Raw genomic sequence first — 228362 nt, forward strand, 5'->3', positions numbered from 1 at the left:
AGCCTCCGAAAGGCACTGGCATGAATGATCCTGTCGCGGTCACGCTGAAAGCATGAACGAAAGCTGCTCTCTTCTTCCGGCACCAATCGCCCCCGCGCGCGGCCCGGATCCGAGGCAAAACCCGCTCTGTCCAATGGTGTTGTCCTTGTCGCCTGTCTTCAGGTTTCATATATTGTACGATGCTAAGGAAATAAACCTTTGGAGACCGGCATGAATCTGCCCCCAATAGTTACAGAACGCGCCTTTGATCGCTTGGCCGAGATTGGCGCCGCAGATCAGGGCCAGGCCCTGCGCGTCGCAGTAGAGGGCGGTGGATGTTCAGGATTTCAATACGAAATTGCGCTGGATAAGCCTAAGGAAGACGATTTGATTTTAGAGGGCAAAGGCCAGAAGGTTATCGTCGACTCGATCTCTCTGCCATTTCTGGAAAATGCGGTGATCGATTTCACACAGGAACTGATCGGTGCGCGCTTTGTTATCGAGAACCCCAATGCCACGTCTTCCTGCGGCTGCGGTACATCTTTCTCAATGTAGCCAAAGTAGGGGCTTTGCCCCCACACCCCCAAGGTATTTCTAGCCAGATGAAGAGGGATCCGCTCTCTGACTGTCAAGGTCGGAGAGCTTCACCTGGCACGGTCATCGGCGCCTCCGCCTGTACCGCATAATCATTTTTTACAAGTTTGGTTAGGAATCCGTTTCTTCATCTGGCCCAAAATACCTCGGAGCGCGAGGCAGAGCCTCGCTAGACCGTTCTGTTCCTTGCCGTCAGGTGCAATCTGCGCGATAGGTTGCGGATGGCACCGGAGGATCGCGCATGAAAATCGCCACGTTCAACATCAACGGGATAAAAGCTCGGGCCGAGGCGCTACCGCGCTGGTTGGATGAGGCGCAGCCGGATGTCGTTTTGCTGCAGGAAATCAAATCGATTGATGAGAATTTCCCAAGCGAGTTATTCGAAGAACGCGGATATAACGTAGAAACCCATGGGCAAAAAAGCTTCAACGGCGTCGCAATCCTTTCGAAACTACCGTTGGAGGATGTCTCCCGAGGCCTTCCCGGTGATGACGACGATGAACAGGCCCGTTGGATCGAAGCGACTGTCATCGGGAAAAAAGCTCTTCGCATCTGTGGGCTGTATCTGCCTAACGGCAATCCGGTGCCGGGGCCGAAATATGACTACAAACTTGCGTGGATGGAGCGCCTTTATGAGCGCGCGCGCGATTTTCTGGCCACCGAAGAGCCCGCGCTGATGGCCGGGGACTACAACATCATTCCGCAAGCCGAGGATGCAAAACGACCCGACGCCTGGCGCGAGGACGCTCTTTTTCGGCCCGAAAGCCGCGCTGCATTTCGAAAAATCTTGAACTTGGGCTTTACCGAAGCCTTCCGCGCTCGCACGCATGGTCCGGGTCATTATTCGTTCTGGGACTATCAGGCCGGTGCGTGGAACAGAAACGACGGGATTCGGATAGATCACTTCCTTCTGACTCCGCAGGCAGCAGATCTGATGCGCGATTGTCGGATCGACTTCGAGATTCGTGGGCACGAAAAACCTTCGGACCATGTGCCGGTTTGGGTCGATCTCGATATCTGATGGCTTACGCCGTCGCGTCGTAGCTGTAGATCCATTCATAGCGCCGCGCCAAGCGTGGGCCGATTGCCATCAACGCGGCTTGTGCAGCCAGTCGCATTGGTCCACGCAGGTGGAAATTGCGCGCATTTGCACCGGCGGCGGCGACTACTTGCTTTGCCCGAGGTCGGCGGCGTGCCTCGTACGCGGTTAGCGCTTGCCGTATGCCAGACTGCTCATCGAAAGATCGGGCCAACATCCAAGCGTCTTCAAGCGCGAGGCAGGCGCCTTGCGCCATAAACGGCAGAGTCGGATGGGCTGCATCCCCCAACAACGCAACACGTCCGTTTTGCCAGCGGCTCGCGACAGGCCGCAGGAACAAGGCCCAGATATTTGGGTCTTGAACTTGCCCGAGAATGTCACCAACCAATCCGCCAAAATCACTAAATCGCGCCCTCAAATCCGCAGGATCGCCGCGCAACCGCCAGCCTTCTTCCTGCCAATCAGAGCGCTCTTCAATCGCGACAACGTTCATCAAGGTATGGTCACGAAGGGGATAGGTCACGACATGCCGCCCCGGACCCATGGTCAAAACAGCACAAGGCTTTTGATCGCGACGCGCCCAAGGGATTGTCGCCCGCCAGGCCACCTGATGTGTGAAGGCTGGCACCTCGGGACCATTCAACCCAGCACGGATTTCGCTTCGCCCACCATCTGCAGCAATTGCGCAATCAACGCAGAATCTGGTGCCGTCTTCCAATGCAAGCTCGGCTTCAGATGGATGTTTACGCACCTGTGAAACTCGCGCGCCCAATCGAAACTCGACCCCTTTGCGAATCGCTGCTTTGTACAACAATCCCAGCAGATCAGCGCGATGATAATAATAGGTCGGTCCTGCAGCGGGAGCAGGTACCTCGCTGACAGAGCTGCCCGCCCGATAGTCGCGCAGCACCGTTCCGTAGGACCGCAAACCCGCCTGCGGCGTTTCGTCAATGACGTTTAGGGCGCGCAGGACAACCATACCGTTTTCACTGATCTGCAGACCAGCGCCGACTTCGGTAAGTTCTTTTGCCTGCTCAAAAACAGTTACTTCGGCTCCGCGCTGCCGCAATGCCATCGCTGACGCGATTCCGCCTATGCCGCCGCCGATGACGCCAAATTTCAGACCGTTGATCCTCATAGCCCTGCCTTAACGCAAAAACGCCGGGGCGACATGCCCCGGCGTTGATGTTTTATCTTGATTATCCAGCGATCAATCGTCGCGGTGGACCTTTTCACGGCGTTCGTGGCGCTCTTGCGCTTCCAAGGTCATCGTCGCGATTGGACGTGCGTCCAGACGCTTCAACGAGATCGGATCGCCGGTTTTCTCGCAATACCCGTATTCACCCTCGTCAATACGGCGCAGGGCCGAGTCGATTTTGGCCACCAGCTTGCGCTGACGATCCCGGGTGCGCAGTTCCAACGCGCGGTCGGTCTCTTCGCTTGCGCGATCGGCGACATCAGGAATGTTACGGGTGTTGTCCTGCAACCCTTCGATCGTATCGCGGCTGCCTGCGAGTAGTTCTGTCTTCCAATCCATCAGCTTGCGGCGAAAATACTCAAGCTGTCGATCATTCATGAAAGGCTCATCTTCAGCCGGTCGATAATCGTCCGGCAGAAAAACTTCCTGCTTCATATTTGCTCCCTCGGTATGGCCTGAAACGTCTGTTGCTGTTGTATTAGCTGACATTCGGCACCCCCTTCTGCGGAGCGTGTATCCGACGGCGCTGAGATTGTCACTACACAAACGTGTCGCTCGTCGCCGCGTCACTCCGCCTGCTCTAATAATGAGACTTGTAACAACAAAACCTTGTTTTTCTGTGGTTATCACATGGCGTTTTTCGGGCACTCTCAGCCACCAGGCTAATTTGATGCAGGCGAATCGCCCGAGAGGGATTGAACTCACGGTAGAATTCATCTCAGCGCGACGCAGCGACCCGGCTTGTAAAAACACCTGCTCCTCTGTAACCCCTGCAAAGCAAACACCGCCCTAACACCATATGAGGGGTCCAATGACCGCACGTTTCAAAGGCACCGCAGAATATGTTGCCACCGACGATTTGACCATTGCTGTGAATGCTGCCGTCACCCTGGAACGCCCTCTGCTGGTCAAGGGTGAGCCCGGAACCGGCAAGACTGAGCTGGCGAAACAGGTTGCGGGTGCTTTGGGGCTGGCGATGATCGAGTGGAACGTGAAATCCACTACCCGCGCGCAACAGGGCCTGTATGAATACGACGCCGTCAGCCGTCTTCGTGACAGCCAGCTTGGCGATGAACGGGTGCATGAGGTGTCGAACTACATCCGCAAGGGCAAGCTGTGGCAGGCTTTTGACGCCGATGAAAAGGTGGTTCTGCTGATCGATGAGATCGACAAGGCCGACATCGAATTTCCCAACGATCTGCTTCAGGAACTCGATAAGATGGAGTTCCACGTCTACGAGACCGGCGAGACGATCAGGGCCAAGAACCGCCCAATCGTGATCATCACCTCAAATAACGAAAAGGAACTGCCCGATGCGTTCCTACGCCGCTGTTTCTTCCACTACATTCGCTTCCCGGATGAGGCCACGATGCGCCGGATCGTCGAGGTGCATCACCCCGGCATCAAAGACGCTCTGCTGACCACTGCACTAACCCAGTTCTACGAAATCCGCGAGACACAGGGGTTGAAGAAAAAACCCTCGACTTCGGAGGTGCTGGACTGGCTGAAGTTGCTCTTAGCTGAGGATTTAAGTGCCGAGGATCTGAAGCGCGACGGCGTTAACGCGCTGCCAAAACTGCATGGTGCGCTTCTAAAAAATGAGCAGGACGTACATCTGTTTGAACGGCTGGCCTTTATGGCGCGCAGCAAGCGGTGATCACGGCTTGTCATCGGTACGCTCGGATGTCAGCATTGCGTTAACGAAAAACCCCGCGACAATCGGGCCTCCAGAGCAGGAAACATGACAATGTCGACCACCCCCACAATCCGCCCTTTGCGACCAGAGGATCGGGATCAATGGGCGGAGATGTGGCGTGACTACCTTGCATTTTACGAAACCGAGGTGCCGGATACGACTTACAAAAGCACCTTTGCAAGGCTCTTAGGTGATGATCCGAATGACTTTTCCTGTTTTGTCGCCGATCTGGATGGGCAGCTGCTCGGGCTGACTCACTACCTTTTTCATCGCCACGCCTGGAAAGAGGAAAGTGTCTGCTATCTGCAGGATCTCTATGCCCGCCCCGAAGCGCGTGGAACCGGTGTTGGACGCGCCTTGATTCAAGCCGTCTACGACGAAGCGGACAGGCAGAAAGCCCCCTCAGTCTATTGGCTGACACAGGAAAACAACCATACCGCGCGCAAACTCTATGACCGCATCGGCAAGTTGTCGCCGTTCCTAAAGTATCAGCGACCATGAGGCTTTTGGGCGCAACCCTCCTTCTGGCGGCGCTTTCCGCCTGCACCACGGTCGACCGGATTGAGACGCCGACCCGTACCCAGGTGATCGAAGCATCGCTGCCGCCGTCTAAATCCTTCGGTGCGGCCCGTCCCAGCCCGCCTGCCCGTTCAAACAAGAATATCGCCGCCGATTTCCTCTCGCTGCATTTCGCGCTTGAAAGCGGCGCGGAACTTCCGGTCTTTACTCGGTTCGACGAGCCGATCACAGTGCGCCTGACTGGGACACCCCCTCCAACGATGCAAACCGACCTGAGCCGGCTACTGACACGGCTGCAACGGGAAGCGAAGATCGACATCCGACAGATTCCAGAGGGTCAGGCGAATATCACCATCGAGGCTGTAGGCCAGAAACAGATCCGCCGCATCCTACCGCAGGCTGCGTGTTTCGTCGTTCCAAACTCTTCAAGCCTGGAAGAATACCGCCGCGACCGGCGGAAGAAGAAAAGCAACTGGACCGAACTTCGCAGCCGCGAGAGGATCGGAATTTTCATCCCCTATGATGCCAGCCCTCAGGAAATTCGCGATTGCCTGCATGAAGAGTTGGCTCAGGCCCTTGGGCCGCTGAACGATCTCTACCGCCTGCCGGATTCTGTGTTCAACGACGATAACTTTCACACGGTTCTGACCGGGTTCGACATGTTGATCCTGCGAACGGCCTACTCGCCCGAGTTGCAGAACGGTATGACAAGCGAACAGGTCGCGGCGGTTTTGCCCGGTGTCCTAAGCCGCCTGAACCCGCGCGGGGATCGCGTTGCACCGCAACCGGCAACCGAGACACCCCGCGCCTGGATAAACGCAGTACAGCGCGCATTGGGGGCTGGTGCGGGCACCGCCAAGCGGGTCAATGCCGCGAAAGAAGCGGCACAGATCGGGCAACAACAAGGCTGGACGGACCACCGCCGCGCCTACCCGCATTACCTGCTGGGGCGCATGGGGCAGTTCGACGACCCCGAAGCCGCGCAGAGGCAATATGACATCGCGAAGAAGTACCTGCGTTCCACACCCGGGACAGAGGTCCAGCGCGCCCATATCACAGCCCAGACTGCGGCATTTGCCTTGGCGCAGGGTCAAGGAGCGCAGGCGCTGCCCGAATTGAACAATGCGATTGATGTCATGACGCGATCCGAAAACGCCGCGCTGCTGGCGACTTTGTTGCTGCTGAAATCCGAAGCTTTGCGCCAGTCTGGGCAAATTGATCAGGCACGCAGCGTTCGGCTGGACAGTATCGGGTGGGCGCGCTACGGCTTCGGCTCGGAATTGGTGGCACGCTCGGTATCGCAAGACATTGCGCAAGCGGCCGCCGCAGGTACGGGTGGATAACGGCATATGGTTGTGGTTTTGGGCATGGCACTTTTGGGGGCTTTGCTGGGCATTCGAACTGCGCGGAAACGCAATGGCAGCGGTGCAGATATGGCCCAGTATGCTGCCGGATACGGGATCGCTTTTGCGCTAATCGGACTGGTGATCTCGCTGGTTCTGGTGCGATTGGTTTAAAGATATGTTCCTGCCCTTTTTCGAGAATCTCCGAAACGCCGGTATTCCCGTTTCCTTACGCGAATACCTGACTTTTCTGGAGGGAATGAAAAAGGGCCTCGCCACCTACGATGTCGAAGCCTTCTACTACCTCGCCCGCGTATCGATGGTGAAGGACGAACGCAATATCGACAAGTTCGACCGTGCCTTTGCCGCAAGTTTCGAAGGCCTGGACGCAATCAGTTTTGAGCAGGTGCTCGAGGCCGTCGATATTCCCGCCGAATGGCTGGAGAAGATGGCTGAAAAACATCTGAGCGAAGAGGAAAAGGCCGAGATCGAGGCGCTGGGTGGTTTTGACAAGCTGATGGAGAAACTGCGCGAACGCCTGAAAGATCAGCAAGGCCGACATCAAGGCGGCAACAAATGGATCGGGACAGCAGGCACCTCGCCATTCGGGGCCTATGGCTACAATCCCGAAGGCGTGCGCATCGGCCAGAAAGAAAGCCGCCATCAACGCGCGGTTAAAGTCTGGGACAAGCGTGAATTCAAGAACATGGATGACACGGTTGAACTCGGCACCCGCAACATCAAGGTCGCCCTGAAACGCCTGCGCCGCTGGGCGCGTGAGGGTGCTGCGGAAGAGCTGGATCTGGATGGCACAATCCGTGCCACCGCCGAGCATGGCTATCTGGATGTCAAAACACGTCCTGAACGGCACAACGCCGTCAAAGTGCTTTTGTTTCTCGATGTGGGTGGTTCAATGGACCCGCATATCAAGGTGGTCGAAGAGCTGTTCTCGGCCGCGCGGACCGAGTTCAAGCATCTGGAATACTACTACTTCCACAATTGCCTCTATGAAGGTGTCTGGCGTGACAACCGCCGCCGCTGGGATCAGCAGACGCCAACGCACGAAGTGCTGCGCACATACGGGCCGGACTACAAATGCATCTTCGTTGGCGACGCTTCGATGAGCCCCTATGAGATCGCCTACCCCGGCGGCGCAAATGAACATTGGAACCAGGAGGCCGGTCAGGTCTGGCTGCAGCGCGCGCGCGAACAGTGGACATCGAACCTATGGATCAACCCGGTGCCCGAGAAGTATTGGGAATACACCCATTCGATCAGCATGATCCGCGAGATTTTTGAAGATCGCATGGTGCCGATGACTTTGGCGGGTCTGGAACAGGGTATGCGGGAGCTGACACGTTAGGGCCGTTGGAATTCTGATTGGTCGAAAACGGGAAACAATCAGGCTGAAATCTAATGATTCACGCTCCAAAATGAGTACTCCGGAAACAATCTAAGCTAAGTTCCCCACCTCTCTCAAATCCATGATATACCGAGCAGGGTTTGAGGCTGGGGGGCTGAGATGACCAATTCCAAATTCCGCAATATTCTGACGTCTGTTTTGACGGTTATTTCGCTGGTTCTTACATCGGGAGCTGTCGCTACCATTATGCTGGGTCCCGATGCGGCTTATGCCAAGAACGACAAGAGCAATGGTAACGGGAGGGGACCAGGCCGCAGTGGCGGTAAAGGAAAATCCGGCAAAGGCAATGACGGCACCAAGGGCGGTAAAGGAAAATCCGGTAAAGGCCATGGGGCCAAAAGCACAGATAAAGATGCAGGTGGTGCCAAGTTCAATACTCGACGCTCAGGCAAAGCTTTTAGATTCAATAAAAATCAGAATGCAAAATCCCAACGGTCGGCCAAGAACAAGAATAAGGGACAGAACAGCAAGGTACGGGAAACTACACTGGCGGGCTTTGGACGAGAGTTCAAACGCGATGTTGAGCAGCTTTTCGGAAAACGCACGCGATCGAAATCCAATACAAGTGCCAACCGGGTAAAGAAAAGTTACCGTCAAGCTTCCGTAGCTCCGCTCGAGCATTCCCCGCGTCCTGTTGCCCGTACAGATTATTATTCCAAGCGCCATGTCGACAAAAAACCCAGCACGCGTCGTTACCGCGACCCGCTTGTCGCGGCGATCACCGATCCCTATGGCTCGGACAAGCTGCGTAATCTGAATGCATCCAAGGCGGCGGCGCCGGCGTTCCGCAATGCCTCAGCCAACAGCAATGTGGGCAAGATCGCGACCTATCAGGCTGCCGCGGAAACCTACTATGACCTGCGCGATGACCTCTATGAGGAGCGCCGTGAACTGCGTGATCTGAACGAAAGCTATGATGGCCGCAGCAGCGAAGACATCGCTGATGACATCGCCGCGCTCGATCCTGCAGACCCGAATTACGAAGACGATCTCAGTTCGCTTGAGGATGAACTGCGTGATGCAGAAACCTATGAAGAGGCGCGCGACGATCTGCGCGCCGATGTGAGGGATCTGAGATACGAAACCCGCGACGCATTGCAAGATGCGGAGGCTGCCTTTTATGACGCTTCGAAAGGGCGGACATTGACCAAGGCGACGCTGGGCGAGTTCCATGGTTATCTCGACCTGCCACAGCCAGGTTACCGGCACAAGGACTGGGCAACGATCCAGCCGGTGCCTTACGATCCTGATGACTACAGCTATTCGGATGATAAGACGTTCTATGATGAAACCGACTATCGACTGCGCTACGACAAGCCATATTCCGATCGCAAGAAGGATCGCTACCGCTATTACCGCGACCCGCTTGTCGCGGCGATCACCGATCCCTATGGCTCGGACAAGCTGCGTAACCTGAATGCGTCCAAGGCGGCAGCGCCGGCGTTCCGCAACGCCTCAGCAAACAGCAATGTGGGCAAGATCGCGACCTATCAGGCTGCGGCGGAAACCTATTACGACCTGCGCGATGACCTCTATGAGGCGCGCCGCGAACTGCGTGACCTGAACGAAAGCTATGATGGCCGCAGCAGCGAAGACATCGCTGATGACATCGCCGCGCTCGATCCTGCAGACCCGAATTACGAAGACGATCTCAGTTCGCTTGAGGATGAACTGCGTGATGCAGAAACCTATGAAGAGGCGCGCGACGATCTGCGCGCCGATGTGAGGGATCTGAGAATTGACACCTTGGTCGCAGAGAAAGAGGCCGAACATGCGTTTTTCGAAGCTTCAAAGGGCGCGGTTTTGACTAAGCAGTCGCTCTCCGAGTTCCACTCGAACCTTCAGTTGCCAACGCCAAGTCAGTAGCAATCGTCTACGCAACACCCTCCAATCGGGCCTGTATCTGGAATAGCGACTTGCCTCTACAGGGCGGGCCGCCCATATCTAACACATGCTCCGATTAACACCCATCTTGCTGGCCATCGCCTATGCCGTCGTCATGTATCGGATTTCCGTTTGGCGCACGCATCGCGAGCTGGATGCAAAATCGACTGAGTTGGCTGATCCCGCTCTCAAACGTATGACCGACCGATTGGCGGCAGCTTTGGAAATCGATCGTGTGCCAGTCTACATCTACGAAATCGATCCGGTGAACGGTCTGGCAGCCCCTGATGGACGCATTTTCATTACACGTGGATTCTATCGAAAGTTTCACAATGGCGAGGTTTCGGCAGAAGAAATGGCGAGCGTCATCGCGCACGAGCTTGGACATGTAGCACTGGGACACGCCCGGCGGCGCATGATCGATTTTTCCGGCCAAAATGCGCTGCGGGCGGCGTTGATGATGCTGTTGAACCGTTTTATTCCGTTCATCGGTGCGTGGATCGCGAATATGCTGACACATCTGTTGGCCTCGCGATTGTCGCGTGGCGACGAGTATGAGGCAGATGAGTATGCCGCGGCGCTTTTGACAAAAGCCGGAATTGGGATTGGGCCGCAGAAGTCATTGTTCCACAAGCTTGAAGATCTGACACAACAGCGTGCAGGCGTAGCACCAGCCTGGCTGATGAGCCACCCGAAAACGGATGAGCGGATTGCAGCGTTGGAGGTGTTGGAACAAAAGTGGGGCGTTGGTGGTTAGTTTGGAAGCGAGGGGCCAGCCCCTCGCACACCCCGGAGTATTTTTGGCCAGATGAAGAAAATCCTGCGTCAGTCGGCGAGCGCTTTGCCTAGTCTTGGCAGCCGTACTTTCTTCATCAGTGCGCGTAATGTCCAGTTATCGCCCGATAGGCGGTTGGCGACTGACAGAACGCTGGTAGCGATTTGCGACATGCCTTCTGGATCCGAAAGCCAGAAACCGTGCAGCAACCCATCGGGGTCGCGCCGATCAAGCCCTTCTTCGGCAAGGATGTTTTTTGGAAAGTCTTTGGCGTTGACGGTGACTATGGCATCCGACGAGCTTGTGACTGCTGTTGCCAGAACATGGATATCTGCCGCATCCGGCAGCCATAGACGTTGCTCTGCTCCGGGTGCGGCAGGATGCTCGGCATCTGGCCAATTTGCCTGAACCAATGCGATTTCGGCACGTGCCTGTACCTCGCCCTCCGGGCCGAGTTTGCGCGCCGCGCGGGCCCATTCTTCCAAGATGCGCGCGGACCAGACAGGTGTAAAATGGCCAAGCTTGGCGGCGCCCAGCAACATTTCTCGCATCACCGTTGGATAGATGACGCAGGTATCCAGAACCGCTTTCACAGCCGGTAAAACACAGCTTTGAGGTAACCGCTTTCGGCTAGTTGCGGCAGTTGCGGGTGGTCAGGGCCCGCAAATCCGGTATGGATCAGTTGGGCTCGTCTCCCTGCGCGTCCGATCCCGCGCGAAGACGCATCACGGAAGCGTCCCAAATCGGCGGCATGAGAACAGGAGCAGAGGCCAAGGTAACCGCCGGGCTTGACCAGCGGTGCTGCCAGACGTGCGATGCGCTCATACGCGCGCAAGCCTGCGTCCAGCGCCTGTTTCGAGGGTGCAAAGGCTGGAGGATCGCAGATTACAACGTCGAATTCTGCACCCTCTTCCCCCAGCTTGGCCAGCACATCGAAGGCATCCCCTTGACGGGTCTGAAAACGGTCGGCAAACCCTGATACCTCAGCGCCCTTTGCCGCCAATTCCAAAGCCGCCGCCGATCCATCAACCGACACGGCGTGTGCCGCGCCGCCCGCCAGCATGGCCAAGCCGAATCCACCGACATGACTAAAAACATCCAGTACACGCGCACCGGGGTGAACCAACTTGGCGGCAAACGCATGATTGGGGCGCTGGTCATAAAACAGGCCGGTTTTCTGCCCGCCCGTCAGGTCGGCCATATATGTTGCACCGTTCATGGGCACCGGCAGCGGTGCCTCGGGCGCAGTGCCGCGGAGGGCCAGGCTGAGATCGTCCAGCCCTTCCAAACCGCGCGTGCGGCCCGAGGCATTTTTCAACACCGTAGATACCCCGGTGACTTTGACCAGCGCGTCGGTCAGCGCATCGAGATGCGCCTCGGCCCATGCGGCGTTTGGCTGGATCACGCAGGCATCTCCGAAGCGGTCGATGATGACACCCGGAAACCCATCCGCCTCAGCATGGATCAGACGGTAGCATGGGGCATCAAACAAGTTTTCGCGCATCTCAAGCGCATGGCGAAGTCGCGTTTCGAACCAATCCGCGGTCAGCTGTGTCCCGATATCGCGATCCAGCACCCGGCACATGATCTTCGAGGCCGGGTTTACTGTGACCAGAGCGATGGGTGCGCGTTTATCATCTTCGAGCACAGCCAATGCTCCGGCTTCGATTTTTCGAGTCCGGCGGTCGGTCACGATGTCATTGGCATAGACCCATGGAAACCCATGGCGAAGGCCACGCGCGTTGGCCTTGGGTTTCAAACGGATACGGGGGCGTTCGGATGAATTTGTCATGGCGCCCTCATAGTCGCGAATACGCAGGGGTAAAAGCCCTGTTAGCGGTTGCGATTGCGCCAGCCGCCACGCCGCTTGGGCGCTTGGGCAGTTTGCAGCCCTTCGGCCAGTACCTGCGTCATTGGGTGGTCTTCTGCCTGAGCCGAGTAAATCGAATGCAGAGAGCTCACGGCCTGTTTCTGATCGCGGTCTACAGGCAGGCTCAGCGCCCAGTCCAGAAAAATGCTGCGGCATTCAGGCAAGGTGATGCCTTCAATCCGATAAGCTTCGCGGATCAGACCTTTATGGTCGTTCGGATCATCATTGCGTGCCATCTTCAATCTCCCCAACCACGCCGCTGATCAACTGGGCGGCCCTACTGTAACTGTCCTTCAAGGCAGATTGCAGCTGCTCGACCTGATCGAACCCGGTGGCCCGGCACAGGAAGGCTGTGCCTCCCTCGCCAATCTTATCGGCCTCAATCACTTTTCCCGACAGCAGCCGCGCTGCGCATTGCACCGACCAGCATAAGTCGTAACAGTCCCTGAGGGTTTGTGCCTGCGCGACATCCAGCAACGCGGCTGCGACAGCGCCGTCAAGACCCGAAGCCACGTCGCGCTGAGAAAGCCCCGCCATCAAAGCTCCAGTTTCAGCCAACAATTCGATATCCATCATGCGGCCCGGTCCGTTCTTGGCGTCCCACACTCCGGCGGGTGCTTTGGCGGCAGCAAGCCGGGCTCGCATTTCGGCAACCTCTTTCAGAACCATGTCCCTATCGCGTGGTTGCGACAGGAATTCAGCGCGAAAGGTCTCGATATCCTCCGCCAGCTCAGCATCGCCCGCAACAACATGGGCTCGGGTCAGCGCCAGGTGTTCCCACACCCAGGCTTCATTCTGCTGGTAGTTGGTGAAGCTGCCCCAACTGGTGGCTACTGGCCCCTGATTGCCCGAAGGTCGAAGGCGCATGTCGACCTCATAAAGACGCCCCTGCGACATCGGCGCGCTGAGCGCTGTTATCAGGGCTTGGGTAAACCGAGCGTAATATGTCCGCGTGGCCAGCGGGCGGGGGCCATCAGACATGTCCTGATCCTGTGGGTCGTAGATGACAATCATGTCCAGATCGGATTGCGAGTTGATGCGCCCTGCCCCAAGCGATCCCATGCCCAGAACCGCGGCGCCACGCCCCGGCGCAGGGCCGTGCTTTTTGGCAAACTGCTCGACAACGCAAGGCAGCACCGCCGCGATAACGGCCTGCGCAAGTTCAGCATATTGCCGCCCGGCCTGCGCCCCGTTGATCAATCCGCGCAGATGATGCACGCCGATGCGAAAGTGCCATTCCTTGCACCAGCGACGCGCAAAATCCAGCTGCGTTTCATAGTCGTCTTCTTCTGTCAGGGCCCGTGAAAGATCGGCCCGCAACGTAGTCAGCCCCGGCCAGTCGCTGAAGAAACTTCCGCCTATCACCGCGTCAAAAACAGAGGCATTGCGCGAAAGATGGGTGGCAAGAGCGTGAGATGTACCGACGATATCGACCAGCAGATCGATCAGTTGCGGATTCGCCTCAAACAGTGAAAACAGCTGCACCCCGGCTGGCAATCCAGACAGAAACCCGTCCAACGCAAGCAACGCTTCTTCGGGTTTCGCGGTCTTTGCCAGTCGCGATAAAAGCTCGGGCCTTAGCCGCTCGAATATCCGAGCCCCCCGCTGAGACCGAAGCGCCGGGTAGGTGGGCCAGCGGGCCAGAACACCCTTGTCGAATTCGAACTCTTGTAGCTGCGCAGGCTGCGCGCCCGGTCCGGGGGCAAAGAACCCTTCAGTCAATTCGTGCACTTCGGTCAGGCGGCGGGTCAGATCGGCAGTCAGTTCGTCGCTACTGATGCCCATCAGGCAGGCAACCCGTTCGATCCCGTCTTCTGAGTTTGGAACTTTATGGGTTTGAGCATCATGTACCATTTGGATGCGATGCTCGACCTCGCGATGGGCGCGGTAATGATCCGTTAGTTTTACGGTGACATCCTCGGGCACCCAGCCTTTCGACGCCAGCGCCGCCAAACCAGGCACGGTTCCCCGCACCCGCAGGTCAGGGTCGCGGCCTCCTGCGATCAGTTGGCGGGTCTGAGTAAAGAACTCAATCTCGCGTATACCGCCCTGCCCCAGCTTCATATCATGACCTGGAATCGAGAGGCTGCCACCAGTTCCCTTATTCTCGCGAATGCGCAGACGCATGTCATGAGCGTCTTGAATCGCGGCAAAATCCAAGTGCCGGCGCCAGACGAACGGGCGCAACGCATCCAAAAACCTCTGCCCCGCCGCGATATCCCCGGCACAAGGTCGCGCCTTGATATAGGCCGCGCGCTCCCACGTGCGTCCAAGGCTTTCGTAGTACCGCTCAGCCGCTTCCATCGCCAGACACACAGGCGTGACTGCCGGGTCAGGGCGCAGGCGCAGATCAGTGCGGAATACATATCCATCCGCCGTTTTGTCGCTGAGCGTCGCACAAAAGTTACGCGTGGCGCGAACCATTCCCTGCCGGGCCTCGTAAAAATCATCAGGGTCGAAACGTGTTTCATCGAACATCACGATCAGGTCGATATCCGAGCTATAGTTCAGCTCGTGCGCACCCATCTTGCCCATCGCCAGAATGACCATACCGGCAGCGGTTTCGACATCGTCTTCAGTCATGCCCGGCAGCTTTCCACGCCGAATTAGAGCTGCGATCTCGGCCTTCGCTGCCACATCGGTGGCCAGCGCTCCGAAATCGGTCAGCGCAGCAGTCACTTTTTCCAACGGCCACGCACCCGCCAGATCTGCGAGGGCCGTCAGCAATGCCATGCGCCGTTTTGCTTGCCGTAATCCGGGTTTCAACTTATCCGATGGCAGCTTCCGAGTCGCCTCCATCACATCCGCGAATGACTGGTCTGGTCGCTGCAGCGCTTGCGGCAGCCAATCCCGTTCTTGGTCGATCAATCCCTTAAGATAGGGGCTGGAGCCAGCAGTTCCTGCGATCAACTCACCCTGTTCGGTCGTCAGATCGGGCAGTGCAGCACGTGTTTCCTGCCCTAGTTCGGCATGAAATGCACGCGGTAGACGGTTTATGGCGAGAGCGTCACTCATGCTTTATCCAAAGGGGTGTCCTGGCTGAAGCTGTTGACCCAAACGTCATGCCGCCGCTCCCAAAGTGATGAGATCAGCATCGCTTCCCATTCTTCTCTGTCGGGTCGCCGATAATCTGCGCGGTACGAGAGCAAAACTATGTCCGCCGACAAAACACGCAGTCTGGTGTCGCTGAGTTCATACTGTGCCATCGTCGGCGCATCGGCAAATTGCCCGACATGATCATCGCGATTTGCAAAACCGCTCGGATAAACGCCCAGAAAATCCGCGCACAATAGCGCGCGGTCAGCTTGAGCGTTGCCATCGACCAACGCCTCCCACACCTGCTTTTCCAACAATAGAATTTCATCAAGGGTTGGAGGGTTGGTGTTCTCGTCGTTTTCCATATGCCTATGTCTTGTGACCGATGAATATCAGATACAGCCAAGGCAAACACTTGGATCGATTAAGCTTTGGCCAATTCGTTATAGCCACAGATCAGGCGGCGGCAAATCGAAATTGTACGGGTTATCAGGCCCCTGCCCGATCTGGTCCCACGCGTCATAATGTCCATCTTCGCGCATCTTCACGAACACCGCCTCAAGCTGATCGTTCAATTGCGCCAACCCATCCCAGGCCTCACCCATGCTGTATTGAAACATGGCTAATTGATCAGCAAGCTGATCTGAAAAGGGAGGAAATTCCAAGCTTTCAAGATCGCGAAACACGATAGGCACATAATCGTAAAACTGAAACTCCCGCGTCTGGGCATTCAAATAGTTTATCTGCCCCTCAAACGCGACTTCGGCAAGCAGCTCGTACTGACCATAAGTATTCATTTGAAATTCGATCGAATACTGGAGACTGAATGAAAAATCGGCGATTCCGTTTTTGAAACGCCTCTCCTGCAATCGCAAGAACTTCATGATAGCCATAAGACGTTAGGACCGGATCTTCACTTCCAAAGAGCATTTGGGTCTGAAAGCTCTCTTCACGCTCTGCTTCGATGAACAAATGGTAAAACTGAACCGACTGATCCGTATACTGCCCCTCAAATCCAAAGCTTGAATAGGTTTGATAACCTGCCGGCACAAACTGACCATTCTGATGTGCGAACTCAAGTTCGACAATTTGTTCATGATACAGCTCAGATATTTGCGTCGTGCTGTTATCGGACGCCATTTGGTATCCCGTCAGCAAAAGATCGAATTCCGCCCCATCAATTCCGGCCCCGTGATAGACACCAACCTCCGAGGATACATGCCCACCGTGTAGCTCATGAAGTGTGATGTTGGGCAGATCGTCTTTACCAGTCAGATCATAAGGGTCGAGGTTTCGAAACGGGACCTTATTCTGACCCACTGAGCTTGCGCTGACATCCAGCGAAGTATCTTGCGCAATACAACCCGGATCGGTGGCGATTTCATATTGGAAGAGTTCATCGTGACCCAGGGGCCGATCACCCGCACCATAAGTGTCTGTAACCAACTGAGGTTCGATCGGTAGGATGAACTCATCACCCAGCAAAGGCTGCCAACGCGATGTATTCCCAGCAATCATTTTATAGCCTCCCTGCAAATCCAAGCTCAGCGTTATGTATGCACATAAACCTGGATCACTAGCGAAGAGGTTGAATATTAAGCGATCTTAATCGGGCGTTAATTCGCATTGCACGCACATACTCGGCTGAAGTACGGGAACAGAAGCGATCGCCACCCCTATTATTTACAAAGGCCTTTTTTAACGAAACGAACCCGTTTCTGAGCTAATGTAAATCTTTTTCACATACACCCCTTGCATTGCCGATCGACCCCTCCCATCTAGGAAATGTGAAGAGAATTTACATCCTAACTGGAGAGAGCAAAATGACCGCATTGTCCGACCACGCCGTTCCCCAAAACCCGGGGTGGCTGCACCGAAGCGAAGCTTGGCTTGACAGCAAGGGCAAAGGCGCCTGGATCGCCGCAATGGTCCTTGGCTTTATCTTCTTCTGGCCGATCGGCCTTGCCTTCCTTGCCTATATGATCTGGAGCAAACGCATGTTCAGCAAATCCTGCAGCCGTCGTTCATCGTGGAACAGTCACATGAGCGCAATGAAACCTTCGGGCAACAGCGCATTTGACGCGTATAAGGCTGACACGCTGGCGCGACTCGAGCGTGAACAGAAGGACTTTGAGGCCTTCCTGCACCGCCTGCGAGAAGCCAAGGATAAGGCCGAATTCGACGAGTTCATGGACGAACGCGCCCGCGACAATCGCGACGACGCAGACGATGGCAATAAACCCGTCTGATCTGAACTTGCCCTGTCCCGCCTGTCGGGACAGGGTGTTTCTGACAAACTTCCGGACCGCACTCTATGACTCACCTGCCTGATCCCGACAGCCAGCCCGAATTTTATCAATCCGTGGCGACCAAACGCTTCTTTGCTTGGCTGTTCGACATCGCCTTCATCTCGCTGCTGTGTACAGTTGCAATTCTGCTGACCTTTGGCATGGGTTTTTTCATCCTGGCCCTGATCTATGCCGTGGTTAGCTTCGTCTACCGCGTTGTCACTATCGCGAATGGCTCGGCCACGTTGGGGATGCGCTTCATGGGGATCGAGTTGCGTGATGCGTTTGGTGCCCGGATGGATACAGGCAAAGCCATAGCACACACGGCAGGCTATTTCGTTAGCATGGCGTTTCCGGTACTGCAGATCATCTCGGTTATCATGATGATGACCAGCGCCCGGTGTCAGGGCCTTACCGATGCCTTCCTTGGCACCGTGATGATCAATCAACGCGCCTGACTAAACACCTGAGTGAGACACTTGGCGACACCAAAAACCGTTGCTATCATCGGTCCCGAGGAAATGCGGGACCTTCATGCGACACACGCTGCCAATCGCGCCACAATTCTATGTGACGGCACCCCAACCCTGCCCTTATCTTGAGGGCAGAATGGAGCGCAAACTGTTCACCGCCCTTCAGGGAGAAGGCGCGGACCAGCTGAATAATTGCTTGTCGCAACAAGGATTTCGCCGTTCGCAGAATGTGCTTTATCGTCCGTCCTGCACCGATTGCGCCGCCTGCCTGTCAGCGCGCATCGATGTTTCAAGCTTTCGCCCCAGCAAAAGCCAGAAACGGACCTATCGGCGCAATTCCTACCTGAATCGGCGTGCCACATCGCCGTGGGCCACGGATGAGCAATTCGACCTATTCCGGCGCTATCTCGATGCTCGCCATGCTGATGGCGGTATGGCCGATATGGATGTGTTTGAATTTGCCGCGATGATCGAGGAAACCCCGATCCGCAGCCGCGTAGTGGAATATGCCGATCCCGATACAGACGAATTGATCGCAGTCAGTCTGACCGATGTGCTGGATGACGGGTTGAGCATGGTCTACTCATTCTACGATCCACAGTTTCAGCAACACTCTCTGGGTACGTATATGATCCTCGACCATATTGAGATCGCGCGCGAGGCCGGATTGCCTTACATCTATCTGGGATATTGGGTCCCCGGCAGTCCCAAGATGGACTATAAAGCCAAATTTTCGGGGCTTCAGGCCTATATTCGAGGCGAATGGAAGCAGATTGAAGACCCGGAACAATACGCCCAGACAGCGCACCACCCTCTGTCATCGGCCCCCATTGCCGAGCAAGTGGCCAATATCCAACTGCCTGACAGACATCCGACGAAAGGCTAACCTGCAATGAGGCAGAGCCTTCACGCGGTCACTCTTGTAGTGCCGGATTACGATGATGCGATTGCGTTCTACACCAATGTGCTGAGCTTCTCGCTGCTCCAGGATATAGATCTGGGTGGTGGCAAACGTTGGGTGCGCGTCGCGCCTCCGGGATCATCCGGGGGTACGCTGTTGCTTGCCAGGGCTGCGAATGGCGTCCAGCGCTCGTGCATCGGGAACCAGACAGGGGGCCGTGTCGGCTTCTTCCTTGAAACAGATGATTTCAATCGGGACTACGAAAACATGCGCGTCAACGGCGTTCATTTTGAAGAACCGCCTCGCTACGATCCCTACGGTACCGTAGCGGTCTGGCGTGACCCCTTCGGCAATCGCTGGGACCTGATCCAGTTCACCTGATCCCCTTCACAGTTGCATAAAGCAAAGGGGGCATCGAAGCCCCCTTTCCCTTGGACATAAATCGCCTCAATCAGCTTGGTATCAGATCGGGCACAATGGTGACGATCGAGGGGAAGAACCACAAGATCGCGATACCCACCACCTGAATGATCACAAACGGTATGATGCCACGATAGATGTGGCCGGTTGTGACCTCTTTGGGCGCAACCCCGCGTAGATAGAACAGCGCAAACCCGAAAGGTGGCGTCAGGAACGAGGTCTGAAGGTTCACCGCAACCATGATCGTCACCCATTTCGGATCGAATGACCCGCCATAGATCACCGGTCCCACGATTGGGATCACGATGTAAATGATCTCAAGGAAATCCAGAACGAAGCCCAGGAAAAACAACACCAGCATCACAATCAGGAAGACTGTGAATTCATTGTCGAAGCTCTTGAGGAATTGCTGGATATAGTGCTCGCCTCCGAACGAGATCACCACCAGGTTCAGCAGTTGCGATCCGATCAGGATGGTAAAGACCATCGAGGTCACCTTAGCCGTCTCGCGCACTACAGGTGTCAGCACCCCGCTCGAGAACAGCACCCAACATGCGAACAACAGCCCGAACAGCGCGTAAAGATAAGCGGAATAGGCAATGATGAAGGCAATCCAGCTTTCGACCGTGACACCGCCCTGATTGATACGCAGATCAAAGTTCACGCCCATCAGCAGCGCAATGATCACTGCAAAGGTCGACCATATGATCACCTTGCCCGACCTACCCTGATCCTGCAGCTTGCGATAGGCCGCCAGCATGATAGCCCCACCCGCCCCCAGTGCCGCTGCGGGCGTGGGGTTGGTGACACCGCCAAGGATCGATCCCAGCACCGCGATGATCAGGACCAGCGGCGGGAACACCACCCTGATCAGATCATTAGTGGCGCATCGTGCGGCCGCCTCTTTGCAGCCATACATGGCAAACGCGAAGGGTATCGCCAGCAACAAGAACGTCGCCCCGGACGACGTTGTCGGCGCAATCAGCAGCACATCGACCAGCAGCATCAGCAACAAGCCGATAGCCCCGACGATCAGAGGCTGCGGCGACCGCGATGGAGCAATCCCGCGTCCCAGTACCAACGTGAGCCCCAGCAGAACCACAATAACGGCAACACCGTTTCCTATCGGTGCAGCGGCAGCGATCTTGGCCTTTTGTGCAGCCGCAAGTTCCTCTTCGCTCAGACGTTGGGATTCAGCCGCACCTCCTGCCTCATCGATCGCTTCCTGCTCGGCCACCGCCTGATCCCAGGCGGATTGACCATGCAGTTCGATCATCGAAGCCTGACACTCTTCCGAGACGTTTGTGCGCAGTGATGCGCCCTGCCCGATATCCGAGAATGCCGAGACTGAGACATTCTGGCTTCCGATCACGCCCGCACTGCCCAGCAGCACAGCGCCAACGATCAGAGCAACCGGAGCACCCAGCAGCCAAGTCAGACCTTCCGAGCGCGTGATGGTTTCACCCGAACCGCCCGACAGCTCAACCGCAGGGGCCTTTTCCGGGTTCAACAGTGCATAACCAAAGGCATAGAGCGCATATAGCAGCGCCAGCATGATACCTGGCAGCAGCGCCGCCTGGAACAATGTGCCCACCGAAACGACCGCAGGCTCGCCCAGATAGGTCAGCGCGTCGGTACACCCGGCCTCGACCGCTCGCGTTTCCTGCGCGGTCGAATAGAGGTCACCGGCCAACGTTCCAAGAAGAACGATCACGATGGACGGTGGAATGATCTGCCCCAACGTACCCGAGGCCGCGATCACACCCGTCGCCAGTTCCGGCGAATAGTTGTTCCGCAACATGGTGGGCAGGGCCAACAAGCCCATGGTCACCACAGTCGCGCCCACGATACCGGTCGAAGCCGCAAGGAATGCACCCACGACCACAATCGAGACCGCAAGGCCACCGGGCAAGGGCCCGAAGACGCGTGCCATTGTGGTCAGCAGGTCATTCGCGATCTTCGACCGCTCCAGCGTGATGCCCATCAGGACGAACATCAGCACCGCTAGCAGGGTTTCAATCGATTGCCCGGCCAGAACACGTTCGTTCATACGGTTCACGATGAAAGAGACGTTCCGGTCCAGCGCGGTTTCCCAGCCTTGTACAAAGACCGGCTCGGCGATCCTTGGCAAATCCGGGTATCGGAACACGGATATCACGTCAGGTTTGACACCCGAATTCACCACGTCGCGGTAGGCTTGCGAACCGGTGTCGATCGCTTGGTGGATCAACAGCCCGGCGCTGTCTAATGCGGCGATTATCCCGAAGGAAATCACCCCGGCCCCACCGATAGCAAAAGCCACCGGAAAGCCGCTAAGAATTCCACCAAACAGGCAGAAGAATACGATAATGAGGCCTATTTCGACGCCATCAAGTCCGAATAGCATTGTCTGGTTCTCCGTCCCTAATGCGCGCCTTCATAGGCTTCTTCACCCTCGCCAAGGCTGTCCTTGTCGAGGTATTTTCCTTCACTTTCCGGCCCTTCCACGTATTCCAGATACGAGCGATACAGGAACGCAATCGCGTGCAGGAACACCATGGCGGCAAAGGCCACCAGTAGGATTTTGAACAGGAAATAGGCGTTGAACCCATTGGGGCTGAACCCGATGGTTTCAACGTTCCAGCGCAGCGCGCGGGACTTGGCCAGCAACCGGTCCAGTGTATCACTGGCCGAGGGTTTCGGCACGATCAGGTGCCGCCACATGAAGTACCAGCCATACATCCAGGTCAGCACGGCCATGGGCATCATGAACAGAACCGCCCCGCACATATCAACGACGCGTTTGGCCTTGTGGCTGATACCCGCATAAATCAGGTCAACGCGGACGTGACCGCCTTGCACGAATGTGTAGGTGCAGCACAGGCAGACGACCATCGCGTTATAAAGTTTAAGTTCTTCGGCAAACCAACTGATATCCATCTGAAAAGGGATACCCAAACCAAAGGACATATCTGGCCGCGTGAACACCCGCTGCATGAATACGATCACGATCTGCTGGATCACCATCAGCAGTCCTGCCCAGGCAAAGAAACGGCCCGTGGTGTTTGCGAAACCTTCAAGCCCGCGCACCATCCCCCACATAAAGTTCCGGTAGTAGAGCCCTATGGCCGTCAGCACCAGAAACAGCGCGAAGATCACGAAGAAGAACTCGACAGACCCGCCGTAATAGACAAAGCGCATGATCGCTTCTTTGTCCGACCAGTTCAGCCAGAGCTGCGGATGCGTGATGGCGTATCCGAAATTATAGAAGGCTTCGGCAATGTTCTGAATGAACCATATCAGTCCATTCCACAGGGCGCCGAAGAACGAGATACCGTTTTCGTCCTGCATGTTGTCCTCAGGTCGTATCGGTTGCACGTTTGATTATTGCGGCATGTCCGAACCGCTTATGTGCAACGGGAAAGGCTCCCCCGCCTTTACGGGGGAACCGATTGCATTGAGCGGTTTACTTAGCCGCGAACGCGGTCGCGTTGTGCGGTGTAAACACCCGACGACAGGTTGTTCCATGCCGAGGACTCAGCCATCGACGCCATGGCGCTGTCGTGGATGCGCTTGAACAGCTCGTCACCCATGTTCTCGTCCAGAACTTCCTGGCTGGCTGCACCAAATGCGTCCCAAACACTGTCAGGGAATTCCATGACCTTGACGCCACCGGCTTGCAGGCGCGCCAGCGCGGCACCGTTGTTGGCCAGGAATTGTGCCAGGTTCCACTGGTGGCATTCGGCTGCTGCGATCTCGATGATCTTCTGCTGCGCAGCGGACAGGCTGTCATAAACCTCGCGGTTAGTGGCCAACGACAGACCCGCACCCGGCTCATGGAAGCCTGCGGTGTAGTAGGTCTTGGTGATTTCCTGGAAGCCCGCTTTTTCGTCAGCCCAAGGACCGATCCACTCGGTTCCGTCAATCGCACCGGACGACAGCGCCTGATACACTTCCGAACCCGGAATGTTCTGAACCGAGGCACCCAGCTTGCCCAGCGCCTTACCGCCCAGACCCGGCATACGGAACTTCAAGCCGTTAAAGTCTTCGGGACTGTTGATCTCTTTCGAGTACCAGCCACCTGCCTGCGCGCCAGTATTACCGGCCAGGAAGGATTTCAGGCCGAAGATTTCGCCCAGCTCATCATGCAGCTCCATGCCGCCGGCATGGTAATACCAGTTCACCAGTTCCTGCGCGGTCATGCCGAACGGAACAGCGGTGAAGAAGGCATAGCCCGGGTGCTGACCCACAAAGTAGTAGTCTGCCGCGTGGTACATATCAGCCTGACCGGACGATACCGCGTCAAATACTTCGAAAGCACCAACCAATTCACCGGCTGCTTTGATTTCAACGTTCAGGTCGCCATCCGACATCGTGGTGATGCTGTCGGCGCAGCGCTGCGCGCTGTCAAACACACCCGCAAGGCCACGGCCCCACGAGGTAACCATGGTCAGCGTGCGCTTGCCCTGCGCATAGGCGGGCGCTGCCAGCGTGGTGGCTGCAGCGGCCGAGCCGCCCAGTGCTGATGTTTTTAGAAACTTACGACGATCCATATGAGTGATCCTCCCCTTCATATTCATTCCCCGGGTGATGCCGGGTCGATCGTTTCCAGTGCGCGTTAGCCTAGTTCCGCACACATGAATGTGAATACCTACTACTACGTAGCCAGTCAGATTTTTTTGGATTTGAGGGCGCAATTCGGGCTGATTTCGCGTGCCCAGCGCTAAATCGCGTTGCCTGAGGTCACTGATCAACCAATCTTTTTGCAATTTCGCTGCGGCTTGCGTATCGATTCGATCATGAGAGGTTTCCGGAATCTCATCTCGCTGACTTACGCGCAGAAATTGTCGCTTGTCGCTGCAATCCCACTGATTGCGGCGGTGGCGGCGATCGCCTTGGTCGTCGCATATGAATCCCGCGCAACCGCTGAAAGCGAGATACAAGCGCTTGAACGCCGCCTGATCGAAGCCAAGAAGGACGAACTGCGCAACTACGTCACACAAGCGCGCAACGGGTTTGCCTATATCTACGGTCGCGCCTCGCCCGATGACGAGGTGGCAAAGAACCTGGTCACGCAAATCCTGTCGGCGATGATCTACGGCAAAGACGGGTTCTTCTTCGTGTACGATTATGACGGCAACAATCTGGTCAGCCCGCGCCAGACCGAGTTTATCAACCGCAACTGGGTTGGCCTAACGGATAGTGATGGCACGCCCATTGTGGATGAGTTCATAAGCCTCGCCCGCCAAGGCGCAGGATGGCACAGCTTTATGTGGCAAAAACCTTCAACCGGGGAAGAGGCGCAGATGATCGCCTATGTCGTCGGCCTTCAGGATTGGCGCTGGGTGGTGGGCACAGGCGTTTTCATCGACGATATCGTCGCCACCGTGGCCAACGCCCGCGCCGAGGTCGAGGCGCGCGTGCAGCGCACATTCCTTTATATCGGGGGTATCGTTCTTGCAGCCGTACTGATCGTCTTTGCATCCGGAATGTTGCTGAATTTCCGCGAACGCAGATTGGCCGACGCCAAACTCAAGGAACTAACCCAGCGCGTGCTTGATACCCAAGAGGAAGAGCGCGGGCGCGTTGCCCGTGAATTGCACGATGGCATCAGCCAAATACTGGTCGGCGTCCGTTATGCGCTGGACAATGCCCGTCGACGGTTGGGCCGCGGAGACGACGCAGCCGCGCAAGCTCCGCTGCAAACAGGTATCGATAATCTGGCCACCGCCATCACCGAAGTCCGCCGTATTAGCCGCGATCTGCGCCCCGGCGTTCTGGACGATCTGGGTCTTGGGCCTGCCCTAAAAGCACTAACAGACGACTTCAGCGAACGCACCGGGATCGAGACCGAGTTTTCGACAGTCGTGTTCCGTAACCGGCTGGATCAGGACAGCAAGATCGCCCTTTATAGGATTGCACAGGAAGCCCTGACCAATATCGAGCGCCACTCAGGCGCGACACGTGTTACCATAGATCTGCGGGGTCATAAGAAAGGCGCCACGATGCGGATCACCGACAATGGCCGCGGATTGCGTAGCGAACCCGGTCAAGTCAGCGCCGGGATCGGATTGCGCAACATGCAAGAGCGGATTGAGCAGCTTGACGGCAGCCTGCGTATCCTCTCCTCTCGCGGCGGACAAAGCGGCACTGTGATTGAAGTCAGCCTGCCACTCAGCCATATGCTGCCGCCGCAGGAAGATCCAACGCCAAAACGAAAGGCCGGTCTCTGATGTCCGACACGACCACCCGTGTACTTATAGTCGACGATCATCCCATGGTCGCCGAAGGCATTCAGTCACTACTGGAAAGCTTTGATGAAATAGACGTGGTTGGCACGCTCTCGAACGGGCAAGAGGCGGTTGATCAGGCGACCCAGCTCGAACCAGACGTGATCCTGATGGATCTCAACATGCCTGGTCTCAGCGGGCTCAACGCCACTGAGATTATCTTGGAACGCCTGCCTGAAACCCGCATTCTGATCCTATCAATGCACGACAGTCCCGAATATATCTCGACGGCGCTCAGTCACGGAGCCAAGGGCTATATCCTCAAGGACGTTCCAACCGAAGAAATCAAGCAAGCTATCGACGCGGTGATGCGTGGCGAGCGCTATCTCTGCACCGGTGCCAGAGGTTCTTTGGAACCGAAAGAGGGTGACACGCGTGAAGCGCTAACCGGGCGCGAACAGACCATCTTGCTGGAGCTCGCGCAGGGCAAATCCAACAAAGAAGTCGCGCAGTCTCTGGATATTTCTGTCCGCACGGTCGAAACTCACCGTAAGAATATCAAACGTAAACTGGGGATCTCTTCGACTGCCGGTCTGACCCGCTATGCGCTGGAACACGGCGTTCTGCAGGGCACCAGCCCGGGGCTCTGACCGCAGCGCGATACGCGCTGCCCGACCCAACCGGAAAAGGCGCGCTGAATGGCGCGTTGATAACGGGCGGGAGCTTTGCCCGGTTACCTGGGGCGAATGTCCTGACCAAAGAAGATCAGCGTTCCATCTTAGTCGATCACATGAAATTCGCGCTGTTGATAGGGCTGATCGAAAGGCGGGCGCACGCGGCCTTCTGGCAAATCGGCCAGCCGCCCTTTCATCTCTTCATAAAGCTCATCAATTCCGTCGACATCAATATAGAAGGATTGGTTATCACCCAATGGTTTACCATCCGATCGCGGCGGGCATTCCAATAAACGAATGGCAACTTGATCCAACCTTAGAAACGCATAGTTCTCCTGCCTGAAATTGCACGTAAATCGCAGCTTCTTGCAATAAAACTCAATCTGCGCTTCCAAAGACGAACAAAGAACAAATGGTGTGAGTTGCAGTATTTGCGACATTAATGGTTTCTCCGCAGATAATATAGTGGCCAGTCTAGCCTCTCGCTTAACTCAATCCAGCAATTCGTCATCCCGAAGCCCAGCACGCGCGTAATGATGGGGCAAAACCCGACCATAAAGTTGCCGTGTACGCTCAACCCCGCCGCACATCCCTTCGGTTTCTACAAATGAAAAAATTCCGACATAGCGTTTGCGATCACCTTCGACCGGAGCAACCCGGTGCAAGGCATAACGTCCTTTGAAAATCTGCAGGTCTCCTGGTTGCAGTTCCAGTTGGTGCACACCCCTACTGCTGCCATCTAAAATCGCAGCGACGCCTTTGAAATTTTCGTCTTCACTGGTTCGTAGGTTGGGAGCGTATTCGAACGCGCCACCTGCTTCGCCATTCTGAATTGCCAGCGTCACAGTGTAATTATTGGTGTCAAAATGCCACGGAAAGCCGCCTCCCTTCTCGACTACATTGATGATCACGTCCGCCAACGGATCGTCATATCTAAAGAACCGATCCTCTGGCTCATTCAGCGCCTCGCGGATGAAGGGCATGAAACCTTCATACTCATAAATACGTCGCAAAGGGCTTGTGGCTATAAAATTATCCGCTGGCACAAAGGCATTGGACCGGTCAAAAAACCGCCGGATCGGATGCCCGATACCAAAGCTCGGGTCGTCCTGAGTGAAATAGGCGTTCGTGCGATTGAATGACCGATGCGCCTTGGGAGCGACCTCGTCGGCCTCGGCAATCAGTCTTTCCAATCCCTCTTCATGCACAAAGGACGGCAGGACTGCACATCCATCAGCATCCAGATCCCGCCGCAGGTCCGCGATCAACTGCCTATATCCATAGGAGTCAGGCCGATCGATCGGATATCGCCCTAAATCTACAAGATCGTGCAACATGTCTGACCTCCCGATGTAGTGCTGTTTTCATCAGCCTGCCTCAGCATCGGGGGTTGCTCTGGTCTGTTTCAGACATGGACCTGACGCAATCAGACCAGCCGCACGTATGGTCATGCACTCAAAATTTCACCCAAATTTCACCCAAATTTCACGGATGTTTCTCGAGCTGCGTCATTTTGCGCAATAAAGTAACAAAAAATATGAACACTGACTTACAATATTTTTGTATTTGCCTGTTGACGCCCCTTCCCCTCAAACATAATGTCCCTGCACGCAAAGAAGGAGCCTCTGGCGATGAAAGCGCTAGTCGTAATCGTAGGAAACACGCGCATGGGCCGGTAACGGTAAACCATAATCGAACCCATGCGCCTCCGAAAATCTCGGGGGCTTTTTTTTGGCAACACGCAAGACACATGTCGCGAACGGAGCAAAGCAGATGACACGTGAGATGACCGGCGCAAAGATGGTAGTTCAGGCCCTCAAGGATCAGGGCGTGGACACAGTTTTCGGATACCCCGGTGGCGCCGTCCTACCGATCTATGATGAGATTTTTCTGCAAAACGACATTCGCCACATTCTGGTACGGCATGAGCAGGGTGCGGTACATGCCGCTGAAGGCTATGCCCGCTCAACCGGCAAGCCGGGCGTTGCCTTGGTCACATCCGGTCCCGGTGCGACAAATGCGGTGACCGGCCTGACCGATGCGTTGCTGGATTCGATTCCGATCGTTGTTCTGACCGGTCAGGTTCCGACCTTCATGATTGGCTCTGATGCCTTTCAGGAAGCGGACACCGTAGGCATCACCCGCCCCTGCACCAAGCACAACTGGCTGGTGAAGGATACGGACTCGCTGGCGGCAACAATGCATGAAGCCTTCCACGTGGCAACCGCGGGTCGTCCCGGCCCCGTGCTGGTCGACATTCCGAAGGACGTTCAGTTTGCCTCGGGTGAATACACGACGCCAAAACCGTCAACCTCCCACTATCAGCCAGTATTGAAGGGCGATCTGGAAGAAATCACCGAACTGGTTGCGGCAATCGAGACCGCGAAGAAACCGGTCTTCTACACTGGCGGCGGTGTCATCAATTCGGGCCCTGCAGCCAGCCAGCTGTTGCGCGAGCTTGTAGACGCAACCGGCTTCCCGATCACCTCGACCCTGATGGGGCTTGGGGCTTATCCGGCCTCGGGTGAAAACTGGATCGGTATGCTGGGGATGCATGGGCTCTACGAGGCCAACATGGCGATGCATGATTGCGATCTGATGATCAATATCGGCGCGCGCTTTGACGACCGTATCACCGGCCGTATCGATGCGTTCTCGCCGAACTCGATCAAGGCCCATGTGGATATCGACCCATCCTCAATCAACAAGGTGATCCGGGTGGACATCCCTATCGTTGGCGATGTTGCCCATGTGCTTGAGGATATTCTGAAAGTCTGGAAGGCACGCGGTCGCAAAACAGATGCTGCCAATATCAAACAGTGGCAGGACCAGATCAACGAGTGGCGCAAAGTTAACTGCCTTGCCTTCACCAACAGCGAGAAAACCATCAAGCCGCAATACGCGCTGCAACGGCTTGAAGAGCTGACAAAGAACCACGATCGATACGTCACGACTGAGGTTGGACAACATCAGATGTGGGCGGCTCAGTATCTCGGCTTTGAAGATCCAAACCGCTGGATGACATCGGGTGGTCTGGGCACAATGGGCTATGGTTTCCCCGCCTCGATCGGTGTGCAGATGGCGCATCCCGATGCGCTGGTCATCAACGTGGCAGGTGAAGCGTCGTGGTTGATGAACATGCAGGAAATGGGCACCGCAGCACAGTACCGCTTGCCGGTGAAGCAGTTTATCCTGAACAATGAACGCCTTGGCATGGTGCGCCAATGGCAGGAGCTGCTGCATGGCGAACGCTATTCGCACAGCTGGTCCGAAGCACTGCCTGATTTCGTCAAACTCGCCGAGGCCTTTGGTGCCAAGGGTATCCTGTGTTCCGACCCAGCAGATCTGGACGACGCGATCATGGAGATGATCAACTATGACGGCCCTGTGATCTTTGACTGCGTTGTCGAAAAGCACGAAAACTGCTTCCCGATGATCCCATCAGGCAAAGCCCATAACGAAATGCTGCTGGGCGAGGCCGAAACGCAGGGCGTGATCGATAGCAAAGGCTCGGTACTGGTTTAACAAAATTCGACGAATTTTGTCGGGCGCTTCGGTGCCCGGCCATCGAAAGATGATGAAAGGGACGTAAATGTCTGCCCTACAAATCAAAAAAGGCGCAACTCGCCATTCTGCTTACAACCTACGCCCAACTTTCTCGGACGTTCAGGAACAGCATACAATTGCGGTTCTGGTTGAAAACGAACCGGGCGTTCTGGCGCGGGTGATCGGACTGTTCTCGGGCCGCGGCTATAACATCGAAAGCCTCACGGTCGCCGAGGTGGATCATACAGGCCACCTGAGCCGCATCACTATTGTTACCACCGGCACCCCGCAGGTCATCGAACAGATCAAGGCACAGCTCGGGCGCATCGTCTCGGTTCGCGATGTCCATGATCTGACCGTGGAAGGCGCCTCGGTCGAGCGCGAGCTGGCGATCATCAAGGTTGTCGGCGAAGGAGACAAACGGGTCGAGGCGTTGCGTCTGGCCGACATATTCCGCGCCAATGTGGTCGATAGCACGCTGAATTCATTCATTTTTGAAATCACCGGCGCGCCGGACAAGATCGATGCGTTTGCTGACCTGATGCGCCCTCTGGGGCTAATCGAAATCGCCCGGACCGGTGTTGCTGCCCTGCTGCGTGGTGACTGACATTTTGGCACCATCCTCGGCTGTGCTTGCCCAGCCGAGGACCCGGCAACGCGATAAGATTAAACAATAGTCCGAAATTAGTCCGCATTCCACACAATTCACGAACAATAACATGTAAAAGATCATGCAAATAAACTGAATCGCTATTGATTTTGCATGACGTAACGTTAGCCTGACCCGCGTAGCGGGGCCTCATCCGACGCCCCCATTTGTCATTTTTACGATTTCTGACTGACGTGCAGCCACTGTGTTGACGTCTTCTTGTTATTTCGAATCTCAAGCAGAACCGTGGAATTGACGTGACCGACACCAATCGCAGCCCTGCTAAATTACGTAGAATGTTTGGCGCGAACCTTCGGCAGCTTGCACAAAGATACCCATCGGTGTCTGAGCTATGCCGCCAGCTGGGAATCAATCGAACGCAGTTCAACCGATATCTGGCCGGTGAGAGCTTTCCGCGCCCGGATATCTTGGATAGGATTTGTCAGTTTTTCGATGTCGATGCGCGTATCCTTCTAAAACCACTGGATGAAATCGAGCCCCACGCCACGCATCCGGCGGTAAATGTCATCGATCGTTACCTCTCGGCTAACGTCGATACGACGTTTGCGACCGGCTTTTACCAAGCCATTGAGCGTGACCAGACAGCCGCGAGCCAGCCCCATCACCGGCTGTACCATGTGCGTGAGATCTTCAATTGCACCCTGCTACGTGGTTATGATCCCTGTTCCTCACTATCCGAGAGACCCGCAACGCGTGAGGTTCGGGGTATCGTGTCTTATGCAGATGGAAAGATCTGTGCGTTGATTTCACGAAAAGGCGCGCAAGATCGTCGAATGATGGTGCTGTCTGAAACAAGCGAAGAGAACGGCACCCGATTGTTGGGCTATGTCTATCGGCTTGCAGAAGGATCCGAGCTAGGCCAGAGCACCCAACGGGTTGAGCTACGGCACTTGGGACATGACCTGTCTGCTGCATTGAAATTGGCGCGCAAAGCAAAGCGCTCAGCACACCCAAGCAGGGGCGCTTCGACCTGAGATTACGCGTTCAGGCACTCTCAGGTTCAGCAGTTTCTGATGTTCCACCATCTGAGATCAAACGATAGAGATGCCAGCTTGCGTGTCCAAGCAACGGCAGAACCAGAAACAGACCCAAGAACCAGGGCACCATCGCGAGAAATGTGACAATCGCGATGAATCCACCCCACCCCAGCATCACTTTCATGTTCGCCTTGACGTAACCAAAGCTTGAGATCATCGCTGTCACGAAATCTAATTCGCGATCCAGCAACATTGGTATCGATAGTACCGTGATCATGTACAAAATGATCGCAAACACGGCACCGACCAATGTGCCCAAAGCTAACATGCCCAAACCATTAGGGGTCAGAAAGACTTCAAACGAAGTCGAGATGTTGGTCATCGTCGACAGCCCCATGAACAGGGCAAAGATCATGTGACCCAGAAAGAACCAGAACAGAAATATCACCACTATGATCGCGCAAATCGACGGCAGTTGCCTGCGGCTTTGCTGAACGACGACGCCGAATATCGCAGCAGGGTTCAACGGTTCGCCCTGTTCCAATCGGTGCGACACCTCGTACAGTCCTACGGCGGCGAACGGCCCGATCAAAGGAAACCCGATTGCGGCCAGAACCAGCCAGAATGATGTACCGGTCTTTAGTGTAACCCAGGCCATGAGCCACCCGGCCAAGACGTAAAAACCAGCAAAAAGAAGCCCGTATAGCGGCGCGCTGCGAAAATCTTGCCAGGCGCGACGCAGCGCTTGTTTCAGCATCGAAGTATCGACCGGTTTCAACGTCGGCACACCAAAGGGTTTATTCATTCCTGTTTGCTCCTCCCAGGCGTTTCTTTCTACATGGCGGGGCGTTTCTGTGGCCAGTGCGTTTCTGCATGATAAGCCGCGCCCATCGACAAGATTTTCGCATCCGATCCACGCGGGCCAAATAGTTGCAGCCCCATCGGCAACCCATTGGCCCCAAACCCGGCTGGAGCTCCCAAACAGGGTAGACCCAGCAGGCTGACTGGCGTCACAACCTGCATCCAGCGATGGTAGGTATCCATCCCCTGCCCTTCGATTTTGGTTGGGTATGGTGTTTCGATCTCGAATGGCCAGACCTGCGCAGCTGGCAATACCAGAGCGTCATAATCAGCAAATATCTCTGCCGCGCGTCTGTGCCAGTCTGATCGAATAACACTGGCGCGGTGCACATCCATTGCGCTGAAAGACAGCCCACGCTCCAACTCCCATTGCGCTGTATCTTTGAGTACGGCTTTGTCCCGAGCCAGAGGCTCAAGCCCAGTTGCCACGCTCCATGAGCGCAAAGTGATCCAGCTGTCCCAGATCAGGTCCGCATCAAAGGGTGGTTCAAGCGTCTCAACCCGCGCGCCGTTTCCTTCAAAAACCCGCAACGCATCTCTGCAAAGCTCAAGTATGCCCGGCTCATATGGAAACGCCCCGCCCCAGTCACCCAGCCAGCCGATACGCATTCCAGTCAGATCGGCGGTCTGAATGGGGGACACTGCCGCAACCTCGGCGCTCAGGGGCATTCTTGGGTCTGGGCCAGACATCACGTCGAGCAAAAGCCCGATATCTTCCGGGCTGCGCGCCATCGGCCCCAATGTTGAAAGCTGGTGCAGATAGCTGTCGCCAGCTGGTTCGGAAGGAACCCGCCCCCAAATAGGCCTGAACCCATAGACGTTGTTCCATGCCGCAGGGTTGCGCAAGCTGCCCATCATGTCGGACCCGTCGGCCAGCGACAGCATGCCCGTCGCCAACGCCACAGCCGCGCCACCCGACGAGCCGCCACAAGATTTTGCCGTATCGTAAGGGTTGCGGGTTGCGCCATAGACGGGGTTGAACGTGTGCGAACCAAGTCCGAATTCTGGCGTATTGGTCTTACCGATCAGGATCGCTCCGGCTGCGCGCAACCGGGCGGCCAACAGATCGTCAGTTTGTGGGACATGATCCTTGAACAATGGCGAACCCTGGGTCGAGGCGATCCCCGCCACATTCACCAGGTCTTTCACCGCAATCGGTAGCCCGTGCAGAGACCCACGCGTGAGGGCCGCATCCGCCGCCCGCGCCTCTTCCATCAAAGCGTCTTCCTCTCGGAGCGCGACAATCGCGTTCACCGGGCCATTCACCTCAGTGATACGGTCCAGTGTCGCGCGCATCAACTCAACTGCTGAAAGCTGACGGTTGGACAAGCTATCGAGAATGTCCTTTGCAGAGGCTCTGTTCAGATCCATGTGGGTTGGCCCTTTGCCTGTTCCCGATCAGCCTAACGACGTGGTCGGACCATTTAAAGCCACTGTTTAGATGTATCTTTTTTGGATGTGAGCAAAGGTTATGCTCACTTGATCCTGACGTCGATCCGAACATTGCTATCGCGGCCAAGCATGTTCCTCAGGCCAAAGATGATCATGACTAGACTGATGGTCAGCCACAGCCCACCCCACATCATTGTCGTTCCACCGAACTCGTCGGCCAGCATGTACGCGTCTGAACGCAAGCCAGGGCGCCGGATGGTGTCATCGAAGATATCAAAGGGCACGTAGATCATGCTGGTCAATCCAATGACTCGCAAAATCAGATCGCACAGATTGCGGCTCAGGTACCAGGCGATCGCCACCATTGCCACGCCGCTACCCGCACAGAACGCCATGGCAAACGGGTCACGGATATACAGCAGAGTGACCACCAGCATGACGCCACCAAAGAGACCAAGCGCCATCCGATCGGCATTCGTGCGTAAAGCGATCATCAGCAGCCCCATCCCAAGCATCAATGAGCCCAGATATCCGGCTGAAAGGCTGATAAACCGGTTGCCGCCTCGGCCGACCACCAGACCACCCTGTTGCGGTGAGACCGAAAAGCTATCGACCGATCCTCCGGTCAGAACGATAGCAAGGGCGTGCGAAAGCTCATGCAGAAAAACAACCAGGATTTTCAATGGAAGCACCAGCATCGTGTTCCAGAACACAAACACCAACGCGACAATGATGATCAGTTGCCAGTGGCCTCTGATCAGGTTTGCAACAGAGGTCAGGTGCTTTCGCAACTAGCCTTCGCCTTGCGCCTCGGACCGGCTTTTACCCGAGACATTCAGCGCTAGCGTCGCTGCCATGAACTCATCAAGGTCGCCGTCCAGTACGCCCTTGGTATCCGAGGTTTCATGGTTGGTTCGCAGATCTTTAACCATCTGATAGGGCTGCAGCACGTAGGACCGGATTTGGTTGCCCCAACCCGCATCGCCCTTGGCCTCATGCGCAGCGTTAATGTCAGCATTCCGGCGATCCAGCTCCTGCTGATACAGCCGCGATTTCAGTGCCTTCATGGCGATATCGCGGTTCTGATGCTGCGATTTCTCGGAACTCGTCACAACAATCCCGGTCGGGATGTGTGTGATGCGTACCGCCGAGTCCGTGGTGTTCACGTGCTGACCGCCTGCGCCCGAGGACCGGTATGTATCGATGCGGATGTCCGAAGGATTGACCTCGATCTCGATATTGTCGTCCACCACCGGATAAACCCAGACCGAACTGAACGAGGTATGCCGTTTGGCTGCCGAGTCGAAAGGCGAAATGCGCACCAGCCGGTGCACGCCGCTTTCCGATTTCAACCAGCCATAGGCGTTGTGACCGGTGATCTTGTAAGCGGCAGATTTGATGCCCGCTTCTTCCCCCGCCGTCTCGGATTGTAGTTCAACCGTATAGCCCTTTTTCTCGGCCCAACGCACGTACATCCGCGCCAGCATCGAAGCCCAGTCACAGCTTTCTGTACCTCCGGCGCCCGAGTTGATCTCAAGAAATGTATCATTACCGTCGGCTTCTCCGTCCAATAGCGCCTCAAGTTCCTTCTTGGCGGCTTTGGACTGCAGGCTTTTGATGGCGTTTTCGGCGTCGGTGACAACCTCTTCGTCCTCTTCCATCTCGCCCAATTCGATCAGTTCGATATTGTCGCTAAGATCGGTTTTGATGGATTCGTAGGTCTCGATTGCGTCGACCAGCATCTGCCGTTCGCGCATCAGTTTTTGCGCGTTTTCAGGATTGTCCCACAGGTTTGGATCTTCAACACGTGCGTTGAATTCCTCTAGCCGGTGCGGAGCGGTTTCATAGTCCATACGCTGCGCCAGCAGCTCCAGCGACTTTTCGATTTCCGCCACGATATTCTGGGTTTCGGCGCGCATGGTCAGGTCCCAACTTGCTCAATCAGGGTTGCGTGATAGCAAGAGGTGCAGGTCACCACAAGACGACTAAGCGGTGAAAATTGGGCGGTCAGTAAAGCCCACCGCCCTGCAGTTCACCTTGGCTAGCATTGGGGCCGACCGTGATCGTATCACCCGTCGAGGTGGTTACCTGACGGCCCGAGCTGGCCTCTTCAAACAACGGCAAATCCGAGCCCATAGCAAAACCACCATCATAGATGCGGTCGATGAAGCCGTCGACGCCATCACGGAAATACTCGGCCACCACGTATTCTCCACTGGCATCTTCAGGTAGGCGCGCGCCGCTGAACCGGTCGATCTTGATGAAATGGCCGCCCGGAGGCACTTCAAAGGGGCCTCCGCCGTATTTCTCGACGGCCTTTTCCATGAAGCTCTGGAACACAGGGCCACACAGCGTGCCGCCATAGGCCCCCCGGCCCATCGGGCGCGGGCGGTCATAACCGATGTAGCAACCTGCCACGATGTTTGAGGTGAAACCGATAAACCACGCATCCTTGGATTCGTTCGTAGTGCCGGTCTTGCCCGCCGTGGGCACGGGCAGGTTCACGACACGCGACGCGGTGCCGCGATCCACCACGCCTTTCATCATCGACGTCAGCTGATAGGCTGTGATGGCATCCATGACCTGACTGCGATCGGTAAGGATCGTGGGCGATTCATCGGGCTCAAGCCAGCTGGAGTTACAATCCACACACTGGCGATCGTCATGGCGATAGATGGTCTTGCCGAACCGGTCCTGAATACGGTCAACCAGAGTCGGCTCAACCCTCTCACCGCCATTGGCGAACATCGCATAGGCAGCAACCATTTTATAAAGCGTGGTTTCTTCGGACCCCAGCGAGTTCGCAAGGAATGCGCCCATACGGTCATAAACGCCGAACCGTTCGGCATACCCCGCAACAACGGGCATGGTGACCTCTTGCGCCAAGCGGATGGTCATCAAGTTCCGCGACATCTCGATCCCGGTGCGCAACGGCGTCGGACCATAGAACTTGTTGGTCGAGTTCTTGGGACGCCAAAGGCCCTGCGGTGTATTCACCTCGATCGGCGCATCCACAACGATTGTGGCTGGGCTATATCCGCTGTCTAGCGCCGCTGCATAAACGAAGGGTTTGAAGCTGGACCCAGGCTGCCGCTGCGCTTGCGTGGCGCGGTTGAACACCGTGTCCTGATAAGAAAACCCACCCTGCATCGCGAGAACACGGCCCGAATTCACGTCCATCGCGACAAAGCCGCCCTGCACTTCTGGCACCTGACGGGCAGACCACTGCCCCTCTTCGCCGGCCATTACCAGAATGACATCGCCGCGTTTGAAATTGGCTGCGAAATCACCCTGCATCCACTTGATATCTTCGCGGGGGACGGTGCCATCTGCTGGGCCATCTTCGATCCCGACGGTCAGGGATTGGTCGGCCACGTTCAGAACAACGGCCGGATACCATTGCGTCGGCAGCACTACGTCGCGGGGGATTTCCATGATCGCCAGCGCCTCGCGCCACTGAGCTTCATCTGCCAGCTTCTCTTCAGGGATCACCTCACCCGTACCACGCCATTTCCCGCGCGAGCGGTCGTATTTCTGCAGCGCCGTGCGCAGGGCTTTCGCCGCTTCGACCTGCATTTCTTCATCAACCGACGCCCGGACGGTAAAGCCGCCAGTGAAGAACTCACCTTCACCAAAATCCTCACTCAGCTGGCGGCGGATTTCGTCAGTGAAGTAATCACGAGGTGGCAATGCAGTACGGAAGCTTTCAAAGTCACCGTTTTGGACCGAGCGCAGGGGCATCTCGACCTCGGTCTCATAGGTCGCCTGATCAATATACCCGTTCTGCTGCATTTCGCGCAGCACATAGTTACGACGGTTGAGCAGACGTTCCTTCTGACGAACCGGATGGTAGTCGGACGGCGCTTTGGGCATAGCGGCCAGCATCGCCGCTTCGTGTGGTGCCAGCTCTTGCAGGGTCTTGTTGAAGTATGTCTGCGCCGCGGCGGTCACGCCATAGGAGTTCTGGCCCAGAAATATCTCGTTCATATAGAGTTCGAGGATCTGCTCCTTGTCCAGCGTATCCTCAAGCCGAGTGGCGAGGATGATTTCCTTGATCTTGCGCTCGGCCCGGCGATCGCCGGACAGCAGGAAGTTCTTCATCACCTGCTGCGTGATCGTTGACGCACCACGTACGGTTTCGCCCTTGGTGCGCACGGCCTCGACCCCGGCAGCAATGATACCGCGCGGGTCATAGCCCTGATGGGTATAGAAATTCTTGTCTTCCGCAGAGATAAACGCCTGTTTCACCAGATCGGGGATTTCCTCGGACGGCGTGAACAGACGGCGTTCCTGTGCAAATTCGTCGATCAGCTGTCCTTCGCCCGAGTAAATCCGGCTGATGGTCGGCGGCTTGTATTGCGCCAGTGATTCATGACTGGGCAGGTCGCGCCCATACATCCAGAACACCGCGCCAACGACCAGCGCGGCCATAAAAATACCCAAGGTCACGAGGCTGAAAATCGCCCCGAAAAACGAAAGAATGAACCGGATCACGTTACTGCCTTTTACTCGCGGTGACGCCTATATAGTGTCGCCCCCCCGCAGGGTCAAAACACGAAAGGCTACAATGGCCGTTTTGCGCCGCTACGTTATTGACCAATCAGCGATCGTTTCACCAAATCGTCCTGACGCCAGTTCTCAAGCCCCTGCACTAGCCCGCGCGCCATCGAGGCCCGCCAGTCCGGATCAGAGATGTTCTTGAAATCACGCGGGCTGGACAAGAACCCCAACTCGACCAACACAGATGGGATGTCTGCGGCCTTCAATACCGAGAATGACGCAGAACGCAGGGGTCTGCGATTCATCGGCCCACCCTGCTGTGCCATACCATCGACCAACGAGCGGGCCAGCGCTTTGCTGCGCGGTTTGGTCTCTTGCCGGGCCAAATCCAGCAGCACATCAGCGACCTGATCGTCCGCTCCGCTCAGATCGATACCCGCAATCAGATCGCCTCGGTCGTGACGTTCAGCCAGCTTCTGGCTGGCAACATCCGAGGCCTCTTCTGACAGTGTGTAGACGACAGCCCCATGCGCCAACCCTTCGGAAAGCGAATCCGCATGCAGCGAGATGAACACGTCCGCCCCGGCCCTGTGCGCCAAAGCAATGCGCCGCTCTAGCGAGACAAACTGATCGTCGACGCGTGTCATCACCACTTCGTATCCGCCTGTACGCAGCAGCGCCTCGCGCAGTTCGCGTGCGAAGGTCAGCATCAGCGTTTTCTCATTGGTATCAGCGACTTCGGCACCCGGATCGATGCCCCCATGGCCGGGGTCCAACATGACAAGCAACACATGTTGATCAACGCGCCCGGGCATCGCCGGTGTCACCGCGGGTTCCGGAAGGTCCCACCCTGGCTGGCGCGGAGCACCCGCGCTGGCCGCGAAACTGTCAAAGTCAGTCCCTTTCAGATGCAACGACAAATGTGCAGCGCCCGTCGCTTGATCAATCCGCAGATCGGCGGTTTCTACAGCCAAAGGAGCACCAAGCTCCAGCACTAGGCGCGACCAGCCGGGCACATAGGCTCCGTACTGAACACCACTGATACGGTCAGTTTGAAGGAAGGTCCCGCGGTCCAAACCAGACCAATCGACCTCCTGGAAATCCAGCACCATCCGGTAGGGATCACGCAATGTGAACACGCGGTATGGCACACCCTGGCTGAGGCCAAGGTCCAGCCGCACCCCGATATTGCCCTCATCGACGATGCGGCTCTGCTCCGGAAGGGCGCGTGCAAGTGCGCTGAAGTCCTGCGCGATAGCAGCACCAGTCAGCGCCCAGATCAGGGCGAGTGCGAAGAAAATCCTGCTCATGGCCTCAAGTTTTCCCGAGATCGTTTGAGGCAGAGCCTATAGCAATCCCCTGCCTTTGTGAACGCTTTAGGCCGTTTGCGGGATCGCGCCTCGCTCGGCCATAAAACGCTGCAGCCGATCCAGCCCATCCTGAATGTCTTCGCTCGACCGCGCATAAGAAAAACGCAACGTCGTGTGCCCGCGCACCGGATCGAAATCCAGCCCCGGTGTCACGGCAACCCCGGCCTTGTCCAGAATCTCGGCCGCAAAGGCACGGCTATCCTGCGTCAAATCCGAGACATCTGCGTAGACATAAAACGCCCCATCCGGCGGTGCGATATTGGCAAACCCGGCCTTGGGCAACCCATCCAGCATCAACAGACGATTACGGCGGTAAACATCCAGATTGGCCTGCAGCTCATCTTCGCAATCCATCGCAGCCAATGCCGCCACCTGGCTCGCATGGGGAGCACAAATGAACATGTTCTGCGCAATTCGCTCGACCACGCGCACCTGATCTTCGGGCACAACCATCCAGCCAACACGCCAGCCCGTCATCGAGAAATACTTGGAGAACGAGTTGATCACATAGCACTCATCCGTCAGCTCCAACGCAGTGACGGCTTTGGCTTCGTATTCCAGCCCGTGATAAATCTCGTCACTGATGAACGACGCGCCCTTCCCCTGCGCGGCTTCGATCAGTGCCTGCATCGCGGCATGGTCCAACATCGTTCCTGTGGGGTTCGCAGGTGAAGCAACCATCAATCCCTGCAGATCGAGCCCCGCGAAATCGGCGGGCACTGGTTGCAGCCGGTTTTCAGGCGCAGTCGGCAGATCAACCGGAACCAACCCCAGCGCCTTGAGGATTTGCCGATAAGACGGATACCCCGGTGCCCCGATCCCTACCCGATCACCGCTGTCGAAAAGCGCCGTGAAGGTCAGCAGGAACCCGCCGGACGACCCCGGTGTGATCACCACCCGTTCGGGGTTAAGATCAACATTATACCACTCGCCATACAACCGCGCGATCCGCTGCCTGAGCGCGGGCAAACCCAAAGCCACCGTATACCCCAGCGGCCCCTGTTCCATGGCCCTCGCCAGCGCTTCGGTCGCCCCTTTAGGTGCCCCGGTTCCCGGTTGGCCTACCTCCATATGAATGACATGCCGCCCGGCCTCTTCTGCCTTGCGTGCGGCCTCCATCACATCCATCACGATGAAGGGATCGACCCCGGAACGGGTTGAGTTTCTCATGGCCATCTCCCATGTTGCAGCCATGGCTTTTGAACGCTTATCCCGGCTGGCGTCAATCCCGGCTGTGTTGCTGATCGCAGTGACGTGGTTGGTCAGTGTCGTTCAGACCAACGCGCAAAGCCTGATCCGCGATCCCGATATAGAACACGGCCTACGAGAACTGGCCTTTCCGATCTTGCGCGCGGCTGGCCTGAACACCAACCGGGTTAGGGTACTGGTGGTAAATGACAGCGTATTCAATGCTTTTGTTATAGACTACAACACCATCTACCTGAATTACGGTCTGATCCTGACCGTCGAAACCCCCGAGATGTTGCAGGCGGTGATCGCGCATGAGGCCGCCCATATCGCCAACGGTCACCTTGCACGCCGTTCGGAAAACCTGCGGGCGGCGCAGCGCAACGCGCAGCTTGGCACGCTGCTGGCGCTTGCGGCCGCAGCAGCGGGCGGCGGAGAGGCTGCGGCAGGCATTGCTGTGGGCACTCAGGCTTCGGCATTGCGCAGTTTCTTGGGGCATACACGCGCCGAAGAGGCCTCGGCCGATCGCAGTGCTGCCAGCTATCTGCGTTGGGCTGGGATCTCACCACGCGGGATGGTTGATTTGCACCGCAAGTTTGCCGGGCAGGAACTACTGAGCGAAATCAGGCAGGACCCGTATATGCGCTCGCACCCAACCAGCCGAGAGCGCCTTCGCGCGGCTGAGACGTTTCTGGATCAATATGGCGACAAAGCTAAAGAGAACCCAAACGCAGATTACTGGTTTGCCCGCGTAAAAGGAAAACTGTCAGCCTTCTTGCGATCCCCGACCTGGACACTACGCCGTGCAGCCGAGGAAACCGATCGCGACATCCGTCTGATGCGTGAAGCATCGGCCTACCACCAGAACCGAGACTTGTCCCGCGCCCGCGCCGCGATTGACGGAGCGTTGGCAATCCGCCCCGATGATCCGTTTTTCTATGAACTGAAAGGCCAGATTCTGCTGGAGAACAGACGCCTGAGCGAGGCTGTTGCAGCCTATGGTGCTGCAGTCGATATGGCACCGAACAATTCTCTGGTTTTGGCGGGGTATGGGCGCGCTCTACTGGCGGATGGCCAAACCAAGAAAGCCCTGCAAGTTCTTGAAAAAGCAAGGGCAAGAGATTACCGAAACGCCCGATTAATGCGTGATCTTGGCTTAGCCTATTCGCAGGTGGGCAACAATGGAATGGCGTCTGCTGTGACCGCAGAGCGATATGCGCTGCAGGGTCGTCTTGCTGATGCAGGCATCCATGCTAAACGCGCGGTTGCGCAACTCCCCGAAGGGTCTCCGGGTTGGCAAAGGGCGCAGGATGTGCTGATTGCCTCGGAGCGCCTGAAAAAGAACAAAAGAAGGAAACGGAAATGATCCTGAGACATGCTGCACCGGCCCTATTGGGTCTTTCCCTGATCACCAGCCCCGCGCAGGCGCTTGACCTGAACGCCATGAGCGACGCAGAGAGAGCCGAGTTTGGCGCGCAGGTGCGCGAATATCTGCTGGCAAATCCGGAAGTGATCATCGAGGCGATCAACATCCTTGAAGAGCGCAACGCCGCAGCCGAGGCGAATGCCGACAAAGAACTCGTCGCTGCCAATGCGGAAGACCTGTTCAACGATGGGTATAGCTGGGTGGGCGGCAACCCAGACGGCGACATAACTCTGGTTGAGTTCATGGACTATCGCTGCGGCTATTGCCGGCGCGCCATGCCCGAAGTGGCGACCCTGCTGGCCCAGGACGGCAATATCCGTCTGGTTATTAAGGAATTGCCAATTTTGGGCGATGCCTCGGTCGTGTCATCCCGCTTTGCCATCGCGACCAAACGGGTGGCGGGAGATGATGCATACAAACAGGTTCATGATGCCCTGCTGACCTTTAGCGGTGAGCCGTCCGAAGTCACCCTGCGCCGCATCTCTGACGGGCTGGGACTGGACAGCGACGCGATCATCGCGGCGATGGACAGTGAAGAAGTCACCGAGGAGATCGCCAAAACCCGCGCGCTGGCACAAAAACTACGAATCTCTGGAACGCCTTCATTTGTTCTGGGCACTGAAATGCTGCGCGGTTACCTACCCGCAGATCAGATGCTGCAGATTGCGAACGGAGTTCGTGCAGAACAAGGTTAAGAGCAGGGGTTGGAATGCTCGCCCGACGTTCACTTTACCGATGGGTTCAACTCACCTTTGGCTCAACAGTCATCTTCATTGGATATTGAGCCTTTTGTGAACCTTCTTTTCAAACCTATCAATTGAATTGAAGCGATTGAGTGGGCTTTCCTGAGCATACATTAGACCACCTCGGAACTAGGGAACCGGCAATATTTTGCCGGGACCTTTTTGGGCTCTTTTCACAAGCTGCATGATCGCCTTAAAACTCTGTAACCACTCAAACCGACATCAAAGATTCTTGCAAATCCACAACCGCAAAACAAATACGATTTGGCCGCGCCTGCCAGTCACCGCTCGCGCTGTGATTGCGATGGGCCTTATCGGTTTTGTCTCGGCCTGCGCTCAGAATCCAAACGATAGTGATCTTGATCCGGAGCGTCAGGCAATGGCGCTGCAAGAGGTTTCGAAAAAGCATGCCCGCGGGCAAAGAGTGTGGTGCGTACCCTACGCCCGAAACCTCAGCGGCATCCAGATCCGCGGTAATGCCAAGGACTGGTGGGGCAAGGCTGGCAATATCTTTGACCGGGGCAATGAGCCAGAGGTTGGTGCTGTGATGTCGTTTCGTGCAACCCGCGGAATGCCTCTGGGTCATGTCGCCGTCGTCTCCGATATCGTCACCAACCGAGAAGTCATCATCAACCATGCAAACTGGCACCGCAACAAAGTGTCGTTGAAAATGGGCGTCATGGACGTATCCAAAAACAATGATTGGACGCTGGTGCGGGTGGAAACCAATCCGGGTCGGTACGGCAGTTCATACCCGGTGAACGGTTTCATATATCCGAAGTTTGCAGAGTAACCCTCTTCGCTATTCCCTTCAGAGACGGATGGATAGATTAATATGCACTTCCCAGTGGAAAGGCGTTTCGATTAGCGTTCAATCAAAGCATGATTTACTAAACTGGTTTCGCTCAAGTCTGTTGTGATGAAAAAAGGCGTTATTCTTTATTATTTGACGGGAGGTTGGGCGCTGTTGACAGTTGCAATTGGCGCGCACTTTCTGATGTCCAGCATGGAACCAACGGCTGACGTAAAATCCAGCTATCAGGCAAGACTGCACACAATTCCGATAGTAAGCTGGGCGCCCGGTGAAATAAAACGCCTGGTCATCCGTGAAAAGCCCGTGGTCATTTAGCGCCGTAGCCCTACGGAAATGGCTACTGCGATGTCGCAGGCCAACGCGTCCATCCCTTTGAAGGATTGGGCTGAGGTGCTGAACGACGGATCACTTGCGAATGCGCTGGGTCCCGAGGAATTTGCCCGCGTAGAATGGTTCATCGTCAGCCCCATAAGCCCTACAGGCTTTGGATGTATCGTCCAGGCCCAGGCTGGTGACTATAACGGGTTCTTCGATCCGTGCTACGGAGTGCATTTTGATATGTGGGGCCGCCCACAAAAAGGCCCGAGTCACGAGAGGCTGATTACGCAACAGGCATACTTGACCGAAGATCAGCAGGCCCTGGTCCTTGATGCCTCTCAATTTCCACTGCCAAAGTAAACACTAAAAGAATCTACTCCGCCGCCTCGGCTGCAGCGTCCAACTCTGCCGCCTTCTTTTCGACCTGTTCCACAATGTGATCGATCATCTGATCGTTTGACATCTTGTGGCTGGCTTTTCCCGCCAAATAGACCATGCCAGACCCTGCCCCGCCGCCGGTAAAGCCGACATCGGTCATTAGGGCTTCTCCCGGCCCGTTCACCACACAGCCAATGATCGACAGGCTCATCGGAGTCTTGATGTGTTCCAGTCGATGTTCTAACGCCTCAACCGTTTTGATCACATCAAAGCCCTGACGCGCGCAGGAAGGGCATGAGATGATGTTCACGCCGCGATGGCGCAGGCCCAGAGATTTCAGGATCTCAAAGCCCACCTTCACCTCCTCCACCGGATCGGCAGACAGGCTGACCCGGATCGTGTCGCCAATGCCCATCCACAGCAGATTGCCCAGGCCGATGGCAGACTTTATCGTGCCCGATACCAGCCCGCCAGCCTCGGTGATGCCCAGGTGAATCGGTGCGTCCGTGGCTTCGGCGATGCCTTGATAGGCGGCTGCCGATAGAAAGACGTCACTGGCCTTCACGCTGATCTTGAAATTGTGAAAGTCGTTGTCTTCGAGGATACGGATGTGTTCCAGTCCGCTTTCAACCATCGCCTCGGGGCATGGTTCGGCATATTTCTCAAGCAGGTGTTTTTCCAGACTACCCGCATTCACCCCGATCCGTATCGAGCAATTGTGGTCGCGCGCGGCCTTGATGACCTCCTTCACCCGCTTTTCATCGCCAATGTTCCCGGGATTGATCCGCAGACAAGCGGCACCCGCCTCGGCGGCTTCGATACCACGTTTGTAGTGAAAGTGAATGTCAGCCACGATTGGAACCGGGCTTTCGCGCACGATTTCTTTCAGCGCTTTGGCCGAGGCCTCGTCCGGGACCGACACCCGAACAATATCCGCGCCAGCCTCTGCTGCCGCCTGAACCTGCGCGACTGTTGCTGCCACATCTGTCGTCAGCGTGTTGGTCATGGTTTGCACCGCAATCGGCGCATCTCCACCAACAGGCACATTGCCCACCATGATCTGGCGAGATTTGCGGCGATAGATGTCGCGCCAGGGACGCACGTGATTAAGGGACATGAGGGAGGGTCCAGATCAGCCTGAGTTGCCCCTTAGATAGTTCGCCAACCCAAGGGGAGCAATGGCTAGATCACTCAGCAGGTGCTTCTGCTGGCTTAGTCTGCAATTCCGCGACCAGTTGCTTGAGCGCGCTGTTCTGTTCGGCCTCAAGATCTGCAACTGCGAATTTTTCGGAAACTGCATCTTTCGAGAGCACAACGCCCTTGGTCACCGTGCCGGGTGCGCCAACCGGACCAAAATGTTCACCATTCATCGAGAAATATACGGATCCTGATGCGCCAGCTCGCAATAGCGGAGCCTCTTCGGTCAGGGGCACTTCGAACGTGCTGCCTTGTTCGACGGTACCAAGTGTACCTTCGAAAATGACGCTGCCATCAGCGGCCGTTACGCGCATCCACGATGGGTTAACGGCTACGATTTTAAGCGTCGTATCCAGTTGCTCAACCACCTGCGGTAACGCCGGACGCTCGACCGTATGAACTTCAGTCACCTGAATCTGCGGTGGCTCAGGAGCGCGGAAAGTGCCGACTGTACGCGGATCAAGCGTTGAAATCGGGGCATCGCGGGCAACCAGCACCGGTACATCCAGCGCTTGCGGGCGATACAAACGATCCAGCGCTTCTGTGCTTGGTGCATCGACGTTGGCCAATTCGGCCTCATCCGACCGCGCCTGCGCAGCGTCCAGCGGATCAAGATCGGTCAGGACAACCGGCGCTTGCTCGACCGGGCTGACCTGTACTTGCTGAATTCGGTTCAGAACCGACCAGCCGCCATAGCCAATTCCGCCAATTACGGCCAACAGCACAAGTGTCGAGCCGATGGCCCGCGGTTCGATCTGGCTGACCACGGATTCGCGACCGGGAATATAGGGCGTGTTCGGCGAGACGAAGGGATCATGCCCCATCGACCCGCGAGCGGGCAAACCACCTTGGGCTTTCTTGACTACCGATGCCTCGGCCGACATGCCGTGTGCAACTTCGAATCCGCTCTCCTGACAGAAGCTTGCGAAAGTCTCATCGGGGTTCATCCCCAGATAGCGGGCATAAGAACGCACATACCCAGCGATGAAGCCGGGTGTGTCAAAAGCATCGGGATCAGCATTTTCGATGGCGGCTATGTAGTTGGCTTTGATGCGAAGTTCGCGCTGCACATCCAAAAGAGATTTGCCCATCGTCGCGCGTTCGCCGCGCATAACATCGCCGAGTCGTACCTCATAATCGTCAAAGCCCTTTGGCCTGACGTCCAAGTCTTCTTCGGAATCGCGCTGTGATCTGCGCCCAATCATTCCTGCTGCCCCATCTTTGCCTGTCGCGTGTTGCACGCTAGCGGCGAATCGCCCCTACAACGATTCGTCTAATTCTTTTGTTAGCGTAAGCGTAACACGCAGCAAACTCGTTGCACACTTTAGTGTGACATTACCCGGCAAGTTCGGCGCGATTTAGCGCACAATGTGACCAAAGTTCGTCCATCGCCTGCACCAGACGGTTCATTTCGTCAGGCCCATGCACCGGAGAGGGGGTAAAGCGCAGGCGTTCGGTGCCGCGCGGGACGGTTGGGAAATTGATTGGCTGAACGTAGATTCCATAGTCATCCAGCAACCGGTCGCTGAGGATCTTCGTATGCACGGGATTACCGACGATCACCGGCACGATATGACTGCCATGATCTATCAGCGGCAAGCCCAGCCCTTTGAGCCGCAGCTTAAGAATACTGGCCTGGGTTTGGTGCTGCTCACGCAATTCCGGTGCGCGCTTGAGATAGGCAACTGAAGCCGCCGCCCCTGCAGCGACCGCAGGTGGCAGGGACGTGGTAAAAATAAAACCGGGCGCGTAAGAGCGGATGGCATCACACATCTTCTCGCTTGCGGCAATGTAGCCCCCCATGACGCCATAGGCCTTGGCAAGCGTTCCATTGATGATGTCGATGCGATGAGCAAGGCGATCCCGCTCAGTCACGCCACCACCACGGGCGCCGTACATACCGACTGCGTGAACTTCATCGATATAGGTCAAAGCTCCGAATTCATCAGCCAGATCGCAAATCTGTTCAATCGGACCAAAATCGCCATCCATCGAGTAGACTGATTCAAAGGCGATCAGCTTGGGGGCTGCCGGGTCATCGGCCTCGAGCAATTCGCGCAGATGTGCGACATCATTGTGACGGAATATACGCTTGGCCCCACCATTACGGCGCACGCCTTCGATCATTGAGGCGTGGTTCAGCTCGTCTGAATAGATGATCAAGCCAGGAAATAGCTTGGGCAACGTGCTCAGGGTCGCATCATTTGCAATGTAAGCGCTGGTGAACAATAGCGCGGCTTCCTTGCCATGCAGATCGGCCAACTCAGCTTCGAGACGTTTATGATAGACAGTCGTCCCTGATATATTGCGTGTTCCGCCTGAACCCGCACCGGTCGCATCTACCGCCTCATGCATCGCGTCCAGCACCACGGGGTTTTGCCCCATGCCCAGATAATCGTTGCCGCACCACACGGTGATGTTCTGCTGTGATCCGTCCGGGCAAGTCCGCACGGCGTGCGGGAATTGACCCTTACGGCGTTCGATATCAATAAAGGTCCGATAACGTCCTTCGTCATGCAGCCTGGCAATCGCAGTATCGAGCTGAGCAGTATAGTCCAACGGACCCTCCTTGGATGCCCGGGTTTATCATAACCCCGGGCGATATTTTTTGCCACATCACAGACGGGCCGAATATATGGCTTCGCGTTCCCCTGTCCGACCTGCCTACAGCCGAACCGTTGAACCCAACTTTGATTTGCATCAAATACCTACTAAGCGGCTATCCGACAAGTAAAGTTACGGCAACCAGACGCGAGGAAACGACGCAGGCAGATTCACCGATTCTTAAGGCAAAACGGGCTGGACGGCCCCGTTTGCGCTGCTAGGCTCTGCGCCAAATCCAGACCTTTCAGGAGAGCCCCATGTCGCTTGACGCTGTACTGAGCCGGATCGATACCGATCTGACAACCTCTATCGATCGCCTGATGGAGTTCCTGCGAATCCCCTCTATTTCCACTGATCCAGCGTTCAAGGAGAACGTCGACAAAGCCGCAGACTGGTTGGTCGATGATTTGAAAAGCATCGGCATCAACGCTGAAAAGCGAGAAACCCCGGGCCATCCTATGGTTGTTGGTCATGTCGGCGAAGGCAACGAAGGCCCTCATGTTCTGTTCTATGGCCATTATGACGTACAACCGGTTGACCCGCTGGAACTGTGGAACCGCGACCCCTTCGATCCAGCATTGGAAGACACCGCACATGGTCAAGTGATCCGCGGTCGTGGGTCTTCCGATGACAAGGGTCAGTTGATGACCTTTGTAGAAGCTTGCCGCGCCTGGAAAGCGGTTCACGGCTCCCTGCCCTGCCGCATTACCTTTTTCTTTGAGGGCGAGGAAGAATCCGGATCGCCATCTCTGGTGCCGTTTCTCGAAGCAAATAAAGCCGAGCTTCAGGCTGATCTGGCTCTGGTCTGTGACACCTCGATGGTCTCGCGAGGTGTCCCGTCAATCGCGTCGCAACTGCGCGGCATGCTTAAGGATGAATTCACCATCATCGGCCCCCGCATCGACCTGCATTCAGGCCATTATGGCGGACCCGGCCTGAACCCGCTGCGAGAGCTATCGCACATCGTTGCCTCATTCTACGACGAAGACACCGGTCGCGTGGCGGTCGACGGCTTCTACGAAGGCGTGCACGAAGTCCCAGCGGAGCAACTGCGCCAATGGCAGAATTGTGGTTTCGACGAAGCGGAATACCTGAACTCTGTTGGGTACTCCGAACCACACGGCGAAAAGGGGTATTCGACGCTCGAACAACAATGGGCGCGGCCGACGCTGGAAGTGAACGGCTTGTGGGGAGGCTACAACGGCGCTGGCTCCAAAACCGTGATCCCGTCCGAGGCGCATTGCAAGATTACCTGCCGTCTGGTTGGCGATATGGATCCAGATGCGTTGCGCAATCGAATCCGCAAACATGTCGAAGATCGCTTGTCATCGGATGCCAAAGTAGTATGGGATAACGACCTTGAGGGCTCGCCCGCCTCGGTCATGAACCTCAATCGCCCCGAATTCGAAGCCGCGCGCGGCGCGCTTTCGGATGAATGGGACCGCGAGGCCGTCTTTACTGGCATGGGCGGCTCGATCCCTGTCGTTGGTTATTTCAATTCGGTGTTGGGCTTGGATTCCATGCTGGTCGGCTATGCTAATGACGACGACGCCATTCACTCACCGAATGAGAAATACGACGTCAAGAGTTTCCACAAGGGCATCCGCTCGTGGGCGCGCATTCTGGACGCTTTGACCAGGAAATAAGCATGGTGTTTTGCGAGGCTCTGCCTCGCGCTCCGGGATATTTCCAGCCAGATGAAGTGCGGATACCCTGCTTCATCTGGCGATAAATATCCCGGGAGAGTCGCGGCGTACCGCGACGGGGTCAGAGCCCCCTTCCTTACATGTGGATCACGCGCCCATAGGCATCCAGCACGCTTTCATGCATCATTTCTGACAGCGTCGGGTGCGGGAAGACAGTGTTCATCAGATCTTCCTCGGTGGTCTCCAACTGGCGGCCCACCACATAGCCCTGGATCAGCTCGGTCACTTCAGCACCAATCATGTGCGCGCCCAGCAGTTCACCGGTTTTGGCATCAAACACGGTTTTGATCAGCCCTTCAGGCTCACCCAGTGCGATGGCCTTGCCGTTGCCAATGAACGGGAACCGGCCGACCTTGATGTCGTACCCCAACTCTTTGGCCTTGGCTTCGCTGTATCCGACCGAGGCGACTTGAGGCTGACAATAGGTACAGCCAGCGATGCTTTCGGGTTTGACCGGATGTGCGTGCTTACCAGCAATAAGCTCAGCGACCATAACGCCTTCGTGGCTCGCCTTGTGCGCAAGCCACGGCGCGCCCGCGATATCGCCAATCGCATAAAGTCCTTCAACCTCGGTACGGCAGAATTCATCCGTCACAACATGGGTGCGATCAATCTTTACGCCCAGAGCCTCAAGCCCGAGGTTCTCAACATTGCCGACAATACCAACCGCCGAAATCACGGTGTCAAAGTCGTGCTTCTCGACCTTACCTTTCACCTCGATATGCGCGGTTACTTTGCCCTTGGCGCGGTCCAGTTGCTTGACCATTGCTTTTTCCATAATGGTCATGCCTTGCTTGGTGAAGGCCTTTTTTGCAAACGCGCTGATCTCAGCATCTTCGACCGGCAGAACGCGATCCATGACTTCGACAACAGTCGTGTCTGCTCCCAGCGTGTTGTAGAAACTGGCGAATTCGATTCCGATCGCGCCCGAACCGATAACGAGCAATTTCTTGGGCATCCGCGGCGGCTGCAGCGCGTGTTTGTAGGTCCAGACCAGATCGCCATCAGCCTCGAGCCCCGGCAGTTCACGCGCACGGGCGCCAGTGGCCAGAACGATGTTCTTCGCTGTCAGCTCCTCGGTGCCTTTGTCAGTTTTCACGCTGACCTTGCCTTTGGCCGGAATGGTCGCTTCTCCCATCACAACGGCCACTTTGTTTTTCTTCAACAGGTGACCGATGCCGCCGGAAAGCTGCGCCGCAACCCCGCGCGAGCGTTTGACCACGGCGTCCAGATCGTAACCGACCTTGTCAGCTTTCAGGCCAAAATCCTTGGCACGCTCCATCAGATGGAACACTTCCGATGACCGCAACAGCGCCTTTGTGGGGATACAGCCCCAGTTCAGGCAGATGCCGCCCAAATGCTCGCGTTCAACGACAGCGGTCTTAAGGCCCAATTGTGCCGCGCGAATAGCGGCCACATAGCCACCGGGGCCAGCCCCGATTACGATCAGATCATAGGATTTTGCAGCCATGTTTCCCTCTCGGCACAGATCGGTTCAAAAACTAGTTTACCGTTAAACTATTTTTTCCAACGCATCAACATAACTTCCCGCGACATATGTGACGCAGGGTAATTTCGCCATTATCAAGCTGAATTCAGCCTATACCCGTGCCGCCGCAAAGGCTAGAACGGAGACTTCGGAACCATTTGTTTTGATATCCACCATATTTCGAAAGGCGAAACATGGCCAAAACCCTCAAGGACTTATTACTGGCTTTTTTGAACGCGACATTGATATTGCTGGCCTTATGCCTCTTCCTGGGGTGGAAACTTTTGCAATCCGCAGACCAAATTCGGACCGGATTTGCTGAGAACTTGCAAACAGTGGCGCCATTGCGCGAACAGGCGCAAGGCATAAGAGTAGAGATTACAGAGCTGCGCAGCGATCTTGCCTCATTTGGCCAGAGAGCACAGCTTGATGAAACCATGCGCCAACAGCTCAGCGCCACACTGCAACGCTTGAACAGTTTGGAGGGGAAGCTTGAAAACACCCAATCTCGCTTGGCGAACCTTGTCGAACGTCCGGAAGACCTGATCAACTATGCGATCACGACTTCTGCAGACAACATCACCAACCGGATATTGATCATCAAGGGTTGCGAGCCCGCGACCTAGGTCGCGGCCTGCAATTCACGCACTGTAGAGCCGTAGCCACCATTGCTCACATATGCGGCTTCGTGATCAGTAGTCGCCCTTTCCAGTGCATCGTTGCGATAAGGGAAACGGCCGAATTTTCGGATCACCTCGCGATGCGCGCGCGCATGCAGCAGATTACTGTCGCCACTTTCGGGCATCCGCTCAAGCATCATGCGTACACAACGCTCCTGATCGCACAAATTTTCCGAGTGCATCATTGGCAGATAGAAGAACTGCCGCGCGGGTTCATCGATCTTTAGATCCCAGCCCTTGTCGACCGCGCATTTTGCTGCCGCCAGTGCCGCCCTATCGGATGCAAAGGCTTGCTTGCTGCCCCGGAACATATTGCGAGGCAACTGATCCAAAAGGATAATGTAAGCCAGCGTCCCGCTGGGATAGGTCAGCCAGAGCGAAAACTTGCCTTCACACGCTGCTTTCCAGGTTGAAAGAAATTTGTCTCGGATCCGCGCATCCAGCGCTTCATCCTGTAGGTACCACCCCTCGGGGCCGACCTCATCTAACCAAAAACTCAATACTTCTTCAGGACCTGCCATTGCCCTAGACTCCGTAATTGTCCTCCCCAGGACGTAACGTCATTAAAATCACTTTTACAGATTTGTGACAGTAACATATTGCAACACTAAAGTCACAATTCCGGCGCACGGGCGGGTTCTTGCGCATCTTGCTCATCTTGCGCTGCTTCAATAGCAACCTCTTGGGCGACTTCCAGCGCAACAGGTGACGAAGTTGGGTAGATCGGAGCAATCGCGCCCGTCTCATCCACCGGTGTGTAGACTCGCTGGGTCATCCGATAGGCGGCGTAGGCGGCCATGGCAAACATCAGCGTAGCGATAAACAGAAAGAAACCCTTTGGCCCGACAACGCCTGTGCCCATCAGCCAGCCGGTAATAATTGGCCCGGCGATAGCTCCAAGGCCATTGATGAATACCAACCCGCCCGAGGCCGCCGACATATCATCATACTCCAGATAATCGTTGGTATAAGCTATCAGCAGGGAATAGAGCGGGCTTGTCATGCCGCCAATAAAGAAGGCCGCAACAAGAAGCATCGTGAATGTTACACCCAGCACCATGCCAATAACGGCACCGACCCCGCCAACTGCCGAGACCAGTATAATCAATACGCGACGATCCATCCGGTCGGACATCCAGCCCAGTGGAAACTGAAGCAATACCGCTCCAATATAGAACACCGCCACGAAGATCGAAATTTCAACCAGACTCAGACCTACTTGCGCACCATAAACGGCGCTCATCCCGAATTGAGCCGAGAAAATCCCGCCCAATAAGAACATGCCAACGCAGCCCAGCGGTGATGTTTCCATCAACTGGCGCAGGGTCATCGGCTTGGTGGTGTCAAACGCAGGTGTAGGAGAGATCGACAACAAAATGGGTGCAAACGAGATCGAAACCAGAATCGACGCGATAACAAAGGTTTCATACCCGGCGGGGTCACCAACCAGCAGCAGGGCCTGAGCGCTGACCACACCCGCCATCTGCACGATCATATAAAGCGAAAGGGCCTGTCCTCGGTTCTCGTTGTTTGCGGCGTTGTTCAGCCAGCTCTCAGCGGTCACATACACACCCGAGAAACAGAATCCGATCACGACCCGGCCCAGCGACCAGGCAATGGGATCGGCAAGCATCGGATACATTATCATGACGGCCGAAATAAACGAAGCCAGTGCTGCGAATACGCGCACATGACCGACGCGACGGATCATTTCGGGCGCCAAACGCGAACCGCCGAGAAATCCAACAAAATAGGCGGACATTACAAATGACATTTCGAGGGTAGAAAACCCCTCAATCTCGCCACGCACGCCCAGCAGAGTGCCCTGCAGGCCGTTGCCGACCATCAGCAATCCCATACCCAGAAGAAGCGCCCAAGCGCTGGAAAGAACCTGAAGCATTCTGCCAACCCAAATTGCTGATTTGTTTTGTTCGCTTTGCGATCAAATACTATCCGCGTCGCGCCTGTCTACGACATTGTTGCGGCGCGGATGAAACAGATGCGACTAGGGGATCAAAAGAGATGCGTCGCCGTAGGAGAAAAAGCGATATTCATCCGCGATCGCGTGATCATAAATTGACTTGACTCGATCCTGTCCCATCAACGCGGAAACCAACATTAACAGTGTGGATTTCGGCAGATGAAAGTTAGTCATCAACGCATCAGTGACGTGAAACTGAAATCCGGGGTAAATGAATATGTCGGTCTCACCTTCCCACGGTTCGATCTGCCCTGAACGTGCAGCACTTTCGATCAGACGTAAGGCCGTCGTGCCCACAGGAATGATCCGCCCACCCGCTGCTTTGGTCGCGGCGATATCGGCTGCGGCCTGCGCGCTGACACGGCCCCATTCAGCATGCATTTTGTGGGTCGCCACGTCCTCGACCTTAACTGGCAGAAAGGTGCCCGCACCCACATGCAAAGTGACATGGGTAAACTCGACACCACGTGCTGAAAGCGCCTGCAGCAACGCATCGTCGAAATGCAGCGACGCTGTCGGGGCTGCGACAGCACCAGAGTTCCGCGCCCATACAGTTTGATAATCGGTCTTATCCTGTTCGTCCGCAGCACGTTTCGCCGCAATATAAGGCGGCAATGGCATCGCGCCAGCCTGCTCCAAGGCTTGGTCGAAATCCTCTCCGGTCAGGTTGAAACGCAGAAAGGCCTGGCCATCAGCAACGCGATCCAGGGTCGCACTTAGATCATCTGAAAACACAATTTCTTCGCCGAGTTTGACCTTCTTTAACGGTTTGATCAGTGCAGCCCAGCAGCCGTCGGATTGCGGGTCCAGCAGCGTCGCTTCGATCGCTGCGGACACAGGCCCCTGTGCGCTGCTGCGATGGCGGCGGCCGTTCAGGCGTGCCGGGATGACACGCGTGTCGTTCAAAACCAGCCGGTCCCCAGGGAGCAATATGTCCGGTAGTTCGTGGACACGCTGATCCCGAATGGTATCCTGCTGCGCAAGTAGCAGGCGTGCCGATGAGCGCGGGCTGGCAGGCCGCGTCGCAATCAGGTGTTCGGGCAGATGGAAATCAAAATCGCTGAGTTTCATGGCCGCGCCATACATCGGCCCAACAGATTCGGCCACCGCTCAGATCAACGGTCCTCGCCGCGTGATTGCACAGCCGGATGGGGTCGGTCCGATCGGTCAGGCGTTGCATTTGGGCCATCCGAGACAGTTGGCGCTGGCTCACGCAATAAGTTTCGCAGGAACAACGGGGCCAGCCCGGACAGCGGATTGACAGAAACCTTTGGATCGCTCAGTGGGCCGGTCAGGGTATAATTGAAGGCGAAAATCCCCTCGCCCTTCTTCGACAGAACACTGCCGATCGCATTAACCAGATAAATTGGCGAGATCGCGCCGCGCAGGTTCAGTATTTGAGTCACCGTATCAATGGTGCCCTCGAATGAAAGTCCCATAGATGGCCCCACGGCGCTGCCACTTAAAACTTTCACTTCGGTCGGGGTGATGCGCATTTTGCTATCGATGGCTGCAAAGAAAATGCCCTGCCCTGCCATCTCGTCCAACAGCCCCACCAGGCTGATCGCGTTCAACAAGGCCGCCATCGCTGGAGCGTCGGTGATCCGCGTATTCTTGATCTTAAGGTCAACATCGTAGTTTCCTGGCTCTGCAATCGGTTCGAGTTGCAATTGCATGGACCCGCCACGCGCCTGCGTCAGAACACCAGCCGAACGCAGAACCGCACCCGCATCTTCGGAAGTCAGCCCAACCGCTGTACGATTATCGCGCGGCGTCACCTGGCCTTTGATCCGCGCGCCGCCGTTGACTTGAGCTGCGAATCCACCCGTCAACCCGCCTGTGGTTTGAAACAAGCCGGTTAGCCCGGTCAATGCCACCGTCTCGGTAACCTGTAACCGGTCCAATGTGACGTCGAGTTTCGGCCCAGGTCCAGCTGCCCTACCTCCGCTGCTAGCCCCTTCACCCAAGGTCGATTTACCCAGATTAAGCACGCCGCCCAACACACGGATATCCGGTAAAGCCGCCCCTCGCCCGATCAATTCCGCAGGAACAGCCAACCAGTTGCCCAATTCAAATGAGCTGAAGCGCACGCGGTCAAACCCACCATCTCTGAAAGAGATCGTGGCCGATGTTCGCAGCCCCGCCGCCTCGATACGCAGCTCATCGACGTTGAGTTGCGCGCCTAGCGTCGCTTCAGCCGTCAGGGTGCCGTTGCTGCTTGCCCCTTTCCTCCACCCCAACTCAGGGATGGCCAAAGCCACCCCCACCAGGTCTGAGTTTGCGTTCAGAAGTGGCGGTTCACCTGCGCCGATACCCAATGTAAAGTCAGCCAACCCCTGTCCAGTTAGCATCCCTTTGGGTAAGCCGGCATTTATCTGTTCCATCAGGCGTGGAGAGACTTCAATCTGCCCCGTCAGCTCACTACGTTGCGCGGTGTCGCCGCCGATGGGCTGTCGCCAGGTGGCTTTAACTGGTACGACGCCAAACAGGCCCTCGCCCGAAATGGCGACCTCCGTTTGATCCCCTTTCAGATCGAGCTGGTCGGCACTGACTTCAAACCCTGGCACCAGCCTGTCACTGTCCAAATCGGACAGTTCGCCCAAAAAATGGAATCGTGTGTCTTCAAGCTTCAAGCCCTTGATCATGGGCAACGACAACGTGCCCGAAAGACTGACTTGACCTTCTGCCAGCTCAACAGGAAGATTGGCCTTGGTCAATAATTGCAGCGGTGGTCGATCCAATAAAGACAGGGCAGCCGTCACGCTACCTTTGGCCTGCACGCGGGCGATCCCGGGCGTGGATTTCTTTATACGGGTGTCTGGAATGATAAACGAGGTGCCCGAAGCATCAACCGCCCCGCCCTCGTCCGCGATTACGATCCCCTTCTGCGCCGAGACCGTAAACCGTCCGTTCAGCAGACTGGCCTGCCCTTGTGCATCCTGAATGGGCGGAAGCGTCTTGGCGAACCGGACCTTGGTTTCTTCGAACTCAAAATCGGCATAGATGTCGGGTTTTTCCCCGGGCCGCAAACGCAGAGCGAAATCCAGATCCGACATTTCGCCCTGATACAGGTTTTCAGTGACCCAGAGACGCGGTTTCGGCGCAAGACGTTCTGGCCAGTATTTCAACAATTGATCAGAGCTCATCTGGTCAATCTGCGCGTCAATCTCGGCAACCCAACCTTCGGTCAGACCGGCCAATGATCCGCTCAGGCGCGCGCGTCGGGCACCATCTTCGATTGTCATCTGACCCAACTGCATCCGAAACGGAGCCAGTTTCATCTGAAAGTCCACATCGGCCCGTGACAGATTCAATGGTTCAGGGAACAAATTGACCGGATTGATCTCAATCCCGCTCAGGCGGAACTGCCCTGACATGCTCTCCAAGCCGCCGGCTTCGACCCCCTTCAGGAAGGTCATTCCATCCGCCTGAACTGTTCCCCAAGCGGAATTGATCGAGACCTCATTAAAGTCCAGCGCCTGCAGCTTTGGATCGTATGTAAAATAGGTCCTCGCCGATTCAAACTTGATCGGTGTAGTTTCAGGTGTTGGCTGCACCGCACCCGCACCGAGGTTCAGTGTGGCAAAGACCGGGCCCAGTGCGCCTTCGGGGTCCACGCTACCACGCAAAGCACCAGAGATGGGCGTGCGCAACACCTGCATCCATGCAAGAGCTGGGCTGTGTCCGCCAATATCTTCGGAAGGCAGATCGGTGATCGAAATGCCAAACTGTGCGGCAGGGCTGCCAAGCGAACTGGTATAATTGGCCTCGATCGTGCTTACGTAGTCCCGCCCGGCAAGTACCGAAAAGCTGGTGGCCAGTCGAACCTCACGCGCGCTGCGGGTCGCCTGAATGCGCCCACCATCCAGCACCCAGGACCGGCCCAGCTGCAGATCCTGATAGTCCAGCGTAATTGCATCCAGTTCAACTGAGGTCAGGGCTGACAAGACAGGGGCCTGGAACACCTCGTCCGAGGCCTCGATCAGCTGCGCCAGATTCGGAGCTTGCCCGACCGGCGCACTGCCCGCACCCACCGTCAGAGAAAGGGCTCCGTCCACACCCCTTGTCAAAGCGATCTGCGCGCCTTGCAGGATGATCCGCTTGGGCCGCACATGACCGCGCAGCAGCGGGCGCATAGAAAGGCTGGCCCGCAGGTCGGACACTTCGGCGATCTGACGACCGTCAGCGTCATTGATGCGGACATCGGTCAAACGCAATCGAGGACGCCAGCCTTCATGAATGATAAAGCTGACATCGCCGAACCGCACTTTGACGCCGCCCAGCGCCTGATCTAACCGAGTTTCAACCCGATCACGTAGCCAATCCGGCGCGTGCATGCGCTGCCCCACCACCATGAAGCCTGTGACCAGTGCCAGAAGAACAAGAATGAAGACACCGCGCAGTGTCCACAAGCCAGCAGTCCGTCGACGCGACCGACGTCGGGGCTTTTTAACCGAACCGGCGTCATCCTGCTGTTCTTGCTGGACCAATTTACGTCCCACGCCTTTCAACCTGCAAACGGAGCCCTATGATATGCGGCAACCGTTAATTTCTCAGCCGGAGTTTGAATATGCCCGAAGTCTCAGACATCGCACCCGACTTTACTCTGCCCCGCGATGGCGGCGGCGAGGTGACCCTGTCGGAACAACGTGGCCGTGCCGTCGTTCTTTTTTTCTATCCCCGTGATGATACGCCGGGCTGCACTAAGGAATCCATCGGTTTCTCGGAACAACTGCAAGCCTTTGCGGATGCGGGCGCTAACGTTTTCGGCATCTCGCGCGATACCGTGGCAAAGCACGACAAATTCGTCGCGAAGCACGGCCTGACCACGCCACTTTTGTCCGACGAGGGTCAGACCGTGTGCGAGGATTATGGCGTTTGGGTCGAAAAGAACATGTATGGGCGGAAATCGATGGGCATTGAACGTTCAACCTTTCTGATCGATGCCGAGGGCAAAATAGCCCGTATCTGGCGCAAGGTGAAAGTGCCGGGCCATGTAGACGAAGTGCTTGAGGCTGCGCGCGCACTCTGACCCTCTCGACCCGCGCGGGCATCAAGGGTATGACCCGCGCGGACTGCAGCGAAAGGGGGCAAGCGTGTCAAAAACACTGACCGAAATGGCGACTGAGGTTTTGACCACATCGGTCGGACGCGAGAAAACCGCCCTGTCCAAACAATACGCCGCTGCCTGGTTTACATCCCGGCAGGGCGACGCGCCCAAGATCGAAGTAGGCACCGCTAAGCCACCGCTTTACCCCGCGCGGCCTGAAAAGCCCGAACTGTTGTCCCCTCGGGATGTACCGCGCCGCAGGCCCGGGTCCGAGGCGGGCCGTATCGCGCTGTTACACGCCGTCGCGCACATAGAGTTGAACGCCGTGGACCTGCATTGGGACATCATTGCCCGATTTGGCCATAAGCCGATGCCCATCGGCTTCTATGACGATTGGGTGAAATGTGCCGAAGAAGAATCGCGCCATTTCGAGATGGTCTGCGACTGCCTCGAACAGATGGGCAGCCAATATGGCGCCCTGCCCGCCCATGCAGGCATGTGGCGCGCAGCCGAGGACACCGCCGAGGACCTGATGGGCCGCCTTGCCGTGGTCCCGATGGTTCTTGAAGCGCGCGGGCTGGATGTGACCCCTGGCATGATAGACATCTTCCGCAAGGCCAAGGCTGATGACGCCGTTGCCGCGCTTGAGGTGATCTATGCCGAAGAGGTCGGCCATGTCGCCTATGGCTCGAAATGGTTTCACTTTCTGTGCGGGCGCGAGAATGCGGATCCCAAGGATGTGTTTCACGCCCTTGTGCGCCGCTATTTCCACGGAGCGCTAAAACCACCCTTCAACGAAGAGAAGCGCGCCGAAGCCGGGCTGCCCCCTGATTTCTATTGGCCCCTGACCGAAGACCTACCACCACCCGGAGTTGTATCAGACTGACAGCAAACGCCTGCTATCGGCAAATTCCCGCCGATCACGTGCGGTAAAACTCCGTTCATTGCGCTCGATTGGTTAACAAACTTGCCCGAATGCCCCGACCCCTTTATGCAATCGCGTCAAGGAGCGGCTACTCACTCACGACCGGCTCCGAGATATGGGGACAATTGAGGTAGGACGCGTGCGGACACGTCTGGCAATTAAACTACACTCACTGCTTGAGCGGCACTTTCCAGAGCGCCGGGTTTTTCTGAAATCTGACAATGATACACGGTTTATCCGGCTAAGTTCGGAGACCCAGATCGCCGCCGTCGCTGGTGTCGGGGTAATGGTCGCCTGGACCGCCATTGCCACGTCGATCCTGCTGATGGACAGTATTGGGTCTGGCAATTTCCGGGAACAAGCCAAGCGCGATCAAGCAACCTATCAAGAGCGCCTGAATATCCTGTCGGATGAACGCGATACGCGCGCTGCCGAGGCTTTGGCCGCCCATGACAGGTTCAACGCGGCGCTGGAACAGATTTCGGTCATGCAGTCGGAGTTACTGGAATCCGAGAACCGCCGCCGCGAGCTGGAGACTGGCATCGAGGTTATCCAGACCACACTGCGCGCCACGATGAAACAGCGTGAAGACGCCCGAATTGAATTGGCCGAACTGCAACAAAGAGCCGGTGGGGATTCTGCGTATATGGCGGCGTCGGCAAATCCCGCGCAAATGGCATTCATGACAGACGCTCTGGCTAGGACCGCTGCACAGCGCGACCAGATTGCGGCTGACGCACAAGGCGCGCTGCATCAGCGCGATGAGCTGGAACTTGAAATTCGTCTGATGCAGGAACGCAGCGACGAGATTTTCCGCCAGTTGGAAGAGGCCATGGTGATCTCGGTCGAACCCCTCGACAAGATGTTCCGCAACGCGGGCATGCCCACAGATCGTATCCTCGACGAGGTTCGTCGCGGATATAGCGGTATGGGCGGTCCGCTGACCCCTTTATCCCTTAGTACGCGCGGTGAGGAACTGACCCCCGACCAGATCCGCGCAAATATCCTGCTGGAACAGATGGACCAGCTGAACCTCTATCGCATCGCTGCCGAAAAGGCCCCCTTCGCCAGCCCGGTGCGTGCAGCGGTTCGTTTCACCAGCGGCTACGGTACGCGGCGCGATCCCAAGACCGGCGGTCGCCGCATGCATAATGGCGCTGATTTTGCCGGCCCCTCGGGCACCGATATATTCGCGACCGCCGATGGTGTTGTCACTCATGCAGGCTGGCAATCGGGTTTCGGACGGCTGGTTAAGATCAAGCACGCCTTTGGGATTGAGACACTTTACGCTCATAACACCAAGGTACGCGTAAAGGTTGGTCAAAGGGTCTCGCGCGGGGATCATATTGCTGATATGGGTAGCACCGGACGGTCGACCGGCACACACTTGCACTACGAGGTCCGTGTGAACGGAAAACCTGTTAACCCAATGACTTACATCAAGGCTGCGAGAAATGTTTTCTAAGAGCAAAATCAACGAACCCGGATCGAAAGAGACTGAGGCAGCAAAACCAGCCGCACCGGCCACTCCGGCGGCTCCTGCACCGGCTGAAACCAAGGCGAGCACCCCGCCCAAGCCAAAGCCGCCCGCATCGGTCCTGTCCTCGGATCTTCACATCACCGGAAACCTGAAAACCTCGGGCGATATCCAGGTTGAAGGCACCGTAGAAGGTGACATCCGTGCCCATCTGCTGACCATCGGCGAGACTGCCACCATCAAGGGTGAAGTTACTGCCGATGACGTCGTCGTCAACGGCCGCATCGTGGGCCGCGTACGTGGCCTGAAGGTCCGCCTGACCTCGACCGCACGAGTCGAAGGCGACATCATCCACAAGACCATCGCGATCGAAAGCGGCGCCCATTTTGAGGGTTCCGTACAGCGTCAGGACGACCCGCTGAACCCCGGTCGCGGCGGCAAATCGGGTGCCAACCCTGCGGCAGAAGTCAAACAATAACGACAGGTCATTCTGTCCTGCTGAAACGCCGCGATCCTGATCGCGGCGTTTTTTTTTGTTTCTCGGTTACAGAATAAGTCTTACACCGGTTGGGAAAATTGCACTCAACGGCCTGGAGGCTCAATGGAACTGGCAGATATTGTTGACCTCACCACATACCCGATCGAGGATGCGGAATTTTGCGCGAAACTCAGACAGAGCTATCAACGCGACGGTGTGCTGGAGATGCCGGGTTTTGTCAAAGAGGGTGCGATATCCTCGATTCGTGCCGAGGGTCTAGCCAACCGGGAAAAGGTTTATGCGAAGACCGAAAAACATACGGTCTATCTCAGCCCGAAGGACCCTGCCTACAAACCTTATCACCCGCGCAACAGGCTGGTTACATCCTCAAAAGGCTGCCTGACAGATGATCAAATTGCCGAATCCTCCGCCCTGCGGGCGTTATATGATTCAAATGTATTCCGCGCCTTTCTGTGCGACGTGCTGGAAGAAGACGCGCTGTATGAATATGCCGACCCGTTGTCGTCCATTAACCTGCATTTTGCCGAGCAAGGCCAAGAGTTGGGTTGGCACTTCGACAACTCTTCATTCGCGATCACTTTGATGGTGCAACCTCCGGAACAGGGCGGGTCATTTGAGTACGTTCGTGATGTGCGTGATGCAGATGCCGGTGAGATGAGCTTTGACGCGGTTGGTGACATCCTTGATGGCCGTACCCCAGTTAATCGGCTTGACGCCAGCGCTGGAACACTGGTGTTCTTCCGCGGCCGGAATTCGATCCACCGGGTTGCACCAAACGAGGGTGAACAGACCCGTATTCTTGCCGTGCTCGCCTACAATACTGAACACGGCATCTCATTATCGGAAAGCGCGCGCCAGACGTTCTACGGACGCACTGGATAGTTTCCACTCGCTGTGAAAGAGTCTAAGAAATTCCCCGCAGACGTGAGTTTCACAAAACGCACTTTATGAATTAGTCTTAAAACCATTGTTTTCTGGAGGACTTTTCATGTCATCGAAACTTATGGCTGAATTCTTTGGCACTTTTTGGCTGGTACTTGGAGGCTGCGGCAGCGCGGTTCTGGCTGCGGGCGTCGCCGATGTGGGTATCGGCTGGCTGGGCGTTTCCTTTGCCTTTGGCCTCACAGTGCTGACCATGGCCTACGCGGTCGGGCATATCTCGGGCGGGCATTTCAACCCAGCAGTCAGCCTTGGCCTAATGATAGGCGGGCGGTTCGACGCCAAAGATCTGATCCCTTATTGGATCGCTCAGGTGATCGGAGCCATCGCGGCAGCAGCCGTGCTCTATTTAATCGTCAGCGGAGCGCCGGGTTTTGAAGGTGTGGGAGGGTTTGCCTCGAACGGGTATGGCGAGGCCTCACCCGAAGGGTATTCGATGATGTCCGCGTTGGTAATCGAAATCGTCATGACGGCCTTCTTCATCGTGATCATTTTGGGGGCAACGTCCAGCGGTGCTCCGGCAGGATTCGCGCCGATTGCCATTGGGTTGGGGCTGACGCTGATCCATCTGATTTCGATTCCAGTGACGAACACCTCGGTAAACCCTGCCCGGTCAACTGGCGTGGCGCTGTTTGCCGACGGTCCGGCACTAGCTCAGCTTTGGTTGTTCTGGGTGGCGCCCCTGATTGGCGGCGCAATTGGCGCGCTGATCTGGCGGGCGATGTCGTCCGACGACTGATCGGTCCGTTTCTGAAAGCCCCGGTCCGCTGTCGCGAGCCGGGGCTTTTTTCGTTCATTCGGTCACGGTGACCTTTTTCATCGCATCGGGCTGACCGATAACAGCACCGTTAGGGCCGTCGCCGCGCTTGATCGCATCGACTACATCCATCCCGTCGGTAACTTGGCCAACGACGGTGTATTGGCCGTTCAGGAACGGACCGGGCTCGAACATGATGAAGAACTGCGAGTTTGCGCTGTTGGGATCCTGTGCCCGTGCCATGCCGACAACGCCCCGGTCAAAATTGTAGTCCGAGAATTCAGCAGGCAGGTCTGGGCGATCTGACCCACCTGTTCCGGCGCGACGCATGTCCGCGCCAACGCGGCCATGTTGCACATCACCGGTCTGAGCCATGAAGCCATCAATCACTCGGTGAAACACAACGCCATCATACTGACCGTCAGCGGCCAGAGCGGTAATCTGCTCGACATGCTTTGGTGCAAGGTCTTCGAAGAGGTCGACCGTAACGGTGCCATTCGCCCCCTCGCCTTCGATTTCGATCTCAAGGCCTGTCGCCAGCGCAGGGCTGGCCAACACGACGAATGCAGCAGCCAGCTTATGCATCGGCGGCCACCTTCACGCTGATCATCCGGTCAGGGCTCGCAGGCGGCTCGCCACGAACGATGGCATCCACATGCTCCATTCCTTCGATGACACGGCCATAAACGGTGTACTGACCGTTCAGGAAATGGTTGTCCTTGAAGTTGATGAAGAACTGCGAGTTGGCCGAATCCGGGTTGGCCGAGCGTGCCGCGCCCAAAGTGCCGCGATCATGGGGCAGCTTCGAGAACTCGGCAGGTACGTTCGGCAGCGACGATCCGCCAGTGCCTGCCATGCGAATGTTGAAACCGTCTTCCATGTCGCCATGCTGTACGTCACCGGTTTGCGCCATGAACCCGTCGATCACACGGTGGAAGGCAACGTTGTCATATTCGCCACCACGCGCCAGCTCTTTCATGCGGGCCGAGTGCTGAGGGGCCACGTCGGGTAACAGCTCGATAACGACATTGCCGTCTTTCAACTCGATGATGATCGTGTTTTCGGGGTCTTTGATCTCGGCCATCTGGCCCTCCTGTCTTTGAAACTTGCGCAAATACCTATGACGCAGACGCGCGAATGCCAAGTGACGCATTGACCTGAAGGCAAAATGCAGGAAAAGAACCGCCTGAAACTGGATGTAATGGGCAAGGATAGACGCGATGGGCTGGAAAACTCTGGACGATATGGAACTGAACGGCAAACGGGTTCTGGTACGTGTGGATATCAACGTGCCCGTCGCGGATGGTGTGGTTACGGATGACACCCGCATTCAGCGCATCGTGCCAACCGTGCGCGATATCCTCGCCGCAAACGGCAAGCCGATCCTGCTGGCCCATTTCGGTCGGCCGAAAGGCGAACGCGTCGCCGAGATGTCTCTCAGGCAATTGGTCCCGGCGCTCGAGACCGCCTTTGGCACACCGGTTCGGTTCGCCGATGATTGCGTCGGTCCTGAGGCCGAAGCTGCCGCAGCATCGCTGGGTGCAGGCGAGATACTGCTATTGGAAAACACCCGTTTCCATGCCGAAGAAACCAAGAACAGCTTGCCCCTTGCTGAAGGCATGGCAAAACTGGGCGATGTCTATTGCAACGACGCCTTCTCGGCCGCCCACCGCGCGCACAGCTCGACCGAAGCACTTGCCCGCCTGCTACCGGCCTGCGCCGGTCGTCTGATGCAACAGGAACTCAGCGCGCTTGAGGCTGCCTTGGGTGCACCCAATCGCCCCGTCACTGCCGTTGTCGGTGGCGCGAAAGTGTCAACCAAACTAGACCTGTTAGGCAACCTGATCGAGAAGGTCGATTACCTCGTAATCGGCGGAGGTATGGCCAATACCTTCCTGGTGGCCAAAGGGATCGACGTCGGAAAATCTCTGGCCGAACACGCCATGACCGACACCGCTGCAGAAATCCTGAACAAAGCCGAATCTACAGGCTGCACGATCGTCCTGCCGCGCGACATCGTCGTGGCCGAGGCATTCGAGGCAAACGCACCGCATCAGGTTCTGCCCGCAGATCAATGCCCCGCCGACGCCATGATACTGGACGCTGGCCCCGAAAGCGTCGAAGCCGTGGCCGAGGTGCTGGAGAAAAGCCAGACTCTGATCTGGAACGGCCCGCTAGGCGCGTTCGAGCTGACCCCGTTCGACGCCGCCACCAATGCCGCCGCGCTGCAAGCCGCGGCTTTGACCCGAGATGGCAAACTAACCTCTGTCGCGGGTGGAGGTGACACGGTGGCCGCGCTGAACGCATCGGGTGCAGCGGCTGAATTTTCTTATATCTCCACCGCAGGTGGTGCGTTCCTGGAATGGATGGAAGGTAAAACCCTACCAGGCGTCGCCGCTCTGGTTCGGTAAGCGCCCAACCCTCAGATTTGACCTTTTTATTCACAGGGGATTCACAAGCCGAATCACCTGTGACATAGTACCGGCAGACGCCCGCTAAGGGCACGTTTTGAGGCAGTTCGTTCTACGGTGGTTTACACGGTGACCCGTTCCTATCGACCCGGTCTTGGGGCATTCGCATTCTACTCGGTCGCCTTTATGTTAGGCGTCTATTTCACCTTTGCCGCCGTGCAGGGGGATTATGGCTTGTTCCGACGTGTGGAAATTGCAGCGGAACGTGACGCGCTGTCCCGCGACCTTACCCTGCTTCAGGATGAGATCGCGCGAATGGAAAATATGACCCGTCGTCTGTCTGATACTTATCTGGACCTTGACCTGCTGGATCAGCAGGCACGATCTATCCTCGGCATGATCCGCGCCGATGAAATTGTCATTCGCTGATCACGCCCAGGCACAGGGTTTTTTTACAGAAAAATCACTCACCCTAATTCATCTTCTAAGATTTTCTGCCACCGAAACGAAGGCACCCTGCCCCCGCGTCACATTTGTACTCGCCAGAACGCGCGAAATGCTTTATGAGATAGTTTAACGCTAAACTATCTGTCCGAGAGGGGGAGATCGCCACAATGGCTGCGCGAAAAACCACAAAGAAACCAAATGTTTCTGCGGAAGAACTTAAAACCTACTACCGCGAGATGCTTCTGATCCGCCGATTCGAAGAGAAGGCAGGTCAACTCTATGGAATGGGTCTGATCGGTGGGTTCTGCCACCTTTATATCGGGCAGGAAGCCGTCGTTGTGGGCCTCGAGGCTGCTGCCAAAGAAGGCGACAAGCGGATTACCTCCTACCGCGATCACGGACATATGCTGGCATGTGGCATGGATCCGGGCGGTGTAATGGCTGAATTGACCGGTCGCGAAGGTGGCCTTTCAAAAGGCAAAGGCGGCTCGATGCACATGTTCTCGAAAGAGAAGCATTTCTATGGCGGCCATGGCATCGTTGGCGCACAGGTTCCGCTGGGCGCGGGTTTGGCCTTTGCTGACAAGTATAAAGAGAACGGCGGTGTCACCTTCACATATTTCGGTGATGGCGCGGCCAACCAGGGCCAGGTCTATGAGACTTTCAACATGGCGGCGATTTGGAATCTGCCGGTTGTCTTCGTGATTGAGAACAACCAATACGCCATGGGCACGTCGCAGACGCGTTCGACCTCAACCAAAGATATCTATCATCGGGGCGAGGCGTTCGGCATCCCCGGCGAGATCGTCAATGGCATGGACGTTCTGGCGGTCAAAGCTGCTGGTGAGAAGGCCGTCGCCCACTGCCGCGCTGGCAAAGGTCCCTACATCCTCGAGGTCAAAACCTACCGCTATCGCGGCCATTCGATGTCCGACCCAGCCAAGTACCGCACGCGCGAAGAAGTTCAGAAGGTCCGCGAACAAAGCGACCCGATCGAACACGTGCGCGAGCTGCTGCTAACCGGCAAACATGCGACCGAGGATGATCTGAAGGCGATCGACAAAGAGATCAAGGAGATCGTCAACCAGGCCGCAGAATTCTCAAAAGAAAGCCCCGAGCCGTCGTTGGATGAGCTCTGGACAGATATCTACGCCTGAGAGGACGACTAAGACATGGCAACCGAAATTCTCATGCCCGCCCTTTCGCCCACGATGGAAGAGGGCACACTGGCCAAATGGCTTGTTAAGGAAGGCGACACCGTATCTTCCGGCGACATCATGGCCGAGATCGAAACCGACAAGGCGACGATGGAGTTTGAGGCCGTCGATGAAGGCATCGTCGGCAAAATCCTGATCGCTGAAGGCACAGAGGGGGTCAAAGTGAACACCCCTATCGCCGTGCTTGTGGAAGAAGGCGAAGACGCCTCGGCCCTGCCCGCGGCTGCACCCGCAGCCGCTGCGGTGACCGAGGCCGCCCCAGCGGCGGTTGAGGCCCCCACTTCTGCCACTGCCCCTGCTGCGCCGGTGGTCAACCTGTCGCCCGACTGGCCCGCAGATGCAGAGATGAAGTCCGAAACCGTCCGCGAAGCACTCCGCGATGCGATGGCCGAAGAAATGCGCGGTGATGAAGATGTCTATCTGATGGGCGAGGAAGTCGCCGAATATCAGGGCGCGTATAAAATCTCCCAAGGTCTGCTCGATGAGTTCGGCGCCAAACGTGTCATCGACACTCCGATCACTGAGCACGGCTTTGCCGGTATCGCGGTCGGCTCAGCGTTCGGCGGTCTGAAACCAATTGTCGAGTTCATGACCTTCAACTTCGCCATGCAGGCGATTGACCAGATCATCAACTCTGCCGCCAAGACGCTTTATATGTCTGGCGGTCAGATGGGTTGTCCCATCGTGTTCCGTGGCCCCAACGGTGCCGCCGCCCGCGTGGCTGCTCAGCACAGCCAGGACTACGCCGCGTGGTACATGCAGGTGCCTGGCCTCAAGGTGGTGATGCCCTATTCCGCAGCCGACGCCAAAGGCCTGCTGAAATCGGCCATCCGTGATCCGAACCCGGTTGTGTTCCTTGAAAACGAAATCCTCTACGGCCGCTCCTTCGACGTGCCGCAAGTGGATGACCTTACCATCCCGCTGGGCAAGGCCCGCATCTGGCGCGAAGGCTCGGACGTGACCATCGTCAGCTTCGGCATCGGCATGCAATATGCGCTGGAAGCCGCCGACAAGCTGGCCGATGACGGCATCAGCGCCGAGGTGATCGACCTGCGCACTATCCGCCCGATGGACACCGGCGCGATCATCAACTCGGTGATGAAAACCAACCGTCTTGTGACCGTCGAAGAAGGCTGGCCGCAAGGTTCCGTTGGTAGCTACATCAGCTCGGTCGTGATGCAGGAAGCGTTCGATTATCTCGACGCACCGGTCATCACCCTCACCGGCAAAGATGTTCCGATGCCATATGCAGCGAACCTCGAAAAGCTGGCGCTGATCACCACAGACGAGGTGATCGCAGCGGTGAAACAGGTGACCTACCGGTAATGGAGATCAGGGGCCGCGATCCAGCAACCGAATGCTACCGTGTCGAGATCGATCTCGACGACCGGACCGTGCGGGCGCTTGTGCCCGAACGGCTTGCGGCGGATATGCGGTTGATCGGCGCGCGCCCCTCGCACCAGACCGCCTATGTCTGGATGGCGGAGAACAAAGATAAAATCGAGGCTGCGATTGCGACGCTCGCACGCGGCACCGGGCGCCCCAAAGCGCCCTTTGACCAAATTACTCTGATTGAGGAGCGCTGAAATGCCCACCGAAATCCTGATGCCTGCCCTGTCCCCGACGATGGAGGAAGGCACACTTGCAAAATGGCTCGTCAAGGAAGGCGACACCGTCTCCTCAGGCGATCTTTTAGCCGAGATCGAAACCGACAAGGCAACAATGGAGTTTGAAGCTGTTGACGAAGGCACCGTCGGCAAAATCCTTATTCCTGAGGGAACTGAAGGCGTTAAAGTCAACACCGCCATCGCAGTCCTGCTGGAAGATGGGGAAAGCGTTGATGATATCGGTGCAACGCCAGCCGCCGCTCCGGCGGCTGCACCCGCAGCCGCAGCGGGCAACGAGACTGCCGCACCAGCGGCATCCGAGGCGCCCGCCCCTGCCCCGGCAGCGCCGGCTAAAGCGGATGGCGGTCGTATCTTCGCCTCCCCCCTTGCTCGTCGGATTGCCGCACAAAAAGGCCTGGATCTGGCACAAATCTCAGGTTCTGGTCCTCATGGTCGTATCGTCAAAGCCGATGTGGAAAGCGCCACAGCCGCACCTGCAGCGGCACCAGCGCCCGCTGCTGCGGCCGCCCCAGCCGCCGCTGCGCCTGCAGGCCCATCGGCAGACGCCGTGGCCAAGATGTATGAAGGTCGCGAATACGAAGAGATCAAACTCGACGGCATGCGCAAAACCATCGCCGCGCGTCTGTCTGAGGCCAAACAGACCATCCCGCATTTCTATCTGCGCCGCGACATCAAGCTCGATGCGTTACTCAAGTTCCGCAGCCAGTTGAACAAGCAGTTGGAAGGTCGGGGTGTGAAGCTCAGCGTCAACGACTTCATTATCAAGGCCGTCGCCAACGCGCTGCAACAGGTTCCCGAATGCAATGCTGTCTGGGCGGGCGACCGGGTTCTGCAACTGAAACCCTCGGACGTGGCCGTCGCGGTCGCGATCGAAGGCGGTCTGTTCACGCCGGTTCTGCAGGATGCCGACACCAAATCGCTGTCAGCGTTGTCGACCGAGATGAAGGATCTTGCAGGCCGCGCCCGCGAACGCAAGCTGGCACCGCATGAATATCAAGGCGGCACCTTCGCGGTCTCGAATCTTGGCATGTTCGGCATCGACAATTTCGACGCCATCGTGAACCCGCCGCATGCCGGTATTCTCGCAGTTGGTACCGGCCTTAAGAAACCTATCGTGGGCGAGGACGGAGAACTGACAGTCGCAACCGTCATGTCAGTCACCATGTCGGTCGATCACCGTGTCATCGATGGCGCGCTTGGCGCTCAGCTGCTGCAAGCCATCGTCGACAATCTGGAAAACCCGATGGTCATGTTGGCCTAAGCCAACCGGAATACGCACAAAAAAGGCCACCTCGAACCCCGAGGCGGCCTTTTTCGTCTATTCATTCAGATTTACTGGTCTTTCCCCAGCATATGATCCATCGAGATCGACGGCTGATCGCACCCGGCCTCGCCCACGATCTTGGCGGGAATACCCGCAACCGTCGTACAAGGCGGCACCTCCTGCAGCACCACGGATCCGGCGGCGATACGGCTGCAATGGCCAACCTCGATATTGCCCAGTACTTTCGCCCCGGCGCCGATCAGAACGCCATCACCAATCGTGGGATGGCGCTGCTCTTCTTCCTTGCCGGTCCCGCCCAGTGTTACCGAATGCAGCATCGAGACATTGTCACCCACAACGGCAGTCTCACCGATCACGATGGAATGCGCATGGTCAATCATGATGCCCTTACCAATCCGCGCGGCGGGATGGATATCGATCCCGAAAATCTCGGATGAGCGCATCTGGAAGAAATAGGCCAGATCATGCCGCCCCTTCTTCCACAGCCAATGCGCCACACGGTAGGCCTGCATCGCCTGATAGCCTTTAAAATAAAGAATCGGCTGCAGCAGACGGTGGCAGGCCGGATCGCGCTCATAGACTGCCATCAGGTCTGCGCGCGCGGCTTCGAGCAGCGCTTTGTCGTCGGCATAGGCCTCGTCCACTATCTCGCGCAACACCATCATCGACATCTCGTTCGAGCACAGCTTGGCCGAGATGCGATAGGAAAGCGCCCTTTCCAGGCTGCGGTGATGCAGTATACAGGCATGCACCAATCCGCCCATCAGTGGCTCTTTTTCAACGGCCGCGTGGGCTTCAGAGGTTATGCGGTCCCAAACGGGATCCACTGGCGTCACTTGGCTGCGCGTTTCGAACATGGCTTTTCATCCTTTGCTGCGCTTAGAATAGCCATCTAGTGGCAAAAACGCCAAACGCAAACCCTTGATGCACAGTGCAACAAAAAATGAACTCAGCTGAACTGGAGCAATTCCGGCAACTCATCCACCAGCGCCTTAGCGATCTGGCGACGCAATCCGCAGCCGGCCAAGAAGCTCAATCGATTGTGGAACTGGATCAACAGGCAGTTGGTCGACTTAGCCGAATGGATGCCCTTCAAAATCAGGCGATGGCGAAAGCCCAACAGGTTCGGCGGAACACCGAAGTTCATCGTCTTCAGGCTGCGTTTGTCCGGATGGAAGAGGACGAGTTCGGCTATTGCGAAGATTGCGGCGAGGAAATTGCCCACGGTCGGCTAAAATTGGACCTTGCCGCATCCAAATGTGTTAGCTGCGCGACTGCTTAATCTGAAACCGGATCAGTTTTAGCAGAACCATCTCGAAACACTGGCAATATTGCAGATCATCGAAACTTGGTTCATCTGCCAGCGGTCGACTGCGTGCAGCCGCCATTAGTGAGCCATTTCCGTAAACCGGATGCAGCCGACCCGTTCTGGCGACGTGCTGATCTGCCAGTTCGGCCGCAGAGATCAAAAGGGTGCTCAACTGATCGCGGTCAGCGAGCGGCGCAGCCAGCAAAGCCCGCGCCGCTGCGCTGATATCTCCGTGCAGGACCGGTCTCACAGTGTCTTAGCCTACCGAAAGATGTGCAAACGCACCGGGCCCATAAGTGGCTGAGACTTGCGCGATCGCGATGTCGTAAGCTCCGCTCAGCCCATCGTCGAACTTCATCGCGGCGGAATACTGCCAGACCGGAGCACTAGTAACCGTCTCGCGCAGCAAAGCGCCTTCGGCGAACACGCGAACTAGATATACCTCACTTTCTTCGCCCAAGGGCACTTCGAGCCCGCCCCAGTCATCGCCATCGATCCGTGTCCGGCGCACCCAAGAGATGTCGTCGCCCGAGCCCGTCACAGAGACTCGCAAATGCACCGGCGAATAAGGCCTCAGCCCATTGCCGTCGAACGCTTCGACCAGATGGCCGCGTAGGTTGTCTCAGCAGCACGAGAGAGTTGTTCACACCCGATTCAAAGCAAGAAGCATTGGTTCAAAGCTTAACAGAGACTGGGTACCTCAGTCGTCACGGGCAGCAAGTTCAATGGACGGATTACGCTTCTAAACAAATGGAGGCCAACGGTCATTGGGAAGGAGGCGTTTCATATTACGACGTGCGTACGACCGCTGATGACGCACGCTTTAGTAAGATCTACTCTGAATTGCCTGAGAGCTTGATAGAAGTGCTCGCCGAAGCAGCACAAACTCATGGGAATTGGAAGGTTATCGAACTTCTCCCTCAATATTACTGGAACGGCAAGTGGCTCGCTGAGCCAATGTCAAAACAAGAAGCCGGTAAATTTGGGCAGCTTGGGCTTGTTGTGATGGGACGATTAGTCAATAGGCTAAAGTCGGAGCACGGTTTCTGAATGCTCAATGCGGACTGAAACTGCATACTACCAAGAATCAGCAACGTTCACATTGGATGTCAGACGCGCGACTTGGCCTGACTAACTCGGTCGAGAGTACCTTTCACAAACTCCGCACCCTAGGCCGCCGATACACCCCCGCAGGCCCCACAACCAACTCTTGCAGCGCCCATACCAGCGCATCGACCCGGTCGGGCGGGCCCAGCCCCTAAATCCGGCATAGCCACTTGTAAGATTTAGTGGCGCATTGGAAACATAACCCAATTCCTTTGCAATCTTCGCCAAGTTCTTGTGATTTCGTGCCATGGCAATTGTCTGCGTTTCACATGCCCCCACGTGTGCTTCGAATTGAAGAGGCCACCCGATGAATGAAAACGAACCTGCACCTTCCGGACACTCCGATACGAACTATAGTTGGACCAAGGAACCTACTGCCGCTGACAAGCACGTCTATGAGGTGTTTGCCTCCAACGTAGTCGTTCTTGTGCAGCTGCTTGATGACTACAAAACAATGATGTCGCCGGATGTCCACGCAAGGCTGTTTTCTTCGCTGCTGACGCTGTCCCGGCTGCTCGGCGAATACGAGGATAATTGGAGTCAAGAGTACCCAATGTCGAGAACCTGATTGCGCCAGTAATCTATCAACCCTCAAAGCGCTCACAAACTCCGCACCCTCGGCCGCCGATACGCCCCTGCAGACCACACCACCGGCTCACGCAGCGCCCAGATCAGCGCGCCGAGGCAGTAGGGTGAGTCCTGCCACTTAAACCCGCGCGCGCTAATCTGACATATCTTAGCTTCTAGCGCGTCCAGCCAGATCATGGGTCAACTGATCACCTCTCTGTCCAATTTTTTGAAAGGATTTATCGCGTAAAGCGTTAAAGCCTTGGGAGAGGGGTTAGAGAGCACCAAAAATGCCCAAAGTTGATCTCGACTGGGCGCTTCGCGAGCAAATCGCAATCGATCGAGAAGAAACCAAACCCATTGCGCAAGTTTATCAACACAAAGATTCAAGAACTTTTGCTGGTGAGACACTCTGGCCTTACCAAACTAGAACCTTTGCTTCGTTGTTGGATAACATCGGCTTCGCCGCTTTAACCTTCTTGAGATCCGCGATAAGATCCGGAAAAAGAGCCTTAATTTCCGCTAAGTCCTTGTGACCAAGCTGATCGCCAATAAATAAGCTCTCTGCGACAATCCCATTTGCAAGAACCATTTGATGTTCTTGCAGCAATATGTGGTGGTAAGTGACTTCGTTGTCGGAACAATCCACAGTGATTCCGGGCAATCCGATCAACGCCTTGGCCGGAACCAAGACTTCTTGTTCACCAAAAAACAGTTCTGCCTGATGACCTTTTATCAACAACCGATGTTGCTGAGATACCTGCAAAGCCCTCTCGTTTTCTAAAGCACCATTCTCTATGATTATTGGCCTAAGCGATGGATTTCGATGGAACATATATCGCGTGACTACTCGACTTCCTTTCCAGAGAATTGGCATTTTGTTGCCGGAAGCGGTTACAACACTGTTCCCCGGTAACAAAGACTCAACCGGCACTTCGCCCTTAGGTGTTTGGATTAGGGTGCCACTTACGAAACAAGGCGGATTACTGGGATCAAGGTCGTTTTCCGTTATTTTCCAGTTACCTGTTCGCATCGGGCTTGTCGGGTTTGCCGTATCGTAAGCATACACCTGCCCCCCAACCTGAATAAACTCGCCAGATTCACCTGTGCCACGGTAGTTCCCCTGGCCAAGATATGTGTATGGTTGGAATGTTTGACCACCGTCGAAAGAAATGGTCGACCCATCAATAATGGCAGGTACTGTGGTGTCCTGTACGATCAGGTCTCCCTGACCGGTTTCATTCACAGTGTGCGCCAATATATCGAACGGCACCAAATTCTCCTTTCGACGTCGATCGCAGAACGGGCGGTGCCATTGTATTCATTAATCTGAATTTCTAAAGATGTAACTCCTGATTCACTTTCAACTTTAAGTCATTGAGCGCGGATTGCCGGAAGCAAGAATACTGATGCGATTACAATGCCCTCACCCTAGGCCGTCGATACACCCCCGCGGGCCCCACAACCAGCTCGTGCAACGCCCAGACCAGTGCGTCGACCCGGTCAGGCGAGCCCTGCCCCTCGAACCCCCGCGCGGTCATCTGGCACATCTGCTCCTCCAGCGCGTCCAGCCCGGCCACATGGCGCACCCGCCCCTGCTCGTACAGCGCCGCCACAGGCTCGGCCCGTGCGACCTTGCCGCGAGACGCCCGCACCGCACGATATGGCACTAGAGGGTCCACCTGCCGCACGACCTCTTCCACCAGTTGCCCGCCCTGATTGACCTCGGCCACCAGCCGTTCGGCCCCAAACTCATCCATCGCGTCAATCGCCGCCTGCGCCCAACCCGCCGGACCAACGCCCTGAACCGTCCGGTCGGCCAGCACAAGGGCGCGCCACTCCTCGGGCGGCCCCTGAACCCGCGCGCCGACGACCACGATCCCGCAGGCATCCGCATTAGACCCCGCCGTCACCGCCGGGTCCAGCGCCACCACAATCCGGTCCAGCTCAGGCACCTGCGCACAGCGCGCCGCCTCCAGCATCGAACCCGTCCACAACGCGCCTTCGGCATCCGACAGCAACACCCCGTCTAATTCCTGCCGCCCCAGCCGCGTGCCTGCATAGCGCGCGCGTACCTCTTCCAAAAAGGAACCCGCCAGATTGGCTCGGTTCGCCTCGGTCGGTGCGTGGGTTTGCACCGTCGAAGGCGATGCCAGAAACTCCTTCAAAACCGTCACATTGCGCGGCGTGGTGGTCACACAGACCCGCGGCCGCTCGCCTAACCGCAAAGCAAATTGCAACATATCCCAGGTCTCCCCCGCCTTTTTCCATTTGGCCAGCTCGTCTACCCAGGCCGCATCGAACTGAGGGCCGCGCAGCCCCTCAGGATCATGTGCCGAAAAGGCCTGCGCCTCGGCTCCGTTTGGCCAGACCAGCTTGCGTTCAGACGCCTTCCAAACAGGCCGCCGATCCGGCGGAGAGCATTGCAAAATCCCGCTATCGCCAAAGATCATCACATCGCGCACCTGATCGAATGTCTCACCGACCAAAGCAACACGACACGCCTCCCCCCGATCCAGCGGCAAAGACCCCTCGACCATCGACCGCACCCACTCGGCCCCGGCCCGCGTCTTACCCGCTCCGCGTCCGCCCATTATCACCCATGACCGCCAGTCGCCCTCGGGCGGCAACTGATGCGGCAGCGCCCAGAACTCGAAAAGGAAAGGGAGGGCACACAGCCCCCCCTCCCCGATCTCACTCAGAAATCTGTCCTGCACCGCAGCAGGCGCGGAGGCGAGCCAGCCTGTACCCGATCTCAGATCGTGCCCGATCAAGGTCGAGCGCATAGCCTCCTTGGGCAATTCCGGCTTGTCTGTGATGTTGTTCGACAAAGCTTGTCTCCACTTTCTGGCAACTTCGGATCAGCCCCTCAAGCTGACCCAGTTGCTTGCCTGTAGCGGCAAGGTTTGCATCCTCCCCGGCACTGATCTGTTTTCGCAGTTCTTCCGCTGCTTGGCGCAGATCGCGAATGGACCTCTCAAGCGACTGCAACAATTCAGCCGTCTGGGAAATCCGCTCTTCCGGGGTAATCAAAGTCATGTTTGCGTCTTGACCTCATGCGTGAGTTTTTCCGCACGAGAGAAATGAAAAACGGCCACCGGGTCACCCCGGGGCCGTTGCCCACTTCTTCTAGCATGACACAACCTATACGAGAAACCGCACGCAAAGTCAAGGCTTCATGCAACAGCCGCAACACCCAACGTACTATAATTATTAATTTTTCTTAACCTCTAGCCAAGAACCGATCCGCCATTCCAGCTTCATCTCAGGCCGATCACGCTATGACACTTGGTAATATCGGCATCAATTCGTAACCTATACGCATCGCGTATCATCTATGGGGCATCGAAACGATGACAGTCGTATTAGATCAAAAGCGTTTCGCTGCCATTTTGGTCATGGATGTCGTTGGGTATTCGCAACTAATTGAGGCGGATGAACTGGGAACCGTGCGAGCGGTGCGGAGTCTACGAAATCGGATTATCCTCCCTGCATTAGAGGCATCGGGAGGGAGATTGGTCAAGACAATGGGCGACGGGTTCCTGGCTGAATTTGGTACAGCAGATGCAGCTATGACTTCGGCGCTCGAGATTCAAAATGCCTGCGTTGAACAAGCACGCGCGGCGCCAGCAGATCGGCGACTATTGCTGCGCATGGGCGCCCATATCGGCAACGTCATTATCGAAGGTGAAGACATCCTCGGCGATGGTGTCAATATCGCTGCCCGCCTCGAAGGGCTAGCACACCCAAGTGGCATCGCGGCTTCTTCCGAATTCGCGCATGCCCTACAGAAAGGTCTTGTTGCTCATCTGGATCAGGATGGGCAACACACCGTTAAGAATATCTCACGCTCACTGACGGTGTGGCGTTGGGCAGCGGATCGTGAATTGCAGCGTACCGAGCCCAATCAATCTTTTTCCCCGCCAACGGTTGCTGTCCTTGCGTTTCTGGATCACGCTCCTGATCCCGACCAGTCATTCTTTGCCGAAGGTCTCGCCGAAGACATCATCTCTGCTCTGCAACATATGGGCCGCCTCCCTGTTATCGCCAGCGCGTCGAGCCTCATTATCGATCCCGCTCTTTCGCCGCAGGATGCGGCGCGCGTTCTAGGTGCCCGATATTTGGTCAAAGGAACGGTTCGGCGCGCTGGCAAGCGCATTCGAGTTACAGTTGAGCTGATCGAGGGTGACACCGGACATTCACTTTGGTCCGAAAAGTATGACCGTGATTTCAAGGATCTTTTCGGAATCCAAGACGATATCACTTTGCGCGTTGTCACCGCGCTCGATGTGGAACTGGTCGAGGGTGAGATTGACCGCCTGCGCCAGCAGAGACCACGCCACTTGGGTGCTTGGGAACTCTATCTGCGTGGCATGGCAAATCTGCGCAACGCGGCGCTGCAGGACCTCAAAGAAGCGCAAAGGGACTTTTGTGCCGCCATCGATATTGAGCCGGACTATGGCGAGGCCTGGGCGGCTCTAGGTTGGGCCTACCTAAAAGAGTATGGCTTTGGCTTGTCAAAGAACCGTGATACCGCCCTCGAAAATGGGTTCGATGCTGCGCGAAAGGCTCTGTCTCTTTCTAAAAAATCGCCATTCGCCCATTACGTTATGTCCACAGCCTATGTCTGGCGCGGAGAAAAAGAACTCAGCCTCAATGAGCTTGAGCATGCAATTCGGCTGAATCCCTATTTCACCCGCGCAAAAGTCGCATATCACAACCGAAAGGAATTGGCCGATCCTTCACAGGGATTGGAAGCCGCCGAAGAGATTCGAAAGGCACTAGCTCTTTCACCGCGCGAACCTGACCGCGCATTTTATTTCTGGTCCATCGCACGCATCAACCTAGTGGCAGGTGAAGCGTTTGATGCACTTGACTGGGCCGATCGCGCTGTCAGTACACGCCCGACCGACGCCAATATGGTGTTTCGTCGTGCGATCTGCCTTGCAGCGCTTGACCGGGTGGACGACGCATCAAAAGCTTTGGTCACGTGCGAGCAGCTTTCACCTGGAAGTGTCGCGCGCCTTAGTAAATGGTGTCCGTATGAGGACGAACGGGACGACATCCTTTTTTCTGGCCTGGTGCGCCACGGGTTAATCGATCGCAGTTAAACCAGTGTTTTACTGTCTCATCTCCGTAATGTTTGCTTGACAATCGTTCTTCCAACCCGCATGTGCCCCTCAAACAGCGCTACCGCGTGAGCATGTGGGCGACACCGCCCCCCAACAGCGCCCGATTCACCCATAGTTCCCCATCACGCAGGGTTCTTGACGCGACAACCAGATGCTGCAGGAAACGCCTGCGCGTCCTGAGGTTTCGCACAACCCCTGCCGGTCGCGGATGCGGCCCATCACGACTTGCCCGTGAGCCATTGCCTCGGGCTGTAAAGGATAGTTATTTGTTCGACTTCGACATGCTGGGCCTCGCGCCCGCTCTGAATGATGCGCTCAAACGCGCCAACTTCACTCAACCGACCCCAATCCAGAACCAGGCGATCCCGCTGGCGCTGAACGGTCACGATATCCTCGGCCTTGCGCAGACCGGTACAGGTAAAACACTGGCCTTCGGTCTGCCGCTGATTGACCACCTGCTGGCTCAGCCCGGTAAACCTGCGCCAAAGACCGCCAAGGCGTTGATCCTTGCGCCCACACGCGAGCTGGTTAATCAGATCGCCGACAGCCTGCGCAACCTGACCAAAAAGACCAAATTGCGCGTTGCCACCGTGGTCGGAGGCCAATCGATCAACAAGCAAATCATGTTCCTCTCTCGCGGCACCGATATTCTTGTCGCCACTCCCGGTCGCCTGATTGACCTGATGGATCGCGGCGCAGTCGATCTGGGTTCGGTCCGTCATCTGGTGCTGGACGAGGCGGATCAGATGCTCGACATGGGCTTCATTCACGCTCTGCGCCGCATCGCGCCGGAACTAGGCACGCCGTGCCAGACCATGCTGTTCTCGGCCACGATGCCGAAGCAGATGGAAGAGCTCAGCCAGGCCTATCTGACCAACCCGCAACGGGTGCAGGTCTCACCTCCCGGCAAAGCAGCCGACAAAATCACGCAGTCGATACACTTTGTTGAAAAGCCTGCAAAACCCGCCAAACTGCGCGAGATCCTCTCGACAGATATGGACGCCCTAACGCTGGTCTTCTCTCGCACCAAGCACGGGGCCGAGAAACTGATGAAAGGCCTCGTTGCCGATGGTTTCAACGCGGCCTCGATCCACGGCAACAAAAGTCAGGGCCAGCGTGATCGCGCGATCAAGGCCTTCCGCGCGGGCGAGATTAACGTTCTCGTCGCAACAGACGTCGCTGCGCGCGGCATCGACATTCCGGGCGTGGCTTACGTGATCAACTACGACCTGCCCGAGGTGCCCGACAACTATGTCCACCGCATCGGCCGCACCGCCCGTGCAGGCCGCGAGGGTGAGGCCATCGCCTTCTGCTCGGCGGAAGAGGTCGACCTGCTGCGTCAAATCCAGAAGCTGATGAAGATCGAGATCCCGGTCGCCAGCGGTGAGATGCCCGAAGCAATCGCGCCCAAGAAATCCCCACGCCGTCCGAACAATCGTCGTCGTGGCCCGAAACCTCAGCACTCCGGTGCACCGAAGCCGGGCGGTCAGAAACGCCGCCGTCCACGTCGCGCCAAGGCGGCCTGAACAAGAAACGGCCCGGTCGAATGACCGGGCCGTTTCTTTATTGGGGCTATGAATTCAAGTTGTACAAGTCGGACAACATGCCGTTTCAAACCTGTACAAGCCGGACGATCAGATCAGTTCCCTGAATTTCGCTCTGCCTCGATCTCGCGCCACTTGGCAACGTTGCGATTGTGCTCTTGCAGGGTCTCGGCAAAGGCATGACCACCGGTCCCGTCTGCAACGAAGAAGATGAAATCCGTGTTGTCAGGTGCCACCGCAGCCTCAAGGCTCGCAAGACCCGGATTGGCGATCGGGGTGGGCGGCAACCCCTCGATGACATAGGTGTTCCAAGGCGTCGCGCGGCGCAGTTCGCTTTGCCGCAATCCGCGACCCAGGGTGCCCTGCCCCTTGGTCACGCCATAGATTACGGTCGGGTCAGTCTGCAGCCTCATACCTTGGTTCAGACGATTAACGAAAACGCTGGCCACTTGGCCGCGCTCTTCCGGTTGACCCGTTTCTTTTTCGATGATCGAAGCCAGAACCAGCATCTCTTCAGGGCTGTTCAAAGGCAAACCGTCCTGACGCCCCTCCCACGCCGCATTTATTCTAAGCTGCTGTTTTTCCTTCATTTCAGCAAGAATTGCATTCCGATCTTCACCGGGTCTGACCTCGTAGCTATCAGGGGCCAACATCCCTTCGGCGGGCAATTCGGCCACCTCGCCGGTCAGTAAATCCATCGCTTTCAGCGACTCGACAATCTGCCAACTGGTGACGCCTTCGGCCAGAGAAATGCGATAGCGCGTATCCGCCTCGCCGCGTTTTTCTGCATAGGCTTCAGGCGCTTCCTCTTCACCGACTACGAAGGATGCGACTTCGTCGAAGTCCAGTGTCGCCGGGTTCAGTTCGCGCACGCGGGTCTGCATGCGGGTCACACCGATGCGGTATTCAATCTCGGTCCCGCAGGTGCTGGCGCCGCTACGGGTAATGTCGTTGACGATTTGCTCCATCGACGTGCCTTCACGCACCAGGAAGCTGCCCGCTTTCAATTGCTGAGATTTGTCTGCGTAATCAGCAGCTAAGCGGAAAATCAACCCGCTGCTGATTGCCCCCTGATCCTCTAGATCACGGCTGACTCTTGTCATGTTAGAGCCCGGCTTTACCTGCAGGCAGATCGCAGTTTCTAGGGGACCTTCGGACTTGTATTGCGACTGCCCCCACAGGATGACGCCACCCATCAGGAACAGGCCAACGATCAGAATAGTCAACGCGTTCGAAGCGAGCGCTCGCCACATTTAGCTGACCTTTCCGAAGATCACACTTGCGTTGGTGCCGCCAAATCCAAACGAGTTTGACAAGGCCACATTGATCTCACGCTCGCGCTTGGCATTCGGGGCCAGATCGATCGGAGTTTCAACCGCCGGGTTGTCCAGATTGATGGTCGGCGGGGCGACCTGATCGCGGATCGCAAGGATCGAGAAGATTGCCTCAATCGCGCCAGCAGCGCCCAGCAGATGACCGGTGGCCGATTTGGTCGAGGTCATGGTCGCGTTGCTGGCGTGATCCCCCAGCAGGCGCTCGACCGCGCCCAATTCAATCGTATCCGCCATGGTCGAAGTGCCATGCGCGTTGATGTAGTCTAGGTCCTTCGGCTCAAGCCCCGCGCTGCGCAGCGCTGCTTTCATCGAGCGTTCGGCCCCGTCGCCATCCTCAGACGGAGCAGTGATGTGATAGGCGTCGCCGGACATACCGTAACCCAGCACCTCCGCGTAAATTTTCGCACCACGAGCTTTAGCGTGTTCGTAATCCTCAAGAACCACGATACCCGCGCCCTCACCCATGACGAAACCGTCGCGGTCAATATCATAGGGGCGGCTCGCCTTCTTCGGGTCATCGGCATATTTGGTCGACAAGGCTTTGCAGGCGTTGAAGCCTGCGATACCGATTTCGCAGATGCAGCCCTCGCCACCGCCCGCGATCATCACGTCTGCATCTCCGGCGCGGATGATGCGGCTGGCGTCGCCGATCGCATGGGCACCGGTCGAGCACGCGGTCACGACCGAGTGGTTCGGCCCCTTAAATCCATGCCGGATCGATACCTGACCCGAGGCCAGATTGATCAGAGCGCCCGGAATAAAGAACGGTGACACTCGACGCGGACCCTTGTCACGGATCAGATTTGCTGTGTTGGCAATCGACCCAAGCCCGCCAATACCCGATCCGATCAGAACGCCCGTGCGCAGGCGGTCTTCTTCGTCCTCAGGCAGCCAATTGGCATCCTTGCAGGCCATCTCGGCAGCCGCGATCGAATAGAGGATGAAATCCTCAATCTTGCGCTGCTCTTTCGGTGGCATCCAATCATCGGGATTGAACGTCCCGTCGGTGCCATCTCCGCGCGGCACTTCGCAGGCATAGGTCGTGGTGACCCCGCTTGCCTCAGCGTCGAAATGTGTGATCGGGCCTGCACCGGACTCGCCGTCCAGCAGCCGCGACCATGTTTCCTCAACCCCACTGGCCAAAGGAGTGACCAATCCAAGACCGGTTACGACGACTCTGCGCATGAAGTGCCTCTTGCCTGCTTCCTGTTATGAGAACCGCTCATACCCCGGCCCGGGGTGCGGGGGCAAGAGCAACGGCAGAATCTGGCTCGGTATCCCCAAACCGGAAATCGTTCAAAACTCTGCCATGTAATCTAAAATGCGTGAAAAAGTGAAAACCCGACCGACATCAAGCATATAACGGCCGGGTTTTCTGTTGCGCTATGTTTACTGGAATTCAGCGACCGGCTCATGCGCCGATTTTGCAACTTCCAACGCTTCGGACAAATCAACTGTTTTGCGGAACAGTGCGCGACCAACGAGTGCACCTGAAATATTCGATATATAGGCAAGGCGCGAAATGTCATCTGCAGTACGGACGACGCCGCTTGCAATGATCGGTGTGCGTGATTTCTCGGCGAGACCCGAGATCAGCCCCAGCTGCGCCTCGACATCTTCCATGTCGCTATCGATGTCAGTGACCAAAATGGCCGCAAATGGTGTATCTGCAAATGCTTCAATGAACGCTTCCGGTGTAAAGGCGCTCTGGCTTCGCCAACCTTCGGTCATCACCTGGCCTTGCCAGACATCAACTGCCAATACGATCTGATCAGGATACAGCTTAGCCAGTTCTTTTACCAATTGAGGGTCCCAGGCCGCCAATGTCCCGATTACGATTCGTCCAGCGCCTTTGTTGATCCAATATTCAACCTGCTCGCGCGTCCGCATGCCACCGGCCAACTGCACGGACATCTCGGACGAACGAATGATCTCTTCAACCAGCTCTGCATTGGTGTCACGTCCTTCGATGGCATCGAAGTCCGTCAGTTGCATCCATGCTGCGCCTGCAGCCGACCAGCTTCGCGCGGTCTCTACCGGATTCACATGCCAGATCATCGCGTCATCCAGACGCCCCTTGTCCAGCGTCACACAGCGACCGTTCTGTAGTTCCATCGTGGGATAAATTCTCATGAGCCTTTTCCTCCGCTCACTCAAATGGCAATACCACGATACCATATCTCCGCCGCCCCTCCCATCTTTTCCCGGGATCGGCAAAGTAAATGCCGTTTGCGGCATCGCTCAAGCATAAGCGTTTCAGACCCGCGCCGGAGGCCCATCTCGGCGAAACAAATGAACCGCCGTGTCAAGATACTCTGCCTCACGCAGCAGCTTGTAGCCCAACTTCTCAGCCAGTCGCTGAGACGTTGCGTGGTCGGCATCAATCAGCGCGACAAGCGGGCCGGGTATGACGCGATCGAACCAGTCATGCGCAGCTTGTGCGGCTTCGCGCCCGTACCCCTGCCCTTGCAATTCTGGGTCCAGAACCCACCCTGCTTCGGGGAAGCCATCAAAATCTTCTCCAAGCTCGCGGTTGCCGAAAAAGAACCCGGCCTGCCCGATCAAAGTGCGATTCGATTGCAGCATCACACCCCATTGACCGAAACCGGTCATCTGCCAGTGGCCAGCGTTGCGCAAGAAGGAATCCCAGGCCTCGCCACGCGTCTTCGGGGTGCCACCGATATGGCGCACAACTTTCGGATCACGCCAGATCTCGGCGAAACGGTTGAAATCCTCGGGGCGCATCGCACACAAGGTCAGACGCGCCGTATTGATCATCGGGATGGATCTTATCATGCCCTTACCCGCTCATTTTTTGCCTCAAGCGCCAGATTGCGAATTCTCAACAGATCAAGGCAAGTGCGAATTACGTCAGGCAAAAAAAAACGGCGCTTCCGTTGCCCGGAAGCGCCGCTTTTGTCTTAGAACGATAAGCTTAGGAAGCTTCGCTGATGAATTTGACCGCGTCGCCAAAGGTCTGGATGGTCTCGGCAGCGTCGTCTGGAATCTCGATGCCGAACTCTTCTTCGAACGCCATTACCAACTCAACGGTGTCCAGGCTGTCTGCGCCCAGATCGTCGATGAACGAGGCGTTTTCAGCAACCTTGTCCTCTTCAACACCCAGGTGCTCAACAACGATCTTCTTTACGCGATCTGCGACGTCGCTCATGTCTATTCCTCATTTCATTTCAGGGCTGTCCGCCCGGTTCTGCCCTTGCCCGTTCGGGATGGACTGGTTTTGCCCTTTCCGGGCGGTTTGGGTCCCGGGTCCCCGGGAAATCAGAGAACCGGCCCTTGGACCGGTTCCTGCGCATATGCGCCGCCTATAGCACAGACAACGCACAAGGCAAACGCTTTCGCATCCGCCCCGAATTGCGATTACAACATGGCCATACCGCCATTCACATGCAAGGTGCTTCCGGTAACATACCCGGCTTCGGGGCTTGCGAGGTACAGAACGGCGGCTGCGATTTCTTGCGGATCGCCCATGCGGCCAGCCGGAACCTTGAGCAGCAGACCTTTCTTTTGCTCATCTGTCAGCTTCTCGGTCATGGCCGTGGTAATAAAGCCCGGAGCGACCGCGTTCACAGTAATGCCGCGGGTTGCCACCTCATGCGCCAACGCCTTGGAAAACCCGATCATCCCGGCCTTAGATGCAGCATAGTTCGCTTGTCCCGGGTTCCCGATCGCGGCAACAACGGACGAGACATTCACGATCCGACCCCAGCGCGCTTTCATCATGCCCCGGATCACGCCTTTGCACAGCTTCATCGTGGCGGTCATGTTCACGTCAATCACGCTCTGCCATTCTTCGTCCGACATGCGCATGAACAGGTTGTCGCGCGTGATTCCAGCATTGTTGACTAGAATATCAACCGAGCCCATCGCCTCGGTAGCCTGTTTCGGCAGTGCCTCGACGGCCTCGGGGTCGCTCAGGTTACAAGGTAAGACATGCGCGCGCTCACCAAGGTTTTCAGCCAACGCTTGCAGAGGTTCCACGCGGGTTCCGGAAAGGCCAACAGTGGCACCAGCGTCATACAGGGCGCGAGCGATATCGCCGCCAATTCCACCCGAAGCACCAGTGACCAGCGCGTTCTTACCTGTCAAATCAAACATCTATGTTCCCTCTCTGGCCGCTGTAACCGGCGGCTGTCCTTTGTTCATGCGCCGGGGTTAACGGCTTTTTGTACGTCTTCAGGCGATCCAACCGCCGTGCAGGACAGCGCACGATCAATCTTGCGGATCATGCCAGACAAAGCTTTACCCGCGCCGATCTCCCACACCTCGGTCACACCCTGTGCGACCATGTACTGCACGCTCTCGCGCCACCGAACCGAACCGGTGACCTGTTCCACCAGCAGCTGTCGGATCACATCCGGATCGGTCACAGCATCGGCCCGAACATTCGCGACCAACGGCACGGCGGGTGCCTTGATTTCCACGGCAGCCAGAGCGTCTGCCATTACATCTGCAGCAGGTTGCATCAGCGCACAGTGAAATGGAGCACTTACAGGCAACATAATCGCGCGTTTGGCACCTTTTTCCTTGGCAATCTCGGCAGCGCGTTCAACAGCGGCCTTTGCACCCGAGACGACGACCTGAGTCGGATCGTTGTCATTGGCAGCCTGACAAACTTCTCCCTGCGCGGCCTCTTCGGCCACTAGACGCACTGCTTCTAGGTCCAGACCCAGGACTGCGGCCATTGCGCCTTCACCTACTGGTACAGCGCTTTGCATCGCTTGTCCGCGCGTCCGCAACAGCCGTGCGGTATCAGCAACCGACAAAGCACCGGCAGCGGCCAAAGCCGAGTATTCACCCAGCGAGTGTCCCGCCACATAGGACGCCATCGAGATTGACGCCCCTTCAGCCTCCAGTGCACGTATCGCTGCCATCGATGTCGCCATCAACGCAGGCTGGGCATTTTGCGTCAGCGTCAATTCAGCAATATCGCCTTCCCAGATCAGATCGCTCAGCTTTTCGCCCAAGGCCTCATCGACCTCATCGAAAATGGCGCGCGCGGCGGGATAGGCGTCGGCCAGTGCTTTGCCCATTCCGATGGTCTGGGCGCCCTGCCCCGGGAAAACGAATGCGCGTGTCATTGCAACCTCATGGATGACGTTAGATTGCGGCGGGGTGTAAACTGACTGACGACGCTGCACAAGCGTTGCATGCGTTCTGCATCAGGACACCTTGTCTGTGCATTTCTCCGCCTTGTGTCCGCACAGCATCCCTTTAACTTACCCGCAACCCAGAAATGCGGAGAGCTAAACAATGCCCCTGACAAATACCCAGTCCAGCTATGGTGGTGTAACCAAAGCATTTCATTGGTTGACTGCTCTGCTGATCCTGACGGCTTTGCCACTGGGTTGGTTCGCGAACGAGCTGGCCTATGCGATATATGATCCAAACATCCAAACGACCGAGGATGATATCGCCCGCGCGGCCCGGCTATTTTCGTTGCATAAGACCGTCGGGGTCACCGTGTTCTTCGTGGCTCTGGCACGAATCCTCTGGGCTCTAACCCAAACAAAACCCGGTCTGCTCAACGCCGATAACAAGCCCGAGGCCTTTGCCGCTGAAACCGTGCACTGGTTACTTTACGGTTCGCTGATATTGGTTCCACTCAGTGGCTGGATCCACCACGCCGCCGCCGAAGGCTTTGCCCCAATTCTCTGGCCGTTCGGTCAGAACCTGCCGTTTGTTCCAAAATCGGCATTTCTCGCCGAGCTAACCGCCGCCTTTCATTGGTTATTCATCTTGGTACTGGCCGGATCGCTCTTGCTACATATCGCCGGCGCGTTGAAACACCATGTCGTAGACAAAGACGGCACTTTGCGCCGCATGCTGCCGGGTCGATCCGAGGCGCCACAGCCACCAGCACAGCACCATTCGACCGTACCCGCGTTTGCCGCTTTGGCAATATGGGCTGCAGTGCTCGTGGGCGGCTGGGCCACTGGCGAGTTTGACGACCACGGCAAAGCCTCGGTGGACACTGCAGAGCTTGAAGATGTCCAATCAGAGTGGGAGGTTGAGGAAGGCACCCTGTCGATCACGATTTCCCAGTTGGGGAGCCCGGTGACCGGTGAATTCGCCGACTGGACTGCGGCGATTGCGTTCGAGGACCCCACCGAACCGGGACTGGCGGGATCGGTCGATGTGACCATTGCAATCGGATCACTTAGCCTTGGTACGGTCACCGATCAGGCGATGGGTGCGGATTTCTTCGACAGCAAGACATTTCCCACCGCTCAATTCAAAGCTGACCTTTTCAAAACAGAAACAGGTTACGAAGCACGTGGGCCTCTGACGATCCGGGATAAATCGGTTGATGTTGTTCTGCCGTTCTCCCTGGAGATTGTGGACGACGAAGCGACCATGTCCGGCAGTCTGGAGATCAACCGCATGGATTTCAACGTCGGCACATCGCAACCCACTGAAGATTCGTTAGGCTTCACTGTCACTGTCACAGTTGAATTGACGGCAGAGCGCGACCAGGAATGAAAAAACCGCCGAAGGGTTGCCTCCGGCGGTAATAGAGTTCGTCAAGATCGGATTAGTCGGCTTTCTGGGCCTCTACTGAAATGCGAACCTCGACTTCGTCGCTGACGAAGGGTGCAAACTGGCCAAGATCGAACTCGCTGCGCACCAGTGTTGTGGTGGCGTCAAAACCGGCCCAGGGTTTGCCCGCCATCGGGTGTTCGCCCACTTGGTTCAGCTTGGCGTCCAGTACGACCGATTTCGTAACACCGTTCATGGTCAGATCGCCCGTGATTTTGGCAGTGTTTTCTCCGGTAACTTCAATACCAGTAGAGGTAAACGTGATCAGATCACCCTCAGTCACGCCGAAGAAATCTTCGGTCATGAAGTGGTCTTCACGCGGCTTCCAGCCCGTGAACATCTCAACAACTGGCATCGACACATTCACGCTTGAGGCAGCGGGGTTCTCCTGATCAAACATGATCTCGCCTTCAAAGCCCGAGAACATACCGTAGGTGGTCGAAAAACCCAGATGGTTGTAGTTGAAGATGACCTGGCTATGGCTTGGATCCAGAGTATATTTTTCGGCGCTGGCAAATGCAGTCGTGGCCGAAACAGCCAGAGCAGCGGCAAGAAGGGTGGATTTCATAACAATCTCCGCAATGGTGTTGTCGCAAACCGGGTGGGTTGCTCACCAACAAAAATGTGCTGCCCAAGGGCAGCACACAAGTTTTTTTGATTCACAGAATCTGTTCCTTTTTGAACAGAATAAAATTCAGGCGAAAATTGTTACGTTTTGGCTGAGTTGACCTTTCAGCGCTGAGCTGACATCGGCCGATTGCAGCGGCAGCTTCATCAGCAGGCTGCCATCCACATCAAACAATTCAACCTGATCATCCGCAAATCGTGCACCGCCCAGCGAGTCGTAGCTGCGGCGCAGAACCGTTTGCGGCCGACCGTTTTCATTCTTCTGCAAAATGCGAACTTCGCGGCGGATCGGATCAAAATAGGCATCTGGGCGTGAATCCATGACCTCGATGGTCAGCAGGCTGACGCCAACAATTAGGAACATCATCGATGCGGCCAGTTTGATCGGCCAAACTTCGGCCCCCATGACAGAGCCAGGCATAAGCCACATTGAAAATGCCGAGAGGATCAGAAAAGCACCTACGACACGCATAAGAACGATCCGTGCGCGCCAGTTCGGCGCGAAGGTAATCAGAACGGGAACTGATTTCTCAAATGCTGCGCGAGACGCAGATTGTTCAAAAGTGTTTGTGTTCATGACGGCCATTGTTTTGCCCTGTCTAATTTTTCCAAACTGCCGGGTACTCCGGTCTTCATGAACAACCTCGGGGCGAAAAGCGTCAGGAATTGGGCACACCAAAGGAAATTGGGCGACTTCACCAAGGCATCCATGGCAGGGCTTGCCCCGACCGCGCAAACGTGTATACGGGGCCATCCTTCGCAAAGGTTATGAATCGCGCAGCCTCTCGTGGCAGGGTCGCGAAGGACCAATGACCCCGCCTTTGAAATGCGCCTTGATATAAACAGGAGTGCACATGCCACTGTATGAGCATGTAATGATCGCGCGTCAGGATCTGTCCAACGCGCAGGCAGAAAGCCTTGTCGAACATTTCGGCACCGTTTTGGCTGACAACGGCGGCAACGTCGTCGACAGCGAGTACTGGGGCGTTAAGACGATGGCTTATAAGATCAACAAGAACCGCAAAGGCCACTATGCCTTTCTGAAAACCGATGCCCCTTCGGGCGCGGTTCAGGAAATGGAACGCCTGATGCGCTTGCATGACGACGTTATGCGCGTTTTGACCATCAAGGTCGACGAGCACAACGAGGGCCCCTCGGTCCAGATGCAAAAGCGCGATGAGCGCGAAGGCCGCCGCGAGCGCCGCTGATCAACGTCTGACGAAAGGACATAACCCATGGCCGCAAAACCATTTTTCCGCCGCCGCAAGGTCTGCCCGTTCTCGGGTGAGAACGCGCCAAAAATCGACTACAAAGACACCCGTCTGCTGCAGCGCTACATCTCAGAGCGCGGCAAGATCGTACCTTCGCGCATCACCGCCGTTTCGGCGAAAAAGCAGCGTGAACTGGCCCGTGCTATCAAGCGCGCCCGCTTCCTCGCCCTGCTGCCCTACGCTGTGAAGTAAGGAGAGACTGACATGCAAGTTATCCTTCTGGAACGCGTTGCGAAACTGGGTCAGATGGGCGACGTCGTTGACGTCAAGCCCGGCTACGCCCGCAACTTCCTGCTGCCTCAGGGCAAAGCATTGAGCGCATCCGAATCGAACATCGCATCGTTCGAGGCCCAGAAAGCGCAGCTTGAAGCACGCAACCTGGAAACCAAGAAAGAAGCTGAAGCGCTGGCTGAAAAGCTGGACGGTCAGCAGTTCATCGTGATTCGCTCGGCGTCAGATGCCGGCGCTCTTTACGGTTCGGTCACCCCGCGTGACGCCGCAGACGCTGCGACCGACGCAGGCTTCACCGTCGACAAGAAACAGATTGTTCTGATCGCCCCGATCAAAGAACTGGGTCTTCACTCGCTGGCAGTCAAACTGCACCCTGAGGTTGAAGTCGAGATCAAGATGAACGTTGCCCGTTCGGAAGAAGAAGCCGAACTGCAAGCATCGGGTAAATCGATTCAGGAACTGGCTGCTGAAGAAGAAGCCGCCGCTGAATTCGAAATCGCTGAACTCTTTGACGACATCGGCTCGGCCGCGTCGGATGACGATGAGTTGGTCGCCGAAGAAGCTCCGGCTGAAGAAGACGAAGCCAAAGCCTGATCCGGCTGTTTCTACGAATCCAAAGGGCCGCACTTATGTGCGGCCTTTTTTTTGTTTTCTTATCGCCACCAGCAAGATTTAGCCCGATTGATCGCCGAGACTTGCGGACTGGCGAAGGTTTCATATCATCGCCCTTCGATATCAGGAGCATATATATGACCCCTCTCCTTCGCCGCAGCGTTTTGACCTTGTTGCTCATTGCGCCACTTGCCGCCTGTGGTGGCCCCAACGCTTCAGGTGGCACCGATACCTTCGACCCGCCCCTCTATCCCAATGAGACGCCGGAACTGCGTGCCTCGATCAACAAATGGGCCGATCACTATGAGCTTCCACGAGAGTTGGTGCACAAACTTGCCATCCGCGAAAGCACACATCGCTCCTGGGCGGTGAACCGCCCCTACTATGGGCTGCTGCAAATCCTGCCTGCGACCGCGCGATCTATGGGCTATGCTGGTAATGCCCAGGGATTGCTGGACGCAGACACAAATCTGGAATTTGCAGGTAAATACCTACGCGGCGCCTGGCTGTTGTCGGACGGCGATCAACAGCGCGCTATTTTTCTCTATGCGAAAGGGTATTACCCCGAAGCTAAGAAGAGGGGTATGCTAGTTGAAACCGGCCTAGTTTCCGCCACAAAATAGACGTTATTACTGCGCATTCACCTCGTAAAGTATGCGCATAACCACTCAAACACCCGATAAACTTCGGAATGGGCACCACAAATCTGACATTGACCTAAGCAAAGGACGCCATAAAGATGTGCACCAATGGCACATTTCCCTTTAAAAGGCAGACATTTCCCCTAGCTTCTTGTCATGATGTGGGAAATGTGGTGTCCTTGTTGACGTCAGGGAAGACAGTATCTTTTTTCCTGGAAAAAGGGATCCGCCCGCTCACTCGGGTCTAGCTGGTCGTTGCCGTATGGATATTGTTGATCTCAGCACCCTTCCAGAACAGGATACTCGGTATGACGAGTTCCTGCGCCAAGTCTGTGACAAATACGAAATGGACCATGCCGCTTATGCTGGCATGAACCCTGCCGCAGGAACCATCCACGGCCATGTGACCTATAGCGATGACTGGAAAGCTCATTATCAAGAACAAGGTCTGCATCTGATCGATCCGACGTTGCACATGAGTCAACGTAGCATCGCGCCCGTAGATTGGAGTCGTCTTGAACGGGGCAAAGATTTCCAGCGCGTTTTTCGTGATGCACATGATTTTGGCATTCCAGATCAGGGCATTACGATTCCTGTGCGCGGGCCGTACGGAGATATCGGCCTGCTCAGCGCCGTGCGTGAATGCAGCCGGGAAGAGTGGAAGAAACTGGTGCCCAACGTGATAAGTGACCTGCAATCTTTGGCCGTACACATTCATGACAACGTCATGACGTCGGATACAATCAGCCGAATGCTGTACCACCCGACCCTCTCCAGCCGCGAGTTGGAGATTTTGCAATGGGCCGCAGCAGGCAAATCACAGCAGGATATCGGCGATATTCTGTCGATTTCGCACCGTACGGTTGAGGTGCACTTGCGCTCTTCTCGCGAAAAGCTTAATGCACTGACGACTCCGCAGGCCGTCGGTCGCGCCATCGGAATCGGCTTAATCTACCCAGGGTAAAGCCAAATCTTGCCAAAATTGGGCTAAAAAAAGCCAATATTACGGGAAACCCCCAATAGATTCGCTGTGGAAACCGAGTAACGTCTTATCCACAGACAGATCACTCGAAGGGGGTTAACATGATTTTGGTAGTTGATGGGCTGAATAGACATCTGTTCACCGAAGTTCTTGACGATATGTTCGAACTGCGCGCTCGGGTTTTTGGCGGGCGACTTGGTTGGGACGTTAACATCCAAGATGGGAAAGAAATCGATCAATTCGATCATCTGGATCCTGCATATGTAATCGGTCTCGACGATGAGGGGAACGTCGTGGCCGCAGTACGTGCACTCCAGACCACTGGCCCACACATGCTTTCGGATGTGTTCTCGGATATCTTATGCGGCGAAGCACCAATGCGCAGTGCGACCATGTGGGAATCGACCCGCTTCTGTGTCGATACGCAGCGTTTGACTCGAGGAAAAGAGAAAAACTCGGTCTCATATGCGACTTGTGAGTTGATGATTGGATCACTGGAATATTGCCGCAGCGCGGGTATTCAAGACATCATCACCGTCATCGACCCGGTCATGAACCGCGTCCTCAAACGCTCGAACTGTGCGCCCTACGATTATGTTGGCGAAACAGTACCGATGGGCAAAGTGCCGGCGATGGCGGCCCTGCTGGATTGCTCGGATGAAAGGATTTCGGGCCTTCGAGAATTTGCTGACATTCACCACGATGTCTTTATCGAAGAAGAAAAGGCATTGGAGTTCTTCGAGGCAAAAAAGGCAGCGACTGCCAACCCGGCAAACCGCGACCACAAACCGCTCACCGATCTTGAGAAGTATTTTGTCGAACAGATGAGTGCGGCCAAGACGGAAGTGGAAAGACAGGCAGTGCTGAAACTGATCGAAGCGCTGACCGATACATTCACCCCAGAGCAAAAGACCGCTCTGTTACAGACCCCCCGTGCTTTTGCTCATGAGGCCTGACCCCCTCACCTCATAGTACAAAGCCACCCATGCGGAGCCGTCCAATTTCCAGACGGCTCCGCTTTTTTGTGGCCCCAGGCTGGGAGAAGGAAGAGGATTATTCCTCTTCCAGTGCCTCAACGGCTTTTTGCAGGTCGTCTTTGCTGACTTCTTTGTCTGCGACCTGAGCCAGCTCGACGATGTAGTCGACAACCTTGTCTTCAAAGATCGGCGCCCGCAATTGCTGCTGCATCTGAGCGTTCTGCTGCACGAACTCAAAGAACTGACGTTCCTGACCTGGGTACTGACGTGCCTGGTTCATGATCGCCTGAGTCATCTCGGCATCGGTCACTTCGACTTCGGCCTTCTGGCCCAGCTCTGCCAGCAACAGGCCCAGACGCACGCGGCGCTCGGCCAGTTTGTTGTGCTCGTCGGTGGGCTCGATCGGATCATGATCGTGGCCTTCAACTTCAGGGTTCTCTTCGTGCCACAGCTGATGTGCAATCTGCTTGGCTTCGGCTTCCACCAACGAGGGCGGCAGGTCGAACGAAACTTTCTCGTCCAGCACGTCCAATAGTGCGCGCTTCATAACCGCACGCGACGCACCGGCATATTCCGCTTCCAGGCGCTCACCAATCTGCTCTTTCAAAGCAGCCAGATCATCGGCACCAAATTTCTTTGCCAGTTCGTCGTCAACCTCGGCTGCAACCGGTTCTTTCACTTCTTTGATGGTGCAGGTGAATACGGCGTCTTTACCGGCCAGATGCTCGGCACCGTATTCTTCCGGGAAGGTGACGTTCACGTCTTTTTCTTCCTCGGCTTTTACGCCAACCAACTGCTCTTCAAAGCCAGGGATGAAGCTGTTCGAGCCCAAAACCAGCGGGTAATCTTCAGCCGAACCGCCTTCGAACTCTTCGCCATCAACCTTGCCAACAAAGTCGAACACGATCTGATCGCCATCTTTCGCTTTCGAACCCTTGCGACGCGCTTTGAAGTTCTGGGCGGTTTCGGCCAGGTTGTTAAGCGCTTCTTCCACGGCTGCATCATCAGCTTTGACAACCAGCTTCTCCAGCTCGACCGATTTCAGGTCAACCTCTGGAATTTCGGGCAGCGCTTCGTAGGACATAGCAACTTCTACGTCATCGCCTTCTTTCCAGTCCTCGTTGGTCATCTTGACCTCGGGCTGCAGTGCAGGACGCTCGCCGCTGTCCTCAAAGTGCTTATTCATCGCACCGTCGATGGTTTCCTGCATCGCTTCGCCAAGCAGGCGCTGGCCAAACTGCTTCTTCAGCAGCGCCATCGGCACCTTACCTTTACGGAAACCCTTCATCTCGACTTCGGGCTGCGCTTCGGTCAGCTTTTCGTTGACCTTGTTGTCCAGCTCGGCTGCGGTCACAACGATGTTGTACCCGCGTTTCAGACCTTCATTCAGCGTCTCGGTAACCTGCATTATGGTAGTCCCCATAGGATTCGGGGCGCGCAAAACGGGCGCGCCGGGCAAATTTGACGCCTTCTATTTGCCCTGCCGCCTGCGTGCAAGAGGCAAAGGCCTTTTCAGCCCCGTTTTGCCCATATCACAGACGAAAAAACGCCCCGGCGCAGGCCGGGGCGTTTGATCATTACTGAGTTAAGAGCTCAGAACTTCCAGCGGGCGCCCAACACCCAGGCTTCGTTGTTGTCGAACGAAGCGCCATCTTCAAAGTCGTGATTGCGGTATTTCAGGTAGGCATCTGTATTGATGCTGTCGATACGCTGAACGACAGCGATGCCCCAAGCGTCTGTGCTGGACCCGTCATTCACGAAGTCCGAACCCGAATAGTAGTCGATCCCGATACCGGTTTTGCCCCAGGAGACCCACTGATCTTCATACGCGATCTTCCCATAGAAGTAGTTCGGATCAGACGCACCGTCCGCATCATTGTCGCGCGTGCCCGCAGCGACGGTGAAACTCAACCCACTCTGCAGCAGAACGGACGCGGAACCGATCGTATCCTTGCGATCCCCTGATCCATCGTCAGCCGAACGAACCGAGTAAGCAATGGCTGCCGCGAACTCGACCCCGCCACCGAAGGTGTTGTTGTATCTGAGGCCAACATCATAATAGTCATCGTCATCACCGCTGGACAGGATGTTCTGACCATATGCCAGCCCAGCGGTGAATCCACTGAACTCGGGTGTATCATAACGAACACGGCCACGACGCGCGCCGTCAAAGTTGCTGCTGGAATCGCCTACGGTAATATCGCTGAGGAAACCGTCAGTACCGCGATAGAAAAAACCGCCGTTCTCGTCATTCGTGAAAGAATACAGCGCGGTTCCGACATAGGACAGGTCCACTTCGGCGGCACCGTCCGCCACCATGCTGCCCTGACCAGCAGAGAATTTACCCCAATCACCCGCCAGAGCGAAATCTACATGCCGGATGTCTTCGCGAGTCCAACCGCTGAAATCAGTGCCCAACTGGTTCCACTCGCTTGAATTCGGAAGTCCCAATCCGGTTTCCAGCCGGAATGTGAAATCGTTGTTGCCAAAAGGCTGTAACAGCTCAAGTCCGACCCGGCTATTCGAAAGGTCGTTGTCCAGCACGCGGGTCTCGGTGTCTTCTCCATCATCGACCGAGATCAACGCAGGGTGCAGCTGCCCGTATAGCAACACATAACCACCTGTGTTGTTTTCATATTTAAGTTCGGCGGCGGCAGGTATTGCGTTTGCTGCAGCAAAAGCTGCTGCTAAGGAAGTCAGTTTATAATTCACTGTCATGTCATTCACCGTAGATGGTTCTTTAAGTTTGATACTGCTCAAATGCTCATCGGTTACTGCATTTCCAATGATACCCGGCTCAAGTTCAGCATTCATTGCTTTATCGCCACAGGTATCTGCGTCGAAGGCAAGAATTCTGAATTAATTTCAATACATTGATCGAGCCCCAGAAGCGACTCTAATAACCATGCAAGAAAATTGTGACGCCGATCGTTGCATACTGCAAACTGCCGCTATGCGACTGGCGGGACGCAGCGGCATAAATTCGCCGCTTTGGGCTGTGATCGGCCATTAACCGCCGATCCATTTATACTTCAATCTGTTGCAATACGGCGGGCAACTGCTCGGCCAAATCTTCGGCGATCAAGCCTGGCCCAAAGTTCCGGGCGCACTCAACATGCAGCCAGGCCGCCGTTTCTGCCGCTTGCATAGGCTCGAACCCACGGGCAAGCAATCCGGTGATGAAGCCGGCCAACGTATCGCCCGATCCGGCCGTTGCGAGCCAGGGGGCCGCCCGGTTGTAATGTGCAGAATTGACCGAGCACCGCCCGTCCAGCGTGGCAATGACCGTGTCAGGCCCCTTCACCAGTACACAACATCCAGCTCGCGCCGCCGCCTCACGAGCCGCATCAACCTTAGAGAATGCCGGGCCCTTGGCGGGCACTTCATTCAGCTTTTCTGCGATATCCGGGAACAAACGCGCGAACTCTCCTGTATGCGGCGTCAGCACGCATCTTTCATGCAGCAGTTCTAATAGCGCCGCCGGTTCTTCGGCAAAGGCTGACAAGGCATCCGCATCCAACACAGTCGGCCGGGCTGTGCTTAGTGCAACCGGCACCAATTCCCGAGATCGCGTTTCCCCCAGGCCCGGTCCAAGGCACAATGCGTTAAACCGCTCATCCTGCAGAGTTTCAAGTAAGTCCCCTGCCCCATCAACCCGCTTCAGCATCAGAGCGGTGATCTGGCTCGCGATCTCCATTTGCGCGGCAGGTGGCGCACCCAGTGTCACCAACCCCGCTCCTATCCGCAGCGCCGCTCGGGCTGCCAAACGTGCGGCCCCGGTTTTGCCGACGCCGCCCGACAGGACAAGCGCATGACCGTGCGAGTACTTATGGCTGTGCTCACTTTTGTTGAGATGAGTGCCAGATGGCGCTTCGACAGAAGTTGCTGCCTCAATCTCTCCCTCATCCCGATTCAATCCGATATCTTTCACGACCAACCGACCGCAATAAGATGAACCCTCGCTCAGAACATGCCCAAGCTTTCGCGCGTGGAATGAAACGGTCAGGGCGGACCGTGCGCAACGGCGACCATGCTGTGCAAAGGCGCCCCCAATAACTTTGCCTGAATCCGAGCAGAGACCTGAAGGCAGATCAATTGCGACTGTTCGTGGTGGTACGATATCGGTTCCACGACCTTGCCTGCGCATTTCCCATGCGTCTTCCGCATCATCATGCGCCCATAGGTATTCCCACAAAACCGGATCTTCGATTGGTCGCGTCAATCCGGTGCCAAACAATGCATCAATGGAAAGGTCAGGATGCTGAATTTCAGCCTTACCAAAATCAGCCACGCCAAGCGTCCTTCCTTCCCACCGTTCATAGTTCACGCGCGCATCCGGTGGCAATTTGGCAGGGTCACCATAGAGCAACACTTCGACTTGCCACCCCTGCCCTTGCAGCAACCGCGCGACCACAAAGCCGTCTCCGCCATTGTTGCCCGGGCCACTTAATATCACCGCGCGACCTCCGGAATTCGCTAAGTCTGGCCATTCCTCAAAAATCGCGGCCACAACGCCTTGTCCTGCGCGCTCCATCAACTCAAGACCCGTCGCCTGCCCAAGACCAATCGCGGTGGTCTCGATGAGGCGCATTTGCGCAGCGGTCAGCAGTTTTGTCATCTCCGGCCCCTCAGGCGATTCAAATTTGATTACTTTTTATGCACAGCGATCAAAATTTGATCCAATGACCGCTTTCACTGTTTCTGGCAGCCTGCAACACAGCAATCGGATTGCCGCCCAATCTTAGACGTGATCAGTGCCTTCAAGACAACCATGCAAGGTGAGCCGGAATGAAAAAGATCGAAGCGATCATCAAGCCGTTCAAGCTGGACGAAGTGAAAGAAGCGCTGCAGGACGTGGGCGTACAAGGTCTGAGCGTGATCGAGGTCAAGGGCTTTGGCCGTCAGAAAGGCCACACCGAGCTCTATCGCGGCGCTGAATACGTGGTCGACTTTCTGCCCAAGGTAAAGGTCGAGGTGGTGCTGGACGACGATCAGGTTGACGCCGCCATCGAAGCCATCGTTGGCGCAGCCAAGACAGACAAGATCGGCGACGGCAAAATCTTTGTCTCGCCCGTTGAACAAGCTATCCGCATCCGCACTGGTGAAACCGGCTCGGACGCGCTGTAACCGACTAATCTCAAATCAGAGGAATAGAGAGTATGAGCAAGGACGCAGTTCTTCAGCTGATCCGGGATGAGGACGCCGAATATGTCGACATCCGCTTTACCGACCCGCGCGGCAAACTTCAGCACGTAACCATCATGTCCGATCAGGTCGACGAAGACTTTCTGGAAGAAGGCTTCATGTTCGACGGATCATCCATCGCAGGCTGGAAGTCGATCGAAGCATCCGACATGAAGCTGATGCCCGATACTGACAGCGCATATGTCGATCCGTTCTATGCGGAAAAGACCATCTGCCTGCACTGCTCGGTTGTCGAGCCCGACACCGGCGAAGCCTATGAGCGTGACCCGCGCGGCACCGCGCAAAAAGCCGAAGCCTACCTGAAGGCATCCGGTATCGGTGATGTGGCCTATATGGGCCCTGAGGCCGAATTCTTCCTGTTCGACGATGTTCGTTTCTCTAACAGTATCAACAAGGTATCTTATGAAGTTGATGCAACTGATGCATCGTGGAACACTGACACAGAATACGAGATGGGCAACATGGGCCATCGTCCCGGCGTCAAAGGCGGTTACTTCCCCGTGAACCCGGTGGACGAAAGCCAAGATCTGCGTTCCGAGATGCTCAGCACCATGAAGCGTCTGGGTATGAAGGTCGACAAACACCACCACGAAGTCGCCTCGTGCCAGCACGAGCTTGGTCTGATCTTTGACAGCCTGACCAAACAGGCCGACGAGCTGCAGAAGTACAAATACGTGATCCACAACGTCGCCCACGCCTACGGCAAATCGGCCACCTTCATGCCGAAGCCCATCGCAGGTGATAACGGCACCGGCATGCACGTGAACATGTCGATCTGGAAAGACGGCAAGCCGCTCTTTGCAGGCGACAAATATGCTGATCTGTCGGATGAGGCGCTGTGGTTCATCGGTGGCGTTCTGAAGCACGCCAAAACGCTGAACGCCTTCACCAACCCGGCGACCAACAGCTACAAGCGCCTGATCCCGGGCTTTGAGGCCCCTGTTCTGCGCGCCTACTCGGCCCGCAACCGCTCGGGCTGTGTGCGTATTCCGTGGACCGAAAGCCCGAAAGCCAAGCGCGTCGAGGCTCGGTTCCCCGATCCCGCCGCAAACCCCTACCTGGCGTTTGCTGCGCTGCTGATGGCCGGTCTGGACGGCATCAAGAACAAGATCGATCCGGGCGAAGCCATGGACAAGAACCTGTACGATCTGCCCGCCGAAGAACTGGCCGACATCCCGACCGTTTGCGGATCGCTGCGTGAGGCTCTGGAAGCTCTGGCATCCGATCACGATTTCCTGCTGCAGGGCGACGTGTTCACAAAAGATCAAATCGACGGCTACATCGAATTGAAGATGGAAGAGGTCGAAACCTACGAGCACACGCCGCACCCGGTTGAGTACGGCATGTACTACAGCTGCTGATCCAATAGCATATCGGACTGTTTTAAGGGCGCCCTTCGGGGCGCCCTTGTTTCGTTTGGCGCGATCTTCCAAACTCGTTGAACCAGCACCAAAGGAGGAACGCGCATGCCCGTCGATGCTTCACCTTTTTCAGAGTTCGCAAATCTCGTGACCTCAGAAGCCGAACTCGAACAGATTTGCGGGCACCCCCTGCCTCAGATCATCGACAAAGAACTTCCGGCGCTGGATCAGATGTGCCGTGACTTTATCGCAACTTCACCTTTCTGCCTCATCGCGTCGGCGAACCCGTCCGGCTATCTAGATATTTCTCCACGCGGGGACCCGGCAGGGTTTACATTCATCATTTCTGACACGCTGATCGCCCTGCCCGACCGCCCCGGAAACAAGCGCGTAGATACCTTTCACAACGTTCTGAAGGACCCGCGCGTTAGTTTGATCTTCTTCGTCCCCGGAAAAATGGAAACGCTGCGACTTCGCGGCACCGCAAGGATTTGTGCGGATCCTGAACTGCTTTCTACCATGGCTGTAGGAGGTCACATGCCCAAATTGGCCTTGTTGATCCATGTCGAAACCATCTTTGCGCACTGCCCCAAATGCATCATCCGTTCAAACCTGTGGCAGCCAGAGGAATGGCCGGATTCTTCGCATCTGCCCAATATGAACGCGATGATGGTCAAGCATGCCAAGATCGATAAAACTCCGGACGAGTGGTTCGAAACTCTGAAAACCACAGGTGAACTTGATCTGTATTAAACCGCTTTGCCAGACAGCGATCAAAGCTTAGGCTGAAGTAGTTATTCTGCAATCGGATTTCCTTCATGCTTAGAATTTGCACCTGCGTTGCTATCGCTATTCTCATGCCCTCGATGGCGTTCACGGCCCCATGCGGTAATACCGGTAGCGGATTTGAGGCTTGGAAAGCCGACTTCGCCAAAACGGCCAAGCGTGCTGGGGTGAAAAAGAAAGGCCTGCAGGCATTGGCGCAGACCCAATACGCGACCCGCACCATTGCAGCTGATCGCAATCAAAAAAGCTTCAAATACTCGCTGGACAAGTTCATGAAAATTCGCGGAGCGGATACCATCGTCGCGCAGGGACGTAAGCGTAAGGCGCGCAACCCGCAATTCTATGCTGCTCTGGAGCGCCAATACGGGGTGCCCGCGGGTGTTCTGATTGCCATCCACGGCATGGAAACCGGCTTTGGTAACTTCATGGGCGACAGCCAGGTTGTTTCCGCAATCACAACATTGGCCTATGATTGTCGCCGATCCGAGTTCTTTATCCCGCATGCCATTGGTGCGCTAAAATTGGTCGATCAAGGAAGCGTCACGATGGCGACAAAAGGGGCAAAACATGGCGAGCTGGGTCATACGCAATTTTTGCCTGGCAATGCTTTGACCTATGGCGTGGACGCAACGGGTGATGGTCGGGTCGATTTCTACAACATGACCGACGCCCTTGCCTCAACTGCAAATTTCTTACGTAAGAAAGGGTGGAAGCCAGGACGTGGCTACCAATCCGGCGAGCCGAATTTTGCGGTTATCCAACAGTGGAATGCCGCCACTGTTTATCAGCAATCCATCGCTATTATGGCCGCTCGAATCGACGGTTGAGTCGACCAACTTATCTGGCCCGGCAGATCCGATTTCAGCCACATTCTCGCCACATATATTAAAGAAAACCGCGTTTTTCTTGGTTTCCAAAGTGTAATCAATGATGGAAATCTCTGACTTTCTTGCATTTTCGTCAAAATTTGCACCATTTCGGTTGCTACATTGTTGTGAAGATTATTACGGCAAAGGAACATGCTGTGACTTCGAAGCATATGTACCACGGCGGTCTCCAGTTCGACGGCTCTGCAGATGGCGCACTTGAACGCGTTTGCGATGTCGTATCCACCACACTCGCGGATTATGGCCATCTGGTCGAGCGCAAGACGCTTCTCAGTGCATCCGAGGCAAGCATCGTCTGCAGCCAGTATCTTGTGCGTCTGACCCTTGATTCAGAATCCAAGGCAGTTGAACTCAGCCACCATGAACGGATGGACAAATCTGCGGGTCTCAGAACCAAAGCTCGTCGTGTCGTAGCCCCCCCAGACAACCGGTTGACGATTACAATTTGTCCAGTTTCAAAGCTGCTTGATGATAGCGAAATTTCAGAGCTGATGCTGGTTGTGATGCTTTACCGCATGGTCGATATCTGCACGACACGTCGGGTTGAATGGTTATCGCCCAAAACAGTGCTGACGATTGAACAATTCATGAGCGCGTTCGACTCGATCAGCCCCCGCAATTCCCGAAATCGGAAACAGATTTTCGAAGCGATCAGCGGTCCATTTGCCGGGCTCGACTTGCCCGATTCCAATCCAGAGCAACTGGAAACCAAAACCCGGAGCAAGCCGCGCCCAATAAAGCTGAGCGATGACCAACTCCTCAGTATTGCGTTTCGCACTGAAACCGATCCGTCGCCGTCGGCAAACCTTTCTCAGGACAGCGCTGAGGAAACCGATCGCCCAAGCGATATCCTTAGGCTGACTAGTTGGGGCATGACAGGCGCGATTGCCAGCATATCTGCCCCGGTTGCCGTTTCCTTGGCGGCTGTCAATCTGATCCGCGGTGAGGACTTTCGCCTCAACACTCAGGTGTTGGCATTTACAACCGCGATTTTCGGCCTGAACCTTACAAATGCTTTTGGCGAGGTCGCAAACGCCCTAGGCATGTAACCAAACGACCCAAGACCCTCCTTGGAAGCCCCGCCATCAGGCGGGGTTTTCCAGTTCTAAGATCTGCTCTGCCATCATCACGTATGTGTGGATGGCAAATACCACCGCGCCTGTTTGTGGTAGACGCAAGAGAGTTTGTCGTTCGCTGCGCAGATACCGGGCGGTGTTTTCGTTCTGTGGCGCACGTCTTTGCGCCATACTGCGTGGCTGGAACAGTTCAGCGTCATGATACCAAAGCGCATTAAACCGCCACAGCGGGCGGTTCGGTTGAATCCCATCAAATAAACGCTGAACCCTACGTGCTATGTTTGCGTCGTAGACATCCACGGGTTCATGAATTCCGGTCAGTGGGCGCATGAATTTTTCGGATAACATCCAGCTTGCAGGAAAGCACAGGATCGCGCCTGTCAGTACATGCTCATCACCGTGCTTCTGCAATATGCAGAAATCTTCCTGTACCAATTGGCAAAGCGTTTCCAACGGGTGGTCCCTATCAATTTCGATCTTGATCCCATCTGGCCTAACAACTTGATCGGAAGCATCCGGGTAGGCTTGCCTGAGAACCAATTCAAGCAACTCCTGCGCGGGCTTCGATGCTTCGGGGCTCTGGGCCAGAACATCTAACGTCCGCTCTTCTAACAAATCTGTCCGCCGTTGCATTTGAGCCGCAAAGGCATCGTCCTGGTGCAACCAGTTGTTAGGATCAGCCGGCTTGATCCCAGGTAGCGGGTTTGGGGCAAGCGGATTGTGGGGGATGGACTGCTGCAATATCTCCGTCATGACTGAGGCATAGCATCCCAAACTGGCTTTGCCGGTCAAAAAGCGACTTCTAGACAGTCGCAAACTTTCGAGACGTATCGTCTTTGGCTTTGCAGGCTGGGTTGGCAAGCAGAAAGGCCCGCCCGTGAACACACCCTATCGCGACACCCGTAAGATTGATCCCACCAGGGGCACCACTCTCGGCGATGGAACCCCAAATGACAATGATCGGATCGAAATCGGACCGACACAGCTGGCCTTTGATGAATGGACGGCCGCAGGGCTGAGCCTGCCCAATCTCGAACGGATGCGGGAATACCGCTGGTCGCGATTAACCCAAGCCATTGTGAAACGTGGCTGGGGTGGTGTCTTGTTGTTTGACCCCCTCAACATTCGCTACGCGACCGACAGCACCAATATGCAGCTTTGGAACACTCACAATCCGTTCCGGGCGGTGTTGGTTTGCGCAGATGGCTATATGGTCATCTGGGACTACAAAAACTCTCCTTTCCTGTCGAAGTTCAACCCGCTGGTGCGCGAGCAACGCTCGGGTGCGGATCTGTTCTACTTCGACCGGGGCGACAAAATCGATATCGCGGCGGATGTGTTCTCGAACGAAGTGCGCGTGTTGATCGAGGAACATGGCGGCGGAAACAAGCGACTTGGTGTAGACAAGATCATGTTGCACGGCCTACGCGCGCTCGAGGCGCAAGGGTTTCAAGTTATGGAAGGGGAAGAGCTCACCGAGAAAACCCGCGCTGTTAAAGGCGCCGACGAAATCCTCGCCATGCGCTGTGCCAGCCACGCCTGTGAAACCGCCGTCGCTGAAATGGAGCGGTTCGCACGTGCCAATGTCGGGGATGGTAAGACGTCGGAGGATGACATCTGGGCCGTTTTACATGCTGAAAATATTCGACGCGGAGGCGAGTGGATCGAAACTCGGCTTCTGGCTTCAGGCCAGCGTACCAATCCATGGTTTCAGGAATGTGGCCCACGTATCACGAGACAGAACGAGATCATCGCATTCGATACCGACCTGATCGGATCATACGGCATTTGCATCGACATTTCGCGCACATGGTGGATCGGCGATCAAAAGCCACGGCCTGACATGATTTATGCAATGCAGCACGCGCACGAGCATATCATGACCAATATGGAAATGCTGAAACCGGGCGTCATGATCCCAGAACTGACCGCAAATGCACACCGGCTGGACGACAAATTCCAGGCACAGAAGTATGGTTGCCTGATGCATGGCGTGGGATTGTGCGACGAATGGCCTTTGGTGGCTTATCCAGACAAGGCGGTGGAAGGGGCCTATGACTACCCGCTTGAACCAGGAATGGTGCTATGCGTCGAAGCGGCGGTCGGTGAGGTAGGTGGCGACTTCTCAATCAAGCTGGAAGATCAGGTGCTGATTACAGAAGACGGCTACGAAAACCTGACCAAGTATCTGTTCGACGCACAGTTGATGGGCGCAAACTAAGCGCTATTTCGACCAGTGAGATCGTTTGACGTTACCGTGCCAATCCTCGGGCGCGGTGATGATCTGTGTTTCCTGGGGCAAGGTTCTCAGTGGCCAGTTTTGCCCAAGCGCGAAACCGATTACGCCCGTCAGCAGGATCGCAATCAGTACTCCGGGACGAATTGCCGGACTCAGAGGTACAGGTGTCGAATGTGCCATTTTGGCCTCCACAGAGAGTCATTGGAATGACTATTAGTTGGGAGGCGACAGCAAATAAGTAAAATGAATATTTTTACGGCAATCCATCACCAATCTTGATTTATCAGGCTCTTTGACGAAAATTGTACAAAGAACTTGGTGCCCAGATAAGATCACTTCCCGATCTCTCACCTTCCCGTGACGCGCCTGACACAAGGGTTGAGCCGCCCGCCCTCAGCGCACAGTATTGTCGAAACCTGACAACCTAGGAATAATCATGCCTACCGAACGCATTACCTTTGCCGGTCACGACGGCAGCCAACTGGCCGCGCGCTTGGATTTGCCAGACGGGCCGGTTCTGGCGACGGCGTTATTTGCACATTGCTTTACCTGCTCGAAAGACATTCCGGCAGCACGGCGAATTTCGGCGCGCCTGGCGGCGATGGGCATCGCGGTCCTGCGGTTCGACTTTACCGGCCTTGGTCACTCGGACGGCGAATTCGCCAATACGACATTCACCTCGAATGTCGAGGACCTGATCAAAGCCGCAGAATACCTTGCGGGCCGTAATATGGCACCGTCGCTTCTGATCGGCCATTCGCTTGGTGGCGCTGCCGTGTTGCGAGCACGTGCAGGAATTCCGTCAATCAAAGCCGTGGTAACGCTCGGCGCACCCGCCGACCCCGGCCATGTGTCCCACCATTTCGAGACCGCCTTGCCCGAAATCGAATCTCAAGGCAGCGCCGAAGTGTCGTTGGGAGGGCGTCCGTTCCGCATTGGCAAGGCGTTTGTTGAAGATATTTCGGCAACCGCGCTCACTCCGGCCATTGCTGATCTGAAAGCTGCCTTGCTGATCCTGCACGCACCACGCGACAGCACGGTCAGTATTGACAATGCCAGCACCATCTTCATGGCGGCAAAACATCCCAAAAGCTTTGTTACACTCGATGATGCCGACCACCTGATCACGCGTGCACAGGATGCGGATTATGCGGCTGATGTCATCACCGCCTGGGTTTCCCGCTATGTCAAGCTGTGCCCTCCGGCCCCGCCACCTGGGGCACCGGAAGGTGTCGTCCGCGTGACCGAGGCAGACCCGTCGGGTTTTCTGCAGGACATTCAGTCAGGCCCGCGTCATCACGCGGTCGCGGACGAGCCCTCATCTTATGGTGGTTCGGATCGGGGCATGTCACCTTACGGGTTCGTGTCGTCCGGGTTGGGGGCATGTACCTCGATGACCATTCGCATGTATGCCCGCCGCAAGCGCTGGCCGCTGACTGGTATCACGGTCGATGTCTGTCATGATAAAGTTCACGCGCAGGATGCCGGGCTTGCCAGCGAAGGCAAGGTCGATCAGTTTCGCCGTAAAATTCGGCTGGAGGGCCCGCTGGACACGGATCAGAAGGCCAAGCTGCTGGAGATTGCCGACAAATGTCCTGTTCACCGAACTCTTGAAGGCTCGGCCCATATCACGACTGAACTTCTGCAGTAAAATGCGGTTGGATCAGGGCGCTTTCCAATCTGTCGAGTGCGTCTCTCGGCGTCTGGTAGCGCCAATACCGCTCTTGACCCCACCAACAACCGAGATCGAATAGACACATCCCCTCTGATCAAACGAAATCTCCATAAAAGCATCGCGGATATCTTGTCCAAACGGTCCGCGAGAATGTCCGGCAAAACCAAAGTCGCCCATATTATCTTCTATCTCGTCGATAATATCTTAGGGAGTGGCTCTGGCATTTAGATCAATGCGAAACGGGTTCGGCAGACCGATATTAGGCACAATCAGGATCCCGCAGAACGCAGCTGCGATGGCTCTTAGCTGTTCTTCAGTCAGCATCATCGACTCCTTTTGGCAAAGGTCGAGCGGGCTGTGACGTTCGATGCAGTTGTTATTACGGAACTTCTAAATCAAGCCCGCCAATTTGCACTCTGTCACAGATTTGCAATTCGCATAATCTGTGGGGCCTAACGTACCAATCCCCGATCGGGTCGGGGCAGACCAATCTGCCCCGAATCCTTCAGCGACGTCTTGGAGACGGCCGATGGATCGGCGGCCGCGCCGCCGGGGGGCGCGCCACTGGGGGATGCGGGCGCGTAGGTGGTTTGGCGACTGGAGGTTTGGGCCGCTGCGGCGGATTCGGGCGCTCCGGGCGGTCAGGCCTGTCGGGTCGATTGATATCCACGTCTATATCGTGATCGTGGTAATAGTCATTCCACAGCATTGAGTCGTAGAATGGGTCATAGCCGACGCCATACCCTACCCCGACCGTTACGCCATCGCAGGCTGACAATGTGAAGGTTGCAGCCCCCAGTCCCAGCGCCAAAACTGAGCGTTTCATCACTTTGCGTGTCATCCGGGCCTCCTTACTGCAAAGACCGGAACGACGCGAAAACGGCGTTCAAGGCATCAACATAAGACGGGTCGGCCCCGTCCCGCAGGATCGCAACCCCAATGGCCACACGGTCGCGCGGCAGGTCGATCACGGTGGCGGTAAAGTTCACTCCGCGCCCATCTCGATTGCCGGTGCCTCGAATAACCTGGGCAGGCCGCCCACCAATCCTTGTATCGCTCGTACTGGTCACGGTCGGGTCTTTGACGAGGAATTTGTCGATATCCTCAAGATAGCGCAGCCCGCCCTGAATGCTTGAAACCCGCGATGGGGAGACGAACCCCATCCAGACATTATCGTCAGTCACCGGTCTGATCCCCATGACGCGCGAAATCGCACGGGCATCGCCCAGACTGGTATCCTCGATCTCACGCGGGCCACCGGTGCGCAATGTCCAGAAGTCGGGAACCTCAAAGCGGAATAGGGCGCGCCCTTCATCGGTGTAAGTCACCGGTGTGTCGGCTTGCACAGGCGTTACAGCCAACGAAGTCACGGCACTTGCAGCAAGCGCCAAGCTTAACAAAATACGCATATCTCAATAACCTGATCAGTTTGCTGGTCTCAAGTTGCCCACGCAGATTGACTTTGTCCAGTATCCTATTCTGCAGACAATAAAAAACCCGCGTTCGGAAAGCTCCGAACGCGGGTGTGTCTTGCGCATGAGCGCGCTATCAGGTGCGTGCGTCGCCCAGCAGTTTCCACAGACCGGGGATCAGCAGAGCGGCCAGCGCCAGCTTGATCGCATCACCCAGCAGGAACGGTGTCAGCCCCCATTCCAGGATCGGCTTGTCCCAGCCATACAGCTGACCCAACCACAGCAGTCCCGGCACGTAGATCAGCACGTTGGCCAGTACCAGCGCTAGCGCCAGCTTGCCGACCGAGCGGTCCCAGCCGCGCGCGGCGAGTGCGCCCAGCAGAATGGTCGCCATCAGGTAACCGACCAGATAGCCACCGGTGCCACCCATCATGTAGGTCAGGCCGAATTTTTCGGCCGAGGAACCCGCAAACACGTCAAAGCCCAGAGCGCCAACCAGCAGGTAACCCAGCATCGTGATCAGGCCAAGGCGCGCGCCATAAGCGGTGCCGATGGTCAGAACGGCGAATGTGCCCATGGTGATCGGAACCGGCCACATCGGCACTTTGATTTTGGCAGCAACAGCCAGAGCAACGATACCCAGGGCAACCAGAGCCACCTGCTTGACGCGCAGCGCCGTCCCCTCACGCGGGCCAAAAGCATTGGCCAATACGTTTGCGTTCATCTCATTTCTCCACATTCGGACTTATTTGCAACTGCAGCAATGCCCGTTCCGAAGCGTTGCTGCAAGATGATTACGCTATCGCAGCGCGTATTTGGTCTCCATTTCATAGGATTTTCGCGGTCCGGTCACTTTCCAACGGACAGTCCAGCGCGGCCATCCCGAGAAATCATATACTGCATCATAGCTGTCTGGCGGGCAATCGTGGTGGTCCTCGGCGCGGGGCTGTCCTAGCTTGAGCGCGTGAAAAAACCGGTCATCGTCAAAGTGAATGGCAATCTGATCCCCAGCATCACGCCAAAGGTATCGACGCGTTCCCGTCATTGCAGGCTGCCCCGGGATGCGCAGCGTGACCGTCTCGTCATACACCAACCCCAGCGCATCTTGCTGCAACTCTGCTTGACCATCCGCATGAATGATCTGGCCCGCACGCTCATCCCGGATGAGGCGTGTCAGGCTCCAAACCCCTTGGAAATCCGCGATATTCCTGGGTAGGTTCACTTCACAAAGGTTCCGTCAGTCGTATTGCCTGCGTCATCTACAAACCGGATCGTATCTCCGCTTTCCTCGACATCGTAGCAAGCCCAGATATCAGATGGCGGCCAGACCGAACAATATCGATCCTCACGCACAGCCCAGCGCCCCGCGCTAGGGCGACCGGAAAAGTACTGCGTGTGCATGCTGTCATCGAAGGTCTGGCTGATACCTTCACCGTAGTCGAGTTTCTTGCCCACAAGCGCCATCAGGATTTCATCCCCTGTCAGCCGCCGAAACTCCTCAGCGGATAAAATTCCCGGCCAAAGCAACAAAATCAGGGCAAACCGTCTCATCCCAGCACTCGCGCCTTGTTCCTTGGTCAATGCGCGGCTAAACCCCGCGCCAACGCCTCATCCCAATCACAAAAAGGTGCTGCCGCCAATGATTCCCCGCTATTCCCGCCCCGAGATGGTCGCCATCTGGTCGCCCGAGAGCAAGTTCCGCATCTGGTACGAGATCGAGGCCCATGCCTGCGACGCAATGGCCGATCTGGGCGTGATCCCGCGTGAAAACGCCGAGGCGGTGTGGAAAGCCAAGGACGTCGAATTCGACGTTGCCCGCATCGACGAGATCGAAGCCGTTACCAAGCACGACGTCATCGCCTTCCTGACCCACCTGGCCGAACATGTAGGCAGCGAAGAGGCCCGTTTCGTGCATCAGGGCATGACTTCCTCCGACGTGTTGGACACCTGCCTTAACGTGCAGCTCACCCGTGCCGCTGACATCCTGATCGCTGATCTCGAAGGTCTGCTGGCCGCCCTCAAGCGCCGCGCTATCGAGCACAAGAACACGATCCGCATCGGTCGCAGCCACGGTATTCACGCAGAGCCCACTACCATGGGTCTGACTTTCGCGCGTTTCTATGCCGAGATGGACCGCAACCTGTCCCGTATGCGCGACGCCCGCGCGGAAATCGCCACCGGCGCGATCAGCGGCGCGGTTGGGACCTTCGCCAACATCGACCCCGAGGTCGAAGAGCATGTCTGCGACAAGCTTGGTCTGGTGCCCGAGCCGATCAGCACGCAGGTCATTCCGCGCGACCGTCACGCGGCCTTCTTTGCCACGCTGGGCGTGATCGCCAGCAGCATCGAAAACATCGCCATCGAAATCCGCCACATGCAGCGGACCGAAGTGCTGGAGGGGGCCGAGTTTTTCTCGATGGGCCAAAAGGGCTCGTCGGCCATGCCGCACAAGAAGAACCCGGTGCTGACCGAAAATCTGACCGGTCTGGCCCGTATGGTGCGTGCCGCCGTGGTCCCGGCGATGGAGAACGTGGCGCTGTGGCATGAGCGCGATATTTCGCACTCCTCGGTCGAACGCATGATCGGGCCGGACGCCACCATCACTCTGGATTTTGCCCTTGCCCGCCTGACAGGGGTGATCGACAAGATGCTGATCTTCCCCGAGAACATGCTTGAAAACATGAACAAGTTCCCTGGTCTTGTGATGAGCCAGCGGGTTCTTCTGGCGCTGACACAGGCAGGGGTCAGCCGCGAGGATGCCTATGCCATGGTTCAGCGCAACGCGATGAAGGTCTGGGAGCATCGTACCGATTTCAAAGAGGAACTGCTGGCCGACGCTGATGTAACCGCCGCGCTGAGCCCGGAAGAGATCGAAGAGAAATTCGACCTCGGCTACCACACCAAACACGTTGATACGATTTTCGCGCGCGTGTTCGGCGAATAAACCCGGACCGGAATTAGGCAAGGCCCGGCCTGTTTGTTCAGGCCGGGCCTTGTTTCTTTGCCAGATTGGCAAAACTCGGGTAATCTGCTGGCATCTTTTCCGCGAAAGGTAAACACGATGCTAAGAACTGCTCTATGTGCAATTGCTTTGATTTGCGCAGGCACCGCCGGGCTTGCTTGCAGCGGTCATGCAAAGCAAACCCAGTCCTGTGCGGAAGGCACGACATGGGACAGCGAAAGCCAAAGCTGCATGAAAATCGTCAATAGCTGACATTTTTATTTCCTGCTTGTGAATAAAAGCGATCAGTCAATCGTTAGCTTTTTTGTAGATCACGCTATGATTGTAACAAGTCACTTTGACAACGGAGTAGGAACATGCGTCTCGTACTAGCCTCGGCCATCGCTCTTCAGGCCTTTACCTTCGCACCCATGGCAATTGCTGCGGGTGGTGGTGATAGCAGCCCACCCAAGCCGACAAATACCACCAAGAAGTGCCTGTTTGGTCGGGTTTACGACGAGTCTGCAGGGCGCTGTGTTAAACCAGATAAATCCAAGTTTTCCGACGATCAGTTGTATGACGCCGTGCGTGAGTTGGCCTATGACGGGCAATATGAGAACGCGCAGGGCATTCTGCGTATCATGAACCAAGATGACGATCGGGTGCAGACCTATTGGGGCTTCACCTATCGCAAAATGGGTGAGTTGGAACTGGCCAACACCTTCTATCAGAAAGCCATCGAAACAAACCCTGATAACATCCTCGCCCGTAGCTATATGGGTCAGGGCTTTGTCGCCGAAGGAAAGACCGAACTGGCCATAGCGCAATGGCGCGAGATCAAGGCGCGCGGCGGTGAAGGAACTTGGGCCGAAGCATCGCTGCGCGAGGCTATTCGCACCGGGCTGACCTATAGCTACTGAGTTTCAGGGTTTCTTTACCTGAGTCTACCTAATCTACCTGTAACGCAATATTGGCAATGCAGGCAGATGCAGGATACGAACCTAATGGTACAGATGTCGCCGGGTGCTCAGGCCCCGGCGGCAGACCAAGAGAACGACGCTCCACGCGTCGTGCCTCGCAATCTCAGCAATCGGGAAAAGGCTGCGGTTGTTGTCCGGCTTCTTCTGAACGAAGGCGCGGATATACCTCTTGAGGAACTGCCTGACCTGCTGCAGGAGCAGTTGACCCATCAACTGGGTCAAATGGGACTGGTTGACCGAGTGACGCTCGCCGCTGTCGCACAAGAATTTGCCGATGCGCTAGATGGTGTCGGTCTTTCATTCCCACATGGGCTGGCCAGCGCTCTGGATGCCGTGAATGGCAAAATTGCCCCGGCCACCGCTGCCCGGTTACGCAAGGTGGCGGGGGTACGCCAGATCGGTGACCCGTGGCAACGATTGCGCGAGGTAGCTGCAGAAGATCTGGCCGAAATGGCCAAGGCTGAAAGCACCGAAGTCGCAGCCGTCATGCTGTCAAAATTAGAAACCGCCAAGGCTGCACAATTGCTGGGCCACCTGCCCGGCCCCACGGCGCGGCGGATAACCTATGCGGTATCGAAAACGACCAACGTGACGCCTGAGGCGGTTGAGCGGATTGGTTGGTCCTTGGCTGCTCAATTGGATCAACGCCCCGAGCCCGCCTTTCGGGACGGCCCGGGTAAGCGTGTGGGCGCAATTCTTAACCAGTCCGCTGCGGCGACGCGTGATGGTTTGCTGATCGCACTGGATGAGGAGGACGCCGATTTTGCCAATACCGTCCGGCAATCGATCTTCATCTTTTCGCACGTGCCCTCCCGAATCCAATCCCGTGATATTCCTGCGATTCTGCGCGGCGTGGACCAACCTGTTCTTGTCACCGCACTTGCCGGGGCCAGCACCGACGAAGACCTTGCAACGGTCGAGTTCTTTTTGGCGAACATGTCCTCTCGCATGGCAGATAATCTGCGTGAAGAAATGGCCGAACGTGGCAAGGTCAAACAATCCGATACCGAGGATGCGATGTCTCAGATCGTCGCCGCCATTCGCGCCCTTCTGGACGAAGGCGCGATTACACTTATCGAAACGGAAGAGGCTGAAGAATAATCTGGCCCGGCGCGGCTACTTGTGATCGCACGATGAGGACTGTATGTCTGAGCGCGCAGTTCACAACACTCAGGTGTCCTTCCCCATGCCCGTCGAAAAGTCGGAACTGAGCCGCTTTGAGCTTGGAAAATACTACATCGCCAACTTGTTTCTGACCGGTGTGATCGGCTGTATGCGCCTGCTGCCATACGAGCGCCGTATCGGCGCGATGGGAGCAATTGTTCGCTGGCTTGCGCCTTTGGTTGGTTTCCGGACCCGTGTGCGCCGCAATCTGAAACTCACCTGCCCCGACTTACCCGAGGCCGAGGTCAAGCGAATCTGCCGCGCCGTGCCTGACAATGCTGGACGCGCGATCATGGAGCACTTTTCGGCCGATGGTTTCATTGATCGGCAAAGCAAGGCCAAAGTTTCTGGATCGGGTGTCCAGGCGTTCGATACCGCCGTCGCCGAGGGACGTCCGGTGATGATGATCACAGCGCATTTTGGTCATTATCTGGCAGCGCGCGTCGCTTTGCAGGCCCGCAGCGGTCGACCCATCGGCTGCCTTTATCGCCGCATGGCTAACCCGTACTTCAACGACATGTATGTCGAAGCATTCCATCAGACTGGTTCCCCCATGTTCGAACAGGGGCGCCGGGGCATGGTGGAGATGGTCAGGTCGCTCAAAAGCGGAGGTATTATCGCCATCGTATCCGATCTGCATGCGCATGGCGGCGAAGAGTTGACCTTTTTCGGCAAACCCGCCGTGACTTCGGTGCTGAACGCGGAACTTGCGATCAAGTACAAGGCCGTGCTGATCCCCTGCTATGCGGTGCGCCAACCCAATGGGATCGATTTTGACATCGTCCTGCACGACCCGGTCCCTCATACCGATGCCAAAAGCATGACCCAGTTCACCAATGACGATCTGGAGGCGATGGTGCGTCAACATATGGGGCAATGGTTCTGGATTCACCGCCGCTGGAAGGCCTGGCGTGGACTAGGCGTTCAACCCAAAGATATGCCTTGATTATTCGACTCTTGCCGCAGCGACGATCGGACCATGCTCTGTACGTTGGATCAGAACTACCGCCGGTAAATCCGAAGACAGCGACGCAGTGAAGCTCTGCGGTGTTTGGCCATCCCAGTGACCGGCCACCTGCCAATTCTCAACCACATTCGCATAATCCAGTTCGTGCCCAGCCAGTTCCCCACGCCGGATTGAGGCGTGACGCATCGGCGAATATTGCACGATCCGCACATCATAGGTTTCACCTTCCGCCAACTCGACCGGGACAACATTCACAGTCACGTCGTTAGCCATACGCGTGGCGCTTACCTCAGCTTCGGGCGCTGCGGTCTGGTGCGCGTCGATCAGCCGTTCCAACTCAAACGACTTTGCACCCACCACGTCCTGCTGACCGTTCACAACCATCTGAGGTGTATAAATCATCGTCCGCCCACCTTCGCGCGCATAGGCTCTCTGACGCTCCGTATGGTCGGGATCGGCATATTCGTCTTTCCACCCAATATAGTCCCAATAGTCCACATGCAGCGCCAGCCCGATCACATCATCCCGCTTGGCCAGTTCATGCATGATCCGGTCCGCGGGTGGGCAGGACGAACACCCTTGCGATGTAAACAGCTCGACAACAACCGGATCATCCTGAGCGTCTGCTGAAACGGCAAGAAAAAGCGAAACAAACGCGGTCACGGCGGCTGATCTATACATTATCTCTCTCAGTTTTCGCGGAGTGCTCAACTGGTTTAGATCGAAACTGAAAAAACTGCCAATCAAGGTTTCTTGAGACCGAAACCTTCAATCTTCGGCAAAATGTGTGCAATGGTATACAATTTTATATGTATGCGACCCGTTGCACCTTGAAACAACGCGTGCCGTGATGCAGATAAGCCATAGCGAATTCCAGTATCCAAATCATTCGAGAGGGAGGCCAAAGATGCCCATCAAGGTCGGACAGGACACAGCCCAAACACGCCGCAGTCTGAACGTGAATGGTAAATCCATTTCCTATTACTCGATTCCAGCTGCTCAAGAAGCAGGCCTGGGTGATTTCTCGAACCTGCCTGCCGCGCTGAAAGTGGTGTTGGAAAACATGCTGCGGTTCGAGGATGACGGGTTCTCGGTGTCCGTAGATGACATCAAGGCCTTCGCCGAATGGGGCGCAAATGGCGGCAAGAATCCGCGAGAGATCGCCTACCGCCCTGCCCGCGTGCTGATGCAGGACTTCACCGGCGTTCCGGCGGTGGTTGATCTGGCCGCAATGCGTGATGGCATCAAGGCGCTGGGTGGTGACGCCCAGAAAATTAACCCGCTGAACCCGGTTGATCTGGTCATCGACCACTCGGTCATGATCGACGAGTTCGGTAACCCGCGCGCATTTCAGATGAATGTGGACCGCGAATATGAGCGCAATATGGAGCGTTACCAGTTCCTCAAATGGGGTCAGGGTGCGTTCAACAACTTCCGCGTTGTGCCCCCCGGCACTGGCATTTGCCATCAGGTGAACCTTGAATATCTGGCGCAAACCGTCTGGACCGACACAGATCAAAGTGGCGAAGAGGTCGCCTATCCCGACACACTGGTTGGCACCGACAGCCATACCACCATGGTGAACGGCATGGCCGTTTTGGGATGGGGCGTTGGCGGGATCGAGGCCGAGGCCGCGATGTTGGGCCAGCCGATCTCGATGCTGATCCCCGAGGTGGTGGGCTTTGAACTGACGGGCTCGATGGTCGAAGGCACAACCGGTACTGACCTTGTTCTGAAGGTCGTTGAGATGCTGCGCGAGAAAGGTGTGGTCGGCAAATTCGTCGAGTTCTACGGCGAAGGACTGGACCGGCTGCCACTGGCTGACCGTGCCACCATCGCCAACATGGCCCCCGAATACGGCGCGACCTGTGGGTTCTTCCCCCTCGACGGCGAAACCCTGCGCTACATGCACAATACCGGGCGCGATGAGGATCGTCTGGCATTGGTCGAAGCCTATGCCAAGGAAAACGGGTTCTGGCGGGATGAGAATTACAGCCCGATCTACACCGACACCCTGTCACTGGACATGGGCACGATCGTTCCCGCTATCTCGGGCCCGAAACGTCCGCAGGATTATGTTGCCCTGACCGATGCCAAAGCCGCATTCACCAAGGAAATGGCTGAGACCTTCAAGCGCCCGATGGGAAAGCAGGTCGAAGTCAAAGGTGAAGAATATGGAATGGAGTCCGGCAAGGTTGTAATCGCCTCGATCACCTCCTGCACCAATACGTCGAACCCCTATGTCATGATTGGCGCTGGTCTGGTGGCGAAGAAAGCGCATGAGCTGGGCCTGAATCGTCAGCCTTGGGTCAAAACCTCTCTGGCCCCTGGGTCGCAAGTGGTGTCCGAGTATCTTGAAGCTGCTGGTCTACAGGAACATCTGGACGCGATCGGGTTTAACCTTGTTGGCTATGGCTGCACCACCTGTATCGGTAACTCGGGTCCAATCCAGAAAGAAATCAGCGAAGCGATTGCCGAGGGCGATCTGGTCGCGACCTCGGTTCTGTCCGGAAACCGGAACTTTGAAGGCCGAATCTCGCCTGATGTCCGCGCGAACTATCTGGCCTCACCGCCGCTGGTTGTCGTTTACGCACTGGCGGGCACCATGGATATCGACCTGACATCCGAGCCAATCGGCAAGGACAAGGACGGTAACGATGTATTCATGAAAGACCTCTGGCCGAGCCAAAAGGAAATCTCTGATCTGGTGCAGGAAACCGTGACGCGCGAGGCATTCCAATCGAAATATGCCGACGTTTTCAAAGGCGACGAGAAATGGCAGTCGGTTGAGACCACCGATGCAGAAACCTACGACTGGCCACCTGCTTCAACCTACATCCAGAACCCGCCCTATTTCCAGGGCATGGGACATGAACCCGGCACAATCTCGAATATCGACGGGGCGAAGGTTCTGGCCGTTCTGGGGGATATGGTCACCACCGACCACATCTCACCCGCTGGGTCCTTTGCGACAACAACTCCGGCTGGTAAGTACCTGATTGAACGTCAGGTTCAGCCGCGCGAGTTCAATTCTTACGGGTCGCGCCGTGGCAACCACGAGGTCATGATGCGCGGCACGTTCGCCAATATCCGCATCAAGAACGAGATGCTGGACGGCGTTGAAGGTGGCTATACAAAAGGACCTGATGGCGAGCAGACGTCGATCTATGACGCCTCGATGGCCTATCAGGCAAACGGCACACCGCTGGTCGTTTTCGGGGGCGAGCAATACGGCGCGGGGTCTTCGCGCGACTGGGCGGCCAAAGGGACTGCTTTGTTGGGTGTCAAAGCCGTGATCGCAGAGAGCTTTGAGCGTATCCACCGCTCAAACCTCGTCGGAATGGGTGTGATCCCGTTCGAATTCACAGGCGGCGACAACCGCAAGTCGCTGGGTCTGAAAGGGGATGAAACCGTCTCGATCGACGGGTTGGATACCATTGAACCGCTGCAAGAAGTTCCCTGCACCATCGTCTACGGCGATAGCACAGAGAAGACCATCAACCTGAAGTGCCGCATCGATACCGCACCCGAAATCGAGTACATTGAAAACGGCGGCGTGCTGCAATATGTATTGCGCAACCTCGCAAAATCTCCGTAACGCAATAGCTTACAACCCAATCTTGACCCCCGGCCCAGCGCCGGGGGTTTTGTTTTCTGGCCATTCATTCAAAAATCTGAAACTGTTGGGCGAAAGCACATCTGGAACCCAATCACTATGAAAAAACCTAACGCCTTGCTGGTTTGCTCGCTCATCGTCATCTCGGTGATCGGGATATGGGGCGTGATCGATATCCAAAGCCTGGTGACTTGGGCCAACGGCATCGTGCAGCAAACCTTCCACAGCCGTGGCTGGTTCGTGATGCTTGCGGCCTCGGGCATGTTGATCGGGTGTTTGGTTCTGGCATTTTCGCCCTATGGCAACATTCGTTTGGGCCGGGATAATGAAGAGCCCGAGTTCTCGACCGCCACTTGGATCTCAATGCTGTTCTCGGCCGGAATGGGCGTAGGATTGCTGTTCTGGGCAGTCGCCGAACCTCTGACCCATTTCAACTTCATCTCAGGCATGGCCCCTGACTATGTCGCCGCGCAGCAGGCGATGCTGGCGACGAACTTCCACTGGGGGCTGCACGCCTGGGCGATTTACGGCTCCACCGCTCTGACCATCGCTTATTTCAGCTTTCGGCGCGGGACGGGCATGATGGTCAGCGCCCCGATCAAAAGCCTGTTCCCCGGAGAACGTTGGGCCGAGCGTGTCGGGTGGCTGTCGGATTTCATGGCCATCGTCGCAATCGCCATCGGAGTCGGCGGCTCCATGGCCATGGGCGTGTTTCAGGTTGCGGACGGGATCGCGGTTCTAGCTGGTCGGGAATCGGTTGGCGCCCTTCTGATCGGCGTTGTTTTTCTGGCGATGGTCGCAGCCTACATCCCTGCGCTGTTGATCGACCTAGGCCAAGGCATGGCACGCTTGTCGAATGCAGCAATGCTGATCGCGATCTGTCTGGTGGCCTACACAGTGGTCCTCGGCCCCACAGAGTATCTGTTGAACACTGTGGTTCAGGGGTTCGGCGATTACATCACCAATGTCATCCCTCGGGGCTTTCAGACCTTCACGTTCTTTGGCGATGACGTCACCAAATGGTTCAGCGACTGGACCCTGACCTACATGGTCTGGTGGATCGCCTGGGGGCCATTTGTCGGCGTGTTCGTCGCGCGCATCTCTCGCGGTCGCACGATCCGAGAATTCGTGATCGGAGTGCTCTTCGCACCCACACTGTTCTCGATCCTCTGGTTCGGCGCCTTTGGCGGCATCGGTCTATTTGAGGCGCTCAACGGTGCCGGAGAATTGCTGGCCTATACGCAAACAAACATCGAGCGTGTGACCTTCGCCCTGCTCGACCGTTTGCCCTTGTCGTTGATCACAACACTCGCAACCGTAGCCGCGGCGTTTCTGTTCATCGTAACCAGCGTCGTCAGCGCGGCCTTTGTGCTGGGCACATTCTCGACCGAGGGGGATGAGAACCCACCCCCGCGCGTGCGCCTGATCTGGGGCGCATTACTGGGCCTGTTGAGCGTCGCGATGATCCTGTCGGGCTCGGTGGACTCGGTCAAAGTCCTGATCTCACTTGGAGCGCTGCCCTTTGTGTTCATCTCGGTTCTGCTGATGGTCTGCCTATTCCGAGGGTTACGAGAGGAGGGGCAAATCCATGCTGATCGGTGATCTGACAGACACCCTGATGAACCTGACCACATTTGCCTTCATCGGCGCAATGATCTGGATTTTGGTTCGCAAGTAACTGCTTGAATCCCTGCCGCTTTACCGATTTTCTGCGACTATGGAAAAAGTCGCATTGATAACCGGCGGCGCGCGCGGCATTGGGCGCGCAATCGTCGAAGACCTGGGCCGCGATCACCGCATTGCATTTACGTGGCTGTCGAGCGAACCGATGCCAGATCTTTTGGGCGGGGATAAACTGGCCATACGTTCCGACCTGTCCGCGCCAGATCAGCCTGCCAACGTGATCGAACAGGTAGTGCAGCACTTTGGGCGGCTTGATGTGATCGTCAATAACGCCGGTCTGGTGAAATCTACGCCGAAAGAAGAATTTCAGGCCGAGAACCATCGCGCCATTCTGGACCTTAACCTACTGGCTCCAGCCGCGTTGTTAACCGCCGCGCTGCCGCATCTGAAACGCGATGCCTCAATCGTCAGCATCTCATCAATGAACGCGGTCCTGCCCCCCCGAGACGCTGTGACCTATGGCGCCAGTAAAGCGGCCTTGAACCTATGGACCCGCGCCATGGCCAAAGAGCTTGGGCCCGAGGGGATACGTGTCAACGCAGTGGCGCCAGGCGCAATCAACATCCCCGAAGCACCTCGGTCAGAGGAACTGACTGCTCTGTTTGTCAACGACACCGCCTTAGGACGCGCTGGAAGGCCCGAGGATATCGCCAAGGCCGTTAGATTCTTGGCCTCAGATGCCGCGTCGTTTATCACCGGCGAGGTGTTAACCGTGACGGGTGGCTATCGCTTATGAGCCCCCCGCGGCTTTCTCAAGCGCCGGGCGGATCGTGCTTTCGATCACCCGCTGCGTAATCGGCCCGGCCCAGCGCAGAATAATCGTGCCCTCACCATCGACCACATAGGTCTCGGGCACGCCGTAGACGCCCCAATCCAGCCCCATACGGCCCTGTTCATCCCGTCCGATCCCGGCATAGGGATCACCCAGCTCGGTCAAAAAAGCCTCGGCATTGTCCAGTTGGTCTTTGTAGTTGATGCCGTAAACCGGGATACCCTCGTCGGACAAAGCCTGCAGGTTGGGGTGTTCGACCCGGCACGGGGCGCACCAACTGGCCCAGTAGTTGACCAGCTTAACCTCGCCATCACGTAGGGTGGCATCGTCGAAACCGGGTTTACCTGCGAATTCTGTCAGAACGACGGGCGGAGCAGGCTGCCCTTCGCGCGCCGAAGGCAAGGCATTGGGATCGTCGCGGAACATGCCGATTCCAGCAAGCACAGCGAAGGCTCCGAAAATCAGAGGAGGCGCGATCATCAGGGGCGAAATCTTAGCCATTGCGCGACATCCTCTGTTCGACTTTCTCCATCTCAGCCCGCACCTTGCGGCCTCGGATCACGCTGAATCCCACCAGCGCAATCAGAAGCCCGATGGATACAACATAGGACCACAAAACAGTATCGGCATATTTTCCAAGATCAGGGATCATCCGTTCACCCTTTCCCGCGCCATCAGCGCCTTGGTTCGACGGGCTCGGATTTCGGTGCCCGTGCGATAGAAGACCAGCGCGATAAACAGAAGCACAAAGCCGATGATACACAGGAGCAGCGGATAGAAGTAGATGTTGCTAACCTTCTCCTCGGTATCCGTACCTGTGATCGCCCCTGCACGCATCACGGAAGCCCCCTGATGCAGCCCCTGATTCCAGAAATTCACCGCATACCGGCTGAGGAATGCAAAGACCGAGCCCACAAGGCAAAGGACCGAGGTCAGATCAGCCGCGGTGTCCGGATCTTCGATCGCCTCCCATAGCGCGACATAACCCAAATAAAACAGGAACAGAATCAGGAACGAGGTCAGGCGCGGATCCCAGGCCCACCATGTACCCCACATGGGCTGGCCCCAGATGGCTCCGGTGGCCAATGCGATCAGCGTCATCACGATGCCGATGGGCGCAGCGGCACGGGCGGCCAGCGCACTGACATGGTGGCGACGCACCAGCCAGACGAGCGAGGTTGCCAGCATCATCAGCCAGCAATTGATTGCCATCAGAGCGGCCGGGACATGTAGATATATGATCTTTACGGTCGAGCCTTGCTTGTAGTCATCGGGGGTAAAGAAAAAGCCCCAGATCAATCCTACGACCAGACAAAGACCTGCACCGATCCAGAAGAACGGAAGAACCCGCTCGCTGGTGGCGAGGAACTTGCGCGGATTGGCGTATTCCCAAAGGGCGTTGGCTTTGGCTGCGATTGTCATGGGCCCTATCTAGTCCGAGTCGGCATGGTTCTCAATTGACCTCAGTCAAGCTTTGTTCCCATCACCTAAGATTGATGCGTAGCACGGCGGCGCTGGCAAATGGTAAAAGTGCGACCGTAGCGGCGGTAATCCCTGCCAGCATAAGCAGGGGCGTTTGCGTCTCCATGCCTGTCGCACCGCGTCGGGCAACCTCGGCCCCGAAGATCAATGTCGGCACGTAAAGCGGTAAAACCAGAAGCGACAGGAGCAGACCGCCCCGCTTCAGGCCCACGGTGAGGGCGGCGCCGAAGGTGCCGATAACGCTCATCGCCGGGGTGCCAAGCAGCAGTGAGATCACCAGCCACGAAAACCCAGGTACAGGCAGGTTTAGTAAAACGCCCAGAAACGGCGCGGCCAATACCAGCGGCAATCCTGTGGTCAGCCAATGGGCCAGCGCTTTGATGGTGACGACCGACTCCAGTGGCAGCGGTGCAGTGGCGAGCAGATCAAGCGAGCCGTCTTCCCAATCCAGAGCCAGCAGGCGATCAAGTGATAGCAGACACGCCAGCAAAGCGCCCAGCCAAAGAACGCCCGGAGCGATGGTCGAAAGCAACGAGGATTGCGGGCCTACCGAAAATGGCACCAGAACGGTAACGATCAGGAAGAAAGCAAGACCGAGGCCAAAGCCACCCCCTGCGCGGAAGGCCAATTTCAGATCACGCAGCAATAAAGCGATCACAGGAAGCCTCCGTCGAAATCGTCGAAGGGTTTGGGTTTGGCCTTGTTGGGGCCAACGTCCAAAACCTCTCCGTCCAATCCAAGATCGATATGGGTCGCGATGAGGGCCGAACCACCCTGCCCCAGATGCGCGCGTACCGCATCCGCGAACATCTGCACGGCGTGACGATCCAGCGAGACCGTCGGCTCATCCAGCATCCAGATCGGGCGACCAGTAACCAGCATTCGCGCCAATCCAAGACGCCGTTTCTGCCCCGCCGAGAGATTGCCCGCATGACGGTCAGCCAACTCATTCAGCTCAAATGCATCCAGAGCATGCTGGATATCACGGACGCCAAACACCGACGCCCAGAAGTTGAGATTTTCGACCACGGTGAGGGTCGGCTTTAACCCGTCAGAATGGGACGCGTAAGCGATTTGGTCTTCTGCCCCGTTGATCTGCCCCGCCAGCGGCGGCTGCAGGCCCGCAAGCGTACGCAGTAATGTTGTCTTTCCGATCCCATTCGGCCCCCGCAGGATCAGCGCCCTTCCGGCCTCAAGCGAGAAGCTCAGCCCTTCGAGCACGGGAACACCGCCGCGTGCGATAGCCAGATCGGTTACCTTCAAAGTCATGAAGCCCGCTTAGCGGATTGTGCGTGTGGGCAAAAGGTCGGAATTGCCGCAGAGCGGCTGGTTGGATCGCAGTGAGGGGCCGGCCCCTCACACGCCCTGGGAAATTTTTAGCCAGATGAAGAACAGATCCTCAGACCGGAATTAGCGCAAGCGCAACGCGGCGGCCTTCGGAAAGTAGCACGTTGTAGGTGCGGCAGGCAGCCGGAGAGTTCATGATTTCGACACCCAGCCCCGCCTCTTCTAGCCTAGTGCGTAGGTCGGTGGGGATGTGGGTCAGGTCTTTGCCCGTACCGATGAACAGAACGTCGACATGTTCGGACAAGGCCAAAAGCGGATCCGCCTCCGAGAATCCTGCCCAAATCGAAGTTCCGGTGGGGCCGGTCAAGACTGCCCCTTTATGAACCTGCCCACCGATCCGAAAGAACCCAGGGCCATAGCCATCGACGGGTTGAGCGTTTGTATATGTGATCTCATTTAAGCGCATGCGGAGGGTTCTAGCCCCAAAGCGGCAGGCCGGACAAGGCCGCTGTTGCGATCACCAGATAGGCTGCGGCGCGGTACAGCCTTTCATGTTCGGGTCGGAACATCCAGCCCCCCAGCCAGTTACCGGCGATGTTGGGGATCGCCAGCGCGAGGCCCAATCCAATGCTTGCCAGCGAAAGACGCTCCATCCCGCCGAGGTATCCAAGGATCAGCAAATCGAAAACAAACAGGAACAGTAGGATCGTCGCGCGGATTATCTCAACCGGCAATGGGCGCGACATGTAGAACAGGATGACAGCTGGTCCCGGTATCCCGGCCACTCCACCGAGCAGCCCCGCTGCCCCGCCAATTGCCACAACCATGCGGCGCCGCACCGTCCCGCGATAGCGCAGACCAAATATCAGTACGACAAGCATCGACAACGAGATCACACTGACCAAATAGCGAAATACTTCGGGTTGCGTACGCGTCAGCAGCCATAAGCCGACCGGCAGAACTAATGCGCATCCGAGTAGAAGGCGCGCCAAATCTCCTTTGTCGACGACAGACCATGCGCGGCGTAGGTTTGGGATGGGACCGAATATGTCCATAACTGTCAGCGCGATGATCGCGCCGAAAGGTCCAAGATAGGGGCTGGCGATGGGCAAGAATATCAGGGCTGTGCCAAAGCCGGAAAAGCCGCGCACGATGCCCCCAATAAAAGCAGCGAAAATGAGTACGGCCAGACCGGTTGGGGTCTGGCCGAAATACTCAGGCATCGATGTTGGCAAATTGGTTGCCCGCCGTATTCGACGGTTTCGACCAGTCGCGTTTGACCCCCAGCCACAGCAGGATGGTCGAGGCCACGAAGACCGACGAATAGGTCCCGACAATCACGCCCCAGATCATCGCGAAGACGAAGCCGCGGATCACATCCCCGCCCAAGACATAGAGTGAAATCAACGCCAGCAGCGTGGTCACCGAGGTCATCACCGTCCGGCTGAGCGTTTCATTGATCGAGATATTCAAAACCTCTTTGAGGTCTTTCTTCTTGTATTTGCGAAGGTTTTCGCGAACGCGGTCAAAGACAACCACGGTGTCATTCAGCGAATAGCCGACAATGGTCAGGAGCGCCGCGATGATGGCCAGGTCAAAGCGAATTTGCAGTTCCGAGAAGATACCAATGGTCAGGATCACGTCATGCACCAGCGCGGCGACCGCACCCAGAGCAAACTGCCATTCGAACCGGAGCCAGATATAGACAAGCACCGCGCCGATGGCCAAGGCGACAGCAATCACTGCGGTCTGGATCAACTCGCCCGAGACCTTGGGGCCCACGGATTCGACCGAAACGAACTGAATGTCCGGCGCTGCAACAGTCAACGCTTCTTCAACGGCGGTCACGATTGCTGCAGACACAGCTTCGGCTCCATCCTGTGCCTGAATACGGATCATCGCGACGTTTTCATCCTCGCCAAATGTCGGATCGAAAATCTCCGTGATGGTCACGTCGCCAAGTTCCAGCGGCGCGATGGCGTCGCGATAGGCGCCCACGTCGATCTCTTGCGCGGATTGCGTGCGGATCGTGGTGCCCCCGCGGAAGTCGATGCCGAAGTTCAGCCCCTGCAGAAGGAACGAGGTAAACGCAATTACCATCATCAGGCCCGAAATACCCAGCCAGATCTTCCAGCGGCTGAAGAAATCGAACGAGGTGTTTTGCGGTACGAGTTTCAGTCTCATGTCAAACCTCGATCGTTTTCGGACGGCGGCGTTCGAACCAGATTACGATCATCAGGCGCGTTACAAAGATCGCGGTGAAGACCGAGGTCAGAATACCCAGACCAAGTGTAATGGAGAACCCGCGTACCGGCCCGCTACCCATGGCAAACAGAATGGTTGCGGTGATGAATGTGGTTACGTTCGCGTCCAGAATGGCCGAAAGCGCCTTTTCATAGCCCAGTTCGATTGCGCGCGCAGGGCCTTTGGCAGATTTCAGTTCTTCGCGAATGCGTTCAAAGATCAGCACATTGGCGTCCACAGCCATACCGACCGTCAGTACGATGCCAGCGATCCCTGGAAGGGTCAGCGTCGCACCGATCAACGAGAGCAGTCCGAAGAGCAATCCCACATTCAGGATCAGCGCAATATTGGCGAAGATGCCAAACAGGCCATAGCTGAGCGCCATGAACACCAATACCGCGACAAACGCCACGATTGTCGCGACTTTACCCGCATCGATGCTGTCTTGCCCCAGCTCCGGGCCGATGGTGCGCTCTTCAAGAAATTCCAGGCCCGCAGGCAAGGCCCCCGCACGCAGCAGGACCGCCAGATTGGTGCTTTCCTCCACCGTGAAGTTACCGGTGATGATGCCGGAACCGCCAGGAATATGGCTTTGGATTACAGGGGCCGAGATCACCTCATCATCCAAAACAATGGCGAACGGCGCGCCGATATTTTCTAGCGTGTAGTCACCAAACTTGCGGGCACCAGAAGTATTGAAACGGAAGCTGACCGCAGGGCGTCCGTTCTGATCGAATGACGGTTGTGCGTCGACCAGCTCTTCCCCGGTTACCACCGGCGCTGATTCCAAGGTGTAATAAACCCCGTCCTCATCGATCGAAGGAACAACTTCTTCACCCACACCCGCGATGGCGTCAGGATCAGTACCGCGCCCCACCACGGGGTTGAACGTCAGCTGAGCCGTGGTGCCGATAATGTCTTTCAACTCACCTGCGCTACCGATGCCCGGCACCTGTATCAGTATCCGGTCAGCACCTTGGCGTTGGATTGTCGGTTCTCGCGTGCCGACTTCGTCGATGCGGCGACGAATAATCTCAAGCGCCTGACGCACCGTACGGTCATCCGAGGCAAGCTTTTCAGCCTCGGACAATTGTACGACAATGGTATCTCCTTCAGCGCGGGCTTCGATGTCAGTGGCCCCAACCCCGGTCAGTGTTTGCACCTGACGCGCCAGACCGCGTACGACTTCCAGCGCACGCGACATACCTTCGGGCTGACTAATGCGCACGCGAATCTCATCAGGGGCCGAGTCTTGTCGGCGAATGGTGCCTACCGTGGCGCGCTCATCGCGCAACGCATCGCGGATTTCGGGCCACATCGCCTCCATCCGAGATTCGTAGACGTCATCAACCTTAACTTCAGCCAGCAGATGCGCGCCGCCGCGCAAATCGAGACCCAGATTGACGAGCGATGAAGGCAGCCAGTTCGGCCATTGCGCCGCCTCTGCCTGCATCTCAGGTGTATCGATGCCAAGCTCAATTGCGGCTTTGGCATCATTCGATTGCTCAACGCGTGTATAGAACGCATTCGGCAGGGCCAACAGTAGGCCGATCACGCAGACCGACCATATTAGGACCCGTTTCCAGGAATCAATTTGCAGCATTACCCTGCCTTTTCAAGGATTTGACGCGCGAAGTTATTTCGCCGGTTCGGTCTTGTTCAGAACCTGAGCGATGGTTGATTTGACCACGCGAACCTTCACGCCTTCGGCAATCTCGACCTCAATCTCGTTATCGCCTTCCTTGACCTTGGATACCTTGCCGATCAGCCCACCTTGCGTGACAACCTGATCACCCCTGCGCACGGCTTCGACCATGGCCTGATGTTCCTTCATCTTCTTCTGCTGCGGGCGGATCAGCAGAAAATACATGATCCCGAAAATCAGGATCAGCGGGAGAAACTGGGCGATTGCGCCACCTTCCATGACATATTCCTTTGTTCTGGTAATGCAGAGGGCTCTCTGCAAAGTTGGCGCGAACCTATGCTTTGGTTCAGACGTTTGCAAGCAAACGCATCTGCAATTCACCTATCAAGTGCACAGGATTGATGCGGGACGTTGCAGATATGTTCTAGGCAGCCCCGGCAAGTCGGATATAGTTGTGGCCAGGGGGCCCCAATGATTCAATTAATCCAGACCTTTGGCAAGTATATTCGCCTAATCCTCTTGACGGTTTCTCTTTGTCTGTTGGCACCACCACTTTGGTCACAGAACGTAATCGGAGAAGAACAAAACACAGAGGATTCTGAAGCACAGACCTTTCAGGCTCCGGTTATCATTGATGGCGATACCCTGTTTCATGTGCGCGGCTCCAGCGCTTTGCCCGCAAACGAGCGGGCGGAGGGTGTTCAGAACAAGATCATAGAAGTAGCCGAATCCTCGGATGCAAAGAAAGTTTCGATAACCTTCGAGGACTCTGAATTCGGGATCCGGATATTTGCCGATGGCATCCAAGTTTCGATCGTGACCGATGCGGATTCCGAACTTGAACAAATGGATCTGAATGTTCTCGGATTATTGCACGGCCAAGCTATTGAACAGGCGATCGAAAACTACCGCGCCAATCGCACGGAGCAAGCACGCGTTTCGGGTGCTATCGAGGCCCTGGCCTGGACGCTCGGCTTCGCGTTATTCGTTGTCATCATTCTCTGGTTACACCGACGCATCAGGCGGCGGACGCTAAAACTGGTTAAACGCTATCTCAAAGACGTCGAAACCGCGACCGCCAAGAGCGTCCAGGCCGAGGCCATAGCGGCATTGATCCGGTATGCCCTGAATTTCGTACTGCTGGTGATCTTTTTCCTTGGCTTCTACTACTATCTCTCCTTCGTTCTGCTGGCCTTTGCCGAAACGCGATACTTTGCGCAATTGCTGCTGACCTACCTGACCGAGCCGGTCCTGCTGATCTTCAAGGGTATCCTCAGCTATTTCCCGAACCTGATCATGCTGGTGCTTATCACTTGGATAACGATGTATATCATCCGGGGAATGCGCGTGTTTTTTGACGCAGTCGAAGCGGGATCGTTCGATCTTGGCGATTTCGAGAAACACTGGATTGGCCCCACGTTTAACATCGCCCGGGTTGTTGTGATACTGATCGCACTGGTGTTCGCTGTCCCTTACATTCCCGGATCGGACTCTGCGGCCTTTCAGGGACTGACTATCCTTGTCGGCGCGATGCTGTCGCTGGGCGCGAACTCGGTGGTCTCGAATATGCTGGCGGGGCTTTTCGTGATTTATCGCCGCTCGACTTCGCTCGGGGACCGTATCCAGATCGGAGACCACATCGGAGATGTAGTGCAGATCAAGCTGATGGAGACACATCTGAAGTCGATCAAGAATGAGCTGATCTCGATCCCGAACGCGCAATTGATGAATTCGGACGTGGTTAATTTCTCGAAAAAAACCGATGGCAATGGGTTGCTGCTGCATACAACGGTTGGGATCGGATATGAAGAACCGCCCGAGAAGGTCGAAGCGATGCTGATCGAGGCCGCACATCGTACCAAGAGCATCAAAGCCAAACCCGAACCCTTTGTTTTGTGGACTGCTTTGGCGGATTACGCGATCAATTATCAGATCAACGGATATAGCACACGGGGCAGTATCATCCCGAAGATCCGCTCAGATTTGCATCGCAACATCGTTGCCGTGTTCAACGAAAACAACGTGCAAATCATGACACCTTCGTACATGGCTGATCCGCCCGAGCCGAAGATCCCAGCGGAAGAGTGGGATGGCCATCTGGCACATGAAACGCACGACGAAGCGGATAAGTCGTAACCGGCGCTACACCCTTCCTTTCAGATGGTGCATAAGCGGTTTCAGTGATTCACGCATTTAAGGATCTGAACCATGCACGACATCCGCGCCATTCGCGAAAACCCAGCCGCCTTCGACGCCGCCCTTGCGCGCCGTGGGGACGCGCCGGTGTCGTCAGACCTGCTGAGGCTAGACGAAAGCCGCCGCGCGAAAATCCTCGCGGCCGAGACGGCGCAGGCGGAGCAAAACAAGGCCTCGAAAGAGGTTGGTGCCGCCAAAGGACGCGGCGATGAGGCCGAATTCGAACGTCTGCGCGCGCTGGTGGCCGAGAAAAAGGCCGAAGTGGCCCGGATGCAGACTGAAGCCAAGGATCTGGATGCTCTGCTGACCGACCAGCTGATCCGTATCGCCAACCTGCCGGCAGAGGATGTGCCCGAGGGCGCGGATGAGAATGACAATGTCGAGATCAGCCGCTGGGGCACGCCGCGTGAACTGGATTTTGCCCCGAAAGAGCATTTTGAAATCGAAGCCGTTCAGAACGGTATGGATTTTGAGACGGCTGCCAAGCTCTCTGGCTCGCGCTTTGTGCTGCTCTCGGGCGGCGTCGCGCGCATCCATCGCGCTCTGGCGCAATTCATGCTGGACACGCATATCAATGAGAACGAGCTGACCGAGGTTAACGGCCCGGTTCTGGTTCTCTCGGAAATGATGCAAGGCACTGGCCAGCTACCGAAATTCGGCGAGGACAGCTATCAGACCCGCGAGGGCTGGTGGTTGATCCCAACCTCCGAAGTGTCGCTGACCAACATCGTCAACGACACGATGATCGAGGAAAGCTATCTGCCCCGCCGTTATACCGCGCATTCCCTGTGCTTCCGGTCCGAAGCGGGCTCGGCAGGCAGGGACACGCGCGGGATGCTGCGCCAGCACCAGTTCGAAAAGGTCGAGATGGTCTCGGTCACGCATCCGGACAAATCGGACGACGAGCAAAAACGCATGCTGCGCTGCGCCGAAGGCATTCTGGAAAAACTGGGCATCCCCTATCGCACCGTCATTCTGTGCACGGGCGATATGGGCTTTGGCGCACGTCGCACCTATGACATCGAGGCTTGGCTACCCGGTCAGGACACCTATCGCGAGATCAGTTCGGTTTCGACCTGCGGTGATTTCCAGGCCCGCCGAATGAACGCACGCTTCCGGCCAGAAGCTGGCGGTAAGCCGGAATATGTTCACACCTTGAACGGGTCTGGTCTGGCTGTCGGGCGCTGCCTGATCGCCGTGCTTGAGAATGGCCAAAACGCAGATGGCACGGTGACCCTGCCTGAAGCCATGGGCCCCTATCTGGGCGGCAAGCTTACGCTACAGATCGACGGTAAACTGGCATAACAAAACCGGCATCGATGATGCCGGTTCCCGATTGACAAGGCGAAGAAGAGTTACTTCTTCGCCTTTTTCTTATTGCTCTTCTTACCAGATTTTTTTTCAGACGTTTTGCCGGACTTTTTGTCAGACTTCTTCTTAGCGTCCTTCTTCTTGTTGTCCTTTTTGGGCTTTTTGTCTTTCTTGCCCTTCTTGGACTTTTCCTTGACCTTTTCCTTGGCTTTGGAAAATGCTGCTTCCATTTCGGATTTCTTCTTCGCAGCCTTCTCAGCCTTGGCTTTGGCCTTTGCCTTTTTCTTCGCCTTGGCCTCGGCAGCGAGTCTCTCCGCCGCAAGGCGTTCTTCTGTGGCTTTTCGCTCGGCCTCGGCCTTGTTCGCGGCGGCATTGCTTTTTGCAGTTGCCCGACGTACCGCAGATTGCTTTGCTGCTGGCTTTTGCGTGGTTGGGCCGCGTGCTGGTGCACGAGCCGCGGCCTTGGGTTTGGCACCTGCAACAGCCTTCGCCGCTGCGATCAACTTGGTTGCGCGGGCAATACCGACGCGCGGAATACCAAGCATGTCTTCAGGTTTGGCCTTTGCTAAGGCTTCTGCTGTTTTGAAGCCCTTTGAATTCAGCGCCCGCTCCAGCGTTGGCCCTACCCCACTCACGTCGATAACTGCGGTCATGTCGGTTCCTTTCGTTGTCTCCCCTTGGCAACGCAAATGTTTTGGCATTGACGAAAAAGTAGAGAGAGTGACAGCATTTGTAACGTTAACCGCTTTCGGCCAGCCGGTGCTGTTCGGTTCTGTTGGGGAATGGGACAAGGCGTTTGGCTTCCTCATCCCAAAGCTTCAGGTTCAGTGCCGCCACTGCTTCGGGAAATTTGATCCGACGCGGCGTGTATTCCGGGGGTAAGTTATAGTGGCACGCGCGCAGACGATAGGACGGAATGCGCGCATTGAAGTGGTGAATGTCGTGCAAGGTGATGCAAGCTACGGCATTGTCAAACCACCAACCGAAATCCAATGCCGATGATCCTTCCAGTGCTGCTAGCTTGGGGTCCAACTCAGGACGTCGGTTCCAATAGGTGTCTTCGAAATTATGCTGCAGATACACTAGAAACACACCAAGCATGCCCCCGAGCAGAGAAAAGACCAACCAGACTAAAATACCGGTGGCGCCTGCAATCAGGTAAAGCAGCCCAAGAAAAACGATAATTGAGAGGTTATGCAGCAGCACACCCATCACCCCAAACCGAACAGTATTCTTGGGCCAGCGATAGCGAATGAAGTAGGTGAACAAAGCACCAACTGGCACAAGAATGAACGGGTTCCGGTAAAGCCTATAAAACAGACGCGTTTTCCAATCGGCTTCGTTCCATTCGCGCAGCGTCATTGTGTGAATTTCACCTGTCTCGCGATGTTCGAGGTTTCCGATCCCAGCATGGTGCAGATTATGGTTCTGCTTCATCACTTCGAACGGGGCGAAGGTAAATGGCGACAATCCGTGGCCAGCCCATTCGTTTTGCAGACGGGTTTCAAACAGCGAATGGTGACCGCAATCATGCTGCAGCACGTATAGACGGACTGCAGAAAAGGCAAAAACGATCCCTGCCGGAATCATGACATACCACTGGTCCACATACGTAATCGCCAAAGCCAGCGATGCGAAATACACCGCAAATGTTCCAAAATAGCTAAGGGCGGCAAGCGTATTGTCCTGTACCGCGTATTGTCTTGTATATTCTCTCAGATCCATCACGCCCGCTCCCCAGGGTGGTCCGACCAATCTCAAACTCAAATTACGTGCGGCAGACCCGCAATCAAGCAGCACGTGCAAATACAAATGCACGCACTTGAATGCTAGCGCGCGGAAACGGGGCTGTCACGCCCCCTCACTGAAAATGCTGAAAATTAGCGCGGTTACGCGCGTCCCTTGAGATGCTTGGCCAAGGCGCCTGCGTTCTTCTTGCGACGGCCCTTGTAGGGGTTCTTGTCGCCCTGCCCACGCAAAGTCAGGCGTATCGGGGTGCCCGGCATGTCAAAATCCTCGCGCAACCCATTGACCAGATAGCGGTTGTAGCTTGCGGGCATCTTGTCGGGATGCGAGCACATCACGACGAACCCCGGTGGGCGCGTCTTGGCCTGAGTCATATAACGCAGCTTAATCCGACGACCCTGCGGCGCTGGAGGCGGGTGCTGTTCCAGCATGGCGGTCAGCCAACGGTTCAGCGCTGCGGTCGGCACGCGGCGGTTCCAAACGTCATGAGCACGCAGGATCGCGGCGCGTAAACGCTCCAGCCCCCTACCTGTTTTGGCCGATACCGTGATCAGAGGCGCACCACGCAGTTGTGGCAACAAACGGTCAAACGACTCTTTCAGGTCGCGAAGTTTTTCTTGCTTGTTGTCCTCGATGTCCCACTTGTTCACGGCGACGACCACGGCGCGGCCTTCGCGTTCAGCCAGATCGGCGATCCGCAGATCCTGCTGTTCGAACGGGATGGCCGCGTCCAACAGAACCACGACGACTTCGGCAAACTTGACCGCCCTCAGACCATCCGAGACCGAGAGCTTCTCCAACTTCTCCTGCACCTTGGCCTTCTTGCGCATCCCTGCTGTGTCGAAGATCCGCATCGGTGTGCTGTCGCCATCAGGGTCAGCCCAATCGATCCGCAAGCTGATAGCGTCACGGGTAATCCCGGCCTCGGGGCCGGTCAGCAGACGGTCTTCCCCCAAGATCTTATTGATCAGAGTGGATTTACCCGCATTTGGTCGCCCAACCACAGCCACCTGCAGAGGTTTATCAGCCGTGATCAAAGGGGCTTCACCCTCGCCATCCTCGTCCAGTTCGATATCAATCTCGGGGCTGTCGTCCTGTGCCTTTTCCACTGCCGCATCCGCCAGTGGCATAAGTTGGGCATAGAGATCGGTCATCCCCTCGCCATGCTCACCGGACAGGCGCACCGGCTCGCCAAGACCAAGGTTGTAAGCCTCAAGCACACCCGCATCGGCCGCGTTGCCTTCGGCCTTATTGGCGGCAAGGATCACATGCTTGGATTTTTTGCGCAGGATATCAGCAAACATTTCATCGGTCGGCGTAAGCCCTACCCGCGCGTCGATCATGAACAAGCAGACATCAGCCATGTCCACAGCACGCTCGGTCAGTCGCCGCATCCGGCCCTGCAGGCTGTCATCGGTCGCGTCCTCAAGACCCGCCGTATCGATCACGGTAAAGCGCAGATCTCCCAAACGGCCCTCGCCTTCGCGCAAATCACGCGTCACGCCGGGCTGGTCGTCAACCAAAGCCAGACGTTTGCCCACGAGGCGATTGAACAGGGTGGATTTGCCCACATTCGGGCGCCCCACAATGGCGAGGGTCAGCGACATGTTCTCATCTTTCAAGACTCAAGAAGCGCCCTTTAGCGCATCTTGTCGTCAACGGAAAGCGTGCAATTCGCCCTTGGTCGAAACGACATAGAGCGTCTGACCCGCCACAACCGGCGCAGTGGTCGCGCCGCCCGGCACTTCGATCTGATGGACCAACGCGCCGTCAACTGGATTGAAGAAGCGTAGATATCCATCGTTCGAAGCTACAACCAGCCGCCCTCCGGCCATGATCGGGCCGTAGTGAGCAAAGATCGGACCCCGACGGCCCGGCTTGTTCTTGACGAATCCGGGCAGATCGATTGCCCAAACAATCGAGCCATCCGCTGCGTCCAGACGCACCAGCTGGCTGCGATCGCTGATCAGGAAAACACTGTTTCCTGCAGGCCAGACCGTATCAACCGCACCTTCCAGAGCGGTCCAGTTCCGCTCGCCCGAACCGGTATCAAAGGAAACCGTACGACCTGAGTGGTTGCCGATCAGGATCGAATTGCCAGACACCATAGGCCCGGCTGTCACATCTACGATCTGAGCCGCCGCGCGACCCCGGCGGCCACCCGCTACAGATGCGTTCCATCGCAAGATGCCTCCCCGGCGAAAAGTCGCAGCAATGTCACCCGACCCAAACGCAAAAACTGACAGATCCGAAGCGATGACCGGCGCTGGTGCACCCAAAACGTTACCGACGCTCGGAGTGCCGTCAATTTGCCAGATGATCCGGCCGTCCTTTGTGTTCACCGCCCAGCCGGTCTCGTCCCCGGCTACCAGATATAGAATCCCGCCACTGACCAAAGGCGCGCCGCTGCCGGTTGCATTCAAACGCTTTTGCCACTTTTGAGCGCCTGTTTTAGCATCTAACGCGGTCAATCGACCAAAACCCGATGAGACGTACAGCACACTATCGGCGTAAGCGAGCCCGCCCCCCGTGGCATCGACGTCTTTTTCATTCGGTGGAATCAGATTGGTGCTCCAGGCAACTTGCCCCTGTGGCGTCACGGCCGAAACAGTCGCACCGGAATCGAGCGTATAAATCAAACCACCAGCGACAACCGGGTCTGCGGTAATCCGCTGTTTCCGGCTGTCACCGGAACCAATGTTGGCTGACCAGATACGCTGTGGCGTGGGGTTCAATGCGGCATTTGTAGTGCGGAATTCAGGGGTGCCCGGGCTTTGCGACCAGTTCGCGTTCCGGCTTTGGGTCGGAATGTTAATTGGCTTGGCGCCACGTGTTTCCACGGTTTCGTTGTCATCGGCGGCGCGAATATCCTCACGCTCACCGGGCAGAATAATCTCGGGTTCCTGACATGCGCTCAGCGCAGTCAAGGAAACTGCCGCGGCGACCAATCCAAAGCGTGAGAAATAACGTGTTACCATATTCGACAAACTCGCCTGTGATGTTCCGTTTCGCTGCCGGGTCAACCCTGCTGGGTTGCGACAGGCTCGGGCACACCCCCAAGCGCAATGATCAGTTGGGCTGCGCGTTGCTGTAGATCGGCGCTGGCTTCGGCGTCCTGGCGCAAAGCCTGCAAGCGATCCAACGCAGCCTGTGTACTTCCCTCGGTCACATCAATCAGGGCCAGTTGCTCCTCGGCAAGCAAGCGCAAAGGCGCACCGGGTATCGCAAGCGCCTCGAATTGTTGACGGCGATCTGCGACGGGCATCGTGTCGGCTTGCAGCAGCAAAGCCTTGAAACTTGCAATCGCCCGGTAGATTTCTGGCAAATCCCCTTGTGTAGCGATCGCGTTCAGGCTGTTCACAGCATCCTGTTGCGATCCTGCATCGGCCTGCGATGCAGCCAATAACATATTCAGAACCGCGTCACCTCCGGCAGACGAGGCATCGACCGCTCGCAGGCTGGCTGCGCGTTCATCGGATGCGTTCTGAGACAAAGCAGACAGAATCGCATCACCCAGAGCTTCGGCCTGATTTGTATCGCGCGCCTTACGGTATTCGTTGAATGCCGCGCCACCTACAATGGCAACGACAGCGACAACACCCACCCAACCCCATCGGCGCAATAGCAGGTACATGCGATCGCGGCGCACCTCTTCGGTGACCTCATCAATAAAACTGTCGACGTCGCTCATCCCTGCCCCCAGGCTTAAGTGTCCGGTTTTCTAGCGCCATGTCATACCGCGCCGTTCAGGCCAAGCCAAGTGCTCGAATCCACACATTTGCCCGCATCCGCGTAGCCCTTGCGAAAAAAACTAAACCGAACTATTCAGTTCAGTATGGAAAAGCCGTGTCTATTACCCCATTTCAAAGGATAGAGGCGAAAGCCAGCCGCGCGAACAGATCTGGAGATTGTACCGCATGCGATTGATTTCATTCGTTAACGCTGTTTTGGTTATTATTGCGTTGTATTTTCTTGTATTTGAACGCGACGCGCTTTTTGCGTTCGCTGGTCGCGGGGATGAGCCTGCTGAAGCTACAACTGAGGTTTCGGAATCAGTGCCTGCTCCGGATGCGATAGGTGTTGTCGTGGTGCGTTCGACTGCGCGCGAAATCGGCAGTGCGGTCCAGTTGCGCGGTCAAACCAAGGCAAATCGCCAGGTCGAGGTACTGGCTGAGACGATCTCGACCGTCGTGTCCGAGCCTAAACGCAAAGGCGCATTTGTCGAAGCGGGTGATCTACTGTGTGAGCTGGATCCCGGCACCCGCCCCGCAAGTCTGGCTGAAGCGATGGCTGCAAAGCTTGAAGCCGAAAGCCGTGTACCCGAAGCCGAAGCACGTATCGAAGAGGCTCATGCTCGTCTAGCCGAGGCTGAAATCAATCTTAAAGCAGCACGCAAGCTGTCTGAAACCGGGTTCGGTTCGGAAACGCGCCGCATCTCGAGCGAGGCCGAAATGAGTACCGCCGAGGCTGGCATCAAATCCGCTGAGGCTGGTCTGGAATCAACGCAAGCGGGCATTGAAGCCGCCACTGCAGCGGTCGCAGCCGCCCAACGCGAGATAGATCGCCTCACTATCGAGGCACCGTTCAAGGGGCTGCTGGAAAGCGATACTGCGGAATTGGGCAGCCTGATGCAACCCGGTTCGCTGTGTGCAACCGTTATCCAGCTCGACCCAATCAAGTTGGTGGCTTTTGTGCCTGAAACCGAAGTGAACCGGATTATCGTCGGTTCGATGGCGTCTGCACAATTGGTCACAGGCTTGCAGGTTGAAGGGCGCGTCACCTTCCTGAGCCGCTCGGCCGATGAAACCACCCGCACGTTCGAGGTGGAGATCACCGTTCCCAACCCGGAACTTCTGATCCGTGATGGCCAGACCGCCAACATCCAAATCGCTGCCGAGGGCGTCAAAGCACATCTGCTGCCGCAATCCGCATTGACCCTGAACAATGAAGGCGAACTTGGTGTACGCACCGTTGTCGCTGACAACGTTGTCGATTTCGTGCCAATCCGCCTGCTGCGCGACACTGCCGAGGGTGTTTGGGTTGGCGGCCTGCCAGAAACCGCAGATATTATCGTGATCGGTCAGGAATTCGTGACACGCGGCGTAACCGTTGCGCCGACCTACAGGGAAGCATCGCAATGACGGGTATCGTCAGTTGGGCCGCAAGCCGAGCCAGAATGGTTCTGGCTTTCATCGCGATCTCGCTGGTTATCGGCGGATATGCCTATGTAGGGCTGCCGAAAGAGGGTGAGCCGGATATCGATATCCCGATGCTATTTGTATCGGTCCAGTTTCCGGGCATCTCGGCGGAAGATAGCGAGAGCCTACTGATCAAGCCGATGGAAACCGAGATGGCCGATCTCGACGGGCTAGATTCGATGACCGCCACTGCTGCTGAAAGCTACGCGGGCGTTCTGCTGGAATTCGAGTTCGGTTGGGACAAATCCGCCACCATCGCTGATGTGCGCGATGCCATGAATAGCGCACAAGCTGATTTCCCTGATGGGGCCGAGCAGTATACGATTACCGAGGTCAACTTCTCAGAGTTTCCTATCGTCATTGTCAACCTGACTGGTCCAGTCCCCGAGCGCACTATGGCGCGCGTTGCCAAAGACCTGCAGGACGAGCTTGAGGCGTTGGATGCGGTGCTTGAGGCCGGTATCGCTGGAAACCGCGACGAAATGCTTGAGGTCGTGATCGACCCGCTCCGGCTTGAGGCGTACAACGTTACGGCCGCTGAACTGATCAACGTTGTGCAGAACAACAACCAACTGATCGCGGCGGGTGAGGTTGAAACCGAGCAGGGCACGTTCTCGGTCAAGATCCCGTCGTCATTCAAGACCGCGCAGGACGTGTATGGCCTGCCCGTCAAGGTCAATGGTGACCGCGTCGTCACCCTGGGTGAACTGGCCGAGATTAACTATACTTTTGAGGACCGCGCTGGCACGGCCCGGTTCAACGGAGAATCCACCGTCGCACTGCAGGTCGTCAAGCGCAAGGGCTTCAATCTGATCGACACCGTTGCGCTGATCAAATCCACCGTCGCAGCGGCTCAGACCAATTGGCCAACCGAGTTGCAGGCCGCAGTTGATGTAGGCACCTCGAACGACCAAAGCCGCATCGTCGATTCGATGGTGCGTCAGCTTGAGGGGTCGGTTCTGACCGCGGTTGCACTTGTGATGATCGTGGTTCTGGCTTCGTTGGGAACACGCGCCGCATTGCTGGTGGGTTTTGCAATCCCGACCTCGTTCCTGTTGTGCTTCGCCTTTCTGGCGATGATCGGGGTCACAATCTCGAATATGGTAATGTTCGGCCTGATCCTTGCAGTGGGTATGCTTGTTGATGGTGCCATCGTTGTGGTGGAATATGCCGACAAGCGCATCAAAGAAGGCGTCGGCCCGATGCACGCCTATGTCGAGGCGGCGCAGCGGATGTTCTGGCCGATTGTCTCATCAACCGCCACGACCTTGTGCGCCTTCCTGCCGATGCTGTTCTGGCCCGGTATTCCCGGCGAATTCATGAAGATGCTGCCGATCACGCTGATCTTCGTTCTGTCTGCTTCGCTGATCGTGGCACTGATCTACCTGCCGGTTGTGGGTGGTGTCTCGGGCCGTATGAGCCGCAGCTTCGAGCGCAGTTCGAACTGGCTGCGGGCACGCGCACCATGGTGGGTGCGGGCGCTACTGGTGCCGCCTTCACTATATATGATCTTCCTCGGCGCAATGCAGGTCTTGAACCCCAACTATCTGCTGCCCGGCGGTTCACTCGCTGGTGTGCTGTTGTTCCTGTTCGGCGCATTCGCCGGGTCGGTCACGCTGAGCGCAGCCAAGATCGAACGGGCCCCGGATGAACATGTGCATACCACAAAAGAGCACACGCCCTTTGGTTACGTGACTAAGTTCCTGGTCGGCAATCCGGTCATGCCGGTGGTATCAATCGCCGTAGTCTTTGCGGCGGTATTCTGGGTCGCGTTCATCCTGTTCCCGCAGAACTCGCGCGGTGTAGAATTCTTCGTCGAGAGCGAACCGGAACAGGCTACAGCCTATGTTCGGGCGCGCGGCAACCTGTCTCTGGCTGAAAAAGACGAGATGGTTCTTCAGGCCGAACGCGTCATCAGTGAACATCCGGCAGTGATCAACGTATTTGCCTTTGCGGGCGAAGGCGGCCTGAATCAGAACAATGGCGGAGCAGAAGCCCCAGCCGACACCATTGGCCGTGTGCAGTTCGAGCTCATTCCTTGGGAAGATCGCCCAATCAGCTCTGAGCAGATTACCGGTTGGTTCTGGGGACCGATTGCTGGTCCGCTCGGCTTTGCAAAGGAGGAAGTTGCAGCCGAATATGACGGCAATTTTGTTCTGGAAGAACTCACCGCAGAGTTAGCAACTCTTCCCGGCTTCATCGTTGATATTCAGGCGCTGGAGCAAGGTCCCGCCTCGGCCAAGCCCGTTCATCTGCGGATCAAGGGCGATAGCTGGGAAGAATTGACCGCGGCCACGCTCACAGCGCGCGAGGCGTTTGATACCACCCCCGGCCTGATCAAGATCGAGGACACCCTGCCCCTACCCGGCATCGACTGGCAGATCGACGTGGACGTGGCCAAGGCGGGCCGGTTCGGCGCTGACGTCGCAACCGTAGGCGCGATGGTACAGCTTGTGACACGCGGTATCCTGCTTGGTGAGATGCGTCCGGATTCGACCGATGAAGAAGTTGAAATCCGTGTCCGCCTGCCCGATCAGGATCGTGTCTTGTCAACGCTGGATACGCTGAAAGTTCGTACACCAGACGGGTTGGTCCCCCTGTCGAACTTTGTCACCCGCAAACCGGTGGCCAAGCTTGCCGAGATCAATCGCGTGGATCAACAGCGTTACTATGACGTGAAAGCGGATGTCGAGCCGGGGCTGAGCAAGATCGTGACCACTGGCCCGGACGGCGCAGAACTGCGTCTGGCCACAGTGCGAGCGATTGGCGAAGGTTCCACGCCAACCGGCAGCACGATCACCAATATGGACGGAGCCGAGTTCGAACTCGTGAAGCTGACGGGCGCCGAGAATGTGGGCGAAGTGCGGGCCGCCATCGAAAGCGGTGACGCTCGGTTTGCCCTGATCAATCCGAACGAAAGGATTGCTGTGCTGACCGAATGGCTGCAGACCGACCCGTTCGGCCGCACCATCGCGTGGGAGTGGACCGGCGATCAGGAAGATCAGGCTGAAAGCCAGGCCTTCCTGTCCAGCGCATTCCTTGCCGCTCTAGGCCTGATGTTCGTGATCCTGCTGGCGCAGTTCAACTCGTTCTACAACTCGGTGCTGGTGCTGCTGGCCGTGGTTCTGTCTACCACCGGCGTGTTGCTGGGCATGATGGTCATGCAACAACCGTTCTCGATCATCATGACCGGGACCGGGATCGTCGCCTTGGCTGGTATCGTTGTGAACAACAACATCGTTCTGATTGACACCTATCAGGAATACAGCGGTTACATGTCGCGTATTGATGCCATCGTCCGCACGGCCGAGGCGCGTATCCGTCCGGTTCTGTTGACCACGTTGACGACCATGGCGGGTCTGACCCCAATGATGTTCGGCCTATCGCTGGATTTCATCGGTGGCGGATATTCGATCGATAGCCCTACGGCTCTGTGGTGGAAACAGCTGGCGACGGCGGTGGTCTTTGGCCTCGGCACGGCCACGGTGCTGACGCTGATCGTCACGCCTTCATTCCTGGCGCTACGGGTGTGGGTCACAACCTATGCGGTATGGCTGGGTAAGGCGCTGGCGCGCGCCACGGCGGGACGGTCCAGCCAGATCGCGCAGGACATGGCAATCGGCCAAAGCGCGCGAGATGTGCAAGCAGCCGAGATGATCTGGACCGATGAACCGGACCGAGTTGCCCCTGATCAGAGCGCTCTGGACGACCGGCCAGATCATCCACCAACAACCCCGCTGAAGGCGGCGGAATAAAAAAAGGCGAGCCCTCGGGCTCGCCTTTTCGTTTCTGGCAGAAGTGTTATTCGACGAACGCGTATTCGCCCAGTTCGCACAGGTTCAGACCATAGTCTTCAATCGATTCTCCGTCGCTGAAAACACCGCGGATATCATAGACACAGGTGGTTAGCCCGTCCGCGATGAGGACGCCCACTTCGTAATCCGCACCCAGATAACCACCCTCAAGCAGATTGCCTTCCCAGCTGCCGGACGAGGCCGGAGACACGTTGAACTCAACCAGATCATAGCTGGTTTCGTTGATAATCAAGAATTCCAGATCCTCAGCTGCTGCCGAAGTCGCCATCATTAGTGTTGCAGCCAACACCGCCGCCGCTCGCATTTTCATAAGGTTATTCCTTGTCTTTGTTTCGGCGCGCACAGTGTCGCGGCGGCGGGTCCGCGTCAAACGGAAAACCGTATCGCAGCGACCGATTTTCTTTTAAACCGATCCGCACAATCATCAGTTGTAAGGGCCGTTGAGCTCAGGCCGCTTGGCTGTCGGATTGCTGACGGCTCCACAGCTGGGCATATCGTCCCTCATGCCCCAGCAACTCATCATGCGTGCCCTGCTCGATGATCTCACCTCGCTCAAGCACAACAATCCGGTCTGCTTCGGCAATTGTGCTAAGACGATGAGCGATTGTGATCACAGTCCGGCCCTCACCTGCACGTGCCAGAGCGTCTTTGATGTCTTGCTCGGTTTCCGTATCCAAGGCCGAGGTCGCCTCGTCCAGCAACAAGATCGGCGGGTTTTTCAGAAGCGTTCTGGCGATACCAACGCGTTGTTTTTCACCACCTGATAATTTCAAGCCACGTTCGCCGACCTTGGTGTCATACCCTTCAGGCAGACTGACGATGAAATCGTGAATCTGAGCGGCTTTAGCGGCGGCCTCAACATCCTGCTGGGTCGCCCCTTCGCGCCCATAGGCGATGTTATATCGGATCGTATCATTGAACAGGACCGTATCCTGCGGAACCACCCCGATCGAGGCATGCAGACTCGATTGGCTGACATCGCGCACGTCCTGCCCATCGATCTTCAATGCGCCGCCTGTGACGTCATAGAACCGGAACAGCAGCCGCCCAATGGTGGATTTACCTGAACCTGTCGCCCCGACAATCGCCACGGTCTGCCCGGCAGGCACCGTCAGCGACACACCCTTCAGGATTTCGCGATCCGCTTCATATCCGAAATGCACGTTTTCAAGCGTGACCTCTCCACCATCTACCTTGAGGTTTGGCGCACAAGGTTTGTCTGTCACCTCTGCCGGTTGTTCGAGCAGATCGAACATCTGCCCCATATCCACCAGTGACTGCCGGATCTCGCGGTAAACCGTGCCCAGAAAGTTCAGCGGAACCGTAATCTGGATCATGTATGCGTTGACCATCACGAAGTCGCCCACAGTCAATGATCCTTTTTGCACGCCTATGGCGGCCAGAACCATCACTCCAATCAGACCACAAGTGATCAGGAACGATTGGCCGAAATTCAGGAATGCCAGCGAATAAGCCGTCTTCAGCGCAGCCTGGGCATAGCCTTTCATCGAGACGTCATAGCGTTCTGCTTCGCGCATCTCGGCATTGAAATATTTAACCGTTTCAAAATTTAGAAGGCTGTCGATGGCGCGCTGATTGGCTTCGGTATCCTGATCGTTCATCTCGCGCCGCAGCTTCACGCGCCATTCAGTCACCGCAAAGGTGAACCAGATATAAAGCGCGATCGTTACCGCGACGACGACCAGATACCAGACGTCGAACAGCCACAGCAGTATGACCGACACCAGAAGCAGTTCCAGGATCAGTGGCCCAATCGAGAAGAGCAGAAAACGCAAAAGGAATTCAACGCCCTTCACCCCGCGTTCGATAATTCTGCTCAGACCACCCGTGCGCCGCGTCACGTGATAACGCATCGAAAGCTGGTGAATATGCTGAAACGTCTCAAGCGCCAACGCCCGCAACGCGCGTTGACCAACTGGTGCAAATAACGCATCCCGCAATTGCTGGAACCCGACGGTCATCATGCGGGCAACCCCATAGGCAACCGTCAAACCAATCGCACCCAGCGCAATCGGTGGCACGCCCTCACCCGCCAGTCCATCCACTGCGCCCTTATACAGGATCGGTGTATAAACAGCGATCAGCTTGGCCAGCACCAGCATCGCCATCGCCCAAACCACACGGCGTTTGACCCATGGCTCATCTTCAGGCCAAAGATAGGGCGCTACCTTGCGGATCGTGCGCCAGCCTGAACGCTGCTCGTCCGGCTCGGATTGAATCGCGGATGGTTGCCTCATCACGTACCTTAACTGCGGTCAGAGATAGCCCTGGCCCGGTGTTGGGCCAGTGGTCTTTTTTACTCAGGGATAGTGAAAATCTGCCCTGGATAGATCAAATCAGGATCACGGATCGAGTCCTTGTTGGCCTCAAACAGCTTAACGTACAACACACCATCTCCGAACCTGTCCCGAGAAATCGCCCAAAGTGTATCGCCCTTTTGAACCGTGACGAAACGGATCGCAGGAGTTTCTGCTGGGGTTTCACCCGCCTCGGTTGTTTCGGCTGCACGCAGTGCCTCGACGGGCTCGCGTTTGAACGGAGTCTCAAGCCGACTGACAACTGTCCCATCCGGAGCAACCTCATCCACACGTAGGGTGTAAACGCCGGGATCTATACCCTCGACCTCACCACGCCACTGTCCATCCGTTGCAGGCTCAAGGTCAGCAACAAGCTTGTTGTCCAGATACAGGCGCACTGCAGATCCGTCCTGAGCGCGCCCTGTCAACTCCACATCGCCAACGTCTGAATACCCGATCGTGTCCAATGCGATCTGTTCCGGCGGTGTGTCCAGCACGGTGGGCGGTTGCACGAGTTCAACACCTTCTTCGCCCGAGCGCAGGATCGCGACTTGTTGATCAGGCACGTCAACTGTTTCGGACTGTGTTTCAGTCGCGGGCGCAGCCTGGTCTGCGGGCGGCGAAACGGTGCCAGCAACCTCGGGTTCATTTTCTTCGGTCTCGGCTTCGTCGGCTGCTTGCTGATCGTTTGTTTCGGTGACCACGGTCTGCGCCTCAGCAACTTCTTTGACCGGCTTATCGGCAGAAGGCTCTGACTCGACCGGAGGAACCGGTTCAGGCAGAGCTGCGATCAGATAGTCATCTGACCGGCTGGTACTTTCTCCACTCCGGGTTTCAAGAACCAGCCCGCGAGCGTCGTCTCCAAATGGGATCGATACGAATTCAGCGAACTGACCGCTTGCGTCGACAACAAAGCGATGAATAGTCTCACCGTCGAGCAGAACATTTACCTCGGCCCCCGGTTCGGCGCTACCGGACAGCAATCCGTTTCCATCGGGTTCGACAAATATCTGATCCAGCACCGGCGCCGCCAAAACCGGGGTTTCCGGCTCTTCTCTCTCTTGCACCTGCTCTTCTTCGATTACAGCGGCTTGCTCGGTGCTCTCGACGGGCGTAGCAGGCGCAGGTTCGCTGGCTTCTGTCGTCTGTTCTTCCGGCTGGATATCTGCAGGTTCCTCGGCTTCCTGCTTGGCTGTTACGTTTGGTTCGGATGTTTCAACGGATTCTGGCTCGGCCAGTTCCTGAGGTCGGTCAAACAGACCTGACAGATATAATCCACCCGCAACGAGCACCACAACGATCCCGGCGACCAGACCCCATATGAAGGTACCAGAACCTCCGCTTCCCGATTTGGCGTTCATTCTTATCCTTTCACTCCGCCCGGTACTTGGCCAATTTGGCACACATTCCCAGGAGCGGTTGAGCCAACCTATCAATCCCGCTATCACGGGTCAAAACCCCGAACACAAGAGCAGAGAGTCCAACCCATGTCCCAGAAATCGGTCTGTGTGTATTGCGGGTCACGCAATGGAGTGAATCCCGCCTACTCCGCCGCCGCCCAAAGCTTTGGGACCATACTGGCCAAAGAAGGCTGGCGGCTAGTCTATGGAGCCGGAGATGTGGGTCTGATGGGCGAAGTAGCCCGTGCAGCACAAGCGTCTGATGGTGATACTTTTGGAGTGATCCCTGTCCACTTGTTGCAACGCGAAGTTGGTAAAACTGACTTAACCCGCTTTGTCGTGACCGAAACGATGCACGAACGCAAGAAGGTCATGATCATGAATGCCGATGCCGTTGTCGTCTTGCCTGGCGGACCTGGTTCATTGGACGAGTTGTTCGAAGCCCTCACATGGCGGCAGTTGGGTCTGCATGACAAACCCATTCTGGTGATGAATGTAGATGGCTACTGGGACGCGCTGCATACATTGCTGGAGCAACTTATTGGTCAAGGCTTTGCCGACGCTTCACTGGCAGAGTTTATTACCTGGGTCACCACGCCTGAGGCAGCTATGTCCGAACTTCGTCGATTGCTGAACTGAAAAGACGGTAGTCGGGCGGTGTAAACCGCCCGCAGATCACCTCTCTTCAGGCAGGTTTGGCCAATCGAGTCCTGAGTATCTGTTCAACCTTGTGCATCGGATGGTTGGTCAGCGTCTTATCAACTTCTGCTACCACCTTAGCGAGCACTTTACTGTGCAATCTGCGACGCAACAGGCCCAAAACATGCGGACTGGCCACTAACACCAGGCGTTTGTATGCACCCTTCAAGCCCTTACGATTCAGCAGATTTGCCACATCCTGAACGAACAAGGACTTGGCGTGAGCCCTCCATGTGTCCTCTTCCACGGCGGATTTCTGGTTGGGGCCGATATCAGACCTGCGCCCAGCCCGATCCGTCGGCTTTGCTGTCACGCTGTCTTGTTCCTCAACTGAAACGACAACCAGATTGGGGTCTTGCGCGTCGGTGATATTTTCCATCACCAGAGCCTTCTCCCCGTCTGCGATGATGACCCATGTTCCCTGCTCAAGTGCTGCCATAATGGTCTCCTTCAAAGGTTAAGGTGCCGATCCCTCGCCCAGCGGCCATGATTTCAGCTTCGCGCGAATGAAGACACCCACGCGCAACAGCCTTGTTTTTCAATTGTTTGGCGGTTCTCTCCCTCCGCCTGTCTCAGCTAGGCACTGGGAGGCGTAGTACAATACGCGCTCAGATTAATTCGAATTTATGAGCGGGAATTTACCGGCGAACTAACTCGCGGCGAAAGGGTCATGAAATTAGCGGAGACAGCCGATCAGCACTTTTGGCGCCGTATTTGCGAAAATTCAACGTCTGCATTGCGGACGAAGCGGTAGTTCGCTGTAGAGCATCAGGATGAAGTGACCACGGCTGTTTGATTCGCGCAAAGATCACCCCCCGCCAATTAGGTCAAAATCACGATTGTGTTATCATTGGCAAATTGCAAATTGAAGGATGGGGGATAGTCATGAAACGCACCAAATTTTTTAATAAATTTGCGGTGGGTCTAGCTAGCTCAGCGATATTGACTTCTGGTAGCGCATTGGCGTTTGAAGGCGTCGTGTCAGAAAACACTATCAAAGAGGGGACCGACTATTCGCCATTTGTTGATCGGTCGTACCCGGATCAGGTGCTTTTTGGCGATCTGCATTTTCACACCGAAATCTCTTTTGATGCAGGGTTGGTAGGTACCTCTCTCGACATTCACGACGCCTTTCGCGTGGCACGCGGCGAACGGATCATCTCCAACACCGGACTATCTGTGCAGCTTGTCCGGCCGCTCGATTTTCTGGCTATCACCGAACATGCGGAGATGCTCGGGCTGTCCACCGCAATTCGCGCGGCAGACCCCCGCCTGCTGGCTGATGAATGGGGTCGCCTGACATACGAGCGGTTCAATTCGGGACAAGAAGGGCGGATGGCGGCCTTCGCCGACATAATCGAAATATCGACAGTTCAGGGCCGCGACCCGACAGCGGGTTTGGATCTCGACGGCGACTTGTGGCAACAGATCATTGAAACTGTAGACCATTACAACAATCCCGGTGTTTTCACTGCGATTGCCGGCTACGAGTGGACATCGACCCCGCTTGGCAACAACCTTCACCGCGTAATTCTCTTCGGTGACGGTGCGGATAAGACAAGTCGAACACGTCCCTTCACGTATTTCGACAGCGAAGATCCTGAACCGATGTGGGATTTTCTTGCAACCTACGAGGCGGAAACCGGCGGCAACGCGATTTCGATACCGCATAATGGGAACGTGTCGAATGGCATCATGTTTGCACCAACCAAGTTCGACGGTTCACCCATGGACGCTGATTACGCGGCCAAACGCGCTCGTTGGGAACCGATGCACGAAATGACGCAAATCAAGGGGGATGAGGAAACACATCCGATGCTGTCGCCCGATGATGAATTTGCCGACTTCGAAACATGGGACGTTGCAAATCTCGCTGGCACAGCCGGCAAACAGCCGGAGATGCTGCGCTATGAATACGCGCGCTCGGCGCTAAAGATAGGGCTTGAGATCAAACAAGAGATCGGTGTGAACCCTTTCAAATCAGGCTTCACGGGAACAACGGATTCCCACACAGCGCTCCCGACTACGCGTGAAGACAATTACTTTGGCAAGTACCAGCACACAGAGCCGTCGCCAATTCGGCACAACCTTGATGTGATCCCGTCGGACGACCCGGCGCTGCGGATTGTCACGGCACAGGAATCCGCAGCAGGGCTGACTGCCGTCTGGGCGCGGACGAACACCCGCAAGGAAGTCCATGAAGCGATCTCCCGCAAGGAAGCCTACGCCACTACAGGCAGTAGAATCCGTGTGCGCGTTTTTGGCGGATGGGACTTTGATGCAGAAGATCTTGGCGCACCCGACTTTGCGGCGCATGGTTATCGCAACGGCGTACCGATGGGTGGCGATTTGGCCAATGCGCCAGATGGAGCCGTACCCGGATTCCTGATCCGCGCCCTGCGCGACCCAGACGGTGCCAATCTGGATCGTGTTCAGACCATCAAGGGCTGGATAGACGAAAGCGGTGAGACTTTCGAGCGCATCTATGACGTTGCGGTTTCGGGCAATCGCGAGATTGGCGAGGACGGTCGCGCCCGCGAACCCGTCGGCTCGACTGTCAACGTTGAGAAGGCAACTTACAATAACTCAATAGGGGCCGCAGCTCTGGACGGATATTGGCAGGATCCAGACTTTGATCCCACTCATGATGCATTCTACTACGTACGCGTTATTGAGATTCCAAAACCGCGTTGGACCACCATCGATGCTGCGTTTTACGGCATACCTCTACCGGACAGCGTTCCAGCAGAAGTACAGGATCGCGCTTACACTTCACCGATTTGGTTCAGTCAAAAGTAAAGCTTTGAAAACCAGTTGCTGATAACGCAGCACTCCGGAATGCTGGTTTGCTGCGAACTCAAAAAATACATGCCAGAAAATGACTGCTTTGGGCTCGAAGCGGTCTTTGAAGTTAGATAGAATAGCCGACTTCTTGCCAGTCCTGCCTAATCTATCAAAATACAAAAAAGGCCTACTCACTTCTGCAAGCAGGCCTCTAAGAAGGTCACTCTCCGATCAACCGATCACATCCGCGAGGCGACGTTTTCCCAGTTCACCAGGTTGTCGAGGAAGTTCGACAGATACGCCGGACGCTTGTTGCGGAAGTCGATGTAATAGGAATGTTCCCATACGTCACAACCCAGCAGTGCGGTCTGACCAAAGCACAGCGGGTTCACGCCGTTCTCGGTCTTTGTGACAGCCAGCGAGCCGTCGGAATTCTTAACCAGCCACGCCCAGCCCGAACCGAACTGACCAGCACCGGCAGCGCTGAACTGCGACTTGAATTCGTCAACCGAACCGAAGCTTTCGGTCAGAGCCTTCTCCAGCTCGCCGGGCATGGCGTTGCCGCCTGGGCCCATCATCTCCCAGAACTGGTTGTGATTCCACAGCTGGCTGATGTTATTGAAAATACCGTTCTGCGCGACGGCGTTTGCATCGTAGGTGCCAACGATGATCTCCTCCAGCGACTTGCCGTCCCACTCGGTGCCGGCGATCAGCTTGTTGCCGTTGTCGACATAGGCCTTGTGGTGCAGGTCGTGGTGATATTCCAGCGTTTCCGCGGACATACCCTTGGCTGCCAGCGCGTCATGTGCATAAGGAAGATCAGGAAGTTCAAAAGCCATGTCGGCCCCCTGTTGAAAATGAATGTTGCGGTTCCAAAGGTTAAATGCTTTGACAGCCGCCGCAGGTCAAGGCCCGCGACACAAAAACCCGGAGGTCCGCGATGCTGACACAGGCGCGCAAAATGTTCTATCGCGCCCGCGGATACTATGCGGGCAACCTGAACGGTGAGCGCTTTCGTCTGGACCCCTACCACTCGAAATTCTGGCGGAAGGCATCAGCCGGGGAGTGGGAGCCTGAGACATTTTCAGTGCTGGACCAATATCTGTCGCCCACGCAGGATTATCTCGATATTGGTGCGTGGATCGGCCCCACGGTCCTCTATGCGGCGCGGCGCGCTCGCCATGTATGGTGTTTTGAGCCTGACCCGGTGGCTTACCGCCACTTGGTCTGGAATCTAGAGTTGAACGACATCCGCAACGTATCAGCCTTCAGCATCGCCTTGTCTGATGGGTTTGGGGTGACTCGAATGGCATCAGCGCACGGAGAGGCAGGTGATTCCACCTCGTCATTGCTCCACGACGGAAGCCATGGCACTGACGCACTCACTGTCGGCTGGGATCAATTTTCTGAATCCGTAGACCTGACTAATGCTTCTTTGGTCAAAATGGATATTGAAGGCGCTGAATTTTCGGTCCTGCCTTCTCTGCTTCCCTGGCTGGAAAAAGAAAGCCCAGCGCTGTTTCTCTCAACGCATGCACCTTACATTAGCGCAGATAACCGTGGCGCAGCCATGAACAAACTATCAGAAGACCTGGCCTTCTATCCCCATTGCCACGACCCACTTACTGGCGAAACCGGCAAATCAGCCCTCACCAGCCAACGGGCACTCACCCAGTTCCCGACCTTCCTGTTCAGCGCGAACTCCTGACGCTGAGAAAAGGTGATCCGCACTTCATCTAGCCTAAAGTATCCTGGGGGTGAGGCCGCAGGTCGAGGGGGCAAAGCCCCCTCACCCATATATCATCAGGCGATCAGGGCTTAATAAACCCCAACCTCACTGCCCGGCTGCGCTGCAACCTTGAACAGTTTGAAAACATAGTCCGCCGCCGAGCGGAAACAGACAATGCGGAAGGTCTCGGCGTCGTCCATCCAGAAGGCACCGGCCACCTGCGCCAAACGCGATCGGCGTATCTGGCCGGGTTGGAATGCTTCAGCCGACAGCTCGACCGGGGCCAGTTTGCCAAGAACCTCGCGCGCATTGGAGCCCGACACCCGGAAAACTGCCCGGGCATCTGAAACGTTGACCGCCAGCGCGTGCGTGCCGCTCAGCGCATTGGTCATCGCGGCGAGTTTGGCCTCGACCTCAGCATAAGGCACCAACACCAGCAGCTCGTCGGTGGACATCCAACAAACACCGGTGTTGCCGTCGACAAGTGCTTCACGTTGGCCGGGCACTTTCTGCCCGGTGGCATCTTTGACAGCCTTGGCCAGCACCTTGTCCGACAGATCACCGCGCAGTGTGATCATGCCCTGCAGACCGCATTCCTCAACCTTGGCGATGCCATCATAAGAGGCGTGGTTCAGTGCGCTGATGGGTTCAGACATTCTGCTTCTCCCCGTCTTTGTCATAGAAGATCGGGTCCACGATCTTGGCTTTGTAAGTTTTGCCATCGGTGCCCGGGAACTCGACCACTTCGCCCATACGATCGGGGCCGTGTTTGATCAGGCCCATGGCGATGCCTTTGCCCAGATTGGTCGAGTAGTAGGTCGAGGTTACGCGCCCGATCATGTTGCGCTGGCCATTGGCATTGACGCCTTCGCCCACCGCATAGGCACCGTCTGGCAACACCGATCCATCCACAGTCTCAAGACCAACCAGTTTCCAGCGCTCGGGATCGGCCATATGGCTGCGCGAATGGGCACGTTTTCCGAGATAGTCCTCTTTCTTCTTCGACAGCGCCCAGTGCAGCCCCAGATCCTGCGGGATCACGGTGCCGTCAGTCTCGTCGCCGATCATGATAAAGCCCTTCTCGGCCCGCAGGATGTGCAGACATTCGGTGCCGTAAGGCATCACGCCGAACTCCTGCCCAGCCTCGATCAGAGCGTCCCAGAACGCCTGCCCCTGAGAGGCGGGAACCGCTATCTCATAGGACAGCTCGCCAGAGAACGAGATGCGGTAGGCCCGCGCGTCGAACTCTCCGATCTTGCCATCGCGCCATTCCATGAACGGCAGCGCCTCTTTCGATAGATCCATGCCACCCAGCTTTTCCAGCACCTTGCGAGCGTTGGGGCCGACAACGGCGACCTGAGCATATTGCTCGGTCACGTTGGCGACATAGACTTTCCAGTCCCACCACTCGGTCTGAAGCCACTCTTCCATGTGACCATGGATACGCTCCGCACCACCTGTGGTGGTGTGGCACAGCCATGTATCTTCGTCGATCCGTGCAACAACGCCATCGTCGATCAGGAAACCATTTTCCGAACACATCAGGCCATAGCGGCATTTGCCAACCTTCAGCGTGGACATCATGTTGGTGTACATCATGTCCAGGAAGTTACCTGCGTCGGGGCCTTTGACGATCAGCTTGCCCAGCGTTGAGGCATCCAGCAGACCGAGATTTTCGCGGGTGTTCTTCACCTCACGATTCACCGCGTCATGCACGGACTCACCGGGACGCACATAAGCATACGTCCGACGCCAATGACCGACCGGTTCCCAATCAGCGCCATTTTTGTCGTGCCAATTGTGCATCGGCGTCTGCCGGATCGGCTGGAACACGTCACCGCGCGCTTCGCCACCAATCGCACCCATCGAAATGGGCGTGTATGGCGGGCGGAAAGTAGTGGTTCCCACTTTCGGGATCTCGGACTCAAGCGCATCAGCCAAGATCGCCAACCCATTGATGTTACTCAGCTTACCCTGATCCGTCGCCATACCCAGAGTGGTATACCGCTTGGTGTGTTCAACACTCTCATAGCCTTCGCGGGCTGCCAGCTGCACATCAGAGACTTTGACGTCATTCTGAAAGTCCAGCCATGACTTCATGCGCAGCTGAATCTCTGCGTTGGCAGGCATGAGCCAGACGGCTTCCATCGCAGCTTCTTCGGTAGTTTCACCAACAGGAGCCTTGGTGTTTTTGGGTTTGAAGCCCGCTGCTTTCGCGGCTGCTTTACCTGCCGCATGTGCATCAGTCAGCACCTCGGCCAATGCCAGTGGTCCGTTCGACGCCCCAGCTGCAACGACGAACCCATCGCCATCGGCACCCAGAGGCGGACGCGCCGGGTCGGGACGGAAATGGGCCTGGGCCTCATCCCAGATCAGCTTGCCACCACAATGCGACCACATGTGAACAACCGGAGACCAGCCGCCCGACATCGCAACCGCATCACACTCAACCTCTTCGCGCGCGCCGCCGATGCCGTTCTGATTACACAGCTCGACCTTCTTGACGCGTTTTCCGCCTTTGACCTTTGCAATCGCCTTGCCCGGATCAACACGGATGCCCAGCTGTCGCGCCTCTTCTGCCAATGGACCTGCGGTATCGCGCGCATCGACCACGCGCAGAACATCCGCACCTGCCTGCTTCAGAATTATCGCCGTCCGATAAGCATCGTCATTGTTCGTCGCAACGATGACCCGCTCACCCGGTGTCACACCCCAGTTTACCAAATAGTCGCGCATAGCTGCGGCCAGCATCACACCTGGTACGTCATTCCCAGCGAAGGAAAGCGGTCGTTCGATTGCCCCGGTCGCCGTAACCACCTGATTGGCGCGGATCCGCCACAAACGGTGACGCGGACCTTGGGTGCCGGGCTTATGGTCGGTCAGGCGTTCGTATCCCAACACATAGCCATGGTCATAGACTCCTGCCCCCATGCAGCGGTTGCGCATGGTGACATTGTCCATTGTTTCGAGTTCGGAAACTAATTGTTCCACGAACTTATCCACAGGCTCACCGCCGACAGTTCCACCATCAACAGGGGCGCGACCACCCCAATGGGCGGTCTGCTCGATCAGCAACACCTTGGCACCCGACTGCGCAGCCGTTTTGGCCGCTTGCAGACCTGCGATACCACCACCAATCACCAGAACATCGGTGAAAGCATAGAAGTGTTCGTAGGTATCCGCGTCCTTGGTTTCCTTATCCGGCGCTTTGCCCAGACCCGCCGACTGACGAATGAATGGTTCATACACATGTTTCCAGAACGGCTTCGGGTGGATGAACATCTTGTAATAGAAACCGGCCGGCAAGAACCGCGACAGATGCGTGTTGATTGCACCAATGTCGAACTCAAGATTCGGCCAGTGGTTCTGCGACACCGAGCTCAGACCATTGAACAGTTCGGTGGTGGTCGCGCGCTGGTTCGGTTCGAAGCGGCTGCCCTGCCCCAACCCGACCAGAGCGTTAGGCTCTTCCGCGCCGCTGGCAACGACGCCGCGCGGACGGTGATATTTGAACGACCGGCCCATCATCATCTGGTCATTGGCCAGCAGAGCCGAGGCAAGCGTGTCGCCTTCGTAACCCTGCATTGAGGTGCCATTGAAGGAAAAGTTGACCGGTTTCGACCGGTCGATCAGCCGGCCTTGTTTTGCGAGACGGGTGCTCATAGTACAGACCTTTCGCAGGCGGAATTACAGTTGGCAGAGCTGATCATTTGTACTCTCTCCACGACCAGCCAGGTCGCTTTGCAGTGATAGCGTCCTTGATTTCTTGCGGTGGCTCTGTTGTTTGGGCCGTGTATGTGCCGAACACTTCAAGCGTTTGCGTGCAGCGGGCCGCGTGGAACCACTTGCCGCAACCGTTGGCGTGGCGCCAGCGTTCGAAATGAACACCCTTGGGGTTTTCACGCATGAACAGGTAGTCATGGAATTCGTCATCAGACGAACCAGGGCCAAAGCGCTTCAGATGCGCCTCGCCACCAGCAGCCAATTCAGTTTCTTCGGCGTCGACGCCGCAATAGGGGCAATTTAGGATCAGCATATGTTCATCCTTTTGGCGGTTGGTCGACAACTTGGCCGACCAGAATTCTAATCAGTGGCGCGTTTGGGCTGTACCCCTAGTGCGCCACCCCTGCGGCGACGCTTTCGTCGATGAAGCGGCCTTCTTTGAAGCGGTCGAGCGAGAAGGCTTCAGTCAGCGATGAGTGGCCTGTCGCCATCAGTTGTGCCATGCCCCAGCCGGATCCCGGGATCGCCTTGAAGCCTCCGGTGCCCCAGCCACCGTTAATAAAGCAACCCTGTAACGGCGACTTCGACAGGATTGGAGACCGATCGCCGGTCATGTCGACGATACCGCCCCACTGGCGCAGCATCTTGAGGCGCGAGATCATCGGGAAGGTCTCGACCAGCGCGCGGACGGTTTCCTCAATGTGGTGGAACGAACCGCGTTGGGTGAAGTTGTTATAGGCGTCGGTACCGCCACCGATCACCATCTCGCCCTTGTCGGACTGAGACATATAACCATGCACCGTGTTGGCCATGACGACCACATCCATGCAGGGTTTGATTGGCTCGGACACCAGCGCTTGCAGGGCAACGGCCTCGAGCGGCAGACGGAATCCCGCCATCTCGGCCAACTGGCCAGAATGGCCCGCAACTACGATGCCCAGTTTGTCACAATCAATGGCACCCTTGGTGGTGTCGACACCGACAACGCGGCCATTTTCCTGGCGCACTCCCGTAACTTCGCACTGCTGGATGATGTCCATACCCATTGCGGAACATGCACGTGCATAGCCCCACGCCACGGCATCATGGCGCGCGGTGCCGCCACGCTCCTGCCAGAGCCCGCCCAGAACCGGATAGCGCGGGCCTTCCAGATTGATGATCGGCACCAGCTCTTTCACGCGCTCGGGTCCAATCCACTCGGTCTGAACACCCTGCAGCGCATTCGCATGCGCGGTGCGCTGATAGCCGCGAATCTCGTGCTGAGTCTGCGCCAGCATGATCACGCCGCGCGGGCTGAACATGATGTTGTAGTTCAACTCCTGGCTAAGATCCTCGTACAAGCCGCGCGCCTTTTCATAGATCGCCGCCGAAGGATCCTGCAGATAGTTCGAACGGATAATGGTCGTGTTCCGACCCGTGTTGCCACCGCCCAGCCAGCCCTTCTCGATCACCGCAACATTCTGAATGCCGTAGTTCTTCCCGAGATAGTAAGCAGTTGCCAGACCATGCCCACCTGCACCGACGATGATAGCGTCATAGCGCTTTTTCGGTTCCGGAGAACGCCAGGCGCGTTCCCACCCGGTATGGTAGCGCAGCGCTTCGCGCGCCACAGCAAAGGCTGAATAGTGTTTCATGAGCGAATCCGTTCGGTCTTCGATGATTGGCGCAGATATGCCGTGCATTGACATATTAGCCCTGCCGCACAACGTCGCAATAATGCACTATTGCGACATGACCGCCCCTAGCGGCCATTTGTCCCTTTTTTCCATGCGCAGACAGGTCTAAGTCAGGGCAACCATTTTGGAGGGACCATGTCGTTTTGGGTTCTCATCTTCCTAATTGCACTGCTCATCGCCGTTTTTTTGGGTTACACCATGCTGCGCGGTCGTCGCGGCACTGGCCCTACCGCCGCCTATGACCTGCGGGTCTATCGCGAACAGCTAACAAGCGTTGATCGAGACTTGGCGCGCGGGGTAATCGCAAAAGCCGATGCCGAACGCGTGCGCACGGAAATCTCGCGCCGAATCCTGGCTGCTGATGCGCAGATGCGCGGCGAGGCTGAAAGTACAGGACCATCGCCAACGGTTACCGTCGTAGCCTTCGTCGTCATGGCGGCGATACTGATTTGTGGAGCGCTGGCAATGTATCGCCAACTGGGCGCTGCCGGATTTCCAGATATGCCACTTTCGGCGCGGTTGGAAATGGCAGAAGAACTGCGCGAGAACCGGCCTGGCCAGGCAGAAGCCGAGGAATTGGCAACGCCGGTGCAAGCACCGCCACTGGACGAAAGTTACGAAAACCTTCTGAATCGATTGCGCGAAACAGTGGCCGTACGACCGGATGATCTGCAAGGGCAAACTCTGTTAGCGCAGCATGAGACCAATGCCGGAAACTTTAAAGCAGGTTATGAGGCGCAGACGCGAGTAATCGAGCTGTCGGGTGAAAGCGCACCGGCACAAGCTTATTCCGATCAGGCCGAGATGATGATTCTGGCCGCTGGTGGTTATGTCTCTCCCGAAGCGGAGGAGGCATTGCGATACGCGCTCGAGCGAAATCCAAGATTGGGTCCTGCGCGATATTATTGGGGACAAATGCTGGCGCAGACCGGACGACCAGATATGGCCTATCGGGTTTGGGTGGATACATTGCGCGACGCGCCTGCAGGTGCGCCTTGGGCAGACGCCATTCGTGCCCAGATCGACGATTTGGCGTTTCGCGCAGGGGTATTCAACGCGCCGGATCTGTCTGCAACGCCTGCGGCACCGGGTCCCAGCCAGGAAGATATGGACGCTGCCGCCGAGCTATCGCCCGAAGAACGTCAGGAAATGATACGAGGAATGGTGGATCGGCTTTCTGAACGGCTGGCCAGCGAAGGTGGATCGCCCGAGGAGTGGGCGCGACTGATCGCAGCATTGGGCGTATTGGGCGAAGCGGCGCAGGCGATAAAAATTCGTGACGAGGCTGTTGCAGTTTTCGCGGGCAACGATCAGGCGTTGCAAATGATCGACGCTGCATCAGTTCAGGCTGGTATCGCACAATGATCCACGACGCCTTCGAGGAATTCGCCGCCGCCCTTTCACCGATGTCAGCCCTCATGGGTCTGGATCTGGGCGAGAAAACCATTGGGGTTGCGGTGTCCGACCGAATGCGTGGCGTTGCGACTCCGCTTGAAACCGTTCGTCGTAAGAAATTCACGCTGGATTCCGCGCGTTTGATCGAGATCGTGACCGACCGTGAGATTGGCGGTATTGTCTTAGGGCTGCCCCGCAACATGGACGGCAGCGAGGGACCAAGATGTCAGTCCACGCGTGCTTTTGCCCGTAATCTGGCACGTTTAACCGATCTGCCCATCGGGTTCTGGGACGAACGGCTTAGCACGGTTGCGGCAGAAAAAGCACTGTTGGAGGCGGATACGACACGAAAACGTCGCGGACAGGTTATCGATCACGTCGCCGCCGGCTATATCCTGCAAGGAGCGCTGGACAGACTGCGCTTTCTTTGACGGATCGGATATCGCCAATGACGAATATGGTTTGGAAACGGGACGAGGTCGAAAGCCCTTGCATCCAGATCTGCGTCGTTCACCCGACCGAGCGTATCTGCACTGGTTGCTATCGTACAATTGACGAGATCTCGCGCTGGTCCAAAATGAATAGCAGCGAACGGGCCGAGATTATGCAAGACCTTCCCGAACGCAAACCGCGTCTGGCCAGGCGTCGTGGCGGGCGTGCCGCACGTTTGGGCAATTCATAAAGCTAGATGTCAGAATTTAGCTTTATGAGTTGGTGGTAATTCTTGGAGCACATTTCGGTCTCGTAGTTCTGCGCCGAACAATTCGACCAATTCAGCCCGATTTGCCGCTTGTTTCAAGTTTTTGCGCGCTTCATCTGGGACACTGCTGACTCGAGGTCGATCCGACCTTTCCCAAATCAAAATTCGGTTCAAAACTGAGCGGAGTTTCATCTTAGGGCCAGATCAAAAAGATAGCCGCGCCGCTGTGGTTCAGACCCGAACTCTGAGGGGGTAGAAGAGCCCGGAGACCGAAGGTCGAGTGAGTGGCAGCCCACAGCGGCGCGAAACAGTTTTCACCCTTCCCTCGCAACGTGGGAAAGATAAAACGCACACTTTTATTTTTTGACCAGCCAGTCAATAAAAACGTACTCGATAGCCTGCATTCCGTAACGTCACCTTGGAAAAGATCAATTTGGCGCCGGTCAAGGCATTGTTTCCGATAGCTATTACTTGAGCAAGCTTACCCTGCCGCAAGCCAGGTTTTCGCATTTTCGAACTCTTCTGCAGGAAAATACTGTGTCCGGGTCCCCAATACGTGACTGGCCATACGTTGCGCCATCTTTTGCCAGCTCTTATCGCCAACAATCGCTGCACGGTCCAACATACCGATATGACCAGCGGCCAACCGAAAATGCGCCGCCATCGCCGTAAGCCCCTGCCAGCCATCAAATTCGCGCAGATCGATCAGAAGACGAAATCCGTCGCGTTCACGCAACATTGCATCCAGGTCGGATTGCGCCTGACCGTATTCTTCAGAATCAAGCTTGCCCATCAGACTAATCTGAACACACGGCCCACCAAGATCGGTCACATGGATCGCCCCGAGAGACTCACGCATCCAGCGGCGCGCCTCTTCCACTTCATCCATCCCAAAAACCTGCACAGGGCACGGAAGTATGGGGGCGGCCAATCGGATACTTGTCTGAACCCAGCCTTGATCGGCGACAACCCCGATCCGATCAAAACCACGCCAATGACTGAGCCCTAGCTTGGTATCGGACCATGCCGCGCCGAGGTCGTATCCTTTGAACTCGGGCGTTGCGATCGCCAGCAGGCGAACCGAATCGTGATCCTCAAGCGCCGCCTCGATTGCGGGCACCAATGTGGCGGCGTAATCCGCGCTTGTCACCTCGCCTGAAAGCTCCACTTCGATCAGCGCACCATCAGAGTTTGTATGAACTGTAATCATCTAAATCATCCTCCAAAGCCAAATAATGGCAGGAGGTTACGGAGTTTCCAGCCATTGTGCCACACCGCCCGGCAACTCGGGACGGAAATAGGCGATCATCCGTCCATCAGGCCCGGCATTCGCATCAGCGCCCCATGGGGCAACACCATGCAGACAGTGACGATGCAACAGATAGGCCTCACCCGGCTGTGCAGGCAGTTCAATCCGCCGACAGTTTTGAAACACCTCCAGTCGGGCAGCCTGATAGGTATCCGTGATATCAGTGTTGGCCAATTCGCCCGAAGAGACATCTTTCAGCACGTTGCGGAACGCTGCACCAAGTATTTTATGGCTACCATCCCAAACCACCATCGGTGAGGCATCACATGACGCTTCTGTCAGCGGAATGCCCAATATCCAGGCATGCGGTTCATCCACGTGCCGTCGCCGGTCTGGTCCCGATGGCTTCAATCCATCCACATGCGCAGCATCGCGATTGGCGCGATATCGTGCGGCGGCTTCACTTTCACCCCGGCGGGGCTGAGGATACCCAGGATATATGACCGATACCTGCGCCTTATGCAGGTCGATCACCCCGAATTGTCGATACGCAAATTCTATTGCCGTGCCGGACAACGCAAGCGACCCTTCCACCCTGCCCTGCGCGTCGTTTTCCAGCGCGTCCACACCGATGAACCAAGTCCCCTCGCAATCATGCCAGATAGAATGTAGCGGATCGTCGATCGCCTTGCGGGCCGCAGGCAGAACCTGCGCCACCCAATGGGCGAGTGCTGCATCATGAGAAAACCTGACCCAACCGCGGTTGTAAAAGGCGTCTACCATCCCAGTGCCTTGCGCAGCATATTCAACGCCACGAGCGTAAGGAACACCGCAAATACGCGTCTAAGCGGTTTCGGGTCCATCGCATGAGCAAGCTTTACGCCCCATGGCGCAGTGATCATGGTCATGGCCACAACGATGCTGAAAGCCACAAGATTGACCGCTCCAATGGTCAGAGGCGGGCGATGCTCAGGCGCGATGTTGAGAAACAGAAAGCCCAGCACCGATGGCACTGCGATGATCACGCCAAATCCAGCGGCGGTCGCAACTGCGCGATGGATCGGAGTGTTGTATAGGCTCATGAGTGGGACACCAAAGCTGCCCCCGCCGATCCCCATTAAAACCGATAGAAATCCGACCGAGGGGGACAAGGCGGCACGGCGCAAACCTTTGGGCATCGCGTCCCCCAGCCTCCATTCGGATTTACCCAATCCCAGATAGGCTCCGATGACCATGCCAAGAATACCGAATAGCGCCTGCAACAACTCTGTTCTCAGCGCCGAAGCCACCAGGACGCCGATAACCGCACCAGCCGCAATGCCCGGACCCCAACTGCGCAATATATCCCAATCAACCGCACCTTTTTTGTTGTGGCTCAGCACCGAACGGACGGAGGTCACTATTATAGTCGCCAGCGAAGTTGCCAGACACAATTGCATCAACTGTGGGCCGCCATATCCAAGTGTTTGAAACGCATAGAAGAAAGCAGGCACAAGCACGATACCGCCCCCAACGCCCAACAACCCGGCCAAAACCCCTGCGAAGGCGCCAATTACAAGCAATAGCCCCAGCATCTGGGCCAGCAACATCGTATCCGGCATCATCCCTCCAAATCGGCCAAGGGCCGTGTCAAACCGCCTGCTCTACCGATGCATTCGACACAATCGAATCCAGAGCCCGCAGGATCACCTCAGGCCCTGCATTTTCGCGCACTGCGCCCTCAGATAGCATCCGTCGCCACCCCCGCGCACCCGGACGTCCTGCGAACAGACCCAGCATATGACGTGTGATCTGGTGCAATCGCCCACCACCGGCAAGATGGGCTTCGACATAGGGCAACATTTTTTGAACCACGTCCATCGGATCTGCAATCTGGCCGATTCTAAAAATCAGCGGATCTGCTCCGGCCAGAATATCCGTTGGCTGATGATAGGCCGCGCGCCCGATCATGACGCCATCAAGCCCTGCGTCCAGTTGCTCCTGCGCCTGTGCCAGCGATGTAATTCCGCCGTTGATCGAAATGTGAAGGTCAGGAAAATCTGCCTTCATCTGATGAACCAGTTCGTAGTCAAGCGGAGGGATATCCCTATTTTCCTTAGGGCTTAGCCCTTGCAGCCATGCCTTTCGAGCGTGGATTGTGACACGCTCACATCCCGCCGCTTTGATTTGCTCAAGGAAAACGGGCAGCACCTTTTGAGGGTCTTGCTCATCAACCCCTATCCGGCACTTTACAGTTACTTCAGCCTCCACGACCTCACGCATAGCCGCAACACATTCCGCAACACGCGCAGGTTCGCGCATCAAAACGGCGCCAAACGTGCCCGATTGCACACGGTCGGACGGGCAGCCGCAATTCAAATTGATCTCATCATACCCAGCCTCGACCCCCAACTTGGCAGCCAGTGCCAACTCGCTTGGATCGGACCCACCCAGCTGAAGCGCGATTGGGTGTTCCTGGGGGCTGTATTCAAGCAAATGCAACGCCCCGCCCCGAACCAAAGCGGGTGCCGTCACCATTTCGGTGTACAACAGCGTTCGCGAACTCAGCAGGCGATGCAGATACCGACAGTGACGATCCGTCCAGTCCATCATAGGGGCGACAGAAAGGCGGGCGGCAATGCGGGTTTCTGAAAACTTAGCGTCCGGCATGTCTCAACTACACCTCTAAAATGCGGTTTATTGCAAGCGCCGGATCCCCCCCGAGACCTTATTCGGCAATCGATGCAAGTCCGGGGAAATGGTACCGCCTCCCTGGCTTGAACAGGGGACCTCTGGATCCACAATCCAGCGCTCTAACCAACTGAGCTAAGGCGGCACTCGTGAGGGGCGATTTAGCGAAGGCGTGCGAGGATTGCAAGGGGATTAAAGCCGAATTCGCCAGCTTTGTTCCACCAGATCGACCCCAAAAGAATGTACCGGCTTGCTGTCTGTAAGCTGCCATCCAAACGAGCGGTAAAGCCCGCAGGCCGCAGCGTGGCTTTCATGAGTCCAAAGCGCCATTTCACGATATCCCGCGCTGCGCGCAAAGCCCATGCAGGTGGTCAAAAGACGCTTGCCAAGCCCCAGCCCGCGAGCTTCGGGCACCAGCAAAAACAAGCGCAGCTTGGCAGTGTGATCGTCCTGCGTGACACAGAATATGCTTCCAAGTCGCTCACCTGCGCGCTCGGCAATCCAACCGCATTCGCGTTCTGAGTTACTATTGGCAATAAATTCCTCAAGAATTCGCGCCACCAGAGGGGCGAAAGTCTCGTCGAACCCCTCATCGCGGGCATACAGCGTACCGTGTCGTTCCACCAGCCACGCGGTGTCATCTGGACGAAAGGGCCTAAGGTTGATGTCATCCATTCCCTATCTGACCCTATAGCCCGCTTGATTCTCAACCCGTTGCACGCTAGCACCAAGGCTGAATTCCCGGAGGCACAAATGGGCATCAACACCGAACGCGAAATCGAAGCGAACCTGCAGATCGGCCCCACCGATCAGGGTATGGTGCGTCTGTTTATTGAAGGTTCCGGTATTGAGATTCCGATGGATTTTGACCCGGAAGAGGCCGAAGAAATCGCCGAGGAAATCCGCGCCGCTGCTCAGGCAGCGCGGGCAGTCAGCAGTTAAAGTCGCGGATCACGCAGCGAATGCAGCCTGCGGGCTGCGTCTACAGCAAATTTCTGGATCATCTTCTTTCTTCGCGCCGGAGCCACTTTGCTTTCCGGGCTCATTCGGATGATCTCGGCATCATATGCGTCTGCAATAATCAACCCTGTGTCTTCAGGCAGCAAATCGGTCGGAAAGTCAGTATCTACCGCCCAAAAGAATCGATCACACCATTCCAGATAGCCCTGCCACTTAGAGTCTGACTGATAGTCAGCACGACTGGATTTGCACTCGATCACCCACAGCTCGCCCTTTGGGCCCAAGCCCATCACATCGACGCGCAGACCCCGTGCCGGTACAAATTCCTCAATTGAAACATAGCCATGGGTTAACAAATGTCGCGAAACACCGCGTGCCAGTTTTTGTCCAGGTTGTAGATCGAGTGTCATACCCAAAGTGTGAACAATTGGCGAACAAAATTCAAGTTCTTGACATGATACCATTTGGTATCTCATTAATATAGTACCTAATGGTATCATATGGAGTGTGCCATGGACCCGAAGATTCAAAACGCGTTCCGGGCGCTTGCTGACCCTACCCGTCGGGACATTGTGCAGATGTTGGCGGCCAAGGACATGACGATCGCACAACTCACCGAACGCTTCGACATGACACGGGCGGCGGTCAAAAAACACCTGACTGTTCTGTCAGATGGCGGTCTGATTACGGTCGAAGCAAAGGGCCGTGAACGCATTAATCGGCTTGAACCCAAGGGGATGGCCCCTGTTCTGGACTGGCTCAGCTATTTTGATCGGTTCTGGGACGACCGCCTTTCGAACTTAAAAGAAGCGATAGAGAGGAATAAAAAGTGACCAATGCCGTATTGCAAAAGACCATATTCTTGCGGGCCGAGCCCGAAACTGTTTGGGCTTACCTAACCGAACCTGACCGTCTGGCAGAATGGTTCCACAAACCCGAACAACCTTTGGCAGCGGGTAAAAAGCTTGAGATGTTCGGGACGACCAGCGGTGATCTTCTGATCTGGGGTGAAGTGCGTGAGGCGCGCCTCCCGGAATATCTGGAATACACATTTACCGTCAAACCGATGGGTAACGCCGTGAGCGTGGTCAAATGGACCTTGGAACCGGTCCCGGGCGGTACACGCCTTGGCTTGTTGCACGAAGGGCTACCACAAGGGGTCGACGCCTTTGGCCTGATCCTTGCACTGGACAACGGCTGGGACGAACATTTCGGTAAGATGCGCACAGCACTGCACGAAACTGTTGATGCATAACCCCTTGTGCGAACCCGCTTCACGCCCTACTTAAGCGCTTGGCGGGTTCTGCCCTTCTCGTGCATGGCAGCATTCCGGTGGCCTTAAGCAATTCCGAGGGAGCTGGCTCTGTTCAGGTCCTGGCCTGATTACCTGGCGCCCACCTGTATACACAGGTCCTCGGGAATCAAAGCCCCACGGTTGACTGGTGGTCCCGCCACATTTTCCCTTTTCAGATCAATGATCTGATCGCACTTCCTGTTTGACGACTGCAGGTCGGAAATTGTGGGCAACAGCTGATCCGCCGCGCGGCCCCTGGGGTTTTTCTGCCATGCTCATGATCTTGTAGGCGAACTGAACCCCTGCAAATACGATCCCGTTCATAAACCAGATCATCACCAATGCGATCAGTCCGATTTCTGACCCTGTAATCAGGTGGCGCAGGTTGGCAACGTTCATCGCCAGAAGCACCCCGACAAAAACAGCCGAGATGGCAAAGCCCCATGCAACTTGAGTGATATACAGTCGGACCAGTTTGGGCATGGCGAACCTCCTTGCGCTCTGCCTTTCAGGCTAGCGCAAATCTGTTCCGGGTAAAGGCGTCAGAACGCCTCGGGTTGGGCTTCGCGCGCCATGTGATCCAGCACAGCGTTGACGAATTTGGGTTCTTTACCTTCGGGGAAGAATGCACGGGCCACGTCGACAAATTCAGTGATGACGACTTTGGGCGGTGTGTTGCTTTGGGTCAGCTCCGCTCCGGCGGCTCGAAACAGGGCGCGCAGGGTCGGATCGATGCGAGCTATGGGCCATTTCGCCACCAGCGCGCGATCCGTCATTTGGTCGATCGGCGCCTGATAGTTCACGGCGTCATCCACCAGTTTGCGGAAGACGCTGATATCGCCATCCAGCATTTCTTCGCCTTCATAGACGGCGCCAAAACGGTGATCCAGAAACTCGGTTACGACTGCTTCAGTCGTCTGACCCGATTGCTCCATCTGGAATAACGCCTGCACGGCATAGAGGCGTGCGGCGGATTTCATTAGGCGTTTCTGGTTGGCCGGTTTCGGCGCGTCTGTCTTGGTCATGCGGTTGTGGATCCGTTGCTGTCGCCCGCCACAAGGATGGACTCGGACGGCGGCTTAAAGCCCACGCCCTTTTTGGAAGAGCCCCACTTACGGCTGAGCGCGATCAGATGCAAGGCCGCAGCGGCGGCTCCGCCGCCTTTATTCATCTTTTCAGGGTTTGCGCGAACTTCGGCCTGATCGTCATTCTCGACCGTCAGAATGCCATTGCCGATGCACAGGCCCTGCAGGCCCATCAGCTGGATAGCACGGCTCGAGTCGTTGCAGACTGTTTCATAATGCGTGGTCTCGCCGCGAATGACACAGCCCAGCGCGACATAGCCGTCAAAATTGCACTGACGGTCGGCCATGGCGATAGCAGTCGGAATTTCCAACGCGCCGGGAACTTCGACAACCTCGCAGGTACCGCCAGCCGCCTCGATCTCGGCTTTGGCACCTGCAATCAGGTTGTCGGCAATCGCGCGATAGAAAGGAGCCGCCACAATTAGCAACTTAACCGGTTTATCGAATGTCGGCGGCGGCAGGATACCATGTTTGTCTTGTTCAGCCATTTTCAGTCTTCCTTGAGGATCGAGCGGGTTCCGACAATGGACAGCCCAAAGGCGTCGAGCCCCAGATATACAGTTTCGGGTGAATCAGTCAGCAACACCAGTTCCTGAACACCCATCTTGGATAGAATCTGCGCACCCAGGCCGGTTTGCTTGATAGTCCGCGGACCTTCATCTTCGGCAGCATAGAGAGAATTGCGGGGCTGGCGGAACAGGCAAACCACCCCCCGCCCCTCTGCGGCTATCTTCTCCATCGCGCGAGGCAGCTCGCGCGAGGATTTCGGGCCGAGCCCCAGAATATCGGGCGCTTCATGCAAAGCATGGGTCCGAGTCAGCACCGGCTCGGGCGTGGTGATATCACCCTTGATCATGACAACATGTTCGATGCCATGGGTCTGATCGGTAAAAATCCGCATCTCCCAGTCGCCACCGTATTCCGAGGTCACCGTCTCACGCGAGGTTTCGACGACCAAATTATCATTACGCGAGCGATAGCTGATAAGGTCGCTGATTGTCCCAATCTTCATGTCATGCTCTTTGGCGAACTCTACCAAATCAGGCAGGCGCGCCATGGTGCCGTCGGGGTTCATGATTTCACAGATCACTCCCGCTGGCTTCAACCCGGCCAGACGCGAGATATCCACTGCCGCCTCGGTATGACCCGCGCGCACAAGCACCCCACCGCGCTTGGCACGCAACGGGAACACATGGCCCGGTGTCGCAATATGTGCCATCGTGTTTTGCTCGTTGATCGCGGTCGCGACAGTCAGCGCGCGGTCAGCGGCGGAAATACCAGTGGAAACTCCCTCGCGCGCCTCAATCGAAACGGTGAACGCCGTCTCGTGACGTGATGAATTGTTAACGGCCATCATCGGCAGCCCAAGATGATCAATCCGTTCTGCTGTCATGGGCAGACAAATCAGCCCGCGCCCATGGGTGGCCATGAAGTTGATGGCATTCGCGTCGGCAAATTCTGCAGCAATTACGAGGTCGCCCTCATTCTCGCGATCTTCGTGATCGACAAGAATGTACATCCGGCCTTTGCGGGCCTCTTCGATGATGTCCTCGATCGGGCTAATCGCCTCGCGCAACTGGGCCTCAACCGGTCCGGGGGTTTCAAAGCTCATGGGGTAAGCCTTTCGCATGGCAGGTTTGCTGGCGAAATAGACCACGTGCGCGTCAATGACCAGCCCGTATGCGCTCGGGTTTGTGCGATCCGCCCTTGGCATTGGAATGTGCAACAAGTAATTCAATCTAAGACGGGCGTAAAAACTGGCCACTGCGGGTGTATATATGCCTGTTTCGATACGCCGATATTGTTGCCATTTTCTGAACCTTTGAGGGAAAAATGTGGGCTTTGTCCACAAATTGCCGCAATCCAGCCCTCGGAATGCCCGATATCAAAGGCACCTAAAACTCAACAATTCCCTAGTGTGTCGAGATATCGAGCCCAGTGTCCAAGACCGCCTATCTCCCTGCTTCTAATGCAGTTCTGATAAATTCCCTTTGGCGTAACAGGCTGTTATTGTCACTGGTTGCGCTGCAAATCGCATGCGCCATCGCCGTCAGCCTCTATGTGGGCCGTTCATTTTGGGATTCCTCGACCCCCATCCTTTTAGGGATATCGCTCCGTCTGCTTTGCTTTATGTTCGCAAATTTCATCCTCTGGAGGCTTGGTGTTGCGATTATTGTGGTCAAACCCCAAAAGCCAATTCATTGGATGTTGCAAGACCTGCGGACCAAACTGACAGACGTCGAAAAAGCACCCGACGTTTTGATCTGCTTCGTCAGCATCGTTGCCCTGATCGTAACCTACACATTTTTGAAGAACGAAATACACACGTTGAATCCCTCTCTTTGGGACACACAGTTTGCGCAATGGGACAGGTTCCTTCACGGCGGCGTCGATCCCTGGACTTTGCTAAGGCCCGTCCTTGGGTCGCCAGTGATTACAACAGCTTTGAATGCTGCCTATCATATCTGGTTTCCGATGCTTTACATCGCCGTCTGCGTGGCCTGCCTGGATCGCCGGGATCCGATCCGTAGCACGGTATTCCTTGTCGCCTTTGTGCTTTGCTGGTTTGTCGGGGGTAACGTGATCGCGACGATCTTTGCATCTGTCGGTCCTGTTTACTATGAACCCTTCAATCTGGGCACAGATTTCGTTCCGCAGATGGAATTGCTGCGCCAATCACATGAAATCAGCCCGGTCTGGGCGCTGAAAGTGCAAAGCACGCTGCTGGATGGCTTTCAAAATTCGGGGCTCGCACGGGGTATCTCAGCGATGCCCAGTATGCATGTCGCTTCAAGCGCGCTCCTGGCGTTGTATGGGTTCACTTATTCGCGGTGGCTGGGCTGGGGGCTGACGGTGTTTACCTTTGTCATCCTGTTGGGATCGGTACATCTTGCGTGGCATTACGCCATTGATGGATATGCTTCGATCCTGTTGGTCCTTTTCTTCTGGTGGCTGGCCAAAAGGCTCACGGCACGGTTCGGGCCGGGAACCTGAGGTTCAGGACATCTCGGCCAGACGGGCCACGTATCTGGCCAGAGTATCGATCTCAAGATTCACCTTGTCACCGACCGCGACATCACCCCATGTGGTGACCTCTTTGGTATGCGGGATGAAGTTGATACCGAAGTCACATCCCTCAACATCGTTGACCGTCAAAGACGTACCGTTCAGCGCTACCGATCCTTTTGGCGCGATAAACCGAGCAAGATCAACGGGTGCGCGCAAAGTCACACGCGTGCTATCGCCCTCGTCAGCTACCGCAATCACTTCGGCTACGCCATCAACATGGCCCGAGACGATATGCCCCCCCAGTTCATCCCCGACTTTCAAGGCGCGCTCCAGATTTACCTGCGTGCCGACCTGCCAGTGATCCAAATTGGTCTTCGAAACCGTTTCGGCGCTGATCTGAACATCGTACCAGTCGTCCCCCAGCGCGATAACGGTCAGACACACACCATCGCTTGCGATCGAAGCACCCATATCGATCCCTGCTGTGTCATAGCTGGTCCTGATCCTTGCCCGTAGGTCACCCTGCTGGTCAAGTTCGGCAACAGTGCCAATATCGGTGACGATCCCTGTAAACATTTCATCAACCCCAAGAGCCTAATTTCAATAATCGAGGTAAAGGCACCCAGCCCGACGGACAAGCCCTGCCTTGCCCAGAATCCAACAAAGAGGCATAATTTCATCCAAACGTTCCACGAATACTCCTTGCGAGCAGACTATATGGCATCTTCAACCACCTGCCCTGACCGGCGTGTGTTCCTGTTCCTGCAAGGTCCCCATGGTCCATTCTTCAATGCACTAGGTGGTATGCTGCGCGCAGCCGGAGCCAAAGTCATCCGTGTTGGGTTCAACGCGGGCGATCAGGCGTTTTGGAGCGACCCGACCAGCTTTATTCCCTATCTGGGGAATCCCGACGATTGGCCAGCTACATTCACCGACATAGTTACACTCAATGGTGTCACTGATATCGTACTCTATGGTGATACCCGGCCTATCCATGCAAATGCGGTTCGAATTGCGAAATCACGCGGCATTACTATCCATGTTTTCGAAGAGGGATATCTGCGCCCCTGGTGGGTGACGTATGAGCGCAATGGCTCGAACGGAAACTCGCGTTTGATGGAGCTTGATGTGGAAGAGATGCAGACGGCATTGGCGCAGTCTGAGGGTCAAACCCCTCCGCCGCCCTCGCATTGGGGGGATATGCGCCAGCACATTTTCTACGGCGCGCTTTACCATTGGTTCGTGATGTTCATGAACCGGCGCTATCGAAATTTCCAGCCTCACCGCGAGCTACCGGTCGCCAAAGAGTTTCAATTGTATTTCAAGCGCCTGGCACTGATGCCAATCCACAGATTACAGCGAAGATGGGCGACAACTCGGGTCAGGCGGGGGGGCTTTCCCTATCACCTTGTCCTGTTGCAACTGGGTCATGACAGCTCGGTGCAATCCCATTCGGATTATTCCTACATGAGCGAGTTTCTCAGCCAGGTGATTGACGGTTTTGCCAAGGGCGCCCCTGCGCACCACCACCTCGTCATCAAAGAGCATCCGCTGGAAAACCATCGTGAACCACTTCGGCACATGGCCCAGCGCATGGCCGAAAAACTCGATATCACTGATCGCATTCACTATGTGCCAGGTGGTAAGTTGGCAAAACTTCTCGATGAAGCAAGATCAGCAGTAACCGTGAATTCAACTGCAGGCCAACAAGCCCTGTGGCGCGGCATTCCCCTGCGCAGTTTCGGACGGTCGGTATATGACAAGCCACAGTTTGTTTCCCGGCAGCCAATCGAGGCTTTTTTTGCTGACCCCAATGCTCCGGACAGCAAAGCCTACCGGGACTATCGACAATTTCTTCTCAATACCAGTCAGATTCCGGGTGGCTTCTATTCCCGAAAAGGACGTCGACAATTATTGCGCCGTGCCGCAGATATGATGCTTATGAAACAGGGTCCATATCAGTCGGCACTGGAAGACAACGAGGCCGCAACGCCACAGTTGCATCTTGTTAAGTAACTTGAATCAACCCGTTGCTGGATGTTTGGCATTGAAACGGGTAACCTGCCCAAAACAAAGACGACTGAGGTAAATCGGCAGTGCAGCGTTTTCCCACCCGATGGATACGGGGGGCTTCCTTTGTGGTGGTCCTTGGTTTGCTGGCAGCGTGTCAGCTTCCGAAATCCGGACCGAACAAAACAGAAATCCTGGCAGGTTCTGTCGAAAACGGCGGCAACGCCTTTGTTGTCGAGGTCGACGACCGCGTGGCACGTGCCGCCTCCGCGGTTCCGCAATACGGGTTCTCACAATCTTTTCGCAGCGCCCAAAGCATTGCGTCTGATACTGTGCGTCCCGGCGATGTTTTAAATCTTAGCATCTGGGAGAATGTCGACGACGGGTTGCTGACTTCAGAAGCTGGTGGTGCGACCAATCTGGATCAGGTTCAAGTCGACAATGACGGATATATTTTCGTTCCCTACGCTGGTCGGCTGCGTGCGGCGGGCAATACTCCCGAGCAATTGCGCACCCTGATTTCCAGCAAACTGGAAGAGCAAACGCCGGACCCACAGGTTCAGGTTACGCGCACGCCAGGCAATGGGTCGACTGTTTCCTTGACCGGGACGATCGGCGCACCGGGTATTTACCCGATCGAGCGCCCGACAGGAACCTTGTCGACCATGCTCGCCCAAGCGGGAGGCGTCGCAGTTGCATCGGATATAGCTTTGGTTACCGTGATCCGCGGAAATCAAAAGGGAACGATCTGGTACAACGATCTTTTCCGCAATCCGGAAACCGACATCGCCCTGCGCGGCGGTGATCGCATTCTGGTTGAACAGGATAGCCGCTCGTATATTGCACTGGGTTCGACTGGGCAGTCCCGCGTGGCGTTCGAAAGTCAGGATTTATCGGCTCTCGAAGCTCTGGCACAAGTTGGGGGCCTTCAATCGCTGTCGTCAGATCCGACCGGGATATTCATTCTGCGCGACGAACGGCAGGACATTGCACGTAGCGTTATGGGGCGCCCTGAGCTGACGGGTGATCAACGCATGATCTACCTGTTGAACCTGACCGCACCCAACGGCTTGTTTGTTGCACGTGATTTTGTGATCCGCGACGATGACACGATCTATGTCACCGAAGCCCCATATGCACAGTGGAGCAAATCAATCTCGTTGATCGCCGGAGGTCTGACACCCTTTGCGAATGTAGCGACACTTACGGGAAACTAGTGGATGTTTCCTGAACCGGAGAGCATGGCCGGGGGCGAACGCTCCCGGCTGTTTGTTTACAACGGTGGTTTCCTGACACAACGGCGTGTGCGCCGGGTCCTGTCTTTGTCCGGGTATGACATTCGGCTTGGTCTGCCCCAACACGAAGATCTTGTTGGGGTCTGGGGCAACAGCCCAACTGCTCATCGCGGCTTGACCATAGCGCGGAAACGCGATGTGCCCATCTTACGGATCGAAGATGCGTTCCTGAGATCTCTGCAACCCGGACGCAGCGGCGAGGCCCCGCTGGGATTGCTGCTTGACCGTGCAGGTCTACATTTTGATCCTACTACGCCATCCGATTTGGAAACCCTGCTTACGACACATCCGCTGGATGACACTGCCCTGCTGGATCGCGCGCGGGGCGCGATTGCGCGCCTACGCGAATTGCACCTCAGCAAATACTCAGCCTACGATCTTGATCAACCACCCCCTGAACCCGGCTACGTTCTGGTAATTGATCAAATCCAGGGAGATGCGGCCGTTACTGCGAGCCACGGCGACTATGCGCGGTTCCGCGAGATGCTGGTCATCGCACAAGAGGAAAACCCAGGCGCGCGCGTCATCATCAAAAGCCATCCCGAAACGACCGCAGGTCATCGAAAAGGATATTTTTCTGATCAAGATCTGAATGACCGCGTGTCCATTCTGGACCACCCCATAAGCCCTTGGTCACTGTTGGAAGGCGCTATCGGTGTTTATACACTGTCGTCACATATGGGATTTGAAGCCATTCTGGCGGGACATAAACCCCGAGTGTTCGGGCAACCGTTTTACTCAGGGTGGGGGCTGACACAGGACGACGTCCCCCTCCCCCGTCGACAACGCAACCTCACGCGGGCGCAGCTTTTTGCAGCAACAATGATCCTGTATCCGCGCTGGTACGACCCCTATCAAGACTGCTTGTGCGAATTGGAAACCGTGATCGATACACTCGAGGCGCAGACCCGCGCTTGGAGACAGGATCACAAAGGTTGGACCGCATCGGGTATGCGGGTGTGGAAGCGGCGGCGCCTGCAGCGCATTTTCGGTCAACACGGTAAGCTGCGTTTTACATCCGAGCAGCCAAAAGATACCGCACATCCCCATATGGCCTGGGCGAGCCAAGCGCGTGATACTTTGAGCGCAACACGCGTCGAGGATGGCTTTCTACGCTCGCGTGGATTGGGTGCGGAATTGGTGCCACCGCTTTCGCTTGTGACCGATGATATCGGTATTTACTACGACCCGACCCACCCCAGCCGGCTAGAGGAATGGATCACCGCGCGAGAGACGCTGCGACCGGACCAGAGGCTTCGATCAGAACGGCTGATAGCCCGGTTACTCTCTGACGGCCTGAGCAAGTACAACGTCGGTCATCCTGCCCCGGACCTGCCAAAAGGCCATCGCATTCTGGTGCCGGGGCAGGTAGAAGATGACGCCTCGATCAGACTGGGTACAAGCAATATTCGCAACAACCTCGATCTGCTGCGTGTAACGCGCAAGGCCAATCCTGATGCTGTTCTGATTTACAAACCTCACCCTGATGTCGAAGCCGGATTGCGAGAGGGCAAAATCGAATCAGATTTGGCTGACATTGTGGTCAAGCGCACCGACCCCGCCACCCTGATGACTCAGGTAGACGAGGTTTGGACTATGACCTCTCTGCTAGGGTTCGAAGCTTTGCTGCGCGGCGTCAAGGTCACGACGCTAGGCGCGCCATTCTATGCTGGGTGGGGGTTGACGACAGATTTGGGGGCTGTGCCTGCTCGTCGCGGCGCGCAGCCTTCATTGATGGGCTTGGTACACGCAACCCTGATCGACTACCCGCGATACTTTGATCCCGTGACTGGACAGGCTTGCCCAGTCGAGATCGCGGTTGAGCGGCTTGCGCACGGCGCACCAACGGCGACAGGACTTATGAACCGCCTTCTGTCCAAACTACAAGGAATGATGGCAACGCATGCGCGTTGGTGGCGCTAAGGCCTAATGCGTGACGCGCGCCCAACGGTGCAGGATATCACCGCCAACAACCTGCGTTTCGATCAGATCGAACCGGGGTGCGGTTTCCAAAGTATCCAACCCTAAGGCTCCGATCGCCGAAAGACCTTCGGCTCCGATCGTAAGCCCGGCGGTGAAACCAACCAGCTCATCGACCAGATCACTTTCTAGCAAGGACGCAGCCAAAGCTGATCCGCCTTCACAAAAGACGCGGGTCAGCCCCGCTTGCCCGAGCTGGTGCAGCAGATCAGCGGCTTCAACGTGATGATCGTCCAATGCGCATGGGATCAGTCGCGCACCAAGCCCCTCCCAGGCGCGGGCGCGATCAGGATCCGGATGAGGACCATGGCAGAGCCAGACCGGAATTTTGGACGCGGTCCGCGCGAGATGCCCCATCAAAGGCAAGTCCAGATGCCGAGACACCACCACGCGGACCGGCTGGCGTTCTACGCCTAAATCGCGAACCGTCAGCGACGGATCATCAGCCCGCGCCGTTCCCGCGCCGACCATGACCGCATCATGGCGGGCCCGCATGGCGTGCACTGCACGGCGTGCATTGGGGCCGGTGATCCACTGGCTGTGCCCGGTTTCAGTGGCAATCCGACCATCAAAGCTGCTGGCCAGTTTCAGTGTTACAAACGGTCGACCTTGCTCGGTTTTCAGAAAGAACCCCGCGTGATCCCGTGCCGCCTGTTCGGCCAGAACCCCGGTAACGACATCAATCCCAGCTTCACGAAGCAAGGTGAACCCTTGTCCAGCCACACGCGGGTCACTGTCTTCGATTGCCGAGACAACACGTGCAATTCTAGCCTCGATCAATGCTTCGGCACAGGGTGGCGTTTTTCCGTGATGCGAGCAGGGTTCAAGAGAGACATACGCTGTCGCCCCTTGTGCCGCCTTGCCTGCTTGGGCAAGTGCGATGGGTTCGGCATGCGGGCGGCCTCCGGGCTGCGTCCAGCCGCGTCCGACAATACGCCCATCGCGCACGATCACGCACCCGACGGACGGGTTCGGCCAACACGTGCCCTGGCCGCGTCGCCCCAAAGACAAGGCAAGCGCCATAAATCGCTTATCTGCTTCGTTCACTCGTCCGTCGAAGGTTGCGGCGGGCGCAACTCGTGGACAAACTCCTCGAAATCGTCGGCCGCCTGGAAATTCTTGTACACACTCGCAAAACGAACATATGCGACCGTATCAATCCGGGCCAGCGCTTCCATGACAATCTCACCGATTTTGTTCGATGGGATATCGGTTTCACCCATGCTTTCCAATCGGCGAACGATACCCGAAATCATCTGGTCGATCCGCTCCGGATCAATCGGCCGCTTCTGCATCGATATGCGGATTGAACGCTCAAGTTTGTCGCGGTCGAAATCTTCTCGTTTTCCATTGGTCTTGATCACAACCAGATCGCGCAACTGCACACGTTCATAAGTCGTAAACCGTCCGCCGCAGGCCGGACAAAACCGGCGTCGGCGGATCGCGACGTGATCCTCAGCCGGGCGTGAATCTTTAACCTGAGTATCGATATTTCCGCAAAACGGGCAGCGCATCCGCCGTCTCCTCGTCCCTAGTTCGGCCTCTTTTGTAAGCGCTGCGGCTTACTTATCCACAACTATAGGGCAGCCGCTAGGGTTTGGGTAGTCGGAATTTTCCACCCCAATATAAAGCGTCACGCAAAGTGCGCTGCGACCTTTCTCATATGCGGTGCATTGCGATGTTCAAACACGTAAATACCCTGCCATGTGCCCAGCACAGGCGCCCCACTCCTCACCGGGATCGACAACGAAACCGGCATCATCGCAGCCTTGATATGAGCTGGCATGTCATCCGGCCCCTCATATGTATGGCGCAGATAAGCCATCGAAGGATGGTCGGAACGCGGCACAAGCCGGTCATAAAAGGCATGTAAATCGGTCTGCACTTCGGGATCAGCGTTTTCCTGAATCAGCAAAGAACAAGAGGTGTGCCGCACGAAGAGGGTCAGCAGGCCATCTGATACCGGCCTCAGCCAATCGCGCACAGGGGCGGTGAACTCATAGAGCCCCGCACCCTGCGTTGAGATCGAGAATTCGGTCTGCACCGCAGATCACCTAAAGTTAATGCGACGACTGCACCGGCCATTTGCACCTTGCACAGACATACTGTCGCCGGCTTTGAAGCCAGCCGATATACTGCCTTGCTGGTCTACATTTGCAGGTGGATTGAGCGAAAACTGCACCGCCGTCTTTCGGCCGGTCGTCACGCTTGGCCCGTAGCCGCGCAGGACATAAATACGCTGTTGCCACCCCGCACCTAAAGACCGTCGTGCGAAATCCGCCGCAGCACACCAATATCCATCGACATCTCTGCGCGCCCTTGGGATGACTTCGAATTCCGTATTGCTGATCGCTTCGGTTTGATATCCGTTTGGTGCCGCGCTGGTCATTGCCGGAGAACCGAGCAACATAAGTGCGCCCAACGTAACTGATAATATCTGTTTCATCCTCGTCATCTTCCTGTTTCCACCTGAAATATACCTAGTGCGCCTCACCACTCCAAACAGTAGAGATCACAATCAATTCAAACTGACCTCAATTCGCTCCGATCCGGCTCAAGCCACCCGCTATATCGGATCAGCAAACCCAGGCCGGGCACATAGGCAGAGATGTCAAAACAAAAGCGGTCCATTGAATCTTGGGTTTCCGTCGAGGCTGACTGCGGTAGCAGAAACTTTGGACAAGGTATTCCAAACAGGGCGAGCCGACGGATTTGAATCGACAGCCCTGCCTCGGTTCGCACAGGCTGTAACCCAATTGCGAGCCCCCCGATCCTTTCGTGGACGCAATTGTATCTCCGGTCAAAACTAATGCGTGAACATGTCTCATGCCCGGAAAAGTCCCGCTTCCAAATCCAATGCCCTTTTGTTCGCCGTATGGTGAGAGTGATCTTAAGGTCGTCCCCTCCTGGCGGGAATCCTCCGATGCGCAAAGCCAGGGCGACCAACCGCCCCCGACCTCGAATTATGCTGCATCTTCCCGAATATTGCCCCTCAGCCGAGTGCAGTTTTTGAATTGCCTCCGGCAGCTTTTCATCCACGCCCAGAGCTTGCAGGAACGGGTCGTGCTCAGAAGCCATCTGAAGCGAACCGAGACCGAAGGCTAGCATCGGGAACCAAACAATGTTTGTAACGACCAAACAACGCATATCGATTACGGGCAATCGAGTGATACAGCCGATCCTTAACAAACACTGGAAGATATCGGCACAAGGACAGCAAGAACCAAGCTCCCGGTAACGCGCGCATCGCGGCGGCAAAAGCATCAAGCTTCTGGTGAACTTTACCATCTACGATGACCAGATTGGTCTCAAAATCCTTGGTCGGGAGATTCAGCCGTGAATAGAGTCTCTTCCCCAAATCCGACTGGGCGGTCGCAAATCTGAACCTTTGGCCCCGATCATGGCGCAACATGAACTGAAAAAACCGCGAACACAAAACGCATTCACCGTCAAAGACAATCAAATCAGTTTTAATGTCTGGCAAGTCAGGCACTGTAAATCCAAATACCACCATCAATTCAAGAAGATACTGGCACAGCATAAATCTCGCGGCAATGCGACATGACCGACCACTAAGGAGAGCCGTGCCGGGGAACCCATTGAAACGGCTTGGTGGACCGTCGGCTTGGGCTCGACCTTATCCCCAAAAGGTGCTGACCCGGCAACGATGGATATTTAGGTGTCACTCCCGCGGTATTCTTGGCAATTTCAGCCAAATCCTTTCGAATATCCGACACGTCACAAGTGTCTGTAACAGAGGCTGGCAAAATACCGCGCCTTTCCGCTATCGTGATCAGATTATCAGGATGAGTTTCGGACAAGGTTATGGACGTTGATATTTCACGCATTCAATTGCTGATGCGCGCCCTCGAACAACGCGCGAGTTTATCGGTTGTCGATCAGGTTCTGAAAAACAGCGCATTGACCCGGATGGATGTTGAAGCACCTGCCACACTATTTAGCGCCCGCAAAGAGGCCATGTTTGTTCGCCATGCCTGTGATGCGCTCGGTGACATCACATTCGGTGCAGGCGCGGGATTAGAGTTCAATTCTTCCTCCAGTGTGACGGCATATATCAGTAAATACTCGCGGGATCTGAAACAGGTGTTGGAAAACACAACGCGGTTTCATGGTATCATCGACCCCGCACTGGCGTTCAGTCTGCGTGTTTCCGGCAACTCCGCCTCATTGGAGGCTGAATGGAAGGACCCAAGTTTTTCGCGATATCATCGTCGAACCGAGTTTTTGTTATTCGCAAGCATTGCTCGAATGCGGGCTCTGACGCAGGTGAAACTGTATCCTATCGAAATACGATTTCAGCACAGTGTGGGGCGACATGCGGACACCTTTCAAAAGATCGGAGGCTTTCCAGTAAAGTTTGAGGCTGAACGGTTGGAGGTTATTTTATCACTACCCTCACTCGAAACACCGATCCCTACCTATGATCCCAGTCTGCGGGCGCATCTGCTGGAATATGGCGAGCGTCTGCTGGCGGAAGGACGTAAGCCAGAACAAAAAACCCGTGCACAGACCGAAGGGTTAATCACCAGGTCAATGCCCGGAGGGATAATTCAGGCGGATGAAGCCGCCTCTCGACTTGGGCTCAGCCCGCGCACACTTGCCCGTCGTCTGGCGGATGAAGGCACTTCCTACCGCGAGATTGTCGAAGATCTGCGCTGTGATCTTGCGCAAACCTTTATCAAGAACGGCATGAATCTAGCTGAAATCTCGTATTCTTTGGGCTATTCAGATCAGGCTGCGTTCTCGACGGCCTTCAAACGCTGGACCGGTCAGGCCCCGACGGCGTTCCGTAAACGGGTTTCACGTCCGCTTACACAAAAAGGAAAGTAGCCGGGGGTCATCGGCGCTGCCGCCTCGCCCCGGCCTGTCCATGAGTGGACATTGAGCACGTATGCACAGCGGCGCAACGCAACATGCGATATTTCGCCAATTTGATTTGTTGTTCAGACAATGTGAGGCGCGGCATGAAAAAGGCGCCTCGTGGGCGCCTTTGACCTATTGATCCAGGAAGGACCGAAGCTTCCGCGATCGGCTGGGATGCTTTAGCTTTCGCAGCGCTTTCGCCTCGATCTGGCGGATACGTTCGCGGGTAACACTGAACTGCTGACCCACCTCTTCCAGTGTGTGGTCAGTGTTCATGCCGATACCAAAACGCATCCGCAGTACCCGTTCCTCGCGCGGAGTGAGTGAGGCCAGAACCCGCGTGGTGGTTTCCTTGAGGTTCTCCTGAATCGCGCTGTCGAGCGGCAGCACGGCATTCTTGTCCTCAATGAAATCGCCAAGCTGGCTGTCTTCTTCGTCACCGATGGGTGTTTCGAGAGAGATCGGTTCCTTGGCGATCTTCATCACCTTTCGAACTTTCTCGAGCGGCATTTGCAACTTTTCTGCCAGTTCTTCCGGAGTCGGCTCGCGACCGATCTCGTGCAACATCTGGCGTCCGGTCCGAACCAGTTTGTTGATCGTCTCGATCATATGTACCGGAATACGGATGGTGCGCGCCTGATCCGCGATTGACCGCGTGATCGCCTGACGGATCCACCAAGTGGCGTAGGTCGAGAACTTATAACCACGGCGGTACTCGAACTTGTCCACCGCCTTCATCAGACCGATGTTACCTTCCTGAATAAGATCAAGGAATTGCAGGCCGCGGTTCGTGTACTTTTTGGCGATCGAGATTACTAGGCGCAAGTTGGCTTCAACCATTTCTTTCTTGGCCTGCCGCGCCTCTTTCTCGCCTTTCTGAACCTGCTGCACGATGCGGCGGAATTCAGGGATATCCAGACCGACATATTGACCGACCTGCGCCATGTCGTTGCGCAGTTCCTCGACCTTAGCGGTCGAGCGTTCAATGAACATCTGCCAACCCCGGCCCGGCTTTTCGGCCATTTCTGCCAGCCAGTTCGGATCCAGTTCACGCCCGCGATAGGCGTCGATGAATTCACGACGGTTGATCCGGGCCTGGTCGGCCAGTTTCACCATCGAGCTGTCCAGCGACATGACCCGGCGGTTGATGCCATAAAGCTGGTCGATCAGCGCTTCGATACGGTTGTTGTGCAGGTGTAGACCATTTACCAGCTCAACAATTTCCGCGCGCAGCTTCTGATAGGTCTCTTCGTCTTTTTCGCTGAACGATCCGTCTTCATTCAGAGTGGCCGAAATTCGGCTATCCTGCATTTCGGAGAGCATCGCAAAGTCGCTGGAAATCCGCTCTAGCGTAGTCAGAACCTGATCCTTAAGCGCTGCTTCCATCGCAGCAAGCGACATATTTGCCTGATCGTCTTCGTCATCGTCGTCGTCGTTGGCAATCGGGTTGCCATCGGCATCCAGCTCTGGGCCTTCATCTTTGGCGGGTTTGGCTGCCTGAACCGACGATGTGTCAACGACCGGCTCCTGTACGTCGCCATCTTCATCCAACTGGTTGCCGAACGTTGTTTCAAGATCAATAACGTCGCGCAACAGAATGTCTTCGCTCAACAATTCGTCGTGCCAGATCGTGATCGCCTGAAAGGTCAGTGGGCTTTCGCACAGGCCGGCGATCATAGTATTCCGACCAGCCTCGATCCGTTTGGCAATGGCAATCTCGCCCTCGCGGCTAAGCAGTTCGACTGATCCCATCTCGCGCAGATACATGCGTACGGGGTCATCAGTACGATCCAGCTTTTCGGTAGCGGCACCAGCCAGCGCAACTTCGCGTGGGCCTTCGGTCGTGACCAGTTCTGTCGAACCTTTGTTCTCTTCTTCCTCGGCTTCTTCATCTTCTATGATGTTGATGCCCATCTCGGACAGCATCGACATAACGTCTTCGATCTGTTCCGAGCTGACCTGATCAGGAGGCAAAACCTGATTAAGCTGGTCGTAGGTGATGTAACCTTTCTCACGGGCCTCGGCGATCATTTTCTTGACCGCTGCCTGGCTCATATCAAGCGAGATCTCCTGTTCCTGCTCGTCGGATTTGCGGTCTTCGTTCGTATCCTTGGCGGCCATTCAATGCTCCTGCAGGGATGGGTGATTCGTTTTGACCGAATCATTAGCGCGTAGAAGTGATTCGGCCACCCGTTTACCTGTTTTTCTTTTCCAGTGCCTTACGAAAACACCACTTTACCGGCGTTTCCGCTCAAAATTGATACCCGACATGATCGCTTCAAACGCGTCTTTCTCGTCACGGTTGATTCGCGCACCATTGTCGGCGATGTCGAAAACGGCCCTGTCTTCGTTCTGGCTGCGGCTTGTCCGGTTGCGCTCTTCGGCGGCTTGCGCCAGCCGATATGTCAGCGCCTCATCGGCCAGATCAGACAATTCCTCCGCCGCTTCGGCAATCTCAGCATCCAACCCCCGGAGCGCTTTGATCTTTGCGAGTTCCTCGGCCAGCGTCATCTGGGCCTTTTCAACGTCGCCTGGTTTGTACACACAGGGGATCACTGCGACATGGCGAAGGGCCAGAAGGTTTTCAAGGGGTTCCGGCCCCAAAGTTTGTACGATGTGCTCTTGCAGATTGTCCGGATCGTCAATCGCATGGCGCAAGATCGCCCCGCGTAAAGCTGCGTGATCGGGATCGTAACAATCCATTTCTTCCAACTGGTGTTCGAATTGGATTACAACTTGCGGATTTAGAATAGCAATTGCGAGAATGGCCGCTTCGCGCAATTGGATGTCCGCGTTCTCGGACGACGCCAGAAACGATGCGCGAGCACCGGGCGTGGCAGGCTGAGCCTGCGGTTGCCATTTGCCGCGCGGTTGCCACTGGCGATTTGGCGATTGTCGCTGAGGGCGAAACAATTGCCACCGTAGGTCCTTAATTTCCTGCCCGTAATGCGACCGGATTGAGGGATCGCGGATCAGCTTGATCTTCTCACGCAGAGATTTATCCAACGCCGCCTTTCGTTCGGGGCTGTCAAAAACCTTACCCTCGGTCTCACGCTGCCACAGCAGTTTGACCATCGGGATCGCACCTTCCAGCACCGCTTGCACTGCCCCCGGCCCATCGGCGCGCAGCAGATCGTCGGGATCCTTGCCCTCGGGCAAGAGTGCAAAGCGCAGAGATTTCCCCGCCTCTAGCAACGGCAGAGCCAAATCGACCGCCCGCATCGCCGCGCGTAGACCTGCGGTGTCGCCATCCAGCGCGATGATAGGCTCATCAGATATGCGCCAGAGCAATTGTAGTTGATGTTCGGTGATCGCTGTTCCTAATGGTGCCACCGACGCGCCAAAGCCCGCCTCGGCCAGCGCGATTACGTCCATGTAACCCTCGGCAACAATCAGGGGCTGCCCCTTCCCAGCCGCCTGTCTCGCAGGACCGTGGTTATAGAGGCTACGGCCTTTATCGAACAAATCGGTCTCGGGCGAGTTCAGGTATTTTGCGTTGTCATTCGGGTCCATCGCCCGACCGCCGAAGGCAATGCAACGCCCGCGTGGGTCGCGGATTGGATACATGATGCGATTTCGGAACGTGTCATATGGTTTTTTGCCCTTGTTGGACGGTTTGACCAGACCCGCCGCAAGGATCAAATCATCGGCTACATTCTTGCCGGTCAGATGATCCCACAACGCCTGCCAGCCGTCGGGGGCAAACCCGATCTCCCATCGATCCAACGCCTGCGCATCCAGCCCTCGGCGGGTCAGGTAATCGCGCGCCTCGGCCCCTGCCCCGGTCTTGAGTTGCAAGCGAAAGAACTGAACCGCTTGCTCCATGACGTCGGCGAGTTGCGAGCGTCTGTCCTGTTTCTCCTGCGCTTTCGGATCGCGCGCAGGCATCGGCATCCCCGCTTCACGCGCCAGAATCTCGACCGCTTCGATGAACGAGACATTCTCGGTCTCTTTCACAAAGCTGATAGCATCGCCTTTGGCATGGCACCCAAAGCAGTAATAGAATCCCTTCTGATCATCGACGTGGAATGAGGCGGTCTTTTCGTGATGAAACGGGCAAGGTGCCCACATATCACCCTTGCCCTGATTGGATTTGCGCTGGTCCCACATGACCTTACGCCCAACAACCTGAGACAGGCTGAGGCGCGTGCGCAATTCATCCAGAAATCCGGGGGGCAAAGACATGGGTCAAACCTGCCAGAAATGAAAACCCGCGCCAAGGGGATGGCGCGCGGTTGTCCACAGAGAAATGATCTGTCTGTGGATTATTGCTGTAAACACAACTCCAGCCAAGCGGCACCGAGATCTTTTTTGCGCACGTCGCGCATTTTCTGTTCGTACACCCAAGGTGTGATCAACGGAATCGCCGCATTGTAGTTCTCGGGCCATGTCGGACCGCTGTCTGCTACTGCCTGCGCCACGTCGCGTTCCTTTACCCGGTCCAGACGCGCCTTCTGCACCGCAGCCACGACATCTGCCTGATACTTGCAACTTTGCTCTTTAGTCTCCTGAGCAGCCAAGGGTGAGGCCAGCAAGACCGCGACAATGGCAATACGCAACATGGGGTTCTCCCGGATTCGTTTCCTTTGGCGCAGCTTAACCCTGCACAGCAACACCTTCCATCGCCGATTTCAATTTGTACCACAGTCGAAGTGTCAGGCGGCTAACAACAGCTGCATCCCCTGCCAGCGCAGCATTAGGCACAGACTTTCCGCAGATGTTTCAACACTCGCGTGCGGTCATATGGCGGCGTATCAGAGTTTCTTCTGCAGAAGCGTAGTACCCGAGGTAAATTGAACATCGACATAAACGCTGTCCCGGTCCAAATCCGCAACGACCGACGGCATATCGATCGACCCTTGTGCGAAACCGAAATAGGTCAAATCGTGAAAAGCGGCCACCCATGGGGCGGCCGCTTTCATAAATTCGACTGCCTGAATGCTCAGAGCCCTTTTGCCCGATAGCTTTTTGAGACCCGATCAATCGCCACAATATAAGCCGCGGTGCGCAGGTCATCGACATCAGCGCGGTCATGCCAAACCTCGCTCATAGCCTGATAGGCGATGCGCATCGTGTCATCGAGGCCTGAGCGCACCAGCTCCAACTCGTCAGCACCCCCCTTGAGGTATTTGGCCTTGAAGTTCGGCGACATCGACCAGGCATCACCCAGGTATCGATCAAGCCGCTCAAGCTCGCTGACGATCAATTCATGGCGCGCTTCTTCCTGGCGGCGCTGCATGCGGCCAAAGCGGATATGGCTAAGGTTCTTGACCCACTCAAAATAGGATACTGTAACACCGCCCGCATTTGCATACATATCGGGGATAATGACTGTACCTTTGTTGCGCAGGATTTCATCTGCGCCCGCCGTGACCGGACCGTTTGCAGCCTCGATAATCAGCGGCGCTTTGATCCGTTCTGCATTAGACAGGTTAATCACCCCTTCCAGTGCGGCCGGGATCAGGATATCGCACTCGGATTCAAGCACCGCACCGCCCTCGGCTGAATGCGTCGCATCCGGATAGTCTTTCACGCCGCCATGCTTAACGATCCACTGACGCACCGCTTCAACATCAATGCCATCGGGATTGTATAATGCGCCATCCCATTCGATGATGCCAATCACGCGCGATCCGTCTTCTTCACTGAGGAATTTTGCCGCGTGGTAGCCCACATTGCCCAAGCCCTGCACAACAACTCGCTTGCCGTCCAATTTGCCTGTCATACCAGCCTTTTTGACATCTTCCGGATTCCGGAAGAATTCGCGCAACGCATATTGAATGCCGCGGCCGGTCGCTTCGACCCTACCTGCGATACCCCCAGCGTTCAGCGGTTTACCCGTCACACAGGCGCGCGCGTTGATATCTGTCGTGTTCATTCGGGCATACTGGTCGGCCATCCACGCCATTTCGCGTTCGCCTGTTCCCATGTCGGGCGCTGGGACGTTCTGAGACGGGTTGATCAGATCGCGTTTAGCCAATTCATAGGCGAAACGGCGGGTGATCTGCTCTAGCTCGTGTTCTTCATATTGGCGCGGATCGATACACAACCCGCCTTTAGACCCCCCAAATGGCGCTTCGACCAGAGCGCATTTGTAGGTCATCAGAGCCGCGAGCGCCTCGACCTCGTCTTGGTTCACCGCGAGAGCATAGCGAATACCACCTTTGACCGGCTCCATATGTTCTGAATGAACCGAGCGGTATCCGGTGAATGTGTGAATCTGCCCTCTCAGCCGAACTCCGAACCTTACTGTGTAGGTGGCGTTACATACCCTGATCTTTTCTTCCAGTCCGGGCGGCAGGTCCATCAGAGACGCAGCTCTGTTGAACATCAGATCAACACTCTCACGAAAGCTGGGTTCTATAATGCCGGTCATACAATCCTCCGTACTGGCAAATGACAAACGTCATGACGTTTTGTCGCACTGCTTGTAATTTACCGCAATCAGTAACTGCACTTATTTTAAGCAATTTGCGAAAGGCCAATCGGCGTGTTCGTAGTGAGTCGACCATCGATCACCTGCGCACGATTGTCCCGAGGCGGGAAACAAAGACAGTAAAAACGCCACGAATAAAGCTGAAAACCGTTAAAAACGAGCAGCATAGTGATGATCACGCCTAAATCTCGCCACGATCCCTGTATAATTTATTAGCGCTGCAAACCGCTGGCATTGGTGCGCCCTGTCGACAGAGGAATTCGCTATGCGCAATTTTGATTTAAAAGAATTGTTCAACTATTTGTGCCGAGAAAACAGGTGCGTCCGACGTTTGCGGCAATTTGCATCTGAAACAGAAGGCACGATGACGATCCTTGCGCTCTTCTTGGTAATGATTGTCTTCACCGTTGCCGGATTTGCCGTCGATATCATGCGTTACGATCGGGAAAGGGTGCGACTGCAATATGCCCTTGACCGCGCCGTTTTGGCAGCAGCGGACCTGGATCAGGAGCTTTGCCCCCGTGTTGTCGTCAACGATTACATTACCAAGGAAGGCTTCAACCCTGATATTATCAGCAATATCGAAGTCGAACCCGAGACATGTAAGACAAATGCGGATGGCTCTGTTGAACAGATCGCCGAGCTTGAAGGCAAGCGCAAGGTTGTAGCCAGTGCTGACATGACCGTTGAGACCCACTTTATGAAGTGGAGTGGTGTCGATCATATCGATTCAACCGCGACCAGCGTTGCCGAAGAATCGATTGGTAACGTTGAAATCTCGTTGGTTTTGGATGTGTCAGGCTCAATGCGCGGAACAAAGCTGACCAACCTACAGAAGGCCGCAAACGACTTTATTGATGAAATGGTTCTGAAGTCAGAAGAAGGTAGATTGTCAATTTCGATCGTACCCTATTCCGAACAGGTCTCGGTGCCTGACTATCTGATGGATGCCTTGAATACGATCGGTGCCAACGAAGTTGCAAATTGCATCGACTTCCAGGCCTCGGACTTCACGACAACCAATTTCAACTATTACGATATCGTCGATGATGGCGGGAATATCATTAGGAAGGGGGATTACATTCCTCAGACCTTACACTTCAAGGACAGCGGCACAAACGACAGAAGATTCAGTGATACTTTGGTATCCAGTAACATCTGCCGGCTTGAATCCGCGACTGACCAACGGGAAATGACCGTTATCCAGAATGACCCGGATATTTTGAAGGACCAGATTGATAATCTGGTCGCAAGCGGCTGGACTTCGATTGATCTTGGATTGAAGTGGGGCTTGACCTTGCTTGATGACAGTATTCAGCCATTGATTGCCCAGATTGCAGACAGCTCTGAAATCCCAGACTCGTTCGCCATTCGGCCTGCACCGAACACCACGACAGACACCCTTAAGGTTCTCGTGCTGATGACGGATGGGGAAAACACCTATCAGCATAAGGTAAACTCACCCTATAACGAAGGTGGCTCCAATATTTATTGGAACGAAAGTGCACAGACTTATTCCATCTATGATGATCAAAATGGGCATTGGGCTTGGCCAAATGTAAATACCACCATTTGGGATAATAGTACCGGCGGGTACTGGACACGTGACAAGTTCCAGGATCATGCGCACGGAAATGGTACCTACAAACGATATCGTTGCCGGGATTACTACAATGGCACCTGTTACGATATCGACAGATCGAATGATCGCGACTTCAACGAAAGCGGTTCGTCGCCAGCAGAACTAGAATGGCCTGATGTCTGGGCACATACGGAGAAAAACGCAATCCGGAATATGTTCCGCCATGCCTACGGCTGGACCCGTGGCAATGAATTCGCGGCTGCGTCGACCACTGAAATCGGCCCTTCGACCAAAAATCCACGGGTTGTCGATCTTTGCGTAGAAGCTGAGAAAGAAAAGGTCATAATTTTCTCGATCGCTTTCGAAGCCCCCTACGGCGTCAAGCAGATGCTGAAAGACTGCGCGATCAAACCTGCCCGCTACTACGAAGCAACTGGCACCCAGATCGAGCGCGTCTTCGATTCAATCAGCACTTCGATTCAAAACCTGAGGCTGACCCAATGATCATGTCGTTTCGAGAACGGGCGCAAAGGTTCTGGCGCAATGAGGATGGTGCATCCTCGAGCATCGAATTCATGTTCTGGTTCCCTTTCTTTTTCTATGTTGGCTATTCTGGCATGGACTTAGGATTGATCTCATTCCGGCACGCCGACCTTGAGCGGTCATTGGACATGACGATCAGGGAAGTTCGACTGAATCGGCTACCGCCTGGGGAAGACGAATGGGATCACGCCCTTCTGAAGAAAATGGTATGCGAGAACGCGATCATTTCCGACTGTTCTGAAAATCTCGCACTCGAAATGAAATCCATCGACCCGCGCGTTGGTAACGAATTGGATCCGAGACCTTATTGCGTCGATACACCGGCGACGGTCAGAAAGCCCGAAGATGTAGCGTTTGAATTGGGAACCTCGAATGAAATGATGATTATTCGGGCTTGCCTCGAAGTCTCTCCTACCTTTGGCTTTTCCATGATGAACGACCTGGTAAGGCAAGACAATGACGGGCAATGGGAGGTACATGCCACTTCTGTGTTTGTTCATGAACCATTTGGAGGCTCATCAAGTACTCCCACTGGAGGTGGCACTTCTGAACCGGAGGACGTAGCAGATGCCGGCGGCTAATTTCTCAATCAGAGGCGCAATTGCAAGAACCGTTCGTCGCTTCCGGCACCGGGAAGACGGCATCATGTCGGTTGAAGCCATGCTAATACTACCGTTGCTTTATTGGTCGATGCTCGCATCATATACCTACTATGATGCCTATCGCCAAAGCTCACGCAACATCAAAGGTGCCTATGCGGTCGCCGACGTGGTTTCACGCGAAGACGGCAATGTGACTGAAGCCTATGTAAACACGATGTATGATCTTTTGGAGACTTTGGTCGATACACGCGCACCAGTGACGTTGCGGATGACCTATCTTACATTTGATGCCGAGAACGACATCCATAATGTACTGTGGTCCTGCGTTCGTGGCACAGGCCTACCGAAATGGTCAAACGCAGACATTGACGACATTAAGCCTCGGCTACCCGCCATGCCTGACAATGGATCGATGATCGTGGTCGAAACCCGGAACACATATCGGCCGCCATTCTATATCGCATTCGAGTTCGCCGAATTTGACATGAACAACCTTGTGTTCACTCATCCGCGCGTATTCGACAATATCGTCAATACTGATCCGTCCTGCGTCGTCTAGCTACGACCTTTCGGCAAGCAGTCCGGTCAGTATCTCGGACATGAACTTGGTTTCGGCGGCGGCCGTCATTCCGCCGATACCAATGCGGCGCCCGACACGCCACCAAAGGCCTGGAAACCAGTCAAACGATCCTGCCGTGCGGGTTTTGATAATAAATCCATTCGATGGCTTGAACGCAAATACACCCCGGTCGACGGTCTCAACCTCTTCCACTTTGCAAATCACCTGCCCCGAGCTGGAGCGTAAATCGGTAGAGGTCAGTTCGATCCTGTCCTGAGTCGAATGCCACATGTGATGCGACAACCAGAAAGCCCCAATTCCCACAACAAACAGGAATATCTGCCAACCAAGATCCGGAGGCGATGCTATCGCGACATAAATCACCAGCGCTCCGACAGTGGCCAACATCCCTACTCCGGTCCATCGGCGCGCGGATGAGGCCTGAATAGAGGCCAGAACTTCGTCTTGCATGTCACTCTCCCCGTTACTCGTCTGCTCTAGCTGGTTTGATATGCAAAGAACAACACCCATGTCGCTGGTCTGAGCGTGATTGCACAGACTGCGTGTTCCTGCGCAAATTGATTACGCCGGGATTGGCCATAAATTGCGGCTAGGCAATCAGGAGGCTAGAATGTCCCTCAGACCGATCCTTGAGACGCGCACTTCGGTTCCAACAATGGAAGGCGCGGGTGTCAAGCTCCATCGCGCATTCGGGTTTCAAGACCCCTCGGAACTGGACCCTTATCTGTTGTTTGATGACTTTCGGAACGACAACCCGCAAGATTTTGTGGCCGGTTTTCCATGGCATCCACATCGCGGCATCGAAACGATCACCTATGTCCTGTCTGGTTCAGTAGAACACAGTGACTCGCTGGGGAATAGCGGCACTTTGGGTGCAGGAGACGTTCAATGGATGACGGCCGGGTCTGGTATTCTGCATCAGGAAATGCCCAAAGGCTCGGACAGCGGCCAGATGCATGGTTTTCAACTTTGGGGCAATCTTCCATCGGATCAAAAGATGACTGCCCCACGCTATCAGGACGTCCAAAGTGCCGATATTCCCGAGATTATCGAAGACGATGGTACAGCGGTCCGGGTAATAGTCGGCACTTTCTGGGGCCGTACAGGTCCTGTCGACGGGATCGCTGCAGATCCGCAATATCTGGATATCAGTATACCGGCGGGCGTGAAAAAGACCTTTCCAATAGATACCTATCGTCGTGCGTTCGCCTATATCTTTGAAGGGAGCGCTGCCTTCGCGGATGCCTCTCGCCCTTCAGGAGTGCTATTGGAAAAGGAAATCGCCGGGCAAGAGGTCAATATCCGCGACATGTCTGGCGACCGGACATTGGTTCGGTTCGGAACAGGGGATGATATCACCGTTCAGGCCGGGCCCGATGGTGTGCGATTTCTTCTGATCTCTGGGGCTCCGATTAATGAACCTGTCGCATGGCACGGACCGATAGTCATGAACACGCAGGCCGAATTGCAGCAGGCCTTTCGTGAATTGCGCAATGGCACATTCATCCGCCCGGCCCATTGAGGGCCGGTCAGGCAGTGACGGCCTTGCGCACCATATCCCAATAGACCTGTTCAACCTCATCCAACGACAATCGCCCACCGCTGCGGTACCAGGTGATCACGCCGTTGAGCATGGCGATCACCGCCAAAGTGGCGATTTTGGTATCGGTAACCGAGAATTGGTCCGATTGCTGTCCTATGCGCAAGATACTCTCCAGCGAGTCTTCGTAGCGGCGGCGCAGCGCTTCAATTTCGGTGAAATTTTCGGGCGTCAGATTGCGCAGTTCCATATAGGCGATAAATACTTCATCCGGGCGCTGAAGGTGAAAACGGATGTGGAACCCGACAAACTGGCGCAGCGCATCGTGTGGGTCGTCAAACTGCTCAAGCTCTTCATATGCAGCCAACAAATCCTGCATATGATCGCGCATAAGACGGAACAACAGGCTTTGTTTATCAGGGGTATAATTATACAGGGCTCCGGCCTGCACCCCCACCTCTCCCGCGATCTGTCGCATCGATACAGCGGCATAACCGTGGCGGGCAAACAACCCCAACGCTGCCTCGCGAATGCGAGGGCCGGTGATGTCTGAATGAGAGCCTTGTGTACGTGCCATGACCTTATCCTATATGAACGGTTGTTCAGATAGAACCCCGCTTGAACCAGCGCGGTAAAAGGTGCATCACATGAAAAACTCTGCAACCCAAAGGTCTGCGATGAAGCTTTTGCCGTCGATATTTCTTGTGCTCGCCACTGCGAGTTGCGCGAATATCCCCGAGTTGGAAGGCAGCGAAACCGCCGCATTGCGCAAGGCCCCCTATCCCAAACTCATTGCATTGGATCCGGCCCTCGGTGCCCCCACCGATCCCGTCAGCGAAGCGGAAGAGGTTGAAGAGGATTTGTCGACGCGCGGCGAAGCCTTGGCGAAAAAAGCCGAGGCGTTGCAAAATGCCGAGATTAACTAGGATTTTGCCTGCGCCTAAGCCTCCGAAAGATTAGACGGATTGCACCCTTGCCCTTAACCCGCTAAGGCAGCCCGCAAAGGACACTTCGCCATCGCGGGCGGCATTGCGAGCAGAAAGGACCCAAGGGAATGACACAGGCGCTGAGGCTTGGAATTGCCGGTCTGGGAACTGTCGGAGTGGGAGTGGTCAAAATCGTACGCCGGCATGCCGATCTTTTGCAGGCGCGCACCGGGCGCCCCGTTCAGATCACCGCTGTTTCGGCTCGCGATGCCAATAAGGATCGTGGCGTAAACCTATCCGACTACGCGTGGGAAACCGATCCGGTTTCCTTGGCAAAACGTGACGACGTCGATGTTTTTGTTGAACTGATGGGCGGTGAGAACGGTCCGGCGAAAGCCTCTGTCGAGGCGGCATTGGCTAGTGGAAAAGATGTCGTCACTGCCAACAAGGCGCTGCTGGCCATCCATGGACAGGACTTGGCGGAAAAGGCCGAAGCTGCAGGCCGCGTCATTCGGTTCGAGGCAGCCGTCGCGGGTGGTATCCCGGTGATCAAGTCTCTGACCGAAGGGCTGGCTGGTAATGAGATCACACGCGTCATGGGTGTGATGAACGGCACCTGCAACTACATCCTGACCCGGATGCAATCGCAGGAGTTGGGCTACAACGCTCTTTTTGAGGAATGCGCGCAGCTTGGGTATCTAGAAGCCGATCCCAATCTGGACGTTGGTGGCATCGATGCGGCGCATAAATTGGCGCTGCTGTCATCGATTGCCTTCGGCACCAAGCCGAATTTCGACGGGATTGAGATTGAAGGCATTCAACAAATCAGCCTGGATGACATCCATCAGGCTCACGACATGGGATACCGGATCAAGCTGTTGGGCGTGGCTCAGCGCACTGCCCGGGGACTAGAGCAGCGTATGCAACCCTGTCTGGTGCCGAGTGACTCTCCGTTGGGTCAGCTGGAAGGTGGAACCAACATGGTCGTGCTGGATGGCGATGCGGTTGAGCAGATTGTTCTGCGTGGCCCGGGTGCGGGTGAAGGGCCCACCGCAAGCGCTGTGATGGGCGATGTCTGCGATCTTGCACGTGGATTGCACATCCCGACATTTGGTCGCCCTGCCACCTCGTTGGAAGAGGCAAAACCTGCCGTTACTGGCCTGCCTGCGCCCTACTATTTGCGGTTGGGCCTGCAGGATAAACCAGGCGCGCTGGCCAAGGTTGCCTCTATTTTGGGAGATGCAGGCGTCTCGATTGATCGGATGCGCCAGTATGGGCATGCAGAAAGCACCGCGCCCGTGTTGATCGTCACCCATAAGACTACACGCGCAACTCTTGACGTCGCGCTTGAAGGCTTGCGCGACACGGATGTTATCGCGGGTGAGCCTGTCGCCTTGCGCATTGAAGAGGTTTGAGCTTGCGACCTGCATGAAACGCAAGCTATGCCGGTTGTTACGGCTTTATTGACCTGAGGATACGAACATATGAGTGCTGCCAAGATCGATTTTAACGACCGCCTGCTCTCTCTGGGGCTGGCAAGGGTGGCGGAACAGGCCGCGCTTGCATCCGCCTCGTTAGTTGGCCGTGGAGACGAAAAAGCCGCAGATCAGGCCGCGGTGAACGCGATGCGCGAGCAATTGAACCTGCTGGACATCGCTGGCGTTGTTGTCATTGGTGAAGGCGAACGCGACGAAGCACCTATGCTGTATATCGGTGAAGAGGTCGGCACGGGCAACGGCCCTGGCGTGGATATTGCGCTGGACCCGCTGGAAGGCACGACCCTGACCGCCAAGGATATGCCAAACGCCTTGACGGTGATCGCCATGGGACCGCGCGGCTCGATGCTGCACGCGCCTGATGTGTATATGGACAAACTGGCCGTTGGTCCCGGCTATCCTGAAGGCGTTGTCAATCTGGACATGAGCCCGCGCGAACGTGTCGAAGCGTTGGCCAATGCCAAGGGGTGTGGGCCTGAGGACATTACGGTCTGCATTCTGGAGCGTCCGCGTCACGAGGCAATGATCGCGGAAGTGCGCGCCACCGGTGCCTCTATCCGCCTGATCACCGATGGTGACGTCGCTGGCGTCATGCACTGCGCCGAAAGCGAAGTGACCGGGATCGACATGTATATGGGCCAAGGCGGCGCACCCGAAGGTGTTCTGGCTGCTGCTGCGCTGAAATGCATGGGTGGTCAGATCTTTGGCCGCCTGCTGTTCCGCAACGATGACGAACGCGGCCGCGCCGCCAAGGCAGGTATCACCGATCTGGACCGCGTTTATGCGCGCGACGAGATGGTGACCGCAGATGTCATCTTCGCTGCCACTGGCGTGACCGGAGGCTCTCTGCTGCCGCGTATCAAGCGGGAACCGGGCTGGGTCGAGACAACCACGTTGCTGATGCGGTCCAAGACCGGCTCGGTCCGGCGCATGTCCTATCGCACTCCGATGTGGTCGCATACCTAAAGATGTCGGCTTGCGCCGCTGCCTTCGGCGAGAGTATTTGTAAAAAGATGAAAAGGCCGGGTCCGAAGGGGCCCGGCCTTGGCGCATGAGGTGAGATGTGGCGTTTCTGGGCGTAGAGCAATCGTTGACCGGTCGGCGTTGGGTTGGACCGGGGATAGAGGTCGAGCGTTCGGCTGAAATGATGGCGCAGCAGACCGATTTGCCGCGCGCCGTTTGTCAGGTGCTGGCGGGACGCGGTCTTCCGGTGATGGAGGCCTCGGGCTTTCTGGAGCCAAAGCTGAAAGAACTGCTGCCTGATCCGCGTTCGATGAAGGACATGGAGCTTGCCGCTTCGCGGTTTCTTGAAGCGGTGCGCAATCATCAAAAAATCGCAGTGTTTGCCGATTATGATGTGGATGGGGGCAGTTCGGCTGCGCTACTGCTGGTGTGGCTGCGCCAGATGGGAATAGCCGCAACACTCTATGTGCCCGACCGGATTGATGAGGGCTATGGACCAAATGTACCGGCGATGCAGGAATTGGCAGTTAGCCATGATCTGATCATTTGCGTGGATTGCGGAACACTTAGCCATGAACCTATCGCGGCGGCGAAGGGTGCAGATGTAATCGTTTTGGATCATCATTTGGGGGGAGAAACCCTGCCGGATTGCGTCGCAGTGGTGAACCCGAACCGGCAGGATGAAAGCGGTGATCTGGGCTATTTCTGCGCGGCTGCGGTGGTGTTTCTGATGCTGGTCGAGGCGGGCCGCCAACTCCGCGAGGCTGGCGTCAAAGGGCCGGATCTGATGGCCATGCTGGATCTTGTGGCGCTGGCTACGGTGGCCGATGTCGCGCCGCTGATTGAGGCCAACCGGGCCTTGGTGCGGCAAGGGCTGAAGGTGATGGCCCAGCGGCAACGGCCAGGGCTGGTGGCGTTGTCGGACGTGGCCCGCATGGATACTGCGCCCAACAGCTATCACCTAGGGTTTTTGCTAGGGCCGCGTGTGAATGCAGGTGGGCGCATCGGTCAGGCCGATTTGGGCGCGCGATTGCTGAGCACCGACTCGGTGACCGAGGCCAAAGCCCTATCCGAGCGACTGGATGCCCTGAACTCGGAGCGGCGTGAGATCGAGAACGCAGTGCGCGCTGCAGCACTGGCACAGGCGGAAGAACGCGGGCTTGATGCGCCGTTGGTGTGGGCTGCTGGTGAGGGATGGCATCCCGGTGTCGTAGGCATCGTGGCATCGCGGCTGAAAGAGGCCGCAAACCGGCCCGCGATCGTGATCGGGTTTGATGGAGATGAGGGCAAAGGGTCGGGCCGTTCCGTCTCGGGCGTTGACCTGGGCGCGTCGATCCAGCGTCTGGCAGCCGAGGGGTTGTTGGTCAAAGGTGGTGGACACAAGATGGCGGCAGGTCTGACGGTGATGCGGGATCAGTTAGAGCCCGCCATGGCGCGCCTGTCGGAACTGCTGGCCAAGCAGGGTGCGGGGCAAGCAGGCCCTGCCGATCTGAAACTGGACGGGGCACTGATGCCTGGCGCCGCAACAGTCGGCCTGATCGAGCAGATCGAAAAGGCAGGCCCCTTCGGAGCCGGTGCCCCTGCCCCACGCTATGCTTTGCCCGATCTGCAGGTGCGATTTGCCAAGCGCGTGGGCGAAACACATCTGAAACTGTCACTATCGGATGGCATGTCCGGCGGACTGGATGCCATCGCCTTTGGTGCGTTCGATGGTCCGCTGGGGGATCGCCTGTCAAATCATGGCGGTGCCCGCTTCCATTTCGCAGGTCGGCTTGAGGTCAATTCCTGGGGCGGTCGGCAGAGCGTGCAACTGCGACTGGAGGATGCGGCAGAAGCCGTCTGACACCTTTTTCAACACGCCCTGCAACCAGTCAAAAAAGTTTCGTAGCCTTGCGTTTTTCGTCTTGCGGGGGGGGAAGGTAAACCGTAAAAGGCCCTCCACAAGCCAACGTGGCCCGTTCGTCTATCGGTTAGGACGCCAGGTTTTCAACCTGGAAAGAGGGGTTCGATTCCCCTACGGGCTACCATTTCGTTTGTTTGGTCTAAATGGCCCGTTCGTCTATCGGTTAGGACGCCAGGTTTTCAACCTGGAAAGAGGGGTTCGATTCCCCTACGGGCTACCATTTCCATACACTTTCAATGCTTTAGGAAGCCGGATCCGGACAACCCGCGCGCACTATCGCTATTCGCGCAGACCGACATCGTCCAATGTCGTCAGCCCAGTCTGCGCCATAGCAATGCTCAATTCGTCGCTGAGAACATCCCAAAGTTGTTCCAGACCCGGCTCTCCGGCAGCGGCGATGGCATATTGCAGTACTCGTCCCACAAAGACAAAATCCGCTCCGACTGTCAGAGCCTTGAGGATATCTTCGCCGGATCTGATGCCGCTATCATAAAAAATCGGGAAGTCCGGCCCAAGCGCATCACGGATTTCTGGCAGCTTTTCGATGGGTGCAGGTGCAGAGTCCAGCTGCCTTGCGCCATGGCTGGAGACCTGAATTGCATCCACCCCTGCCGACACAAGTGTTCGGGCATCCTCGACATCCAATACGCCTTTTATCACCAGTTTTCCCGGCCAGGCATCGCGTAACCGGCTCAGCGTATCCCAATCGGCACGCGCGCGGCTTTCAGTTCGGTCAAAATCGTAACCTTCCGCATCGAAATTCGCCATCACAGGGCGACCCTTGAACAAGGTGGTCAACGACCAACGAGGGTGCAGAGCAAAGTCGAGGAACTGGCGCGGTCCGATACGAAACGGCATCTTGAACCCATGGCGCAATTCGCGTGGACGCCGACCAACCTCGGGCACATCTACGGTCAGAACCAGAACGTCATAACCTGCGAATTTCGCCCGCTCGACCAGTTTGAACGTGCCTGAGCCGTCTCCACTGAAATAAAGCTGAAACCAGGCATTGCCTTCGGCTTCGGCAATGATCTCTTCCATTGAGGTAGACGCAACTGTGGATACGACATGAGGCACACGGTTGTGTGCTGCCAGACGCGCCAGCATCAGATCAGCGCCGGGAGCTGAAAGGTTGCACATCCCCATCGGGGCAATCCCAAAAGGCCGGTCTGATTGTTGGTCTAAAATCTGCGCCGACAGCGATCGCTGGCTCACATCCTTCAAGATACGCGGACGCAGAGTAATGGCATCCAAGGCAGCACGGTTTCGTGCCGCCCCGGATTCCTGTCCGGCAGCACCATCAATATAGTCAAACACCATCCAGGGCAGCCTGCGACGCGCCAGACGTCGCGCGTCCTCGGCTGATTGAATGGTGCTGGCGGCCATCAGGCCTGAACGGCCTTCATGAAGCGGTCACGAATGACCACCGGGTCCATTGTAATCGGTGGCATCTTGGCATTGCCGCTTTCGCACTTGCTGACAATGATGGTCATCTGCTTCGCATCCAGGGCCTCTTGCAGAACACGACCTGTTTCTTCGGCCGCGCACTCAATCACACGTTCACATCCCGCGGCCTCGGCCATCTTCGTAAGCGAGGTTTTTTGACCCGCATAGGTCGGCTGGTCCCCCGTCGACCCGTAGGAACCGTTGTCCACGATCAACAGGATGTAGTTGTCCGCCACATTATTCGCGATGGTTGGCAAAGTACCCAGATTGGTCAGGATCGAGCCATCTCCATCAATCACGATCACCGGTTTGGGCTGCGACAACGCCAATCCCAACCCGATTGAAGAGGCCAATCCCATGGTTCCCAGCATATAAAAGTTGGACGGCTGGTCATCGATGGCGTGCAGTTCCTGACTGGGAATGCCGATGTTGCAGACAACCAGTTGATCACGCAGGATCGGAGCGATTTCCTTGAGAATTTCAGAACGGATCATTGGTCGCCGTAGCCTCCCCAGAAATTGGCATCGGTCAGGATCGCGACCGGCTTATTGCACATGAACGTATATTTCAGGATCGCGTCCAGTTCTTCGACATCTGACTGATGGTGGAAATGATAGGTCGGTATGTTGAGCTGAGCCAAAAGGGCTTTGGTATGAACGGCCATTTCGACTTGACAGGCAATCGGTTCACGCAGCTCACCGCGATATGAAATCAGCATAGGCAGTGGCATCCGGTAATACTGAATCAAAGTCGCCAGAGTGTTGATGGTTACACCGATGGCCGTGTTTTGCATGATAATCGCCGGGCGTTTTCCACCCATCCATGCCCCGGCACACAGGCCCATGCCCTCGTCTTCTTTGTTCGACGGGATATGGAAAATCCCATCTCGCGCATCGATGTGTTCGATTACGCCTGCAAGTTGCTTGCATGGAACGGTGGTCACAAACGAGATATCGTTCGCAACCAGGTCGTCTGTTATCTTTTTGTCTATGTCCATATCCGGAGTATCTGTCCTGTTTAGGGCGCATTGCGCGATTTGGCGTGTCAGTTTCTAAAGCTAGGATGTGCGACAGACATGAACCGCACAAGGTGCGTGTCGGATCACGCGCGCAGCGGTGCTGCCAAGGAAAAAGTCGCTGAGGCCCGGTTTGTGCGAGCCAACAACGATACAGTCCACATCATGTTTTTCAGCGAATTCAAGAATGGCGCGATAGGAACGTCCCTTGACCATTTCGGTTGTCACATCACCATGGCTGGCCGTTTTCTCTGCCAACCTCTGCTGGGCTTTATCCCAAGCGCTGCGCACGGCCTCTTCATCGAGATACGCGCTGACAGAACTGTGTGGCGCCTCATAGACATGCAGCGCGGTGATCTGTCCGCCCGGATTGCATAAGGTTTTGGCGGCGGTGAGGGTTGTGCCGGAAACGCCGTGATCCAACGCCATGGGGACTAGAACTCTGTCGTACATGTGTGCTCTCCTTATTCTTGGGCAGGTGTCTTATGCCCAGGGATTGAGGATTATCTTGGGCGCAGCCACCGAACCAGAACGCAGGTCCTGAAAGGCGGTAGCACCGTCAGATAAAGGGCGCAACTCGGGCCAATCCAGCGGGCCGAGGCAACCATCGAAGATCGCGCGTGCGGTATCTCGGAAATCCTGTGCAGTGTAGGTATAGGTGCCGATGAACGTGATTTCCTGCAGCGTCATGCGGCGGATATCCAGACCTCCGGCATCCTCGCCTAGCCCAACATGTGCAATCACCCCCCCAGGCAATGCAACAGCAGATGCCGTTACGCGCGTAGCTGCAATTCCGACCGCATCTACAACCAGTGGCACAGTGCCTTGAAACACATCGACGGTCTGCTGGCCGCAACGCTCGGACAGATAAGCCCTACGCTCGGGGTTGGGTTCCTGAACGATCACGTCAGTCACACCCATTGCGCGCAAGGCAAGAGCCGCCGCAAGTCCTATGGCCCCTCCACCAATGACCAGGGCGCGACGGTCCATTCCCGGGCTCAACGCTTGCAGCGCAAGACGCACAGCATGCCAACTGACCGCCAAAGGTTCCGTCAACGCAGCCTTTTCCAAGGGCACGTCATCCGGCACCGGAACCAAATTACGATCCGGGATGGCCACGAACTGAGCAAACGCGCCTTCGCGCGGGGGCATCGAGATGATCTGGCGGTTGGGACAGAGGTTTTCCCGACCTGACTCGCAAGCAGAGCAAGAACCACAGTTGACCAGAGGATTTATGGTCACACGCTGGCCATCGCGGGGCCCACCGGTAACAACACCGGCCGCTTCATGTCCAAGGATAAGGGGCGCAGGGCGGCGTGCGTCATGCCCCAGATAGGCATGCATGTCGGATCCGCAGATGCCAGAGGCTTGGATGCGGATCAGATGCTCTCCTACCTGAGCGACCGGCATGGGCACATCGTGGAAAGCGAGCGTTTCATTACCTTCGTAAACCAGGGCTTTCATTTCGCCGTAAACCCCCCGTCAACCATCAGGATTTGTCCCGTGACATAGGCAGATGCCTCAGAACACAGAAACAGCAGCGGCCCGTCGATGTCTTCAAGCCGACCATTGCGGCCAATGCAGGTTTGCGCCGCATTGCCCGCTGCACGATGCTCGTCGCTGAACACAGCTTGTGTGAGCTCGGTTGGAAAGAACCCCGGCCCAATCGCGTTTGCGGTGATCCCGAAGCCAGACCAAGCCTCTGCCATCGCGCGGGTCAGCTGACCGACCCCACCCTTGCTTGCCCCATAGGCGATGCCACCGGGGAAAGCGCGGAAGGATTGCAGCGAGGCGAAGTTAACAATTCGTCCCCAACCTCGCTGCGTCATTGCCGGTACGATTGCCTGACTCAGAAAAAACGGCGCAGATAGGTTCAGCGCCAGAGTTCTATCCCATTCGGCAACCGTGACCTCATCTGCTGGCTGCCGGGTGTTAATCCCGGCGGCATGTACTAGAATATCCGGGGCGCCGAAGGGTCGCGAAATCTCTGCGACCAACGCCTCTGTCTGACTTTGGTTTGCCACATCCGACTGCACATAGGCAGCATCCGCACCAATTTCCGCACAGAGGCTCTGCAAAGCTTCTGCCCTGCGTGCCACGGCCACAACCCGCGCCCCAGCCGCCGCAAGTGTAGTGGCCGCCTGTCTTCCCAGCCCTGAACTGGCACCGGTGACGCAAACGGTTCGTCCGGTCAGGTCAAACAATGCGCGTGGGTCAGCCATTCGCGGTCAGGTCAAAGGTTTCATCCGGGAAATACTTGGCCAATCTAACGTCAGCAGCACGCGCATGGCCCTCCATGCCCTCAAGTCGCGCAATTCGGGCGGTGGCTTCAGCGACCGGCTTTGAGCCGTCCCGTGTGGATCGCTGCCATGTCACGATCTTCATGTATTTATGAACCGACAAGCCGCCAGTGTAGCTTGCTGCTCGTGAAGTCGGAAGCACGTGGTTGGTGCCCGCCGCTTTGTCACCGTAGGAAACCGTAGTTTCCTCGCCCAGAAACAGCGAACCGTAGCAAGTCAGCCGATCCAGCCACCAGTCCAGATCATCAGCCTGAACCGTCAAATGCTCGGGCGCATATTCGTCGGAACAGGCTGCCATTTCCTCGCGATCCGCACACAGAATGACCTCGGCATAATCGCGCCAGGCAGCGGCTGCATTCTCACGATTCACCTCCGGCAAGTCGTTGATATAAGCTGGCACCAATCGCATGACCTCTTCCGCCAATGAACGGTTGTCGGTCACCAGCCAGACCGGGGAGTTGTAACCGTGTTCGGCCTGACTCACCAAGTCGGTGGCCACAATCTGTGCGTCCGCCGTGGAATCGGCGAGGATCAGGCTGTCGGTCGGTCCGGCGATCATATCGATACCGACGCGACCAAACAGTATCCGTTTGGCTTCGGCAACAAACTGGTTGCCAGGGCCAACAAGAATATTTGCCTTTGGCAGCCCGAACAGGCCAAAGGTCATTGCCGCAACCCCCTGAACGCCCCCCATCGCCATAATTTTATCTGCACCGCAAATGTGGGCCGCATAGATGATAGCAGGCGCAACTCCTACCCCCGGGTGCGGTGGTGAGCAGGCCGTAATGTGCTTGCAACCCGCCACCTTGGCCGTTGTCACGGTCATGATGGCGCTGGCGATATGACTATAACGGCCGCCCGGCACATAGCAGCCGGCAGCATCCACCGGGATCGCCTTTTGACCCGTAGTAAAACCCGGTGATATTTCGATCTGCACATCATGCACCGTGCTTTTCTGCAGCTCGGCGAACCGGCGCACATTGTTGTGCGAAAAGCGGATATCAGCCTTGAGCTTTTCCGGCACAAGCGCGCAAGCCGCCTCGATCTCTTCCGGGGTCAAAAGTACATTGCCCTCGTAATTGTCGAACTTTGCGGCATATTCCAGTGCTTTGGCGTCACCCCCACTCTCGATATCGTTCAGGATGTCCTGCACGATTTTGTGGGTCTCAGACGCGTCTGATTTTGGTGTCAGATCGGCCTTTTTCAGATATTCGCGAGTCATTACCGGGTAGTCCTATTTATAGATATCGGGAAGCAGCGTGGTCGAGATCGGTGGGAAATATGCAATCAACAGCACCACAATCAACATTGTCAGTACAAACGGCACAGCGCGCGCAGCAATCTTGAGTATGGACTCGCCCGTGATGCCCGAGACAACAAAGAGGTTCAATCCCAACGGAGGTGTAATGAATCCCACACCCAGCGCGGTGATCATCATGATGCAGAACTGAATCTCATTCATTCCGATATTGTCGGCCAGTGGCTTCAGGATTGGTGCCAGGATCACAATATTGGGCGTTGTTTCCATGACGCAGCCTGCGGCGATCAGAATACAGATCATCAGCAGGATCAACAGCATCGGATCATCAGTCAAACCAGTCACCGCCGTCACGAACCCCTGAGGAACTCCCATGATTGCCAGCGCTTCGGCCAACGGGGCCGAGAACGCGATGATTGGCAGGATTACCCCGTTCACTTTGGCAGAACTGACCAGCATCGCAGGAAAGTCGGATAGCTTCAGAGTTCCCAAAATGAAGCCCATCACGATGGTGACGACAACCGCGGTCGCACCGGCCTCTGTCGGGGTCAGGCGGCCAGAGAAAATTCCGTAGAAGATAATCCCGGGCACGATGAAGGCGTACCAACCGGATTTTAGCGAATGACCAAGGTTACCGAGCCATTCGCTCAGTCCCATATTGCCCCCGGTTTCATAGGTATAGATCCGGTTCATGATAATATTGGTAATCAGGATCGAAACCAAAATCGCTAGGCCGGGGATCAACGCAGCAAGAAATAGGGTCGAGGCTGAAATGCCCAACACGAGGCCGATGATGATGTAGGCGATCGAAGGCGGAATCAGGATGCCGGTACAGGCGCCCGCAGCCACCAGCGCACAGGCATAAGGTCGCGGGTAACCGCTTTCGACGAGGCGATCGATGGTCATCCGCCCCACCGCAGCAGCGCCCGCCGCATCAGAGCCCGAAATCGCGGCAAACATCCCGCAAACCAGCACCGTGGCTGACCCGAAACCTCCGCGCGTCCAACAGGTCAGCGCTTCGGCGACATCAAGGAATTTCTTACTAAGCCCAGTCCTTACAAGAACATCCCCGGTCAGGATGAAAAGGGGGACAGCTGTTAAGGCAAAGGCGTCTATTCCGGTGAACAGGCTTTCACCAACCGCGCTCAGCGGCAGATCCCCTGACATGACCAACATGACAATCGCAGCGGTGCCAATCGCCGCCCATACCGGTACGGCCAATGCGATCAGGCCAACGAACAGAATGACGGGCAAATAAAAATCCCAGCCGAGCTCGACCGTTTGATTGAGGGAATTCCAAAGCATTCGAGTTCTCCTCAGTCAAACAGTTTGTCGCCTTCGAAGACGGGTGTGCCGTCTCGAAGAGATTTGAAGTCGCGCATCAAGGATTGAATGAGGCGCCAAATCATCAGCGCAAACCCGGTGGGGACTGCCATCAGAAACCAAACCTTGGACACGCGCAGCCCATCCGTGACCGAACCAAATTTGGCGGAGACATGGACGGCTTCATAGGACCAGTAGAGTGCGATGACTGCCACACCCAGCATCACCAGATCGCCGAATATATACAGAACCGCCTTTGGACGCTGCCCCATGTAGTGCATGAGCACGTCGATACGGATATGAGCACGTTCCTTGACCGCTGCCGCCGCGCCGATCCAGGCGAGATAGATGAAAGAGTAGCGAACGATTTCCTCGCCCCAGATCGAGGAAAAGGCAAATACCTCGCGCCGCAGCACCTCGATCGCCATGGTAACGACAAGCATCACGTAGAACACCAGTAGCAACCAGCGTTCGGCGTCGCGGTTGATCTTTTGCAATAAGGTCATTTCCAGCCCCGATCCCTGGCAGCGCTCAATTTTGCCGGTCCAAAGGGACCGCTGCCATCTGGTTGAATGGGAAAAAGTGGGCGAAAGGCTTTTGCCCCTCGCCCAACTAAATTACGCGTCGTGGACGTAGTATTTACCCTGCGTACCAGCCGCTTCGACCAGTTTCTCGAAATTCTCCATCGAGCCTGCCAGTTCGGTCTTGAAAGGATCCCATTCCGAACGCTGGTAGCCACCGGCATCTTGCCACTCGGCCAATTGATCGTCAGACAGCGAATGGAATTGCACGCCCGCCTTGTTGAGTTCGGCCATTGCAAAGGCCCTTGCCGAGGGAACCTTGGACAGATTCTGATGGCTGGTCATTTCAGAACCCCACATGATCCCTTCCTGCACGTCGGCGGGCATGGAATTGAACCACTCAAGGTTACAGGAATAGACCTGACTGTCAGGCACCGCCTGCGTGAAGGTGACATTGCTGAGGATATCTTTGAATCCAAAGACATACAGTGCTCCAACCGATGGGTCGAGCGCATCCGCAACACCCTGTTTGATCGCCGATGGCGTCTCACCCCAGGCAACCGGTGTCGGATTCGCACCGACCATCCGATAATATTGCTGCAACATTTTTGATCCCGGCACGCGGAATTTTACACCGCTCATATCAGACGGTGTCATGATCGCGTTCCCGCCCTGCCGCACAGCGACAACACGCGGATCGATGACAACGTAGAACAAGGCCTTGAACCCAGCAGCTTCGACCTTGGGGTGAACTTCATTGGTCCAAGTGTCCGAATGTACCAGGTTTGTGAACCGCTGGTTCGAGCCGCAGAGATACGGCATGTTGATCAGGTCAACGGTTGACGCAAAGGGCGCAAAGTTTGACAGCGAATGCTGGGCCGCCTGAATTGTTCCACCCTGAACTTTCTGGACCAGTGCGCCGCCTGCACCCAATTGGCCACCTGGGGCAAGCTTGACATAAACCTTGCCGTTGGTGGCGTTCTGGATGTTCTCTTTCAGATCCAATTGCATAATCGGATAGCTGCGCGAAGCGCCCAAAACATAAGCTGTGGCGACAGTCATTACGTGATCAGCCGCTTTTTCGCGTTCTTTTTCTTCTTTGGCGGTCTGCGCCGCCGCCTCTGATGACCACAATACGCCACCCGCACCAGCCACAAGCGCCGCGGTGAACGAGCCGGTTGAGGCCAGTTTCAGAAAATTCCGGCGCTCAGCAGATTTGAGGCCATCCTTGCCATTCGTCATTGTCTTCCTCCCATGAAATCCGTCAGCTGCCGTTTTTGTTTTTATGGTCAGCCTCTTGCTTGAGAATGGCCACCACGAACAAAATCGAGGCGGCAAACAAAACCAGCATTTCACCGACATCCCCCAGAAACGCACCACCGCCAAAGGCGCCCAAGGCCACATTGGCAAAGAACACGATAAACACAGCGGCAGCAGCCCAGAGGAACATTACGGAATCCCAGTTCGTTATCTCAAATACATTTGTAAGCGCTTACATTGATAATGCAAGCGCTTACATGAATAGATGGCAAATGGGCATTTTTGTGATAAGACGGGTGTCAGATCAGATGCAGGCACAGTATGGGAAAAACCCGTTCAGCTCCGACACTTAACGACGTCGCAAAGGCGGCGGGCGTATCGACCGCCACAGTCTCGCGATGCCTGAACTCACCGGAAAGAGTGGTCGAATCCACGCGCAAGCGTGTGATGCAAGCAGTCGAATCGCTGGGCTATACACCGAATTTCGCGGCCCGCGTGATGGCAGCGAATCGCAGCTTTACGATCGGTGCGATAATCCCGACAATGGACAACGCGATCTTCGCCCGCGGGCTGCAGGAATTTCAGGACCAGCTTCGCGAAAGCGGATATACGCTTTTGGTCTCCAGTTCAGCCTATGATCCCGAAGTCGAGCGAGAACAAATTCGCGCTCTTGTCGCGCGCGGTGCAGACGGGTTGCTGCTGATTGGATTTGCACGAGATGCAGAGATCTACAAATATCTCGAACAGCACCAGATTCCGTCATTGGTTGCCTGGTCTTACGATCCAATGGTGCAGCGCCCTTCGGTCGGTTTCAGCAATACCGCAGCAATGGGAGAACTGGCCCGAAAGGTGATTTTGGCCGGTCACCGACAGATTGCAATGATTTCGGGGATAACGAAAGGCAATGACCGGGCTCAAAGTAGGGTTGAGGGTGTCAGACTGGCCATGACGGAAAACAGCCTCGACCCTGACACCTTAACGCTGATCGAAACCACATACGAAATTGAAAAGGGTGCTGAGGCCCTTCGTAAACTCATGTACCTGAGCCCAAGGCCGACGGTGGTGATTTGCGGCAACGACGTCCTTGCCGCCGGGGCCCTGCGCGAAGCACGTAACCTTGGCATTCAGGTTCCAGAGCAGCTTTCGATAACTGGATTTGATGACATTGAGTTGGCCGAAATTGTAAGCCCGTCCCTGACGACAGTTCACGTCCCTCATCGCGAAATGGGGCGCAAGGCTGCACAGGAACTTGTAGAAATGGTTGAAGGTAGGTCAGAAGGCCGATCAGTCTGCATAGATACTAGGATGGTCGTTCGTCACTCGTTGGCTGGGCCACCTGATTTGCTCTAGAGATCGCGCCAAAGCGCGTCCGGAGTATTCAAGACCATGGGATGACTGTTGAGCGCCCTGATCTTCAATTGAGTTGCTGTCCAACGCTACCGGGTCACAGGTGCGAAAGACAGCGACATCAATTCATCAGAATCAAATCGATACGGGGCTTCCAAGGTGACAACATCAGCCGGATCGATGTCTTTCGGTGCTTTTCGACCTCCATCCCAAACACGGAGCGACGGAGCAGATACACTCACGCGGCGTTCGCCGTAAATTGATCGATCCGGGGCCAGATAAGCCATGTTGCCGGCCAGCCAGTTATGGGCAACGATCATGATCTCAGGCGGGGTCTGGTCCAGTATCTGAGGGGTAAGCGCAGCAAATGGAGCGGCACGCTTTGCGTTTCCGGCAAGATTATGATGCAGCATGGCCACAACGATCAGCACAGCTAGCCCCGCCGAGATCTGGCAGAAGCGCCGGGTTCCAGTTCGACCAATCTTGGGTAGAAGCCACAGCATAATGGCTGGACCTGCAAATATCAGGATGGGTTGCAGCCAGCGATCCTTAACATTGGTACTGCCACTGATGATGACGATCAACGCCATCAGGACCAATGCCCAAAACACCGTCCGCAGCATAAAACGCAATAGGTCATCCGCGACACCAGGCGCCCCTTGCCGCCGGTAGATCAACCAGAGAACGCTCATAATCAGGGATAGTAGCGCCACAAAACCCAGCGCCGCCATCGACAGCTCGGCTGCGCCGCGCAAGGCCGCCGAAAAGGTGGGCCCATCGCTAGACATGTCGAGTTTGCGCGCGCTGTCAAAGGCAAGGGCCGAATGGTTCAGAATCCACACCATCGGAGCAGCGATCAGAGCCGCAGCGATACCGGCCGACAACAACAACTTCACCGATAGGAAAGTTCTACGCGTATCAGGCGCACTGAGCGCTGCCAGAAATATAGCCAGGAGCGCAATAGCGTAATTGTACTTGGACAGCCCACCCGCCGCCATCACTACGCCTAGCAGGACATAGCCTTTGGTCGTGGGATTGCGGATCAATCCCCAGATCACCGTGAAACTCAGCGCAGAACAGAGATTGGCGAGAACCGTGTGCGTCAGCGCGCGCTGCGCTTCCCAACTGAATTGATAAAGCATCAACAACGACAGCACCGACACCCCTGCGACTACGGGATTTTGTCGGGTCCGAATAGTCATATAAAGAGTGACGACAGTCGCCAACAGTAACCCGTTCTTCAGCAGCGACAGCCCAAGTATGCTTGGGCCGGTGATCTGGAAAACGGCCCATTGCAACCATGCATACAGCGGTAGTTGGGGGCCGTAACCCCATTGAAGTTCGCGGGCATCCAGCAAAATCTCGGCCTCGTCCAGACCAAGCGCACCACCCGTTGCAAGCCGGACGACAACGTGCAGCAAGAAGTAACCGCAAAATAACCAAAGCCAAAATCTGTCAGTTCCAGCCAACTGCTGAATCCGCCCGGGATTCGCGGATAGCTGGCAAGGATCCGTCTGGGATTGGCTCATGATACGCCCCGATTCCACCGGTGCGTCCCTATCCTGTCGGACTACCGGATTGCTTCCTCGCCGAAGCTAGACCCGATGCAGTCAGACATGTCCAGTTTTTTCACATTCTCGTGTCGAATGCGGCTTAACGACCGCCCATGATGGGCAATCAGGCTGTGCGCTGCGTTTCAGACTGGTTCAGACCGTCAAGCCAATCAGTCAGGCAACCGAGGTCCGGTTCGAGCGCTTCGGCCATCCCGCCCGCGAACTCCTGAAACCGTTCTATATTCAGTTTGTTGAGCCCTACCAGGACCGGTATCCCACGTCCCAACGCATCTGCTATGAGAGGCCGAAAGCCGCGCCCGTCGGCCTCATGCTTGCCGAACTTGTTGATAATCAGCAACTGAGGAGCGTTATCCAGAGATTGGGTCACCAATCCGACAGCGCGTTCCAGCTCGGCCGGGTCCAGACGACACCCACGCGCATTTTTACCCAGCGATTGCGAGATGCGAATGGTTTCTCCGGTCGGCAACACCTTAAGGTCCATATCGCATTTATAGCCTTCGGCGCATTCGGTGTTGGTTTGCACCACACCCGACAACGCGGTGCCCGTATCTGTCAGCGCCTCGGCAAAAGCACTGAGCAGGCGATCGGTGGCACCGCGATCGGTGGTTGTTACATAGGCGAGATGCATTGTGAGACCTCAAGACTTCGAATGGTGATAGATCAGATAGCACGGGCCGGACAGATCGACCACTCCCACGTGTCAGGGCATCGGTGAGAGCCCGATCACAGCTTCGTGCAGATGGAAGATAACTGCGTACGCAGCGAAAGCGGCAAGCCAGGCCCAAAAGCGTGGCCATGGACGAGGCACGCGCAAGGAGATACGCGCGGTATTTCGAGATAGGCGATGCCAATCCGACCCCATGTAACGGGCTGTGCGGCGGTCGATCAGAACCATTCCCATCGCAGCGAAGCCCGCGAACAATCCGAACAGGATGACATGTGACAGACTGCCATTTGCCAGTAGGTGGGCAACGGCCCAAAGCATCAGCGCCACTAAGATCGGATGGCGCGTAGTGCGCAGGATGCCGGGGGATTCTGGATCAAAGGAACGATGCCCTAATCCTCCAAAAGAAAATGGGTTCTGGATCGAGAGGCCCGCAATGGCCAGCCAACAGACTATCGGCATAACGAGAAGTGGCGCCCAACGGAAGATGGCGAGCGGCGGAATGACCTCGAGATATGGTGCATTGGCAGCGGCGACGATCAGCCAGCCCAATACCACAAGCGAGATCAGTGAGTAGGCAGCGAAGTACCCTGTGCGCCCGAGTGTGCCTATCAGCCAGCCGCGCACCGCTGGCCGCGCCGGGATCATGTGGCTGAGCAGAAAGGTCACGAGTGCTGCGAGGAAATAGCCCCAACCGGTCATTATTATCTCCGAACATGTTGCACCCGGATTACGTCGTGATCACGTGTGGGTCTTTGTCCGAAATCAAGTGCGGCAAGGGGCGGTTGCCCGCCCCAGCCCTGTCTTAGAGGCCCAGCGCCTTGCGGCGTTCTTCGGCAAAGCCCTGCACCATGCGATCGGCGATCAGCGCGAGGATAGCCATCGCCGCCCCGGCCGAGATGCCAAGCCCCACATCAGCCTGCCCCAGTGCCAGATATATCGACTGACCCAGACCGGTCGTGCCGATCAATGCGGCGATCACCAACATGGCAAAGGCATAAAGGATGGTCTGGTTCAAACCCAGCAGGATGGTCGGTGCAGCATAAGGCGCGCGAACATCGCGCATGATCTGCCACTCAGTCGCGCCGCTGGAGATCGCGGCCTCCATCATTTCCTCGGGCGTGTTGACCAGCCCGTGCCGCGTGTAGCGGATCATCGGGACAATCGCATAAGCACAGATCGCAAGGAAAGCCGAGAACTCTCCTATCTGGAACACCATCAGGACCGGGATCAGGAACACGAAAAGCGGGATCGTCTGCAGCATATCGCAGATCGGGCGCACAACGGTCCAGACCGGAGACCAGACCGCGCTGGCCAGCCCGGTCAGACCGCCAAGCACGGCGCAGAAGAACACTGCAGCGCCGCTGAGATAGAGCGACAACAGGGCGCGTTCCCACAGGCCTGAGACAAGGATGGTGCAGAGCAGACCCACCGACAACGCCGCAAGACGCCAGCCGCCTGCGACCCAGCCCAGTGCGGCAGCCCCGGTCAGAACAAAGGGCCATGGCAGGTTGGCGATGCCGGTTTCCAGCATGCCGATCAGGATCAAAACTACCAGCCCTCCGGTCAGGTGACCGCGCCAAGCCATCAGCAGCGCGATTGCGGCCCCAGCGGCGAAGAGACCCCAGCTCATGTTGGGGGTCCACTGGAATCCCCATGTGAAAGGCAGCACCGCCTGATCCAGCCCGATCCGCAGCGGCAGCAGCACATAGAACAGTGAGTTGTTCTTGAGCGCATCCAGCCACGGCCCGTTGGCCTGCGTGAACGCGGTCAGGCCGCTGTCGATGGCCCCGGCCATCGGGTCCAGCACGGTTAGCTCGGACGGGTTCGGCAGCCACACCCAGAAGGCAGCGGTGAACAGCACCGCAAAGCCCAGCATCGCCCAGACTACGCGGCTGTCATAGCGCTTGCGTTCGGTCGCCAGAGTGCCACTCATCCGGTCGATCACGACAGCGAAGACGACGATGACCAGACCAGCCATCAGGGATTCGCCGAACTGCGCCTTGCGCATGGTCAGCAGAACCTCCCAGCCGATGTCGTTGAAGCCACCAATGACGGCAGCGATGATCACCATCGACAGGGCCGCCATCAGGCACTGGTTCACACCGACCATGATCTGCGTGGTGGCCGCCGGAATCTCGACCTGAAACAGTTGCTGCAGGCGGGTGCCGCCGGACATGATGGCGGCTTCCTTGATCTCGGATTCCACCCGTTCCAACCCTAGCATCACGTTGCGCGCCATCGGCGGTGCCGCATAGATGGCCGAGGCGATCAGACCAACCACCGGACCAAATCCAAACAGCAGCAGCAGCGGCGTCAGATAAGCAAAAGTCGGTACCGTTTGCATGATGTCCAGCACCGCCTGCACGAATGACTTCACCCGGGGCACTTCATTGGCGAGGATGCCGATCGCGCCGCCCATAATCAGCGCCACGGGCACGGACACGGCGACGAGGGCGAGCGTATTCATGCTCTCGGCCCAATAGCCTGAGGCCAGAACGAAGCTGAGGCCGATAAAGCCCAGCGCCGCCATGGGCAAGCCGCCCAGATACCAGCCCAGAGCGGTGACGATACCGATCAGAATCGGCCACGGGGTGTTCCCGAGCACATAGTTGGCAGCATTCATCGGATAGGTCATCAGGTCCGAAAACAGCCGCATGGCCGGTTTGATGCCGTTCAGAAACCAATCCAGAAATGCCCCAACCCATTGAGTTGCGGGCAATTCCCACGCGGCGGGCCATTTGACCAGCCACGGGGCAACGCCTTCCAGCGCAAGGCAGACCGCGCCGACGATCACTGTAATCAGCGCAGCTTGCGCCCCGGCTGTCAGGCGAACCTGTTGCGCGGGAGTGTCCGTCACCGCGGTCATGTCTCATCCACCTGCAAGGCTGCAGCCAAATCAGACGGATGCACGGTGCCGACAATATTGCCGTCTGCATCGCGCACGGGCACGGGTTCATAAAGCTCCATGCAATGCGCAAGTGCTGCATCCAATGTCATTGATGTGGTCAGGCCCGGATCATCTGGCCCACGTTCCCCATCATCGCGCATGACCGAGGCGACCTTGGCGTGCTGGCCTTTGGCAACATCCTTTGAGAACTCGCGCACATAGTCGTCCACCGGGCGCAGCACGATATCCGTTGGTGTGCCGATCTGCACGATCTTGCCATCGCGCATGATGGCGATGCGGTCGGCCAGCTTCAGAGCCTCTTGGATATCATGAGTGATAAAGACGATCGACTTTTTCAACGTCGCCTGAATACGCAGGAACTCATCCTGCAGCTGACGGCGGATCAATGGGTCGAGGGCCGAGAACGGCTCGTCCAGAAACCAAATGTCCGGATTCACGGCAAGACTGCGCGCGATCCCCACACGCTGGCGTTGGCCGCCTGAAAGCTGCCGGGGGAAACTGTCTTCGCGCCCTTCCAGACCGACCAGAGAGATCACTTCTTGCGCGCGCGCCAAACGTTCTTTTTTACTCACCCCCTGAACCCGCAGCGGGTATGCTACGTTTTCAGCCACAGTCATATGTGGAAACAAGCCGAAATGCTGGAACACCATGCCTAGCTTTTTGCGCCGAAGATCGGTCAGCACCTTCTTGGACGCACCGATAACGTTCTCGCCATCCACGCGGATTTCCCCGCCCGTACCAGGCAACAGTTGCGAGATGCAGCGGATCAGCGTCGATTTGCCCGAACCCGAAAGCCCCATGATGACGAATAGCTCGCCTTCGCGAACTTCGAAATTGGCGTCTTGAACAGCGGGAATAAACCCGTGTTCCCGAAGATCAGTTGCGGCTTTGTCGGCGTCATTCCCTGACCGAGACAGCGCGTCGGTCAGAGCTTTATCAGCGCCGGGGCCAAAAACCTGCCAGAGATTCTGGCAGGCAATGGCTGGCGTATTGGCGTCAGTCACTAAAGCGGGCTCACTTGGTTGCCGCGTCAACCACAGGACGCCACTTGCCTTCGTTCTCGGCCATCCATGCAGCGACCACCTCTTCGACTGCACCGCCATCTACGTCGATCGCACCCATCATTGGCTGCTGGTCTTCGACCGCCAGTTGATAGTTGGTCAGGATTTCATAGGCTGCAGGCCATTTCTCTTCCATGCCGCTCCAACCGGCCTTGAAGATACGGGACGGTGAGAAGTCGCAATCGTTCACCGCATTTGGGTTCGGGCCCCAGGACGGATCGTTAAAGCACGCTTCTTCGCCCGCAGGCAGTTCAACAAACTGCACATCATAGGCCGACATCGCCCAGTGCGGCTGCCAGAAAGTGATCAGCAGCGGCGACTTGCGCTCGGTCGAGGCGCGCAATTCCGCGATCAGAGCACCTTCGGAACCTGCAGGAACCGCTTTGAACGGCAGTTCAAGACCGGTCATGCGGTCCGCGCCAGGTGTGCCCCAATCCGCAGGATAGTCGACAAGGCGACCACCAGGCAGTGTTTCGGCAGTAGCGAAGACCTGCGCGCAGTCTTTCAACGCCTCCCACGCAGGCAGGCCCGGGCACAGCTCGGCGACGTGCGCGGGGTAGGCAATACCTTCTTTCGCATCGAGGCCCAGATCGCCAATTTCGACAACAGTGCCTTCGTCAATCTTCTTGGCATACTCGTCTGACACGTTAGAGGACCAGATTTCCAGCGTCGCATCGATGTCGCCATCTGCCAGTGCCTGGAACTGGTTCATCATGCCGGCGGTCACATATTCCACGTTATAACCTGCAGCCTTCAGCATCTCGCCTGCCACATGCGTGGTAACGTGCTGACCAGTCCATTCATTGATTGCCAGCTTGATCGGTTCATCCACAGCGCCCATGTCTGCCGCATGGGCTGAACTGGCAACCAAGATAGCTAACGCGCTTACGCTAAGCTTTTTCATTGTTTTGACTCCCTGTCTTTTTCATTTGCCTTTTTTGAGCATTTTACAGCCCATCCAGTATTTCCTCGTTCACGGTGCGATCGAAACATGCACAATTCTGGTCGAAATTGAACAGGCAGTTGTTGTTTTTAGCCAGATCATCCGCCCCCGCCAATTCTAACTATTGCTCCGGCCCCTTTCCGTCCGGTGTTCCCCATACGCAGCACCCTTCATACCACAAAGTGAAAGAACTTGATTGACTAGTCAATAAAAACATCTCGGTTTTTCGGATTGCTCACTGGTTTTTACTTGCCAAACGAACAGGATGTATCAGCATTTGCGCAACGGAGGGCCTAAGATGCGTCACTTTGATGAAATCTATGAGCTGGCAGCAGACCGCCATAGTGGACCCGAAGCGCTGGAAAACAAGCTAACCAAACCGACCCCCCTAAATGAACTGGCGGAGATGGCTGATGACCGTTGGTTATCAATAATCACGAAAACGATTTTTCAGGCCGGGTTTAACTGGAAAGTGATCGAGGCAAAGTGGGACGGGTTTGAAACAGCCTTTGACGGCTTCGACCTCGGTCGTTGTGCATTCATGGATGATGAAAAGTTCGACGCCCTGCTCCAAGATACTCGCATCGTACGAAACGGCACTAAAATCGCTGCCGTTCGGGACAATGCGGCCTTTCTTCTGGAACTCCGCTCCGAGGGTGGCGTTGGTCAAACTTTGGGCGGTTGGCCGTCGCAGGACTATGTCGGATTGCTGCAGATGCTGGCCAATCGCGGATCGCGACTCGGCGGTGCATCAGCCCAATACGCCATGCGATTTGCTGGCCGAGATAGTTTTATTCTGTCACGCGACGTGACGGCTCGTTTGGTTGCCGAGGGCATCATCGACAAACCCGCGACTTCCAAAAAAGCCATGGCTGCGGTGCAAACCGCTTTCAACACTTGGATGGAACAATCCGGGCGTTCGCTTACAGAAATAAGCCGGGTTTTGGCGATGAGCCTTTGAAAACGGCTTGCAGAGCCAAGCTTCCACATTAGGCTTGTTGATATGCTCCGCACCCTGATGATTTCAGCTCTGTTTCTGTTTGCTTCCTGTGGCCGCCCCCTTACCGATCAGGAGCGCACTTTCGCTGGCAAAATTCATGGCGAAACGCTGAACCTTGACCGCGTGCGCCTGGTCGAGGGCGCACCGGTTGCCGCAGTAACTTTTACCAGGAAAGCCCGCCCTCGGGTCGCTTGTCGAGAGCGGATTTTGCCACCCATCAAAGAGGAAACCGTGACAGGCAAACCGGCGGGTGTCGCCCTATTTAATCACGTGTACTTTACGAAAGACTGGTATCTGGACGACTACATGAGCCAATACCCTGAACAGATGAACCTGATCGCGGCCATGCTGCTGGCGCATGAGCTGACCCATGTCTGGCAATGGCAGAATCGCAAGACGACTGGCTATCACCCGCTGCGCGCAGCGGCTGAGCACGGGCGCCAGAATGATCCGTATCTGTTCGATCTGGATACCTCGCCCGATTTTCTTGCCTATGGGTTTGAACAACAAGGCGCGATTGTCGAAGAATATGTCTGCTGCCGCGCTCTCGACCCCGAGGCACCGCGAACCAAACGCCTGCACGATATGTTAAGCGTACATTTCGATGTCTCAAAACTCCCCGGAAATAAGCGCGAAAGCGATGTGTTGCTGCCATGGTCGGGCGTGAAAGTGCAAGGTATCTGCCGTTGAACCTTCTAGCCCTCCTGTAGAGTTTTCAGGAATGCCACCAGATCCACAATCGGCTTGCTGGTCAGAATCGGCTGCCCTTCGGGCGTCTTGATTGCGGTGTCATTCCCTTCGAAATAAGGCCCATATACTGGCATCGGGCTTCCATGGCTGACCAACGGATCGCGTCCATCAATCCGGGCGACCACGCGCGCGGTCGGAAAATCTCCATCAGCATCCAGCAGCGCTTTCAGGTTCGTTGGCTGGATCACCAGCACCCCAGCCATCGGGCCATGCCCGGTTGCGTCCAACCCATGACAGGTCGCGCAGTGATGCTGATACAGCTTGGCCCCAGCCTCGGCATCCTGTGCGAAAACGGGCGGCGAAATCGCAGTGAGTACCGACAGCGAGACTAAGCCAAGTATTGATCGGACCATCGCTTTTCTCCTTTCTGCCTGACAATTCCAGACTTGCCCGACGGCCACACTGGCGCAATGATCCAGATCAACGAAACGAGCGCAGGGATACAGGGCCATGACACAATACGCAGCAATAATGCTGGCCGCCGGGATCGGCGTTCCCATCCTTGCCGCCCTGAATGCAGCCTTGGGCCGACTGATCGGATCGCCGACCGCTGCGGCCGTGATTCTGTTCGCGATTGCCTTTGTGTCCTCGGCCCTGGCGCTTTTGATCCTCGGAGGAAGTGAGGCCTTTGCCAAAATCGCACAAGCCCCGCGTCACTTACTGTTGGGCGGCGTGCTGATCGCGTTTTACGTGCTATCAATTACCCATGTAGCCCCACATTTCGGAGTGGGGAATGCCGTGTTTTTCGTACTGCTGGGCCAGTTGATCAGCACAGCTGCGATTGACCATTTTGGCCTGTTCGGTGCTCAGGTCACACCGCTGACATTGATGCGGGCGGGAGGCATTGCGGTAATGGCGATTGGTGTCGCAATCACTCAGCTGGCCTGAGCACACCGCCTTCCAGCCGCAACATCCGGTCCATACGCGCCGCCAGATCGAGGTTGTGCGTGGCGATCAGCGCCGATAGCCCTTCGTCCCGCACCAGCGCCATGAGGGCTGCAAAGACCTGATCCGAGGTTTCGGGGTCCAGATTGCCGGTCGGCTCATCCGCTAGCAGAACACGGGGCTTGTTGGCCAATGCCCTGCAAAAAGCCACGCGCTGTTGTTCTCCGCCCGACAATGCGGCTGGCCGGTGTTCCGCGCGGGCCGAAACGCCAACACGATCGAGCAACTGCATCGCTCGTACCTGCGCCGCTTTTTCGGATGTGCCATTCGCAAGTTGCGGCAGAATGATATTTTCCAGTGCCGTGAATTCGGGAAGCAGGTGGTGAAACTGATAGACGAATCCCACATCACGCCGCCGGATCGCTGTGCGTTTGCGATCCCCCTTGCCCGTTGCTCCCTGACCAGCGATTTCAACCTCGCCGGTATCGGGCGTATCCAGAAGACCTGCGATGTGCAGCAAGGTCGACTTCCCTGCGCCTGATGGCGCCACCAGTGCGACCGCCTCCCCGGCGCGCAGCTCCAGATCGGCACCTCGCAACACCTGAATCTCACCTGGCGTGCCTGGAAGATATGTCTTGCTCAGACCGCTGAGCCTTAACGTCACATCATTCATAGCGCAGCGCCTCAACCGGGTTCAGCCGCGCCGCGCGGCGGGCCGGGAAATAGGTAACAAGGAAGGACAGGCCCAGCGAAAGACCGATGGCTTTCAAGACATCCGATAAGTGCAACTCGGCAGGCAAGGCATAGATACCTCGAATGGAAGGATCCCAGACGCCGCCACCCATGACGTAGTTCACGAACGAGAATATCGGGTCGATATAGATGGCGAAGAGGCAGCCCAGAATGACCCCCATTGCGGTCCCGATGATGCCCGTGAACGCTCCGCAGATGAAGAACACCCTAAGCACTGACCCTTCGCTAAGGCCAATGGTGCGCAAGATACCGATGTCGCGACCCTTGTTCTTCACCAGCATGATCAAACCCGAAACGATATTCATTGCCGCGATCAATACGAGGATCGAAAGGATGATGAACATAACGTTGTCTTCGACTTCCAATGCCCGCAAAAAACCGCCTGAAGCATCCTGCCAAGTCCATATCTGACTACGCTCTCCAGCTGCCTCGATAATCGGGATCAAGATCGGGGTCAGCTCTTCGGGGCGATCGACCATCACCTCGATCTCATCCGCCACTCCTTCACGGTTGAAGAAGCTCTGCGCCTCGGTGAAAGGCATGTAGACGCGGGTACGATCGATGTCAAAACGCCCGGCCGAAAAGACATAGACCACTTCATAAGCATTCACGCGCGGCGACGTACCAAAGGCGGTTTTCACACCATTGGGCGAAGTCAGCTTCACTCGATCTCCAACAGTCGCCCCGATCGCACGCGCCACGCCCGAGCCGATGGCGATGCCATCCGGGAACCTGGATAGATCGCCGTAGGCTTCTTCGCTCTCTGCAATACCCGACAGATCAGCCAGATCGTCAGGACGCATGCCAAAGACCTGCACACCAGAGCTGCGGTCAGCATTGGTGATCAACACCTGCCCTTTAACCAGCGGGGCGGCGCGCTCAACCCCGGGCACCTGCGCGATCCGCTCGGCCATACCATCGAAATCGCTGATGGTGCGATCCAGCCGCCCCTGTGCATCAATCTCTCCGGCGGAATAAACGGTGACATGGGCGTTGGCCCCCAGAATGGTGCCCACGAATTCGGAGCGAAAACCAGACCTGACCGCCAACGTGGAGATCAATGCGAACACGGCTAGCGTGATCCCGATCAGCGAGATCCAAGTCATCACACTGACGCCGCCATCCGCACGGCGGGCACGCAGATAACGCCAGGCAATCTTCCATTCAAAAAGAGCGAAGGGCGGTGGTGTTTTGGCCATTCCTGCCTCGGGTTCAGATTTTTCGCGACCCTCTCGACATTTGGTCAGATGGTCAAGCCGGTTATCGCGCGGATGTCCGATTGGCGCTTCTGCAGCCGACGCGGGTATGAAAAGAACAGTCTGAAACGAATCATTCGCCCTCAGGTCAGCGCTTCACCGTCAAAGCGAGAATCACCTCCACTTCGATACACCAAAGGTTGTGAACCTCTTCACAGACAAAGGCTTATTGTTTCAGGTATGAAGTCAATGTGAGATATCCGTACCTGACTGAGTCACAATCGCAACATTTGGGCGCGAAATATTGTTTCACAAATTGATAAGTGTAGGAAATTTTGTCACCCTTTTTGTGTGGGGGACACATTTTAAGAGTTTAAGGGCGGAGGTACGCTCATGGGTATTCAAGAACATATGAAAGGCACGGGCCCAATATTAGCCCGTTCGGCAGCAACAGAACTGGATTGTGAAAGCGCAGCTTTGTTGCGCGCGGCAATCAGGCCAATTTTCTTAAGTGCCGCTAGCTGGGCCGGTTTGACTGACATTCTACGAGACAAAGGCTATCGCCTTGCTTTCCGGCAAGGGCGGCTGTGCATTTCAGATCGCGCCACAGACGAACGAATCTGTGGATTGCGGTTTCTTGGCTTTGAACTCGCCGAGCTCGTGCGCCGCTTTGGTCGCCCAATCGTGGTCGCTCGAGGCAGTGAAGCGGACGGCGATATCCTGACCGACCGCCCGACATCAGCAAACTGAGCTAAGTCTCAGAAAGTACATCGCCTTGTTCAGGCGATACCCTCGTAGATTTCTGCGATCTTGGTGACAGCTGCCTCGGGGCTCAACTCTTCACTCTCACCAGTTCGGCGACAAGTCAGTTCGACAACACCATTCTTCAGACCGCGCGGCCCGACAGTGATACGCCAAGGCAGACCAATCAGGTCCATAGTGGCAAACTTGCCCCCTGCCCGTTCTTTCCGATCATCATAAAGCGGCTCAAGCCCCAAAGCTGTCAGCGCGGCATAGAGCTTGTCGCAGGCCGCATCAGCCTCTTCATCACCTTGCTTCAAGTTCACGATTCCGCAATGGAACGGTGTGACGCCTTCGGGCCAGATAATGCCCTTGTCGTCATGGCTGGCCTCGATGATCGCACCGATCAGGCGACTGACACCGATGCCGTGACTGCCCATATGCACCGGAACCGGCTTGCCATCCGGCCCTTGAACGGTCGCGCCTAAAGGTTCGGAATACTTGGTCCCGAAATAGAAGATTTGGCCAACCTCGATCCCGCGCGCTACCCGGCGACGTTCTTCAGGTATCTGATTAAACAAAGCCTCATCATGGGTTTCGTCCGTACGAGCGTATTTCGATGTGAATTCTTCGAGGATCGCCTGACATTGGTCACGGCTATCATAGTCGATCTCGCGGTCACCAAAGGTCAGGTCAGTGACGGCGCTGTCATAGAAGACCTCGGATTCACCGGTATCAGCTAGCACGAGGAATTCGTGCGTGTCATCGCCCCCAATGGGGCCAGAATCAGCGCGCATCGGTATGGCTTGCAGGCCCATGCGTTCATAGGTGCGCAGATAGCTGACCAGATGGCGGTTGTAGGCGTGCAACGCGTCTTCTTTGGTCAGATCGAAGTTATAGCCGTCCTTCATGTAGAACTCACGCCCACGCATCACGCCAAATCGCGGGCGGATTTCGTCGCGGAATTTCCACTGAATCTGATAGAGCGTCAGCGGCAGGTCTTTGTAGCTGCTGACATGGCCGCGGAAGATATCAGTTACCAATTCCTCGGCGGTCGGCGTGTACAGCATATCGCGACCGTGGCGGTCCTGCATCCGCAGCATCTCTTGACCGTAGTCATCATAACGTCCGGATTCGCGCCACAGGTCCGCCGATTGCAGGATCGGCATCTGGATCGCAATATGCCCTGCCCGCGCCTGCTCTTCGTGCACGATGTTTTCCAGCTTGCGCAGAACTTTAAAGCCCAACGGCAACCAGGAATAAATCCCGGCAGCAGCCTGTTTGATCATCCCGGCCCTTAACATCAGCCGGTGGCTGACGATCTGAGCCTCCGAAGGGTTTTCCTTGAGAACGGGCAGAAAGTAACGGCTGAGGCGCATAACGTAACCTTACGGGTGAGAATTTCGCTGCAAGGTGATTATGCCAAAGCCCCGCCGGGGGCAATCACGCAATGGCGTTTTTACGACCCCGCCGCTGTCGGTTTTTCGATTGACCGCAACGCCGTGTTTTTCAATGTTGGCGCAAACGTTCAATCGCGAGGCAACAATGCGAACAATCACCGAACCCGCCCGCCAGATCCCTGTTGTTCACCAGACAGATGTTTTGGTTGTGGGCTCTGGCCCAGCAGGATTGTCCGCTGCGCTTGCCGCCGCACGCGCAGGGGCCGAAGTTTCCTTGATGGACAGGTTCGGTTGCATGGGTGGCAACATTACGGCCGTTGGCGTCGAAGGCTTTGCCTGGTATCGCCACGAACAAACCGTCGAAGCCGGGGGCATCGGCCTGGAATTCGAGACCCGCGCAAAGGAAATGGGCGCAGCCGTGCCTGAAAGCCAATCGCTCAGCTATGAACTGGACAGCGAGGGCTTCAAGCTGGTGGCCGACAAACTGGTCGAAGAGGCGGGCGTTCATCCGATGCTGCATCGACAATTCGTCGCCCCGATCATGGACGGGGATCGCATCACCGGCGTGATCACCGAATCCAAAGCGGGGCGTGAGGCGATCTTGGCGAAGGTTGTTATCGACGCAACGGGGGATGCAGACGTCGCACATCGTGCAGGTGCCCCGACCCACAAGACACCGCGTGAGGACATGATGGCAGCCTCGGTCATGTTTCATCTGGCCGGCGTTGACAAACGGGCCTTCATGGAAGGTGTCAAAGCGGACCCACAGACCTACAAGGATTGGGGCGGCGGCGGCGAATGGAATATCGAAACCTCTGGCAAAGAGGACGACATGTTCTCACCCTTCGTCAAAAAACCTTTCCAGCAGGCGATTGATGAGGGCCTGATACCGGCTCATCTGAACACGATCGCAGGCACTTGGGGTGCGATGCACTACACGGGCGAGCTGACATATATGAACCTGATTCATATGGACCAGATCGACGGGACCGACCCCGACAGCCTGACATTTGGTGAGATCGAAGGCCGCCGTCAGGCGATGCTCGCCATTGATGCCCTCCGTCGCTTCATGCCGGGCTGCGAAAATGCTCGTTTGCGCAATTTCGGCATGACGATCGGTATTCGGGATACGCGCAAGATCGATGCAGTCTACAACATGACCGAAACCGATGCCCGCCATCAGGGCCGATTCGAGGATTCCATCGGTATTTACCCTGAATTCATTGATGGTTACGGCATACTGATCTTGCCGACCACAGGGCGATATATGCAAATACCATATCGCTCGATGCTGCCCAAAGGGATCAAGGGTTTGTTGGTTGCGGGCCGGTCCCATGGCGCGGATCGGGTCGCACACGCCGCGACGCGCAACATGTCCTGCTGCGCGGTGATGGGTCAGGGCGCAGGGATCGCGGCGGCCTTGTCGCTGAAAAGCAATCAGGAACTCGACAGCATGAACCTTGCGCCTGTGCATCAGGAATTGGAACGCCAAGGCGTGAGAACTACCTAATGGAGTATATTCCAACTATTGATATCAGCCCGCTGACCAATCCCGCCGGACCACAGTATCAGTCAACGGTCGCGCAGATCATGGATGCCTGCACCAGTATCGGGTTTCTGTCGATCACCGGGACAGGCATTTCGTCTGAGCACATTGATCAGGTACGCGGCTGTGTCAGAGCGTTCTTTGATATCGAAGAGGCCCGAAAATGGGACCAGGCCATCACTCGCGAAAACTATCGCGGGTACATACCGATGGGTTTCTTCACGCCCAATGACGGCTCGGGCACGGCGGATAAGTACGAAGGGTACAAGCTGCATTTCGAAGCAGCCGAAGATGCCCCGATCCGGGCTGAATGCGCACTTTACGGCCCGAATATCTGGCCCCGAGAGGTGCCGCAGGCGCGTACGGTCATACTGGATTATTGGCAACAGCTTGATGGCGTAACCGATCTTTTGCTCGGTGCCCTAGAGGTTGGCTTAGAGATCCCACCCAATACTCTGCGCGACGCCTTCCGCGACCCGATGACCAACATGACCCTGCTGCATTACCCACCGCAGGCATCAGAAGAACGTGGCTATGGCATACATCCACACAAAGACACCGATGCGCTGACAATAATCGCACCCGATCCGGTCGGCGGGCTTGAGGTACAGACCCGCACCGGAGGCTGGATCACACCGGAATGCCCTCCAGGCGGCTTCGTGGTTAATATCGGCGACATGCTGGAACTATGGTCAGGCGGGCGATTGAAATCGACCCCACATCGCGTAGTCAATCGATCCGGGCATGAACGCTATTCCTTTCCGTATTTCGCCGTTCCGCGCCACGATGTGGTGGTCGCGCCGCTGCTGCCTGCCCTGACCGGCTTTGATCGCCCCGAGGTGCATTGCGGCCACTGGTCGGCAGAAATCTGGCGCACCAACTGGCCTGATGAACTGGCTACAGGAGATACTCCGGAACTGGGTACACTGACAGACTAGGGCGTAAAAATCGCGCACCATGAACCGCTTGCATCGCCGGGCGTCATGGGCCAAGAACACGGCAATGCTGTGCAAACGGGGGATTGCGCTATGGCCTTGCCGGTGAAGGATCAGCTTAGATACTGGGGCATTGCCACTGTCGTTTTCGTGCTGCTTTTGTACCTGTTGGGTGATGTCTTGCTACCCTTCGTGATCGGTGGTGCGATTGCCTATTTCCTTGATCCTGTTGCGGACCGCCTGGAAAAACTGGGTCTATCGCGAATGGCGGCGACCGCGATCATAACCGTGGTTGGAGTGCTGGGCTTTGTATTGATGATCTTGATGGTCGTTCCGGCCCTGATCACTCAGCTACTGGATCTGATCGATACTTTACCTAGCCTTTTCAAGCAACTGCGCGCATTTATTGAACAACAATTCCCCGCTCTTCTGGACCGGGAATCGAACACGCACCAGATGTTGGTGTCTTTCGGCGAAACGCTGAAATCCAAAACCGGAGATGTTTTGCAGACGGTTCTGGCCTCGCTGGGATCGGCCATAAACGTTGTCGTATTGCTGGTCATCGTGCCGGTTGTCGCAGTCTATCTGCTGATGGACTGGGACCGCATGATTGCCCGGATCGGAGAGCTGCTGCCCCGCGATCACGCCCCTACGATCAAGCGGCTGGCTGGTGAGATTGATGCCGTTCTGGCCTCATTCGTGCGCGGAATGGGCACTGTCTGTCTGATCCTTGGTACATATTACGCAGTTGCGCTGATGCTGGTTGGTTTGCAATTCGGCCTGATCGTTGGCTTCATCGCCGGGCTGGTCACGTTCATTCCTTATCTCGGTGCCTTGATCGGAGGCTCTCTGGCCATTGGTCTCGCACTGTTTCAGTTTTGGGGGGACTGGGCGCATATCGGGTTGGTCGCGGGCATATTTGCCATCGGACAGGTGACCGAGGGCAACTTCCTGACCCCTAAGTTGGTAGGCAGCTCAGTCGGTTTGCACCCCGTCTGGCTGCTACTGGCGTTGTCAGTGTTCGGCGCATTATTTGGTTTTGTCGGAATGCTGGTCGCAGTTCCAGTTGCTGCAGCCTTGGGTGTATTGGCCCGTTTCGCGACCGAGCAATATCTGAACAGCCGTCTTTATACCGGGCTTGAAGGGCTCGAACAGGACGACGAGTAAATGGCCACACAACTCAGCTTTGATCTGCCGTCCAAGACCGCCTTGGGCCGCGAAGATTTCTTTGTCTCGCCCGCCAATGCGCTGGCCGTCGCGATGATCTCTGCGACCTCATGGCCAGGAAACAAGCTGGTGCTAAGCGGCCCGGCAGGATCAGGGAAAACCCACTTGGCCCATGTTTGGGCGGCGGAAACAGGCGGCCGCATCGTGCAGGCCATTGATTTGCGCTACGAAGAGGTTCCCAACCTCGCGCGTACCTCGGTCGCAATCGAGGATGTTCCCCTAATTGCAGGTGATCCTGAACAGCAAAAAACACTATTTCACCTGCATAATCTGGTGCTGGCCGAAGGGAACGCCTTACTTATGACCGGACGCGCCGCGCCAAAGCTATGGCGCCTGCCGTTGGCCGATCTGCAAAGTCGCGTGGAAGGAGCGCACCATGTGGCCTTGGAAGCGCCGGATGACGCTCTGTTAGGTGCAGTGCTCGCAAAGCTCTTCACTGACCGTCAGCTAAGCCCCGGCCCGGATGTCATCGCCTATCTGGTCAAACACATGGATCGCAGCTTTGAAGCTGCAGCGAAAGTGGTTGACGAATTGGATCGCATTGCACTCGATGAAAAGCGCGATATCACCCGTGCGCTGGCGGTGCGTCTATTGAACACAGAACTCGAACAATCTGATGCCCACGATTGACCCAACCCAGGTGATCCCGCATCCTGCGCCCAAAACATCTGGGGACACAATGACACAGACTGCCGAGACCGATTTCCCCGATCACGGGCTGTTTGGAAAGCCCATTTTCGAAGATCCGGGGGCTCGGGCGCTGTCTCGGGTTGGTGTAGTCGATATCGGGTCCAACTCGGTCCGCATGGTGATTTTCGATGGCGCAGCGCGCTCTCCGGCTTATTTCTACAACGAAAAGGTCATGTGCGAATTGGGGGCAGGCCTATCCGAAACCGGGCGTCTTAACCCGTTGGGACGTGTACGCGCGCTGGCTGCATTGCATCGGTTCAAATATCTGGCGGAAGACCTCGGGTTACCCACCCTGCACGCCGTCGCCACTGCAGCGGTGCGTGAAGCAAAAGATGGTCGCGATTTCTGTGAGCAGGTAAAAGCGGAAACAGGATTGATCATCAATGTGGTCAATGGCGAAGAAGAAGCCCGCCTGTCAGCGCAAGGCGTATTGTTGGGATGGCCCGGCGCGTATGGTTTGATCTGTGACATCGGAGGCTCGTCAGTCGAACTGGCAGAAATCGGTGGCGGCAAAGTCGGGCGTCGCATGACCTCGCCTTTGGGTCCGCTCAAACTGCGCGATATCAAAGGCGGTCGTCGGGCGCGTAAAGAGCATATCAAGAAGACCATGGAAGAGATGCGCGATAAGATGGGCCCCCAGCGGGATCGCCTGTTTCTTGTTGGCGGCAGTTGGCGCGCCTTCGCACGCCTTGACATGCTGCGCCGAGGCTACCCGCTGAACGTGCTGCACGAATACCGTATGACTCAGAGTCAAGTTCGCGAGACCATCAAATTCATCGAACAGAATGACGCGGATGAATTGCGCAGTAAGGCTGGTGTATCTGGTTCGCGTATGGCGCTGATCCCTTATGCAATGGATGTGCTTTCCCGCTTGATTCGCACTTTCAAGCCCAAGGACATCGCGATATCCAGCTATGGCATTCGCGAAGGATTACTGTACGAGCAGATGCCGCAACGCTTGCGCGACCGCGACCCATTGATTGAGGTCAGCCGCTTTGCCGAAGCCAAAGATGCACGCCTGCCCGGGTTCGGAAAACACTTGTTCGATTTTGTCATGCCTCTTTTCCGCTCGGCGCCAGAGCAGCGGGTGCGGCTGATCAAAACCGCCTGTCTGCTGCACGACGTCAGTTGGCGCGCGCATCCCGACTACCGAGCCGAGGCCTGTTTCGAATATGTGACCCGTGCCAACATGAGCGGGATCAAACACTCTGAGAGAGTTTTTATCGGCCTCGCTTTGCAGCACCGATATCGGAACAAGCGTGAAGGTAGCCGATTTAATAAGCTCTATGAGTTGCTGGATGAGCGCGGTCAGGAACAGGCCGAAATTCTGGGTAAAGCGCTTCGCTTTGGCGCAATGCTTTGGATGCAGCATGACGCGGCTATGGGTAAGTTGCGCTATTATCCGAAGAAGCAAAAGCTTGAACTGCGCTTGCCCAAATCAGCAGGTCCATTGTTCAACGAAGTTGCCGAAGCGCGGTTCAACTCATTGGCTAATGCGCTGAATTCTGAACCCAAGGTTATCCTGAGGGGCTGATCAAATATCAGTCAAGCCATCGGATGGAATGTCATCTTGCGGAACCGATTCTTCGGGTCGTTCCTGTGCCGGCTTTTTACGGATGATAATATCGCCGTTGGGCAACATTTCGGGCGTTTCATAGGCCGTCCAATCCTGAACCTGAGTGGCGAGTTCAGCCAGCGCTGGCCCCATCTCCTGCAGGAATGATTGCAATGCCGGGCCGAACTGCTCGGCGAAACCGCGCAAATCCTCGATCGTGGGCTCCATTTCCTGCCGTAGACCTTCCAGAAAAAGCTCGGCACCTCGCTCCATCAAGGACTTGCTGTCCTCTTCAGCATGGGCGGGTATTGCCACCAGTGCGCAGGTTGCGCAGATCTTCAACACATGTCGCATGGTAGAAATATAAGAGGTGGCCGATGCAGTTGAAAGGCTACAGATCTATATCCAGCGTCACAGGAAAGTGGTCGGATGCTGCCAGCAAAGCATCGCGCAATTCGGGGGTGCCCCAGCATGCGGCGTCCCGAAATGGATGCCAGATGCGCCAGACCGGGTCATGACCACGCAGATCTTTGCTGATCATGATGTAGTCGAGCAGCGCCTCAAGATACCTTCCCTCCTCCCGACGTTCAAAACGCGCCGTAGCCGGTATTGATCCGGGACGCGGACGATGCGCTTGCGCGGCGTGAGGATCATAAAGCCCTGCCTGCAAAAGAATCTCGACCGAAGATCGCCCGAACAGATGCTCAAACTCATCCAGTCCCGGGCCATCGTTCAGATCACCAAGCAAGATGACTGGCTCTTTGGCGTCAATATGGTGTTCAACGCGTCGCGCCAACCAAACCGCCTGCGCCAGTTGCTTGCGGCGATTGGCAATGGAGAGACGGATCATTTCGTCCCGTGACCCGGCACGATGGGGGGCTTTGGATTTTAGATGTGCCCCTATCAGGCGGAGGGTCGATCCATTGGCCATCTCAATGGCCAGTTCCATTGGCGGTTTCGAGAACTCGACCTGATCTTCGGTCGCATCGATGTCCAGATCAATGCGGAACACGCCATCGAACCGAGGCGCGGCTGGATCACTCAGTTGTCCAACTGGCTCGTGGCGTGCTTTCAAGACATCCGGATCGAACAACAGCGCCAGTTCCTGATGCGTATCATTGGCAAACCCCATAACTGCATGGGACGTGCGCAGATTGAATGTTTCAGCAAACCGTTGAAGGGCGCGGACGGTATTTTGCGTTTTGCCTGTATTTGGGGCCTCAACGACCAATACAGCATCGGCATCAACGGCGGTCAGAACCTTGGCCACCGCTTCGATCTGCTGCACTCTGGTTATGTCACGCCGCCCTGACCAACTATCGTCGGCGACCAGATTATCATCGCGATCAAACAGATTGGCGAACCATTCGATATTGTAGGTCGCCAGCCGCACCGATCACACCCGAGCGCCGTTTATTTCATCCCAGGCGCGATTGATATCGATCATCTTTTTCTCGGCCAGACGCACCGCTTCCTCGGGCACGCCGCGCGCCATCATCGCATCGGGATGAGTCTCTCTCACCAACTGCCGCCAAACTTTGCGTATTTCGGGCAGTGACGCACTCCGCGCAACGCCCAACACTGTGTACGGATCTTTTGGTGCATCCGGCACAAATCGCGCACGCAAGGCCATGAATTGAGCGTCAGTCTGACCAAATATTCGGCTGACCTCTTCAAGAAATTCATTCTCGTTTGGGTGATAGAACCCATCGGCCATAGCGATGTGAAAGAGCCCTTCCATCAAATCGCAAAGCGTGGTGCTGTCTTCCGCAAACATTCCCGCGATCTTGCGCGCGTAATCTTTGTATCCAGCAACATCGGTTCGGGCCATGTCAAAGACCTTGGCTGCGCCGTCTTCGTCTTCGGGCGCGATCTGGAACACTTCGCGGAAGGCTGTAACCTCATCGCGTGTCACCTGACCATCGGCCTTGGCCATCTTGGCCCCTAGTGCCACAACGGCAATTGCAAACGCGACCGAACGTTCGGGGGGCGTACGCAGCTTTTCAAATACTGCGGTCAGGCTTTCGCCCTGGGCAAGCGCATTCAGCGCATCAGCTATTCTGGTCCAGATCGACATGGCCGCACCCTAGCGCGCCTTTGCGCGACTGTCAGGTGCGACAGATGACTGCGGGGCAAGTATTTTCTGCATCAGAACAAGATCCAAGCGCTGCCCCCATTTAAACCCCACTTCGGGCATATGCCCCACCTGTTTGAAACCGATTGCCGAATGGAAAGCGACGGCTGCTGGGTTGGCCGAGGAAATTCCCGCGACAAGAACATGCACATTGTTTGTTTTGGCGATGGCCTCCAAGGCCTGCATTAATGCGCGCCCCGTGCCCTCCCCTCTGGCCTCAGGCGCCAACTGGATCGAATGCTCGCGGCACTGCGCATATCCGGGGCCCGACCGGAATAAGTTGTAAGTTGCAAACCCCCCGACCATCCCATCGCGCTCGGCGACCAGAAAAACCGGCCCACGGGTTTCTATCTCTGCCGTCACTTTTTCCACGCTACGTTCATCGGTGGTGAAAGTGACCAGCGTGTCACGAATGATCGCGTTTGCGATCTCGGTAATCGCGGGTGCGTCTTCGACCGTTGCCTGTCGGATGATCATTCCAGCACGCGCAGCCCATGTGGAGTTTCAATTTCTGCGCGCAATGCTGCCGGGCCGCTATCAAAAACGACATAATCCAACGCCCCCAAGCCCTTGGCCAGATCAAGAGCATCCGGGTGGCACACGATCAGTCGCTTCAACCGGCACCCGCTGTCCTGCAACATTTGTGCAGGATGCAGATCACCCTGCCACTGGATGAGCGCGGGAAAGAGGTTATCAAACGGCAGACGCCCGTTCGGCGGAACCGCCATGCGCCAGCGCAGCGCGCCTCGGTCCAGATCGATGGGCTGACCAACACCGTCAGGAAAGACGGTCAGCGAAGCCTCGATATCGGGAACCTGGCAAATCCAGTTGGTCAGACGGGGTGATCCGGCGAACCGGTCCAGATCGAACCAGCGCGTCCTTTGCGGATTGGGCGCATCGGGATCGATGGCGATAGCCTCTATGTACAAGCCCTCCCGCAAGCCCAACAGGCGGTTATACGTCCCGAATTTCTCGTGCTTGCCGCCATCCTGCAATCGAACACCCAACGCCTGTTCGATATGGTCAGAAGCCTCTTCCAGCGTTTCACCTGCAACAGCCAAATGGTCCAACAACATTAAGGCGCTCTCCCAAAAAACATGCGACCAGACAAGAAGTGTCT

The 228362-nt window shown here is 56.3% G+C and carries 230 protein-coding genes, 3 tRNA genes and 1 pseudogene (1 of these 234 only partly in view); 100 read left to right on the top strand and 134 right to left on the bottom strand.

Features of this window, described 5'->3' with window-relative positions; genetic code table 11:
- On the bottom strand, positions 1-134 hold the start of the coding sequence (locus tag ACRZ91_RS04795) for a deoxyguanosinetriphosphate triphosphohydrolase (RefSeq protein ID WP_480902997.1). Its footprint begins 1024 nt before the window's first position; only the first 134 of its 1158 coding nucleotides appear in the window; the start codon lies at positions 132-134; the stop codon falls past the left edge of the window.
- A 76-nt stretch (positions 135-210) separates the two neighbouring features.
- On the opposite strand from ACRZ91_RS04795, the gene ACRZ91_RS04800 reads away from it, so the two are divergent.
- Both ACRZ91_RS04800 and xth read left to right on the top strand, forming a co-directional pair.
- Complete coding sequence (locus ACRZ91_RS04800) at positions 211-534, top strand: HesB/IscA family protein (protein ID WP_480902999.1); 324 nt, start codon at positions 211-213, stop codon at positions 532-534.
- A 280-nt stretch (positions 535-814) separates the two neighbouring features.
- On the top strand, positions 815-1594 hold the full coding sequence (gene xth / locus ACRZ91_RS04805) for an exodeoxyribonuclease III (protein ID WP_480903001.1): 780 nt from the start codon (positions 815-817) through the stop codon (positions 1592-1594).
- Between the two features lie 4 nt (positions 1595-1598).
- Here the strand turns inward: xth and ACRZ91_RS04810 are convergent, their stop codons facing one another.
- Positions 1599-2750 (bottom strand): FAD-dependent monooxygenase, encoded by a 1152-nt coding sequence (locus tag ACRZ91_RS04810; RefSeq protein WP_480903003.1) that lies wholly within the window; start codon positions 2748-2750, stop codon positions 1599-1601.
- 72 nt (positions 2751-2822) lie between these two features.
- Entirely contained in the window at positions 2823-3245 is a 423-nt protein-coding gene (gene dksA, locus ACRZ91_RS04815; protein ID WP_010440598.1) for an RNA polymerase-binding protein DksA, read from the bottom strand.
- A gap of 376 nt (positions 3246-3621) precedes the next feature.
- Between dksA and ACRZ91_RS04820 the strand changes: the two genes are divergently transcribed.
- The 7 genes from ACRZ91_RS04820 to ACRZ91_RS04850 all read left to right on the top strand — a co-directional run bounded on the left by ACRZ91_RS04820 (position 3622) and on the right by ACRZ91_RS04850 (position 10432).
- Complete coding sequence (locus ACRZ91_RS04820) at positions 3622-4467, top strand: AAA family ATPase (protein WP_480903005.1); 846 nt, start codon at positions 3622-3624, stop codon at positions 4465-4467.
- 90 nt (positions 4468-4557) lie between these two features.
- Entirely contained in the window at positions 4558-5007 is a 450-nt protein-coding gene (locus ACRZ91_RS04825) for a GNAT family N-acetyltransferase (RefSeq protein WP_170470839.1), read from the top strand.
- Complete coding sequence (locus ACRZ91_RS04830) at positions 5004-6368, top strand: DUF2927 domain-containing protein (RefSeq protein ID WP_480903008.1); 1365 nt, start codon at positions 5004-5006, stop codon at positions 6366-6368. Before ACRZ91_RS04825 ends, ACRZ91_RS04830 begins: the two co-directional genes overlap by 4 nt.
- Before the next feature lie 6 nt (positions 6369-6374).
- Positions 6375-6542, top strand: a complete 168-nt coding sequence (locus tag ACRZ91_RS04835; protein ID WP_170540334.1) for a hypothetical protein — start codon at positions 6375-6377, stop codon at positions 6540-6542.
- 4 nt (positions 6543-6546) lie between these two features.
- Positions 6547-7731, top strand: a complete 1185-nt coding sequence (locus ACRZ91_RS04840; RefSeq protein ID WP_480903010.1) for a vWA domain-containing protein — start codon at positions 6547-6549, stop codon at positions 7729-7731.
- Positions 7732-7890: 159 nt separating this feature from the next.
- Complete coding sequence (locus ACRZ91_RS04845; protein ID WP_480903012.1) at positions 7891-9657, top strand: hypothetical protein; 1767 nt, start codon at positions 7891-7893, stop codon at positions 9655-9657.
- Positions 9658-9742: 85 nt separating this feature from the next.
- Positions 9743-10432, top strand: a complete 690-nt coding sequence (locus ACRZ91_RS04850; protein ID WP_170540452.1) for a M48 family metallopeptidase — start codon at positions 9743-9745, stop codon at positions 10430-10432.
- Positions 10433-10500: 68 nt separating this feature from the next.
- Here ACRZ91_RS04850 and ACRZ91_RS04855 read toward each other — a convergent pair whose 3' ends face one another.
- From ACRZ91_RS04855 to ACRZ91_RS04885, 7 genes are all read right to left on the bottom strand, one after another.
- Entirely contained in the window at positions 10501-11043 is a 543-nt protein-coding gene (locus ACRZ91_RS04855) for an RSP_2648 family PIN domain-containing protein (protein WP_480655248.1), read from the bottom strand.
- Positions 11040-12242: an RSP_2647 family RNA methyltransferase gene (locus ACRZ91_RS04860; protein ID WP_480903015.1), complete on the bottom strand. Its 1203-nt coding sequence runs from the start codon at positions 12240-12242 to the stop codon at positions 11040-11042. The genes ACRZ91_RS04855 and ACRZ91_RS04860 overlap by 4 nt, the downstream gene beginning before the upstream one ends.
- A gap of 41 nt (positions 12243-12283) precedes the next feature.
- Positions 12284-12556 (bottom strand): hypothetical protein, encoded by a 273-nt coding sequence (locus ACRZ91_RS04865; protein ID WP_170773279.1) that lies wholly within the window; start codon positions 12554-12556, stop codon positions 12284-12286.
- Positions 12543-15335 (bottom strand): [protein-PII] uridylyltransferase family protein, encoded by a 2793-nt coding sequence (locus ACRZ91_RS04870; RefSeq protein WP_480903017.1) that lies wholly within the window; start codon positions 15333-15335, stop codon positions 12543-12545. Before ACRZ91_RS04870 ends, ACRZ91_RS04865 begins: the two co-directional genes overlap by 14 nt.
- The gene (locus ACRZ91_RS04875) at positions 15332-15721 is read right to left on the bottom strand and encodes a nuclear transport factor 2 family protein (RefSeq protein ID WP_170540464.1); all 390 of its coding nucleotides are present in this window, start codon (positions 15719-15721) and stop codon (positions 15332-15334) included. Before ACRZ91_RS04875 ends, ACRZ91_RS04870 begins: the two co-directional genes overlap by 4 nt.
- A 78-nt stretch (positions 15722-15799) precedes the next feature.
- Entirely contained in the window at positions 15800-15976 is a 177-nt protein-coding gene (locus ACRZ91_RS04880) for a hypothetical protein (protein ID WP_480903020.1), read from the bottom strand.
- Between the two features lie 130 nt (positions 15977-16106).
- Positions 16107-16874 (bottom strand): hypothetical protein, encoded by a 768-nt coding sequence (locus tag ACRZ91_RS04885; protein WP_480903021.1) that lies wholly within the window; start codon positions 16872-16874, stop codon positions 16107-16109.
- 305 nt (positions 16875-17179) lie between these two features.
- On the opposite strand from ACRZ91_RS04885, the gene ACRZ91_RS04890 reads away from it, so the two are divergent.
- From ACRZ91_RS04890 to ACRZ91_RS04905, 4 genes are all read left to right on the top strand, one after another.
- Complete coding sequence (locus ACRZ91_RS04890; RefSeq protein ID WP_170540470.1) at positions 17180-17605, top strand: DUF2852 domain-containing protein; 426 nt, start codon at positions 17180-17182, stop codon at positions 17603-17605.
- Positions 17606-17670: 65 nt separating this feature from the next.
- Entirely contained in the window at positions 17671-18102 is a 432-nt protein-coding gene (locus ACRZ91_RS04895) for an RDD family protein (RefSeq protein WP_010442168.1), read from the top strand.
- Between the two features lie 76 nt (positions 18103-18178).
- Entirely contained in the window at positions 18179-19003 is an 825-nt protein-coding gene (locus tag ACRZ91_RS04900) for an arginyltransferase (RefSeq protein ID WP_170779962.1), read from the top strand.
- A gap of 6 nt (positions 19004-19009) precedes the next feature.
- Positions 19010-19399 carry a VOC family protein gene (locus ACRZ91_RS04905; protein WP_480903024.1) on the top strand — a complete coding sequence of 130 codons (390 nt, stop codon included), beginning with the start codon at positions 19010-19012 and terminating at the stop codon, positions 19397-19399.
- A gap of 70 nt (positions 19400-19469) precedes the next feature.
- On the opposite strand, the gene ACRZ91_RS04910 is transcribed toward ACRZ91_RS04905, so the two are convergent.
- The 3 genes from ACRZ91_RS04910 to ACRZ91_RS04920 form a co-directional block, all read right to left on the bottom strand.
- Complete coding sequence (locus ACRZ91_RS04910; protein ID WP_480903026.1) at positions 19470-21824, bottom strand: TRAP transporter large permease subunit; 2355 nt, start codon at positions 21822-21824, stop codon at positions 19470-19472.
- Between the two features lie 17 nt (positions 21825-21841).
- The gene (locus ACRZ91_RS04915) at positions 21842-22768 is read right to left on the bottom strand and encodes a TRAP transporter small permease subunit (protein WP_319544782.1); all 927 of its coding nucleotides are present in this window, start codon (positions 22766-22768) and stop codon (positions 21842-21844) included.
- A 119-nt stretch (positions 22769-22887) separates the two neighbouring features.
- Entirely contained in the window at positions 22888-23970 is a 1083-nt protein-coding gene (locus ACRZ91_RS04920; protein WP_170473331.1) for a TRAP transporter substrate-binding protein, read from the bottom strand.
- A gap of 246 nt (positions 23971-24216) precedes the next feature.
- On the opposite strand from ACRZ91_RS04920, the gene ACRZ91_RS04925 reads away from it, so the two are divergent.
- Together ACRZ91_RS04925 and ACRZ91_RS04930 are read left to right on the top strand one after the other, a co-directional pair.
- On the top strand, positions 24217-25650 hold the full coding sequence (locus tag ACRZ91_RS04925) for a cache domain-containing protein (RefSeq protein ID WP_029622026.1): 1434 nt from the start codon (positions 24217-24219) through the stop codon (positions 25648-25650).
- Positions 25650-26297 carry a response regulator transcription factor gene (locus tag ACRZ91_RS04930; RefSeq protein ID WP_010442161.1) on the top strand — a complete coding sequence of 216 codons (648 nt, stop codon included), beginning with the start codon at positions 25650-25652 and terminating at the stop codon, positions 26295-26297. The genes ACRZ91_RS04925 and ACRZ91_RS04930 overlap by 1 nt, the downstream gene beginning before the upstream one ends.
- A 128-nt stretch (positions 26298-26425) precedes the next feature.
- On the opposite strand, the gene ACRZ91_RS04935 is transcribed toward ACRZ91_RS04930, so the two are convergent.
- Both ACRZ91_RS04935 and ACRZ91_RS04940 read right to left on the bottom strand, forming a co-directional pair.
- Positions 26426-26761: a bleomycin resistance protein gene (locus ACRZ91_RS04935; RefSeq protein ID WP_480903029.1), complete on the bottom strand. Its 336-nt coding sequence runs from the start codon at positions 26759-26761 to the stop codon at positions 26426-26428.
- A gap of 51 nt (positions 26762-26812) precedes the next feature.
- On the bottom strand, positions 26813-27658 hold the full coding sequence (locus ACRZ91_RS04940; RefSeq protein WP_480903032.1) for a HalD/BesD family halogenase: 846 nt from the start codon (positions 27656-27658) through the stop codon (positions 26813-26815).
- 436 nt (positions 27659-28094) lie between these two features.
- Between ACRZ91_RS04940 and ACRZ91_RS04945 the strand changes: the two genes are divergently transcribed.
- The 3 genes from ACRZ91_RS04945 to ACRZ91_RS04955 all read left to right on the top strand — a co-directional run bounded on the left by ACRZ91_RS04945 (position 28095) and on the right by ACRZ91_RS04955 (position 31511).
- Positions 28095-29846: an acetolactate synthase 3 large subunit gene (locus ACRZ91_RS04945; RefSeq protein ID WP_170472161.1), complete on the top strand. Its 1752-nt coding sequence runs from the start codon at positions 28095-28097 to the stop codon at positions 29844-29846.
- 67 nt (positions 29847-29913) lie between these two features.
- Complete coding sequence (ilvN, locus tag ACRZ91_RS04950; protein ID WP_010442156.1) at positions 29914-30474, top strand: acetolactate synthase small subunit; 561 nt, start codon at positions 29914-29916, stop codon at positions 30472-30474.
- Positions 30475-30857: 383 nt separating this feature from the next.
- The gene (locus tag ACRZ91_RS04955) at positions 30858-31511 is read left to right on the top strand and encodes a helix-turn-helix domain-containing protein (RefSeq protein WP_480903034.1); all 654 of its coding nucleotides are present in this window, start codon (positions 30858-30860) and stop codon (positions 31509-31511) included.
- Positions 31512-31521: 10 nt separating this feature from the next.
- On the opposite strand, the gene ACRZ91_RS04960 is transcribed toward ACRZ91_RS04955, so the two are convergent.
- The 7 genes from ACRZ91_RS04960 to ACRZ91_RS04990 all read right to left on the bottom strand — a co-directional run bounded on the left by ACRZ91_RS04960 (position 31522) and on the right by ACRZ91_RS04990 (position 40807).
- Complete coding sequence (locus tag ACRZ91_RS04960; RefSeq protein ID WP_480903036.1) at positions 31522-32319, bottom strand: DUF2189 domain-containing protein; 798 nt, start codon at positions 32317-32319, stop codon at positions 31522-31524.
- Between the two features lie 29 nt (positions 32320-32348).
- The gene (locus ACRZ91_RS04965) at positions 32349-33746 is read right to left on the bottom strand and encodes an amidase (protein WP_480903038.1); all 1398 of its coding nucleotides are present in this window, start codon (positions 33744-33746) and stop codon (positions 32349-32351) included.
- A gap of 104 nt (positions 33747-33850) precedes the next feature.
- Positions 33851-34558 (bottom strand): M50 family metallopeptidase, encoded by a 708-nt coding sequence (locus ACRZ91_RS04970; protein WP_480903040.1) that lies wholly within the window; start codon positions 34556-34558, stop codon positions 33851-33853.
- Positions 34559-35686 (bottom strand): peptide chain release factor 2, encoded by a 1128-nt coding sequence (gene prfB, locus ACRZ91_RS04975; RefSeq protein WP_480903042.1) that lies wholly within the window; start codon positions 35684-35686, stop codon positions 34559-34561.
- A gap of 88 nt (positions 35687-35774) precedes the next feature.
- Complete coding sequence (locus tag ACRZ91_RS04980) at positions 35775-38261, bottom strand: penicillin-binding protein 1A (protein ID WP_480655275.1); 2487 nt, start codon at positions 38259-38261, stop codon at positions 35775-35777.
- 95 nt (positions 38262-38356) lie between these two features.
- Entirely contained in the window at positions 38357-39577 is a 1221-nt protein-coding gene (locus ACRZ91_RS04985) for an N-acetylmuramoyl-L-alanine amidase (RefSeq protein WP_480903045.1), read from the bottom strand.
- 66 nt (positions 39578-39643) lie between these two features.
- Positions 39644-40807, bottom strand: coding sequence for a pyridoxal phosphate-dependent aminotransferase (locus ACRZ91_RS04990; RefSeq protein WP_170540505.1), 1164 nt, complete (start codon positions 40805-40807; stop codon positions 39644-39646).
- Between ACRZ91_RS04990 and ACRZ91_RS04995 the strand changes: the two genes are divergently transcribed.
- From ACRZ91_RS04995 to ACRZ91_RS05010, 4 genes are all read left to right on the top strand, one after another.
- Positions 40806-42191, top strand: a complete 1386-nt coding sequence (locus ACRZ91_RS04995) for a M48 family metalloprotease (RefSeq protein WP_480903047.1) — start codon at positions 40806-40808, stop codon at positions 42189-42191. The genes ACRZ91_RS04990 and ACRZ91_RS04995 overlap by 2 nt on opposite strands.
- Positions 42188-42946, top strand: coding sequence for a DsbA family protein (locus ACRZ91_RS05000; RefSeq protein WP_480903049.1), 759 nt, complete (start codon positions 42188-42190; stop codon positions 42944-42946). The genes ACRZ91_RS04995 and ACRZ91_RS05000 overlap by 4 nt, the downstream gene beginning before the upstream one ends.
- A gap of 352 nt (positions 42947-43298) precedes the next feature.
- Positions 43299-43787 carry a CHAP domain-containing protein gene (locus ACRZ91_RS05005; RefSeq protein ID WP_480903051.1) on the top strand — a complete coding sequence of 163 codons (489 nt, stop codon included), beginning with the start codon at positions 43299-43301 and terminating at the stop codon, positions 43785-43787.
- A gap of 366 nt (positions 43788-44153) precedes the next feature.
- A complete protein-coding gene (locus ACRZ91_RS05010; RefSeq protein ID WP_480903053.1) occupies positions 44154-44486 on the top strand; it encodes a Rieske (2Fe-2S) protein in 333 nt (110 codons plus the stop codon).
- Between the two features lie 13 nt (positions 44487-44499).
- Here the strand turns inward: ACRZ91_RS05010 and ispG are convergent, their stop codons facing one another.
- The 3 genes from ispG to hemA form a co-directional block, all read right to left on the bottom strand.
- Positions 44500-45621 (bottom strand): flavodoxin-dependent (E)-4-hydroxy-3-methylbut-2-enyl-diphosphate synthase, encoded by a 1122-nt coding sequence (ispG, locus tag ACRZ91_RS05015; protein WP_170773233.1) that lies wholly within the window; start codon positions 45619-45621, stop codon positions 44500-44502.
- Between the two features lie 70 nt (positions 45622-45691).
- Positions 45692-46906 carry a helix-turn-helix domain-containing protein gene (locus ACRZ91_RS05020; protein ID WP_480903056.1) on the bottom strand — a complete coding sequence of 405 codons (1215 nt, stop codon included), beginning with the start codon at positions 46904-46906 and terminating at the stop codon, positions 45692-45694.
- A gap of 130 nt (positions 46907-47036) precedes the next feature.
- Positions 47037-48260, bottom strand: coding sequence for a 5-aminolevulinate synthase (hemA, locus tag ACRZ91_RS05025; protein WP_170472185.1), 1224 nt, complete (start codon positions 48258-48260; stop codon positions 47037-47039).
- 302 nt (positions 48261-48562) lie between these two features.
- On the opposite strand from hemA, the gene ACRZ91_RS05030 reads away from it, so the two are divergent.
- Entirely contained in the window at positions 48563-49951 is a 1389-nt protein-coding gene (locus ACRZ91_RS05030; RefSeq protein ID WP_480903058.1) for a dipeptidase, read from the top strand.
- A gap of 136 nt (positions 49952-50087) precedes the next feature.
- Here ACRZ91_RS05030 and lpdA read toward each other — a convergent pair whose 3' ends face one another.
- Positions 50088-51482, bottom strand: coding sequence for a dihydrolipoyl dehydrogenase (lpdA, locus tag ACRZ91_RS05035; protein ID WP_319544800.1), 1395 nt, complete (start codon positions 51480-51482; stop codon positions 50088-50090).
- A gap of 212 nt (positions 51483-51694) precedes the next feature.
- On the opposite strand from lpdA, the gene ACRZ91_RS05040 reads away from it, so the two are divergent.
- Complete coding sequence (locus ACRZ91_RS05040) at positions 51695-52126, top strand: hypothetical protein (RefSeq protein WP_480903060.1); 432 nt, start codon at positions 51695-51697, stop codon at positions 52124-52126.
- On the opposite strand, the gene ACRZ91_RS05045 is transcribed toward ACRZ91_RS05040, so the two are convergent.
- The 4 genes from ACRZ91_RS05045 to ACRZ91_RS05060 all read right to left on the bottom strand — a co-directional run bounded on the left by ACRZ91_RS05045 (position 52123) and on the right by ACRZ91_RS05060 (position 58663).
- Positions 52123-52701 carry a DUF924 family protein gene (locus ACRZ91_RS05045; protein WP_170472193.1) on the bottom strand — a complete coding sequence of 193 codons (579 nt, stop codon included), beginning with the start codon at positions 52699-52701 and terminating at the stop codon, positions 52123-52125. The genes ACRZ91_RS05040 and ACRZ91_RS05045 overlap by 4 nt on opposite strands.
- A 92-nt stretch (positions 52702-52793) precedes the next feature.
- Complete coding sequence (locus ACRZ91_RS05050; protein ID WP_170472195.1) at positions 52794-54080, bottom strand: MFS transporter; 1287 nt, start codon at positions 54078-54080, stop codon at positions 52794-52796.
- Between the two features lie 105 nt (positions 54081-54185).
- A complete protein-coding gene (gene queA, locus ACRZ91_RS05055) occupies positions 54186-55232 on the bottom strand; it encodes a tRNA preQ1(34) S-adenosylmethionine ribosyltransferase-isomerase QueA (RefSeq protein WP_480903392.1) in 1047 nt (348 codons plus the stop codon).
- A 44-nt stretch (positions 55233-55276) separates the two neighbouring features.
- Positions 55277-58663: a YhdP family protein gene (locus tag ACRZ91_RS05060; RefSeq protein ID WP_480903062.1), complete on the bottom strand. Its 3387-nt coding sequence runs from the start codon at positions 58661-58663 to the stop codon at positions 55277-55279.
- A gap of 68 nt (positions 58664-58731) precedes the next feature.
- Here ACRZ91_RS05060 and ACRZ91_RS05065 point away from each other — a divergent pair, with 68 nt between their 5' ends.
- The 6 genes from ACRZ91_RS05065 (at position 58732) to aqpZ (ending at position 63790) form a co-directional block, all read left to right on the top strand.
- Positions 58732-59193 carry a peroxiredoxin gene (locus tag ACRZ91_RS05065; protein ID WP_480903064.1) on the top strand — a complete coding sequence of 154 codons (462 nt, stop codon included), beginning with the start codon at positions 58732-58734 and terminating at the stop codon, positions 59191-59193.
- An 85-nt stretch (positions 59194-59278) separates the two neighbouring features.
- Positions 59279-60097, top strand: coding sequence for a ferritin-like domain-containing protein (locus ACRZ91_RS05070; protein WP_480903394.1), 819 nt, complete (start codon positions 59279-59281; stop codon positions 60095-60097).
- Positions 60098-60275: 178 nt separating this feature from the next.
- The gene (locus ACRZ91_RS05075) at positions 60276-61601 is read left to right on the top strand and encodes a DUF5930 domain-containing protein (protein ID WP_480903066.1); all 1326 of its coding nucleotides are present in this window, start codon (positions 60276-60278) and stop codon (positions 61599-61601) included.
- Positions 61591-62091: a bactofilin family protein gene (locus tag ACRZ91_RS05080; RefSeq protein WP_010442130.1), complete on the top strand. Its 501-nt coding sequence runs from the start codon at positions 61591-61593 to the stop codon at positions 62089-62091. Before ACRZ91_RS05075 ends, ACRZ91_RS05080 begins: the two co-directional genes overlap by 11 nt.
- Positions 62092-62214: 123 nt before the next feature.
- Positions 62215-62994 carry a HalD/BesD family halogenase gene (locus ACRZ91_RS05085; RefSeq protein WP_480903069.1) on the top strand — a complete coding sequence of 260 codons (780 nt, stop codon included), beginning with the start codon at positions 62215-62217 and terminating at the stop codon, positions 62992-62994.
- Between the two features lie 106 nt (positions 62995-63100).
- On the top strand, positions 63101-63790 hold the full coding sequence (aqpZ, locus tag ACRZ91_RS05090) for an aquaporin Z (protein WP_170540546.1): 690 nt from the start codon (positions 63101-63103) through the stop codon (positions 63788-63790).
- A 54-nt stretch (positions 63791-63844) separates the two neighbouring features.
- Here aqpZ and ACRZ91_RS05095 read toward each other — a convergent pair whose 3' ends face one another.
- Positions 63845-64393, bottom strand: a complete 549-nt coding sequence (locus ACRZ91_RS05095; protein WP_170540549.1) for a peptidylprolyl isomerase — start codon at positions 64391-64393, stop codon at positions 63845-63847.
- Positions 64386-64892 (bottom strand): peptidylprolyl isomerase, encoded by a 507-nt coding sequence (locus tag ACRZ91_RS05100; protein WP_170472209.1) that lies wholly within the window; start codon positions 64890-64892, stop codon positions 64386-64388. The genes ACRZ91_RS05095 and ACRZ91_RS05100 overlap by 8 nt, the downstream gene beginning before the upstream one ends.
- 136 nt (positions 64893-65028) lie before the next feature.
- Between ACRZ91_RS05100 and ACRZ91_RS05105 the strand changes: the two genes are divergently transcribed.
- From ACRZ91_RS05105 to ACRZ91_RS05130, 6 genes are all read left to right on the top strand, one after another.
- Entirely contained in the window at positions 65029-66219 is a 1191-nt protein-coding gene (locus ACRZ91_RS05105; protein ID WP_480903072.1) for a phosphoglycerate kinase, read from the top strand.
- A gap of 129 nt (positions 66220-66348) precedes the next feature.
- The gene (locus ACRZ91_RS05110) at positions 66349-66648 is read left to right on the top strand and encodes a septum formation initiator family protein (RefSeq protein WP_170540555.1); all 300 of its coding nucleotides are present in this window, start codon (positions 66349-66351) and stop codon (positions 66646-66648) included.
- 185 nt (positions 66649-66833) lie between these two features.
- On the top strand, positions 66834-67823 hold the full coding sequence (gene pdhA, locus ACRZ91_RS05115) for a pyruvate dehydrogenase (acetyl-transferring) E1 component subunit alpha (protein WP_480903074.1): 990 nt from the start codon (positions 66834-66836) through the stop codon (positions 67821-67823).
- A 15-nt stretch (positions 67824-67838) separates the two neighbouring features.
- Positions 67839-69209: a pyruvate dehydrogenase complex E1 component subunit beta gene (locus tag ACRZ91_RS05120; RefSeq protein ID WP_480903076.1), complete on the top strand. Its 1371-nt coding sequence runs from the start codon at positions 67839-67841 to the stop codon at positions 69207-69209.
- Positions 69209-69469 carry a hypothetical protein gene (locus ACRZ91_RS05125; protein ID WP_010442121.1) on the top strand — a complete coding sequence of 87 codons (261 nt, stop codon included), beginning with the start codon at positions 69209-69211 and terminating at the stop codon, positions 69467-69469. The genes ACRZ91_RS05120 and ACRZ91_RS05125 overlap by 1 nt, the downstream gene beginning before the upstream one ends.
- A 1-nt stretch (position 69470) precedes the next feature.
- Complete coding sequence (locus tag ACRZ91_RS05130; RefSeq protein WP_480903078.1) at positions 69471-70772, top strand: pyruvate dehydrogenase complex dihydrolipoamide acetyltransferase; 1302 nt, start codon at positions 69471-69473, stop codon at positions 70770-70772.
- 71 nt (positions 70773-70843) lie between these two features.
- Here ACRZ91_RS05130 and cysE read toward each other — a convergent pair whose 3' ends face one another.
- A complete protein-coding gene (gene cysE / locus ACRZ91_RS05135) occupies positions 70844-71653 on the bottom strand; it encodes a serine O-acetyltransferase (RefSeq protein WP_170472221.1) in 810 nt (269 codons plus the stop codon).
- Between the two features lie 92 nt (positions 71654-71745).
- Entirely contained in the window at positions 71746-72021 is a 276-nt protein-coding gene (locus ACRZ91_RS05140; protein WP_480903400.1) for a hypothetical protein, read from the bottom strand.
- On the opposite strand from ACRZ91_RS05140, the gene ACRZ91_RS05145 reads away from it, so the two are divergent.
- Positions 72013-72078, top strand: a complete 66-nt coding sequence (locus tag ACRZ91_RS05145; protein WP_310793658.1) for a hypothetical protein — start codon at positions 72013-72015, stop codon at positions 72076-72078. The genes ACRZ91_RS05140 and ACRZ91_RS05145 overlap by 9 nt on opposite strands.
- Here the strand turns inward: ACRZ91_RS05145 and ACRZ91_RS05150 are convergent.
- Both ACRZ91_RS05150 and ACRZ91_RS05155 read right to left on the bottom strand, forming a co-directional pair.
- Entirely contained in the window at positions 72059-72355 is a 297-nt protein-coding gene (locus ACRZ91_RS05150; protein WP_480874430.1) for a DUF7742 family protein, read from the bottom strand. The two genes, ACRZ91_RS05145 and ACRZ91_RS05150, sit on opposite strands and share 20 nt — an antisense overlap.
- A 6-nt stretch (positions 72356-72361) precedes the next feature.
- Positions 72362-72712: pseudogene (locus ACRZ91_RS05155) on the bottom strand (hypothetical protein); the annotation flags it as partial.
- 32 nt (positions 72713-72744) lie between these two features.
- On the opposite strand from ACRZ91_RS05155, the gene ACRZ91_RS05160 reads away from it, so the two are divergent.
- The gene (locus ACRZ91_RS05160) at positions 72745-73155 is read left to right on the top strand and encodes a hypothetical protein (RefSeq protein WP_480903081.1); all 411 of its coding nucleotides are present in this window, start codon (positions 72745-72747) and stop codon (positions 73153-73155) included.
- 364 nt (positions 73156-73519) lie between these two features.
- On the top strand, positions 73520-73780 hold the full coding sequence (locus ACRZ91_RS05165) for a hypothetical protein (protein WP_480655317.1): 261 nt from the start codon (positions 73520-73522) through the stop codon (positions 73778-73780).
- A 417-nt stretch (positions 73781-74197) separates the two neighbouring features.
- On the opposite strand, the gene ACRZ91_RS05170 is transcribed toward ACRZ91_RS05165, so the two are convergent.
- From ACRZ91_RS05170 to ACRZ91_RS05180, 3 genes are all read right to left on the bottom strand, one after another.
- The gene (locus ACRZ91_RS05170) at positions 74198-75052 is read right to left on the bottom strand and encodes a Hint domain-containing protein (RefSeq protein ID WP_480903083.1); all 855 of its coding nucleotides are present in this window, start codon (positions 75050-75052) and stop codon (positions 74198-74200) included.
- Positions 75053-75194: 142 nt separating this feature from the next.
- Positions 75195-76565 (bottom strand): DNA-packaging protein, encoded by a 1371-nt coding sequence (locus tag ACRZ91_RS05175; RefSeq protein ID WP_480903085.1) that lies wholly within the window; start codon positions 76563-76565, stop codon positions 75195-75197.
- Positions 76474-76818, bottom strand: a complete 345-nt coding sequence (locus tag ACRZ91_RS05180) for a hypothetical protein (RefSeq protein WP_480903087.1) — start codon at positions 76816-76818, stop codon at positions 76474-76476. The genes ACRZ91_RS05175 and ACRZ91_RS05180 overlap by 92 nt, the downstream gene beginning before the upstream one ends.
- Before the next feature lie 314 nt (positions 76819-77132).
- On the opposite strand from ACRZ91_RS05180, the gene ACRZ91_RS05185 reads away from it, so the two are divergent.
- Positions 77133-78890 (top strand): adenylate/guanylate cyclase domain-containing protein, encoded by a 1758-nt coding sequence (locus tag ACRZ91_RS05185; protein ID WP_480903089.1) that lies wholly within the window; start codon positions 77133-77135, stop codon positions 78888-78890.
- Positions 78891-79177: 287 nt separating this feature from the next.
- Positions 79178-80437: a DEAD/DEAH box helicase gene (locus tag ACRZ91_RS05190; RefSeq protein WP_480903091.1), complete on the top strand. Its 1260-nt coding sequence runs from the start codon at positions 79178-79180 to the stop codon at positions 80435-80437.
- A 113-nt stretch (positions 80438-80550) separates the two neighbouring features.
- On the opposite strand, the gene mltG is transcribed toward ACRZ91_RS05190, so the two are convergent.
- From mltG to fabD, 7 genes are all read right to left on the bottom strand, one after another.
- The gene (mltG, locus tag ACRZ91_RS05195; protein ID WP_480903093.1) at positions 80551-81708 is read right to left on the bottom strand and encodes an endolytic transglycosylase MltG; all 1158 of its coding nucleotides are present in this window, start codon (positions 81706-81708) and stop codon (positions 80551-80553) included.
- Positions 81709-82974, bottom strand: a complete 1266-nt coding sequence (gene fabF, locus ACRZ91_RS05200) for a beta-ketoacyl-ACP synthase II (RefSeq protein WP_170540584.1) — start codon at positions 82972-82974, stop codon at positions 81709-81711.
- Between the two features lie 204 nt (positions 82975-83178).
- Positions 83179-83922 carry a 1-(5-phosphoribosyl)-5-[(5-phosphoribosylamino)methylideneamino]imidazole-4-carboxamide isomerase gene (locus ACRZ91_RS05205; RefSeq protein ID WP_480903095.1) on the bottom strand — a complete coding sequence of 248 codons (744 nt, stop codon included), beginning with the start codon at positions 83920-83922 and terminating at the stop codon, positions 83179-83181.
- A gap of 123 nt (positions 83923-84045) precedes the next feature.
- Positions 84046-84585, bottom strand: coding sequence for a GNAT family N-acetyltransferase (locus tag ACRZ91_RS05210; RefSeq protein WP_170540590.1), 540 nt, complete (start codon positions 84583-84585; stop codon positions 84046-84048).
- A gap of 139 nt (positions 84586-84724) precedes the next feature.
- Positions 84725-84958: an acyl carrier protein gene (locus ACRZ91_RS05215; protein ID WP_008756330.1), complete on the bottom strand. Its 234-nt coding sequence runs from the start codon at positions 84956-84958 to the stop codon at positions 84725-84727.
- Between the two features lie 209 nt (positions 84959-85167).
- Positions 85168-85905, bottom strand: a complete 738-nt coding sequence (gene fabG / locus ACRZ91_RS05220; protein ID WP_170540593.1) for a 3-oxoacyl-[acyl-carrier-protein] reductase — start codon at positions 85903-85905, stop codon at positions 85168-85170.
- Between the two features lie 44 nt (positions 85906-85949).
- Positions 85950-86888, bottom strand: a complete 939-nt coding sequence (gene fabD, locus ACRZ91_RS05225; protein ID WP_480903098.1) for an ACP S-malonyltransferase — start codon at positions 86886-86888, stop codon at positions 85950-85952.
- Between the two features lie 172 nt (positions 86889-87060).
- On the opposite strand from fabD, the gene ACRZ91_RS05230 reads away from it, so the two are divergent.
- On the top strand, positions 87061-88290 hold the full coding sequence (locus tag ACRZ91_RS05230; RefSeq protein WP_480903100.1) for a cytochrome b/b6 domain-containing protein: 1230 nt from the start codon (positions 87061-87063) through the stop codon (positions 88288-88290).
- A gap of 52 nt (positions 88291-88342) precedes the next feature.
- Here the strand turns inward: ACRZ91_RS05230 and ACRZ91_RS05235 are convergent, their stop codons facing one another.
- Both ACRZ91_RS05235 and ACRZ91_RS05240 read right to left on the bottom strand, forming a co-directional pair.
- A complete protein-coding gene (locus ACRZ91_RS05235; protein ID WP_170472251.1) occupies positions 88343-88915 on the bottom strand; it encodes a YceI family protein in 573 nt (190 codons plus the stop codon).
- A gap of 126 nt (positions 88916-89041) precedes the next feature.
- The gene (locus ACRZ91_RS05240; protein ID WP_010442083.1) at positions 89042-89560 is read right to left on the bottom strand and encodes a hypothetical protein; all 519 of its coding nucleotides are present in this window, start codon (positions 89558-89560) and stop codon (positions 89042-89044) included.
- Positions 89561-89828: 268 nt separating this feature from the next.
- Between ACRZ91_RS05240 and rpsF the strand changes: the two genes are divergently transcribed.
- From rpsF to ACRZ91_RS05270, 6 genes are all read left to right on the top strand, one after another.
- Positions 89829-90182 carry a 30S ribosomal protein S6 gene (rpsF, locus tag ACRZ91_RS05245; RefSeq protein WP_029622013.1) on the top strand — a complete coding sequence of 118 codons (354 nt, stop codon included), beginning with the start codon at positions 89829-89831 and terminating at the stop codon, positions 90180-90182.
- A gap of 27 nt (positions 90183-90209) precedes the next feature.
- On the top strand, positions 90210-90437 hold the full coding sequence (rpsR, locus tag ACRZ91_RS05250; protein ID WP_005608650.1) for a 30S ribosomal protein S18: 228 nt from the start codon (positions 90210-90212) through the stop codon (positions 90435-90437).
- A gap of 12 nt (positions 90438-90449) precedes the next feature.
- On the top strand, positions 90450-91070 hold the full coding sequence (gene rplI / locus ACRZ91_RS05255) for a 50S ribosomal protein L9 (protein WP_010442081.1): 621 nt from the start codon (positions 90450-90452) through the stop codon (positions 91068-91070).
- 155 nt (positions 91071-91225) lie between these two features.
- A complete protein-coding gene (locus ACRZ91_RS05260) occupies positions 91226-91711 on the top strand; it encodes a transglycosylase SLT domain-containing protein (protein ID WP_480903101.1) in 486 nt (161 codons plus the stop codon).
- Between the two features lie 280 nt (positions 91712-91991).
- On the top strand, positions 91992-92693 hold the full coding sequence (locus tag ACRZ91_RS05265; RefSeq protein WP_010442079.1) for an autoinducer binding domain-containing protein: 702 nt from the start codon (positions 91992-91994) through the stop codon (positions 92691-92693).
- Between the two features lie 119 nt (positions 92694-92812).
- Entirely contained in the window at positions 92813-93667 is an 855-nt protein-coding gene (locus ACRZ91_RS05270) for an acyl-homoserine-lactone synthase (RefSeq protein WP_480903102.1), read from the top strand.
- Between the two features lie 97 nt (positions 93668-93764).
- Here the strand turns inward: ACRZ91_RS05270 and tig are convergent, their stop codons facing one another.
- The 3 genes from tig to ACRZ91_RS05285 form a co-directional block, all read right to left on the bottom strand.
- Positions 93765-95096, bottom strand: a complete 1332-nt coding sequence (tig, locus tag ACRZ91_RS05275; protein ID WP_170473353.1) for a trigger factor — start codon at positions 95094-95096, stop codon at positions 93765-93767.
- A 185-nt stretch (positions 95097-95281) separates the two neighbouring features.
- Positions 95282-96502: a porin gene (locus tag ACRZ91_RS05280; RefSeq protein ID WP_480903105.1), complete on the bottom strand. Its 1221-nt coding sequence runs from the start codon at positions 96500-96502 to the stop codon at positions 95282-95284.
- Positions 96503-96713: 211 nt separating this feature from the next.
- Complete coding sequence (locus ACRZ91_RS05285) at positions 96714-98306, bottom strand: NAD(P)H-hydrate dehydratase (RefSeq protein ID WP_480903107.1); 1593 nt, start codon at positions 98304-98306, stop codon at positions 96714-96716.
- 170 nt (positions 98307-98476) lie between these two features.
- Here ACRZ91_RS05285 and ACRZ91_RS05290 point away from each other — a divergent pair, with 170 nt between their 5' ends.
- The 5 genes from ACRZ91_RS05290 (at position 98477) to ACRZ91_RS05310 (ending at position 102976) form a co-directional block, all read left to right on the top strand.
- Positions 98477-98815: a P-II family nitrogen regulator gene (locus ACRZ91_RS05290; RefSeq protein ID WP_074734010.1), complete on the top strand. Its 339-nt coding sequence runs from the start codon at positions 98477-98479 to the stop codon at positions 98813-98815.
- Between the two features lie 32 nt (positions 98816-98847).
- Positions 98848-100254 carry a type I glutamate--ammonia ligase gene (gene glnA / locus ACRZ91_RS05295; RefSeq protein ID WP_170472262.1) on the top strand — a complete coding sequence of 469 codons (1407 nt, stop codon included), beginning with the start codon at positions 98848-98850 and terminating at the stop codon, positions 100252-100254.
- Positions 100255-100359: 105 nt separating this feature from the next.
- Positions 100360-101007, top strand: coding sequence for an MSMEG_1061 family FMN-dependent PPOX-type flavoprotein (locus ACRZ91_RS05300; protein WP_480903110.1), 648 nt, complete (start codon positions 100360-100362; stop codon positions 101005-101007).
- 65 nt (positions 101008-101072) lie between these two features.
- Positions 101073-101867, top strand: coding sequence for a lytic murein transglycosylase (locus ACRZ91_RS05305; protein ID WP_480903112.1), 795 nt, complete (start codon positions 101073-101075; stop codon positions 101865-101867).
- A 197-nt stretch (positions 101868-102064) separates the two neighbouring features.
- Positions 102065-102976 carry a hypothetical protein gene (locus ACRZ91_RS05310; RefSeq protein ID WP_480903114.1) on the top strand — a complete coding sequence of 304 codons (912 nt, stop codon included), beginning with the start codon at positions 102065-102067 and terminating at the stop codon, positions 102974-102976.
- A gap of 36 nt (positions 102977-103012) precedes the next feature.
- On the opposite strand, the gene ACRZ91_RS05315 is transcribed toward ACRZ91_RS05310, so the two are convergent.
- Complete coding sequence (locus ACRZ91_RS05315) at positions 103013-103756, bottom strand: heme-dependent oxidative N-demethylase family protein (RefSeq protein WP_480903116.1); 744 nt, start codon at positions 103754-103756, stop codon at positions 103013-103015.
- 124 nt (positions 103757-103880) lie between these two features.
- Here ACRZ91_RS05315 and dddP point away from each other — a divergent pair, with 124 nt between their 5' ends.
- Complete coding sequence (dddP, locus tag ACRZ91_RS05320; RefSeq protein WP_480903118.1) at positions 103881-105224, top strand: dimethylsulfonioproprionate lyase DddP; 1344 nt, start codon at positions 103881-103883, stop codon at positions 105222-105224.
- 3 nt (positions 105225-105227) lie between these two features.
- Here dddP and ACRZ91_RS05325 read toward each other — a convergent pair whose 3' ends face one another.
- Positions 105228-105422 carry a hypothetical protein gene (locus tag ACRZ91_RS05325; RefSeq protein ID WP_480903120.1) on the bottom strand — a complete coding sequence of 65 codons (195 nt, stop codon included), beginning with the start codon at positions 105420-105422 and terminating at the stop codon, positions 105228-105230.
- A 256-nt stretch (positions 105423-105678) separates the two neighbouring features.
- Here ACRZ91_RS05325 and ACRZ91_RS05330 point away from each other — a divergent pair, with 256 nt between their 5' ends.
- Entirely contained in the window at positions 105679-106893 is a 1215-nt protein-coding gene (locus ACRZ91_RS05330; RefSeq protein WP_480903122.1) for a bifunctional alpha/beta hydrolase/OsmC family protein, read from the top strand.
- A 529-nt stretch (positions 106894-107422) separates the two neighbouring features.
- On the opposite strand, the gene ACRZ91_RS05335 is transcribed toward ACRZ91_RS05330, so the two are convergent.
- From ACRZ91_RS05335 to ACRZ91_RS05355, 5 genes are all read right to left on the bottom strand, one after another.
- Positions 107423-107758 carry a hypothetical protein gene (locus tag ACRZ91_RS05335; protein WP_480903124.1) on the bottom strand — a complete coding sequence of 112 codons (336 nt, stop codon included), beginning with the start codon at positions 107756-107758 and terminating at the stop codon, positions 107423-107425.
- 10 nt (positions 107759-107768) lie between these two features.
- A complete protein-coding gene (locus ACRZ91_RS05340) occupies positions 107769-108326 on the bottom strand; it encodes a hypothetical protein (RefSeq protein WP_480903126.1) in 558 nt (185 codons plus the stop codon).
- A 139-nt stretch (positions 108327-108465) separates the two neighbouring features.
- Complete coding sequence (locus ACRZ91_RS05345) at positions 108466-109053, bottom strand: biotin transporter BioY (protein ID WP_010442062.1); 588 nt, start codon at positions 109051-109053, stop codon at positions 108466-108468.
- Positions 109054-109128: 75 nt separating this feature from the next.
- Positions 109129-109551, bottom strand: a complete 423-nt coding sequence (locus ACRZ91_RS05350; protein ID WP_480903128.1) for a DUF6314 family protein — start codon at positions 109549-109551, stop codon at positions 109129-109131.
- Positions 109548-109880 carry a hypothetical protein gene (locus tag ACRZ91_RS05355; RefSeq protein WP_480903130.1) on the bottom strand — a complete coding sequence of 111 codons (333 nt, stop codon included), beginning with the start codon at positions 109878-109880 and terminating at the stop codon, positions 109548-109550. Before ACRZ91_RS05355 ends, ACRZ91_RS05350 begins: the two co-directional genes overlap by 4 nt.
- Before the next feature lie 88 nt (positions 109881-109968).
- Here ACRZ91_RS05355 and purB point away from each other — a divergent pair, with 88 nt between their 5' ends.
- The 4 genes from purB (at position 109969) to ACRZ91_RS05375 (ending at position 114360) form a co-directional block, all read left to right on the top strand.
- Complete coding sequence (purB, locus tag ACRZ91_RS05360; RefSeq protein WP_480903132.1) at positions 109969-111273, top strand: adenylosuccinate lyase; 1305 nt, start codon at positions 109969-109971, stop codon at positions 111271-111273.
- Between the two features lie 374 nt (positions 111274-111647).
- The gene (locus ACRZ91_RS05365; protein ID WP_260022641.1) at positions 111648-112190 is read left to right on the top strand and encodes a tetratricopeptide repeat protein; all 543 of its coding nucleotides are present in this window, start codon (positions 111648-111650) and stop codon (positions 112188-112190) included.
- An 84-nt stretch (positions 112191-112274) separates the two neighbouring features.
- Entirely contained in the window at positions 112275-113351 is a 1077-nt protein-coding gene (locus tag ACRZ91_RS05370; RefSeq protein WP_480903134.1) for a flagellar motor switch protein FliG, read from the top strand.
- Between the two features lie 85 nt (positions 113352-113436).
- Entirely contained in the window at positions 113437-114360 is a 924-nt protein-coding gene (locus ACRZ91_RS05375; RefSeq protein WP_170473356.1) for a lysophospholipid acyltransferase family protein, read from the top strand.
- On the opposite strand, the gene ACRZ91_RS05380 is transcribed toward ACRZ91_RS05375, so the two are convergent.
- Positions 114361-115062, bottom strand: a complete 702-nt coding sequence (locus ACRZ91_RS05380) for a DUF1223 domain-containing protein (RefSeq protein WP_480903136.1) — start codon at positions 115060-115062, stop codon at positions 114361-114363.
- Between the two features lie 226 nt (positions 115063-115288).
- On the opposite strand from ACRZ91_RS05380, the gene acnA reads away from it, so the two are divergent.
- The 3 genes from acnA (at position 115289) to ACRZ91_RS05395 (ending at position 120416) form a co-directional block, all read left to right on the top strand.
- On the top strand, positions 115289-117979 hold the full coding sequence (gene acnA / locus ACRZ91_RS05385) for an aconitate hydratase AcnA (RefSeq protein ID WP_480903138.1): 2691 nt from the start codon (positions 115289-115291) through the stop codon (positions 117977-117979).
- A 117-nt stretch (positions 117980-118096) separates the two neighbouring features.
- Positions 118097-119599 (top strand): BCCT family transporter, encoded by a 1503-nt coding sequence (locus ACRZ91_RS05390; RefSeq protein ID WP_480903140.1) that lies wholly within the window; start codon positions 118097-118099, stop codon positions 119597-119599.
- A gap of 115 nt (positions 119600-119714) precedes the next feature.
- Positions 119715-120416 (top strand): SDR family NAD(P)-dependent oxidoreductase, encoded by a 702-nt coding sequence (locus ACRZ91_RS05395; RefSeq protein WP_480903142.1) that lies wholly within the window; start codon positions 119715-119717, stop codon positions 120414-120416.
- On the opposite strand, the gene ACRZ91_RS05400 is transcribed toward ACRZ91_RS05395, so the two are convergent.
- The 10 genes from ACRZ91_RS05400 to yajC all read right to left on the bottom strand — a co-directional run bounded on the left by ACRZ91_RS05400 (position 120411) and on the right by yajC (position 127389).
- Positions 120411-120953 carry a DsbE family thiol:disulfide interchange protein gene (locus tag ACRZ91_RS05400; protein ID WP_010442051.1) on the bottom strand — a complete coding sequence of 181 codons (543 nt, stop codon included), beginning with the start codon at positions 120951-120953 and terminating at the stop codon, positions 120411-120413. The two genes, ACRZ91_RS05395 and ACRZ91_RS05400, sit on opposite strands and share 6 nt — an antisense overlap.
- Positions 120946-121104: a heme exporter protein CcmD gene (gene ccmD, locus ACRZ91_RS05405; RefSeq protein WP_010442050.1), complete on the bottom strand. Its 159-nt coding sequence runs from the start codon at positions 121102-121104 to the stop codon at positions 120946-120948. The genes ACRZ91_RS05400 and ccmD overlap by 8 nt, the downstream gene beginning before the upstream one ends.
- Positions 121101-121874, bottom strand: a complete 774-nt coding sequence (locus ACRZ91_RS05410; protein ID WP_170472303.1) for a heme ABC transporter permease — start codon at positions 121872-121874, stop codon at positions 121101-121103. Before ACRZ91_RS05410 ends, ccmD begins: the two co-directional genes overlap by 4 nt.
- 61 nt (positions 121875-121935) lie before the next feature.
- A complete protein-coding gene (ccmB, locus tag ACRZ91_RS05415) occupies positions 121936-122592 on the bottom strand; it encodes a heme exporter protein CcmB (RefSeq protein WP_074733966.1) in 657 nt (218 codons plus the stop codon).
- A complete protein-coding gene (gene ccmA / locus ACRZ91_RS05420; RefSeq protein ID WP_480903145.1) occupies positions 122589-123203 on the bottom strand; it encodes a heme ABC exporter ATP-binding protein CcmA in 615 nt (204 codons plus the stop codon). The genes ccmB and ccmA overlap by 4 nt, the downstream gene beginning before the upstream one ends.
- Before the next feature lie 130 nt (positions 123204-123333).
- Complete coding sequence (locus ACRZ91_RS05425) at positions 123334-123687, bottom strand: Mth938-like domain-containing protein (RefSeq protein WP_480715436.1); 354 nt, start codon at positions 123685-123687, stop codon at positions 123334-123336.
- Between the two features lie 10 nt (positions 123688-123697).
- On the bottom strand, positions 123698-124444 hold the full coding sequence (locus ACRZ91_RS05430) for a sulfite exporter TauE/SafE family protein (RefSeq protein WP_170472309.1): 747 nt from the start codon (positions 124442-124444) through the stop codon (positions 123698-123700).
- Positions 124437-125405: a protein translocase subunit SecF gene (secF, locus tag ACRZ91_RS05435; RefSeq protein ID WP_010442044.1), complete on the bottom strand. Its 969-nt coding sequence runs from the start codon at positions 125403-125405 to the stop codon at positions 124437-124439. The genes ACRZ91_RS05430 and secF overlap by 8 nt, the downstream gene beginning before the upstream one ends.
- A gap of 1 nt (position 125406) precedes the next feature.
- Complete coding sequence (gene secD, locus ACRZ91_RS05440; protein WP_010442043.1) at positions 125407-127068, bottom strand: protein translocase subunit SecD; 1662 nt, start codon at positions 127066-127068, stop codon at positions 125407-125409.
- A 33-nt stretch (positions 127069-127101) separates the two neighbouring features.
- Positions 127102-127389 (bottom strand): preprotein translocase subunit YajC, encoded by a 288-nt coding sequence (yajC, locus tag ACRZ91_RS05445; protein ID WP_010442042.1) that lies wholly within the window; start codon positions 127387-127389, stop codon positions 127102-127104.
- A gap of 192 nt (positions 127390-127581) precedes the next feature.
- On the opposite strand from yajC, the gene ACRZ91_RS05450 reads away from it, so the two are divergent.
- Both ACRZ91_RS05450 and serS read left to right on the top strand, forming a co-directional pair.
- Positions 127582-129246, top strand: a complete 1665-nt coding sequence (locus tag ACRZ91_RS05450) for a mechanosensitive ion channel family protein (protein ID WP_480903148.1) — start codon at positions 127582-127584, stop codon at positions 129244-129246.
- A 72-nt stretch (positions 129247-129318) separates the two neighbouring features.
- Positions 129319-130611, top strand: a complete 1293-nt coding sequence (gene serS, locus ACRZ91_RS05455; RefSeq protein ID WP_480903150.1) for a serine--tRNA ligase — start codon at positions 129319-129321, stop codon at positions 130609-130611.
- 50 nt (positions 130612-130661) lie between these two features.
- On the opposite strand, the gene ACRZ91_RS05460 is transcribed toward serS, so the two are convergent.
- From ACRZ91_RS05460 to ACRZ91_RS05480, 5 genes are all read right to left on the bottom strand, one after another.
- Positions 130662-131408: a helix-hairpin-helix domain-containing protein gene (locus tag ACRZ91_RS05460; protein WP_480903152.1), complete on the bottom strand. Its 747-nt coding sequence runs from the start codon at positions 131406-131408 to the stop codon at positions 130662-130664.
- Positions 131356-132342 carry a fatty acid desaturase gene (locus tag ACRZ91_RS05465; RefSeq protein WP_480903154.1) on the bottom strand — a complete coding sequence of 329 codons (987 nt, stop codon included), beginning with the start codon at positions 132340-132342 and terminating at the stop codon, positions 131356-131358. Before ACRZ91_RS05465 ends, ACRZ91_RS05460 begins: the two co-directional genes overlap by 53 nt.
- 164 nt (positions 132343-132506) lie before the next feature.
- A complete protein-coding gene (gene der / locus ACRZ91_RS05470; RefSeq protein WP_480903156.1) occupies positions 132507-133970 on the bottom strand; it encodes a ribosome biogenesis GTPase Der in 1464 nt (487 codons plus the stop codon).
- A 48-nt stretch (positions 133971-134018) separates the two neighbouring features.
- Complete coding sequence (locus ACRZ91_RS05475; RefSeq protein WP_480903158.1) at positions 134019-135341, bottom strand: PQQ-like beta-propeller repeat protein; 1323 nt, start codon at positions 135339-135341, stop codon at positions 134019-134021.
- Between the two features lie 41 nt (positions 135342-135382).
- Positions 135383-136054, bottom strand: a complete 672-nt coding sequence (locus tag ACRZ91_RS05480) for a hypothetical protein (protein WP_170540696.1) — start codon at positions 136052-136054, stop codon at positions 135383-135385.
- Between the two features lie 226 nt (positions 136055-136280).
- Between ACRZ91_RS05480 and ACRZ91_RS05485 the strand changes: the two genes are divergently transcribed.
- Both ACRZ91_RS05485 and ACRZ91_RS05490 read left to right on the top strand, forming a co-directional pair.
- Positions 136281-137504, top strand: coding sequence for an efflux RND transporter periplasmic adaptor subunit (locus tag ACRZ91_RS05485; RefSeq protein ID WP_480903161.1), 1224 nt, complete (start codon positions 136281-136283; stop codon positions 137502-137504).
- The gene (locus ACRZ91_RS05490; protein WP_480903163.1) at positions 137501-141316 is read left to right on the top strand and encodes an efflux RND transporter permease subunit; all 3816 of its coding nucleotides are present in this window, start codon (positions 137501-137503) and stop codon (positions 141314-141316) included. Before ACRZ91_RS05485 ends, ACRZ91_RS05490 begins: the two co-directional genes overlap by 4 nt.
- A gap of 46 nt (positions 141317-141362) precedes the next feature.
- Here the strand turns inward: ACRZ91_RS05490 and ACRZ91_RS05495 are convergent, their stop codons facing one another.
- From ACRZ91_RS05495 to ACRZ91_RS05505, 3 genes are all read right to left on the bottom strand, one after another.
- Entirely contained in the window at positions 141363-141686 is a 324-nt protein-coding gene (locus tag ACRZ91_RS05495; protein WP_170773124.1) for a hypothetical protein, read from the bottom strand.
- Between the two features lie 136 nt (positions 141687-141822).
- Entirely contained in the window at positions 141823-143634 is a 1812-nt protein-coding gene (locus ACRZ91_RS05500; RefSeq protein WP_170540708.1) for an ABCB family ABC transporter ATP-binding protein/permease, read from the bottom strand.
- A 59-nt stretch (positions 143635-143693) separates the two neighbouring features.
- The gene (locus tag ACRZ91_RS05505) at positions 143694-145055 is read right to left on the bottom strand and encodes a LysM peptidoglycan-binding domain-containing protein (RefSeq protein WP_480903165.1); all 1362 of its coding nucleotides are present in this window, start codon (positions 145053-145055) and stop codon (positions 143694-143696) included.
- A gap of 126 nt (positions 145056-145181) precedes the next feature.
- Here ACRZ91_RS05505 and ACRZ91_RS05510 point away from each other — a divergent pair, with 126 nt between their 5' ends.
- A complete protein-coding gene (locus tag ACRZ91_RS05510) occupies positions 145182-145733 on the top strand; it encodes a TIGR00730 family Rossman fold protein (protein WP_170472333.1) in 552 nt (183 codons plus the stop codon).
- A 46-nt stretch (positions 145734-145779) separates the two neighbouring features.
- Here the strand turns inward: ACRZ91_RS05510 and ACRZ91_RS05515 are convergent, their stop codons facing one another.
- Positions 145780-146232, bottom strand: coding sequence for a host attachment family protein (locus ACRZ91_RS05515; RefSeq protein ID WP_480655399.1), 453 nt, complete (start codon positions 146230-146232; stop codon positions 145780-145782).
- Positions 146233-146678: 446 nt separating this feature from the next.
- On the opposite strand from ACRZ91_RS05515, the gene ACRZ91_RS05520 reads away from it, so the two are divergent.
- Positions 146679-148592 (top strand): DUF3604 domain-containing protein, encoded by a 1914-nt coding sequence (locus ACRZ91_RS05520; protein ID WP_480903168.1) that lies wholly within the window; start codon positions 146679-146681, stop codon positions 148590-148592.
- A gap of 224 nt (positions 148593-148816) precedes the next feature.
- Here ACRZ91_RS05520 and ACRZ91_RS05525 read toward each other — a convergent pair whose 3' ends face one another.
- The gene (locus ACRZ91_RS05525) at positions 148817-149416 is read right to left on the bottom strand and encodes a superoxide dismutase (protein ID WP_170375882.1); all 600 of its coding nucleotides are present in this window, start codon (positions 149414-149416) and stop codon (positions 148817-148819) included.
- A 101-nt stretch (positions 149417-149517) separates the two neighbouring features.
- Between ACRZ91_RS05525 and ACRZ91_RS05530 the strand changes: the two genes are divergently transcribed.
- On the top strand, positions 149518-150285 hold the full coding sequence (locus tag ACRZ91_RS05530; protein WP_480903170.1) for an FkbM family methyltransferase: 768 nt from the start codon (positions 149518-149520) through the stop codon (positions 150283-150285).
- A 110-nt stretch (positions 150286-150395) separates the two neighbouring features.
- Here the strand turns inward: ACRZ91_RS05530 and ACRZ91_RS05535 are convergent, their stop codons facing one another.
- From ACRZ91_RS05535 to ACRZ91_RS05550, 4 genes are all read right to left on the bottom strand, one after another.
- Complete coding sequence (locus ACRZ91_RS05535) at positions 150396-150962, bottom strand: sarcosine oxidase subunit gamma (protein ID WP_480903172.1); 567 nt, start codon at positions 150960-150962, stop codon at positions 150396-150398.
- A complete protein-coding gene (locus ACRZ91_RS05540) occupies positions 150955-153969 on the bottom strand; it encodes a sarcosine oxidase subunit alpha family protein (protein ID WP_480903174.1) in 3015 nt (1004 codons plus the stop codon). Before ACRZ91_RS05540 ends, ACRZ91_RS05535 begins: the two co-directional genes overlap by 8 nt.
- 43 nt (positions 153970-154012) lie before the next feature.
- Positions 154013-154342 (bottom strand): sarcosine oxidase subunit delta, encoded by a 330-nt coding sequence (locus ACRZ91_RS05545; RefSeq protein ID WP_170773101.1) that lies wholly within the window; start codon positions 154340-154342, stop codon positions 154013-154015.
- 76 nt (positions 154343-154418) lie between these two features.
- The gene (locus ACRZ91_RS05550; protein ID WP_480903177.1) at positions 154419-155663 is read right to left on the bottom strand and encodes a sarcosine oxidase subunit beta family protein; all 1245 of its coding nucleotides are present in this window, start codon (positions 155661-155663) and stop codon (positions 154419-154421) included.
- A gap of 177 nt (positions 155664-155840) precedes the next feature.
- On the opposite strand from ACRZ91_RS05550, the gene ccmI reads away from it, so the two are divergent.
- Genes ccmI through ACRZ91_RS05565 form a run of 3 tightly spaced genes read left to right on the top strand, consistent with a single transcriptional unit; the run spans position 155841 to position 157782 of the window.
- A complete protein-coding gene (gene ccmI / locus ACRZ91_RS05555; RefSeq protein WP_480903179.1) occupies positions 155841-157070 on the top strand; it encodes a c-type cytochrome biogenesis protein CcmI in 1230 nt (409 codons plus the stop codon).
- Positions 157067-157531, top strand: a complete 465-nt coding sequence (ruvX, locus tag ACRZ91_RS05560) for a Holliday junction resolvase RuvX (RefSeq protein WP_010442018.1) — start codon at positions 157067-157069, stop codon at positions 157529-157531. Before ccmI ends, ruvX begins: the two co-directional genes overlap by 4 nt.
- Before the next feature lie 17 nt (positions 157532-157548).
- Positions 157549-157782, top strand: coding sequence for a DUF1289 domain-containing protein (locus ACRZ91_RS05565; RefSeq protein WP_010442017.1), 234 nt, complete (start codon positions 157549-157551; stop codon positions 157780-157782).
- A gap of 499 nt (positions 157783-158281) precedes the next feature.
- On the opposite strand, the gene ACRZ91_RS05570 is transcribed toward ACRZ91_RS05565, so the two are convergent.
- From ACRZ91_RS05570 to ACRZ91_RS05595, 6 genes are all read right to left on the bottom strand, one after another.
- The gene (locus ACRZ91_RS05570) at positions 158282-159010 is read right to left on the bottom strand and encodes a SpoIIAA family protein (protein ID WP_010442016.1); all 729 of its coding nucleotides are present in this window, start codon (positions 159008-159010) and stop codon (positions 158282-158284) included.
- Between the two features lie 36 nt (positions 159011-159046).
- Positions 159047-159832, bottom strand: coding sequence for a hypothetical protein (locus ACRZ91_RS05575; protein WP_480903182.1), 786 nt, complete (start codon positions 159830-159832; stop codon positions 159047-159049).
- The gene (locus tag ACRZ91_RS05580) at positions 159826-160650 is read right to left on the bottom strand and encodes a sulfite exporter TauE/SafE family protein (protein WP_170472371.1); all 825 of its coding nucleotides are present in this window, start codon (positions 160648-160650) and stop codon (positions 159826-159828) included. The genes ACRZ91_RS05575 and ACRZ91_RS05580 overlap by 7 nt, the downstream gene beginning before the upstream one ends.
- A 28-nt stretch (positions 160651-160678) precedes the next feature.
- Entirely contained in the window at positions 160679-161698 is a 1020-nt protein-coding gene (dusA, locus tag ACRZ91_RS05585; RefSeq protein WP_480903184.1) for a tRNA dihydrouridine(20/20a) synthase DusA, read from the bottom strand.
- Positions 161699-161787: 89 nt separating this feature from the next.
- Positions 161788-161864: transfer RNA gene (locus ACRZ91_RS05590), tRNA-His, on the bottom strand.
- 47 nt (positions 161865-161911) lie between these two features.
- On the bottom strand, positions 161912-162394 hold the full coding sequence (locus ACRZ91_RS05595) for an N-acetyltransferase family protein (protein WP_480903186.1): 483 nt from the start codon (positions 162392-162394) through the stop codon (positions 161912-161914).
- 78 nt (positions 162395-162472) lie between these two features.
- Here ACRZ91_RS05595 and ACRZ91_RS05600 point away from each other — a divergent pair, with 78 nt between their 5' ends.
- Complete coding sequence (locus ACRZ91_RS05600) at positions 162473-162661, top strand: DUF6324 family protein (RefSeq protein ID WP_010442011.1); 189 nt, start codon at positions 162473-162475, stop codon at positions 162659-162661.
- Here the strand turns inward: ACRZ91_RS05600 and ACRZ91_RS05605 are convergent.
- Positions 162658-163089: an MmcB family DNA repair protein gene (locus ACRZ91_RS05605; RefSeq protein ID WP_480903188.1), complete on the bottom strand. Its 432-nt coding sequence runs from the start codon at positions 163087-163089 to the stop codon at positions 162658-162660. The genes ACRZ91_RS05600 and ACRZ91_RS05605 overlap by 4 nt on opposite strands.
- 102 nt (positions 163090-163191) lie before the next feature.
- Here ACRZ91_RS05605 and ACRZ91_RS05610 point away from each other — a divergent pair, with 102 nt between their 5' ends.
- Positions 163192-163512, top strand: a complete 321-nt coding sequence (locus tag ACRZ91_RS05610) for an ArsR/SmtB family transcription factor (protein ID WP_260022663.1) — start codon at positions 163192-163194, stop codon at positions 163510-163512.
- A complete protein-coding gene (locus ACRZ91_RS05615; RefSeq protein ID WP_480903190.1) occupies positions 163509-163934 on the top strand; it encodes an SRPBCC family protein in 426 nt (141 codons plus the stop codon). The genes ACRZ91_RS05610 and ACRZ91_RS05615 overlap by 4 nt, the downstream gene beginning before the upstream one ends.
- 216 nt (positions 163935-164150) lie before the next feature.
- Here the strand turns inward: ACRZ91_RS05615 and ACRZ91_RS05620 are convergent, their stop codons facing one another.
- Genes ACRZ91_RS05620 through ribB form a run of 4 tightly spaced genes read right to left on the bottom strand, consistent with a single transcriptional unit; the run spans position 164151 to position 166670 of the window.
- On the bottom strand, positions 164151-164456 hold the full coding sequence (locus tag ACRZ91_RS05620) for a hypothetical protein (protein ID WP_170540768.1): 306 nt from the start codon (positions 164454-164456) through the stop codon (positions 164151-164153).
- A 59-nt stretch (positions 164457-164515) separates the two neighbouring features.
- Positions 164516-164998, bottom strand: coding sequence for a transcription antitermination factor NusB (gene nusB / locus ACRZ91_RS05625; RefSeq protein ID WP_010442006.1), 483 nt, complete (start codon positions 164996-164998; stop codon positions 164516-164518).
- Positions 164995-165546 carry a 6,7-dimethyl-8-ribityllumazine synthase gene (locus ACRZ91_RS05630; protein WP_480903192.1) on the bottom strand — a complete coding sequence of 184 codons (552 nt, stop codon included), beginning with the start codon at positions 165544-165546 and terminating at the stop codon, positions 164995-164997. Before ACRZ91_RS05630 ends, nusB begins: the two co-directional genes overlap by 4 nt.
- Before the next feature lie 2 nt (positions 165547-165548).
- A complete protein-coding gene (ribB, locus tag ACRZ91_RS05635) occupies positions 165549-166670 on the bottom strand; it encodes a 3,4-dihydroxy-2-butanone-4-phosphate synthase (protein ID WP_170773051.1) in 1122 nt (373 codons plus the stop codon).
- A 398-nt stretch (positions 166671-167068) separates the two neighbouring features.
- On the opposite strand from ribB, the gene ACRZ91_RS05640 reads away from it, so the two are divergent.
- Positions 167069-168052, top strand: a complete 984-nt coding sequence (locus ACRZ91_RS05640) for a phosphatase PAP2 family protein (RefSeq protein ID WP_480903194.1) — start codon at positions 167069-167071, stop codon at positions 168050-168052.
- Positions 168053-168055: 3 nt separating this feature from the next.
- On the opposite strand, the gene ACRZ91_RS05645 is transcribed toward ACRZ91_RS05640, so the two are convergent.
- Positions 168056-168643, bottom strand: coding sequence for a riboflavin synthase (locus ACRZ91_RS05645; protein WP_170472388.1), 588 nt, complete (start codon positions 168641-168643; stop codon positions 168056-168058).
- A gap of 141 nt (positions 168644-168784) precedes the next feature.
- Between ACRZ91_RS05645 and ACRZ91_RS05650 the strand changes: the two genes are divergently transcribed.
- The 3 genes from ACRZ91_RS05650 to ACRZ91_RS05660 all read left to right on the top strand — a co-directional run bounded on the left by ACRZ91_RS05650 (position 168785) and on the right by ACRZ91_RS05660 (position 173295).
- Positions 168785-170083: a capsule biosynthesis protein gene (locus tag ACRZ91_RS05650; RefSeq protein ID WP_480903197.1), complete on the top strand. Its 1299-nt coding sequence runs from the start codon at positions 168785-168787 to the stop codon at positions 170081-170083.
- Positions 170084-170163: 80 nt separating this feature from the next.
- Positions 170164-171294, top strand: a complete 1131-nt coding sequence (locus ACRZ91_RS05655; protein ID WP_029621996.1) for a polysaccharide biosynthesis/export family protein — start codon at positions 170164-170166, stop codon at positions 171292-171294.
- Between the two features lie 3 nt (positions 171295-171297).
- Positions 171298-173295, top strand: a complete 1998-nt coding sequence (locus ACRZ91_RS05660; protein WP_480903199.1) for a capsular polysaccharide biosynthesis protein — start codon at positions 171298-171300, stop codon at positions 173293-173295.
- A 3-nt stretch (positions 173296-173298) separates the two neighbouring features.
- On the opposite strand, the gene ribD is transcribed toward ACRZ91_RS05660, so the two are convergent.
- The 6 genes from ribD to ACRZ91_RS05690 all read right to left on the bottom strand — a co-directional run bounded on the left by ribD (position 173299) and on the right by ACRZ91_RS05690 (position 176893).
- Positions 173299-174399 carry a bifunctional diaminohydroxyphosphoribosylaminopyrimidine deaminase/5-amino-6-(5-phosphoribosylamino)uracil reductase RibD gene (gene ribD / locus ACRZ91_RS05665; protein ID WP_480903201.1) on the bottom strand — a complete coding sequence of 367 codons (1101 nt, stop codon included), beginning with the start codon at positions 174397-174399 and terminating at the stop codon, positions 173299-173301.
- Complete coding sequence (gene nrdR, locus ACRZ91_RS05670; RefSeq protein ID WP_008756450.1) at positions 174396-174866, bottom strand: transcriptional regulator NrdR; 471 nt, start codon at positions 174864-174866, stop codon at positions 174396-174398. The genes ribD and nrdR overlap by 4 nt, the downstream gene beginning before the upstream one ends.
- Before the next feature lie 119 nt (positions 174867-174985).
- Positions 174986-175396 carry a secondary thiamine-phosphate synthase enzyme YjbQ gene (locus tag ACRZ91_RS05675; protein ID WP_480903203.1) on the bottom strand — a complete coding sequence of 137 codons (411 nt, stop codon included), beginning with the start codon at positions 175394-175396 and terminating at the stop codon, positions 174986-174988.
- 6 nt (positions 175397-175402) lie between these two features.
- A complete protein-coding gene (locus ACRZ91_RS05680; protein ID WP_480903205.1) occupies positions 175403-175798 on the bottom strand; it encodes a hypothetical protein in 396 nt (131 codons plus the stop codon).
- A gap of 77 nt (positions 175799-175875) precedes the next feature.
- On the bottom strand, positions 175876-176499 hold the full coding sequence (locus tag ACRZ91_RS05685) for a DUF4166 domain-containing protein (RefSeq protein WP_480903207.1): 624 nt from the start codon (positions 176497-176499) through the stop codon (positions 175876-175878).
- Entirely contained in the window at positions 176420-176893 is a 474-nt protein-coding gene (locus ACRZ91_RS05690) for a thiol-disulfide oxidoreductase DCC family protein (protein WP_480903209.1), read from the bottom strand. Before ACRZ91_RS05690 ends, ACRZ91_RS05685 begins: the two co-directional genes overlap by 80 nt.
- 284 nt (positions 176894-177177) lie before the next feature.
- On the opposite strand from ACRZ91_RS05690, the gene ACRZ91_RS05695 reads away from it, so the two are divergent.
- Entirely contained in the window at positions 177178-178203 is a 1026-nt protein-coding gene (locus ACRZ91_RS05695) for a helix-turn-helix domain-containing protein (protein WP_480903211.1), read from the top strand.
- Positions 178204-178368: 165 nt separating this feature from the next.
- On the opposite strand, the gene rpoD is transcribed toward ACRZ91_RS05695, so the two are convergent.
- The 5 genes from rpoD to ACRZ91_RS05720 form a co-directional block, all read right to left on the bottom strand.
- A complete protein-coding gene (gene rpoD, locus ACRZ91_RS05700; protein WP_010441993.1) occupies positions 178369-180357 on the bottom strand; it encodes an RNA polymerase sigma factor RpoD in 1989 nt (662 codons plus the stop codon).
- Between the two features lie 114 nt (positions 180358-180471).
- Positions 180472-182421, bottom strand: a complete 1950-nt coding sequence (gene dnaG / locus ACRZ91_RS05705) for a DNA primase (RefSeq protein ID WP_480903213.1) — start codon at positions 182419-182421, stop codon at positions 180472-180474.
- Between the two features lie 80 nt (positions 182422-182501).
- Entirely contained in the window at positions 182502-182798 is a 297-nt protein-coding gene (locus ACRZ91_RS05710; protein ID WP_170472416.1) for a hypothetical protein, read from the bottom strand.
- Between the two features lie 192 nt (positions 182799-182990).
- On the bottom strand, positions 182991-183158 hold the full coding sequence (locus ACRZ91_RS05715; protein WP_480903215.1) for a hypothetical protein: 168 nt from the start codon (positions 183156-183158) through the stop codon (positions 182991-182993).
- A 20-nt stretch (positions 183159-183178) separates the two neighbouring features.
- Positions 183179-184612 (bottom strand): Glu/Leu/Phe/Val family dehydrogenase, encoded by a 1434-nt coding sequence (locus ACRZ91_RS05720; protein WP_480903217.1) that lies wholly within the window; start codon positions 184610-184612, stop codon positions 183179-183181.
- A gap of 424 nt (positions 184613-185036) precedes the next feature.
- On the opposite strand from ACRZ91_RS05720, the gene ACRZ91_RS05725 reads away from it, so the two are divergent.
- The 3 genes from ACRZ91_RS05725 to ACRZ91_RS05735 are packed head-to-tail and all read left to right on the top strand — an operon-like array spanning position 185037 to position 187958.
- On the top strand, positions 185037-186758 hold the full coding sequence (locus ACRZ91_RS05725) for a Tad domain-containing protein (protein ID WP_480903219.1): 1722 nt from the start codon (positions 185037-185039) through the stop codon (positions 186756-186758).
- Complete coding sequence (locus tag ACRZ91_RS05730; RefSeq protein ID WP_480903221.1) at positions 186755-187378, top strand: TadE/TadG family type IV pilus assembly protein; 624 nt, start codon at positions 186755-186757, stop codon at positions 187376-187378. Before ACRZ91_RS05725 ends, ACRZ91_RS05730 begins: the two co-directional genes overlap by 4 nt.
- On the top strand, positions 187365-187958 hold the full coding sequence (locus ACRZ91_RS05735; RefSeq protein WP_480903223.1) for a TadE/TadG family type IV pilus assembly protein: 594 nt from the start codon (positions 187365-187367) through the stop codon (positions 187956-187958). Before ACRZ91_RS05730 ends, ACRZ91_RS05735 begins: the two co-directional genes overlap by 14 nt.
- Here ACRZ91_RS05735 and ACRZ91_RS05740 read toward each other — a convergent pair whose 3' ends face one another.
- Positions 187959-188429, bottom strand: coding sequence for a cytochrome P450 family protein (locus ACRZ91_RS05740; RefSeq protein ID WP_170540810.1), 471 nt, complete (start codon positions 188427-188429; stop codon positions 187959-187961). It lies immediately after the preceding gene.
- Positions 188430-188589: 160 nt separating this feature from the next.
- Here ACRZ91_RS05740 and ACRZ91_RS05745 point away from each other — a divergent pair, with 160 nt between their 5' ends.
- Positions 188590-189501, top strand: coding sequence for a pirin family protein (locus ACRZ91_RS05745; RefSeq protein ID WP_480903226.1), 912 nt, complete (start codon positions 188590-188592; stop codon positions 189499-189501).
- A gap of 7 nt (positions 189502-189508) precedes the next feature.
- Here ACRZ91_RS05745 and ACRZ91_RS05750 read toward each other — a convergent pair whose 3' ends face one another.
- Positions 189509-190096: a TetR/AcrR family transcriptional regulator gene (locus tag ACRZ91_RS05750; RefSeq protein WP_170540813.1), complete on the bottom strand. Its 588-nt coding sequence runs from the start codon at positions 190094-190096 to the stop codon at positions 189509-189511.
- 70 nt (positions 190097-190166) lie between these two features.
- On the opposite strand from ACRZ91_RS05750, the gene ACRZ91_RS05755 reads away from it, so the two are divergent.
- The 6 genes from ACRZ91_RS05755 (at position 190167) to ACRZ91_RS05780 (ending at position 195027) form a co-directional block, all read left to right on the top strand.
- Positions 190167-190445 carry a hypothetical protein gene (locus tag ACRZ91_RS05755; protein WP_010441983.1) on the top strand — a complete coding sequence of 93 codons (279 nt, stop codon included), beginning with the start codon at positions 190167-190169 and terminating at the stop codon, positions 190443-190445.
- Positions 190446-190573: 128 nt separating this feature from the next.
- On the top strand, positions 190574-191860 hold the full coding sequence (locus tag ACRZ91_RS05760) for a homoserine dehydrogenase (protein WP_170540819.1): 1287 nt from the start codon (positions 190574-190576) through the stop codon (positions 191858-191860).
- A 69-nt stretch (positions 191861-191929) separates the two neighbouring features.
- Complete coding sequence (glpX, locus tag ACRZ91_RS05765; protein ID WP_170773027.1) at positions 191930-192907, top strand: class II fructose-bisphosphatase; 978 nt, start codon at positions 191930-191932, stop codon at positions 192905-192907.
- 97 nt (positions 192908-193004) lie between these two features.
- Positions 193005-194747, top strand: a complete 1743-nt coding sequence (gene recJ / locus ACRZ91_RS05770) for a single-stranded-DNA-specific exonuclease RecJ (RefSeq protein ID WP_480903229.1) — start codon at positions 193005-193007, stop codon at positions 194745-194747.
- 109 nt (positions 194748-194856) lie between these two features.
- Positions 194857-194931: transfer RNA gene (locus tag ACRZ91_RS05775), tRNA-Glu, on the top strand.
- Between the two features lie 21 nt (positions 194932-194952).
- Positions 194953-195027 (top strand) — tRNA-Glu (locus ACRZ91_RS05780).
- 59 nt (positions 195028-195086) lie between these two features.
- Here ACRZ91_RS05780 and ACRZ91_RS05785 read toward each other — a convergent pair.
- The 11 genes from ACRZ91_RS05785 to ACRZ91_RS05835 form a co-directional block, all read right to left on the bottom strand.
- Positions 195087-196193, bottom strand: coding sequence for an alpha-hydroxy acid oxidase (locus tag ACRZ91_RS05785; protein ID WP_480903231.1), 1107 nt, complete (start codon positions 196191-196193; stop codon positions 195087-195089).
- On the bottom strand, positions 196193-196747 hold the full coding sequence (gene comE / locus ACRZ91_RS05790) for a sulfopyruvate decarboxylase subunit beta (RefSeq protein ID WP_010441978.1): 555 nt from the start codon (positions 196745-196747) through the stop codon (positions 196193-196195). Before comE ends, ACRZ91_RS05785 begins: the two co-directional genes overlap by 1 nt.
- Entirely contained in the window at positions 196744-197250 is a 507-nt protein-coding gene (gene comD / locus ACRZ91_RS05795) for a sulfopyruvate decarboxylase subunit alpha (RefSeq protein WP_170472438.1), read from the bottom strand. The genes comE and comD overlap by 4 nt, the downstream gene beginning before the upstream one ends.
- Before the next feature lie 60 nt (positions 197251-197310).
- Entirely contained in the window at positions 197311-197721 is a 411-nt protein-coding gene (locus ACRZ91_RS05800; RefSeq protein WP_260022698.1) for a universal stress protein, read from the bottom strand.
- 30 nt (positions 197722-197751) lie between these two features.
- On the bottom strand, positions 197752-198732 hold the full coding sequence (locus tag ACRZ91_RS05805; protein WP_480903233.1) for an alcohol dehydrogenase catalytic domain-containing protein: 981 nt from the start codon (positions 198730-198732) through the stop codon (positions 197752-197754).
- The gene (locus tag ACRZ91_RS05810) at positions 198729-199490 is read right to left on the bottom strand and encodes an SDR family oxidoreductase (RefSeq protein WP_170472445.1); all 762 of its coding nucleotides are present in this window, start codon (positions 199488-199490) and stop codon (positions 198729-198731) included. Before ACRZ91_RS05810 ends, ACRZ91_RS05805 begins: the two co-directional genes overlap by 4 nt.
- The gene (hisD, locus tag ACRZ91_RS05815) at positions 199483-200790 is read right to left on the bottom strand and encodes a histidinol dehydrogenase (RefSeq protein ID WP_170472447.1); all 1308 of its coding nucleotides are present in this window, start codon (positions 200788-200790) and stop codon (positions 199483-199485) included. The genes ACRZ91_RS05810 and hisD overlap by 8 nt, the downstream gene beginning before the upstream one ends.
- 12 nt (positions 200791-200802) lie before the next feature.
- Positions 200803-202131: a TRAP transporter large permease gene (locus ACRZ91_RS05820; RefSeq protein ID WP_480903236.1), complete on the bottom strand. Its 1329-nt coding sequence runs from the start codon at positions 202129-202131 to the stop codon at positions 200803-200805.
- Between the two features lie 11 nt (positions 202132-202142).
- On the bottom strand, positions 202143-202655 hold the full coding sequence (locus tag ACRZ91_RS05825) for a TRAP transporter small permease (protein WP_480455691.1): 513 nt from the start codon (positions 202653-202655) through the stop codon (positions 202143-202145).
- Positions 202656-202766: 111 nt separating this feature from the next.
- Positions 202767-203912: a TRAP transporter substrate-binding protein gene (locus tag ACRZ91_RS05830; RefSeq protein WP_170540842.1), complete on the bottom strand. Its 1146-nt coding sequence runs from the start codon at positions 203910-203912 to the stop codon at positions 202767-202769.
- A gap of 22 nt (positions 203913-203934) precedes the next feature.
- Complete coding sequence (locus tag ACRZ91_RS05835; protein ID WP_010441969.1) at positions 203935-204120, bottom strand: hypothetical protein; 186 nt, start codon at positions 204118-204120, stop codon at positions 203935-203937.
- Between the two features lie 131 nt (positions 204121-204251).
- Here ACRZ91_RS05835 and ACRZ91_RS05840 point away from each other — a divergent pair, with 131 nt between their 5' ends.
- Complete coding sequence (locus ACRZ91_RS05840; RefSeq protein WP_480903239.1) at positions 204252-205280, top strand: LacI family DNA-binding transcriptional regulator; 1029 nt, start codon at positions 204252-204254, stop codon at positions 205278-205280.
- A gap of 86 nt (positions 205281-205366) precedes the next feature.
- Here ACRZ91_RS05840 and ACRZ91_RS05845 read toward each other — a convergent pair whose 3' ends face one another.
- The 6 genes from ACRZ91_RS05845 to ACRZ91_RS05870 form a co-directional block, all read right to left on the bottom strand.
- Positions 205367-206698, bottom strand: coding sequence for an ArnT family glycosyltransferase (locus ACRZ91_RS05845; protein ID WP_480903241.1), 1332 nt, complete (start codon positions 206696-206698; stop codon positions 205367-205369).
- A gap of 256 nt (positions 206699-206954) precedes the next feature.
- Positions 206955-207479: a DUF2478 domain-containing protein gene (locus ACRZ91_RS05850; protein WP_170540852.1), complete on the bottom strand. Its 525-nt coding sequence runs from the start codon at positions 207477-207479 to the stop codon at positions 206955-206957.
- A 72-nt stretch (positions 207480-207551) separates the two neighbouring features.
- Positions 207552-208217 (bottom strand): NnrU family protein, encoded by a 666-nt coding sequence (locus tag ACRZ91_RS05855; RefSeq protein ID WP_480903243.1) that lies wholly within the window; start codon positions 208215-208217, stop codon positions 207552-207554.
- Between the two features lie 103 nt (positions 208218-208320).
- Positions 208321-210384, bottom strand: coding sequence for an ABC transporter permease (locus tag ACRZ91_RS05860; RefSeq protein WP_480903245.1), 2064 nt, complete (start codon positions 210382-210384; stop codon positions 208321-208323).
- Positions 210381-211430, bottom strand: coding sequence for a quaternary amine ABC transporter ATP-binding protein (locus tag ACRZ91_RS05865; protein WP_480903247.1), 1050 nt, complete (start codon positions 211428-211430; stop codon positions 210381-210383). The genes ACRZ91_RS05860 and ACRZ91_RS05865 overlap by 4 nt, the downstream gene beginning before the upstream one ends.
- A gap of 10 nt (positions 211431-211440) precedes the next feature.
- Positions 211441-212391 (bottom strand): ABC transporter substrate-binding protein, encoded by a 951-nt coding sequence (locus tag ACRZ91_RS05870; RefSeq protein ID WP_170472466.1) that lies wholly within the window; start codon positions 212389-212391, stop codon positions 211441-211443.
- 337 nt (positions 212392-212728) lie between these two features.
- On the opposite strand from ACRZ91_RS05870, the gene ACRZ91_RS05875 reads away from it, so the two are divergent.
- Complete coding sequence (locus ACRZ91_RS05875) at positions 212729-213391, top strand: DNA-3-methyladenine glycosylase I (RefSeq protein ID WP_170779738.1); 663 nt, start codon at positions 212729-212731, stop codon at positions 213389-213391.
- A gap of 42 nt (positions 213392-213433) precedes the next feature.
- Positions 213434-214120 carry a hypothetical protein gene (locus ACRZ91_RS05880; RefSeq protein ID WP_170472470.1) on the top strand — a complete coding sequence of 229 codons (687 nt, stop codon included), beginning with the start codon at positions 213434-213436 and terminating at the stop codon, positions 214118-214120.
- Between the two features lie 5 nt (positions 214121-214125).
- Here ACRZ91_RS05880 and ACRZ91_RS05885 read toward each other — a convergent pair whose 3' ends face one another.
- Complete coding sequence (locus tag ACRZ91_RS05885) at positions 214126-214533, bottom strand: c-type cytochrome (protein ID WP_480903250.1); 408 nt, start codon at positions 214531-214533, stop codon at positions 214126-214128.
- 97 nt (positions 214534-214630) lie between these two features.
- On the opposite strand from ACRZ91_RS05885, the gene ACRZ91_RS05890 reads away from it, so the two are divergent.
- On the top strand, positions 214631-215068 hold the full coding sequence (locus ACRZ91_RS05890; RefSeq protein ID WP_010441957.1) for a DMT family transporter: 438 nt from the start codon (positions 214631-214633) through the stop codon (positions 215066-215068).
- Here the strand turns inward: ACRZ91_RS05890 and ACRZ91_RS05895 are convergent.
- Positions 215052-215738: an ABC transporter ATP-binding protein gene (locus ACRZ91_RS05895; RefSeq protein ID WP_480903252.1), complete on the bottom strand. Its 687-nt coding sequence runs from the start codon at positions 215736-215738 to the stop codon at positions 215052-215054. The two genes, ACRZ91_RS05890 and ACRZ91_RS05895, sit on opposite strands and share 17 nt — an antisense overlap.
- Positions 215731-217017, bottom strand: a complete 1287-nt coding sequence (locus tag ACRZ91_RS05900) for a lipoprotein-releasing ABC transporter permease subunit (protein ID WP_480903254.1) — start codon at positions 217015-217017, stop codon at positions 215731-215733. The genes ACRZ91_RS05895 and ACRZ91_RS05900 overlap by 8 nt, the downstream gene beginning before the upstream one ends.
- Before the next feature lie 390 nt (positions 217018-217407).
- On the opposite strand from ACRZ91_RS05900, the gene ACRZ91_RS05905 reads away from it, so the two are divergent.
- The gene (locus ACRZ91_RS05905) at positions 217408-217764 is read left to right on the top strand and encodes a hypothetical protein (protein ID WP_170540871.1); all 357 of its coding nucleotides are present in this window, start codon (positions 217408-217410) and stop codon (positions 217762-217764) included.
- A 29-nt stretch (positions 217765-217793) separates the two neighbouring features.
- Here the strand turns inward: ACRZ91_RS05905 and proS are convergent, their stop codons facing one another.
- Positions 217794-219134, bottom strand: coding sequence for a proline--tRNA ligase (gene proS / locus ACRZ91_RS05910; protein WP_170772994.1), 1341 nt, complete (start codon positions 219132-219134; stop codon positions 217794-217796).
- Between the two features lie 133 nt (positions 219135-219267).
- Here proS and ACRZ91_RS05915 point away from each other — a divergent pair, with 133 nt between their 5' ends.
- The 5 genes from ACRZ91_RS05915 to ACRZ91_RS05935 all read left to right on the top strand — a co-directional run bounded on the left by ACRZ91_RS05915 (position 219268) and on the right by ACRZ91_RS05935 (position 225087).
- The gene (locus ACRZ91_RS05915) at positions 219268-220665 is read left to right on the top strand and encodes an FAD-dependent oxidoreductase (RefSeq protein ID WP_480903396.1); all 1398 of its coding nucleotides are present in this window, start codon (positions 219268-219270) and stop codon (positions 220663-220665) included.
- Entirely contained in the window at positions 220665-221639 is a 975-nt protein-coding gene (locus ACRZ91_RS05920; protein ID WP_480903257.1) for an isopenicillin N synthase family dioxygenase, read from the top strand. The genes ACRZ91_RS05915 and ACRZ91_RS05920 overlap by 1 nt, the downstream gene beginning before the upstream one ends.
- 90 nt (positions 221640-221729) lie before the next feature.
- A complete protein-coding gene (locus ACRZ91_RS05925; protein WP_170473373.1) occupies positions 221730-222803 on the top strand; it encodes an AI-2E family transporter in 1074 nt (357 codons plus the stop codon).
- A complete protein-coding gene (locus ACRZ91_RS05930) occupies positions 222804-223493 on the top strand; it encodes a P-loop NTPase family protein (RefSeq protein ID WP_480903259.1) in 690 nt (229 codons plus the stop codon).
- A 49-nt stretch (positions 223494-223542) separates the two neighbouring features.
- Positions 223543-225087, top strand: coding sequence for a Ppx/GppA family phosphatase (locus ACRZ91_RS05935; RefSeq protein ID WP_480903261.1), 1545 nt, complete (start codon positions 223543-223545; stop codon positions 225085-225087).
- On the opposite strand, the gene ACRZ91_RS05940 is transcribed toward ACRZ91_RS05935, so the two are convergent.
- Genes ACRZ91_RS05940 through ACRZ91_RS05960 form a run of 5 tightly spaced genes read right to left on the bottom strand, consistent with a single transcriptional unit; the run spans position 225088 to position 228318 of the window.
- Positions 225088-225450, bottom strand: coding sequence for a hypothetical protein (locus ACRZ91_RS05940; protein WP_375543887.1), 363 nt, complete (start codon positions 225448-225450; stop codon positions 225088-225090). It abuts the gene before it with no gap.
- Positions 225451-225499: 49 nt separating this feature from the next.
- Entirely contained in the window at positions 225500-226501 is a 1002-nt protein-coding gene (locus ACRZ91_RS05945; protein ID WP_480903263.1) for an endonuclease/exonuclease/phosphatase family protein, read from the bottom strand.
- A 3-nt stretch (positions 226502-226504) separates the two neighbouring features.
- Positions 226505-227185: a molecular chaperone DjiA gene (locus ACRZ91_RS05950; RefSeq protein WP_170540894.1), complete on the bottom strand. Its 681-nt coding sequence runs from the start codon at positions 227183-227185 to the stop codon at positions 226505-226507.
- A 9-nt stretch (positions 227186-227194) separates the two neighbouring features.
- Positions 227195-227719 (bottom strand): N-acetyltransferase family protein, encoded by a 525-nt coding sequence (locus ACRZ91_RS05955; protein WP_480903265.1) that lies wholly within the window; start codon positions 227717-227719, stop codon positions 227195-227197.
- Positions 227716-228318 carry a VOC family protein gene (locus ACRZ91_RS05960; RefSeq protein ID WP_480903267.1) on the bottom strand — a complete coding sequence of 201 codons (603 nt, stop codon included), beginning with the start codon at positions 228316-228318 and terminating at the stop codon, positions 227716-227718. Before ACRZ91_RS05960 ends, ACRZ91_RS05955 begins: the two co-directional genes overlap by 4 nt.
- Between the last annotated feature and the right edge of the window lie 44 nt (positions 228319-228362).

It is taken from the genome of Ruegeria sp. O11, from assembly GCF_056535285.1.

Coding starts and splice junctions, on each gene's coding strand:
- ACRZ91_RS04800 (WP_480902999.1), top strand. CDS start 211: ATGAATCTGCCCCCAATAGTTACAGAACGCGCCTTTGATCGCTTGGCC.
- xth (WP_480903001.1), top strand. CDS start 815: ATGAAAATCGCCACGTTCAACATCAACGGGATAAAAGCTCGGGCCGAG.
- ACRZ91_RS04810 (WP_480903003.1), bottom strand. CDS start 2,750: ATGAGGATCAACGGTCTGAAATTTGGCGTCATCGGCGGCGGCATAGGC.
- dksA (WP_010440598.1), bottom strand. CDS start 3,245: ATGAAGCAGGAAGTTTTTCTGCCGGACGATTATCGACCGGCTGAAGAT.
- ACRZ91_RS04820 (WP_480903005.1), top strand. CDS start 3,622: ATGACCGCACGTTTCAAAGGCACCGCAGAATATGTTGCCACCGACGAT.
- ACRZ91_RS04825 (WP_170470839.1), top strand. CDS start 4,558: ATGTCGACCACCCCCACAATCCGCCCTTTGCGACCAGAGGATCGGGAT.
- ACRZ91_RS04830 (WP_480903008.1), top strand. CDS start 5,004: ATGAGGCTTTTGGGCGCAACCCTCCTTCTGGCGGCGCTTTCCGCCTGC.
- ACRZ91_RS04835 (WP_170540334.1), top strand. CDS start 6,375: ATGGTTGTGGTTTTGGGCATGGCACTTTTGGGGGCTTTGCTGGGCATT.
- ACRZ91_RS04840 (WP_480903010.1), top strand. CDS start 6,547: ATGTTCCTGCCCTTTTTCGAGAATCTCCGAAACGCCGGTATTCCCGTT.
- ACRZ91_RS04845 (WP_480903012.1), top strand. CDS start 7,891: ATGACCAATTCCAAATTCCGCAATATTCTGACGTCTGTTTTGACGGTT.
- ACRZ91_RS04850 (WP_170540452.1), top strand. CDS start 9,743: ATGCTCCGATTAACACCCATCTTGCTGGCCATCGCCTATGCCGTCGTC.
- ACRZ91_RS04860 (WP_480903015.1), bottom strand. CDS start 12,242: ATGACAAATTCATCCGAACGCCCCCGTATCCGTTTGAAACCCAAGGCC.
- ACRZ91_RS04865 (WP_170773279.1), bottom strand. CDS start 12,556: ATGGCACGCAATGATGATCCGAACGACCATAAAGGTCTGATCCGCGAA.
- ACRZ91_RS04870 (WP_480903017.1), bottom strand. CDS start 15,335: ATGAGTGACGCTCTCGCCATAAACCGTCTACCGCGTGCATTTCATGCC.
- ACRZ91_RS04875 (WP_170540464.1), bottom strand. CDS start 15,721: ATGGAAAACGACGAGAACACCAACCCTCCAACCCTTGATGAAATTCTA.
- ACRZ91_RS04880 (WP_480903020.1), bottom strand. CDS start 15,976: ATGTTTCAATACAGCATGGGTGAGGCCTGGGATGGGTTGGCGCAATTG.
- ACRZ91_RS04885 (WP_480903021.1), bottom strand. CDS start 16,874: ATGATTGCTGGGAATACATCGCGTTGGCAGCCTTTGCTGGGTGATGAG.
- ACRZ91_RS04890 (WP_170540470.1), top strand. CDS start 17,180: ATGACCGCATTGTCCGACCACGCCGTTCCCCAAAACCCGGGGTGGCTG.
- ACRZ91_RS04895 (WP_010442168.1), top strand. CDS start 17,671: ATGACTCACCTGCCTGATCCCGACAGCCAGCCCGAATTTTATCAATCC.
- ACRZ91_RS04900 (WP_170779962.1), top strand. CDS start 18,179: ATGCGACACACGCTGCCAATCGCGCCACAATTCTATGTGACGGCACCC.
- ACRZ91_RS04905 (WP_480903024.1), top strand. CDS start 19,010: ATGAGGCAGAGCCTTCACGCGGTCACTCTTGTAGTGCCGGATTACGAT.
- ACRZ91_RS04910 (WP_480903026.1), bottom strand. CDS start 21,824: ATGCTATTCGGACTTGATGGCGTCGAAATAGGCCTCATTATCGTATTC.
- ACRZ91_RS04915 (WP_319544782.1), bottom strand. CDS start 22,768: ATGCAGGACGAAAACGGTATCTCGTTCTTCGGCGCCCTGTGGAATGGA.
- ACRZ91_RS04920 (WP_170473331.1), bottom strand. CDS start 23,970: ATGGATCGTCGTAAGTTTCTAAAAACATCAGCACTGGGCGGCTCGGCC.
- ACRZ91_RS04925 (WP_029622026.1), top strand. CDS start 24,217: ATGAGAGGTTTCCGGAATCTCATCTCGCTGACTTACGCGCAGAAATTG.
- ACRZ91_RS04930 (WP_010442161.1), top strand. CDS start 25,650: ATGTCCGACACGACCACCCGTGTACTTATAGTCGACGATCATCCCATG.
- ACRZ91_RS04935 (WP_480903029.1), bottom strand. CDS start 26,761: ATGTCGCAAATACTGCAACTCACACCATTTGTTCTTTGTTCGTCTTTG.
- ACRZ91_RS04940 (WP_480903032.1), bottom strand. CDS start 27,658: ATGTTGCACGATCTTGTAGATTTAGGGCGATATCCGATCGATCGGCCT.
- ACRZ91_RS04945 (WP_170472161.1), top strand. CDS start 28,095: ATGACACGTGAGATGACCGGCGCAAAGATGGTAGTTCAGGCCCTCAAG.
- ilvN (WP_010442156.1), top strand. CDS start 29,914: ATGTCTGCCCTACAAATCAAAAAAGGCGCAACTCGCCATTCTGCTTAC.
- ACRZ91_RS04960 (WP_480903036.1), bottom strand. CDS start 32,319: ATGAATAAACCCTTTGGTGTGCCGACGTTGAAACCGGTCGATACTTCG.
- ACRZ91_RS04965 (WP_480903038.1), bottom strand. CDS start 33,746: ATGGATCTGAACAGAGCCTCTGCAAAGGACATTCTCGATAGCTTGTCC.
- prfB (WP_480903042.1), bottom strand. CDS start 35,686: ATGCGCGCCGAAACCCAGAATATCGTGGCGGAAATCGAAAAGTCGCTG.
- ACRZ91_RS04985 (WP_480903045.1), bottom strand. CDS start 39,577: ATGAGCAGGATTTTCTTCGCACTCGCCCTGATCTGGGCGCTGACTGGT.
- ACRZ91_RS04995 (WP_480903047.1), top strand. CDS start 40,806: ATGGCCATCTCCCATGTTGCAGCCATGGCTTTTGAACGCTTATCCCGG.
- ACRZ91_RS04990 (WP_170540505.1), bottom strand. CDS start 40,807: ATGAGAAACTCAACCCGTTCCGGGGTCGATCCCTTCATCGTGATGGAT.
- ACRZ91_RS05000 (WP_480903049.1), top strand. CDS start 42,188: ATGATCCTGAGACATGCTGCACCGGCCCTATTGGGTCTTTCCCTGATC.
- ACRZ91_RS05005 (WP_480903051.1), top strand. CDS start 43,299: ATGGGCCTTATCGGTTTTGTCTCGGCCTGCGCTCAGAATCCAAACGAT.
- ACRZ91_RS05010 (WP_480903053.1), top strand. CDS start 44,154: ATGTCGCAGGCCAACGCGTCCATCCCTTTGAAGGATTGGGCTGAGGTG.
- ispG (WP_170773233.1), bottom strand. CDS start 45,621: ATGTCCCTTAATCACGTGCGTCCCTGGCGCGACATCTATCGCCGCAAA.
- ACRZ91_RS05020 (WP_480903056.1), bottom strand. CDS start 46,906: ATGATTGGGCGCAGATCACAGCGCGATTCCGAAGAAGACTTGGACGTC.
- ACRZ91_RS05030 (WP_480903058.1), top strand. CDS start 48,563: ATGTCGCTTGACGCTGTACTGAGCCGGATCGATACCGATCTGACAACC.
- lpdA (WP_319544800.1), bottom strand. CDS start 51,482: ATGGCTGCAAAATCCTATGATCTGATCGTAATCGGGGCTGGCCCCGGT.
- ACRZ91_RS05040 (WP_480903060.1), top strand. CDS start 51,695: ATGGCCAAAACCCTCAAGGACTTATTACTGGCTTTTTTGAACGCGACA.
- ACRZ91_RS05045 (WP_170472193.1), bottom strand. CDS start 52,701: ATGGCAGGTCCTGAAGAAGTATTGAGTTTTTGGTTAGATGAGGTCGGC.
- ACRZ91_RS05050 (WP_170472195.1), bottom strand. CDS start 54,080: ATGCTTCAGGTTCTTTCCAGCGCTTGGGCGCTTCTTCTGGGTATGGGA.
- queA (WP_480903392.1), bottom strand. CDS start 55,232: ATGAAACTCAGCGATTTTGATTTCCATCTGCCCGAACACCTGATTGCG.
- ACRZ91_RS05065 (WP_480903064.1), top strand. CDS start 58,732: ATGCCCGAAGTCTCAGACATCGCACCCGACTTTACTCTGCCCCGCGAT.
- ACRZ91_RS05070 (WP_480903394.1), top strand. CDS start 59,279: ATGGCGACTGAGGTTTTGACCACATCGGTCGGACGCGAGAAAACCGCC.
- ACRZ91_RS05080 (WP_010442130.1), top strand. CDS start 61,591: ATGTTTTCTAAGAGCAAAATCAACGAACCCGGATCGAAAGAGACTGAG.
- ACRZ91_RS05085 (WP_480903069.1), top strand. CDS start 62,215: ATGGAACTGGCAGATATTGTTGACCTCACCACATACCCGATCGAGGAT.
- aqpZ (WP_170540546.1), top strand. CDS start 63,101: ATGTCATCGAAACTTATGGCTGAATTCTTTGGCACTTTTTGGCTGGTA.
- ACRZ91_RS05095 (WP_170540549.1), bottom strand. CDS start 64,393: ATGCATAAGCTGGCTGCTGCATTCGTCGTGTTGGCCAGCCCTGCGCTG.
- ACRZ91_RS05100 (WP_170472209.1), bottom strand. CDS start 64,892: ATGGCCGAGATCAAAGACCCCGAAAACACGATCATCATCGAGTTGAAA.
- ACRZ91_RS05105 (WP_480903072.1), top strand. CDS start 65,029: ATGGGCTGGAAAACTCTGGACGATATGGAACTGAACGGCAAACGGGTT.
- pdhA (WP_480903074.1), top strand. CDS start 66,834: ATGGCTGCGCGAAAAACCACAAAGAAACCAAATGTTTCTGCGGAAGAA.
- ACRZ91_RS05120 (WP_480903076.1), top strand. CDS start 67,839: ATGGCAACCGAAATTCTCATGCCCGCCCTTTCGCCCACGATGGAAGAG.
- ACRZ91_RS05125 (WP_010442121.1), top strand. CDS start 69,209: ATGGAGATCAGGGGCCGCGATCCAGCAACCGAATGCTACCGTGTCGAG.
- ACRZ91_RS05130 (WP_480903078.1), top strand. CDS start 69,471: ATGCCCACCGAAATCCTGATGCCTGCCCTGTCCCCGACGATGGAGGAA.
- cysE (WP_170472221.1), bottom strand. CDS start 71,653: ATGTTCGAAACGCGCAGCCAAGTGACGCCAGTGGATCCCGTTTGGGAC.
- ACRZ91_RS05165 (WP_480655317.1), top strand. CDS start 73,520: ATGAATGAAAACGAACCTGCACCTTCCGGACACTCCGATACGAACTAT.
- ACRZ91_RS05175 (WP_480903085.1), bottom strand. CDS start 76,565: ATGCGCTCGACCTTGATCGGGCACGATCTGAGATCGGGTACAGGCTGG.
- ACRZ91_RS05180 (WP_480903087.1), bottom strand. CDS start 76,818: ATGACTTTGATTACCCCGGAAGAGCGGATTTCCCAGACGGCTGAATTG.
- ACRZ91_RS05185 (WP_480903089.1), top strand. CDS start 77,133: ATGACAGTCGTATTAGATCAAAAGCGTTTCGCTGCCATTTTGGTCATG.
- mltG (WP_480903093.1), bottom strand. CDS start 81,708: ATGTGGCGAGCGCTCGCTTCGAACGCGTTGACTATTCTGATCGTTGGC.
- fabF (WP_170540584.1), bottom strand. CDS start 82,974: ATGCGCAGAGTCGTCGTAACCGGTCTTGGATTGGTCACTCCTTTGGCC.
- ACRZ91_RS05205 (WP_480903095.1), bottom strand. CDS start 83,922: ATGAGAATTTATCCCACGATGGAACTACAGAACGGTCGCTGTGTGACG.
- ACRZ91_RS05210 (WP_170540590.1), bottom strand. CDS start 84,585: ATGATAAGATCCATCCCGATGATCAATACGGCGCGTCTGACCTTGTGT.
- ACRZ91_RS05215 (WP_008756330.1), bottom strand. CDS start 84,958: ATGAGCGACGTCGCAGATCGCGTAAAGAAGATCGTTGTTGAGCACCTG.
- fabG (WP_170540593.1), bottom strand. CDS start 85,905: ATGTTTGATTTGACAGGTAAGAACGCGCTGGTCACTGGTGCTTCGGGT.
- fabD (WP_480903098.1), bottom strand. CDS start 86,888: ATGACACGCGCATTCGTTTTCCCGGGGCAGGGCGCCCAGACCATCGGA.
- ACRZ91_RS05230 (WP_480903100.1), top strand. CDS start 87,061: ATGCCCCTGACAAATACCCAGTCCAGCTATGGTGGTGTAACCAAAGCA.
- ACRZ91_RS05235 (WP_170472251.1), bottom strand. CDS start 88,915: ATGAAATCCACCCTTCTTGCCGCTGCTCTGGCTGTTTCGGCCACGACT.
- ACRZ91_RS05240 (WP_010442083.1), bottom strand. CDS start 89,560: ATGGCCGTCATGAACACAAACACTTTTGAACAATCTGCGTCTCGCGCA.
- rpsF (WP_029622013.1), top strand. CDS start 89,829: ATGCCACTGTATGAGCATGTAATGATCGCGCGTCAGGATCTGTCCAAC.
- rpsR (WP_005608650.1), top strand. CDS start 90,210: ATGGCCGCAAAACCATTTTTCCGCCGCCGCAAGGTCTGCCCGTTCTCG.
- rplI (WP_010442081.1), top strand. CDS start 90,450: ATGCAAGTTATCCTTCTGGAACGCGTTGCGAAACTGGGTCAGATGGGC.
- ACRZ91_RS05260 (WP_480903101.1), top strand. CDS start 91,226: ATGACCCCTCTCCTTCGCCGCAGCGTTTTGACCTTGTTGCTCATTGCG.
- ACRZ91_RS05265 (WP_010442079.1), top strand. CDS start 91,992: ATGGATATTGTTGATCTCAGCACCCTTCCAGAACAGGATACTCGGTAT.
- ACRZ91_RS05270 (WP_480903102.1), top strand. CDS start 92,813: ATGATTTTGGTAGTTGATGGGCTGAATAGACATCTGTTCACCGAAGTT.
- tig (WP_170473353.1), bottom strand. CDS start 95,096: ATGCAGGTTACCGAGACGCTGAATGAAGGTCTGAAACGCGGGTACAAC.
- ACRZ91_RS05280 (WP_480903105.1), bottom strand. CDS start 96,502: ATGAATGCTGAACTTGAGCCGGGTATCATTGGAAATGCAGTAACCGAT.
- ACRZ91_RS05285 (WP_480903107.1), bottom strand. CDS start 98,306: ATGACAAAACTGCTGACCGCTGCGCAAATGCGCCTCATCGAGACCACC.
- ACRZ91_RS05290 (WP_074734010.1), top strand. CDS start 98,477: ATGAAAAAGATCGAAGCGATCATCAAGCCGTTCAAGCTGGACGAAGTG.
- glnA (WP_170472262.1), top strand. CDS start 98,848: ATGAGCAAGGACGCAGTTCTTCAGCTGATCCGGGATGAGGACGCCGAA.
- ACRZ91_RS05300 (WP_480903110.1), top strand. CDS start 100,360: ATGCCCGTCGATGCTTCACCTTTTTCAGAGTTCGCAAATCTCGTGACC.
- ACRZ91_RS05305 (WP_480903112.1), top strand. CDS start 101,073: ATGCTTAGAATTTGCACCTGCGTTGCTATCGCTATTCTCATGCCCTCG.
- ACRZ91_RS05315 (WP_480903116.1), bottom strand. CDS start 103,756: ATGACGGAGATATTGCAGCAGTCCATCCCCCACAATCCGCTTGCCCCA.
- ACRZ91_RS05325 (WP_480903120.1), bottom strand. CDS start 105,422: ATGGCACATTCGACACCTGTACCTCTGAGTCCGGCAATTCGTCCCGGA.
- ACRZ91_RS05330 (WP_480903122.1), top strand. CDS start 105,679: ATGCCTACCGAACGCATTACCTTTGCCGGTCACGACGGCAGCCAACTG.
- ACRZ91_RS05335 (WP_480903124.1), bottom strand. CDS start 107,758: ATGACACGCAAAGTGATGAAACGCTCAGTTTTGGCGCTGGGACTGGGG.
- ACRZ91_RS05340 (WP_480903126.1), bottom strand. CDS start 108,326: ATGCGTATTTTGTTAAGCTTGGCGCTTGCTGCAAGTGCCGTGACTTCG.
- ACRZ91_RS05345 (WP_010442062.1), bottom strand. CDS start 109,053: ATGAACGCAAACGTATTGGCCAATGCTTTTGGCCCGCGTGAGGGGACG.
- ACRZ91_RS05355 (WP_480903130.1), bottom strand. CDS start 109,880: ATGAGACGGTTTGCCCTGATTTTGTTGCTTTGGCCGGGAATTTTATCC.
- purB (WP_480903132.1), top strand. CDS start 109,969: ATGATTCCCCGCTATTCCCGCCCCGAGATGGTCGCCATCTGGTCGCCC.
- ACRZ91_RS05365 (WP_260022641.1), top strand. CDS start 111,648: ATGCGTCTCGTACTAGCCTCGGCCATCGCTCTTCAGGCCTTTACCTTC.
- ACRZ91_RS05370 (WP_480903134.1), top strand. CDS start 112,275: ATGGTACAGATGTCGCCGGGTGCTCAGGCCCCGGCGGCAGACCAAGAG.
- ACRZ91_RS05375 (WP_170473356.1), top strand. CDS start 113,437: ATGCCCGTCGAAAAGTCGGAACTGAGCCGCTTTGAGCTTGGAAAATAC.
- ACRZ91_RS05380 (WP_480903136.1), bottom strand. CDS start 115,062: ATGTATAGATCAGCCGCCGTGACCGCGTTTGTTTCGCTTTTTCTTGCC.
- acnA (WP_480903138.1), top strand. CDS start 115,289: ATGCCCATCAAGGTCGGACAGGACACAGCCCAAACACGCCGCAGTCTG.
- ACRZ91_RS05390 (WP_480903140.1), top strand. CDS start 118,097: ATGAAAAAACCTAACGCCTTGCTGGTTTGCTCGCTCATCGTCATCTCG.
- ACRZ91_RS05395 (WP_480903142.1), top strand. CDS start 119,715: ATGGAAAAAGTCGCATTGATAACCGGCGGCGCGCGCGGCATTGGGCGC.
- ACRZ91_RS05400 (WP_010442051.1), bottom strand. CDS start 120,953: ATGGCTAAGATTTCGCCCCTGATGATCGCGCCTCCTCTGATTTTCGGA.
- ccmD (WP_010442050.1), bottom strand. CDS start 121,104: ATGATCCCTGATCTTGGAAAATATGCCGATACTGTTTTGTGGTCCTAT.
- ACRZ91_RS05410 (WP_170472303.1), bottom strand. CDS start 121,874: ATGACAATCGCAGCCAAAGCCAACGCCCTTTGGGAATACGCCAATCCG.
- ccmA (WP_480903145.1), bottom strand. CDS start 123,203: ATGACTTTGAAGGTAACCGATCTGGCTATCGCACGCGGCGGTGTTCCC.
- ACRZ91_RS05425 (WP_480715436.1), bottom strand. CDS start 123,687: ATGCGCTTAAATGAGATCACATATACAAACGCTCAACCCGTCGATGGC.
- ACRZ91_RS05430 (WP_170472309.1), bottom strand. CDS start 124,444: ATGCCTGAGTATTTCGGCCAGACCCCAACCGGTCTGGCCGTACTCATT.
- secF (WP_010442044.1), bottom strand. CDS start 125,405: ATGAGACTGAAACTCGTACCGCAAAACACCTCGTTCGATTTCTTCAGC.
- secD (WP_010442043.1), bottom strand. CDS start 127,068: ATGCTGCAAATTGATTCCTGGAAACGGGTCCTAATATGGTCGGTCTGC.
- yajC (WP_010442042.1), bottom strand. CDS start 127,389: ATGGAAGGTGGCGCAATCGCCCAGTTTCTCCCGCTGATCCTGATTTTC.
- ACRZ91_RS05450 (WP_480903148.1), top strand. CDS start 127,582: ATGATTCAATTAATCCAGACCTTTGGCAAGTATATTCGCCTAATCCTC.
- serS (WP_480903150.1), top strand. CDS start 129,319: ATGCACGACATCCGCGCCATTCGCGAAAACCCAGCCGCCTTCGACGCC.
- ACRZ91_RS05465 (WP_480903154.1), bottom strand. CDS start 132,342: ATGGATCTGAGAGAATATACAAGACAATACGCGGTACAGGACAATACG.
- der (WP_480903156.1), bottom strand. CDS start 133,970: ATGTCGCTGACCCTCGCCATTGTGGGGCGCCCGAATGTGGGCAAATCC.
- ACRZ91_RS05475 (WP_480903158.1), bottom strand. CDS start 135,341: ATGGTAACACGTTATTTCTCACGCTTTGGATTGGTCGCCGCGGCAGTT.
- ACRZ91_RS05480 (WP_170540696.1), bottom strand. CDS start 136,054: ATGAGCGACGTCGACAGTTTTATTGATGAGGTCACCGAAGAGGTGCGC.
- ACRZ91_RS05485 (WP_480903161.1), top strand. CDS start 136,281: ATGCGATTGATTTCATTCGTTAACGCTGTTTTGGTTATTATTGCGTTG.
- ACRZ91_RS05490 (WP_480903163.1), top strand. CDS start 137,501: ATGACGGGTATCGTCAGTTGGGCCGCAAGCCGAGCCAGAATGGTTCTG.
- ACRZ91_RS05495 (WP_170773124.1), bottom strand. CDS start 141,686: ATGAAAATGCGAGCGGCGGCGGTGTTGGCTGCAACACTAATGATGGCG.
- ACRZ91_RS05500 (WP_170540708.1), bottom strand. CDS start 143,634: ATGAGGCAACCATCCGCGATTCAATCCGAGCCGGACGAGCAGCGTTCA.
- ACRZ91_RS05505 (WP_480903165.1), bottom strand. CDS start 145,055: ATGAACGCCAAATCGGGAAGCGGAGGTTCTGGTACCTTCATATGGGGT.
- ACRZ91_RS05510 (WP_170472333.1), top strand. CDS start 145,182: ATGTCCCAGAAATCGGTCTGTGTGTATTGCGGGTCACGCAATGGAGTG.
- ACRZ91_RS05515 (WP_480655399.1), bottom strand. CDS start 146,232: ATGGCAGCACTTGAGCAGGGAACATGGGTCATCATCGCAGACGGGGAG.
- ACRZ91_RS05520 (WP_480903168.1), top strand. CDS start 146,679: ATGAAACGCACCAAATTTTTTAATAAATTTGCGGTGGGTCTAGCTAGC.
- ACRZ91_RS05525 (WP_170375882.1), bottom strand. CDS start 149,416: ATGGCTTTTGAACTTCCTGATCTTCCTTATGCACATGACGCGCTGGCA.
- ACRZ91_RS05530 (WP_480903170.1), top strand. CDS start 149,518: ATGCTGACACAGGCGCGCAAAATGTTCTATCGCGCCCGCGGATACTAT.
- ACRZ91_RS05535 (WP_480903172.1), bottom strand. CDS start 150,962: ATGTCTGAACCCATCAGCGCACTGAACCACGCCTCTTATGATGGCATC.
- ACRZ91_RS05540 (WP_480903174.1), bottom strand. CDS start 153,969: ATGAGCACCCGTCTCGCAAAACAAGGCCGGCTGATCGACCGGTCGAAA.
- ACRZ91_RS05545 (WP_170773101.1), bottom strand. CDS start 154,342: ATGCTGATCCTAAATTGCCCCTATTGCGGCGTCGACGCCGAAGAAACT.
- ACRZ91_RS05550 (WP_480903177.1), bottom strand. CDS start 155,663: ATGAAACACTATTCAGCCTTTGCTGTGGCGCGCGAAGCGCTGCGCTAC.
- ccmI (WP_480903179.1), top strand. CDS start 155,841: ATGTCGTTTTGGGTTCTCATCTTCCTAATTGCACTGCTCATCGCCGTT.
- ruvX (WP_010442018.1), top strand. CDS start 157,067: ATGATCCACGACGCCTTCGAGGAATTCGCCGCCGCCCTTTCACCGATG.
- ACRZ91_RS05565 (WP_010442017.1), top strand. CDS start 157,549: ATGACGAATATGGTTTGGAAACGGGACGAGGTCGAAAGCCCTTGCATC.
- ACRZ91_RS05570 (WP_010442016.1), bottom strand. CDS start 159,010: ATGATTACAGTTCATACAAACTCTGATGGTGCGCTGATCGAAGTGGAG.
- ACRZ91_RS05575 (WP_480903182.1), bottom strand. CDS start 159,832: ATGGTAGACGCCTTTTACAACCGCGGTTGGGTCAGGTTTTCTCATGAT.
- ACRZ91_RS05580 (WP_170472371.1), bottom strand. CDS start 160,650: ATGCCGGATACGATGTTGCTGGCCCAGATGCTGGGGCTATTGCTTGTA.
- dusA (WP_480903184.1), bottom strand. CDS start 161,698: ATGCCGGACGCTAAGTTTTCAGAAACCCGCATTGCCGCCCGCCTTTCT.
- ACRZ91_RS05595 (WP_480903186.1), bottom strand. CDS start 162,394: ATGGATGACATCAACCTTAGGCCCTTTCGTCCAGATGACACCGCGTGG.
- ACRZ91_RS05600 (WP_010442011.1), top strand. CDS start 162,473: ATGGGCATCAACACCGAACGCGAAATCGAAGCGAACCTGCAGATCGGC.
- ACRZ91_RS05605 (WP_480903188.1), bottom strand. CDS start 163,089: ATGACACTCGATCTACAACCTGGACAAAAACTGGCACGCGGTGTTTCG.
- ACRZ91_RS05610 (WP_260022663.1), top strand. CDS start 163,192: ATGGACCCGAAGATTCAAAACGCGTTCCGGGCGCTTGCTGACCCTACC.
- ACRZ91_RS05620 (WP_170540768.1), bottom strand. CDS start 164,456: ATGCCCAAACTGGTCCGACTGTATATCACTCAAGTTGCATGGGGCTTT.
- nusB (WP_010442006.1), bottom strand. CDS start 164,998: ATGACCAAGACAGACGCGCCGAAACCGGCCAACCAGAAACGCCTAATG.
- ACRZ91_RS05630 (WP_480903192.1), bottom strand. CDS start 165,546: ATGGCTGAACAAGACAAACATGGTATCCTGCCGCCGCCGACATTCGAT.
- ribB (WP_170773051.1), bottom strand. CDS start 166,670: ATGAGCTTTGAAACCCCCGGACCGGTTGAGGCCCAGTTGCGCGAGGCG.
- ACRZ91_RS05645 (WP_170472388.1), bottom strand. CDS start 168,643: ATGTTTACAGGGATCGTCACCGATATTGGCACTGTTGCCGAACTTGAC.
- ACRZ91_RS05650 (WP_480903197.1), top strand. CDS start 168,785: ATGGCATCTTCAACCACCTGCCCTGACCGGCGTGTGTTCCTGTTCCTG.
- ACRZ91_RS05660 (WP_480903199.1), top strand. CDS start 171,298: ATGTTTCCTGAACCGGAGAGCATGGCCGGGGGCGAACGCTCCCGGCTG.
- nrdR (WP_008756450.1), bottom strand. CDS start 174,866: ATGCGCTGCCCGTTTTGCGGAAATATCGATACTCAGGTTAAAGATTCA.
- ACRZ91_RS05680 (WP_480903205.1), bottom strand. CDS start 175,798: ATGAAACAGATATTATCAGTTACGTTGGGCGCACTTATGTTGCTCGGT.
- ACRZ91_RS05685 (WP_480903207.1), bottom strand. CDS start 176,499: ATGCGTTGTTTGGTCGTTACAAACATTGTTTGGTTCCCGATGCTAGCC.
- ACRZ91_RS05690 (WP_480903209.1), bottom strand. CDS start 176,893: ATGCTGTGCCAGTATCTTCTTGAATTGATGGTGGTATTTGGATTTACA.
- ACRZ91_RS05695 (WP_480903211.1), top strand. CDS start 177,178: ATGGACGTTGATATTTCACGCATTCAATTGCTGATGCGCGCCCTCGAA.
- rpoD (WP_010441993.1), bottom strand. CDS start 180,357: ATGGCCGCCAAGGATACGAACGAAGACCGCAAATCCGACGAGCAGGAA.
- dnaG (WP_480903213.1), bottom strand. CDS start 182,421: ATGTCTTTGCCCCCCGGATTTCTGGATGAATTGCGCACGCGCCTCAGC.
- ACRZ91_RS05710 (WP_170472416.1), bottom strand. CDS start 182,798: ATGTTGCGTATTGCCATTGTCGCGGTCTTGCTGGCCTCACCCTTGGCT.
- ACRZ91_RS05715 (WP_480903215.1), bottom strand. CDS start 183,158: ATGAAAGCGGCCGCCCCATGGGTGGCCGCTTTTCACGATTTGACCTAT.
- ACRZ91_RS05720 (WP_480903217.1), bottom strand. CDS start 184,612: ATGACCGGCATTATAGAACCCAGCTTTCGTGAGAGTGTTGATCTGATG.
- ACRZ91_RS05725 (WP_480903219.1), top strand. CDS start 185,037: ATGACGATCCTTGCGCTCTTCTTGGTAATGATTGTCTTCACCGTTGCC.
- ACRZ91_RS05730 (WP_480903221.1), top strand. CDS start 186,755: ATGATCATGTCGTTTCGAGAACGGGCGCAAAGGTTCTGGCGCAATGAG.
- ACRZ91_RS05735 (WP_480903223.1), top strand. CDS start 187,365: ATGCCGGCGGCTAATTTCTCAATCAGAGGCGCAATTGCAAGAACCGTT.
- ACRZ91_RS05740 (WP_170540810.1), bottom strand. CDS start 188,429: ATGCAAGACGAAGTTCTGGCCTCTATTCAGGCCTCATCCGCGCGCCGA.
- ACRZ91_RS05745 (WP_480903226.1), top strand. CDS start 188,590: ATGTCCCTCAGACCGATCCTTGAGACGCGCACTTCGGTTCCAACAATG.
- ACRZ91_RS05750 (WP_170540813.1), bottom strand. CDS start 190,096: ATGGCACGTACACAAGGCTCTCATTCAGACATCACCGGCCCTCGCATT.
- ACRZ91_RS05755 (WP_010441983.1), top strand. CDS start 190,167: ATGAAAAACTCTGCAACCCAAAGGTCTGCGATGAAGCTTTTGCCGTCG.
- ACRZ91_RS05760 (WP_170540819.1), top strand. CDS start 190,574: ATGACACAGGCGCTGAGGCTTGGAATTGCCGGTCTGGGAACTGTCGGA.
- glpX (WP_170773027.1), top strand. CDS start 191,930: ATGAGTGCTGCCAAGATCGATTTTAACGACCGCCTGCTCTCTCTGGGG.
- ACRZ91_RS05785 (WP_480903231.1), bottom strand. CDS start 196,193: ATGGCCGCCAGCACCATTCAATCAGCCGAGGACGCGCGACGTCTGGCG.
- comE (WP_010441978.1), bottom strand. CDS start 196,747: ATGATCCGTTCTGAAATTCTCAAGGAAATCGCTCCGATCCTGCGTGAT.
- comD (WP_170472438.1), bottom strand. CDS start 197,250: ATGGACATAGACAAAAAGATAACAGACGACCTGGTTGCGAACGATATC.
- ACRZ91_RS05800 (WP_260022698.1), bottom strand. CDS start 197,721: ATGTACGACAGAGTTCTAGTCCCCATGGCGTTGGATCACGGCGTTTCC.
- ACRZ91_RS05805 (WP_480903233.1), bottom strand. CDS start 198,732: ATGAAAGCCCTGGTTTACGAAGGTAATGAAACGCTCGCTTTCCACGAT.
- ACRZ91_RS05810 (WP_170472445.1), bottom strand. CDS start 199,490: ATGGCTGACCCACGCGCATTGTTTGACCTGACCGGACGAACCGTTTGC.
- hisD (WP_170472447.1), bottom strand. CDS start 200,790: ATGACTCGCGAATATCTGAAAAAGGCCGATCTGACACCAAAATCAGAC.
- ACRZ91_RS05820 (WP_480903236.1), bottom strand. CDS start 202,131: ATGCTTTGGAATTCCCTCAATCAAACGGTCGAGCTCGGCTGGGATTTT.
- ACRZ91_RS05825 (WP_480455691.1), bottom strand. CDS start 202,655: ATGACCTTATTGCAAAAGATCAACCGCGACGCCGAACGCTGGTTGCTA.
- ACRZ91_RS05830 (WP_170540842.1), bottom strand. CDS start 203,912: ATGACGAATGGCAAGGATGGCCTCAAATCTGCTGAGCGCCGGAATTTT.
- ACRZ91_RS05835 (WP_010441969.1), bottom strand. CDS start 204,120: ATGTTCCTCTGGGCTGCTGCCGCTGTGTTTATCGTGTTCTTTGCCAAT.
- ACRZ91_RS05840 (WP_480903239.1), top strand. CDS start 204,252: ATGGGAAAAACCCGTTCAGCTCCGACACTTAACGACGTCGCAAAGGCG.
- ACRZ91_RS05850 (WP_170540852.1), bottom strand. CDS start 207,479: ATGCATCTCGCCTATGTAACAACCACCGATCGCGGTGCCACCGATCGC.
- ACRZ91_RS05855 (WP_480903243.1), bottom strand. CDS start 208,217: ATGACCGGTTGGGGCTATTTCCTCGCAGCACTCGTGACCTTTCTGCTC.
- ACRZ91_RS05860 (WP_480903245.1), bottom strand. CDS start 210,384: ATGACCGCGGTGACGGACACTCCCGCGCAACAGGTTCGCCTGACAGCC.
- ACRZ91_RS05870 (WP_170472466.1), bottom strand. CDS start 212,391: ATGAAAAAGCTTAGCGTAAGCGCGTTAGCTATCTTGGTTGCCAGTTCA.
- ACRZ91_RS05875 (WP_170779738.1), top strand. CDS start 212,729: ATGCGTCACTTTGATGAAATCTATGAGCTGGCAGCAGACCGCCATAGT.
- ACRZ91_RS05880 (WP_170472470.1), top strand. CDS start 213,434: ATGCTCCGCACCCTGATGATTTCAGCTCTGTTTCTGTTTGCTTCCTGT.
- ACRZ91_RS05885 (WP_480903250.1), bottom strand. CDS start 214,533: ATGGTCCGATCAATACTTGGCTTAGTCTCGCTGTCGGTACTCACTGCG.
- ACRZ91_RS05890 (WP_010441957.1), top strand. CDS start 214,631: ATGACACAATACGCAGCAATAATGCTGGCCGCCGGGATCGGCGTTCCC.
- ACRZ91_RS05895 (WP_480903252.1), bottom strand. CDS start 215,738: ATGAATGATGTGACGTTAAGGCTCAGCGGTCTGAGCAAGACATATCTT.
- ACRZ91_RS05900 (WP_480903254.1), bottom strand. CDS start 217,017: ATGGCCAAAACACCACCGCCCTTCGCTCTTTTTGAATGGAAGATTGCC.
- ACRZ91_RS05905 (WP_170540871.1), top strand. CDS start 217,408: ATGGGTATTCAAGAACATATGAAAGGCACGGGCCCAATATTAGCCCGT.
- proS (WP_170772994.1), bottom strand. CDS start 219,134: ATGCGCCTCAGCCGTTACTTTCTGCCCGTTCTCAAGGAAAACCCTTCG.
- ACRZ91_RS05915 (WP_480903396.1), top strand. CDS start 219,268: ATGTTGGCGCAAACGTTCAATCGCGAGGCAACAATGCGAACAATCACC.
- ACRZ91_RS05920 (WP_480903257.1), top strand. CDS start 220,665: ATGGAGTATATTCCAACTATTGATATCAGCCCGCTGACCAATCCCGCC.
- ACRZ91_RS05925 (WP_170473373.1), top strand. CDS start 221,730: ATGGCCTTGCCGGTGAAGGATCAGCTTAGATACTGGGGCATTGCCACT.
- ACRZ91_RS05930 (WP_480903259.1), top strand. CDS start 222,804: ATGGCCACACAACTCAGCTTTGATCTGCCGTCCAAGACCGCCTTGGGC.
- ACRZ91_RS05935 (WP_480903261.1), top strand. CDS start 223,543: ATGACACAGACTGCCGAGACCGATTTCCCCGATCACGGGCTGTTTGGA.
- ACRZ91_RS05950 (WP_170540894.1), bottom strand. CDS start 227,185: ATGTCGATCTGGACCAGAATAGCTGATGCGCTGAATGCGCTTGCCCAG.
- ACRZ91_RS05955 (WP_480903265.1), bottom strand. CDS start 227,719: ATGATCATCCGACAGGCAACGGTCGAAGACGCACCCGCGATTACCGAG.
- ACRZ91_RS05960 (WP_480903267.1), bottom strand. CDS start 228,318: ATGTTGTTGGACCATTTGGCTGTTGCAGGTGAAACGCTGGAAGAGGCT.